Here is a 221,554-nt window from a genome sequence, read left to right as displayed (position 1 = left end):
TTCGCGCGCGCGGAAGCCGCCATGACGCCGCGCTTCGGCAGCTGGCCCGTGTTCCAGCACGTGCTGCCCTTCGACGTCTCGCGCGCCTACGACGAGCTGAGCGGCATCGAGCACCCGGTGGTCTGGACCGCGGAGCGCGACCGCGCGCTCTGGCAGACGCTGCGCGGCGCCTGAGCCGCATCGGAATTCAAGCATTCACTACAAGCCAAGCAACGGAGACGAGAGACATGATGAAAAGACGCCACCTTCCCCTGTTCGCCGCAGCGCTCGCGCTCGCCGGCGCCGCCCCTTTTGCCGGCGCGCAGCCGGCCGCCTACCCGAGCCAGCCGGTCAAATGGATCGTGCCCTACGTGGCGGGCGGCGGCACCGACAACCTCGCGCGCGCGCTGGCCGAGGCGATGCAGCCGTCGCTCGGGCAGCCGCTCATCATCGACAACCGGCCCGGCGCGTCGACCAACATCGGCGTGGCGGCGATGATGCAGGCCAAGCCCGACGGCTACACGATCATGCAGGCCGAGAACGCGGCGCTGCTGTTCAACGAGCACATGTTCGCCAAGCTGCCGTACAAGCCCGCGAGCGACTTCACCTACATCGGCACCATCGGCCGCTTCCCGGTCGCGCTGGTGGTGCATCCGGACTTTCCCGCCAAGAACGTGGCCGAGTTCGTGCGCTACGTGAAGGCCAACCCCGAGAAGGTCAACTACGCCTCGCCCGGCAACGGTTCGCCGCACCACATGGCGATGGAACTGTTCAAGCAGAAAGCCGGCATCAACGTCACGCACGTGCCGTACAAGGGCGCCGCGCCCGCAATGACCGACGTGATGGGCGGGCAGGTGCCGACGATGATGCTCGACCTGGCCTCGGGCCTGCCGATCATCAAGGCCGGCAAGGTGCGCGTGCTCGCGATCGCGCTGCCGCAGCGCGCGGGCGCCCTGCCCGACGTGCCCACCTTTGCCGAGGCCGGCTTCAGCGACGTCAACGCCTACGCCTTCCACGGCCTGATCGGCCCGGCCGGCATGCCGCCCGAGGCCGTGGCGCGGATCAACAGCGAGCTTCGCAAGGCGATGAAGGCGCCGAAGGTCGAGAAACTGTTCGCCGACTTCGGCTTCGAGCCGCTGCCGGGCTCGCCGCAGGATTTCTACAAGCTCTCGCGCGCCGAAAGCGAGCGCTGGGGCAAGATCATCCAGGCGGCCGGGGTCAAGCTCGACTGAGCGCCAACGGGCAACGCGCCTACCAGCCGAGGCCCAGGTGCAGCGGCAGGTACACCGCCATGCCCGCGAGCATCGTGCCGAGCACGCCGCGCCGCCAGTAGAAGTAGGCGGCGCCAACCACGGTGGCATACAGGCGCGCATCGTGCAGCGTGGCGATCAGCTGGCCGTTGCTCATCACGATCTCGGGCGCGATCACGCCCGCGAGCGCGGCGACCGGCGCATAGTGCAGCGCACGGTGCGCCCAGCCGGGCAGACCCCAGGGGCGGTCGAGAATGAAGAAGAAGCAGCGCGTGAGCACCGTCACGCCGGCCAGGCCGACGATCACGGCGAGGGTCCAAAGGTCGGTGGTGCCGCCTGCGCTCATTTGTCGTCCTCCGCCACCGGATCGAGCCCGACCCGTTTCTCGAGCCAGAAGCACAGCAGCACCGCCGCGCCGATGGCGGCCACGATGTTGAGCTTGAGCGGCAGCGCATAGGCGGCCACGGCCGTGGCGCTCGCGACCAGCGCCGCCAAAACGCGCAGCCGCGTGGTCGCCATCGAGCAGACGATCGCCACCAGGCTCAGTACGCCGGCGAAGCCCAGGCCCCAGTGCTGCGGAATGAAGTTGGCCAGCGCAATGCCGAGCAGGCTCATGCCCATCCAGGAACACCAGGTCACGAAGTAGTTGCCGGTGAGGTAGGCCTCCTGGGCTTTCTGCGCATCGGTGCCGACGGGCGGCACAGGGTATTGCCGCGTGAAGAGTGCATAGCTGAGGTCGGCCGTGAGATAGCCGTGCAGCATGCGGCGCCAGCGCGGCATGTGCATGAGGTAGGGCCGCAGGTGCAGACTGAACACCACGAAGCGCAGGTTGACGCAGAAGCCCGTGGCCAGGACGACCCAGGCCGGTGCGCCCGCCACGAGCAGCGGAATGGCCGCAAGCTGCGAGCTGCCGGCGTAGACCAGCAGCGTCATCGCCACCGCCTCCACCACGCTCATGTCCGACTTGACCATGGCCACGCCGGTCATGAGCCCCCACGCGCCGATGCCCAGCGCGGCCGACGACATGTGGCGGATGCCCGTGCGGAACTCGGGGCGCCGGCGAATGGCCGTGGACAGGAACATCAGCCGAAGCGCTGCCCTGGCTTCAGCTCGAAGCCGCGCATGAAGTCGGCCACGCCGAGGCGCTTGCCGCCCGCGCGCTGGAGTTCGGTGACCATTGCGACCGAGCCCTGCGCCGCCACCGCGACGCCCTCGCCGGTCACGGCCAGGATCGTGCCCGGCGGCGCCGGCGCCGTCTCGCCCGGCACCGCCTCGGCGGTCCAGAGCTTGAGGATCTCGCCGTCGAGCGGGCTGTTGGCGCCCGGGAACGGATCGAACGCGCGAATGCGTCGCACGATCGCCTCGGCGGGCTGGTTCCAGTCGATCTGCGCTTCGTGCTTCTCGACCTTGTGGGCGTAGGTCACGCCCTCGGCCGGCTGCGGCGTGCGCGCGAGATGGCCGAGGTTCGCAAGCGCCTGCACGATCAGGCGTCCGCCGAGCTCGGCCAGGCGGTCGTGCAGCCGGGCGGTGCTGTCGCTGCCGATGTCGACGGCCTCGCGCAGCAGCATGTCGCCGGTGTCGAGCCCGGCGTCCATCTGCATGATGGTGATGCCGGCCTGCGCATCGCCGGCCTCGATCGCGCGGTGGATCGGCGCCGCACCGCGCCAGCGCGGCAGCAGGCTCGCATGGATGTTGAGGCAGCCATGCCGCGGCAGGTCGAGCACCCACTGCGGCAGGATCAGCCCGTAGGCCGCGACGACCATCACGTCGGGCCGGGCGGCCAGAAGCGCTTCGCGTGCGGCTGTGGCCTCGTCCGGAAACTTGCCGTCGAGCCGCAGGCTGCGCGGCTGAACCACGGGCCAGCCGTGGGCGACGGCGCACTGCTTCACCGGCGAGGCCTGCAGCTTCATGCCGCGCCCCGCGGGACGGTCGGGCTGGCTCAGTACCAGGGGAATGTCATGGCCCGCCGCGGCGATCGCCTCGAGGGCGACGCGCGCGAACTCGGGCGTGCCCGCAAAGACGACCTTCAGCGGGGTCAATCCCGGATCCGATCGAACTCGAGGTCGTCGCCCGTGTGATAGCGGCGCACCACGCCGGTGGGATCGATGTAGATGTAGAGCATGCGCCGCTCGTTCACGGCCTTGTAGCGCCAGGTCCAGACAGCGCCGTCGAACGAACTCACGCGGGTGATCTGGAACGGCCTGCCGTAGAACGCGAGCACGTCGTTCTGGCGCCAGCGGTCGACCTGGATGTCCTGGCCGAAGCGGGCCTCGCTGAGCACCTGCGTCACCGACACAACCTTGCCCGAGGCGTCGAGGTCGATGTCGGTCACCTCGAAGCCCGCCGGCATGCGCGAATACTGCAGCCGCTCGCCACCACCCGCGAGCGGGTAGCGTCCGGTGGGCGGGCCGAGGCGCTGCAGGGTTTCGGCCGCGCTCGTGCCCGGTGCGATGCGGGTCGGCTCGCTCGCGCAGCCGGCCACGAGCAGCGCTGCGGCCAACACGCAGCCAAGCGTTACCAGGCGGCCCGCGCGCATCATGCCCGGCCCTCCCGCGCCTCTTCGCGCTGTTGCTTGAGCAGCTTGCTCTTGATCCGGTTGCGCTTGAGCGGCGACAGGTACTCGACGAACACCTTGCCGAGCAGGTGATCGAGCTCGTGCTGGATGCACACCGCGAGCAGGCCTTCGGCCTCGATGGTGCGCATTTCGCCGTCGGCGTCGAGCGCCTGCACCTTGACGGCGGTGGAGCGCTCCACGCCGTCGTAGATGCCGGGCACCGAGAGGCAGCCTTCCTCGTTCAGCACCTTTTCGTCGCTGGCCCATACGATCTCGGGATTGATGAGCACCAGCGGCTGGTCGCGGTCTTCGGAGACGTCGATCACGACAAGGCGCTCGTGCACGTCGACCTGGGTCGCGGCCAGGCCGATACCATTGGCGTCGTACATGGTTTCGAGCATGTCGGCCACGAGGGCCTTGATGCGTGCGTCGACGCCCTGGACGGGTTTCGCGACGGTGTGCAGCCGCTTGTCCGGGTAACTCAGAATGATTCGTTTGGCCATGGAAAACGGAAGAAGTTGTCGCTATTTTCGCCAATTCCACGACGGCCCGTGCCTGGATCGGCTGAAAACGTTGCCCTGCCAAGGGCTTCGGGCGCAGAATTCGTAGCAAATTGTGAGATTCGTATGCGCCCGGATACGTCGGGCGCTCACCCATCCAGACATGAACAACAAGTTCCGAATCCCTGCCCGCCAGCGCTCGCATGTTCTCGCCACGTTGGCTGCCCTTGCGGTGATCTGCGGCGGCGGCACGGCCTGGGCCCAGAACTACCCGATCACGGCGCAGCAGCGCGCCACGGCGCAGCAGATCGCCCAGACCGGCGTGCCGCTCTCCGAACTCTCGCCGAACGCGCCCGACGAGTACACGGTCAGGTCCGGCGACACGCTCTGGGCCATTTCGCGCCTGTACCTGCTGCGCCCCTGGCGCTGGCCCGAGCTCTGGGGCATGAACATCGACGAGATCGCGAATCCGCACCGCATCTATCCGGGGCAGGTGCTCTACCTCGACAAGAGCGGCGGCCGCGCGCGCCTGAGCATGCGCCGCGGCACGGGCGCGAGCGGCGACGGCGGCACGATCAAGCTCTCGCCGCGCACGCGCTTCGATTCGCTGGCCGGCATGGCGCTGCCCACGCTGAACCCCAGCGTGATCGAGCCCTTCCTCAGCGAACCGATCGTGGTGGATGCCGACACGCTGCAGAAGGCGCCGCGCATCGTCGCGGGCAACGACAACCGCGTGCTGCTGTCGCGCGGCGACCGCGCCTATGCGCGCGGCAATGCCGACACGCCGCTCGTCGAGAAGCCCGGACCGCTGCAGAGCTTTCGGGTGTTCCGCAATGCCACGCCGCTCAAGGACCCTGGCACGGGCGAGATCCTCGGCTACGAGGCACAGTACCTCGGCAAGGCTCAGCTCCAGCGCGGCGAATCGACCACGGTCGAGACCGACAAGGAAAAGGACGTCATCACCGTGGTGCCGGCCAGCATCGACATCATCGCGTCGCGCGAGGAAATCCGCGCCGGCGACCGGCTGCTGCCCGAACCGCCGCGCCAGCTGGTGAGCTATGCGCCACGCGCCCCTTCGACGCAGGTCGAGGGCCGCATCATCTCGGTCTACGGCAACGCGGTGCAGTTCGCGGCGCAGAACCAGGTGGTGGCAATCAACAAGGGCACGCGCGACGGCATCGACAGCGGCCATGTGCTGGCGATCCTGAAGAATGGTGAAACCATCGTCGACCGCACCGGCGAACGCAAGGAGACGCTCAAGCTCCCGAACGAGCGCATCGGGCTGCTGATGGTATTCCGCACGTTCGAAAAGGTCTCGTACGCGCTGGTGCTCGAGATATCCGACACCCCGAAGGCGGGCGACTTCCTCGTCAACCCCTGAAGCTTTCGGCGCTTCTTTTTTCCGCGTGGACCGCGCAGAACTCGCAGGCTGGCTCCGGCTGTCGCTGACGGCAGGCATCGGCGACGGTGCCGCGCGCCGGCTGCTGGCGGCTTTCGGCCTGCCCGAGAACGTGTTCGCGCAGCGGCACGATGCGCTGCGCGAAGTGGTGTCCGAGGCGCAGGCCGAAGCACTGCTGCAGCTGCCGCAAGGGCTGCAGGCCCACATCGACCAGGCCTGGCAATGGCTGCAATCGGCACCGGACGAGGACGTCACGCGCCGGGTGGTCACGCTCGGCGATGCGGGCTATCCCGCCGCACTGCTCGAAATGGCCGACCCGCCGCCGATGCTCTATGTGCTGGGCGCTGCGGCCTTCGACCTGAACCAGCTCGGCCAAAGCATTGCCGTGGTGGGCAGCCGCAATCCCACGCCGCAAGGGGCGGCCAATGCGCGCGCCTTTGCACGCGCACTCGGCGAGGCCGGTCTGCCGGTGGTGTCGGGCCTTGCGCTCGGTGTCGATGGGGCTGCGCACCTGGGCGCGCTCGATGCGGCGGGCGATGCGCCGCGGCTCGCCACGGTCGCGGTGGTCGGCACCGGCCTCGACCGCGTCTATCCCGCGCGCCATCGCGAGCTCGCGCAGCGCATCACGCGCCAGGGGCTGATCGTGAGCGAGCTCCCGCTCGGCACACCGCCGCTGACGCAGAATTTCCCGCGGCGCAACCGCCTCATCGCCGGACTGGCGCGCGGCACGCTGGTCGTCGAGGCCGCGCTGCAGTCGGGCTCGCTGATCACCGCGCGCCTCGCTTCCGAACAAGGCAAGGAGGTGTTCGCGATCCCGGGTTCGATCCACTCGCCGCAGTCGCGCGGCTGCCATGCCCTGATCCGCCAGGGCGCGAAGCTGGTCGAGTCGGTACACGACATCCTCGAGGAACTGCCCGCGCCGCGCATGGCGCAGGCGGGCTCCGGCTCGGCCGCGGAGGCTGCGGATGCCAATGGCGCCGACCCTGCGCATCCGCTGCTCGACGCGCTCGGCTTCGACCCGGTCCACCTCGACGTGCTGAGCGCGCGCACCGGCTGGAGCGCGGCCGAGCTCCAGGCCAGGATGCTCGAACTCGAACTCGACGGGCTGGTGGCGCGGTTGCCCGGCGGCCTGTTCCAGCGCACGGCATCGGCCTAGAGGCTGCCGGGCAAAAGCCCTTGAAGGCGCGCCACGCGCATCGGCTATATTGGCCTCATGTTCGAAGTGCTCGTGTTTGTCTACGAAAACTACTGGCGCGGCGATGCCTGCCCCGAACCCGAACAATTGGGGCGCAAGCTCAGCGCGCATGGCTTCGATCCCGAAGAGATCCACGATGCGCTGCAATGGCTCGACGGCCTGAGCCTGGCCACTCAGGGACTGCAGATCAAACGCCATGCGGGCGACAGCCACACCGCCACGGTCACGCTGAGCGGCCCCCCTGAAGCGGCGCTGCCGCAGTCGAGCGACGCAATGCGCGTCTATTCACAGGCCGAGCAGGAGCACCTCGGTGCCGAGTGCCTCGGCTTCATCCGCTTTCTCGAACTCTCGAAGCTGCTGCCCTGCGGCCTGCGCGAGATCGTGGTCGAGCGCGCGATGGCGGCGCCCGATGCGCCGGTCGCGCTCGACGACCTCAAGATCATCGTGCTGATGGTGCACTGGAGCACGGGCATCGAGCCCGACGCGCTGGTGCTCGACGAACTCTGCGAGAGCCGCGAAGGGCGCACGGCACACTGAGCGCCTAGTTCAGAAGTCGCTCCGGATTGGCGTCGAGCTTCGCGAGCGCCTCGCGCGTGGCGCGCGCGGTGAGCGTCTCGTCCTCGGCGGGCACCAGCAGCCCCGCCTGCAGGTAGCTGGCGAGACGGCCGGCCTGGATCAGGAAGCTGCGGCCGTCGGCCGAGGCGAACAGGTGCAGCTGCTTGCGCTCGCTGCGCCAGACGAACTGCACCTGGCTCACGCGGTCGTTGTGATCGAGCATGAACCAGTTGCCCACCTCGAGCGCATGGGCCCATGCCAGCATGTCTTCGGAAGCGGCGCCGCCCGGCGCATCGGCCACCACCTCGATCGAGGCCGCGTCCATGCCCAGCAGCAGCTCGATGCTGTTCGCGTCGAGCGGCAGGTTCGAGGCGCCGCCATGGTCCTTCACGAAATCCTCCAGATGCGCCAAGCGCGCGGCCATGGCCTCGATCTTGGCGGCGGGGATCACCTCGGTCTTCGACAGGAAGGCATCGGACAGCGTGGCGCCGATGGCCTTGATGTGGGTTTCCTGCGGCTCGTCGATGATGCCGAGCAGGGTCATGCCGAGCCGCAGGCGCTGCAGCAGTTGCGGCAGGTCCTGTATCACGCGAGCGCGGTCGGCGCGGTTGGGCTTGGCGCTCGCGGCCCACACCAGGTCGGAGGCCACGCGCTTGAGCATCACGGTCTGCTCGCCCTGGGCGCCGTAGCGCAGCGCGGCAATCGCAAGCACCTCGGCCCAGACCTTGAACAGGAACTCGCGGATTTCATCGCGCACCGGCATGTCGTTGAGCATCTTGCGCAGCTCGATGGTGTACTGGATCGCCATCGTCTCCTTCTGCTCGACCTGCTGCGCCACGCTCATGACGCGCTGCGTGGTGTCGCTCTGCGTGAGATAGCGGTTCAGGAAGGCCACGAACTCGTCGAACACCAGCTTGAAGACGCGCTGGCCGGTCTCGGGGTACTGCTCGATCACCTGCACCACGCGCTTGATCTCGCCTTCGAGCGCACTGCCCGAGATGGCGGCCGCGTCGAAGCCCATCACACAGGAACCCATGCGGTCGATCAGCATGCGCGCGGGATGCTGCAGGCTGCCGAAGAACTCGGGCTCGGCGATCGCCACGCGCAGCACCGGCATCTGCAGCCGCGCGAACCACACGCGCGCCGAGAACGGAATCCGCTCCTCGGACAGGATGGCCTGGAACATCAGCGCGACGATCTCCACCGTGGCCTTGTCGGCGGTGGTGGGCGCCTTCTTCTTGAGCTCGCTGCTGCGCCGCCGCAGGTCGACCGCGGTTTGCTGCAGCAGGGTGGCCTGGTGCTCTGCCGAGGCCGCCTGCATGTAGTGCGTGGCCGATGCGCGGTAGGCCGCTTCGGCCTCGGCGACCATGCCGGCGAAGGTCTGCGCGCCCGCGCCGCCATTCGGGCCCGCGCCGGCATCCATGCCGGTCGTCGGCTGCAGGGGACGCGGGGCGGACAGGTCGGTTCCGATGCGCGCGGCAACGAAGCGCTTGAGGCTCAGCAGTGCCGTCTGGGCACGCTGCCGGGCGACCAGCAGCGGCGAGCCGCCGGTGGTCAGCGCAGGCGTGGACGGCGAAAAGACCCGCTGCGGGGGCGGCGGGGAAGCAGAAGAACCATTGAACGCGCCGTTCGGAGAACCGGGACCCGGGCCGCGGCCGGTCTGCGCTGCGCCCGACACCGAGGCCGGTCCGGTGGCACTGACGCCGCCGCCGCCGCCACCGCCGGTGCGCCGGACAAAGCTCTTCAGGTCGATCTCCGGCATCACGCCCTGCGAGATCAGGAAGGCGTTGGCGTCCTCGTAGGCCTTGACGACCACGCCGACGAGCCGCTGCTGCACCGTGTCCTGCACGCGCGTCCAGAGCGCCCGGCTCAGCCCGGCCGCGAGCCACTGGTCCACCAGCAGCCTGGCCAGGGTCTCCGGCCGGAGCACATCGTTGGCGTTGAGCTCACCGGTGCCTTCGAGATGCTGGATGCGCAGCCGCAGGTCGCTGAGTTCGAAGCTGGCCTGCTCGTGGAGCATCTGCGCCAGGCGGGACGACAGGATGTTGCTTTCCATCGCATCGTCGCCCATGAGTTCGAGCCGCAGCTTCGGAGCCGATGGCACAGCAGCAGGAACCGCAGCGGCCGCCGCAGGCGCGCTCGCCGACCTGCGCCAGCCGGCCTGCGCGAGCGAGACCCATTGCGAGGCCTGCGCCTGGAACGCCAAGAAGTCGTCGCGGCGTTCCTGCATCAGCCGCGCGTTGCCGACCTCGGCGGCCTGCTGGGTCAGGCGGTCCCGGATCGCTTGCGCCAGCGGCGCCATGACGCCGCCGGTGGCGAGCACGAAACGCTCACGCGTCTCGCGTGCGAGCTGCAGGGAAGTGTCGGACCGCGCGATGCTCATTGGAGGGATCGGGAAGGCAGGAAGGCTCGGCGCTCAGGGCGTCACAAGCGAGAGCTTGCATCGGGAAAGGCGGCAGCACAAGGGTGCATCGCCTTCCCACGTCCTTGCCTTTGGGCCGGCCCGGTGCCTCAGACCACCGCACCGGCGTTCGGGTCGTCCTCCGAACCGCCGTCGCGCTTGGGCGGCGTGCCCTTGATGAGGTCCTCGCGCTTGACGCCGAGCCACATCGCGATCGCCGCCGCCACGAAGGCCGACGAATAGATGCCGAAGCAGATGCCGATCGTCAGCGCCAGCGAGAAATAGTGCAGCGTCGGGCCACCGAAGAAGAACATCGAGAGCACCACGAGCTGCGTCGAGCCGTGCGTGATGATGGTGCGGCTGATGGTCGAGGTGATCGCGTTGTCGATGATCTCGGTCGTGCCCATCTTGCGGTAGCGCCGGAAGTTCTCGCGCACCCGGTCGAAGATCACCACCGATTCGTTGACCGAATAGCCCAGCACCGCGAGCACCGCCGCGAGCACCGCGAGCGAGAACTCCCACTGGAAGAACGCGAAGAAGCCCAGGATGATGACCACGTCGTGCAGGTTGGCCAGCACGGTGGCCACGGCGAACTTCCATTCGAAGCGGATCGCCAGGTAAATCATGATGCCCACCACCACCATGCCCAGGGCTTTGAGTCCGTTGGTGGTGAGTTCCTCGCCCACCTGCGGACCGACTACCTCCATGCCACGCTGGGTGGCCGACGGATCGACCGACTTGAGCGCTTCCATGACCTGCGCGCTCTGCTGGTCGGAGTTCATGCCCTTTTGCGCAGGCAGGCGGATCTGCACGTCGCGCGAAGTGCCGTAACTCTGCACCTGGACTTCGGGATAGCCCAGCTTGCTGACGGCTTCGCGGATCTTGCCGATGTCGGCCGACTGCTGGTAGGCGACCTCCATCACGGTGCCGCCCGTGAACTCGACCGACAGGTGCAGGCCGCGGTGGAACAGGAAGAACACCGCGAGCGCGAAGGTCACGAAGGAGATGATGTTCAGCACCAGCGCGTGGCGCATGAACGGGATGGTCTTGTGGATGCGGAAGAATTCCATGGCGCTTGTCCTTGACCTTTACTTGCCTTCAGCCACGGCCGTGCCGTCGGTCTTGGGCCGCCACACGGTACCGATCGACACCGTCTTGAGCTTCTTCTTCTGGCCGTACCAGAAGTTCACGAGGCCGCGCGAGAAGAACACGGCCGAGAACATCGAGGTGACGATGCCGATGCAGTGCACCACCGCGAAGCCGCGCACCGGGCCCGAGCCGAAGGCCAGCAGCGCGATGCCAGCGATCAGCGTGGTCACGTTCGAGTCGAGGATGGTGCCCCAGGCGCGGTCGTAGCCGGCGTGGATGGCCGCCTGCGGCGACGCGCCGTTGCGCAGCTCTTCGCGGATGCGCTCGTTGATCAGCACGTTGGAGTCGATGGCCACGCCGATGGCCAGCGCCATGGCCGCGATGCCGGGCAGCGTGAGGGTGGCCTGCAGCATCGAGAGAATGGCCACGAGCAGCAGCAGGTTGACGGCCAGCGCGATCGACGAGAACAGGCCGAACAGTGCGTAGTACAGGCACATGAAGACCATGATCGCGAGGAAGCCGTACATCACGCTCTTGAAGCCCTTCTCGATGTTGTCGGCGCCGAGTGTCGGGCCAATGGTGCGCTCCTGGATGATCTCCATCGGCGCAGCCAGCGAGCCGGCGCGCAGCAGCAGCGCGAGGTCGTTGGCCTCGCTCACCGTCATCGAGCCCGAGATCTGGAAGCGGGTGCCGAGTTCGCCGTTGATCGAAGGGGCGGTGAGCACTTCGCCCTTGCCCTTCTCGAAGATCAGCATGGCCATGCGCTTCTTGTAGTTCTCGCGGCTCACGTCGCGCATGATCCGGCCGCCCTTGGCGTCCATCGTCAGGTCGACCTTGGGCTGCTGGCTCTGCGAGTCGAAGCCGGGCTGCGCGTCGGTGAGGTTCTCGCCGGTGACGAGCACCTGCTTCTTCACGATGACCGGGCGGCCGTCGCGCTCGAAGAACTTCTCGGAGCCGAAGGGCACCGGTCCGCCGCTGAGTTCGGCGGCGCGGCCTTCGGCGCTCTCGTCCACCAGGCGCATCTCGAGCGTGGCGGTGCGGCCCAGGATGTCCTTGGCCTTGGCCGTATCCTGAACGCCGGGCAGCTGCACGACGATGCGGTCGAGGCCCTGCTGCTGGATCACCGGCTCGGCCACGCCGAGTTCATTGATCCGGTTGTGCAGCGTGGTGATGTTCTGCTTGAGCGCCGCATCCTGCTGGCGGCGCGCCGCCTCGGGCTTGATGGTCGCCACCAGGCGAAGGTTGCTGCCTTCGCCGCTGTCGACCGCCTCGAGGTCCTGGAACTGGTCCTGGATCAGCCGCCGGGCCGCATCGCGCGCCGCGGCGTCGCGGAACGAGATCTCGATGGCCTGGCCGTTGCGGCTCACCGAGGTGCCGCGGATGCCCTTGTCGCGGAACACGGTGCGCAGGTCGCCCGCGAAAGATTCTGCCTTCTTGTCGATGGCGCCCTTCATGTCGACCTGCAGCAGGAAGTCGACGCCGCCGCGCAGGTCGAGACCCAGGTACATCGGGAACGCATGCAAGGCCGTGAGCCATGCCGGCGAGCGCGAGACCAGGTTCAGCGCCACGATGTAGGCCGGATCGGCCGGGTCGGGCACCAGGGCGCGCTGGAGCACGTCGCGCGCCTTGAGCTGTTCGTCGGGCGTCGCGAAGCGCGCGCGCAGCGAGCCGCCTTCGAGCGTGAGCAGGTCGGGCGCGAGCCCGGCCGTCTTCAGCGCCTCCTCGACCCGGCCCTGGGTGGCCGCGTCGACCTTGACGGTCGACTTGGCCGCGGACACCTGCACAGCAGGCGCCTCGCCGAAGAAATTGGGCAGGGAATAGATCAACCCAACCAGCAGCACGACCACGATGATCGCGTACTTCCAGACCGGATATCGGTTCATGAGAGAGCGCTTTTCAGAAACAGGACACGGCGTGACTTGAGGCCCCGCGCGACAAAGCGCAAGGCCCGGGCACCATCTTGTGGGCGATTACTGCTTGACCGCGCCCTTGGGCAGGACCTGCACCACGGCCGTGCGCTGGATCTTGATCTCGACGCCGTTCGCGATTTCGAGGCCCAGGTACTGGTCGCCGAGCGAGGTGATCTTGCCGAGCACGCCGCCGACCGTGGCCACTTCGTCGCCCTTGGCGAGCGCCTCGATCATGGCGCGGGCTTCCTTCTGGCGCTTCATCTGCGGGCGGATCATGACGAAGTACAGCACCACGAACATCAACACCAGCGGCAGCATGCTGCCCAGCGAAGACATCATGTCGCCGCCACCGGATGCAGCGGGCGCGGTTTGGGCAAAAGCAGAGGAAATGAACAAGGGAGTCTCCAGCAGAGAGATGGGTATGAGGAATGTCAGAAGCGCGGGTCGGGCCCGCGGTTCCGCGGCCCGGGAAAAAAGGCCGCGTTCAGAAGCCTGGAGCGGTGTTGCCGCGCTCAGCAGCGGGCATTGTATTCGTCGCAAAGGCCTGCGCCGCGCGCTTATCCGGCGCGCGGCGCAGGCCTTTGGTTCTAACGGCCGCTACCGATTCAATAGCAAAAGGGTGCCGGAAGACCTCCGGCACCCGCCGGACCGCGGCAATCAGGCAGCCGCGCGCTGCGCCGATGGCTGCTGCTGCTGCGGATCGCGCCAGCGGGCCATCAACTCGCTCCAGCGCACGCGCGCTGCCGCCAGGTTGCGTTCCTTCACGTGGCCGTAGCCGCGGATCTGCTCGGGCAGGCTGGCGATCTCGAGTGCCAGCGCATGGTTCTCGGGGCGCAGGCCGGCCAGCACTTCGTCGATGCTCGCGCGATATTCGCCGATCAGCGCGCGTTCGGTGCGGCGCTCCTCGGTGCGTCCGAAGATGTCGAGCGGCGTGCCGCGCAGGCCCTTCAGGCGCGCGAGCACCCGGAACGCCGGCAGCATCCACGGGCCGAACTTCTGCTTCTGGAGTTGGCCCTTGGCGTTCTTCTTCGCGATGATCGGCGGCGCGAGGTGATAGTTGAGCTTGAAATCCTTGCCCATCTCGCCTTCGAACATGCCTTCGACGCGGCCGAGGAAGCTGCGGTCGGTGTGCAGGCGCGCCACCTCGTACTCGTCCTTGTAGGCCATCAGCTTGAACAGCTGGCGCGCCACGGCCTCGGCCAGCGCGGTCTTTCCGAGCGCCGACTCGGCCTGCTGCACCTTGCCGACGAACTGCCGGTAGGTATCGGCATAGGCGGCATTCTGGTAGCCGGCGAGGAACTCGACCCGGCGCGCCACCAGGCTGTCGAGCGTTTCGCGCTTCTTGAACTCGATGATCTGGCCCGGGCGCACGCGTTTTTGCAGTTCGTCGGGGTTGGCCGCGGCCTGGCGGCCCCAGGCGAACGCGGCCTTGTTGTTCTCGACCGCCACGGCGTTGAGCTCGATCGCACGCATCAGCGATTCGTGCGCCAGCGGGATCCAGCCCTTCTGCCAGGCGTAGCCCAGCAGCATCGGGTTGGCATAGAGGCTGTCGCCCATCAGCGTGGTGGCTGCGGCATCGGCATCGAACGCGCCGACCGCGTCGGCACCCACGACCTTTGCGATGTCGCCCGCGCAGTCGTCCTGCGGATTGACCCAGTTGGCATTGCGCACGAAGGCCGCGGTCGGCGTGCCGTGCGCATTGAGCGCCACGTGCGTGCGGCCTTCGCGCATGCGCGCCAGGGTTTCGGGATTGACCGCCACCAGCGGATCGGCCGCGAGGATCAGGTCGGCCGCGGCGGTGCCGACGCGCGTGGTGCGGATCGCCTCCTGCGTGTCGCCGATCAGCGCGTGGCTCCAGGTGGCGCCGCCTTTCTGCGCGAGGCCGGCCGCATCCTGCGTGACGATGCCCTTGCCCTCGATGTGCGCCGCCATGCCGAGCAGCTGGCCGATGGTGATGACGCCCGTGCCGCCGACGCCGGCCACGACGATGCCCCAGACCTGTCCGGGCGCCAGCGCAGGCACGGCCGGCTCGGCCAGCGGGCCGAGTTCGAGCGGCGATGCCGCCTTGTCCTTGGCCTTCTTCTTGAGTTGGCTGCCTTCGACGGTCACGAAGCTCGGGCAGAAGCCCTTGAGGCAGCTCATGTCCTTGTTGCAGGTGCTCTGGTTGATCGCGCGCTTGCGACCGAACTCGGTCTCGAGCGGCTCGACCGACAGGCAGTTGCTCTGCACGCTGCAGTCGCCGCAGCCTTCGCAGACCAGCTCGTTGATGACGACACGCTTCGCCGGATCGACGGCCGTGCCGCGCTTGCGGCGGCGGCGCTTCTCGGTGGCGCAGGTCTGGTCGTAGATGATGGCCGTGGTGCCCGCCATCTCGCGGAACTCGCGCTGGATCTCGTCGAGGTCGTCGCGGTGGCGCACCTTCACGTCCTGGCCGGGGATGTTCACGCCCTCGTACTTCTCGGGCTCGTCGGTGACGACCACCACCTTCTTGGCGCCCTCGGCATGCAGGCTCTCGGCGATCTGCAGCACCGAGTGGCCCTCGGGCCGCTCGCCGACCTGCTGGCCGCCGGTCATGGCGACCGCGTCGTTGTAGAGGATCTTGTAGGTGATGTTCACGCCCGCAGCGATGCTCTGGCGGATCGCGAGCAGGCCGCTGTGGAAGTAGGTGCCGTCGCCCAGGTTGGCGAAGATGTGCTGGTCGGTCGTGAAGGGCTGCTGGCCGACCCACGGCACGCCCTCGCCGCCCATCTGCGTGAAGCCGATGGTGGAGCGGTCCATCCAGGTGGCCATGAAGTGGCAGCCGATGCCGGCCATGGCGCGCGAGCCTTCGGGCACCACGGTGCTGGTGTTGTGCGGGCAGCCCGAGCAGAACCACGGCTGGCGGTCGGCGCCCTGCACGCCGCCCACCTTGAGCACTTCCATCGAGCGCTCCTTGGCCTCGAGGATCGCCATCTGCGCGTCGATGCGCGCGCGCATGTCGGCGCCCGCATGGTCGAGGATGCCGAGCTTGCGCAGCCGCTGCGCGATGGCCTTGGCGATCAGCGCCGGGTTCAGGTCGGCATTGGCGCGCAGCAGCGTGTTGGCCGTCGGGTTGGGCATGGCCCACTCGCCGCCCGAGAAATCGCCGTCGAGCTCGTTGAACTTGCCGAGCACATTGGGGCGCACGTCGGCGCGCCAGTTGTAAAGCTCTTCCTTGAGCTGGTATTCGATGACCTGGCGCTTCTCCTCGACCACCAGGATCTCCTGCAGGCCGGTGGCGAACTCGCGCGTGAGCTGCGCCTCGAGCGGCCACACCACGCCCACCTTGTGCAGACGGATGCCGAGCTGGCGGCAGGTGGCGTCGTCCAGGCCCAGGTCGATCAGGGCCTGGCGGGTGTCGTTGTAGGCCTTGCCGCTGGCCATGATGCCGAAGCGGTCGTTCGGGCCTTCGATCACGTTGTGGTTCAGGCGGTTGGCGCGGATGTACGCGAGCGCGGCATACCACTTGTAGTGCATCAGCCGGGCTTCCTGCTCCAGCGCATGGTCGGGCCAGCGGATGTGCAGCCCGCCGGGCGGCATCTCGAAGTCGGTCGGCACCACGATCTCGACGCGGTCCGGGTCGATCATGGCGGTGGCGCTCGACTCGACGATCTCCTGGATCGTCTTCATGCCCGACCACACGCCCGAGAAGCGGCTCAGCGCGAAGGCGTGGATGCCCAGGTCGAGGATCTCCTGCACGTTGGCCGGAAAGAACACCGGCGTGCCGCAGGCCTTGAAGATGTGATCGCTCTGGTGCGCCGCCGTGCTGCTCTTGGAGATGTGGTCGTCGCCCGCCACCGCGATCACGCCGCCGAATTCGGTGGTGCCCGCCATGTTGGCGTGCTTGAAGACGTCGGAGCAGCGGTCCACGCCCGGGCCCTTGCCGTACCAGATGCCGAAGACGCCGTCGAACTTGTTGGTGCCCGCGGGCGAAAAGCCCAGTTGCTGGGTGCCCCAAAGCGCCGTGGCGGCGAGCTCTTCGTTCACGCCGGGCTGGAACACGATGTTCTGTTCCTTCAGGAACTTGCTGGCCTTCCAGAGCGCCTGGTCGTAGCCGCCGAGCGGCGAGCCGCGGTAGCCGCTGATGAAGCCGGCGGTGTTCTTGCCGACCTGCTTGTCGCGCAGGCGCTGCAGCATCGGCAGCTTGACCAGGGCCTGCACGCCGCTCATGAACGCGCGGCCGTAGTCCAGTGAGTACTTGTCGTCGAGCGTGACGGTTTCCAGCGCGCGGCGAATGTGTTCGGGCAGCGGGGCGTTCATGTGTCTGTCTCCGTATGGCAGGGCTTTGTGGGCCTGGCTTGGGGTGTGGGTCTGTGCCCGGGTCGGGCGCGAGCCCATGATCACGCAAAGTGTATGCCGGGGTTCGCGACAGGTGTTTGCGTTCTTGGCCCCGGAAATCCGGGTTCCAGAAAGAATCTTGCTTAAAATGCAGTCCAATGGAAAGAATTGATAAGTTCGACCTTGCAATCCTGCAAGAACTGCAGGCCGACGGCCGCCTCACCAACGCCGAGCTTGCGCAGCGCGTGGGCCTCTCGGCCGCACCGTGCTGGCGCCGCGTGCGCGCGCTGGAGGAGGCCGGCTTCATCAAGGGCTATCACGCCGAGATCGACCGCCACAAGATCGGGCTCGGCGTGCTCGCTTTCGTGCGCGTCGACACCGAGCGGGTCACGCTGGACGCCACCCGCAAGCTCGAGGAGGCGATCCGCCGCCTGCCCGAGGTGGTGGCCTGTCACTACATCAGCGGCACCGGCACCTTCGAACTGCAGGTGGTGGCGCAGGACCTCGACAGCTTCTCGGCCTTTGCGCGCCAGCACCTGATGAACCTGCCCAACGTGAAGGACCTGCACACCAGCTTCTCGCTCGGTGAGGTCAAGGCCAGCAGCGCCTGGCCGCTCGGGCATCTGGCGCGCTGACCGGGCGCGGGCGGGGCGCCCGGCACAATCGGGGCACATGCCACCCATTTCTCCCGAAGAAACGCCTGTCTCCGCCGTCCAGCCGCGCCCGCCCAAGATGACGGCGCTGGAGCCGCTCCGGCTGCCGGTGTTCCGCATGCTCTGGAGCACCTGGCTGATCGCCAACATCTGCATGTGGATGAACGACGTGGCGGCGGCGTGGCTCATGACCTCGCTGACCAGCTCGCCGATCTGGGTGGCGCTGGTCCAGTCGGCCTCCACGCTGCCGGTGTTCCTGCTGGGCCTGCCGAGCGGCGCGCTGGCCGACATCCTCGACCGGCGGCGCTGGCTGGTCGCCACCCAGTTCTGGCTGGCGGGCACCGCGATCGTGCTGTGCGTGGCCATTTCGCTCGACGTGATGACCGCGCCGCTGCTGCTGGCGCTGACCTTCGCCAACGGCATCGGCCTGGCGCTGCGCTGGCCCGTGTTCTCGGCCATCGTGCCCGAGCTGGTGCCGCGGCCGCAGTTGCCGGCCGCGCTCGGGCTGAACGGCATCGCGATGAACGCCTCGCGCATCATCGGCCCGCTCACGGCCGGCATGCTGATCGCGAGCGCGGGCAGCGTCTGGGTGTTCGCGCTCAATGCGGTGCTGTCGGTGGCCTCGGGCTTCGTGGTGCTGCGCTGGCGGCGCGAGCACACGCCCAACCCGCTGGGCCGCGAGCGGCTCATCAGCGCCATGCGCGTGGGCGTGCAGTTCGTCTGGCAGTCGCAGCGCATGCGCGCGGTGCTCACGCGCATCACCATCTTCTTCTTCCACTCGACCGCGCTGCTCGCGCTGCTGCCGCTGCTGGCGCGCAACCTCAAGGGCGGCGGTGCCGGCACCTTCACCCTGCTGCTGGCCGCGATGGGCGCGGGCGCGATCATCGCCGTGCTGTTCCTGCCGCGGCTGCGCCAGGCGCTGGGCCGCGACCAGCTCGTGCTGCGCGGCACGCTGCTGCAGTCGGCCGCCACCGCGGTGATGGCCTTCGCGCCCAATGCGTGGGTCGCCGTGCCGGCCATGTTCTTCGGCGGCATGGCCTGGATCACGGTGGCGAACTCACTCTCGGTGTCGGCGCAGCTGGCGCTGCCCGACTGGGTGCGCGCGCGCGGCATGTCGACCTACCAGATGGCGATCATGGGCGCGAGCGCGATCGGCGCGGCGCTCTGGGGCCAGGTGGCCACGGTCAGCGACCTGCGCACCAGCCTGGAGATCGCCGCGGTGAGCGGCACGCTGGTGATGCTGGCCGCGCTGCGCTGGGTGACCGATGTCTCGGGCGAAGAGGCGGACATGAGCCCGGCGCGCGCCGGCTGGGCGGCGGGCCCGCCGGCCGAAAGGCCCGAGGAAAGCGGGCGCGTGATCATCACCATCGAATACATCATCGACCCGGCACGCGCGGCCGCCTTCCACCTCGTGATGCAGCAGACCCGGCGCGCCCGGCTCGGCCAGGGCGCGATCGGCTGGGAGCTGCTGCACGACATCGCCGAGCCGGGGCGCTATCTCGAGCAGATCGTGGACGAAAGCTGGACCGACCACCTGCGCCGCTTCACGCGGGCCACGGCGGCCGACATGGCGCTGCGCGAACGGCGGCTGGCGTTCCACATCGGCGAATCGCCGCCCGCCGTGACCCGGTACGTGGTGCGGCGCTGAAATTTGACCGGTCGGTCTGCTTTGGCTGCCCGCCGCGCGCGCCCGTCGGGTAAATACCGATCTACGTTTTTTTGACCGATCGGACAATTTAGCCCATCATCACGCTCGTTCGACTACGAGGACCGCCACGATGAAATCCGCCCCCCTGCGCAGCCGCTTCTGGTCGGACCTGACCAGCGAAGAATTCTCCCGCCTCGACCGCGAGCGGCTCATCGCCGTGCTGCCGGTCGGCGCCACCGAGCAGCACGGTCCGCACCTGCCGATGTCGACCGACACCGCCACCATCGACGGCATGGTCCACGCCACGCTGCCGCACCTGCCCGACGACCTGCCCGTGCTCTTTTTGCCGACCGTGGCCTACGGCAAGAGCAACGAGCATTCGCGCTATCCGGGCACGCTGACGGTGTCGGCCACGACGCTGATCTCGCTGTGGACCGACATCGGCGCCTGCGTGGCCCGTGCCGGCGTGCGAAAGCTGGTGCTCTACAACAGCCACGGTGGCCAGATGAGCGTGATGGACATCGTGGCGCGCGACCTGCGCGAGGCGCACGGCATGATGGTCGTGGCCGCCAACTGGTACACGCTGGGCCTGCCCGAAGGCCTGTTCACCGCGCACGAGGGGCGCCACGGCATCCATGCCGGCGACCTCGAGAGCTCGGTCATGCTGCACCTCACGCCCGACCATGTGCAGAAGGACCGATTCCAGAACTTCCATTCGATGACCGAAGACCTCGCGGCCGAGAACAAGTACCTGTCGATCACGCCCAGCGGCAAGCTCGGCTGGCAGATGCACGACATCAACCCCGCGGGCGCCGCCGGCGACGCCACCCGCGCCACCGCCGAGAAGGGCGCCGCGGTGCTCGACCACGTCGGCCGACGCTTCGTCGACCTGCTGCACGAGGTCGACCGCTTCCCGCTCTCGCGCCTCGACAACCAGCCCGCATGGCAATGACCCCCAGCACCCCGCCCGACGACACCACGACCACCGCCACGCCGCTGGTGCGCCTGCGCCAGGTCGGCAAGCGCTTTGCCAACGGCACGCTCGCGCTCGAGGGCATGACGCTCGACATCGGCGAGCACGACTTCGTCAGCTTCCTCGGCCCCTCGGGCTGCGGCAAGAGCACCGCGCTGCGGCTGATCGCCGGCCTCACCCGGCTCAGCGCGGGCGAGATCCAGTGGTCGGGCGCCAACAGCGGCGTGGCCAAGCACAGCCGCAGCGACCGCGACCTCGGCTTCGTGTTCCAGGAACCCACGCTCATGCCCTGGGCCAAGGTGTTCGACAACGTGTGGCTGCCGCTCAAGCTCGCGGGCACCTCGCGCGATGCGGCGGCGCCCGTGGTCGAGCAGGCGCTCGAGATGGTCGGGCTCTCGCGCTTTGCGGGCGTCTACCCGCGCGAGCTGTCGGGCGGCATGAAGATGCGCGTGTCGATCGCGCGTGCGCTGGTCACCCATCCGCGCCTGCTGCTCATGGACGAGCCCTTTGCCGCGCTCGACGAGATGACGCGCATCAAGCTCAACAACGACCTGCTCGCGATCTGGCGCGAGCACCGCTTCTCGGTGGTGTTCGTCACGCACAGCGTCTACGAGTCGGTGTACCTGTCGAACCGCATCGTGGTGATGGCCGCGCGACCGGGCCGCGTGATCGACGAGATCCGCATCGACGAGCCCTATCCGCGCGGCGAAGACTTCCGCACCTCGAGCCGCTACAACGCGCACTGCACCGCCGTGTCGCAGTCGCTGCATGGAGCCCTGCATGACGTCGATCACTGAACGCCCCGCCGCCGGTGCTGCCGCCGTCGCCGAGGCCGCCGCGCCCTCCGCCGAACTGCTGCGCGCCCACGAAGACCGTGCCCGGCGGCGCGAGTCGATGCTGCGCATCGCCGTGCCCGCGGCGGTGGTCGCCGTGCTGTTGCTGCTGTGGGAATGGATGGTGCGCGCCAACGGCATTCCGCACTACATCCTCCCTTCGCCCTCGCTGATCCTCACCACGCTGTTCGACAACTGGGGGTCGCTGTCGAGTGCGCTGTGGTTCACCGTGCGGCTGACGCTCTTGGCGCTCGCGGCGGCCATCGTCGGCGGCGTGGCGCTGGCGATCGCGTTCGCGCTCTTCAAGTGGGTCGAGGTGGGCCTGTTCCCGATCGCAGTGATCCTGCAGGTGACGCCGATCATCGCCATCGCGCCGCTGATCCTGATCTATGTCTCGAACACCACCGCGGCGCTGCTGCTGTGCGCCTGGATCGTGGCCTTCTTCCCGATCCTGTCGAACACCGTGGTCGGCCTGAAGAGCGCCGACAGCAACCTGCGCGACCTGTTCCAGCTCTACAAGGCGTCGCCGTGGCAGACCTTCCGCTACCTGCTCGCGCCGAGCGCGCTGCCGTACTTCATGGCGGGCTTGAAGATCGCGGGCGGGCTGGCCCTGATCGGCGCGGTGGTGGCCGAGTTCACGGCCGGCACGGCCGGCAAGGAGACCGGCCTGGCATCGCGCATCCTCGAGTCGAGCTTTCGCACCGAGATCCCGATGATGTTCGCGGCGCTGCTGCTGGTGTCGCTGCTGGGCATCGTCATCTTCATCGTGTTCGCGGCCCTCAGTCGCCTGGTGCTCGGCCACTGGCATGAAAGCGAGATGCGCCGTGAGCGCTAGGCCCGCGATGCCCGCCATCGATTGGGACGCCGTGCAGCAGGACCTGCGCGGCCTCAACCTCGTCACCGCACCCGCACAGCGCAAGCAGCTGTCGAAGGACTTCTACTGGTACAGCCCGATCCTCACGGCCCAGCTCGCCGGCTGCGTGGCCGACCTCGTGGTCAAGGTCGGCACCGAGGACGACGTGCGGCAGGCCGCGGCGGTGGCCGCGAAGTGGCAGCTGCCGCTCACCGTGCGCGCGGGTGGCACCGGCAACTACGGCCAGTGCGTGCCGCTCGAAGGCGGCATCGTGCTCGACGTGACCGGCATGTGCCGCGTGCTCGACATCCAGCCGGGCCGCATGCGCGTGGAGGCCGGCGCCCGCATGCACGACATCGATCTCGCGGCGCGCGAAACCGGCCAGGCGCTGCGCATGTGGCCCTCGACGTGGCACGTGGCCTCGATCGGCGGCTTCATCGCGGGTGGCTTCGGCGGCATCGGCTCGTTCCGCCACGGCATCCTGCGCGACCCCGGCAACATGCTGCACGCGCGCGTGATGACGGTGGAGCGCCAGCCGCGCGTCATCGAACTGCATGGCGACGAGATCCAGCAGGTGCAGCATGCCTTCGGCACCAACGGCGTGATCCTCGACGTGGAAGTGGCCCTGAGCCCGGCCGTCGACTGGGTGCACTGCACGGCGCTGTTCGACACCTACCGCGGCGCGCTCGACTTCGGCATCGCCGCGCAGGCGCCCACGCTTGACATCTTTTTGCTCTCGACCGTGGAGGCGCGCTTCTCGCCCTACTACACCGCCATGCGCGACCGCTTTCCGGCCGATCGGCATGCGGTGTTCACGATGGTGTCGCCCGCATCGATGGCCGAATTCCGCGCGCTCGCCGCAGCGCACGGCGGCACGATCTCCGTCGCGGGCACCGAGGCCGAGCTGCTCGCCGACGGCCTGCCGCCGGCCTACGAGTGCGCGTTCAACCACACGACGCTGCAGGCGCTCAAGGCCGACCGCGGCTGGACCTACCTGCAGGTGGCCTATGCCCAGCCCTTCGATCCGGCCGTGGTCGAGCGCCACCTCGCGATCTTCGGCGACGACGTGCTGCAGCACCAGGATTTCGCGCGCGCCGGCGGCGAATGCGGCACCTTCGGCATCCTGCTGGTGCGCTGGAAGGGCGAAGCCCACCAGTACGAGGTGATCCGCGAGATCGAATCGCAGGGCGGCTGCAAGATCTTCAATCCGCACGTGGTCACCATCGAGGACGGCGGCATGAAGGCCATCGACACGCAGCAGATCGAGTTCAAGAAGCGCAGCGATCCCATGGGGCTGATGAACCCCGGCAAGACCCGCGGCTGGACGCCCGACATGGCCGTTGCGCGCTGAAAGATCCCTCTCGTTTTTCCACCCCCTCACAGGAGTCCATCCCATGCGCATCCCCGCTCTCGATCTTCGCCCGCTGGCCTTCGGCCTGGCGCTCGCAGGCGCCGCCTTCGCCGCGCAGGCGCAGGAAAAGGTGGTGTTCGCCACCAACTGGAAGGCGCAGGCCGGCCACGGCGGCTTCTACCAGGCGCTGGTGGACGGCACCTACAAGAAGTACGGCCTCGACGTCGAGATCCAGCAGGGCGGCCCGATGGTCAACAACCGGCCGATGCTGCCGGCCGGCAAGGTCGACTTCCTCATGACGGGCAACCTGCTGCAGTCCTTCGACAACGTGAAGAACGGCGTGCCCACGGTGGTGGTGGCGGCCTTCTTCCAGAAAGACCCGCAGGCCATGTTCGCGCACCCGGGCCAGGGCTTCGACACCTTCAAGGACATGGCCAAGGCGCCCGTGGCCTTCATCGGCAAGGACGGCCAGTTCAGCTTCTGGCAATGGATGAAGTCGGAGCACGGCTTCAAGGATGCGCAGCTCAAGCCCTACACCTTCAACGTCGGCCCGTTCCTGGCCGACAAGAAGTCGATCCAGCAGGGCTATGCGATCTCCGAGCCGCTGTCGATCAAGGCGCAGGCCGGCTTCGACCCGGTGGTGCAGCTCTTGGCCGACAACGGCTTCTCGACCTATGCGACCACGATCGAAACGCGTGCCGACCTCATCAAGAACAAGCCCGAGACCGTGCGCAAGTTCATCGAGGCTTCGATCATCGGCTGGAACAACTACCTCTACGGCGACAACAAAGCCGCCAACGCGCTGATCGCCAAGACCAACCCCGATTCGCCGGTGCCCGCGCTCGAAGGCTCGATCGCGCTGATCAAGAAGATGGGCATCGTCGACAGCGGCGAGTCGCTCACCAAGGGCATCGGCGCCATGGACGAGGCCCGCGTGAAGGACTTCTACGACAAGATGGTCAAGGCCGGCCTCTACAAGCCCGGTGAAGTCGATCTCTCGAAGGTCGTGACGACGCAGTTCGTCAACAAGAGCGTGGGCGTGGACCTGCGCAAGCAGCTCACGGGCAAGTAAGCAACGCCGTCATTTTCCGCGGGCCGCGCGGTGCTTGCGCCGGGGTCAGATGCCGGCGCCTGGGTTGCCATAAGGCACCGCGCGTCCCTTGTTTCCTGGGCTCTGACCCCGTATCGCCAGCAAACGCTGTGCGAACCGGCCCTTCTCATGAAAACGCTCGTCGTTCATTGCCATCCGAATCCTGACAGCTTCAACCACGCGCTCTACCGCACCGCCCTCGCGGCGCTCGAACCCCGGCACCCGGTGCGCGCGATCGACCTCTATGCCGAAGGCTTCGAGCCGACGCTCACGCGCGAAGAGCGCATCGCCTACCTCGACAACCCCGACCTGATCCGTGAACGCGTGAAGCCCCACGTCGAAGCCCTGCTGTGGGCCGAGCACCTGGTGTTCGTCTATCCCACCTGGTTTCATGGACCGCCTTCGATGCTCAAGGGCTGGCTCGAGCGGGTGTGGCTGCCCGGCGTGGCCTTCCTTCCGGCCGAGCGCAAGGGCCAGGTCGTGTCGTCGGGCCTGCGGCACATCCGACGGCTCACGGTGGTGACGACGGGCGGCTCGCCGCGCTGGTTCGTGATGCTGATCGGCGATCCGGGCCGGCGGCTGTTCACGCGGGCGCTGCGGGCGCTGTTCGCATGGCGCTGCAAGGTCACATGGCTGCAGCTGCACGACATGAACGCCGTCACCGAACACGACCGCACGCACTTCATCGAACGCGTTGCGCGCAAGCTGCAACGCATCTGACACCCACACCATCATGAGCCTCGAACGCACCCTCACCGTCCGCGTCGAACGCATCACGCGACAGACGCCCGAGATCCTCGCCTTCGCGCTGGCGCATCCCTGGGGCCGGCCGCTGCCGGACTACGAGGCCGGCGCGCACATCGACGTGCACATGCCCGGCGGCTTCTCGCGCCAGTACTCGCTCGCGCGTGCGCCATCGGGCACCGCCGCGCCGTACCTGATCGGCGTGAAGCGCGAGGCCCAGAGCCGCGGCGGCTCGGCCTCGATGCACGAGCGGGTGCGCGAGGGCGACCTGCTCGCGATCAGTGCGCCGCGCAACACCTTTCCGCTGCGCGAAGCGGCCTTGCACCACCTGCTGCTCGCGGGCGGCATCGGCCTGACCCCGCTGCTCGCGATGGCAGAGGCGCTCGCGGCGCGCGGCGCGCCGTTCACGCTCTGCGTGTTCGCGCGCAGCGAGGAACACCTGGCCTTTGCCGAAGCGCTGCGCGCGCCCGCGCTCGCGCCGCACCTGCGGTTGCACCTCGACCAGGGCGACGCAGCGCAGCGCATCGACCTGCGCGCGCTGCTCGCCGAGCGGGCGCCGGGTGCGCAGCTCTACGTCTGCGGCCCCGGCGGTTTCATGCAGGCGGTGCGCGAGGCGGCCGCGCACTGGCCCGAGGACGCGCTGCATGCCGAGTACTTCGCCGCGCCGGCCGACACCGGCGCCGCCCCGGGCCTGCCGTTCACGCTGAAGCTCGCGCGGCGCGGCATCACCGTGCCGGTGGCGGCCGACCAGACCGCCGTCGATGCGCTGCACGACGTGGGCATCGACATTCCGGTCTCGTGCCAGCAGGGCCTGTGCGGCACCTGCGTGGTGGAAGGCGACGGCACGGCGGCCGAACACCGCGACTTCTGCCTCACGGCCAGCGAGCGCCGCCACAAGGTGGCGCTGTGCTGCTCGCGCGCGAGCGGCACCGAACTGGAATTGCAGCTGTGAGCGAAAGCGGCGACGCGGAAGTCCCCGCCACGCGCGGCCGCTCGCGCAAGTACACGCAGGTGCTCGGCCTCATCAACCAGGCCGCGATCGAGGTCTTCGCGAGCGAAGGGCTCGCGGGCGCCTCGACACAGGCCATTGCCGACAAGGCCGGCCTCTCGAAGGCGCAGCTGCACTACTACATCGAGAGCAAGGAAGCGCTCTACCGGCAGATCCTGCAGGACATCCTCAACGACTGGATCGTGGTGTTCGGCTTTGCCGACGAGGCCTTCGGCCCACGCAAGGTGCTCGGCGACCTGATCCAGCGCAAGATGGTGTTCTCGTTCGAGCATCCGCTGCGCTCGCGCATCTTCACGGCCGAGATGATGCGCGGCGCGCCGGTGTTGGGCGACATGATGGACACGAGCAAGCAGCGCACCGACCAGGCCGCCGCCGTGATTCGCAACTGGATGAACCAGGGGCTGATGGACGAGGCCGACCCGATGTTGGTGCTGTTCCACATCTGGGCCGTGACCCAGTTCTACGCCGACCACGCCACGCAGGCTGCGTACTTCCGCGACACGGCGCAGCAGGGCGATGACAAGGATCGGCGCTACCTGATCGAGCAGGTGACCGACTTCCTGCTGAAGGGCGCCGGCGTCAGGTGATGCGCTGCTGCGACTGGGGCAAATACATGGTGGCTTCCACCTCGACCAGCACCTCGTCGCCCGGCAGGAAGCGCGACACCTCGACCACCGTGCTGACCGGCGGATCGCCCGGATAGAACAGCCCGCGCACGCGGTTGTAGAACGCGTAGTGCGGCAGGTGGCGGAAGTACTGCACCAGCTTGACCACATCTTCCATCGTGCCGCCATGCTCGGCCGCGATCTCGCGGATGCGTTCGAGCACGAACCAGCTCTGCGCCACGATCGGCGCCTCGAAGATGTCGACCGACATCTGGCCCGTGGCATAGCCCAGGCCCTGCAGCGCGGTGCGGCCCTCGTCGGGCAGCGCGTCGTAGCCGGCCACCGCGCGGCGCGTGGCCGGGTCGACCGCCACCACGCCGCTCAGGAACACGAAATCGCCGACGCGCTTGGCGGCGGCATAGTTGGCCATCGGTTTGCCCATGCTCATGGTGTCGTCTCCAGAATGCGACCGGCGCGAATCACGGTGCGCTCGCGCCCACGCGGTCCGATGAGTTCATGCTCGCCCACGGCCGCGAGCAGCACGAGGTCGGCCGGGCAACCCGGCGCGATGCGCCCGTCCCAGGCCAGCCCGAGGGCCCTGGCCGGCGCGACGGTGATCGCGTCGAGCCAGTCTTCGGCAGGCGCGAGGTGCGCCATCTGCACGCCGAGGCCGAAGGTTTCGAGAAGGTCGTAGCTGCCATAGGGATAGAACGCGTCCTGCACGTTGTCGGTGGCCAGGCTCGCACGCAAGCCCCGTGCCGCCGCTTCGCGCAGGCGCGTGATGCCGCGTGGCACCGGCGTGCGGTCCCAGGCGCCCTGCAGGTAGAGGTTGGTGGTCGGCAGCGCGACGATGTGGAGCCCGGCGCCGGCGCACAGTGCGAGCGTCTCCTGCGCCACGGCATCGTCCTGCACCGACAGCGAACAGCAGTGGCCACAGACCACGCCGCCGCCGAAGCCGCGCGCACGCACCAGTTGCGCGATGCTGCGCAGCCCACTCGCATCGGCGTCGAGCCCTTCGTCGACATGGAAGTCGAGCCCCAGCCCGTGCTCCTGCGCCAGATCGAACACGCGGCCCAGCTTGTGCACCAGCCCGTCGTTGCGGTAGACGAAGGCGCCGAGCGTGCCGCCCGCGCGCTTCACCTGCCGGGCGATGCGCTCGCCCGCCTCGGGGTCGGCAAACACGTCGAGCGGCGTGAGCGAGACGAACTGCAGCTCGACCCGGCCGTGCCATTCGGCGCGCAGCGCCTCGAACACCGCGAGCGCGGCCGGCGCCTGGGCCTCGACCCAGTCGATGTGCGTGCGCAGCGCCCGCACGCCCGAACGCCAGGCCTCGTGCAGCGCACGTTCCATGCGCGGGCGCAGCGTCTCGCCGGTCCAGCCCGCGCGGTGGCGGTCCATGCGCGCGATGGCCGCGAACAGGTCGCCCTCGGCCGCGCCGACTTCCTGCACGGTGTAGTTCTTGTCGATGTGCGCATGCGCCTCGACCAACGCGCTCAGCAGCGTGCCGCGCGCGCCGGCCGGGGCCTGCGAAGCGCTCGCGTCGATGGCCTGCACGCGGTCGCCCGCGAGCGTCACATCGAAGAGCTGCACATCCTGATGCGCGTCGAAGCCGCGCAGCCGCGGCGGGATGCGCAACGATTCGAGCTTCATGCGCGCTGTTGCCAGGCGCGCAGCCAGCCGAGCCCGGCCGAGGTGCCGCCGGGTTCGGCGCCGCGCTTCGGACGGTACTCGCAGCCGACCCAGCCCTGCCAGCCGCATTCCGCCGCGACGGTGTCGATCAGCTCGAACAGATAGGGGTAGTTCTGCTCGCCGATGTCGGGCTCGTGGCGCTCGGGCACGCCGGCGATCTGGATGTGGCCCACGCGGCCCGTGGGCAGGTACTTGCGGATCTTCATCGCCACGTCGCCCTCGACGATCTGGCAGTGGTACAGGTCCATCTGCACCTGGAGGTTGGGCGCGCCCACCATGTCGACGATCTCGTGCGCATGGTCCTGGCGGTTCAGGAAGAAGCGCGGGATGTCGCGCGTGTTGATCGGCTCGATCAGCACGTCGCGCCCGGCCTTGGCGGCCTCGGCCGCGGCCCAGCGCAGGTTGTCCACGTACACCGGCTGCACGGCCTCGCGCTCGAGGTCTTCGGGCACGAGGCCCGCCATCACGTGGATGCGCGGGCAGTCGAGCGCCACCGCGTAGTCGATGGCCCGGGCGATGCCCTCGCGGAATTCGGCGTCGCGGCCCGGCAGGCAGGCAAGGCCGCGCTCGCCGTGGTCCCAGTCGCCGGGCGGGCCGTTGAAGAGCACCTGCGCCAGGCCGTTGTGCCGCAGGCGCGCCACGATGTCTTCCTTGGCGAAGGCGTAGGGGAACAGGTATTCGACGGCCTTGAAGCCGTCCTTCGCGGCGGCTTCGAAGCGGTCGAGGAAAGCGAGCTCCGGATAGAGCATCGAGAGGTTGGCGGCGAATTGAGGCATGGCGTGTTTTTACTACGGCCGGCTACCAGCGCGCACCGAAGCTGCGGCGCAGTTCGTCGATCTGTTCGGTACCGAGCGGCGCGGGCCGCGCGGCGCCGGCGAGCAGCTGGAGCCGCGCGGTCTCCTCGAGCTCCTCGAGCACGGCCATGGCGGCGGCCGGCGTGTCGTGCCACACGTTGGGGCCGAGCCGCTCGAGCATCACCGCGCGGATCGGCGTGCCCGCGGCGCCGAAGCGCGCGATGGCCTCGGCCACGCGCTCGGCGGCCTCGGGCGCACCGGGGCGGTGGTAAGGAACGACCGGCACATGGCCGACCTTCATGACGAAATACGGCGTCAGCGCGGGCAGCAGCTCGGCGCCTTCTTCGCCTTGAGACTTGCCGAGTGTGAGCGCCACGCAATGCGTGCTGTGCGTGTGGATCACGCAGGCGGTGCCGGCATCGAAGCGGCGCGCGGCCGCGTAGATGCGCATGTGCAGCGCGATCGTCTTGCTGGCGCGGTCGCCGCCGGTCTGCCGGCCTTCGGCATCGAGCCGGGCCAGCCGGGCCGGATCGAGGAAGCCGAGGCAGGCATCGGTCGGCGTGATCAGAAAGCCATTGTCGTCGGCCAGCCGCACGCTGATGTTGCCGGCCGTGGCATGCACGTAGCCGCGCTCGAACAGACTGCGGCCGACGCGGCAGATTTCCTCGCGGGCGTCGGATTCCGTCATGCCAGCACCGTGAACGCGCGTGTGAAGAAATCGTCCCCGCCGAAGTTGCCCGACTTGAGCGCGATGTGCACCGACGCCCCGTCCGCCACGCCGGTGCGCGCATGGCACCAGGGCACGCCGGGGTCGATCTGCGGGCCGATCTGCATCTGCGCGATGCCGAGCGCCTGCACGCAGGCGCCCGAGGTTTCGCCGCCAGCCACCACGAGCTGGCGCACGTCTTGTTCGACCAGCCCGCGCGCGATCGCCGCGATCGTGCGTTCGACCATCGCACCGGCCTCCTCGACGCCGAGCCGGCCCTGCACCGACTTCACGGCGCCGGCCTCGGCGGTGGAGTAGACGAGCACCGGGCCCTGGCCGACCAACGGTGCGGCCCAGGCCAGCACCTCGGCCGCCACGTCCACGCCCGCGGCGATGCGCAACGGATCGACGGCCATCGCCGCACCGCCGCGCTGGATGAAATCGAGCACCTGCCGATTGGTCGCGAGTGAGCAGCTGCCCGAGACCACGGCGCGCCGCCCGCCCGCAGCCGGCAATGCGCTGGCCTGCGAGGATGGCGCGAGGCCGAAGTTGGCCGGCAGCCCGATCGCCACGCCCGAACCGGCAGTGACCAGCGGCATCTTCGCGAGCGCGGGGCCGAGCCGCAGCAGGTCGTCGTTCGAGACCGCATCGACGATGGCGATCGAGACGCTCTCGGCCTTCAGCGACGCGATGCGTTCCGTGACGGCGTCCGCACCGCGGGCTACCACCGCATGGTCGATGAGCCCCACCTTGCGCGTGCACTGCGCCTGCAGCACGCGCACGAGGTTGGCGTCGGTCATCGGCGTGAGCGGATGGTTCTGCATGCCGCTCTCGCTGAGCAGCACGTCGCCCGCGAACAGGTAGCCCTTGAACACCGTGCGCTTGTTGTCGGGAAAGGCCGGCGTGGCGATGGTGAAGTCGCTGTTCAGCGCGTCCATCAGCGCCTCGGTCACCGGGCCGATGTTGCCTTTGGGCGTGCTGTCGAAGGTGGAGCAGTACTTGAAGTAGATCTGCCGCGCACCCTGCGCCTGCAGCCAGCGCAGCGCCTCGAGCGACTGCACCACGGCCTCGGCCGGCGCGATGGTGCGCGACTTGAGCGCGACCACCACCGCATCGACCTCGGCGTCCAATGGACCGGACGGCACGCCGATGGCCTGCACCACGCGCATGCCCGCGCGCACGAGGTTGTTGGCCAGGTCGGTGGCGCCGGTGAAGTCGTCGGCGATGCAGCCGAGCAGCAGCTTGGCGGCCATCGCTCAGCCCTTCACCGCGAGCTTGACCGCCTGCGCGTTCTCGCGCACGTAGTCGCGCAGGATGGCGTCGAAGCTCGCGTCGGCTGTCAGGCCCAGTGCCTCGGCGCGCGCCGCATGCACGCGGCTCGGCCAGCTGGTGACGATCTTCGCGATGGCCGCGTCGGGTTCCCAGTCGATCAGCGCGGTCGCTTCCTTGCCCGCGATGCGTTCGAGCGCCGCGGCCATTTCGCGCACCGTGGTCGTCAGCGCCGGCAGGTTGACCGCCGTGCGCGCACCCCATTCGGCGGCGCTGGCCGTGGCGGCGCGCACGAGGCCCGCGACCGTGTTGCCGGGCGATGCGAGCGCCACCGCGGTCTCGGGCGGCACCGGGCAGCGCGCGCGCTCGCCCGCGAGCGGCTCGCGCAGCATGCCGCTCAGGAAGCTCGAGGCTGCGCCGTTGGGCCGGCCCGGCCGCACCGACACCGTCATGAGCCGCACATTGCGGCCCTGCACGAAGCCCTTGCGCGCGAAGTCGGCCAGCAACTGCTCGCCGATGAACTTCTGGATGCCGTAGCTGTTCTGCGGCGTGGGCAGCGTCGTGTCCTCGATCACCGCGGGCAGCCGCTGCTCGGGCGAATCGCCGAACACCGCGACCGAGCTGGAGAAGACGAACACCGGCGCGTGGCCCGCGCGGCGGCAGGCGTCGAGCAGCACGCGCGTGGTGTCGAGGTTGCTGCGCATGCCGAGGTCGAAGTCGGCCTCGCATTCGCCGCTCACCGCGGCGGCCAGGTGGAACACGAGCTGCGTGTCGGCGATCGGCAGCGCGCCGCTTTCGGCCTGCTCGAGCAGATCGCCCTGCAGGAACTGCACGCGTGCGTCGGCCGCCAGGTCGACCGGCGGCGGCACGCGGTCGGCCAGGGTGATGCGGGCGATCGGCTGCGCCGCGCCGCCGGCCAGCGCGAGCGGGCCGCCGGCGAGCAGCGTGCGGGCGAGGCGGGCGCCGACAAAGCCGCAGCCGCCGGTGATGAGGATGTTCATGTCGTCGATGTCCTGCAGGTTCGTTGTGTGTGTGTTGGGTGGTTCAGTCGCCGGGCTTTGTCGTGCCCGGCAGCTGGATGCCCGGAAAGATCTTGATGACCGCGCTGTCGTCCTCGCGTGCAAAGCCCGCGGTCGACGCCTGCATGAACATCTGGTGCGCGGTGGACGACAACGGCAGCGGAAACTTGCTTGCGCGGGCCACGTCGAGCACCAGGCCCAGGTCCTTCACGAAGATGTCGACGGCCGACAGCGGCGTGTAGTCGCCCGCGAGCACGTGCGCCATGCGATTCTCGAACATCCAGCTGTTGCCGGCGCTGTGCGTGATGACCTCGTAGAGCGCGGCAGGGTCCACGCCTTCGCGCAGTCCGAGCGCCATGGCCTCGGCCGCCGCGGCGATGTGCACGCCCGCCAGCAGCTGGTTGATGACCTTGACCTTGCTGCCCGCGCCCGCGCGGTCGCCCAGGCGGTAGACCTTGGCGGCCATCGCGTCGAGCAGCGCGCCGGCCTTGGCATAAGCCTCGGGCGTGGCGGCGGTCATCATCGTCATCTCGCCGCTCGCGGCCTTGGCCGCCCCGCCCGAGATGGGCGCGTCGATGTAGAGGATGCCGAGCGCGGCCAGCCGGGCCTCGAGTGCGATCGACCAGCTGGGGTCGACCGTGGAGCACATGACGAACACGCTGCCGGGCTTCATGGCCGCCGCCGCGCCGCCCTTGCCGTCCTCGCCGAAAAGGACCTGTTCGGTCTGCGCCGCGTTGACCACGACGCTGACGATCTGCTCGCAGCATGCCGCCAGCGCGGCCGGTGTGGCATGGGCGGTGCCGCCGTCGGCGGCGAAGGCTTCGGCCACGCCGGGCCTCGCATCGCACACATGGACGTGGTAGCCGGTGCGCCGCAGCGAGGCGGCCATTCCGGCGCCCATGGCGCCGAGGCCTATGACGCCGGCTTGCGGTGAATTCATTGAATGCTCTTTCCTGATGCTCTGTAAATGTTGTTGTTCTCCCTGACATTGCGACCGGGCGGGGCTTACCCGCGGATCAACTGCACCTCTTCGCCGGGCACCGGCGTGTAGCTGCCGCCGCCGCGCTTTTCGATGGCCTCGTAGCCGCCGTGCTTCTCGATGAGCTCGGCCTGCGCGGCCTTGGCTCGGCGATCGGTGGCCTCGGGGTCGAGGCGCCGATGGAGCTCTTGCGACAACGCCGCCAGAACGCCGGCGCAGGCCGGGTCGGCGGCCCGGTCCACGAGCTCTTCGGGGTCCTCGCGCAGGTTGAAAAGCTCGGGGCGAAAGCCGGTGTAGTGAATGTACTTCCAGTCGCCCTTGCGGATCATGTAGCAGGCGCTGATCGAGCCGGCCGCATGGTATTCGCTCAGCACCACCTGCTCGCGCGCCTCGGCCTCGGACTCGCGCATGGCCGCGAACAGCGAACGGCCCGGATGGTCCGCTGGCGCGTGGCTTTCGGGCGGCACGCCGGCGGCTTCCAGGATCGTGGGCCAGAAGTCGACGTGCGAGACCGGCGCGTCGCACTGCTTTCCCGCCCCGATGCCCGGCCCCGCCGCGATCATCGGAATGCCTGCCGATTCCTCGTACATGTTCGACTTGCCCCAGAGCCCGCGCGCGCCCATGTTGTCGCCGTGGTCCGACAGGAAGATCACGCGTGTGTTGTGCTCGAGGCCGGCCGCCGCGAGGGTGTCGAGCACCCGGCCGATCTGGGCGTCGATGTAGCTGCACAGCGCGTAGTACGAGGCAATGGCGATGCGGCGCTGGTGGTCGTCGCGGAAGCTGGCGTCGAAGATGTAGCACCGGTTGAGCGCATCCCACCATGGATGCTCGAAGCCCTCGGGCCGCTTCTTGGGCAGCACGATCGATTCCGGCGGGTACACGTCGTAGTACGCCTGCGGCGCGACCAGCGGCGAGTGCGGCGAGATGAACGAAGTGAAGAGCGTCCAGGGCTTGTCGCGCGGCCGGCAGCCTTCGGTCTGCAGCCATTGGCAGGCCTCGTCGGCGATCTGGCGGTCGTAGCCGGTGTATGTGGTGTCGCCCGGACCGATGCGCACGGCCATGTCCTTCGACTGGTGGCGCACCGGCAACGGCTCGCGCAGCAGGCCGTGCAGGTCGCCCACGCCACCTTCGATGTGCATGGGAATGATCTGCCGGTCGAAGCCGGTGTCGGCTTCTTCGTTCGCATAGTGCAGCTTGCCGATCGACACCACCGGATGGCCGTGCGCCTGCAGCACATGGCCCCAGGCGGGGAACCTGCCCTCGTAGGCGATCGCGTTGTCCCAGTAGCCCGTCTCGTGGACATGCCGGCCTGTCGCGAACACCGCGCGCGCGGGCGTGCAGATGGGCGAGTTGGTGTAGGCGTTGGTGAAGCGCGTGCCGCGCGCGGCCAGACGGTCCAGGTGCGGCGTCTTCACCACCGGATGCCCGTAGCAGCCGAGCATCTTCTTGTTGTGCTCGTCGTCCATGAGGATGAGCAGGTTCATCGGTTCCATCGGTGCGTCCTCGTCAGTTGACGGCAATGCCGGTGCGTTTCGCGACGCCCGCCCATTTGCTGCTGTCGACGGCCACCAGACGTGTCAGGTCTTCCGGGCTGCCGCCCTTGGCGACCGCGCCGATCTTCAGCAGCTGCGCAACCACCTGGGGGTCTTGCAGCACGGTGCCGAGTTCCTTGTTCAGGCGGGCGACCACCGCGTCGGGCGTGCCGGCCGGCGCAAAGAGCGCGAGCCAGTTGTCGGCCTCGAAGCCTGGCAGCCCGGCCTCCATCGCGGTCGGCACGTCGGGCGCCGCCGGAAAGCGCACGGCGGTGGTGACCGCCAGCGCGCGCAGCTTTCCGCCGTTGATCTGCGCCAGCGCGGGCGGCATGCCGGCAAAGAACATGTCGACGTGGCCCGCGAGCACCGCGGTAACGCCGGCCGAGCCGCTCTTGTAGGGAATGTGCGTGATCCGGCTGTCGGTGGCGGCGGTGAACAGCTCCGACGCCAGGTGCTGCGGCCCGCCCTGTCCCGCCGAGGCGTAGTTGAGCTTGCCGGGTTGCGCCCGCGCGAGTGCACCGAGCTCTTGAAGCGTGCGCGCCTTCGAGTCGATTTTCACAACGAGGATGAGCGGCACCGAGGCGACCTGCCCCACGGGCACGAAGCTGGTCACCGGGTCGTAGCTCAGGCCGGCATAGACGCTCTTGGCAATGGCATGCGGCGAGACCGTGCCCAGCGACAGGGTGTAGCCGTCGGGCTGCGCGCGGGCGACGTAGCCTGCGGCCACGGTGCCGGTGGCGCCCGCGCGGTTCTCGACGATCACCGTCTGCCCCAGTTGCTCGCCCAGGCGCGTGCCGATGATGCGGGCGATCAGGTCGGGCGCGCCGCCGGGCTCGCTGCCCACCACGAGCGTGACCGTGCGGGTGGGATAGCCGTCGGCGTGCGCCCCAGGCACAACGCCCGCGAGCAACGCCAGCGAGGCCACGATGCCGATGCAATGCATGGCGAGTTTTCTCTGTGTGTTCATTGAGGGTCTCCCGTTGTCGTTGTGCATGTGCGCGTCAGTCGAGCCGGATGCCGGCGAAATCGGCCACCTTCTTCCAGCGCGCGGTGTCCGCGGCCATGAAAGCGGCGGCCGCCCGCGCATCCAGATGGGTGGGCACCACGCCCTGGCGCAGCATCGCGGCCTGGACCTCGGGGTCCTTGGCGAGGCGTTCGAGCTGCTGCGAGAGCACCGCAAGCACCGGTGCCGGAACGCCCGCCGGCGCGGCCACGCCGAACCAGGAGCCCACGTCGAAGTCGGCCAGGCCGGCCTCCACCATCGTCGGCACCTCGGGCAGCGCCGGGCTGCGCTGGGCGGTAGTCACGGCCAGGGCCTTCACGCGGCCGGCCTGGATCTGGCCGATGGCCGACGGCAGGTTGTCGAACATCATGTCGACCTCGCCCGCAATCAGCCCGGTGATCGCTGCCGCCGCGCCGCGGTACGGAATGTGCGCAACGAAGGTGCCGGTGCTGTTCTTGTAGAGCTCCGCGCTCAGGTGCAGCGAGGTGCCGTTGCCGTTCGAGGCGTAGTTGAGCTTGCCGGGCTGCGCCTTGGCGCGCGCGGTGAGCTCGGCCACCGAGCCGATGCCCGAGGCCGGATTGACCATCAGCACGTTCGGCACCCGGCCGAGCACCGCGATCGGAACGATCTGCGAAGGCTTGTACGGCAGCGAGCGGTAGAGCGCGGGGCTGATGGTCAGCGGCGGCGAAGCCATGAGCAGCGTGTAGCCGTCGGGCGTGGCGCGCGCGCCCTCGGTCGCGCCGATGTTGCCGCCCGCACCGGGCTTGTTGTCGATCACCACGGGCTGGCCCAGCGCCTGGGCAAGGCGCGGCGACAGCAGCCGGGCCATGTTGTCGATCAGTCCGCCAGGCGGGAAAGGCACCACGAGCCGGATGGGCCGGGCCGGCCAGGCCGGCTGCGCGTGCAGCGGCCATGCGGCATGGGCGAGGACGACACCGGCGGCGCCGGCGATGAAGGTTCTGCGGGTCATGAATGCCTTTCTTCGATGGAGGGCGCCTGCGCGGCGCGCAGCAGGAAACCGGTGACGGCCTCGGGCTGGGTCAGCATGAGCAAATGCCCGCCCGGGATGCGCTCGACGGGCCAGCCCGCGGCCTCGGCCCGCGCCACGTGCTGCGCGTAGGGCTGGCCCGCGCGATCGCTGGCAAGCAGGTAGCTGCAGGGAACGCGCATCGCGTCGGGCTGCGCCGCACGCACGGGCTCGGCAAAGGTGCGCAGCGGCTGGTCGCTGAGCCGGCGCGCGACCTCGTCTCGCATCCCGGCATCCTGCAGGCCGAATTGCGCCGGGTCCGGCGGCGGTATGCGCCACCCGTCGCCGCGTTCCGCGGCCAGCCGGCGGTAGCGTTCCGCCGCTTCGGGCAGCACCATGTCGAGCATGGCGCGCCCGGGCTGCGGAACGACGGCCTCGATCCATGCGATGTGCGCCAACCGGGGGCGCAGCCGCTCGTGCAGCGCAGGACCGAGCAGCCCGGCATAGGAATGCAGCGCGAGCACCACATTGCGCAGGTCGAGCGCCTCGACGAGATCGGCGATGTCGTCCACATGGTCGTCGGCGCTGAGGACCGGGCTCAACTCCCCCGACCGGTGCGCCAGTCCGCGCAGCGTCGGCGCGTGGCATGCATGGCCCCGGGCCTGCAGGCGCTCGCTCACGGCGGCCCAGCACCAGCCGCCATGCCAGGCACCGTGGACCAGGACGAAGGTCGCCTGCGTCATCGTTCGCTCACTCGGCGCGATGGGCCATGCCGTCGGGGCCGAAGCCGGCGCCCAGCGCCTTGGCTCTTTCGGCCACCGAGGCGTCCCACATCACGCGCCCCGGCGTCTTGCCGCCGAGCACCGACACCAGCAGCCCGCCGCTGACGGGATCGTCGCCGTCGAGGCTGCGGAATGCGCGGTGCACGAACGGCGGCACGCTAATGGTGTCGCGCGGCCCGAGCGTGGTGGTGTGCACCTCGCCGGTGGCGCCGTCGATCCAGTCGACCTCCCAGCGGCCGGCCTGGACCACGAAGACCTCTTCGGAGTCGTGCCAGTGCATGGCGGCACCCTTGCCCTTGCCGGCAACGATGAAGTCGACGTGGAAGTTCTCGGCGGCCGCGATGCGCGGCCTGAAGTTGGGGTCGTCGGTGACGCCCGAGCCGATCACGCTGTAGAGCGTGCGCTCGTGGCCCGGCACCCAGGTGTCGACGAACGCGCGCGGGCTCGCCGGAATCTCGCCCCAGCGGGCGATGCGCGCCTGCATCTGCGCGGGCGAGCAGGGCTGCGACGGCGCAACGTTGTCGGCCCAGGAATCGATGAGGGTTTGTCGGTCCATGAAATGCTTTCCTTTGGGGACGAAAAGGCGGTCAGCCCTTGACGGCGCCTGCCGTGAGGCCGGTGATGATCTGCTTGGCCGCCATGAAGGTGAAGATCAGCGGCGGCAGTGCGATGAGCACGCCGGCGGCCATGATCTTTCCCCACTCCACGCCGGTGTCGGTGATGTAGTTGGAGATCGACGCGGGCAGCGTGCGGGTGACGCGATTGGTCAGGATGAAGCTCAGGATGAACTCGTTCCATGCCAGGCGGAAGGTGAAGATCGAGGCGGCCGCCAGGCCCGGCTTGAGCAGCGGCAGCACGATCTTCCAGAACACCTTGAACGGCCCGCAGCCGTCGATGGCGGCGGCCTCCTCGAGCTCGATCGGCAACTGGTCGATGAAGCCGTACAGGAGCCAGATGGTGAAGGGTAGGTTCAGCGCCACGTACACCAGCACCACGCCGGACAGCGTGTCGCCAATGCCCCAGGCCGACCAGATCACGAACACCGGCACGGCCAGCACCGCCGGCGGCAGCGTGCGCAGGATCAGCGTGGCGTGGCCGAGCGGATCGCGACCGAGAAAGCGGAAGCGCGCCATCGCATAGGCGCACATCGTGCCGAGCATCAGCGTGATGAGCGTCGAGGCGACCGAGATCTTCAGGCTGTTGAGCAGGTAGCGGTCGATGTGCCCGTCCTCGACCACCGAGCGGTAGTTGTCCATGGTGGGCATGAAGAGCCACGACCACTGGCTGTCGAAGATCTGCGCTTCGGTCTTGAGCGACGCGAGGACCATCATCACCATCGGCATCAGGCACACGAGCGCCAAGACGCCAAGCACGGTGTAGTGCAGCGGCGAGCCGCGCGGCGGGGCGAGTTCTGTGGTGGTGCTCATCGACGGGCCGTGCTCTTCAAGGGATTGGAGATAAGGAGAATCGCCAACGACAGCGCCCCCACAATGACCAGCAGCAGGATCGACAGCGCCGCCGAGTAGCCGAGCTTCTGGCTGATGAACGCCGCCTTGTAGATGTGCAGCGAGAAAAGCTCTGTGCTCAGCCCCGGGCCGCCGAAGGTCATCACGTAGACCACCTCCAGCCCGCGGAAGCCGTCGATCATGCGCATCAGCAGCGTGACGATCAGGATCGGCTTGATGATCGGCAGCTTCACCCGCACGATCTGCTGCCAGGCCGTGGCGCCGTCGATGCGTGCCGCCTCGATGACGCTCGAATCGAGCCCCTGCAGCCCGGCCAGCACCATGATGAGCACGAACGGCGTCCACTGCCAGATGTCGGTCAGCACCATCGCGCCGAAGGCGGTGGCCGGCTCCGCGAGCCAGGCGCGCGGCTCGATGCCGATGGCGTCGAGCCATAGATTAAAGGGCCCGAAGTTGGCATCGAACAGGTAGCGCCAGATCAGGCCGACGCAGATCGGCGCGATCATCATCGGCAGCACGAAGATGGTCCGGAAGAAGCGCATGCCGCGCACCGGCTTCTCCAGGAAGAGCGCCAGCGCCACGCCCAGCACCATTTCGCAGGCGACGGCGATGACCACGAAGGCCAGCGTGATGCCCATCGACGTCCACACCTGCGACGAGCCCAGCATGTCGGTGAAGGCCCTCAGCCCGACCCAGCGGGCCGTCTCCCAGTCGGTGCCCAGCGGCCAGTCGTAGAAGCTCAGCCGCACCGCATCGATGATCGGATAGGCCAGGCCGACCACCATGACCAGCACCGCCGGCAGGATGTAGGCGTAGGGGACGAAGCGGGCGAGGCGCGCGGAATTCATCTCACGCCTTCAGCCAGCCGCCTCTGCGCAACACGCTCTCGGCGTCCTTGACCACCGCATCCAGGGCCTGCTTGGCGGGCTTGCTTCCGGTGATCACGTCGGGCAGCGCCTGGCCGAGGATCTGCTGGCTGATATGGTCCCATTCGGGGATCAGCGGGCGCCAGTCGGGGTTGCAGATCTTCAACGACTCGCGCAGCGCGGGCAGCTCGAGCGGGTACTTGCGCGCGACGTCTGCGTTCTCGGTCGTGCTCACGCGGTTGATGTTTCCGCCGGCCAGCGCGAGCTTCACGTCGGCCTGCTTGCTGGTCATCCATTGCATGAACAGGAACGCGGCTTCCTTGTTGCGCGCGTTCTTGGGAATCGCCATGGCGAAGCCGCCGCTTTGCGCCGAGTGCTGCACGGCCTTGGGGTGCAGCGCGTAGCCGATCTTGCCGGCCACCTTGCTTTTGGCCGGATCCTGCGCCGGACCGAAGACCGACACCGAATCCAGGTAGAAGGCCGCCTGCCCCTGCAGAAACGCGTTCTGCATCTCGCCGAAACCATAGCTCGGGATGCCTGACGGCCCGGTTTCGACGATCTCCCTGAGCACCTCGGCCGCACGCACGCCCGCCGGGTTGTTGAAGGCGGCGCGCCAGTCCTTGTCGAACACCTCGCCGCCATGGGGCGTGAGGTGCATCAGCCAGGCCGCCGTGACCTGATGGCCGGTCTGGCCGCGCGAGGTCAGGCCGCCGATGCCTTCCTTGTCCTTGATGACGTGGCAGGCCTTGAGCAGCTCTTCATAGGTCTTGGGCACCGCGAGCTTGTGCTTCTCGAGGATGTCGGCGCGGTAGCCGAGCACGCCGGTCTCGGCACCGAACGGAATGCCGTAGGGGCGGGCGCCGGGGCCCGGCAGGTACATCTTCGGGCCGCCGACGAGGGCGTTGGTGTCCCAGTATTTCGGGATGATGTCCTTCTGGTCCCAGGCCGGATCGGCCAGCGCGGCGTTGTTGAAGTAGGGGTCGAGCGGCTCGAGCAGGTCCTTCTTGACGTACTCGGTCTTCCACATCACGACGTAGACGATCACGTCGTAGTCGCCGTTGCCGCGCTTGCCCATCTCGAGCACCTGCTTGTCCTTCATGCGCAGGTACTGCATCTTGTCGCGCTCGACCTTGATGCCGGTCTCCTTCGTGAACTCGGCGAACAGCTTTTCGGCCTGGTCGTAGTGCGGATGGGCCGGGTAGTTGACGACGATCGTCTGGCCCTTGTACTTGGCGTAGCGGTTCTGTGCGAGGGCATGGACCCAGGGTCCGAGCGCGGCGCCGGCGGCGGCGCCCTGGATCAGTTGACGGCGTTTCATGGTGTTGTCTCCCCGTGGTGATGATGGTGGTGGAACTACGCGAGGCGCAGCGAGCGTCCGTGGCCGCCGGCTTCGAAGGCGAAAAGGTCGTCCAGGTGCGCATGCGCGACGACTGCGGTGCCCGTTGCTGCACCGTGGTTGCCCGCGGCGACCAGCACGACCTGCGTCTTCGCGTCGCCGCGCACGGTGCAGTTCAGGACGCTCTCGGTGCCGAGGTATTCGCACACGCCCACGTCCAGCGGCAGCACCAGCGCATCGCGCTCCGGCTCGCCGAAACGCAGCGACTGTGGCCGGACGCCGACCACGACGGGCTGGCCGGTCAGGCGGCCGGCGGCCGCGTGCATCGATGCGGGCACCGGGCAGCGAAACGTCTCGCCGATGAACTGCAGGCCGGCATCGCCGCCGACCACCCGCGCATCCAGGAAGTTCATCGACGGACTGCCGATGAAGCCGGCGACGAACTGGTTCAGCGGCTGGTTGAACACCTCGTCGGGCGAACCCATCTGCTGGATTCGGCCCTGGTCCATCACGACGATGCGGTCGGCGAGCGTCATGGCCTCAACCTGGTCGTGCGTCACGTAGACCGTGGTCTTGCCCAGGCGCCGGTGCAGCATCGCGATCTCGATGCGCATCTGGCCGCGCAGCTTGGCGTCGAGGTTGGACAGCGGCTCGTCGAACAGGAACACCTTGGGTTCGCGCACGATCGCCCGGCCCATCGCCACGCGCTGGCGCTGTCCGCCCGACAGCTCCTTGGGCTTGCGCTGCAGCAGGTGCGTGATGCTCAGCACGTTGGCCGCGGCCTGCACCCGCTCTTCGATCTCCGCGCGCGGCACGCGGGCCAGATCGAGCGCGAAGCTCATGTTCTGCGCCACGTTCATGTGCGGGTACAGCGCGTAGTTCTGGAACACCATCGCGATGTCCCGGTCGGCCGGCGTGGCGCGCGTGACGTCGCGGCCCTCGATCACGATGCTGCCCGCCGAAGGCGCTTCGAGGCCCGCGATCATGCGCAGCGTGGTCGACTTGCCGCAGCCCGACGCGCCGACCAGCACGATGAACTCGCCGGCTTCGGCCGAGAGATCGATCTCGGCCACGACCGGCACGTCGCCGAAGCGCTTGGCAATGCCGCGAAGCTCCAGGTAGCCCATGGTTAGCGCCCCCCCATGGTGGCCGCAGCGGATGCCTGCGAGGGCTCGGGGCTGTCGAAGGTCAACTCGATCAGCAAGCCGACCGGATCGGTCAGGAAGATCTGGTGCAGCGGCGCGCCCGGCACCGGCGCCTCAGACCAGTCGACCCCCTGCGCACGGAGGTGAGCCCGTGCGGATTCGAGGCCGCGGGTGCGCAAGGACACATGGTTGAACTTGCCGGTCGGCAAGGCCGGCAGGACCGCCGGCTCGCCCGCGGGCTCGTTGCCGGCCAGGTGGATGACCGGGTTTTCGCCCGCGTACATCCAGGCGCCCGGAAACGGAAAGTCGGGCCTTGGCCCCTCGCGCAAACCGACCACGCGACCATAGAAGTCTTTCAGCGCAGGCATGCGTTCGGGGCTCACGCGCAGCGTGAAATGGTCGAGATGAAGAACTTCCAAACCGCCTCCTGACGTTCAAGTAGTCAGGTCATCATACAAATCAGCCCCTGGTACGGAATCCGTACTAACCCGGCGAGCCTTTGCGGGCCGCTCAGCGCGGCGTGATGGAATCCACGTCGCGCACGAGATCGCGCGCGAGCGCGGCGCCCTCCTGCTGCCAGAAGGCGGGTGCGGCCTGCTCGATGCGGCGGATGGCGTTGTCCATGTGCTCGCGCGCCGCCAGCCGCGCCGCGGGGCCGTCGCCGGCCTCGATCGCCAGGACGATCTGCCGGTGCTCCTCGCGCACCTCGCGTGCAAAGTCGGCGCGGCGCGCTTCGTTGGCGCGGGTCACGCGCGTGGCGCCCTGCAGGAAGCGCCCAAGGTACTGCAGAGTGTCGAGCAGGAAGGGGTTGCGTGCCGCTTCGGCCACGCAGCGATGAAAGGCCACGTCCTCGCGCACGCCGTCGCCGCCGGCGGCGACGGCCTTCTCGATCGCGGCCACGGCCTGGCGGATGCGGCGCACGTCGTCGCGGGTGCGCCGCAGCGCCGCGAGCTCGGCCACCTCGGCTTCCATCGCGCGGCGCGCCTCGGCGATCTGGATCACGGCTTCCTTCGAGCCCGCATCGCGGCCTTCGAAGTTCAACGGCGGAATGCCTGCTTCGCGCACATAGACGCCGCTGCCCTGGCGCGAATCGACCATGCCGAGCGACTTGAGGCGCGACACGGCTTCGCGCACGACGGTGCGGCTGACGGAAAACTGCTCGGCCAGCGCGACTTCCGTCGGCAGCTTGTCGCCCGCGACCAGTCGGCCCGATCCGATCTCGGAGGCCAGCGCATCGGCGACCTGGTCCGACAGGCGCGCGCCGGGCGTCAGCGACTGGAATCGGCTTGCCATACAGTGGGGTGAAAATTCATCGTACAACTTTAGCCTATGTCTTTACATTTGCCACCCGATCTGACTGCGCTGCTGCGCGCGTGGGGCCCGCGCTGGCACCATGACATCGCGGCCGGCCGTGACGCCATGCTCGCGGCCTGGACCCCGCTGCTGGAGGCCGCGCCGCCCGCGCCGGGGCGCGTCGCGCGCGACGTGCCCTACGGCGACGACCCGCGGCAAGTGCTGGACGTGCATGCGCCGGAGCGCGCGCGCGATGCGCCGGTGCTGGTGTTCGTGCATGGCGGCGCCTTCGTGCGCGGCGACAAGCACATGACCCCGCAGGTCTATGCCAACGTGCCGACCGAATTTACGCGCTACGGCTTCGTTGCGGTCAACGTCGAGTACCGCCTCGCTCCGCAGGCCGCCTGGCCCGCTGGCGCGGAAGACGTGCGCGACGCGCTCGCGTGGGTTCAGCAGAACATCGGCCAATGGGGCGGCGACGCACGGCGCATCTTCCTGATGGGCCACTCGGCCGCCTGCGCGCACTGCGCTACGGCGGCCTGGGACGATGCGGTGCGGCCCGACGGCGGGCTACCGCTGGCCGGGCTGGTCCTGGTGAGCCCGCGCGTGACGGCCGACGTGCGGCCCGAGAACCCGAATGCGCACGGCGTGCGCGCGTATTACGGCGACGATGCATCGCGCTACGAAGAACGCTCACCCATGGGCCGCGTCCGGCGCGATGCGCCGCCCACCTTCGTCGCGGTCGCGCAGTACGAAAACCCGCTGCTGGACTTCCAGGCCTTCGAACTCGCCCACCGGCTTGCGCAGGCAACCGATGCGCTGGGTGCGCCGATGCCGCGCTTCGTGCAGGTCGCCGACCACAACCACATGAGCATCGTCACGCAGTTCGACACGCCGTACAACCAGCTCGGCGAGGACATTCGCGACTGGTGCGCGCGCGTCGAGCGCGGCGAGTTCAGCGCCCGGTAGGAGGCACCTTCAACCGAGCGCGTGCCGCGCCGCCTTGGCGATGTTCGCGGCATCCACCCCGAAGAAGCCGCGCAGCGCCGCGCGCGTGTCGCTGCGCCCGAACCCGTCGGTGCCGAGCGTGAGGTAGCGGCGCCCCTCGGGCAGGAAGGCGCGCACGCTCTCGGGCACGGCGCGCACGTAGTCGGTGGCGGCGATGATCGGGCCCTTGCCGGCGCCGAGCTGCTGCGCCACGAAGGGCGTGCCGGCCTCCTTTTCGCCCGCCATTGCGCGCTGCTCGCAGGCAAGCCCGTCGCGTGCCAGCTCGCTCCAGCTCGTGACGCTGAACACCTCAGCCTCGATGCCTTCTGCCGCCAGGAGCTCCGCGGCCTTGATCACCTCGGTGAGGATGGCGCCCGAGCCCATCAGCGTGACCTTGCCGCTGCTCTTCTTCGCCTTGCCCTTCGCGGGCGCATACGCAGCGAAGCGGTAGCACCCGCGCAGGATGTCGCCTTCCGCGCCCGCGGGCACGTCGGGCTGCGCGTAGTTCTCGTTCATGAGCGTGACGTAATAGAACACGTCCTGCTGCTCGACCATCATCTCGCGGATGCCGGCATCGACGATCACGGCCATCTCGCCGGCGAAGGCCGGGTCGTAGGCCTTGCAGTTGGGAATGGTCGCGGCCACGAGGTGGCTGCTGCCGTCCTGGTGCTGCAGGCCCTCGCCGCCGAGCGTGGTGCGGCCCGAGGTGGCGCCCAGCAGGAAGCCGCGCGCGCGCTGGTCGGCCGCGGCCCAGATGGCGTCGCCCACGCGCTGGAAGCCGAACATCGAGTAGTAGATGTAGAACGGCAGCATCGCGAGGCCGTGCACGCTGTAGCTCGTGGCCGCCGCGGTCCAGCTCGCGATGGCGCCGGCCTCGCTGATGCCTTCCTCGAGGATCTGGCCATCGGTGGCTTCGCGGTAGCTCAGCACCGAGCCGATGTCCTCGGGCGCATAGCGCTGGCCCACGCTCGAATAGATGCCGACCTGCTTGAACAGGTTGGCCATGCCGAAAGTGCGCGCCTCGTCGGCCACGATGGGCACGATGCGCGGGCCGAGCGCCTTGTCCTTCAGCAGGTTGCCAAGCAGCCGCACGAAGGCCATGGTGGTGCTCATCTCCTTGCCGGCGGCCGCGGTGGCGAACTGCGCGTAGCCCGCGATGTCGGGCTTGGGCACCACGTCGCAGGCGGTCTCGCGCCGCGGCATGGCACCGCCGAGCGCGGCCCGGCGCTGGCGCAGGTACTGCATCTCGGCGCTGTCTTCGGGTGGGCGGTAGAAGTCCATCGCGGTGGCCTGCGCATCGCTCAGCGGCAGGCTGAAGCGGTCGCGGAACTCGATGAGGTCGACGTCGCCCATCTTCTTGTGCGAGTGCGTGGTCATCTTGCCCTGCGCGGCGCTGCCCATGCCGTAGCCCTTCTTGGTGTGGGCAAGGATCACGGTGGGCCGGCCCTTGTGCGCGGCGGCTGCGGTGTAGGCGGCGTGGATCTTCACGAGGTCGTGGCCGCCGCGCTTCAAGCGGTCGATCTGCGCGTCGGTCATGCCCTGGGCCAGGCGCGCGAGCTCGGGGTTCTGGCCGAAGAAGTTGTCGCGGTTGAAGCGGCCGTCCTTGGCCGCGAAGGTCTGCATCTGGCCGTCCACCGTGCCGGCAAACGCGCGCGCGAGTGCCCCGCTCGCATCCTGCGCGAAGAGCCCGTCCCAGTCGCTGCCCCAGATGAGCTTGATGACGTTCCAGCCGGCGCCGGCAAAGAGCTTCTCGAGCTCGTCGATGATGCGGCCGTTGCCGCGCACCGGGCCGTCGAGGCGCTGCAGGTTGCAGTTGACGACCCACACGAGGTTGTCGAGCTTCTCGCGCGCGGCCAGCGTGAGGGCGCTCATCGATTCGGGCTCGTCCATTTCGCCGTCGCCGAACACGCCCCACACCTTTCGGCCCTCGCAGCCGAGCAGGTTGCGGTGCGTGAGGTAGCGCATGAAGCGCGCGTGGTAGATCGAGCTGATCGGCCCGATGCCCATCGAGCCGGTCGGAAACTGCCAGAAGTCGGGCATCAGATAGGGATGCGGATAGCTGCACAGGCCGCGCGCGCCGCTGCCGTCGGTGAACGCGGGCGCGGTGAGTTCCTGGCGGTAGTGCGCGAGGTCTTCTTCGCCGAGGCGGCCTTCTAGAAAGGCGCGGGCGTAGACGCCGGGCGCACTGTGCGGCTGGAAGAACACGAGGTCGCCGAGATGTTGCCCACCACGCGCATGGAAGAAGTGGTTGAAGCCGGTCTCGAACAGGTCGGCCGCGCTCGCGTAGCTCGCGATGTGGCCGCCGAGTTCGCCATACGCCTGGTTGGCCTTGGCCACCATGGCAAGCGCGTTCCAGCGCATCAGCGAGGCGAGCTTCTCCTCGATCGCGAGGTCGCCGGGAAAGGGCGGCTGGTCTTCCACGGCGATGGTGTTGACGTACGGCGTGGCCAGTTCGGGCTGCCAGCCGATGCGCTGCTGGCGCGCGAGCCGCGCCAGTTCGTCGAGCATCTGCCGCGCGCGCTGCGGGCCGTGGACCTGCGCGAGCGCTAGGAAGGACTCGCGCCATTCGGCGGTCTCGGTGGGGTCGGGGTCGTGCGAGAGCGTTTCGTCGAGGAGCAGCGCGCGCATCTGGTCGGCGGAAATCGGGGCGTTCATGCGAGCACTTTAGGCTGCATCGCGGCAAATTTGCTACCGCCACACGCAAGTCCTTGCCAACGTAGCGGCATAAAATTCTCCAGATACCCATATTTGCAGAATTTCATGCAACTCGACACCATCGACCTGCGTATCCTCGACGAACTGCAGCGCGACGGCGCGCTGTCGAACGTCGAGCTCGCGCGCCGCGTGCACCTGTCGCCGTCGCCCTGCCTCGCGCGCGTGAAGGCGCTCGAGGCCGCGGGCGTGATCGACCGCTATGTCGCGCTGGCCAATGCCAAGGCGCTGGGCCTCGGGCTCAACGTGTTCATCTCGATCAGTCTCACGACGCAGAGCAAGCAGTCGCTGGCCGACTTCGAGCAGCGCATCGCCGAGCACGACGAGGTGATGGAGTGCTACCTGATGACCGGCGACAGCGACTACCTGATCCGCATCGCGGTGGCCGACATGGCGGCGCTCGAGAAGTTCATCCTCGAGCAGCTCACGCCGATCCCGGGGATCGAGAAGATCCGCTCGAGCTTTGCCTTGAAGCAGGTCAGATACAAAACGGCGCTGCCGTTGCCGGTAGCGCCGTTGAAATAGAAAGAAGCCAGCCAGCCAGCCCGCAGGCTGGTGGTGCTGCTTACAGGCCGATCAGGCCGCCATCGTCCTTGGTGATGACCACGGTGGCCGAGCGCGGACGGGCGCTGCCGCCGTCGGGCCAGTGGCTGATGAACGGCGCCGTGAGGGAGCCGGTGCCTTCGCCCGGGTGCTGGATGTTCACGAATAGCGCGCGGCCATCGCCCGATTCGGCGATACCGGTGATTTCACAGTCGGCTGGGCCGACCAGGAAGCGGCGCAGGCCTTCGGTGCCCGGCGCCTTGCCGACGAAAGTGTTCTGCGTGCGCGTGGTGGCACCGTCGACGTTGGTGATCGCCTTCGCACCGCCGTCGCCCACCTCGCCCGGCAGCGCGGCGAGCAACATGCAGTTCGTGACGTCGGTGTAGGCGCCATCGTCGGTTTCCAGCCACAGCAGGCCGGGTGCGGCTTCGCTGAACCACAGTCCGTCGGGGCTCGAGAAGTCGTTGTCGTCGGTGAGCTGCGACAGGTTGACGTCAGCCGGTGCCGTGGCGCGCGCGCCGAACAGGTAGACGTCCCACTTGAAGCTCAGCGCGGCCGGGTCGGCGTTGTCGTCGGCAAAGCGCACGATGTGGCCGTTGGGGTTGCCCTTCTGGTCGCTGGCGCCCTTCTTGTCGTTGTAGAAGCGCGGGTTGGCCGCATCGGTCTTGTCGATCGGCCGCGCGCTGGCATTGGTGTTGGTCAGCGTCAGGTAGACGTCGCCGGTTTTCGGATTGACCGAGGCCCACTCGGGGCGGTCCATCTTGGTGGCGCCAGCGATGTCCGCCGCCAGGCGGGCATTGATCACCACGTCGGCCGCGTCGGCGAACGGGTAGGGCGCGCTCGCGGCGTGGATGCCGTTCACGCCGATCGCGAGTTCGAGCCAGACACCGGTTCCGTCGGCATGAAAGCGCGCGGCGTAGAGCTTGCCGTCGTCCATGTACTTGTCGCCGGCCGCGATGCCGCCGCCGACGTCGGCCGCGTCCCAGGCCTTGGTGGAGACGAACTTGTACATGTACTCGTTGCGCGAGTCGTCGCCCATGTACCAGACCAGCGGCTTGCCGACCACGACCGGGCCGAGGCAGGCGCCTTCGTGGCCGAAGCGGCCGAGCGCGGTGCGCTTCTTGGGCGTGCTCGACGGGTTGATCGGATCGATCTCGACCACCCAGCCGTAGGTGTTGTGGCCGTTGCGGTAGTCGTCGGTCGCGGAGGCGCCCTTCACCTCGGTGTTCCAGCGGCCGTAGAGGTCGTCGGCCGTGTCGGGCGTGACGGTGGCCCAGAGCTCGCGGCCGTTGCTCGCCACGCCGTAGCGGCTGAACGACGTGAGTTCCTTCGCCGTTCGCGCGGCATTGTCGTTTGCGGCGATGCGGCGGAAATAGCCGGCCCAGTTCTCTTCGCAGGTCAGGTACGTGCCCCACGGCGTGGTGCCGTTCGCACAGTTGTTGAGCGTGCCGCGCGTCTTGCTGCCGTCGCTCGAGTACTTGGTCTTCAGGTAGTCGGTCTTGGCGGCCGGGCCCGAGAAGTGCATCTCGGTGAGTGTGTGGATGCGGCGATTCAAGCGCGAATCCTGCTTGTAGTTCCAGCTGCTGCCGTTCTTGTTGACTTCGACCACGCTGACGCCATGCACGTAGAACTCGCGCAACACTTCGTCGGCGCTGGTGCGCACGGCCGCAGAGCCCGAGCCCGAGATGGTCTGGCCGGTCGGGTGCAGGAACAGCGGCGTGATCGCTTCGTGGTTCATCACGAGCAGGCCGCGCGAGGCGTTCTTGGCGTCCCACTTGTCCGATGCATCGATGCCGAAGAACGTCATGCCGTCGTGGTGGTCGCCGGCGCGGCGGTCGAAGGTGGCCGGATCGTCAGTGCCGTCGTTCTTGTAGGCAGGCACGCCGGGAGCGATCGGGTCGCCCAGGCGGTACAGCACGCTGGCCGTGTAGCCGGCGGGCACGGACACCACGTCGGCCAGGCTCTTTGCCACGGGGTTGAAATTCAGCTTCATCGGCGCCGGCGCAGGGCCGGGCGCCGGTGCGGGGGCGGGCGCCGGAGCAGGCGGGATGATCGGGAAAGCCACGCCGCCACCGCCGCTGCCGCCGCCGCACGCCTGGAGCAGCGCGGTACCGGCTGTGCCGACACCCAGCCCGAACAGGTGGCGGCGGCTCAGGCGCGACGCGACCAGGTCGGTAAAGGATGGGTTCGAGGTGGGGTTGGTGCCGATGTCATCGAGGTCGATGCCGTTGGCGTCGGTGCGATTGTTTGCGGTCATGCGCAATGCTTTCGTGGGTTGAAAAGAAACAACCCACGACGGTAGGCACTTCGTATGACGGCCAGATGAAAGCCTAGCTCCGTACAGCCCAACCGGCCCAACCCAGTACACCCGTTGAACCGGCTTTGCCGGGCCACCGGGTGCGCCGCCCAGTGGGAGGAGGCGCCGCAGGCGCTTCGGGGGGGTGTAGCAGGCTGCTGAAGTACCAGGCACGCGGAAGGCGACGGACTTCTGCCAAGGCCCGCATGCGCACCAAGTTGTAGGCGGCGGAGCCGACCCCTCCCTGGGCGTGGCGAGCCGCAAAGCAAGCAAGCGCAACAGCCGAGCAAGGCGACGCCGCTCGCTCAATCTGCTGCGACGCGCTTGTCCTCAGGAAATGGAACTGTCAGCGTTCAGGTCCGCGTGGCTCGGCCTGTTGCTCTTCCCTGATTTGATCGCTCGGCACATCGCCGCGTTCGACGCGCTCAGCCACTGTCTCACGCACGCGGGCCATGACGGCGGCCCGTTGCTTCTCGTTCAGTCCATCGGCCACGGCCCTCGCTTCGCAGGCTTGGACGTAGCCATAGGCCGGCGCAAGCTCTGGATGCTTCTGGGTGGCCTTCTCCGGGCTGTCCTGGCGGAAGGACTGCGCCCGGTCCAGGTTCAGCGGATCTTTCTCCGGATCTGCTCGCGATACGCTGGATCTGTGTCCATCCGCTTGGCGTGTTCGACCATCTTGCGGTGCAGTTCCCGCCTCCAAGCTGCGTGGCTCTCGTCCTGCTGCTTGGAGGTAGAAGCCGGCCGAGTAGCGGCCTGCTCGGTGGCCTGCGTCGAGTGCAGTGGAGAGTCTTGAATGAATGTCTTCACGAGTACCTTCCTTTTCCAGTTCACGAATGCTTTGCCATCCTTCATGTAGATTTCCGCATCCGGGGTTGTTGTCCAGCACCGATAAGTCAACTCGATCCCCAAACCGTTCTCTTATCTGACGCAACCCAGCGGGCAAGTTCCCCTGAATGTCGCCCATCACGCTGAGCGAAGCGCCCCGGCCGTTGTCCGGATCCAGATAGCGCATATTCGTGCGGTCCAAGGCCACCTCTGGCGCGACGTGGACCGCAACAATCTCAACCCAAAACCCGTTTCCTAGTGCCTGCTCGATCTTTTGCATGGTCGGCTCAGGCCGGCTCATCTGGCCTTCAAACACCACCGCTGCCGAGCCTTCTGCGACAGCACCCGCAACTGTCGATGACTTCCCAGCACCAGGAATGCCGGTGACAAACACCACAGAATCTCGGCCAGGCTCCGGCCCCTTGTCCACCATTCGGCGGAACTGCTCTGACGACAAAACGGCCGCCGCGTTGTGCACCGCCCCATTGAGAGCCGAGCGACTTTCGCGCGACTGCGCAAACCCCGGCATCTGCTCTTTGAAGCTGTCCGCGCAGACATAGCGGCCACCGTACGTATCTGGCCGCGCCGCATAGTCGGCCAGCACCGTCTCCGTGTGATTGGTGGCCAGGTCGATGGCTTTTGCCTCGGCCTCGACCTTGGCGGGATCAGTGAACCCCCTGAGCGCAATCTTTTCCATTCCCTATCGCTCAGAGTGCGGCAGGCCGCCATGGACTCTGCCCTGATCCCCGCTTGCAAGTGCCACTACAGATAGCTTTTTCTTTTTCAATTTCCACCCCTTGAACCATAGCGAATCAAGCATAGCGCCGAAGGCACCGATGTCGATGAGGTGCGGCGTACAAAGTTGCCTGTTCATGGTTCTGTCCTGACAGGCTGCTGAAGTACCAAGGCATGCGGACGGAGCCCAGCGCATTGAAGACGGCCTTCTTGTGATTTCAGGGTGCGCCCATCGTCCAGCACGGACAACTGGTCAACCTTCTTGATGCCGCGCACCATCACCTGCCGGACAGGCCGACGGACTTGGCCCAGCCCGCACCCGAATGCGGCACAGCGGATGGTCGGCGAGTGAGGTATTTCAGCTGCGTGCTAGGGAACCGGCGTCTGGCGCGGCCACAGCGCCCAGAGGCGCAGCGGCTGGTTCATGCTTGCGGCGAAGCGCCCGGCGTCGGGACCGGTGCCCGCGAAATAGTCGGCGCGCACCGCACCGACGATGGCGCTGCCGGTGTCCTGCGCCACCACCAGCTTCTGCAACTGGGCGGCCGGGCCGCTGGAGGCCAGCCAGACCGGCGTGCCGTAGGGAATGCTCTCGCGGTCGACCGCGATCGAACGCCCCGCGGTGAGCGGCACGCCCTGCGCGCCGCGCGGCCCGAAGGCGGCGTCGAGCTCGTTCAGCGCCTCTTCGCGGAAGAACACGTAGCGCGGATTGCTCCACAGCAGCTGCGTCAGGCGCTGCGGGTTCTGCGCCGCCCAGGCCTTGGTGTCGTCGGGCCAGCGGCCGACCTTCGTTACGCCTTGCGACATCAGCCATTGCTGCACGCTGCGATAGGGCTGTTCGTTGGTGGCCGCGTACGCCACGCGCACGGTGCGCTGCACGCCACCGGGCTCGGTGATGCGCAGCCGGCCGGAGCCCTGGATGTGCAGCATCAGCGCGTCGATCGGGTCGGCCATCCAGGCGATCTCGCGGCCGCGCAGCGCGACCTGGGCGTTGGGCAGGGTGTCGATCTCCTGCCGGGTGTACCAGGGACGGCGCGGCACCAGGCCCTCGGGCGCCCGATAGATCGGCACGTTGAAGGTGGCGGTCGGCACGCGCGAGGCCTCGTACACCGGCTCGTAGTAGCTCGTGAGCTTGCCTTCGCTCGCGCCGGCCAGCGACTCCACGCGGTAGGGCTGGAGCCGCTCAGTCATCCAGCGGCGCTGCTCCTCCGGCGTGGCAATGGCAAGCTCGCGCACTTCGCGGCACAGCGGCGCGAAGGCCGCATTGGGCCGCGCGCAGTTGGCGAGCAGCGCAATCCAGGCCTCGTGCAGCGGATCGTCGCTGAAGCCCGGCAGCTCCGACCAGCCGACCGGCACCCACCGGCTCTTGGGGTGCGCCATCGAGCCGGTGAGCGGGCCGAGGTCTCGCGGGGGCGTGACGACGACAGGTGGGGCCACCGGCGTATCGGGCGCGCGCGGGCTGACGGAACAGCCTGCGATCGTTGCTACGATTGCAAGTCCCGACAGCCACTGGAGTCTTTTTTTCATGGGTTTGATTTTGCTCGAAGCCCTTCTGGCCGGGCTCGTGCTCATCCTGATCGTCTGGTGGACCATGTTCTCGGGCCGGAAAAAGGGCGAACTGCACGACGAGGACGGCACCGCCGACGACAAGGCGCCCGACGAACGGAAGCCGCCGCATCAAATGTGAATTTCTTCTGTAGCCGCAGACCGCGGCGGAATGTCGGAGATTCGCTCTATCGCTATTACTTTAGTAGCAATCATCGCAGTATTCATGGGGTTCTTGCAATGGTTTTCTACTTTCAAGCAATTCTGGAAGGCCGTACCATCGCATGCTTGCCGAGGCTAAGCTGTGTCCCGCCTGATTCAACCTTGAAAGGGATCACCATGAAAAAGTTCGTACTCGCCACCTCCGCCGCCGCCCTCGTCCTCTCCGGATGTGCCGGCATGTCCGACACGCAGCGCAACACCGGCATCGGCGCCGGCATTGGTGCGCTCGGCGGCGCGGCCATCGGCTCCGCCACCGGCGGCAACCGCGGCGCGATCGGAACCGGTGCCGCAGTCGGAGCCGCCGCCGGCGCGCTCGGCGGCTACCTGTGGTCGCAGCGCATGGAAAACCAGAAGCGCCAGATGGAAGCCGCCACGCAGGGCACCGGCGTGGCCGTGACCCAGACGCCGAACAACGAGCTCAAGCTCGCCATCCCGAGCGACGTGTCCTTCGACGTGGGCCGCTCCAACATCAAGTCGAACTTCGCACCGGTGCTCGACCAGTTCGCGAGCGGCCTGCGCGGCAACCCGAACGCCGAGGTGCGCATCATCGGCCACACCGACAGCACCGGCTCCGACGCGATCAACAACCCGCTGTCGGTCGACCGTGCTGCAAGCACGCGCGATTACCTCGTGGCACGCGGCGTGAGTGCCGCCGCGTTCCGCATCGAGGGACGCGGCTCGCACGAACCGGTGGCCAGCAACAACACCGAAGCCGGCCGGGCGCAGAACCGCCGCGTCGAGATCTACGTGGGCGAGCGCGCGCCGCGGGGTTGATCGAACGGTAACCTGGCACAGTCAAAATAAAAAGCCGGCCGGGCGGAGCGGCCGGCGCTCCATTGCCATCGTTTCAATGCTCACAAAGAGGGAAAACTCATGAGGAAGTTTGTTGTTTCGGGTGCGGCTGCGGCCGCATTGTTCGTTGCGGGCTGTGCTTCGCAGCAGTCGACGGCACCAGGCCAGGCCGCCGCACCGGCGGACGGGCAGGCCACCACCGCCGCGCCAGCCAACAGCTGGACCGCGCGCCTGGAGGCGCTCAAGGCCGAGCTGGAGGCTTCGACCAAGGGCACCGGCATGGTGATCGAGCAGACCACGGACAACCAGCTCCACCTGGTGATTCCGAATGAAATGTCCTTCGACGTGGGCCGCGCCAACGTGAAGCGCAATCTTGCCCAGGTCCTCGACAAGGTGGCCGAAGGCCTGCGCAGCGCCGCCGCCGCGAGCGTGCGCGTGGTCGGCCACACCGACAACACGGGCAGCGAAGAAGGCAACGAGCGCCTCTCGGTGAGCCGCGCCGACAGCGTGCGCAACCACCTCGTCGCGCGCGGCGTCTCGACCACCGCAGTGACGACCGACGGCCGCGGATCGCGCGAGCCGCTCGCCGACAACGCCACGCCGGCCGGCCGCGCACAGAACCGCCGCGTCGAGATCTTCGTCGCCGAGAAGAGCTGAACCTCCTGGCAGCCTGCTAGAGGTCCCTGAGGCGGTTGGCCAGCTCGACCGCCGACTTCACTTCCATCTTGTCGAACACGCGCGCGCGGTGGACCTCCACCGTGCGCACGCTGATCGCGAGCTGATCGGCAATCAGCTTGTTCGGCAGCCCTTCGACCACGAGCCGCATCACGTCGCGCTCGCGCTCGGTCAGTTCGGCGATGCGCTCGACAAGCCCGCGCCGGGCCTGCTGCCGTTCGAGTGCGCGCAGCGACGCCCCGAGCGCCTGTTCGATGCGGTCGACCAGCGCGTTGTCCGAGAACGGCTTTTCGCAGAAATCGAAGGCGCCGCGCTTCACCGCGTCGACCGCGGTCGGCACGTCGGCATGGCCGGTGAGAAAGATCACCGGCATCGCCGCGAGCAGCCCGCGCTCGGCCAGCCGGTCGAACAGCACCAGCCCGCTGGTGCCGGGCATGCGCACGTCGAGCAGCAGGCACAGCGGCTGCGCGGGCAGCGGGCCCTCGGCCAGCCGCTGCTCGAAGGCTTCGGCGCTCGCGAAGTGCTCGCTTTCGAGACGGCGCGAGCGCAGCAGCCAGGCCAGGGCCTCGCGCACGCTGGCGTCGTCGTCCACGATAAAGATCAATCCATCGATCAGCGGTTGCATATCCATTCCATGAACGGCCGTGTGCCGTTCTTCTTCATGTGCTCGGCAGGGTAAACCGGAACACCGTGCCCCGGGGCTGATTGGGCTCGAACATCAGCACGCCGCCATGCTGCTCGACCACGGTGCGGCACAGGCTGAGGCCGAGCCCCATGCCGTCCGCGCGGGTGGTGAAGAACGGCGTGAAGAGCCGGCCCGCCACGTCGTCGCTGATGCCGCAGCCGAAATCGGTGACCGAGAATTCGAGCCAGCGCCGCACGTCCTCGGCGCCCGAGGGACCGCCCACGGCCACCGCGCGCGCCACGCGCAGCCGCAGCAGCCGGCGGCCGCTGTCGGGCGCGTCCATGGCCTGCATCGCGTTGCGCGCGAGGTTGAGCAGCACCTGCTCGACCAGCGTACGGTCGCACATGACCGCAGGGAGCCGGTCCTCGAACACCACCTCGATGCTCACGCCGAGCTTGCGCGCCTGCAGCCGCACCAGCGGCAGCACCGCGTCGATCAGCGCCTGCGGCGCCACGGCCTCGCGCGTGCGGTCGCGCCGCCGCACGAAGTCGTGCACGCTGCGGATCACCTGGCCGGCACGGTCGGCCTGCTCGGCGATGCGGCGCACGGCCATCGCCACTTCGGCCTGCGGACCGCTCGCCTGCGGCCCGAGCATGTTGAGCGAGCCGGTGGCATAGCTGGCGATGGCCGCCAGCGGCTGCGTGAGCTCGTGGCTCAGCAGGGAGGCCATCTCGCCCACCGTGGCGAGCCGCGCGCTGGCCTGCAGGCGCTCCTGGCTGGCGCGCGAGAGCTCTTCGATGCGGCGCTGCTCGCTGATGTCGATGAAGGCGCTCATCCAGCCTGTCTGCACGCGCTGCGCGTTGATCAGCGGCGCCTCGAAGATCAGCACCGGAAAGCGCGTGCCGTCCTTGCGCATGAAGACCGATTCGAAGCCCTCGCGCGGCGGCATGCCGCCCGCGAGGCGCCGCACCTGCCGCTGCTGGTATTCGTGCGCCAGCTCCGTGGGCCAGTACGGCGCCTCGATCGACGCGCCGCTGCCGGCCATGAGTTCCTCGGGCGCGAAGCCGACCATCTCGCAGAAGGCCGGGTTGACGTAGGTGATGCGCCCCTGCAGGTCGCGCGCGCGCAGGCCGGTGATGACCGAGTCTTCCATGGCCTTGCGGAATGCGAGCGCGTCGGCAAGGTCGCGTTCGGCGCGCAGGCGCCGCCGCGTGTCGCGCGCGAGCAGCACCAGCACCGACACCAGCGCGATCGAGATCGCGGTGACCAGCCCCGTGAGCACGTTCGGGAACAGGTCGGGCGCCGCGCGCCAGCCATCGACGCGCAGCATCAGCGCATTGCCGGGCAGGTCGATGAGTTGCTGCGAAGTGAAGACGCGCGTGCCGGTGCGGCGCGAGGTGCCGAGCGCCGCCAGGCGCGTGCCGTCGGTTTCGGTGAAAGCCACTTCCTGGCCGCGCGTGAGCGCGGGGCCGACCAGCTCGATGAGCGTGTCGCGCAGCGAGTAGCTGGCCACGAGGAAGCCGCCGGCGTCCATCGGCACGCAGAGCTCCATCACCTCGATGCCGGCGCCGGCGAGCACCGGCACGTAGTGGCTCGGCGAATAGGCGGGCGCGCCGAGCTTGCGCGCGGCCGCGCAGGCCAGCGCCACGTCCGGCTGGCCGGCGCCGCGGCTCGCGTCGTCGATCAGCCGCGTTCGGTAGGGCGTATTGGCCGCGGCAAGCGGGCGCAGCGCCGCATCGCGCCATTCGAGCCGCAGCCACTCGCGGTGCTCGCGCAACAGCGCGGCCGCGGCCTCGGTCCAGTGCGCGCGGTCGATGCCCAGGGCCTGGGTGGCGCGCAGGCTCTGGCCATTGCGCTGCAGCCCGGTGCGCAGGTCGGCCACCGCATCGCTGGTGTCGCGGTCGAGCGCCGCCTGCACCTGCTCCACCTCGTGCCGCCCCGCGAGCCAGACCACGGTGACCAGCAGCGCCGACACCAGCACTGCCAGAATCAGCCAGAGGAACCAGCGCTGCCACAGCGAGCGCAGCCGCACGAAGGCGGAGGTCGCCCAGCGCGGCGGCGCGACGCTCAGGGCCTGCATCAGAGCACGCAGTGCGACAGCGCGGGCAACTGCGCGCGCATGCGTCCGGCCTGGCCGGCGTCGATGTCGAACAGCACCACGCCTTCGCCCTCGGCCTGCTGGGCCACCACCGAGCCCCAGGGATCGACCACCATCGACTGGCCCCAGGTCTGGCGGCCGTTCTCGTGCGTGCCGCCCTGCGCGGGGGCCACCACCCAGGCCAGGTTCTCGATGGCGCGGGCGCGCAGCAGCACTTCCCAGTGCGCGGCGCCCGTCGTGCGCGTGAACGCGCTCGGCACCAGCAGCAGGTCCGCGCCCTGGCGAGCGAGCGCGCGGTAGAGCTCGGGAAAGCGCAGGTCGTAGCAGACGCTCATGCCCACGCGCCAGCGGTGGCCGTCGCGCGAAGGCAGGTCGAACACCACGGGTTCGCTGCCCGGCGCGATGACACGGCGCTCGTCGTAGCGCTCGGCCCCGTTGTCGAAGTAGAAAAGATGGATCTTGTCGTAGCGCGCCACGCAGCGGCCCTCGGGCGAGTAGGCGAGCGAGCTGTTGAACACGTGCTCGGCTTCGGGGCTCTCGATGGGCAAGGTGCCGCCGACGATCCAGAGCCCGAACGTGCGTGCGGCATCGGCGAGGAAGTCCTGCACCGGGCCCGATCCGGCGGTCTCGCGCAGGCCGAGCTTGTCGGTGTCGCGTGCGCCCATCGTGCAGAAATATTCGGGCAGCACCGCGAGTTCGGCGCCGGCGGCCGCCGCCGCCGCAAGCAGCTCGTGGGCGCGCCCAAGGTTGGCTTCGCGGGTGATGGCCGAGACCATCTGGAGGGCTGCGACTTTCATGGTGAGGTCTCCATTCACTTGCCGCCGAGGCCCGGCGCCGGCAGCAGGCTCTGCGGCTCGGGAAAAATCGAGCGCGGCACCTTGGCGATCTTCGGGTCGGCCCAGGTGCCTTCGATGTGGAACTCCTGCGTAGCCGCTGCAGCGAGCGGCTTGCTGAGCACCCACTGCGCGAGGAAGGTGCCCAGGCCGATGGCCGGATTGATCGCCGTGGCCACCAGGGCGGCCGTGCCGGCATTGATCTCGGGCACTACCACCACGCGAAGGTCTTGCGTCTCGCGCACGATGTCGGCCGAGCCGTCCATCAGAGCCGCCGCATTGACGCCCTTCATCTGCAGGTTGTTGGTGCTGGCGATGCCGCTGCGGATGCGGGCGTCGCCGCGGATGAAGTCGAAGGCGAAGCCCTGGCTGAACACGTCGCGGAAATCGAGCGTGAGCCGCCGCGGCAGGGCCTGCAGGCTCAGCACGCCGAGCAGCTTGGCCAAGCCCGGATCGGCCTTGAGGAACTGGCCCGCGCCGACGTTGACCTGCAGCTGTCCGCCGAGGCTCGGGTAGTCGAGGGAGAACGGCGAACCGCGCCACTCGACCTCGCCTTCGAGCCGGCCGCTGCCGCGCCGCAGCACGCCGGGCATGCCGAAGCGCGTGAGCAGGTCGCCGGCGTCGGCGATCTCGAGCTTGAAGCTCATCGACGTGCGGCGCTGCTGCTCGCCACGCCCGGGCGTGGCGGCCCAGGTGCCCTTGGCCGAGAAGCTGGCCTCGGGCACCGTGAAGCTCAGCTTGTTGAGCAGCCACTCGCGGCCTGCGCCGCCGCGGTTGACGGCGTCGATCTCGGCGCGGCCGAGGCGCTTGCCGAGCAGTTCGAAGTCGTCGATCACGATGTCGAGCGCCGGCAGCGTGCCCGGCTGTTCATCGAGCAGGGTTTCGACCTGCTTCGCCTCGGTGGGCGCTATCTTGAGCCGCGCGAGCCGCGCATAGAGGCGCCCGGCCTGCGTGTGGCGGTACTCGGCATAGCCGCTGAGTTCGGTGGCGTCGATGTTGGCGCGCCAGAGCGCCCCGTCGCGCGTGCCGCCGAGCACCACATCGTGCAGCGTGCGGCCCGCGATACCGAGCTCCTTCGCCCGCACGGCGATGCGCGTGGGCAGGTAGCCCATCGACGCCTCTTCAGCGCCCGCCGTTTCGCCCGTGCCGCCGTTGCTGCTGCCGCCCGCGGCGGCCTGGCCGACCAGCGCCTGCCAGGCAGGCATGTCGAGCTTGGTCACATTGACGTTGGCGAGCACGCCGTTGTCCGGCACGCTCGCGGTCTCGCCCTCCGCCAGGCCGACGCCGATGCTGCCCCGCAGCACCCGCGGCTCGGCGCCGGAGATGTCGCGCACGTATTGCGCTTCGCCGATGCGACCGAGCGCCATCGAGAGCTGGTCCTGCAGGGGCACGGCCACACCGTTGCGCGTCTCGCGCTGCAGCACCTTCTTCTCGATGCGCAGCGGCATCGCCTCGTCGGCCGTCTTGACGAGCGGCGCAGGCAGGTCGAGCGCCAGACCCTGCAGCGTGCTGGTGAGCGAGAACTCGGGCACGTCGTCGCGCATCGAGAAAGTGGCCGCATAGGGCGTGCTGCCGCTGGCCTTGGCGGCGATGCGCGTGAGCCACTCGGCCTCGCGCGCGCCGCGCAGGCCTTCGGCCGACGCGGTGCCCTGCGCCTTCAGCGCCACCTCGCGGTTCGGCCCGGCGAAGCGGCCCCGGCCCTCGATGCGGATGTCGCCGCCCAGCAGCCGACCCTGCACGCCCGCGAGCGAGAAGCCGGTTTCGGTGAACCCGACCGCGCCCTTCAAGTCCGTGAACGACGGCGCCTCCGGAACGAGCTGCAGTTCGTTGCTGCCCGACAGCGCGATGCTGGCCTGCACCTTGGCCGCATCGAGCGCGGCGAGCGGGAGTTCTAGGCGCAGCCGGTAGTCGGCAGGGCCGGCGGCGCGGACGCGCGCCAGTGCCTCGCCGGTGTCGCCCCCGACCAGCGGCGCGCCCACGCGCAGCAGCTCGCCGAGCGGGCCCCGGGCCTGGGCGTCGACGCGCAAAAGCGAGGCATCGTGCGACATGTCGGCGATCTGCGCCTCGGCCCGGGTGATCTCGATGCCCGCGGTGCCGGCCAGCTTGCCGCGCGCATTGCGCACCAGCATGCCCGCGCGTTCGAACACCAGTTCGCCCGACACGCCGGTGAGCGCGGGCCACACGGGTTCAGGCGCGGCCGGGGCCGCGGGCCTGGTCGCCTTCGAGGCCGTGGCGGCCGCGAGCGCCGAGGCCGGCGGCACATAGGCGTAGTCGACGCCGGCGACCTTGGCCGCAATGCGGAACTCGCCCTGTTTCGGGTCCATGAAAGGCATGTCGTGCAGGTCGCCGCGCACGCGGAAATCGACGCTGCTCGCCACGCCCTTGGTGACGGCGCTGCGCACGTAGTCGCGCGTGTGCTGGGGAATGTCGAGCGGCAGGTAGCGGTACACCCGCGTGCCGTCGGCGCGCACCAGCTTGCCCTGGAGATCGAGCACGCCCGGATAGCGCGAGCGGCCGGCCGACACGGCCGGGTCGCTGGTGCGCCAACTGGCTTCGGCCTCGCCTTCGGCATCGGCATTGGCGAAGCGCAGCTTCGACACCTGCAACTGCGCGGCGCCCTTGTCGAGCTTCCACTGGAGCTGGGCCGAGAGCCGGTCGACCGGAACGACCGGTTCCTCGAACACGCCAGGAAATTCCAGCGTGCCCTGCGCGATGGCGAGCGCTGCGTTGCCGCCCGCCTGGGTGGCGTCGAACTCGAGCGTGGCGCCGCTCAGGCCGGGCGCGCCGGCGTTGGCGTGCGGGGCCGGGGCGGCGGTGCCCGCGGCTGGCGGAGGGCCGGCCTCGGCAGGTTGCGCGGCAACCCGCAGGCCGCTGATCCGGCCCTTGGCCTGGTAGCGCTCGGGCGCACCGAGCGAGCCCTGCCAGTTCAGCTCGATGCGCTCGACCAGCCCGCGCGGCGCGTAGGCGTCGAGCAACCGGTGCGTGGCTTCGCCCAGCGGCAGGCGGTCGGCAATCAGCGCAAGCGCTGCCAGGTCGAGCCGGTCGGCGCGCAGCGCGCCGTGCTCGGGCGTGGGCCCGCGCGCGGGCGAATGCTGCAGCCACAGGTTGCCGCCGGGCCAGCGCATGCCGTCGGCGGTGTCGAACTGCAGGGCCGCGGTCGAGAACTCGAGATGGTCTTCGCTGAGCTGGCCGGCGAGTCGCCCCGTGACCGAGCGCAGCACCAGCGGCTGCAGGCCGCGGCCCAGCGAGGCATCGACGCGGTGCAGGCCAAGGTCGGCGGCGCCGCCGACGATCTGGCCGTCCTTCACGTCGGCCCACATGCGCAGCGCGCCGTTGGCTTCGCGGATGCGCGCATCGATCGACACGTAGCGGCCCAGGCGGGTCACGTCCATGTATGGCAAGTCGGCGTAGATCTGCCCGTCCCAGGTCTGCCAACGGCCGGAGCGCACCGACAGCAGCGGCTGGCGAAACTGGCCGCGCAGCGTGAAACGCTCGCCCCAGCCAGCGGGCGGCGTGGCGTCGAGCCGCAGCGCGTGGCGCCGGCCGCCGTTGCGCGCGACGAAGCGCACGTCGCTCAGGAGCAGCGGCTCGGCTTGGCGCTGCTCGTCGGTCCAGCGCACCGTGCCGCCTTCGATCACGAGTTCGCGCTGGGCGAAAAACCAGTCGGCCGCACGGGTCTCTCCGGTGGTGTCGTTGGCCATGTGGAGGCCCGCCACGTGCAGTTTGCCCATCGCGTCGCGCCGCACGTCGATCTGCGGGCCCTCGATGTAGAGCTGCTCGAAGTTCAGGCGCCAGAGCGAACGCGGCGAAACGCTCGCAACGATCCGCACGAGGCGCAGGGCTTCTCGCTGCTGGGCATCATGGAGCACCACGTCGCGCAGTTCGAAGGCCGGAAAGAGGCTGTCGGACCGCGCGGTGATCGACCCGATGCGAACCGGTACCCCGATGGCCCTGCTGGCCTGGGCCTCGAGTGCGCCACGGTAATCGCCGATTCGCGGCACAATCCACGCGTGTAGGACAACCACTGTCAGCGCCAGCAGAAGCCATGCAGCGATCAGCAAACCCAGCAGCCAGCGCGCGGTCGCAGCGGTGATCTTGAGCAGACGTGAAGGGGGAGACGCCGTGTCGTTCATTGAGGATCGCGCTGTGTCCGGAATTATGACCGCCAGCATCCAGACGGGTTCCTCGGGAGCCGATAACAGTGTGAACCAGTTGCCATCCACGCCATCCGCTGCGCCTGAGGCCGCGCCCCTTTCCTCCTACTCGCGTTTCGTGCAGCGCTTGCGGCGCCGCTATGCGGCCGAGCTGCGGCTGCTCGCGCCCGGCGCGCCGCGGCGCGAAGCGATGGCCGCGGCCTACGACGCGCTGCGCGCGCGCGGCGACGCGGTGGGCGATGCGCTGCGCACCGTGCGCCAGCTCGTCATGGAGCGGCTGGTCACGCTCGACTGCGACCACCAGGCGCCGTTGGCCGTGGTGACCACCGCGGTGACCGAACTCGCGGAGTTCGCGCTCGACGTCGCCTGCCGCGACGCCTGCCAGGAACTCGACGCGCTGCACGGCGCGCCGCTCGGGCCCGACGGGCAGCGCGCGCAGCTCTGGGTGGTGGGCATGGGCAAGCTCGGCGCGCGCGAGCTCAACGTTTCGAGCGACATCGACCTGATCTACCTCTACGACGCCGACGGCGAGACCGGGGGCGACGCCGACGGCCGCGGCCGACTGTCGAACCAGGAGTATTTCGGGCGCGCCGTGAAGCGCATCTACGCGCTGGTGGGCGACACCACCGAGCACGGCTTCGTGTTCCGCGTCGACCTGGCGCTCCGGCCGAACGGCAATTCCGGCCCGAGCGTGGTCTCGCTCGATGCGCTCGAAGAGTATTTTCAGGTGCAAGGCCGCGAATGGGAACGCTTTGCCTGGATGAAGAGCCGGGTCGTGGCGCCGCGCGCCATCGTGTCCGAGGGACTCGCGCAGGGCTTGCGCGCCACGGTGCTGCCGTTCGTGTTCCGCCGCTACCTCGACTACAGCGTGTTCGATTCGCTGCGCACGCTGCACCGGCAGATCCGCGAGCAGTCGGCGCGGCGCAGCGCCGGGCGGCCCGAGCGCGCGAACGACGTGAAGCTCTCGCGCGGCGGCATCCGCGAGATCGAATTCACCGTGCAGCTGCTGCAGGTAGTACGCGGCGGGCAGTTCCCCGAACTGCGCACCCGGCCCACGCTCGATGCGCTGCAACGGCTGGCGCGCGCAGGCCTCATGCCGCAGGAGACCGCCGACACGCTGGCCACGGCCTACGAGTTCCTGCGCCGCGTCGAGCACCGCATCCAGTACCTCGACGACCAACAGACGCACATGCTGCCGGTGGCCGACGACGATCTGCGCTGGGTCGCACAGACCATGGGCTACGCCAACTGCTGCCCGTTTCTCGAGCAGCTCGATGCGCACCGCGAGTTCGTCGCGCAGGAGTTCGACAAGCTCTTGGGCGGCGACAAACCCTGCAACGGCAAGTGCAGCGGCAAGAACGCCGCCGCACCGACCGATCTGGCCGACCTGCTCGATCGCCTGCCGCCCGCCTTTGCGGCGCGCATCCACGACTGGTGCGAACAGCCGCGCATGATGGCGCTGCGCGACGAGACGCGCGCGCGGCTGCGGCAGCTGGTGCAGCGCACCGGGCAATGGCTCGAGGAACCCGACGGCGACGGACCGGGGCAGACGCCGCGCCACGTCCAGGCTGCATTGCGCTGGGCCGACTGGATCGAACCGCTGCTGCGGCGCGAAAGCTACCTGGCGCTGCTGGTCGAGCGGCCCGCCGTACAGGAGCGCCTGCTGCGCCTACTAGGCGCCGCCAAGTGGCCCGCGCGCTACCTGATGCAGCACCCGGGCGTGATCGACGAACTTGCGAGCGACGAGATGCTCTCGGGCCGCTTCGTCGCGGCCGAATTCGAGAGCGAGCTCGAGGCACGGCATGCGTCGCTGACCCGCACCGGCGAGGCCGACGAAGAGCGGCTCTTGAACCTGCTGCGCCACGCCCACCATGCCGAGGTGTTCCGCACGCTCGCGCGCGACGTGGACGGCCGGCTCACGGTCGAGCAGGTGGCCGACGACCTGAGCGCGCTGGCCGACGCCACGCTGCGCGTGACGGCACGCTGGTGCTGGCCGCATGTGCGCAACCGGCACCGCGAGGTGCCGCAGTTCGCGATCATCGGCTACGGCAAGCTCGGCGGAAAGGAACTGGGCTACGGCAGCGACCTCGACATCGTGTTCGTCTACGACGACGACGACGAGCGCGCCGGAGAGGTCTACGCCGCCTACGTGCGCAAGCTGATCAACTGGCTCACCGTGAAGACGCGCGAAGGCGACCTGTTCGAGATCGACACGGCCCTGCGACCCAACGGCAACTCGGGCCTCCTGACGACCAGCTTCGAAGCCTACGAGCGCTACCAGCTTGGCCGCGGCAGCAACACCGCGTGGACCTGGGAACACCAGGCGATGACGCGCGCGCGCTACGTGCTCGGCAGCGCAGCGCTCGGCGAGCGTTTCGACCAGGTGCGCGAGGCCGTGATCGTGGCGCCGCGCGACCGCGAGGCGCTGAAGGCCGAGATCATCGCGATGCGCAACAAGGTGCGCAGCGCCCGGCCGGTCAAGGCCGACCGATTCGACGTCAAGCACAGCCCCGGCGGCATGGTCGACGCCGAGTTCGTGCTGCAGTTCCTCGTGCTGTCGTCGTCGGCGGAACACCCGGAGCTCATACCGAACCTCGGCAACATCGCACTGTTGCTGCGCGCCGAAGCGGCGGGGCTGCTGCCCGAAGGGGTCGGCCGCGCGGCCGCCACCGCTTACCGCGAGCTGCGGCGCGTGCAGCACCGCGCGCGCCTCAACGAGGAACCGACCCAGGTCGCGCCGACGGCGCTGGCGGCCCAACGCGACGCGATGCTCGCGCTCTGGAAAGCGGTGTTCGGCGGATGAGGGCCGCCGCCCGTCTTCATGCACCCTGGGCCGCATGCGCGCTGGCGCTCGCGGTGCTTCTCGCGGGCTGCGCCAGCGGTCCGCGCGGCGGCCGCGACGGACCGGCGGCGAGCATTCCCGCCGGCCTCGACCGCGTGCCCGACGCCGAGCCCCGCATCGAGCCCATCCGCGCGAGCGGCGGCACGAGCAAGCCCTACACGGTGCTGGGCCGCGCCTACCAGCCGATCACCGACGACCGGCCTTTCCGCGAATCGGGCATCGCCTCGTGGTACGGGCGCAAGTTCCACAGCGCATCGACCGCGAGCGGCGAGCCCTACGACATGTACGCCATGACGGCCGCGCACAAGACGCTGCCGCTGCCGAGCTACGTGCGCGTGCGCAACCCGGCCAACGGCCGCGAGGTGATCGTGCGCGTGAACGACCGGGGGCCTTTCGTCGACGGCCGCATCATCGACCTGAGCTACACCGCGGCGCTCAAGCTCGACCTTTTGCGCGGCGTGGCGCCGGTCGAGATCGAGCGCATCACGAACGAAGACATCCGCACCGGCGCCTGGCGGCGCGACGCGGGCAGCACCTATGCCGCGGCCGGCCGTGCTGCCCCGGCGCCCCGCGCCACAGGCGCGTCGGTGGCGGTGCCCGCGGCCTGGGCCGCGCCGGTGGCGGCGAATGCGCCCGAAGCGGTGACCATGCCCGTGACGCCGCCGACGCCGGTCGCGCCCGCTGCCCAGTCAGTGCCGCCCGTGGCCGACCCCGGGCGCGACACGCCGCCGCCGCGGGCGCCGATCGTGGTGACCGACCTCGCGCCGCTCGAACCGCTTGCCGCACCTGCAGCGCCCAGCCCGGCATCCGCCGCAACGCCCTCGCCCGCTGCGTCCGCCGGCTTCTGGGTGCAGCTCGGCGCGTTCCGCGAGCACGACGGTGCACGGCGCCTGCTGGGCGAGGCGGCGCGTGGCCTGCCTGCGCTGGCGCCGCAACTGCGGGTGTTCAGCGAGGCCGGCACGCACCGGCTGCAGGCCGGGCCTTTTGTGTCGCGCGAAGCGGCCGGCGAGGTCGTTTCGCAGCTGCGAGAGACCCTGCGCATCACGCCTGTGGTGGTCGAGCGCCGCTGAGCCGGGCAGCCTGCCTATTTCGACGCATAGCGGCTTGCAATGCGCGCCAGTTTGTCCGGATTGCGCTGCACGCGGATGCGCGCGATGCGCTCGCCGTCGATCTCGAAGGTCTGTACCGATTCGAGCTGCCCGTCGATGAAGCGCAGCAGGCCCGGCTCGCCATTGATGTCGACGAATTCCATACGGACCGCCGCGCCCATACGGCGCCAGAGCGCGAAGTAGAGCAGCGCCACGCGCCGGCTGCCGCGCAGCGCCTTGCTGAAGGTCTGCACCTTGCCGCCACCGTCGCCGATCAGCTCGGCGTCTTCGGCCATCAGCGCCTTGAGATCGTGCAGGCTGCCGCGCGCCGCGGCATCGGCAAAGGCGCGCAGCAGGCGCTCGTGGGTCTCGCGCGGCACCTTGAAGCGCGGGCGCGCCTCCTGCAGCTGGGCCTTCGCGCGGTGCACCAGTTGCCGACAGGCGGCCTCGCTCTTGCCGAGCGTGCTGGCGATCTCGTCGTAGTCGGCGTCGAACACTTCGCGCAGCAGGAACGCAGCACGCGCCTCGGGTGCAAGGCGTTCGAGCACGGCAAGGAAGGCGATCGAGACGTTGTCCGCGCGCTCGAGCAGCGCTTCAGGCGAGGTCGGCCCCTCAGTGAGCGTGGGCTCTGGCATCCAGGCGCCGATGTAATGCTCGCGCTGAACCTTGGCGGCGCGCAGACGATCGATCGAGAGGCGGGTGACGACGGTGACCAACCAGGCTTCGGCACTCTCGAGGCGGGCCTTGTCGGCTTCATGCCAGCGCAGCCAGGCGTCCTGCACAACCTCTTCGGCCTCGGCAACGGAGCCGAGCATGCGGTAGGCGATGCCTTGAAGGCGGCGGCGGTGGCTGTCGAAAGCGAGAGTCGGGTCGTCCATGCTCGCTAGACGGACGGACGACCGGATTTGTGACAGGCAAGCCGCCCCGTCGGGCCGATCGGGCTCAGGCGCCCTGGTACTCGGACTTGGGCGCGACGGTCGCGGCCAGTTCCTTGCGGTAGCGGTTGAGTTCCTGCACGGTCTTGAAGCTGCGGTCCATCAGCAGGCTCAGGTTGTGCAGGATGCGCTCGCCGACCTTGCTCTCCCAGACCGCATCGAACTTGATCTGCTTGTCGAGCCAGTGCTCGAGCCAGTCCGGGTCGGGCATGCGGCTCTGGATCGTGTCGTTCGGGAACAGCGCCTTGTTGACGTGCAGGTTGGTCGGATGCAGCGCCTGCGCGGTGCGGCGTGCACTGGCCATCAGCACGCCGACCTTGGTGAAGGCGGCACGTGCCTCGTCGCCGAATTTTTCCATCGCGCGCTTCATGTAGCGCAGGTAGGCGCCGCCATGGCGGGCCTCGTCCTGGCTCAGCGTGGTGTAGATGTGCTTGATGACCGGCTCGGTATGCCACTGCGCGGCGCGGCGGTACCAGTGGTTGAGGCGAATCTCGCCGCAGAAGTGCAGCATCAGCGTCTCGAGCGGCGGCGCCGGGTCGAAATCGAAGCGGACCTCGTGCAGCTCCTGCTCGGTCGGCGCATGCTGGGGGCTGAAGCGCTTGAGGTACTCCATGAGCACCAGCGAATGCTTCTGCTCCTCGAAGAACCAGATCGACATGAAGGCCGAGAAATCACTATCGTGGCGGTTGTCGCGCAGGAACATCTCGGTGGCCGGCAGCGCCGCCCACTCGGTGATGGCGTTCATTTTGATGGTTTGCGCCTGCTCATCAGACAGCAGTGACGCATCGAACGACTGCCAGGGAATGTCCTTGTCCATGTCCCAGCGGACGGATTCGAGTTGTCTGAAGAGTTCTGGATAAAGCATCAAAATCTTTCTAAGGCCGTCGATTTTAGTCGGCTGAGCTTGGCCTGCCTGTGACAGACGGGCGATGATGCGTTTGTACGCAGTGTCCGATACGCCGGATTCGTGCACTTATTGACACCAGGAGTTCCCATGCGAATCCCCTTTCGTTGGCCGCTTGCCGCCATCGCTGCAGGCCTGCTGGCCCCCGGCACCGCGCTCGCGCAGGCCTCCGCCGGTGCAGCGAACCCGCCAGCCGCGGCGGCGGCCGCAGGCGCCGCGTGCCCGGCAGTGCTTCAGCACTCGTTCCCGCGCCTGCAGGACGAGAAACCCCAGTCGTTGTGCCAGTATTCGGGCAAGGTGGTGCTGGTGGTGAACACCGCGAGCTTCTGCGGGTTCACCCCGCAATACAAGGGGCTGGAGGCACTCGACAGCAAATATCGGGCGCGCGGCCTCGTGGTGCTCGGTTTTCCGTCCAACGACTTCTCGCAGGAATCGGGCTCCAACAAGGAAATCGCCGATTTCTGCGAAAGCACCTTCGGCGTGAAGTTTCCGATGTTCGCCAAGACCTCGGTGCGCGGCGCGGAGGCCAACCCGCTGTTCAAGCAGCTCGCGCTCGCTTCGGGCACGACACCGAAATGGAATTTCTACAAATACCTGATCGGGCGCGACGGCAAAGTGGTGCAGGCCTGGTCGAGCATGACGGCGCCGGATGAGGCCGCCTTCGTGAAGGCCATCGAAGGCCAGCTCGCAGCGAACTGAAACCTGATGACGTGCCGCAACCGATGGTCACAAACGTTTACCACTGGGGCGGGAACCGGGCTGGCACACTGTGCTCATAACGAGCGTGGGCAGCCAAATGCTCTCCGGTTTTTCATGTTGCGAGGTCTTCCAGGCGTCCAGTCTGGTTGAAATCCCGAGGTGATTCTTCTCCTCCTCCCTCCCTCCCTCCTTCGCGTCGGGGCGCCTCGCAGCATTTTTGTATTGTTTGATGGGAACAGGCGCAGCTGAAAAGGCTTCCCGCCATTGAAAAAGGCGCCAGAGGCGCCTTTTTTCACGGTTGCGTATCGATGAAGCTGGGCCGCAGCATCAGCTTGTCGTACAGCTTGGCCAGATTGCCGTGCGCGCCGCGCCAGTCGATCTCGGGAAAGCGGAGCCCGACCCAGCCGAGCGCACAACCCACCGCGATGTCCGAAAGGCTCAGGTGGATGCCGCTGCAGAAGGGCTTGTCGGCGAGCCCCTTGGCCATGGCCCCAATGCCGCCCTCGACCTTGGCGCGCTGGCGCGCGATCCAGGCCGTGCTGCGCTCGGCGTCGCCGCGGCCGCTCCAGGTCGCCTCGAGGCGCCACAGCACGCCCGCATCCATCACGCCATCGGCCAGCGCCTCCCAGGTCTTGACCTCGGCGCGCTCACGGCCCTGCTGGGGAATGAGCTTGCCCACGGGAGACAGGGTGTCGAGGTATTCGACAATCACGCGGGAATCGAACATCGCGTCGCCGCCTTCCATGACGAGGCAAGGCACCTTCCCGAGCGGGTTGGACTGCGCGATGGTGGTGTCAGCGGACCAGACGTCTTCAAGCACGAACTGGTAGTCGAGCCGCTTCTCGGCCAACACCACGCGCACCTTGCGCACATAGGGGCTGGCGGCCGATCCGATCAGTTTCATGAAGACTCTCTCCCTCTGGATTGGTAACGTTTGTTCGATGCCATTTTAGGGGAAGGCCGAAAAGTGCAGCCTGCGAACTGTCGCGGATGCGGGACGGCGGCCCGCCTAAAATTCGGGCATGAGCTTCTCCACCGTCTCCGCCCTCTCCCCACTGGACGGCCGCTATGCGGCCAAACTCGCGGCATTGCGCCCGCTGATGAGCGAACAGGGCTACATGCACCGGCGCGTGCAGGTCGAGGTGGCATGGTTCATCGCGCTGTCGGACTGCGGCTTCGCCGAATTCAAGCCGCTCACGGGCGGCGCCCGCAAGTACCTGCTGGGCCTGGTGTCGCACTTCTCCGAAGCCGATGCGCTCGCGATCAAGGAGATCGAAAAGACCACCAACCACGACGTGAAGGCGGTCGAATACTGGATCAAGTCCAAGTTCGAGGCGCGGCCAGAACTGCTGGCTGCCGCCGAGTTCGTCCACTTCGCCTGCACCAGCGAGGACATCAACAACACCAGCCACGCGCTGCAGATCCAGGCCGCCCGCGAGAAGGTGCTGCTGCCCGCCATCGACGGGCTGATCGCCAAGCTGCGCGAGATGGCGCACCAGTTCGCAGGCGTGTCGATGCTGTCGCGCACTCACGGCCAGACCGCGAGCCCGACCACGGTCGGCAAGGAAATCGCCAACGTGGCGGTGCGGCTGTCGAAGGCCCGCGCCCAGATCGCGGCCGTGCAGTTGCTCGGCAAGATGAACGGGGCGGTGGGCAACTACAACGCGCATCTCGCCGCCTGGCCCGACTTCGACTGGGAGGCGTTCAGCCGCAAGGTGGTCGAAACGCCCGCGCCGCTCGGCCTGGGCCTGAGCTTCCAGCCCTACAGCATCCAGATCGAGCCGCACGACTACATGGCCGAGCTGTTCGACGCGGTGGCGCGCACCAACACCATCCTGGTGGATTTCTCGCGCGACATCTGGGGCTACGTGAGCCTGGGCTACTTCAAGCAGCGGCTCAAGAAGGGCGAGATCGGCTCCTCGACCATGCCGCACAAGGTCAATCCGATCGATTTCGAGAACGCCGAAGGCAACCTGGGGCTGGCCAACGCGGTGCTGCGCCACCTCAGCGAGAAGCTGCCGGTCAGCCGCTGGCAGCGCGACCTGACCGACAGCACCGTGCTGCGCAACATCGGCGTGGCCTTCGGTTACGCGACGCTGGCCTATGCCAGCCTGGCCACGGGCCTCGGCAAGCTCGAGATCAACGAGGAAGCGCTCGCGGAGGATCTCGATGCCTCGTGGGAAGTGCTGGCCGAGCCGATCCAGACGGTGATGCGCCGCTACGGCGTGCAGGGCGCCTACGAGCAGCTCAAGGAAGTGACGCGCGGCAAGACGGTGACGGCCGAGGCGCTGCACGGGCTGATCCGCTCGCTCGACATTCCCGAGACCGAGAAGACGCGGCTGCTGGCCATGACGCCCGCGAGCTACGTGGGCAAGGCGGCGGAGCTCGCCAATCGAATCTGAGGGGGCGCCTACACTCGCGCACCCATGGCCCTCAAATCCACCATCTTCAAGGCCACCGTCGCGGTGGCCGATATCGACCACGGCTACTACGCCGACCACGCGCTGACGCTGGCGCGCCATCCCAGCGAGACCGACGAGCGCATGATGATCCGGCTCGTCGCGCTGGCGCTCAACGCGCACAAGCTGCAGGACGTGTGCCACGGAGACGGCACGCTGGCCTTTGGCGCGGGACTGTCGAACGTCGAGGAGCCCGACGTCTGGCTGCGCGACTTCACGGGCGAGACCAAGCTCTGGATCGAGGTCGGCCAGCCCGAGGACAAACCCGTCATCAAGGCGTGCGGCAAGGCGGACGAGGTGATCGTCTACTGCTTCAACCACGCGGCCGAGATCTGGTGGCGCGGCATCGAAGGCAAGCTCGCGCGGCCGCAGAACCTGCAGGTGTACCGCGTACCCACCGAAGCCTCGCAGGCGCTGGCCCTGCTCGCGCAGCGCAGCATGCAGCTGCAGGCGACGATCCAGGAAAACACGTTGACGCTGGGCGACGGCAGCCGCAGCATCGACGTCGAGCTGAAGCGCTGGAAGTAGGCAGCGCGCCTCTCTCGGTTGCTCGTCAGGCAGCCGGCATCATGCGGCCGCACTGCCAGCACTGCTCGAAGCCCCCCTCGACGCGCTCGCCGCAGCTGCAGCGCCAATCGCGCTGCGGCCGGTGCTGCGCCGCATGCAGCACCTGCTGCGCCAGCTCGAACCGGCTGTCGTCGTCGATCCAGATCTCGGGCAGGCACTGATCGGGCGGCAGGTGGCCCATCGCGGCGCCGAGGAATTCGCGCTGCACGGTGGCCTCGATGCCCTCCTCGCGCAAGGCATGCACCCACAGGGTGGCGATCGCGAGGTTGGGGGCTTGGGCGAGGCGGCGCATGCGCTGGCCTTTCAGGGGGTGTCGTCCGGGCCGAGCGGCTCGGCCGGGTCGTCGGGCCACTGCGGCGGCTCGGCCTCGCGCGCACGTTCCGCATAGCGGTTGAAGCGCCATGCCGAATCTTCCATGGTGATACGGCGCCAGGTGACGCGCTTTTCGGCCGGCGTCATCGCGGGCCAGTGCTGCACCTCGTCGAAGCTGCGGCCGCAGCCCTTGCATTCGTCGTCGCCCTGGCTGGTGGAGCAGATCGCGATGCAGGGCGTGTCGGGGGTGCTGTGGTACCAGTCGAGCCAGGCGGCCCAGGCCTCGGCGGGGAAACCGGCTTCGGCGACCTCGTCCTCGTGGTGGAACACCATGAGGGCGTAGACCTCGGCGAGTGCGCGCAATTCCGGCGCCAGGGTGATGCCGTCAGGCGAGGGACTTTTGGCGCGCCAATGGTTGATGGCGGCCTCGATGTCGGTGATGTGAATGGCGGCCATGGGAGAGAAGAAACAGCGAGCGGCGATCATAGTCCCGCAATTCCCGAGGGCCGCCGGAGGTTAATCAGTGCTATGAATTCGATAGCTCACAAGGCAGATTTAACAAGGCTTTCCAGCCAGCCGTGCAAAACTGCCGAAAACTTTCGGTTGCCAGATCGGGGGCCGCGATGATCTAATTCGCGCACGAAGGGGAGTAGCTCCCGACTGCCATTCACGATGGCGGGAATCGACAGGTCGTCAATACGAAGCACAACACTTCCGGCCTGTCGGGCGACGCGTGCCTTGCTTTGGGGTGCGTGCCGTCGAGCAAGACCTTCGATTTGAACCTGCGCAGGTTTGGTCGAAGCGTTCCTGACTCCCGGTCGTCACCCCGGTCTTCGTCACGCTTCGAACTTCCTGCACGGGATGAATCGAAACGCAACGCATGCGCCGGACCGCCGCTTCCACCCGGAATCGGCGGCCACGCACGAAGACAAGAGGAATCTATGGAACAGTTCATGACCCCGGAATTCTGGGTCGCGGTCGGTCAGATCATCATGATCGACATCCTGCTCGGCGGCGACAACGCCGTCGTCATCGCCCTGGCATGCCGCAAGCTGCCACCCGCCCAGCGCACGAAGGGCATCCTGTGGGGCACGGCAGGCGCCATCGTGCTGCGGGTCATCCTGATCTTCTTTGCGCTCACGCTGCTGGCCATTCCGTTCCTGAAGCTGGCCGGTGCCGTGCTGCTGCTGTGGATCGGCGTGAAGCTGCTTGCGCCCGACCATGACGATGCGCACGGCAACATCGCCGCCAGCGACAAGCTCTGGGGTGCGGTCAAGACCGTGATCATTGCCGACCTCGTGATGAGCGTGGACAACGTGATCGCCATTGCGGGTGCCGCACAGGGCGCCGGCGAAGCACATCAGATGCCGCTCGTGATCTTCGGCCTGCTCGTGAGCATCCCGATCATCGTCTGGGGCAGCCAGCTGGTCATCAAGCTGATGGACCGCTTCCCGATGATCATCACGCTCGGCGGCATGCTGCTGGGCTGGATTGCCGGCACGATGGCCGTGTCCGACCCCGCCCTGGCGAACACCGCTGCCTGGACCTGGGTGCCGAAGGTGCCGCAGACCGACCTGATCCGCTACGGCGCGGGCATCTTCGGTGCGCTGCTGGTGCTGGTCATCGGCAAGTGGGTGGCCATGCGCCAGGCGCGCCGGCATCCTCCTGCCGAAACCGCCACCAGCACCGGCAGCTGATCGCCGCAGAGGCCGCACTCGCCCAGCGGGCAGCCTCTGCCACCCTCACCATCCCACCGAGGAGCGGACCGTGGAAAAGATCATTCTCTATGTCGACGACGCCGGCTACGCCGCAGAGCAGTTCGCCGAACTCGCTCCGGACGCGGACAGCGTGGTGGCCCGGCATTGGGTGCTCGTTGCCTGCGCACCCCGCATGACACACCGCATCAGCAAATGGGTGAGCCATAGCGCGCGTGAGAACTGGCGCGCCAAGTGGTTCAGCAAGGTGCAGGCTCAGTTGCTACCGCTGCTCGAGCGCAATGGCGGGCAGGTCACGCCGGTGCTCGCCAAGGGGCCGCTCACCGAGCTCACGCAGCAGCTGAAGCGCGAGCATGCCGCCACGCACGTCGTCGACGCCCGGCGTCCCAAGATCGGCGTCGACCTCGAGCCGATCACGCCCGACCAGGCGCCGCGGCGCCAGTCGGGCTGGACCTTCCCGGGTGCCGTGATGGGCATGGGCACGCTGCTGGTGCTGGCCAACGAACTGGCCGAATAGGCGCGCGGCGCTTCCCCGACGAGCCCCGGTGCGGCAACGCCCCGGGGCTCGTTGTTTTTCAGGGTGCCTGGGTTATCCTGCGGCCATGCGCATCATCATCAAATGGCTGCTCAGTGCCGTGGCGCTGCTCGCGGTGGCCTACATCTATCCCGGCGTCCAGATCAACAACTTCGGGGTGGCACTGATCGCGGCCGCCATCGTCGGCTTGCTCAACATGGTCGTCAGGCCCGTGCTGGTGGTGCTGACGCTGCCGGTCACGATCGTCACGCTCGGGCTGTTCCTGTTCGTGATCAATGCGCTGCTGTTCTGGGCCGCCTCGGGGCTGCTCGGCGGCTTCCAGGTCAATGGCTTCCTGGCGGCACTGATCGGCTCGCTGATCTATTCGCTGCTGGGCCTCCTCATCGAGGCCGCGCTCGGCGGCCTGCTCTCGAAACGCTGAGCCACCGCGCTACCTGAGCGGCGGCTCTTCCGCCTGCCGCTTCACCAGCACGTCGACCGCCCGCGCGCGGCTGTCGATGATCGAGGCCTCGTAGTGATCGACGGGCGTGCCCGGCCGGCGCATGAGTTCCTGCGCCGCCTTGAGGCGGTCGCGCGCCGCCGGATAGTCGAGGATCGCCACGTTGGCCTCGGCCTCAGCACGCACGGCGCGCACCGTGTCGTTCTGCGCGCCGTACAGGCTGGCCAGCGCGCGCCACGCCGTCGCGTCGCGCGGGTTCGCGGCCACCCAGTCGCGCAGCACCGGCACCAGCGGCGCGGGCTGGCGCGTTGCCACGGCGGCATCGGCCGCGAGCAGCATCTCGGGCCGCTCTTTCGACTTGACATCGAGCAGGCCAGCGGCGCGCGGCGCATCGCCGGACGCCAATGCGATCTCGGCTTGCAGCCAGCGGGCCAGCTTGGCGGCGGAAGCGTCGTCGGCCGTGCGCACCGCGAGCCGCTCGGCCAACGCACCGGCGGCCTTGTGGTCGCGCAGTTCCTTGGCCGCGAAGGCCGCGGCGTACAGCGTGCCCGCCTGCTGGGCCGGGCTGCTGCGCGCGAACTCGCCGCTGCCGGCCGCATCGATCCAGAGCCGCAGCACATCGACGCCCGGCCGCGTGAGCGCGCGGGCGCGCGCGGCCACCATCGCGTGGTCCATGGCGAGCGGCAAGGGCTCGACTGCATCCATGCGGAACTGGAAGCGCCCCTGCATGTCGGAAATGCGCTCGGAATTGAGCGGATGGCTGCGCAGGTACGGGTACGAGCCGTTGTCGTTGAGCCGCGAGGCGTACTGCAGCTTCTCGAACATGGTGGCCGCCCCCTGCGGCGCGAAGCCGGCCTGCGTCATCACGCCGAAGCCCACGCGGTCGGCCTCGCGCTCCATGTCGCGCGAGAAGCTCAGCTGGTTCTGCATGAAGAGCGCCTGGCTGCCCATGATGACGGCCTGCCCCGCATCGGCATTGCGGCTCTTGCTGGCCGCGATCATGCCGAGGATCAGGCCCGCGATCATCAGCGGCATCTGCTTGCCCTGCTGATTCATCATGCGCGAGATGTGGCGTTGCGTGACGTGCGACAGCTCGTGGCCGAGCACCGTCGCCAGTTCGTCGCGGCTGCCCACCGCGGCGATCAGGCCCATGTTCAGGCCGAGGTAGCCGCCCGGCAGCGCAAAGGCATTGATGTTGCGGTCGCGCCCGAGCAGCACCACCCAGGCAAAGCGCTCGTCGAGCTCGGGCGTGAGCTCGCCGCGCTGGCGCGCTGCCGCTAGCAGGCGCTGCCAGATCTCTCGCACGTAGGCGCCGACCACCGGATCGTCGACGTAGTCGGTGTCGCGATAGAGCTCGCGCGCAATCTGGTCGCCAAGCTGGCGTTCGGCACTGGCGGTCATCTCGCCGCCATCGCCCAGGCCCGGCAGCACCTGCAGCTGCGCCCGGGCCGGCACCGGCAGCAGCACCTGCGACGCGATCAGCACGGCCGCACAGAGCGACCGCAGCACAGGCACGGCAGAAGAGGGTCTCGTAGTCTTGGCAGAAGTGGTCGTCAAGCGCGGCATTCCTCGTCGATGGCTCGGGCTCGTATGATGCATCTCCCCACGGAATGTTCACCCCATGAGTAGTTCCCTCACCCATTTTGACGCGCAGGGCCAGGCCCACATGGTTGACATTGCGGCCAAGCCCGCCACGCACCGCGTGGCCGTGGCGACCGGCCGCATCGAGATGCAGCCCGCCACGCTGGCCCTGATCCAGACGGGCACCGCGAAGAAGGGCGACGTGCTCGGCATCGCGCGCATCGCCGGCATCCAGGCGGCCAAGAAGACCAGCGACCTGATCCCGCTGTGCCACCCGTTGGCGCTCACGCGCGTCGCGCTCGCGTTCACGCTGGCCGAGACGGGCCAGGCACCGCAAGTGACCTGCACCGCCACGGTGGAGACCGTGGGCCCGACCGGTGTCGAGATGGAAGCCCTGACCGCCGTGCAGGTGGCGCTGCTCACCATCTACGACATGTGCAAGGCCGTGGACCGGGGGATGCGGATCACCGACGTGCATGTGCGCGAGAAGCACGGCGGCAAGTCGGGGAGCTACGTGGCCGGCTGACAGCTTTGGGCGCTACGGCGCGCCGCGGCGGTCAGTGGCTTCGCCCCGTAGCCAGCGCTCGTATTCGCCCGGAAAGGCGATGCGGAAGCGTTCGGCCTGGGCGCGCGCCTCGGCGTGCCGGCCGAGCAGTTCGGCGCTCTCGATCAGCTTGACGATCACGCGTGGCTCGGGCGAAAAGTGCATCGTCCGCTCGGCCAGCGCGTGCACGGCGGCGGCGTTGGCCGGCGTCACGGCCGTGAGTGTCAGCCCGGCGAAGCCCGCTTGCCGCGCGAACAGCCAGGATCGCCGCGCCTTGGCGAGCGTGTCGTCTTCGTAAGCCGGCAGGCGCTCGTCGCGCGGCAGGTAGATCTGGCTGATGCGGATGTAGTCCCAGCCGGCGTAGCCGACCACCGCCAGCAGCACGGCCGCGGCGGTCGAAGCCGGCACCGGCGGCGCAAGCCACCGCGGCTTGGCGCGCGGCTTTCCGGCGGGCGACGCTGGCCACAGCAGGCCGAGGCAGAGCCCGAAAACCAGCTGGAACGGCCCATACCAGAGCGGATATTCGAGCAGGCTGTGCAGCGTGACAGCGCCCAGCATGCCCCACGCCATGAGCCGAGCGGGATCATGCTCGCGCCAGGGCCGTGCCGCCCACACCATCCACGCGAAACTACCGCAGACCAGCACCGACACCGGCACGCCCAGCTCGACCGCCAGGTGCAGCGGCAGGTTGTGCGCGTTGTCGAGGATCTCGGGGAATCGCGACCCCTCGTACAAGGTGCTGAAGTGCGCGAACGAAAGCTCGCCCCAGCCCCAACCCACCCAGGGGCGCTCGGCGATCAGCGAAAGCACGTTGCGCCAGAGCACCAGCCGCGTGTGGTCGCCAGGCGCGCCCTCCTGCAGTCGGCGCATCATGCCTTCGACCTCGCCAGCAGCGAGCTGCGGCAGCAGCCAGGCCAAGGCGAAGTAGATCGGAATCATCGCGAGCAAGGCCCAGGAAGGCGGCAACACGAAGCGGGCACTTCCTTCTGGTTTTGTTTTCGCCCTGCGCCGCTCCTGCCAAGCAATCCAGGAGACCACGCCGGTGATCGACAGCAGCTGGAGCAAGCCGGTGCGCGATGTCGACGCAGCCGCGGCCACGAGCAGCAGCAGGATGGCCGCCGCCGACCAGCGGCCGCCCCGCGCCGATGGCTGCTGCCGTGTCGCATGAATCCAGAGTGCCGCCACCAGCGCCATGCTGATCAGCGTGGCGAACTGGTTGCGCTGGCGCAGGTTGCCGTAAGCCTGCCCCAGCGCGGGCGTGGTGGTCCAGGGCACCAGCGGCTCGGCCAGGCCGTAGTACTGCAGCAGGCCGAGCACCGCGCTGACCAGGCCCGCGACCAGCACGCCCCAGGCCAGCACGGCCGCCATCAACGGGCCGCCGCGCGCCATGCCGGCACCTACGCAGGCCGCGGCCACCACGCCGCCGAGCGCCACCACGGGCGGAAGCCACAGCGCCGCCGTGCCGGGTGAGGCCACGAACAAGGAAGACAGCACGACGGCGGCCGCGCAAGCGGCCAACCAAGCCCGGACACGGCGCGCCGGCAGGCCGGCCGGCATCGCGAACAGCATCGCCGCGACGCAGAGCCAGGTGGCGAGGAGTTGCCAGGCCTGGACCGAAGGGCCCGCGACCAGCGGGCAGAGGAAGGGAAACGCCACCAGCCCGGCACGGAGGCCGAGGACAACGTTCGGAGAAAGAGCGACGGCCTCGACGGACGTGGCTGCGCGGGAAGTCATTCGGCCGATTGTGCCGACGAGCGGCCGACGAATGGCTGTGAGCGGGAGACGAGCGGTTTTGCAAAAAGAAACATTTGGAGACATTCTTGGACGAACGTCACCCAACTGTGTCTTGGGCGCTTCGGCGCATGCCCGAGCGCGAAAGATCTGCCATGAACCACCCTATTTCGCACCCGCGCATGAAGCATCTACAAGGTTTCACCTTGATCGAAGTGATGATCACGGTCGCGATCATCGGGATCCTTGCCGCCATCGCGATCCCCAGCTACCAGGACTATGTGCGACGCGGCCATCTGGTCGACGGCACCAACGCACTGGCCGCCATGCGCGCCGACATGGAACGCTACTACCAGGACAACCGGACCTACGCGAAGGTTTCCGCAACCATCCTGCCGCCTTGCAATGCCGGCGTCGATGTCAAGAAGCGCACCTTCGGCAAATTCGAGGTCTCTTGCGCAGACGCCGACGCGCCCACCGCCACGACCTTCAGGCTCAGGGCGACCGGGTCGGGACCCGCCGAGGATGTGATCTACACGATCGACCACCAGAACGTCCGCGCCACGGCCAAGATGCCCTCGGGATGGTCGGGCTGGACCAGCACTTGCGACACCTCCTGGATCGTGAAGAAAGGGCAGGCGTGCTGAACCAGCGGGCCCTCCCGCGCGCGCGGGGCTTCACCCTGGTCGAGATGATCGTCACCGTGGCGATCCTGGCCTTGCTGGGTGCGCTGGCCATGCCGTCGATGATCGGCTGGGTGCGCAACAACAAGGTCCGCACGGTGGCCGATTCGCTCCAGAACGGCCTGCGGAATGCCCAGGCCGAGGCCACGCGCCGAAGCCGCCAGGTGGTCTTTTCGCTGACGGAAGACAAGCCCAAGGCGAACGGCTACACGGCCAAGGCGAACGGAAGCAATTGGGCCATCAGCACGGTGGCACTGGCGGCTGGGGGGGGCAGCGCTTTCATCGAAGCCGGCATCCTGCGTGATGTCGGCTCGGGTGTGGTGATCGACGGGCCCATGGCGCTCTGCTTCAGTTCGATCGGCCGCCTGGCTGAGAACGCCAGCCCCGGTGTGACCGATGCGGAGTGCGAGCTCCCGTCCGGAACGCCTCCGGTGCATGCCTTCACCGTTCGCATGAGCGACGAGGTCGAAGGCGATCGCCAGTTGAAGGTCACGGTGGCATTGGGCGGCCAGGTGCGCCTCTGCGATCCCGCCAAGACTCTTTCGGACAGCCATCCGGACGGTTGCCAGTCATGAACAAGAGAAAGCCGCGCCCTCTTCCCCGCCGTGCGCAAGCCGGCGTGGCGCTGCTCGAAATACTTGTTTCGGTGCTGTTGTTTTCGCTCGGCTTGCTGGGCCTCATCGGCCTGCAGGCGCGCGCCATTGGCTTTTCGAACGATGCCGAAGACCGCAACCGCGCGGCGTTGCTTGCCAACGAGGTGGCCGCCCAGATGGTGCTCCATGGATCGGCGACCCTTCCGGCCGAAAAGCTCGACCAATGGAAAGAGCGCGTGGCCGAGCCGACGACCGGCGGCCTGCCCGCCGGCGTCGGCGAGGTGGAGGTCGACGGCATTGCGGCCAACGTGACCATCAAATGGCGCGCGCCCTCGCACGACACCGACAGCCAACTCACGACGCGCATCGTCGTCCTGCCGCCATGAGCTACAAGCTGCACACTTTGGGGGCCCGGCACGCGCGCGGCCTGACGCTGGTCGAACTGCTGGTCGCCATGGCCATCGGGCTCGTGGTGACACTGGCCGTCACCAGCGCCGTCATCTTCGGCGAATCGACCAAGCGCACCACCACCGCGGTCAACGACATGGGGCAGACGGGCGCCTATGCGGCCCACGTGCTCGATCGCGCCCTGCGAAGCGCCGGCTCCGGCCTGACCCAGTCGTGGAACCTGGGCGTGTTCGGGTGCAAGGTACAGGCCAAGCGCAAGAACGCCGCAATCCTGCCGCGCACCACGGCGTTTCCGGCGCCGTTCGAGAAGTTCCTCGGCGGTGCGGCCGGCGCCGCCAACCTTCGCGTGTTGCCGGTGGTGATCGGCAAGGGCCAGTCGCCCGACGGCGTCTCGGACGTGCTGATGGTGATGGGCAGCGACGCGGCGGCGGGCGACGTGCCGCGTCAGATCATTTCTCTCGGTGCGAGCGCGGACATCCTGCGCCTCGACAACACGGTGCGCATCAAGGCACGAGACGTGGCGCTGGTCAGCAATCCCGACGTCGCCGACTGCCTGGTCGAGCAGGTCGACCCCGCCTTCGCCGATGCCGCGGCCAACGAACTGCTGACGCTGAAGGGCGACTACTACACAGCGGGCGCAGGAACCACCCTGTCCGACCTGGTGATCGGCGGCTCGGCGAATCTCACCATGCTGGGCAACATCGCGGACGCCGGCGGCAACATCCAGTTCACGCTGTTCGGGGTGAACAGCGACCGCACGCTGATGAGCCACGACCTGCTGCGGATCAACGGCAATGACGAGTCGCAGGCTCTCGCCGATGGCGTCATGGAGATGCACGCGATCTACGGCATCGACACGGACGAGAACGGAACGTTGGACGGCTGGGCCGCCCCCGATGCGACGGACTACGACCTGGCCGGCTTGATGGCCAATACGGGGAAGACGCCCGAAGACCTTGCCAAGGCGGCAAAGAAGATCGCGGCCGTGCGTGTTGCGGTGATCCTGCGCAGCAGCATTGCCGAGAAGGACGACGTCAGCTTCGGCATTCCCGAGATCTTTGCCGACACGGACGTGGCCCGCGACGCGGTCGCGTTTCCGGCCGGAGACGGCCGGCGCAAGTACCGGTACCGCGTCGTCGAATTCACCGTCCCGCTGCGCAACATGCTGCTGCTGTCCAGATCATGATCCTTCGTCCTTCCCGGCATCCCCACCGCGCAGAGCAACGCGGCGTCGTGCTCCTGTTGTGCCTGATCGTGCTGGTGGTGCTTCTCGCCGGCGGCGTGGCCGTGGTGCGATCGATGAACACCTCGCTGTCGAGCGCCGGCAACCTGGCGTTCAAGCGCGACCTGGTCAACCAGGGCGAACAGGCCGCGGCCAAGGTGCTGGCGCTGTTCGACAAAGACACCGGCGGTGCGCTCTCTGCCGACACGGCCAACCATGCCAGTGCGAAGGCGTTCAACTACAGCGCGAAGGAACTGCCGTCGAACGGGCGCGGCATCCCGACCGTGCTGCTCGGCAGCGACGATGCATTCAACGTGGTGGCGAGCACGGCGAACGACATCCAGGATGCCGCGCGCAAGGATCAGGTCCGCGTGCGCTACGTCATCGACCGCCTCTGCAACGACGTCGGCGTGCCGGGCAAGGCCAACTGCGTGTATGCGCCCGCGAGCAACGATGTGCGCGGCGGCAGCGTGCAGGAGTCCGGGCGCCCGGCGCCACCCAAGGCCGTCGTCTACCGGCTGAGCATCCGGGTGGATGGCCCACGCGACACGCAGGTGTTCCTGCAGACCTCTTTCCGAAATCCCGAATGACGCATCGCGCACTTGCCATGAACTCATCGTCCGCTCCTGTGCCTTGCCTGACCCGGGCCTTCGCCGCCGCTGCATGCCTGCTGGGCCTGGGCGGCGCCGTCCATGCAGCCAGCCTGGCGAACCAGCCGGTGTTCTCGACCTCGAACGTGCCCGGCAATTTGGCGCTGGCACTGTCGGTGGAATGGCCGACCGCCTCGCGCACCGCGCACACGGCAAACTATTCCAGCGCCAGCACCTTCCTGGGCTATTTCGATCCCAACAAGTGCTACAGCTACGTCACCGACGCCACGCGCAACGAAACCAACACCGGCGACAAGAGCTACTTCAACCCGACGGGCGTCGCCACGGGGCGCAAGTGCAATGCGGTCACCGGCACCTGGAGCGGCAATTTCCTGAACTGGGCCGCGACCGCGACCATCGATCCGTTCCGATGGGCGATGACCGGCGGCCGACGCGTGGTGGACACGCCCAGCGAGACCATCCTCGAAAAAGGCTACCACTCGGGTCAGGGCCTCTTTCCCGACCGCACCTTGCCTGTGGCCGAGATCGCCGGCGCAACCCCCTTCATTTCCGCGACCAGCCTTTCCGTCGCAGTCAATGGCCTTGCCTATGCGATGCGCGTCACAACCACTGGCGGGGCGCTGAAGGGCGAGTACTACAAGAACGCCAACAAGGGCTTCTCCGGCAAGCCGACAGCAACTGTGGCTGCGGACACCGCCGACCACACGTGGGGCACGAAAGAGCCTGTATCCGACGTGGGCGCGAACAACTTCACGGCACGGTACACGGGCGCCTTCACCGCGCCGGTCGCCGGCACCTACACGTTCCGCGTCCGAGCGGACGATGGCGTGCGCCTGTGGATCTCGGACGTTCTCAAGATCGACAAGTGGATCGACCAGGGTGCGACCAGCTACGACACGACGGTGACCCTGACCGCGGGGCAGAGCTTCGACGTCAAGATCGAGTACTACGAGAACAGTGGCGATGCAACGCTGCAGTTCTGGTGGAAGAAGCCAGGCGACGATGCCTTCAGCATCTTCACCAGCAATGTCAGCGCGGCGGGTTCCAAGGATTACACGATGCGCAACCGGGTGTGCGTGCCGACCGCTCCGGGTGGCGTGGAAAGCAATTGCAAGCAGTACGCATCCGGCTGGAAGCCCGAGGGCCTGATCCAGCAGTACGCGCGAAGGATGCGCTTCAGCGCCTTCGGCTACCTCAACGAAACCGGCAATGGGCGCGATGGCGCCGTGTTGCGGGCGCGTCAGAAATTCGTCGGTCCGACGAAGCCGGAGCCTGGGGTTCCGGACGTCACCAACCTGCTGAGGGAGTGGGACGAGAACGGGGTCTTCGTCCCCAACCCTGATTCCGAGGACGCCTCCGACACCAACGCCAACGGTGTGACGATCAGCGACAGCGGCGTGATCAACTACTTGAACAAGTTCGGCCAGCTGGTGCCGGGCAACTACAAGTCGAACGACCCGGTCAGCGAGCTTTATTACGCCGCGCTGCGCTACTACCGGAACCTGGGCAACGTGCCGGAGTGGAGCAACCTCAACACCACGGACAAAGCCACCACCGCCACGCGCCTCGACGGTTTTCCGGTCATCAAGAACTGGGACGATCCCATCCAGTATTCGTGCCAACGGAATTTCGTGCTGGGCATCGGTGACATCTACACCCACGGCGACAAGAACGTGCCGGGCAACACGAACAAAACCGACGAGCCTGATCTTCCGGCCAAGGTCAGGGACGACGCTTCCGTAAATGCGGTCACGGCGACGAACAAGGTAGGCCAATTGCAGGGCATGGGCGACAACCTCGGCACGCGAACGAACATCTCGAACAATTGCTGCAGCAACAATTCGGCGCGCATGGCCGGGCTCGCCTATGACGCCAACGCCAAGGACATCCGTCCTGACGTGGCCAATGAGCCCAACACGATCGGCAAGCAGACGGTCCAGACCTACTGGGTCGACGTGCTCGAGCAGGCATTCCAGGCGAACAACCAGTTCTATCTGGCCGCCAAGTTCGGCGGTCTCAAGATCCCCTCCGACCTGAAGGATTTCGATCCCTACACCTTCACGGGCCCCATCCCGCAGGCCTGGTGGGCGACCAGCACCGACATGCTCACCGACACGCGCGGCTCGGGCACGACCCAGCCACGGCCGGACAACTACTTCACGGCCGGGCGGCCCGACGCCATGGTGGACGGCCTGACCCGCGCCTTCGCCAGCATTGCCAACGCCATCAAGTCCTTCACCACCTCGTTCTCGCTGTCGGGCGCGCAGATCTCGTCGTCGGGTGCCGCGTCCTATGCGGCCCAATACGACTCCAACGGATGGACCGGCGTCGTGAGCGGCAGCCTGCTCACCTTTCCGAACGACGTTCCAACCACCACCGAGCGCTGGAACACCGCCAAGACGCTCGAGGATCAACTGACCGGCACCGGCTGGGACACCGCGCGCCAGGTGGTGACCTGGAACGGCACGGCCGGCGTGCCGTTCCGCGCCGGCAACGTCACATCGGCACAGCTGTCCGCGCTCGACACGCCCTGGGCCGCGGGGAACGACAGCACGGACTTCCTCAACTACCTGCGCGGAGACCGCAGCAAGGAACGAACCGCGACCGACGACACCAAGCCCTACCGCCGTCGCACGCTGCTGCTCGGCGACGTCGTGAACGCCAAGGTCACGCCCGTGGGCCCGCCCGCGGCCCCGCTCTCGAATACCGTGAATCCGGGATACGCCGCGTTCAAGAAAACCTACGTCAGCCGGCCGACCATGGTCTACGTGGGCGCAAATGACGGCATGCTGCACGCCTTCAACGGTGCCCTTGAAGGCACGAACGCCGGCAAGGAACAGTTCGCCTACGTGCCCAGCGTCCTGTTCTCGGGCCCGAGCAATCCGGCCACGCCGACCGTCGACGGGCTGCGCCAACTCGGCAATCCCGACTACGAGCACCGCTACTACGTCGACGCGACGCCCAGGGCCTTCGACATCGACTTCAACAGCGCGGGTGGCACCTTCACGACCACGGCGAGCGGCAGCGGTGCCGACTGGCGCACCCTGCTGATCGGCGGACTTGGCAAGGGCGGCAAGGGCTTCTACGCCATCGACATCACCGACCCCGCCAACATGCTGACCGAGGACACCGTCAAGACCAAGGTGCTCTGGGAGTTCACCACGGCCACGGCAGGCGTCGGCAACACGCTGGGCTTCAGCTTCGGTACGCCGATCGTTCTGAAGACGAAGAAATACGGCTGGGTGGTGGTGCTCACCTCAGGCTACAACAACGGCGACGGCTTCGGCTACGTCTACTTCGTGAACCCGAGGACCGGTGCCTTGCTCGAGAAAGTGCAAACCGGCAATGCGTCGGACGGTCTCGCACAGGCGACCGCCTACATCACCGACTTCACCGACGGCACCGCCGATGCCATCTATGCCGGCGACCTGAACGGGCAACTCTGGCGGTTCGACGTGACAGCCGCCAAAGGCAGCTCGGGCTACTACCCCGCGCCCCTGAAGCTCGCGACGCTGACCGACGCGAACACCAACGGCAATCCGCAGCCCATCACGACCCAGCCCTTGGTCGAGATCGATCCGAAGACCAAGAAGCGCTACGTCCTGCTCGGAACCGGCCAACTGCTCGATACCGTGGACATCAGCTCGACGGCCATGCAGAGCTTCTATGCGATCGTCGATGGCAATGCGGCGAGCTTCGCGACGGGTGGCACCTACCCCATCACGCGCAGCATGTTGACCGAGATCACCAAAGCCAACTTAGAAAAGACAACACCCGTCACCTTCGGCGACACGCGCGGCTGGTTCCACGATCTCGGCAAAGACACGACCATCGCCTGGCGCATGGTGCTGAACCCGACTTCGTTCAACGGTGTGGTGCTGTTTTCGAGCCTGCTCACGACGGGCAATGCATGCAGCCCATCGGGTCAAAGCCGGATCTACGCAGTGAACTTCGGCTCGGGAATCACGGCGCTGGTGAACGGAGCGGCGTATTACAGCCATGGTTCGGCCATCATCGACCTTCAGATCTACAACCAAAACGGAAAAACTCGCGGCATGGGAGGCGACGTCAATGCCGAAAAACCTGACCCGAAGATCGATTTCGGCAAAGGGTCGTCGCTGCGCTTGTTGAATTGGCGGGAAGTGACGACTGTGGAGTAGGAGACCAAGGAACCCCTTCAGCGCTAATAAACGCGCTAGTTAATTAACCTTCTTCGCCCGGAGATGTGGACGGCGTAGGTGTGGGTGTAGGCGCCGTGGTTGTCTGGTTGGCGCAACCCGGGGGCGCGTACTTCGCGAGTGCAGTGGTTCTGCACGTCCAGCTGCCCTCCGCCGTGCGACTCCAGGTGATCGTGGCACCCTGCAGCGCCGCCGATGCCCCACCTGCAAACGTGCCTGAGATTGTCCCGGTGGTGACAAGTGCCGTGTCGTTTGTGGTTTCACCAGCTGCGAGCGGGGTGCCGGCGGTGGAAACCAAAGGCTGGGTCAGGCTCATGATGTCCGACATGGTGGCGCCAAGGTCGCACGCTCCTGCAGCGGTCCTTCCATTGTTCAAACAATCTTCAAATGCCGTCTTCAATGCACCTGTCTCGCTCATGGCGCGGGCAACCTGTGATTTCGCCACGTAGGTCTGGTATTGAGGAATTGCGATAGCCGCCAAAATCCCAATGATCGCCACCACGATCATCAATTCGATAAGGGTAAAACCCTTCTGCACATGACGTGCAATAGAAAGACGCTTCATTTATCACTCCCGATTGTTTTGCTAACCACCCCGGCACCGCGCCGAAGCTGCGATGCATTCCGCAGCATCTGTGCCACCCGCAATGCGGAGCGCTTTGCAAACAAACCAAGTGATAAATTTCCGATCCTTTACAAACAGCGACAACTTTGTTCGGCGTCAGCGACAAAGATGTCGCTCAAGCGGGCCTCGCCTCAAAGACTCAACACCCCACTCGCCTTCAACCACCGAATATCCCGCTGCCCCAGCCCTGCGAGCTGCCCGTTCAGCACCTGGATCTGGCTCATGATTTCTTCGGTCTCCGCCGGCTTGGTGTGGGTGATGTAGATCGGGTAGTGCTTGCCCGGCTCGATGTGGGCCAGTTCTTCGGCCAGTGCCAGGGGCGACAGGTGCAGGCTGCGCTCGGCGAGTGCCTTTTCACGGTTGCTGAAGGCGGTTTCGATCACGAGCACGGCCACGTCGAGTGCATTGATGCGGTCCCAGAACGGGGGGTTGCGTTCGGTGTCGCCTGAGAAGACCCAATAGGCGCCGCCACCGGCGTGGCAGACGGCGAAGCCGCAGGCCGGCACGGTGTGCACGGCCGGTAGGACCTCGACATGCTTGGCGATGGCGCTGCCGACCGTCAGGCTCTGCCCGACGGCGATCTCGTGAAAACTGACGAAGGGCGCAGTAGTGCTCGGGATTCGCTCGAAATCGGGCCAGATGACGTTGTTGAACACATGGGCGCGAAGCGCCGCGATGGTGGCCGGCAGCGCATGCACGCACAGCGGCCGGTTGCGGCGTCCGCCGACGGCATCGAGCAGCAACGGCAGCGCGGCGATATGGTCGAGGTGGCAGTGGGTGAGCACCACGTCGTCGATGCGCGCCATTTCGTCGAGCGTGAGGTCGCCAACGCCTGTGCCGGCATCGACGAGCAAGTCGGTGTCGACCAGGAACGAGGTGGTGCGACAGTCTTTGGCAATGGCACCAGAGCAACCCAGCACGCGAACCTGCATTGTGGAAGACCCCCTGCTTCAGTGCGTGGTCATTTGCTTTCGAACCGGGTTGCACCATCCCACTCAGGGTCCTGGGGCCGCAACGCCATCGAGGCTAAACGCTGGGCGTAGAGCTGGTAAAGGACTTTTTTCGCATCCTCGGCGAGCAAAGGGTCGAGCAGGTTTCGGCCGGTCGCCCAGTCCTGGCTGCGGTAGGCGGCGAGCACCCCGGCCCAGCGCTGCAGCGTCTCGGATTGCATGCGGTCACTGCTCGATTCCTGCCCGGGCTCCAGCGCCAATGGCGCGAACACCGACACCGGCTGCGCCCTGCCCCGGACGAGAACGCTGTCGAGTTCCTGCCAGACGAATCCGGGCGCCAGTTCACGCGTGGCACCGCTCGCGACGATCTCCACGCCGTAGTAAGCGCTCAGTCCTTCGAGGCGCGAAGCCAGGTTGACGGCGTCGCCCACCACGGTGTAGCTGCGGCGCGCCGCCGAACCCATGTCGCCCACGCTCATCACGCCGCTGTTGATGCCGATGCCCACGCTGATCTCGGGCCGCCCGTCGGCCAGATGGCTCCTGTTGAGTTCGCGCACGGCCTGCGCCATGTCGAGCGCGGCGCGCACGGCCAGGGTGGCATGGTCCGCCGTCTCGATGGGCGCGCCCCAGAACGCCATGACGCAGTCGCCCATGTATTTGTCGACGGTGCCGCGGTGAGTGCTGATGATGCTGGCAAGGCGGCTGAAATGCTTGTTGAGGAAGGCCTGCACATCGGCGGGCGGCATGTGCTCCGAGATGCGTGTGAATTCGCGCATGTCGCAGAACATCACGGTCATGTGCCGGCTCTGGGCGCGCATGCTGTAGCGCCCCGGCGCGACGACCATCTCGTCGACCAGCTGCGGCGGCACGTAGGTGCCGAACAGCCGGACCAGACCGCGCCGCGCGCGAGCCTCGACGAAATAGCCCCATCCCATGTTGAGGACGAAGGCCAGCGTCGCCATGACCAGCACTGAGGCCAGGGGCAGCACGAGGCCAAATCCGAGGTAGAGCCAGGTATTGGCCCCGACGAGAACAGCAATGGTGCCGATACCGAGCAGCACAGCCCGCGGCGCCTGAAGCAGCGTGAGGCCCAGCGCCAGGATGAGTCCCGCTGCGATGATGTTGAGCACCTCGTAGCCCGCGGCGTAGTCGGGCACGGTGAGCAGGCGGCGGTCGAGCATGGCCGAGACGAGGTTGGCATGCACCTCGACGCCGGGGAATGCCGAACTCACGGGCGTGGCCCGCAGGTCCTGCAGGCCCGGCGCCGTGGCCCCCACGAGCACGATGCGCCCCTGTAGCTCGCCGGGCGCGAGCCGCCCTTCGAGCACGGCGGCGGCCGGCACGTAGCGGAACGATCCGCCCTGCGCGCCGCCGGGGCCCTGGTAGGGAACCTGCATGCGGGCGGCCTGGTCGACGGGAATGCGCAGGCCGCCGACGATCAACGAATGGAGCCGGGGCTCGCCGGCCGCGTCCGCAAAGGCCGGCAGCACGGGCGGTGAGCCGTTGGCGAGCCGGTAGACCGAGAGTCCGAAGGACTCGTAGTAGCCCGGCTGCCCGTGCTCGCCCTGGTAACGGGCGATGAGCGGCACGGAACGAATGACGCCGTCACCGCCCGCGTGATGGAGCGTGTTGAGAAAACCCGAGGCCGGTGCGGCGGCTGCCAACACGGGCAGGCTCCCGCCAAAGCCGTTCCAGCCGGTGGCATAGCCGCTGCCGCTCGGGAACGCGCCGGCCTCGAGCAGCGGGGCCGCCGGCAAGGCCCCCTTCGCGGTCGGTGTTTCGGTGCGCGTGAAGTAGTAGCCGAGCGCCACGGGTTGGCCTTCGAGCGCCCTGGCGAAGACAAGGTCGTTGTCGAGCACGGGCGCGAGCCGCTCCACTTCGGCGCCGAGGGCTGGCACGTCCCGCAGCGGACCGCGGGCGATCTGGCGAAGCTGGTCCAGGCCAGAACTGCGGTCCGGCTCGATGAACATCACGTCGAATCCCACCACGGCTGCCTGCTGCCGCTGCATGAGTTCGGTGGTGAGCCGGGCGAGCGTGTCGCGCCCCCAGGGCCATTGGCCCTGCCGTGCAAGGCTGTCGTCGTCGACGTCCACGATCACGATACGCGGATCGAAGGTGCGCGGCATCGTGGCGCGCAGGCGGGTGTCGTAGATCAGACGGTCGAGGCGGTCGAGCGCGTTCAGGTGCCATGCGCCCATGGCATGGGTCAGTGCCACCAGCACGGGCAGCAGCGTGATGGCAATGCGCGGCCAGTGTCGCCCCAGCGCTTTCATCGCGTCAGACGCTCGCGAGGGCATGCGACAAGGAGAGGCCCGTCAGACCCGCACGAATTCCATGCGTGTCTCGCCGCTGAGCTCGAGCACGTCGCGCTCCTGCAGCGCCACGGCTTCGGAGCCAAGCGGCGCGCCGTTGAGCGTGACGGCGCCCATGACGCTGGCGGCCACATAGCCCTGCCGGCGGCGCGTGACCACCGCCACGGCCACGCCCGGCCGGCCGATGGTGGTGACCACCTTCTGCAGCGGGAGCTCCTGGCCCGGCTCGCTGCCCGAGAGCACGCGCAGCACTGGCGTGCCGAAACCGACCAAGGCACCGGCCTCCGTGGGCGCCGACGACAGCGAGATGGGTTCGGGGAAGCCGCTGCCGCCGGACGCTTCGAGCGCTGCCCCTGCGTCTGCCGCCGGGTTGTTGCGCGCGCGGAAATGGATCCGGCAGCCACCGATGTCGATGACGTCGTTCTCGCGGAGCACCTGCTTCTGGACCACGTGTCCGTTGATATAGGTGCCGTTGGTGCTGTTGAGGTCTTCAATTTCGACTTCGCCGCCGCGCGTCATGTGGAGCAGCGCATGCTCGCCGCTGACAGCGGGATTGTCGATCACGATGTCGTTGTAGGCGCGCCGTCCGAGCGTGGTCCGATCCTTGGCGAGCGCCAATTGCCCGACGACCTCACCTTCGATCGCAATGATCATTTTCGGCATGGCCGAGTCCCCGATTGCATGATTTCCTGTGTCGACCGCAGGCCGGGGCGACGCGCCGTCGCCAAGCCTGCAACTATGCGGCTTCCGGCGCGTCGTTTTCTGCGCGCGCCCTGGCCAGGACAACAGCGATGTTGTCGCGGCCGCCATTGTCGTTTGCAACTGCAATCAAAAGCGAGGCCTTCTGCTGCAGCCCGATGTCCTGGGTCAAAAGCGTGAAAAGCTGCGCATCCGGAATCATCTCGCTGAGCCCGTCGGAGCAAAGCAGGTAGAGATCGTCGGGCCGGGCCGTGTGCTCGTGGGTCTCGAGCACCACCTGCGGCTCGACGCCGACGGCGCGCGTCACCAAGTTTCGGTGCGGGGAAACCAGGGCTTCCTCGGCGGTGATCGCCCCGGCGTCGAGCTGCTGCTGCCGCAGCGAATGGTCGCGCGTGAGCTGCTCGAGCTTGTCGTTGCGCAGCCGGTAGCAGCGTGAATCGCCGATGTGGCCGACCAGCACGCGCTGCGGCCTGAACGCCGCCAGCACGAGTGTCGTGCCCATTCCCTGGAGATCGGCATTGCGCATGCCGGCGCCGAGGATCGCGGCATTCGCCTCGTCGGTGGCCGCCTGCAGCGCGCGGCGCACCACGCGCCCTGGCGCCTGCAACCCGCCCTGTGCGAACCAGCGCGCAAAGCTGGCCTGCACCAGGGACACCGCCATGGCGCTGGCGACCTCGCCGCCCTTGTAGCCACCCATGCCATCGGCCAGCACCGCCAGGCCAAGCGCCGGGTCGACCAGCAGGTCGTCCTCGTTGTGGGTGCGCGCGAGGCCGACATCGGTCAGCGCCGCAAACTCCCAGTGAAGCGGGGGTCGTACGGTAAAGAAGGACGCGCCGGCAGTCGCCATCTTGGTTCAGGCGCGCCGCAGCACGACGATGATCGAAAAGTGTTCCATGGGCCTGATCATGAGCGTACTGCCTTGCGCGATGGCCCCGCAGCGAAAAAAGCGCCCGCAGGTCATGCGGGCGCTTTTCTTTTGGCGTGGTTGCGCGAGGACGCGAAAGCTTAGATCTTCGCCTTGAGCAGCTTGGCCAGTTCCGAGAAGTTGCGGGTCACGGTGAAGCCACACTCTTCCATGATGGCCAGCTTGGCTTCGGCCGTGTCGGCGCCGCCCGAGATCAGCGCGCCGGCGTGGCCCATGCGCTTGCCCGGAGGCGCCGTGACGCCGGCGATGAAGCCGACGACGGGCTTCTTCATGTTGTCCTTGCACCAGCGGGCCGCGTCGGCTTCGTCGGGGCCGCCGATCTCGCCGATCATGATGACGGCGTCGGTATCGGGATCGTCGTTAAAGGCCTGCATCACGTCGATGTGCTTCAGGCCATTGATCGGGTCGCCGCCGATACCGACTGCCGAGGATTGGCCGAGGCCGATTTCGGTGAGCTGTGCCACGGCTTCGTACGTGAGCGTGCCCGAACGCGAGACCACGCCGATGCGTCCCTTGCGGTGGATGTGGCCGGGCATGATGCCGATCTTGATTTCGTCGGGCGTGATGAGGCCGGGGCAGTTCGGGCCGAGCAGCAGCGTCTTCTTGCCGCCGGCGGCTTCTTTGGCCTTCATCCTGTTGCGCACTTCGAGCATGTCGCGAACCGGAATGCCTTCGGTGATGCAGATCGCCATGTCGAGGTCGGCCTCGACGGCTTCCCAGATGGCGGCGGCTGCGCCTGCCGGCGGCACGTAGATCACCGACACGGTGGCGCCGGTCTGCTGGGCGGCTTCCTTCACCGAACCGAAGATCGGGATGTTGAAGATCGACTCGCCGGCCTTCTTGGGGTTGACACCGGCCACGAAGGCGTTCTTGCCGTTCGCGTATTCCTGGCACTTCTCGGTGTGGAACTGGCCGGTCTTGCCGGTGATGCCTTGCGTGATGACTTTGGTGTCTTTGTTGATGTAGATCGACATGACTTGTTCCTTAGGCCTTCTTGACCGCTGCGACAACCTTCTGGGCCGCGTCCGCCATGGTGTCGGCGCTGATGATCGGCAGGCCCGAATCGGCCAGCAGCTTCTTGCCTTCGGCTTCGTTCGTGCCCTTCATGCGCACGACCAGCGGCACTTGCAGGTTCACGGCCTTGCAGGCTGCGATCACGCCGGTCGCGATGGTGTCGCACTTCATGATGCCGCCGAAGATGTTGACGAGGATGGCCTCGACGTTCTTGTTCTTCAGCATGATCTTGAAGGCTTCGGTGACCTTCTCGGGGGTGGCGCCGCCGCCCACGTCCAGGAAGTTGGCCGGCTCGCCGCCGAACAGCTTGATGGTGTCCATGGTGGCCATGGCCAGGCCCGCGCCGTTCACCAGGCAGCCGATGTTGCCGTCGAGGCTGATGTAGGCCAGGTCGAACTTCGAGGCCTCGACTTCGGCCGGGTCTTCTTCGTCGAGGTCGCGCAGAGCGACGATCTCGGGGTGGCGGAACAGCGCGTTGCTGTCGAAGTTGAACTTGGCGTCCAGCGCCATGACCTTGCCCTTGCTGTCACGGTTGAGCGGGTTGATCTCGACCAGCGAGGCGTCCGTCTCCATGTAGCAGGCGTAGAGCTTCTTCAGGATGTCGACCGTCTGCGCGGTCGAATCGGCCGGCATGCCGATGCCGTCGGCGATTTCCTTGGCTTGCGCGTCGGTCAGGCCGTCCTTGGGATCGGCATACACCGTGATGATCTTCTCGGGGGTGGAATGGGCCACTTCCTCGATGTCCATGCCGCCTTCGCTCGAGGCGATGAACGCGACCTTCTGCGTCGCGCGGTCGGTCACGGCCGAGACGTAGTATTCCTTGTGGATGTCGGCGCCGTCTTCGATATAGAGGCGGCGCACCTTCTGGCCTTCGGGGCCGGTCTGGTGCGTCTTGAGCTGCATGCCGAGGATCTCACCGGCCAGCTTCTTGACGTCGTCGATCGACTTGGCCACCTTGACGCCGCCGCCCTTGCCGCGGCCGCCCGCGTGGATCTGGGCCTTGACGACCCACACCGGGCCCCCAAGCTTCTGGGCGGCCTCGACCGCCTCCTGAACCGTATAGGCCGGAATGCCGCGCGGCACCGGCACGCCGAACTTGGCAAGAATTTCCTTGCCTTGGTACTCGTGGATCTTCATGAGGGATGTCTCTCGGAAGGAGGGGGTTGAGAACGGGAGATCTGGCGTCTGAAGCTGTTTCTGCTCTGTTGCTCGCGGGCGACGGCAGCCTGGCGGCTGGGGGCGGCGAACAACCGCGGACTGTATCATGGTGCGCCGCACCAATACTCGACGCGCGGTTGCGGTCAATACGTACACATCGGGCACCCCATCATGGCCAAGGTTTTCATCGACGGCGAAGCCGGTACCACCGGCTTGCAAATTCGCGAGCGGCTCCAGACGATGCCGCAGATCGAACTCGTGAGCATTGCGTCCGAGCTGCGAAAAGACGTCAACGCCAAGCGCGAGCTCATGGCCGGTGTCGATCTCGTGGTGCTGTGTCTGCACGACGATGCGGCCCGCGAGTCGGTCGCGCTGATCGACCAGCTGCCCGGCAAGAAGCCCAAGATCATCGACGCCTCCACCGCGCACCGCGTGGCGCCCGGCTGGGTGTTCGGCTTCCCCGAACTCGTCGCCGGCCATTGGCAGGCGGTGGCCGCGGCCGACCGCGTCGGCAATCCTGGCTGCTACGCCACCGGTGGCATCGCGATCGTGCGTCCGCTGGTCGACGCGGGCCTGCTGCCAGCCGACTTCCCGATCTCGCTGCCCTCGGTCAGCGGCTATTCGGGCGGCGGCCGCACCATGATCGAGGCCTACGAAAAAGGCGAGGCGGCGCTGTTCGAAACCTACGCGCTCGGCCTCAAGCACAAGCACATCCCCGAGATCATGACGTACACCGGCCTCACCCGCCGCCCCGTCTTCATCCCCTCGGTCGGCAACTTCAAGCAGGGCATGCTCGTGCAGCTGCCGCTGCACCTCGACCTGCTGCCCGGCAAGCCCAAGGCCGGCGACCTGCACGAGGCCCTGGCCGCGCACTATGCGAAGAGCAACACGCCCGAGCAGTTCGTCAAGGTGCTGCCGCCCACCGAGGACGGCAAGCTCGACGCGCTGGCGCTCAACGACACCAATCAGCTCGAGCTGCGCGTGTTCCCGAACGAAGATCACCACCACGCCGTGGTGATCGCGCGGCTCGACAACCTCGGCAAGGGCGCGAGCGGCGCCGCGGTGCAGAACCTCAAGCTGATGCTGGCGCTCTGAGCGCCGCTCAGACGCCCAACAGCGAACCGCGCGTCAGGCCGCTTCGAGCAGTTGGCGCAGCGACTGCAGGTCGCGCGCGATCCAGTCGGCGTCGCGCTCGAACGCGGCATCGTCCATGTGCGGCTGCCGCAGCAACGTGAACTGCAGCTCGCACACGCCCGGCGCCACGCCGATCACGCGAAACGGCAGGTAGACCTCGGGCACGCCTTCGGGCGCCACCCAATGGTCGAGCACGCCGAAGTCGTTGGCGGGCGCAAAGCGCATGCGGACCTCGCCGCTTTCTGGCGTGCTCACCGTCCAGTGATCGCCCTGCGGCACCAGCGCGCTTTGGGCCAGGCCGCTGGCCCAGTCGGGCAGCCGCGCCGGATCGGCGGCGAGTGCATAGGCGCGGCGCCAGTCGCAGGTCACGCGCTGCGTGACGACGCGCGATGGCGCGCCGTGGGTTTCGTCATTCGTCGTCTGTGGGTTCATCGAAATCGCTCCTGAGGACCTTGGCCACCACCGCACCCGAGAAACCGCGCGCGAGCAGGAACCGCGTTTGCTTCGCCCGCTCCTTCGCATCGGCAGGCGGCGCATCGAAACGGCGGCGCCACAGCGCGGTGGCGCGTTCGACTTCGGTGTCCTGCAAGCTTGCCACCGCCTGGGCGATGGCTTCGGGCGCGATGCCCTTGGCTTGCAGCTCCTGCCGCACCTTCAATGCGCCCGAGCGCGCGGCACGCTGGTGCAGCACCGAAGCCACCACCCGCGGCTCGCTGATGAAGTCCTTGGCGGCGAGTTCATCGAGCGCGCGGGCCAGCGTGCCGGGCTCTTCCTCGTGCTTTGCCAGCTTGCGTTCGAGTTCCGCGCGCGAATGCTCGCGCTGGCTCAGGAGCCGCAGCGCCCGGCCTTTGAGGGAAGGAGCACCAAAAGCCATGCGTCTCTTTTCGCGTGCACGGCCTGTAACGGCCGTGCACCCTCGCCTTACTCGCCCTTGTCGGCCTTGGCCGCCTTCGCAGGCTTCTCGGCCTTTTCGGGCGGCAGCGCGTCGGCATCGGCCGCCAGCAGTGGAATGCCCAGCGACTCGCGCACCTTGTTCTCGATCTCGCGCGACAGCTCGGGGTTCTCGCGCAGGAACTCGCGCGCGTTGTCGCGGCCCTGGCCGATCTTCTCGCCGTTGTAGGCGTACCAGGCGCCCGACTTGTCGAGAATCTTGGCTGTGACGCCCATGTCGATGATCTCGCCCTCGCGGCTGATGCCCTCGCCGAACAGGATGTCGAACTCGGCCGTCTTGAAGGGCGGCGACACCTTGTTTTTCACCACCTTGACCTTGGTTTCGTTGCCGATGGCCTCGTCGCCCTTCTTGATGGTGCCGATGCGGCGGATGTCGAGGCGCACCGAGGCGTAGAACTTCAGCGCATTGCCGCCGGTGGTGGTTTCGGGCGAGCCGAACATCACGCCGATCTTCATGCGGATCTGGTTGATGAAGATGACCATGCAGTTGGTCTTCTTGATCGTGGCGGTGAGCTTGCGCAGCGCCTGGCTCATCAGACGGGCCTGCAGGCCGGGCAGGGAATCGCCCATTTCGCCTTCGATTTCGGCCTTGGGCGTGAGCGCGGCGACCGAGTCGATCACGATCAGGTCGACCGCGCCCGAACGCACCAGCGAATCGACGATCTCGAGCGCCTGCTCGCCGGTATCGGGCTGGCTGATCAGCAGGTCGGACAGGTTCACGCCGAGCTTCTGGGCGTATTGCACGTCGAGCGCGTGCTCGGCATCGACGAAGGCGCAGGTACCGGCCTGCTTCTGCATGGAGGCGATGACCTGCAGCGTGAGCGTGGTCTTGCCCGACGATTCCGGGCCGTAGATCTCGATCACGCGGCCGCGCGGCAGGCCGCCGACGCCCAGGGCGATGTCCAGGCCCAGCGAGCCGGTGGAGACCACCTGGATGTCTTCGAGCGCTTCGCCTTCGCCGAGCCGCATGATCGTGCCCTTGCCGAACTGCTTTTCGATCTGCGCCAGTGCGGCCTGCAGGGCCTTGGCCTTTTCACTGTTGGCGACCGAGATGCTTGCGCCCTTGACGACTGTGTCCATGTGGAAACTCCTGAAAAATCAATGACTTGTGTGCGACTGCCAGCGCTCTGCTTTTAATCACAGGCTGGATGCTTGAACAGTAGTGTAGGGCTTGGTGAATTCGAGTAAACCCATTTTTTGGTCAGTTTGCTTTACCATTTGCCCGTGGCCGACATTGCATTCCCCCCCGACCCCGACGCATGGCGACAGACCCATTTGGGTCGCCTGCTGGGCCACGCCATGCGGCGCTTCGACGCGCGCGTGCTCGAACTCATGGCGCACGACGTCGAGGTGCCGCTGGCGCTCTCGAACCTCGCGGCGCGCGCGCAGGTGAGTGCCGCACACATCCACATCACCCGGCACCTGGCGCGCGAGGGTTCACGCCTCACCGACCTGGCCGACCGCGCGGGCATGACCAAGCAGGCCATGGGCGCCCTGGTGGACCAGTGCGAGGCCTGGGGACTGGTCACGCGCGGGCCCGATCCGCTCGACGCGCGGGCGCGTCGCGTGCGCTTCACCGCCGACGGGCTGGCCTGGCTCGACGCCTTCCGCAGTGCCGTGACGCAGGCCGAACGCGAGTTCCGCGACAGCGTCGGCCATGACGTCGCCACCGTGGTAACCATCGGTCTCGAAGCCTACACAGCGGGCTAGACTCGGCCGGAGACATACAAATGTGAAGGGCGCCAGCGCGGCGCCCGAACCGGCCGGAGGTGGCGCATGCGGATTCTGATTGCGGAGGATGACCAGGTGCTGGCCGACGCCCTGCTGCGCAGCCTGCGCACCTCCGGCGCGGCGGTCGACCACGTGGCGAACGGCTCGCAGGCCGATACCGCGCTCATGACGCACAACGAGTTCGACCTGCTGATCCTCGACCTCGGCCTGCCGAGCCTGCACGGCATCGAGATCCTCAAGCGCCTGCGCGCACGCGGTTCGCAATTGCCGGTGCTGGTGCTCACCGCCGCCGACAGCGTGGAGGAACGCGTCAAGGGCCTGGACCATGGCGCCGACGACTACATGGCCAAGCCGTTCAGCCTGCAGGAGCTCGAGGCGCGCGTGCGGGCGCTCACGCGGCGCGGCATGGGCGCCACCAGCAACACCATTCGCCACGGCCCGCTGGTCTACGACCAGGCCGGCCGCGTCGCCACCATCGAAGGCAAGATGGTCGAACTCTCGGCGCGCGAACTCGGCCTGCTCGAGGTGCTGTTGCAGCGCGCCGGGCGCCTCGTCAGCAAGGACCAGTTGGTGGAGCGCCTCTGCGAATGGGGCGAGGAAGTGAGCCTCAACGCGATCGAGGTCTACATCCACCGGCTGCGCAAGAAGATCGAGAAGGGACCGGTGCGCATCGCGACGGTGCGCGGACTGGGCTACTGTCTGGAGAAGATCCAAGGTTGATGCCCTGGATCTTCTGCGGCCTCACCGCTGTTTGCGCAGGGCGGCCCAGAACATGCCCCCCTTCCGATTTCGAGCCAGGAACACGATGTTTCGATAGTAGCCGTTGATGTCATAGAAGCCAGCGGCAGAAAATGCAATAGCAGCCGGACCCTGATAGGCGGCGTCCGTTATCAGCAGGCATTTCTCGCTGTCGCTGTTGCTGGCATCCACCGCATTCATGGTAAAGCCATACATGTTCTTGGCCGTGCCGGGCTGCGCCTGCGTGATCGCGCCCGAGATACGGCAGACGCCAATCTGCTCGCCCGCTGTCTCTCCCGTGAAAGCGCCTTGCGCGCCGACATCGATAGAAATGCTGAGAGACTCGTTCTTGTCCAAACTGGACCAACGACCAAGGACACTTTCCTGCGAAACGGCCAATGCGTTGCTGACCTCGTATTCGAAGGGCCCGAATGGGCGAGAGGCGGAAGTCCCTCGAACATGGTTGCCCATCATGGATTTCTGCGGCTCGAATGTGCCGGAACCCGTTACCGACTCAGTCGGCAAAGAGTACGGCCAGTATTCAGTATCTGCATTGAAAGACCAGTTCAGGCGATCGACCGCGATCGACCCCCACAAGATTCCGCTCGGAAACTTCGTCGCGATGCTGCCGTCTGCACCCAGGAACACGATTTCGGTCGTCGAGTAGTAGAGGCCTTCGCTGCCATTGCCTGCAGCAGTCGAACCCGGTTGAGGTGCCGCCAACGAAGGCAGCGGCTCGCTGCCAGGAAACGGCTCCTGGTCTGGACGAGGTGCGGGAGCCGGTGCAGGCGCAGAAGCCACTGGAAACACCGGTAGTCCGCCGCCGCCACCGCTGCCTCCACCGCCGCAGCCGGTCAATGCGATGCCCAGCGCCAGGGTCATGGCCGCCCAAAGCGGTTTGGGGCACCCGCGCGGCAAATAATCTCTCATGGAAACCTCCTGAATATTGTTCGAATCGCAGAAACTGCCCGGCGAGACTACAACCGGGCGGCGCGCGGATTGCGCCAGGAACTCCCTCGCATTCGCACTACGTCACGCTTTCGATTCTTTTAGTTGCAGGGCTTCCGCTTGAAACTCTTCCAGCGCGCACAGCGCTCCCTCTTCGGCGAGATCCTCGACTGGATGCTCACGCCGTTGCTGCTGCTGGTGCCGGTGAGCATCGGCGTGACCTGGCTCGTGGCCCAGGGCATCGCGAACGCGCCGTTCGACCGGGCGCTCGAATACAACGTGCAGACGCTGGCGCGGCTCGTCACGGTGCAGCAGGGCCAGACGGCGTTCGTGCTGCCGCAGGCCGCGCGCGAGATCCTGCGCGCCGACGGTGCGGACCGCGTCTACTACCAGGTCCTCGACAACCGCGGCAAGCTGCTGAGCGGCGAAGCCGACGTGCCGCACCCCAGCTTCGACGAGCCGCCGGTTGTGGGCGTGGTGATGCTGAGCAATGGCGAGATGCGCGGCCGACAGGTTCGCGTGGCCTCGCTCTGGCTGGCCGGCAACGACGATGCGGCGCCTGCGCTGCTGCAGGTGGCCGAGACGCGCGAGAAGCAGTCGATCCTCGCGACCGAGATCATCAAGGGCGTGCTGCTGCCGCAGTTCGCGATCCTGCCGCTGGCGGTGCTGCTGATCTGGCTGGCACTGGTGCGCGGCATCAAGCCGCTGTCGGTGGTGGAGGCGCGCATCCGCGAGCGCCGCCCCGGCGACCTGAGCCCGCTCGACGAATCGTCGGTGCCGCTCGAGGTGGTGCCGCTGGTCTCCTCGGTGAACGAGCTGCTCGACAAGCTCAACGACTCGATCCACACGCAGAAGCGCTTCCTCGCCGACGCGGCGCACCAGCTCAAGACGCCGCTCGCGGGCCTGCGCATGCAGGCCGACCTGGCGCAGCGCGAAGGCGCCAACGCGGACGAGCTCAAGCAGTCGCTCAAGCAGATCGGCCGCGCGAGCGTGCGCGCCACCCACACGGTGAACCAGCTGCTCTCGCTCGCACGCGCCGAGAGCACCGGTGCGGGCACCGCGCGCCAGCCCTGCGATCTCGCACGGCTCATGATCGAGGTGGTGCGCGAGGCGGTGCCGCGCGCCATCGAGAAACGCGTCGACCTGGGCTACGACGGGGCTCAGCCAGGCGCGCCGGGTGTGGTGGTCGAAGGCAATCCGACGCTGCTGAAGGAACTGGCGCGCAACCTGCTCGACAACGCGATCAACTACACGCCCTCCACCGCCGAGCGCCCGGGCGTCATCACCGCGCGGGTGCTGGCCGATCCCTTCGGCCAGGTGGTGCTGCTGCAGGTGGAGGACAACGGGCCCGGCATCGCCGAGGCCGATCGCGAGCTCGTGTTCGAACCCTTCTACCGCGTGCTCGGCAACGAAGCCGACGGCTCGGGGCTGGGCCTGCCGATCGTGCGCGAGATCGCCAACCTGCACCATGCGCAGGTGAAGCTCGAGGATGCGCACCCCGAGCGGCAGCCGCCGGGCGCGCGCTTCACGGTGCGCTTCGAGGGCGAGGCAGCGGCGCCCTGACCGACCAGCAGCGCCGTCAGGGGGCGGCGCTGCCGCCGTCCTTGCGGATCTGGAGCCACTCGGGATGGACTTGGCGCGCAAGACGGTGCGGTTCGCGCTCGTCCAGGCTCGCGGGCGCCATGCCGAAGCCCGCGAGGTCGCCGCGCGACCAGAGCCAGTAGCCCACGTTGGCGAGCACCAGGACGACGAGGACGAGACGCAGCTTCATGGCGAACGCCCGTTAGTCAGAAGGCCATGCCGCGCGGTCGCACGCTGACCTCGTCGCTCGAGATCATCTGCAGCCCCTCGGCGGTGCGCACCTGCAGTTCGCCGCCCCAGGCCACGCCCTCGCACAGGCCGGCCGTGCCGTCGCTGAGCTGGACCTCGCGCCCGCGCAGCGCATCGCGTGCGGCAAAACGTTCGGCGAAGGGCGCGAAGCCGCGCGCTTCGAAGTCCTGCACGCTGCGCACCAGGGGCGCGGTCAGCTCGGCCAGCACCTCGGGCGCGCGGGCCTCGGGGCGCCACTGACGCAGCCACGCGGGCGGCGTGCGCATGCCGTCGCCATCGCGCGGGCCAATGTTGATGCCGATGCCGATCACGACGTAGCGCGGCGGTGCCGGCACGGCGGCCTGCACGCCTTGCGGCATGGCGGTTTCGATCAGAATGCCGACGAGCTTGCGGTCGTCGACCCACAGGTCGTTGGGCCACTTGAGCGCGACCTTCGCCTCACCCGAGGGATCGAGGCTCTCGGCCACGCTCACGCCGACGGCGAGCGACAGCCCCGACCAGTCGCGCGGTGCGAGCGGCAGGCCCAGCGAGAACATCAGCGACGAGGGGCCCGCGCTGTCGCCCTGCGGCTGCGCGCTGTGCCAGGGCCGCCCGAGGCGGCCGCGCCCCGCGGTCTGGTGCTCGGCCACCAGCAGCACGGGCGCGGTGCGGCCGGCGCGCGCGCGGCGCATCAGTTCGGCATTGGTCGAATCGATCTCGGCCGCGATCTCGACCGCAAAGCCCGGCAGCAGCGGCGCCACGGCGGCGGCGATGCGGTCCTCGAACCAGGCGGCCGTGGTGGTCATGCGCTCAGTCTTTCCTGGCCTTGCCGGACTTCTTTTTTTCCGCTTTCTTGTCCGCCTTCTTTTCGGCTTTTTCGTCGGCCTTTTTCTCGGCTTTCTTCTCGGCCTTCTTGGCTTTTTTCTTCTTCTTCTTCTTTTTCTTCTTTTCTTCGTCTTCGTCCTTCGGCGTCAGCAGCGTGCCGCGGCAATTCTCCGCACCGCACCAGCACGGAAATTCGGACAGCAGCTTCGGCGTATAGGGCTCGTCGATGATCAGGCCGTAATCGTAGTTGAGCTCTTCTCCTGCAGCGATGTTGCGCAGCGCCTTGATATAAACGCGCCCATCGACCTCGTCGGCCTCGCAGTTCGGATCGCACGAATGATTGATCCAGCGCGCGGCGTTGCCGTCGACGTTGCCGTCGATCACGCGGCCGTCGTCGATGTGGAAGTAGAAGGTGTGGTTCGGCTGAGCGGGGTCGTGCGGATGGCGGCGCAGCGCCTCTTTCCAGCTGATGACCTCGCCCTTGTATTCGATCAGCTTCTCGCCTTCCGCGATGTCCTGGACGGCGAAGACGCCGTTGCCATGGACGGTCGAGCGCCGCGTCTGGATGCGGCGGCCGCCGGAAAGTGTGGATTTGGAAGGCATCGCCGAAGTCTGTTAGGTTGAATATGCACACATGCGCGTGTGCGCGTGCGCACGCGGGAAGCCGCAGATTGTATGTGGCCCCCACGCTCCGCACTCCGTGTCGTCGCTGCCCCCCGAGAGGGCCGCAGGCCGCCTTGAGGCGGCTCGGCGGCGGCCTGGGAACTGTTTTTTAGGAAATGTTGATGAAGACGTTGGTAATCGCAGAAAAGCCGTCGGTGGCGCAGGACATCGTCCGTGCGCTGACGCCGGTCGCCGGCAAGTTCGAGAAACACGACGAGCATTTCGAGAGCGAAAGCTACGTCGTGACCAGCGCCGTCGGTCACCTGGTCGAAATCCAGGCGCCCGAGGAATTCGACGTGAAGCGCGGCAAGTGGAGCTTCGCGAACCTGCCGGTGATTCCGCCGCATTTCGACCTGAAGCCGGTCGACAAGACGAAGACGCGCCTGAACGCCGTGGTCAAGCAGGCCAAGCGCAAGGACGTGACGCAGCTCATCAATGCCTGCGACGCGGGCCGCGAGGGCGAGCTGATCTTCCGCTTGATCGAGCAGTACGCGGGCGGCAAGACCGGCCTCAACAAGCCCGTCAAGCGGCTGTGGCTGCAATCGATGACGCCGCAGGCCATCCGCGACGGCTTCGATGCGCTGCGCACCGAAAAGCAGATGCAGGGCCTGGCCGACGCCGCGCGATCGCGCTCCGAAGCCGACTGGCTCGTGGGCATCAACGGCACGCGCGCCATGACCGCGTTCAATTCGCGCGACGGCGGCTTCTTTCTGACTACCGTGGGCCGCGTGCAGACGCCCACGCTGTCGGTGGTGGTCGAGCGCGAGGAAAAGATCCGCAAGTTCGTGAGCCGCGACTATTGGGAAATCCACGGCGTGTTCCAGGCCGAGGCCGGCCAGTACCCCGGCAAGTGGTTCGACGCCAACTTCAAGAAGCCGCTGCCGGGCCCCGACGGCGCGGCCGACGCCGAGATCCGCGCCGACCGCGTGTGGAGCGAGCGCGAAGCGCGCGAGATCGCCGATGCGGCGCGCGGCAAGCCCGCCACCGTCACCGAGGAGAGCAAGCCCACCACGCAGGCCTCGCCGATGCTGTTCGACCTGACCTCGCTGCAGCGCGAGGCCAACGGCCGCTTCGGCTTCTCGGCCAAGACCACGCTGGCGCTGGCGCAGAGCCTGTACGAGCGCCACAAGGCGCTGACCTATCCGCGGACCGATTCGCGCGCGCTGCCCGAGGACTACCTGCCGGTCGTCAAGGACACGATGAAGATGCTCGCCACCAGCGGCATGAAGCACCTCGCGCCATTCGCGCAGCAGGCCGTCGACGGCAGCTACGTGAAGCCCAACAAGCGCATCTTCGACAACACCAAGGTGTCGGACCACTTCGCGATCATTCCGACGCTGCAGGCACCGAGCGGCCTGTCCGACGCCGAGCAGAAGCTGTACGACTTCGTGGTGCGCCGCTTCATGTCGGTGTTCTTCCCGAGCGCCGAATTCCAGGTGACCACCCGTATCAGCACGGTCGAAGCGGGCGGCAAGAAGTACCCGTTCCGTAGCGACGGCAAGGTGCTGGTCAAGCCGGGCTGGCTCGCGATCTGGGGCAAGGAAGCGGTCAACGACGACGACGAGAAGGACGGCAAGAACCTCGTCGTGGTGAAACCGGGCGAAACTGTGCAGACCGAGTCCGCCGACCTCAAGGCGCTCAAGACCCGGCCGCCGGCACGCTACTCGGAAGCCACGCTGCTGGGCGCGATGGAAGGCGCCGGCAAGACCATCGACGACGACGAATTGCGCGAGGCGATGCAGGAAAAAGGCCTGGGCACGCCAGCCACCCGCGCCGCCACCATCGAAGGCCTGATCGCCGAGAAATACATGCTGCGCGAGGGCCGCGAGCTGATCCCGACGGCCAAGGCCTTCCAGCTGATGACACTGCTGCGTGGCCTGGGCGTGGAAGAACTCTCCAAGGCCGAGCTCACGGGCGAGTGGGAATACAAGCTCGCGCAGATGGAGAAGGGCGCGCTCAGCCGCGAGGCCTTCATGCGCGAGATCGCCAAGATGACGGAGCACATCGTCAAGAAGGCGAAGGAATACGACCGCGACACCGTGCCGGGCGACTACGCCACGCTCGCCACGCCCTGCCCCAACTGCGGCGGCGTGGTCAAGGAGAACTACCGCCGCTACAGCTGCACCGGCAAGGCGGGCCAGGAGCCCTGCGGCTTCTCGTTCGGCAAGTCGCCGGCGGGGCGCACCTTCGAGGTGGCCGAAGCCGAGGCGCTGCTGCGCGACAAGCACATCGGCCCGCTCGAGGGCTTCCGCTCCAAGGCGGGCTGGCCGTTCACCTCCGAGATCGTCTTGAAGTACGACGAAGAAGCCAAGAACTGGAAGCTCGAGTTCGACTTCGGCGACGACAAGAACGGCGACACCGGCGAGATCGTCGACTTCAGCGAGCAGGACACGCTGGGCCCCTGCCCCATCTGCGGCGCACCGGTGTTCGAGCACGGCAGCAACTACGTCTGCGAGAAGTCGGTGCCCACCAACGCGCAGCCGACGCCGAGCTGCACCTTCAAGACCGGCAAGATCATCCTGCAACAGCCGGTGGAGCGCGCGCAGATGGAAAAGCTGCTCGCCACGGGCAAGACCGACCTGCTCGACAAGTTCGTGAGCATGCGCACGCGCCGCGCCTTCAAGGCCTTCCTGACCTGGAACGCCGAGGAAGGCAAGGTGACCTTCGAATTCGCACCGCGCGAAGGGGGCAGCAAATTCCCGCCGCGCAAGACCTTCGGCAAGGCTGCGCCCGCGGCCAAGAAGACCGCCGCGGCCAAGAAGACGGCGGCTGGCAAGACCCCGGCGGCAAAGAAGGCGCCGGCCGCAAAGAAGGCGGCTACGCCGCGCAAGCCCGGCGCGGGCCTGAAGCCCAGCGAATCGCTGGCCGCGGTGATCGGCGCCGAACCGGTGGCACGCACCGAGGTCATCAAGAAGCTCTGGGACTACATCAAGGCCAACGGCCTGCAGGATGCCACCAACAAGCGCGCGATCAACGCCGACGCCAAGCTCAAACCGGTGTTCGGCAAGGACCAGGTGACGATGTTCGAGCTCGCCGGCATCGTGGGCAAGCACCTGTCGGCGCCATGATGGCCATGCAGCGCAGACATTTCGCCCTCGCCCTTGCCGCGGCCTGCACGTTCGCCGCCGGTGCGGCCCAGGCCGCCGCCTGGCCCGACAAGCCCGTCAAGCTGGTGGTGCCCTTCCCGCCCGGGCAGGCCACCGACATCTTCGCGCGCGCGCTCGCCGAGCAGCTCGGCAAGCGGCTGGGCCAGCCGGTCATCGTCGACAACAAGGCCGGCGCGGGCAGCAACATCGGCACCGACTTCGTGGTGCGCTCGCCGGCCGACGGCTACACGCTGGTGGTGGCGGGCAGCGCCATGGCGGTCAATCAGACGCTCTACGTCAAGCCAGGCTTCGATCCGCGCAAGGACCTCGTGGGCATCTCGCTGATCGCCACGGTACCGCTGGTGTTCCAGGCCACGCCCGAGAGCGGCATCCGCAGCATGGCCGACCTCACCGCGCGCGCGAAGGCCGAGCCAGGCAAGCTCAGCTATGCGAGCGCGGGCATCGGCGGCACGCAGCATCTGTCGGGCGAGATGTTCAAGTCGGCGGCGCGCGTGTTCATGACCCACATCCCCTACCGCGGCAGCGGTCCGGCGCAGGCGGACTTCCTCGGCAACCAGGTGCCGCTGATGGTCGACTCGGTCACGGCGGCGCTGCCGCACATCAAGTCGGGCAAGGCGGTGGCGCTGGCGGTCACCTCGGCCAAGCGCTCGTCGCAGTTGCCCGACGTGCCCACGGTGCGCGAGAGCGGCGTGGCGGGCACGAAGGACTTCGAGGCCGTGGGCTGGCTCGGGCTGATGGCGCCGCGCGGCACGCCGGCCGAGATCACCGCGCGGCTGAACCAGGAAGTGACCGAGATCCTCAAGACCGAGCAGATGGCGCGCTTCATCCGCGATCGCGGTTCCGAGCCTGCACCGACCACGGGCGCCGAGTTCGACCGCTTCGTGGCGAGCGAGATCGGCCGCTGGGGCGCGGCGGTCAAGGCTTCGGGCGCCAAGCCCGAGTAGCCTGCTCAGCCGGCGGGTTCCGCCTGCCGGTCCACGTCCGCCAGCAGCCAGCGCCGGAAATGGTCGAGCGTGGCGAGCTGGCCGCGCCCTTCGGGGTAGCAGAACCAGTAGCCTTCGGCGCCGCGGTAGCCGCCTTCGGGCAGCGGCTCGTCGACCAGGCCGGCAGCGATGTCGTCCTGCACCAGGCAGCGCGGCACCAGTGCCACGCCCATGCCCACCATCACGGCACGGATCATGGTCTGGAACTGGTCGAACTGCGGGCCGGCCAGCGGATCGAGCCCGTGCACGCCGTGCGCCTCGCTCCATTGCAGCCACGACTGCGGCACCGTCACATGGCGCAGCAGCGTGCAGCGCGCCACGTCCTGCGGCGTGCGGATGCGCACTTCGGCCAGTTCCGCGCGCGGCGCAATCAGCGCCACATCCTGCCCCGCGAGGTAGTGCGAGCGGGCACCGGGCCAGTGGCCGTCGCCGAACAGGATCGCGCAGTCGAGTTCGGGCCGCTCGAAGTCGTAGCCATGCACGAAAGGCACGAAGTGCAGCGCGATCTGCGGATGGCGGCGCTGGAAGTCGGGCAGGCGCGGAATCAGCCATTTGGCGCCGAAGGTCGGCAGCGTCGAGAGATGCAGCGCCCCGCCACCGTCGCCGCTGGTGATGAGTTCGAGCGTGGCCGCCTCGAGCTGGGCGAGCACCGCGCGCACCGCCTTCTCGTAGCGCTCGCCCGCGGGGGTGAGCGCCAGCCGCTTGCGCGCGCGCTCGAACAGCGGCACGCCGATCCAGCGCTCGAGTTCCTGCACCTGCTTGCTGACGGCGCCCTGCGTGAGGTGCAGCGCCTCCGCCGCGCGTGACACGCTGCCGAAGCGCACCACCGTCGAGAAAGCGCGCAGCAGGTTCAGCGGTGGGTTCAGGCGGCGCAGCGACATGGTGGAAGGATGCCCATCAAAACATTCCAGATCAGAATATTAACTGGTCTATCCTTTGCTTGATGTGAAGGGCAACTTCTTGCCTTTTCACCCTCGCCTCATTGGAAGATTCCCCATGCAACGTCGTTATTTTCTCTCCGCACTGGCCGCTGCTTCGGTCGTTCCTGGAATGTCTTTGGCCCAAGGCCGGCCGATTCGGCTGATCGTGCCCTTCCCGCCCGGCGGCGCCACCGACATCACCGCGCGCGTGCTCTCCGAGCCGCTCGCCAAGATCCTGCAGCAGCCGGTGGTCATCGACAACCGCGCCGGCGCGGGCGGCTCCATCGGCATGGCCGAGGTGGCCCGCTCCGCACCCGATGGCCTCGCCTTCGGCGTGGCCACGCTGTCCACGCATGGCGTGAACCCGGCCGTCTACCAGAAGCTGCCCTATGACCCGGTCAAGGGCTTCGTGGCCGTGACCGAGCTGGTCAAGGCACCGGGCGTGGTCGTCATCAATCCGCAGGTGCTGCCGGTGAAGAGCTTCGCGGAACTCGTGGCGTACCTGAAGGCCAACCCCGGCAAGGTGTCGTACGCCTCGCCGGGCAACGGCACCATCGGCCACATGTGGGGCGAACTCTTCAAGAGCAGTACCGGAACCTCGATGGTGCACATCCCCTACCGCGGTGCAGGCCCGGCGATCAACGACGTGCTCGCGGGCCAGGTGCCGGTGTACTTCGACCAGGTCGCCTCCTCGCTGCCGCACGTGAAGGCGGACAAGCTGGTGGCGCTGGCCGTGTCGTGGAGCGGCCGGCTCGACGTGCTGCCCGAGGTGCCGACCTACCGCGAACTGGGTTACCCGGCCAACAACGACCCGTCGTGGTTCGGCCTGGTGGCGCCGGCCGGCACGCCGGCCGGCATCGCGCAGCGCATGCAGCAGGCGGTGGCCACGGCGCTGAAGGACGCCTCGGTGCGCGAACGCCTCGCGCTGCAGGGGCTCTATGCCTCGGGCACGACGCCGGGCGAGTTCGCGAAGCAGATTGACAGCGAAATCGAGAAGATGAAGAAGGTCGCGGCCTTTGCGCGCATCCGACTGGACTGACCGCCTATGCATCCTGTCCTGAAACTGATCCAGACCCGCGCCCAGGTGACAAGCATCGCCGGGCACACGCCGCTGGTGCTCGATTCGCCGCACAGCGGCACGATCTACCCTGACGATTTCCGGCCGGTGTGCGACCTCGCCACCTTGCGCCGCGCCGAGGACACCCACGTCGAGAAGCTCTACGCCTTCGCATCGGCCCTGGGCGTCGCGTGGATCGAGGCGCACTTTCCGCGCAGCTACCTCGACGCCAACCGCGACCTCACCGAGCTCGACACCTCGCTGCTCGACGGTGCGTGGGACGGGCCGCTGTCGGACGATCCGCGGGTGCTGTCGAAGGTGCGGCTCGGCAAGGGCCTGATCTGGAAGCTCACGGACGAGGGGCTGCCGATCTACGACCGCCTGCTCACGGTGGACGAGGTCCGCGCGCGCATCGACCACTGCTGGCGCCCCTACCATGCCGCCGTGGCCGAGGCGATCGAGGCGGCGCATGCGCGGCACGGCTACAGCATCCACATCAACTGCCATTCGATGCCGGCGGTCGCGGGCAGCCATGCGACCGATTTCCCAGGCCTCGTGCACGCCGATTTCGTGATCGGCGACCGCGATGGCAGCACCGCCGATCCGGCGCTGTCGCAGCGCATCTGCGAGCACCTGCGCGCGCGCGGCTACAGCGTGGACTACAACCATCCCTACAAGGGCGTCGAGCTGGTGCGCCGCAACGGCCGCCCAGCCGGACACCGGCACAGCATCCAGGTCGAGATCAACCGCAGGCTCTACATGGACGAAGCCACGCTGGCGCTCGAGGAGAGCGGCGCCGCGCGGCTCGAGGCCGACCTGCGTTCGATGGTCGAGATGCTGCTGGCCACCGACCCGCGCTGAGCGAAGAAGACAACCCTGCCGCCATCGGGTGTGTTGCGGCGCGGCCGGCGCCGCATCGGCCTATAGTGGGCTTCAGTCCCACCCATGCTTGGAGTTATCCGTGAAGCCATTCATTGCAGTTGTTCTTGCCGTACTGACCGCCGCGCTGGCGGCGGGCTGTGCGGGCACGGGGTCGGCCGGCGGCAGCGGCCCCGCGGCCTCGTCGGGCAGCGGCATCACGGTGTTCGGCACCATCGACGCCGGCGTCAGCGGAACGACGAGCCGCTCCGAGCGCCGATAACACCGGCGGCGTGGGCGCGGCCGGCCCTCAGCGCCGCAGCAGCGCCTGGCGCAGCACCCGCGCCGCACGGTCGCGGATCCGGCCGGGCCCGCTGTCGGGCTCGCTGCGTGGCGCCACCTTCGCGGTCGCGCAAGCCCAGAGGAAGTCGTGCAGGATCGGCGTGTCGTCGACCGTCTCGGTGCTGCCGTACTTGTGGAATTCGGGGTGCCATTGCGTGGCGGCAATGTAGCTGCGCCCCTTCTCGGGGCGGCGGCGGATCGCCTCGGGCACACGGTCGGGCAGGCTCCAGGCCTCGATCTCGAAGCCCGGCGCCAGGTCCTTCACGCCCTGGTGGTGGATGCTATTGACCCGCGCGGTGCGCACCTCGGGGTAGAGCTTCGACAGCCGCGTGCCCTCGACGATCTCGATGTCGTGGAAATTCTGGTCGTAGGTGACCGGGTCGCGGTGCCGCCGGGTCTCGGGATGCTGGTGCTGCGCCTCGATGTCCTGGTAGAGCGTGCCGCCGAAAGCCACGTTGATCAGTTGCAGCCCGCGGCAGACGCCGAAGATCGGCTTGCCGGCCTGCTCGAAGGCCTCCACCAGCGCGAGATCATAGAGGTCGCGGAGGCGGTCGCCGAGCCAGGCGTCCTTGAGCGGCGCCTCGCCGTAGCTGCCGGGCCAGACGTCGGCGCCACCATGCATCACCACGCCGTCGAGCCATTCGGCGTAGTGCGAGAGCTTGGTGTCGCCACGCGCGGTCTCGCCCGTGGGGCAGGGCACCATCACGACCATCGCGCCGGCCGACATGAGCCAGTGTGCGATGGACTGCTCGACATACTGCAACGTCTTGTTGGTGAACAGCGAACGCGCAGGGTCCGCGTGCGAAAAGCAGGCGGAGAGGCCGATCTTCAGCCGGGCGGAGACGGGTTGGGGCATCTCGGAACGTTCGGGGCGAGCTGTGCGAAAAGGAAAGTCCATTGTGTCGCTTGAGCTTCTCGCACCGGGTCGGACGAAACGCCAAGTATGCTTTCAACGCCGCCACGACACGGAAGGAAGACACGCCATGAAAACGATCAAGGGCCCGGCCATATTCCTGGCTCAGTTCGCCGGGGACCAGGCCCCGTTCAATTCGCTCGACGCCATCGCCGGCTGGGCCGCCGGCCTGGGCTACAAGGGCGTGCAGATCCCAAGCTGGGACGCACGCCTGTTCGACCTGCGCCGCGCCGCCGAGAGCAGGACCTACTGCGACGAGGTCAAGGGCATGCTCGCGGGCCACGGGATCGAGATCACCGAGCTGTCGACCCACCTGCAGGGCCAGCTGGTCGCGGTGCATCCCGCTTACGACGCGGGCTTCGACGGCTTCGCGGCACCCGAGGTGCGCGGCGATCCGGTGCGGCGCCAGCAATGGGCGGTCGAGCAGCTGCACCTCGCGGCCAAGGCGTCGGCCAACCTCGGGCTCAGCGCCCATGCGACCTTCTCGGGTGCGCTGGCCTGGCCGTACCTCTACTCGTGGCCGCCGCGCCCGCCGGGGCTGATCGAGGAGGCCTTCGACGAGCTGGCGCGCCGCTGGCGCCCGATCCTCGACGCCTTCGACGCGGCGGGCGTCGACGTGGCCTACGAGATCCATCCGGGCGAAGACCTGCACGACGGCGTGAGCTACGAAATGTTTCTCGAACGGGTGAACAACCACCCGCGCGCCTGCCTGCTGTACGACCCGAGCCATTTCATGCTGCAGCAGCTCGATTACCTCGCGTACATCGACCACTACCACGAGCGCATCAAGATCTTCCACGTGAAGGATGCCGAGTTCAACCCGACGGGCAAGCAGGGCGTGTACGGCGGCTTCCAGAGCTGGATCAACCGGGCCGGGCGCTTCCGCTCGCTGGGCGACGGGCAAGTCGACTTCCGGGCCATCTTCTCGAAGATGGCGCAGTACGACTTTCCGGGCTGGGCCGTGCTGGAGTGGGAGTGCTGCATCAAACACCCCGAAGACGGGGCGCGCGAGGGCGCGAAATTCATCGCCGACCACATCATCCGCGTGGCCGACCGGGCCTTCGACGATTTTGCCGCTGGCGGCGTGGACGTGGCGGCAAACCGGCGCGTTCTGGGCCTGGGATAGCGGCCGACGCGAGGCCTCGGCAAGGACTGACAAGCAACAGTCATGCCTTGCGGGCTATAATGTCGGGTTCGTTTCGATGACCACGGCGGAGTTATTCGTCAACCGCCAGCCTGTGCACTGACGATTCAGTAAATCAGTGAATCAGTGACAGGCCGGTTTCACAGTGTGTTGGAGCGCCAGACCGGGCGCCCATGTATGCCACCACTGTCTTCGTTCTTGTTGAAGCGAATGGCGCATTGCCCCGGCAGTGCGCAAAGACAAGCAGTCGTGCCACGGCGCGTTCGCGCTGCCGGGCTCCGGCTGAAACAAAGACGCCAGATTCCATCTCCAACACACACTTATCGGACGACTCAGAGGTAATCGCACAATGCCCAAGGAAGAACTCATCGAAATGAACGGCGCAGTGACCGAAGTCCTGCCCGACTCGCGCTACCGTGTCACGCTCGACAACGGCCACCAGCTGATCGCCTACAGCGGCGGCAAGATGCGCAAGCACCACATCCGCATCCTGGCGGGCGACAAGGTCTCGCTCGAACTCTCGCCCTACGACCTGACCAAGGGCCGCATCACCTTCCGTCACCTGGAGCGCCGCGGCCCCCCGCCGACCTCCGGCAACAACGGCCCTCGCCGCTGATCCGCGACGAGCCATTGGGCCTTGCGGCGCCCGGCCTCGGGCGCGCGGCAAGGCCTTTTGCTTTTTTGCGAACCTATTCGGCTGCCGCACGATGACCCCCCACGATTCCCCAGCCAGCGGCCCCCCGGCCGACAAGACCGGCTTCGCCATACTGCCGCTCTCGCCGCAGATGCTGGCCAACCTCACGCAGCTCGGCTATCTGCAGATGACGCCGATCCAGGCGGCCAGCCTGCCGCCGGCGCTGCTCGGCCAGGACCTGATCGCGCAGGCCAAGACCGGCAGCGGCAAGACCGCGGCCTTCGCGCTGGCGCTGCTCGCCAACCTCAACGCGCGCCGCTTCGCGGTGCAGGCGATGGTGCTGTGCCCGACGCGTGAGCTGGCCGACCAGGTCACGACCGAGATCCGCCGTCTTGCGCGCGCCGAAGAGAACATCAAGGTCGTCACGCTCTGCGGTGGCGTGGCGCTGCGCGGGCAGATCGCGAGCCTGGAACACGGCGCGCACATCGTCGTGGGCACGCCGGGCCGGATCATGGACCACCTCGAGCGCGGCAACCTCGACCTCGCCGGGCTCAACACCCTGGTGCTCGACGAAGCCGACCGCATGCTCGACATGGGCTTCTTCGAGGACATCGTCAAGGTCGCGCGCCAATGCCCGAAGGAGCGGCAGACGCTGCTGTTCTCGGCCACGTATCCTGAAGGCATCGCCAAGCTCGCGCAGCAGTTCATGAAGAGCCCGCAGCAGATCACGGTGCAGGCCCAGCATGAGGGCAGCAAGATCCGCCAGCGCTGGTACCAGGTGAAGGACAGCGAACGGCTGCATGCCGTCGGCCTGCTGCTCGATCATTTCCGCCCGGCCAGCACGCTGGCGTTCTGCAACACCAAGCAGCAGTGCCGCGACCTCGTGCAGGTGCTGCAGGCCCAAGGTTTCAGCGCGCTGGCGCTGTTCGGCGAACTCGAGCAGCGCGAGCGCGACCAGGTGCTGGTGCAGTTCGCCAACCGCAGCTGCTCGGTGCTGGTGGCCACCGACGTCGCCGCGCGCGGGCTCGACATCGCGCAGCTCGAGGCCGTGATCAACGTCGACGTGACGCCCGATGCCGAGATCCACATCCACCGCATCGGCCGCACCGGCCGCGTCGGCCAGCAGGGCGGCGCCGAAGGCCTCGCGCTGAACCTGGCGAGCATGAACGAGATGGGCAGCGTCGGCAAGATCGAGCAGCTGCAAGGCCGCGAATCCGAATGGCATCCGTTGGCCGAGCTCACGCCGGGCCAGGGCGCGCCGCTTTCGCCGCCGATGGCCACGCTGCAGATCGTCGGCGGCCGCAAGGAAAAGATCCGCGCCGGCGACGTGTTGGGCGCGCTCACCGGCGAATGCGGCTATGCGAAAGAGCAGATCGGCAAGATCAACGTCAACGAGTTCTCGACCTATGTGGCCGTGGCACGCGAGATCGCGGCCGAGGCGGCGCGCAAGCTCGCGGGCGGGCGCGTGAAAGGCAAGAGCGTGAAGGTGCGCCTGCTCGAACTCTAGAGAGAAACAAGCCCTGTCACAGCCGCTGCTTCGGCTTCTGGCAGGCAAAATCCCCACTGTGGCCTAATTGCGCCTCGAACATCCACTTTTTTATCCGAGCTTTTCCATGCCCAAGAAAATTCGCACCGAAGCCGACCGCATTGCCAGCCCGAAGCCGACGCCACTGGCCGGCTACGCCCTGCCCAGGACCGGTGGCGGCCAGAAGGTCAGCCTCGAACGCGGCACCGCCACGCGCAGCAAGAAGAACCCCGGCAAGCGCGCCAAGAAGGGCGGCTGACCCGCTTGCGCGGCCGGCTCGCAGCAACTGCAGCCGGCCACGAACGACGAACGCGCCCGCGGGCGCGTTTTGTCATTGCAAGCCACCGCAGCAGCCACTGCATTGCCAGGCCTTCGATGTCCGACGACAACCAGATCTTCATTCCGCCTTCGTTCTTCGCGGTCTACAGCGATGCACGGCAACGGCTGCTGGCGCCGATCGGCGTGGTGCGCGAGCGCTACGAAGTCTGCGAGGACCTCGCCAGCCACCTGGTAGCGCACGCGCAGATCCAGCACCACACCGAGGTGCCGGTCGAGAGCGAGATCCTGCGGCGCATCCATGCGGGGCTTTCGACGCCCGAGGCCGGCGTCTCGCCTGCCGAGGCCGAGTGGACCGTGCAGCGCCTGGCCGAGCTGCTCGGCTGGCCGGCACCCGCGCCGACCGCCGCGCCCGACAGCTGAGCAGGCCGGGCCAGCGCCCGGTCTTCGACATCTGGCTACAGTCGAGCCGATGACCCGCCGCACCACCGACGTCCTGCTCACCGCGACCGCACCCGCCATCTGGGGCAGCACCTATGTGGTGACCACCGAGATGCTGCCCGCGAACTATCCGCTCACGGTCGCGCTGCTGCGGGCGCTGCCGGCGGGGCTGCTGTTGCTTTTGATCGTGCGCCAGCTGCCCGAGCGCGCCTGGTGGGGCCGCATTGCGGTGCTGGGCGCGCTGAACTTCTCGATCCTCTGGGCGATGCTGTTCCTTGCCGCCTACCGCCTGCCGGGCGGCGTGGCGGCGACGATCACGTCGGTGCAGCCGCTGTTCGTGGTGTTCCTCGCGCGCTTCTTCCTCGGCGCGACCGTGCGCGCGCTGTCGGTGGCCGCAGCCGTGGTCGGCATCGGTGGCGTGGCATTGCTGGTGCTCACGCCGAATGCCCGGCTCGATGCGATCGGCATTGCCGCGGCCTTCGCTGCCGCGGTGTCGATGGCTTTCGGTACGGTGCTGAGCCGCCGCTGGCAGCCGCCGGTTTCGGCGCTGGCCTTCACGGCCTGGCAACTGACCGCGGGCGGCCTGCTGCTGCTGCCATTCGCGCTCTGGCTCGAGCCGCCGCTGCCCGTGCTCACGGCCACGAACTGGCTCGGCTTCGCCTGGCTCGGCCTGATCGGCGCCGCCGTGACCTACATCATCTGGTTCCGCGGCGTGGCCCGGCTCGAATCGGCGGCCGTCGCGCCGCTGACCTTCCTGAGCCCCGTGACGGCCGTGATCCTCGGCTGGGCGCTGCTCGGGCAGACCTTGTCGGTGCTGCAGGTCGTGGGCATTCTGGTGGTGATCGCGAGCATCTGGCTCAGCCAGCATGCCCAGCGCGGCGCACTGCCGGTGCTGGTGGCGCCCGCTGCGCGCTGAGCCGGGTCGTCAATCGACCTTCGCGCCCGAGGCCTTCACCACAGCGCCCATGGCGTCCCAGTCCGCGCGCAGCAGCTTCTGGAACGCTTCGGCCGTCTGCGTGCGCGGCTCCACACCCAGGCGCTTGAAGCGCTCCTGGATCGCGGGCTCGGCCAGCACCTTGTTGGCGGCCGCATTGAGACGCTCGACCTCGGCCTTGGGCGTGCCGGCTGGCGCGAGCAGGCCGATCCACGAATCGAAGGCGTAGCCGGGCAGGCCGCTCTCGGCCACGGTCGGCAGCTGCGGCAGGAAGGGGCTGCGCGCCTGGCCGGTCGAAGCAAGCAGCTTCATGCGCGGATCGGCCTGGAAGCCCATAACGCCGATGCTCGAGGAGATGACCGCCTGCACCCGGCCCGCGAGCACCTCGTTGACCGCTTCGCCGGTCGACTTGGTCGGGATGTGCGTCATCTGCAGACCCGCTTTCGCGAGGAACGAAGCCATCGCAAGGTGCGTGGCGCTGCCGTTGCCGGCCGAGGCGTAGTTGTACTTGCCGGGATTGGCCTTGACCTCCTTGATGAAGTCGGCCGTGTTCGACACGTTGAGCCCGCTCGTCACCGCCAGCACATAGCCCGCGTTGCCGATGTAGGCCACGCCGGCGAAGTCCTTCAGCGGGTCGTACGGCAGCTTGTTGTAGAGGAAGCCCGCGATGTGGTGGCTTGCGGCCGCGAGGACGAGCGTGTTGCCGTCCGGCGCTGCCTTGGCCACCACGGCCGCGCCCACGGTGCCGCCCGCACCCGCGCGGTTCTCGACCACGGCGCTGGCATTGAGCGCCGCGCCCAGTTCGCTGTTGAAGGCACGTGCCACCGTGTCCTGCACCGCGCCGGTGCCGAAAGGCACGACGATATGGATCACGCGCTGCTGCGCATGGGCGAGGCCGGGGCCGCCCACGGCCAGGGCGGCTGCCGCGGCAGCCACGAGAGAACGTCGGGTGAGGGAAGTCGTGGAGTTCATCGAGGGGCCGCTTTCATCATCAACAGGAAGGGAAGGGAAAACTTCTTCAGGTGCCCGACGGCAGCCAGCGCTGCACCAGCTTCACGAAGTAGCTGGCACCGATCGGAATGATCTCGTCGTTGAAATCGAACGAGGTGTTGTGGATGATGCAAGGCCCGGGCCCGTGGCCCTCGAGCCGGTGATCGCCGTCGCCGTTGCCCAGGAAGGCATAGCAGCCGGGCCGCGCCAGCAGCATGTGCGCGAAGTCCTCGGCGCCCATCACGGCGGGGAAGTCGTCGGTGACCATGTCGTCGCCCACCACCTCGCGCATCACGCCGGCCGCGAAACGCGCCTCGGCCGCATGGTTGACGACGGGCGGCGACGAGCGCTTGAAGAACACGTCGGCCGTGCAGCCGTGCGCCGCGGCCACGCCCGCGGCGACCTCGCGCAGGCGCGCCTCGATCCGGTCGATCGCCTCGACCGAGAAGGTGCGGATGGTGCCGCCGACGGAAGCCAGGTCGGGAATCACGTTCGGCGCATCGGAGCCCTGCAGCTGCGTGACCGCGAGCAGGGCACGTTCGGTGCTCGGAATGGTGCGCGCGACGATGGTCTGCAGCTGCTGCGCGAGCGTGACCACCGCCGCCACCGGATCGATGCCGGTGTGCGGCATCGACGCATGCGTGCCGCGGCCCTGCATCGTGACCTTGTAGGTGTTGCTCGATGCCATCAGCGCGCCCTCGTTGAGCGCGAAGCGGCCCACCTCGCCGACGGGAAAGTTGTGCAGCGCGAACACCGCGTCGCAGGGGAAGCGCTCGAACAGGCCCTCGTCGATCATCTTCTTCGCGCCCGCCTTGCCCATCTCCTCGGCCGGCTGGAAGATGAAATGCACCGTGCCGTCGAAATCATCCGGCCCCTGCTGCGACAGATGCCAGGCCGCGGCCAGCAGCATCGTCGTGTGGCCGTCGTGTCCGCAGGCGTGCATGCGCCCGGCGTGCGTGGACCGGTGGGCGAAGGCGTTGGCTTCCTCGAGCGGCAGCGCGTCCATGTCGGCGCGCAGTCCGATCGTGCGCGCGCTCGTGCCCTTGCGCAGCACGCCCACCAGCCCGGTGCCCGCGATGCCGCGGTGCACCTCGATGCCCCATTCGGCGAGCAGCCCGGCCACCTTTTCGGCGGTGCGGTGTTCCTCGAAGCCGAGTTCGGGATGGGCGTGGATGTCGCGCCGGATCTCGACGAAGCGGGAGGCGCTGGCAAGGAAGGCGTCGACGATGTTCATGGCGGGCAGGGCGGGCGGCGAAAGTGGTGCGGTGCGAGCGATTCTGGCGCAGCCGCCCGCCGGACGCACGCTGCACGACCTTCTCGTTTGCACTGAAAATGCACGCCATGAAAATCGCAAAAGACACCGTCGTCACGCTCAAGTACAAGGTGGCCGATGCCCAGGGCAAGCTCATCGAGGCGAACCCCGAGCCCATGGCCTACCTGCACGGCGGCTACGAGAACACGTTGCCCAAGATCGAGGAAGCCCTCGAAGGCAAGGAAAAGGGCTTCCAGGCCACGCTGAACCTCGCGCCCGAGGACGCGTTCGGCCAGCGCGAGGAATCGCTGGTGCGCACCATTCCCAAGACCGACTTTCCGCCCGGCGTGAAGGTGGGCGGCCAGCTGCAGGGCCGGCTCGACGACGGCCGCGAGCATGTGTTCACCGTGACGAAGATCAAAGGCCCCGTCGTGCTGCTCGACGGCAACCACCCCTGGGCCGGCAAGGCGCTGAAGTTCAGCCTGACCGTGACGGATGTGCGCGAGGCGCTGCCGGTGGAAATCGAGCACCGGCATGTGCATGGGGCACACGGGCACCACCACTGAGCCCGTCGCCGGCGGCTGCTAACTACCGCCGCTTCCAGAACCGGGGCGCATCCGCGATCCGGTCGAGCGCCTTCCGGCAGGCCTTGGCCCCCGCGGCGCGGCGGGCGCTGAACCAGCCGACCGCGAACCAGGCCCGCGGGTCGCGGTCGGCGGCCTCCCGGTAGAGCGCGAGCGCCACCGCTTCGTCGTTGTACGCCCCGAGTGCGTCCTGTGCGGGGCGCAGGCGCTCGAGGTAGCGCCCGGCCTTGCCCGCCTCGAACAGCGGCGCCACGAACTCGGCCAGGTAGCGCAGGCGCTTGAGCCGCTTGCGCACGCGGTGCTGCGCCTCGGTGGGCAGGGATTCGAAGCGCCGGCCGTCACGCACCGCCTGCCGGTGCAGGCGCCGCAGCCGCTGGCGCAAAAAACGCCGGGCATCGCCCGCGGACAGGCCGGCGTCGCCGGGCGCCGCCGCGGTGAAGCCGATCAGCGAAACCAGCACCGACTGGAAGGCCGGTGCGCGCACCACGTCGCCGGGCGAGTTCGATTCGTCGGCGCTGCCTTCGCCGCCCCCCAGAGCCGCAAGCGCCGGCGGTTGCGCTTCGGTCGGCAGATCGCGCCATTGCGCCTCGGCCAGCTGCGCCACCTGCTCGCGATCGCGCACGGTGCCGAGCGCACGGAAGGCGGCCACGAGCGGCGGTTCCCAGGCGGCGGCATCGAACCCTGCGCTATCCGCATCGAGTTCCGCCAGTTCACGCAATGCAGTGCGCAAGCGGCGGATGCCGATGCGCAGCTGATGCACCTGCTCCTCGTCGCTGCTGCCGGCCGCGATCTCGCTGGCATTCGGCAGGATCTGCGCCAGGCAGGACGCCACCACGGCCTGCTGGATCGCGCGACCGCCGATCCCCTTGGCGGCGTCGCTGGCGAAGCGCGGCGCCTCGGCCTTGACGGCCGGGACCCGCTCGAGCCCCGCCAGCAGGCGCGCGCCGCGTTCGGCCTTGGACACGGTGCCGAACCAAAGGCCATGCTGCTGCGACCACCGTTGTGCCAGCGCCACCAGGCCCTGCACGTCGCCGCGCTTGAGCTCGATCTCGAGTTCGCACACCGGCGATTCGCGCTGCATCGGCGTGCCGGCATGCGCCACGACCTTGCCCACGTCGAGCGCCATCTCCACCACCGCGGCCCCGGCGCCCGTCGTGCGCACGTCGCGGGTCAGCCGCACGATGTCAGTGGACTGGCGTTCCACCAGCGTGGCGCCGCGCTCGGCCAGCACCGCGGCGAGACGGTCGCCCACCGGCGTGCCCTGGTGGCGCTGCGGATCGATCGCAGGCGCCGCACGGCCCGCGCCGACGGTACCGAGGTCGACGTTGTGCTCCAGGCGGTGCAGGGCGTTGTCGCCCGTGGCCTTGGCGGTCTGGACCCAGCGCGGGCCTTCCTTGCGCAGGCGCAGCACGATGCCCGCGGCGGCCAGCCGCTGGTCTTCGGTGTCGAAGTAGCGCGCCTGCAGCCGTGTGCGAGCCACGGTGCCGCGCCGCAGGGCGGCCTCGACGGACTTCAGGCGGTCGGGGGGAATGCAGAACTTGAACTCGATTTCCATGCGGCCATGATGCCCTGCCGTGATCGAACCCGAAAATCGGCGCGCATGAAAATAGATGTGGACGCCGTACATTTTCTTTGTTATCGTTTGTGGACGGCGTACACAACACGCCGTCTCCTATCCGATCCACACCTCATCGATCCAAGGAACACTCCATGGCCACCAAGCAGATCTTCGTGAATCTTCCCGTCAAGGACCTCGACAAGTCCAAGGCCTTCTTCGGCGCGCTCGGCTACAGCTTCAACCCGAAGTTCACCGACGCGAACGCGGCCTGCATGGTCATCGAGGAGGGCAGCATCCACGCGATGCTGCTGGTCGAGGACTTCTTCAAGACCTTCACGGACAAGAGCCTCACCGACACCAGCAAGAGCACCGAGGTGCTGCTGTGCCTCTCGTGCGAGAGCCGCGCCGAGGTCGACGAGTTGGTGGCCAAGGCCGTGGCGGCGGGCGGCACGCTGCCGCGCCCGCCGCAGGACCTCGGGTTCATGTACGGGCACGGTTTCCAGGACATCGACGGCCACCTCTGGGAATTGGTGTACATGGACCCGAACGCCGAGATGCCACAGCAGGGCGCCTGAAGCGAAGCGCAGGAGTCCGAGCCATGCCCATCGTTCCATACGCGCTCCTCACCGTTGCGCGAAAGGGGTCTACCGCGCGCCGCGAGCGCCCCGACATGCAAGGAACCGGCGTGGCAGATTCGGCCATGCCCCACTTGCCAAGAAGGAACACCGGCATGACCGACGACAAAGACCACCGCAGCCCCATCGTGAAGATCCAGCCCTTGGGCTTTCCCTGGGCGACGATCGACCCCTTCCTGTTCTGCGTCTACCACGACGATGCCTATCCGAAGGGCAATGCGCAAATGGGCCCCGATGCGCCGCTGACCGGCCGCCAGATCGGCCAGGACTTCAGCCGCACCGACGGCTGGAGCATGTACCACGGCGAAACGGTGCCGGGCTTTCCGGCGCATCCGCACCGCGGCTTCGAGACGGTGACCATCGTCCGCAAGGGCTTGATCGACCATTCCGATTCGCTGGGCGCCACGGCGCGCTTCGGAGGCGGAGATGTCCAGTGGCTCACCGCAGGCAAGGGCATCGTGCATGCCGAGATGTTCCCCTTGCGTGACACGGGCGCGCCCAATCCGCTCGAGCTGTTCCAGATCTGGCTCAACCTGCCGGCACGTCACAAGATGGCCGAGCCGCACTTCACGATGTTCTGGTCCGACGCGATCCCGCGCCTCGTGTCCGACGACGTGAAGGGTGGTCGCACCGAGGTCGCGGTCATCGCGGGCCGGCTCGGCAGCACATCCAAGAGTCGCGACGCGGTCGAGGCGCTCGCGCCGCCGCCTGATTCATGGGCGGCACAGGCCGATGCCGATGTCGCGATCTGGACCGTGAAGATGACGCCCAGTGCGCGCTGGACGCTGCCGGCCGCCACGGGCGAAGGCACCCGGCGCATGCTGTACTTCTTCAAGGGTGCCGAGGCGCACATCGCGGGCGAGCGCGTGCAGGGCCCGGCGGCAGTCGAGCTGCGCGCCGACGTGGCCGTGGAACTGGCCGCCGGCGATCGGGCGGACAGCGAATTCCTCGTGCTGCAGGGCCGCCCGATTGCCGAGCCTGTGGTGCAGTACGGGCCCTTCGTGATGAACACGCAGGCCGAGATCAGCCAGACCATGGCCGACTACCGGCGCACGCAGTTCGGCGGCTGGCCCTGGCCCGACTCCGCGCCGGTGCACGGCCGGGATGCCGCGCGCTTTGCGCGGCACCCGGACGGACGCGAGGAAGCGCCGGGCGCGCAAGGGGACTAAGGTTCAGTCGCCGGGCGGCGTCAGAAGCTCTTCAGCATCTCGACGCCGAGTGCCGTCATGCTCGGCACGAACTCGGTCACGTCCATCCGCGCGACACCGCCCTGCACGAAGGGGTCGCGCGCGAGCACCGCTTCGAGCGCCTCGCGGTCGCCCGATCGCGCCAGGATCACGCCGCCCGTGCGCGGCACCTGCCGGCCCGAGGCCACGAACAGGCCGCTCGCATAGTGTTTCTTGAGCCACGTCATGTGCGGGTCCATCAAGGCATCGACTTCTTCGAGCGGGCGGGTGTAGGTGAGGCTGACGATGAACATGGGCAGGCCGGTGGGTGTGACAGCCCTCCATCCTATGGCCTCGACAAGGCGCGGTCCCGGCGAGTGTGTGTTGCAGTCGTAACGTTGTGGCAGACGTCATTTCGCTTTCGGCATCTGCACGGCGCGCCGCCGAAGGCCTGAAGCGATCCCGGTCGACGCTTTCTGCTACCGTCATTCGCGTCGCCGACAAGGCCCACCGGAGACCCACCCATGCCGCTTCGCCCGCCGCCGATCCTCGCGCCAAGCTTCATACCGCCGTACCTGCTCGACCGGCTTGCCGAGCGCGCCGGCCCCCATGCGAGCGCCCGGGCGGCGCAGACGCTGATGATCGACCGCGAGCACCGCGGGCTGCGCGAGGCGGTGGCTTCGCACACGCTGTCGTCGGGCCCGGCGCCGGGCTACGTGCGGCGCGATGCACCCGAGCGCGCGATCCACGATGTGGGGCACACCATGGACCTGCCGGGCCGGCTGGTGCGCGCCGAAGGACAACCCGCCACCGGCGACGTCGCGGCCGACGAGGCCTACGACCACCTCGGCGCCACCTACCGCCTGTACCGCGAGGTCTACGCGCGCGATTCCATCGACGGCGCCGGCCTGCCGCTCGTCGGCAGCGTCCATTACGGTGTCGACTACGACAACGCGTTCTGGAACGGGCGGCAGATGGTGTTCGGCGACGGCGACGGCGAGGTCATGAACCGCTTCACCATCGCGGTGGACATCATCGGCCACGAGCTCACGCACGGCGTCATCGACCACGAGTCGGCGTTGCGCTACGAGGGCCAGTCGGGCGCACTCAACGAATCGGTCTGCGACGTCTTCGGCGTGCTGGTCAAGCAGTACCTGCTGCAGCAGACCGCGCAGCAGGCCGACTGGCTCGTGGGCGCCGGGCTCTTTACCGACAAGGTGCAGGCCCGCGCGCTGCGTTCGATGGCCGAGCCGGGCACCGCCTACGACGACCCGGTGCTGGGCAAGGACCCACAGCCCGCCCACATGCGCGACTTCGTCGCCACGCGGCAGGACAATGGCGGCGTGCACATCAATTCCGGCATTCCGAACCGCGCCTTCCATCTTGCCGCCACGGCGCTGCAGGGCATGGCCTGGGAGAGCGCGGGCCGGGTCTGGTACGACACCGTGTGCGACCGGCGGCTGCGCCGCGATGCCGACTTTGCGGCCTTCGCCCAGCTGACGCTGGACAATGCCGCGACGCGCTTCGGCGCCGGCAGCGCGGCCCACCAGGCCGTGGGCGCCGCATGGAACACCGTGGGAGTCACCGCATCATGATTCAGCTTCCGCCCCTGGACCAGGCCACGATCGTGCGCCTCACGCGCGAGGGCGGCCTGGCCTATGTGCCGGGCCTTTCGCGCCCGCGCAGCTATCAGCTCGGCAACTGCAGCGAAGAACTGCGCCAGCAGATCGACGCGGCGTTGCAAAGCGCCGCACCGCACGCGGGTGCTGCCAGCGGTCCGGGCGCTGCGGGCGGCGACCAGCGCTTCTACCGCGTGGAAGTGCTGGTGCAAGGCAGCAGCAGCAGTGCCATGCACTCGAGTTCGGTCAGCTTCGAGGTGCCCGAGGCCGAGGCGCCAGAGGCACTGGTGCACCTGTGGAAGGATGCGGCGGACCGTTGACGCGCGGCCTGCGCGCGAAGCAGGGTCACGCACGGGACCGGCGCCGGGCCGGCCGATCTCTTAGATTCGGCGGTTCCAGACATTCACCATCTACGGAGCTTCCCTCATGATCCACGTCGTCGCCGTCATCACCGCCAAGCCCGGCCAGCGCGCGCAACTGCTCGAGGCCTTTGCCGCCAACCGCGCGGCGGTGCTGGCCGAGGCGGGCTGCATCGAATACGGCGCCACCATCGACGCGCAGGGCATCCCCGCCTCGAAGGCGAGCTTCGGACCCGACACCTTCGTCGTCATCGAAAAGTGGGAAACGCTGGCCCATCTGCAGGCGCATGGCGTGGCGCCCCACATGAAGGCGCACGGCGAGAAGACCAAGGAGCTGGTCGCGAGCAAGCTGATCCACGTGCTCGAGCCGGTCTGAAGCCGGCTTCGCAGGCGACGCAATGCCTGCTACCCTCGCGCCGGGAGCAGGCATCACGAAGAGGGAATCAGGACATGGCGATCTTCAGGACGCGCCGCTGGCTGCTGGCCGCGGCGCTGCTGGCATCGGGCTGCGCCCAACTTTCCGCGCCACCCTATGCGGCCGACTACGAAGCGCTCGACCGGCTCGAAGCCACGCGTCCGGGCGCGGTGGCCGTGGCAAGGGTACAGCCCACCGATCCGAACGCGAGCGTCAACAGCCTGGCGCTGCGGCGTGCAAGGCTTCTTTCGCCAAGCGGCAGCTTCGCGCGCTATCTCGAAGACGCGCTGGTCCGCGACCTGGGAGAGATCTCGGTCTACGACCCCAAGGCGCCGACGCGGATCGCGGCGCGCCTGCTGGTCAACGAACTCGACCTCGGCGTGATCAACGGCACCGGCCGCATGGACGTGGAGATCGTGGTCTCGCGCGCAGCGGCGCAGCGGCTGCGCAAGACCTACCGGGGCGAGATCGCCTTCGATTCGAGCTACGCCAACATCGTGGCGGTGCCTGCGGGGCAGGCGGCCTATCCAAGGCTCGTTCGGGCCCTGCTGCGCGAGGTGTATGCCGACCCGCAGTTCATCGCGGCCATCGCGCCCTGACACTGGAGCAAGCCGCACCATGCCATCATTCCTTCGGGCCACCGTCCGCCTTCTGCTGGCCGGCGCCATGGCCTCGCTGCTCGGGGCCTGTTCCCATCCGATCACCATGATCACCGAGACGGCGCCGCCGCGATCGGTGGCGCACCTCGTACCGAAGAAAGTCGCTTACGTCATGACCGACGCCCAGCGCGACCAGCAGGTGACCACCGCGGGCGGCAGCGGCGACCGGGTGAGCTATTACCCCTACCGCGACCTCGAGAAGTCGATCCGCGATGCGCTGCGCGCGGTCTACCGCGACGTGGTGGTGCTGCGCACCGCGGGCGATGCCAAGGCGAACGAGGCCGCCGGCATCTCGCTGGTATTCACGCCACAGATCAAGACCGACTCGAGTTCGTCGTCGTGGCTCACCTGGCCGCCAACGTCGTTCACCGCGGAAGTGAACTGCCTCGTGAGCGACGCGGGTGGCGCAGAGGTCGCGCGCGTGCGTGCGGTCGGCAACGGCACGGCAGAATTCGGCGAATTCAAGGGCGACTACGGACTCGCCGCGCGACGCGCCGCAACCCGACTCACGTCGCAACTGAGCAGCGAGATCCGCAGGAACGAGAAGCTGCGCTGAGTCGCTGCGTCATTCGCCATAAGAAAACGCGCCCTCGGACGCGTTTTTCATTGAAGCCGCGAAGCCTTACTTCGACACGACCTTCACCATCTCCAGGCACTTGTTCGAGTAGCCCCATTCGTTGTCATACCAACTCACGAGCTTCACGAAAGTGCTGTCGAGCGCGATGCCGGCTTCGGCATCGAAGATCGAGGTGCGCGGGTCGCCGCGGAAGTCGGTGGCCACCACCTTGTCCTCGGTGTAGCCCAGCACGCCCTTGAGCGCGCCTTCGCTCTGCGACTTCATCTCGGCGCAGATTTCCTTGTAGGTAGCTTCCTTCTCGAGCTCGACCGTCAGATCGACCACCGACACGTCGGAGGTCGGCACGCGGAAGCTCATGCCCGTGAGCTTCTTGTTGAGCTCGGGGATCACCACGCCCACGGCCTTGGCGGCGCCGGTGCTCGAGGGGATGATGTTCTCGAGAATGCCGCGGCCGCCGCGCCAGTCCTTGTTGCTCGGGCCGTCCACGGTCTTCTGCGTGGCGGTGGCGGCGTGCACGGTGGTCATCAGGCCGCGCTTGATGCCCCACTTGTCGTTCAGCACCTTGGCGAGCGGTGCCAGGCAGTTGGTGGTGCAGCTGGCGTTGCTGACGATCGCCTCGCCGGCGTACTTCTTGTCGTTCACGCCGTAGACGAACATCGGGGTGTCGTCCTTCGACGGGGCCGACATGATCACCTTCTTGGCGCCTGCGTCCAGGTGCTTCTGGCAGGTTTCCTTCGTGAGGAAGAGACCGGTCGACTCGAGCACGATGTCGGCGCCGACTTCGTTCCACTTCAGCTGCGCCGGATCGCGCTCCTGCGTGAGGCGGATCTTCTTGCCGTTGACGACGAGCGTGTTGCCTTCGACCGTGACTTCGCCCTTGAAGCGGCCGTGCACCGAGTCGTACTGGAGCATGTAGGCCAGGTATTCGGGCTCGAGCAGGTCGTTGATGGCGACGATCTCGATGTCGTTCTTGAAGTTCTGCACGGCCGCGCGCAGCACGTTGCGGCCGATGCGACCGAAGCCGTTGATACCGAGTTTGATTGCCATCTGATTTGCTCCTAAGGTTGAAAAACTAGTGTTCGGGCGAGAAGAGGGCCAAGCGCCGGATCAGTCGCGCAGCGCCGCTTCCACGGTGGCCGCGACGTTCTCCGCCGTGAAGCCGAAGTGCTTGAACAGCACGGGCGCCGGTGCCGACTCGCCGTAGCTGTCGATGCCGACGACGGCCGCGCAGCCGTACTTCCACCAACCGGCGGTGCAGCCCATCTCGACCGCGATGCGCGGCAGCTTCTTCGGCAGCACGCTCTTCTTGTAGGCCAGGTCCTGGCGGTCGAAGGTGGTGGTCGAGGGCATCGAGACCACGCGCACGGCGATCTTCTTCTCGGCAAGCAGCTTCTGCGCGGCCAGCGCGAGCTGCACTTCGGAACCGGTGGCGATGATGACCGCCGCAGTCTTCTTGCTCTTGAGGCCGACGGCCTCGGGCTCGGCGAGCACGTAGGCACCGCGGCTGATGTCGCCCAGGTCGCCCTTGGGTGCATAGGCGATGTTCTGGCGGCTCAGCAGCAGCGCCGTGGGGCGCGACTGGTTCTGCAGCGCCACGGCCCAGGCCACGGCCGTCTCGGCGGTGTCGCCCGGGCGCCAGACGTCCAGGTTCGGGATCAGCCGCAGCGATGCCGCATGCTCGATCGACTGGTGCGTCGGGCCGTCTTCGCCGAGGCCGATGGAATCGTGCGTGAAGACGTGGACCACGCGGCGCTTCATGAGCGCGGCCATGCGGATCGCGTTGCGGCTGTAGTCGCTGAACGTGAGGAAGGTGCCGCCATAGGGAATGAAGCCGCCGTGCAGCGCCACGCCGTTCATGATGGCGGCCATGCCGAACTCGCGCACGCCGTAGTTGATGTGGCGGCCGATCACGCCGTGCGGCGGCTCGGCCTTGTCGGCTGTGCTGTCGGGCTTGGGCTCGTCCTCGGCACCCTGGTTGGGCTGCTGCGCGGGCGCGCTCATGACCACGGCGCCGGTCTTGGCGTCGAAGCGCAGCGCGGCGGTGCTCTGGGTGTTGGTGAGGTTCGAGCCGGTGAGGTCGGCGCTGCCGCCGAGCATTTCGGGCAGCGCGGCGGTGAAGGCCTCGAGCGCGAGCTGGCTGGCCTTGCGGCTGGCCACGGTCTCGCCCTTGGTGTGGGCGGCGACCACGGTGTCGAACGCCACCTGATGAAAGTTCTTCGGCAGCTCGCCCTTCATGCGGCGGGTGAACTCGGCGGCCAGGCCGGGGTAGGCCTGGGCATAGGCGGCGAAGCGCTCGTTCCAGGCGGCTTCGGCCTTGGCGCCCTCGGCCTTGTGGTCCCATGCGGCGTACACCTCGGCCGGGATCTCGAAGGCCGGCGCGGTCCAGCCCAGCGATTCGCGCGTGAGCTTGATCTCGTCGGCGCCGAGCGCCTCGCCGTGCGCCTTGGCGGTACCGGCGCGGTTCGGGCTGCCCTTGCCGATGGTGGTCTTGCAGATGATCAGCGTCGGGCGGCTGTCTTCCTTCTTGGCCTTGGCGACGGCCTTCGACACTGCGGCGACGTCGTTGCCGTCGACCGGGCCGATCACATTCCAGCCGTAGGCCTTGAAGCGCTCTTCGGTGTTGTCGATGAACCAGGGCTTGACCTGTCCGTCGATGCTGATGCCGTTGTCGTCGTACAGCGCAATCAGCTTGTTCAGGTGCCAGGCGCCGGCGAGCGCGCAGGCTTCGTGGCTGATGCCTTCCATCATGCAGCCGTCGCCCAGGAAGGCGTAGGTATGGTGGTCGACGACCGCGTGGTCCTTGCGGTTGAACTCGGCCGCGAGCAGCTTCTCGGCCAGCGCGAAGCCCACGGCATTGGTGATGCCCTGGCCCAGCGGGCCGGTGGTGGTCTCGACGCCGGGGGTCACGTCGACCTCGGGGTGGCCCGCGGTCTTGCTGTGCAGCTGGCGGAAGTTCCTGATCTCGTCGATCGGCAGGTCGTAGCCCGACAGGTGCAGCACCGCGTAGAGCAGCATCGAGGCGTGGCCGTTCGAGAGCACGAAGCGGTCGCGGTCGAACCAGTGCGGGTTCGCGGGGTTGTAGCGCAGGTGCTCGCCCCAGAGTGCGACGGCCATCTCGGCCATGCCCATCGGTGCGCCCGGATGGCCGGAGTTTGCTTGTTGGACGGCATCCATGGCCAGCGCGCGGATCGCGTTGGCCATCAGGGCTTGGTTTGCCATGGGCGTTGGACTTTCGGGTGTGTGGATTGGGGAGAACCCGCGATTTTACCGGGCCTGCCCGGACCGCCTCCGGCAGCGGTCGAACACCCGACCAGGCACCGGGGACCCTGCGGACGCGGTTTACGTGCCGGCGCGGGTGGCGCGGACTGCTAGAGTTGCCCCCATGCACGGGCTGCACCTCACCGCCGACCTCCACGACTGCCAATGCGCGATGCAGTGGCTGACCGACAAGGAGGCGCTCGGCGCCGTCTGCGTCAAGGCCGTCGAGGCCGCCGGGCTGCAGCCGGTCGGGCAGCTGGTGCACGGCTTCCCGCCCACGCCGCAGGGGCCGGGCGGCGTCACCGCCACGGTGCTGCTGGCCGAATCGCACCTGTGCCTGCACACCTGGCCCGAGCTGCGCGGCGCCACGCTCGACGTGTACGTGTGCAACTTCGGTGCCGACCATTCCGCCAAGGCGCAGGCGCTGATGGACTGCCTGGTGGCACTGTTCCAGCCTGCGCGCAGCGAACGCAATGCACTACAGCGCGGACGGGTCGGGCCGTGAGCGCCAAGGCGATGATCCTCGCGGCGGGCCGCGGCGAACGGATGCGCCCGCTCACCGACGCGTGCCCCAAGCCGCTGCTCGAAGTGCAGGGCAAGCCGCTGATGCAGTGGCCCATGGAGGCGCTGGCAGCCGGTGGCTTCACCGATCTGGTGGTCAACGCGGCCTGGCTCGGCGAGCAGATCGTGCGCCGCTTCGGACCGCGGCCCGTGCTCGAAGGGCATGGCGCGCTGTCGATCGCCTACTCCGACGAGGGCCGCGACTTCGGCGGTGCGCTCGAGACCGCCGGCGGCATCGTGCGCGCGCTGCCGCTGCTCGGCGACATCTTCTGGGTCGCGGCGGGCGACGTGTTCGCGCCCGGCTTCGTGTTCGAGCAGGCGGTGGTCGACCGCTTCGCGGCCAGTGGCAAGCTCGCCCACCTGTGGCTGGTGCCGAACCCGCCGCACAACCCGCGCGGGGATTTCGGGCTTTCGGCCGACGGGCTCGCGCTGAACCAGGCGAGCGAAAAAAAATACACCTTCTCGACCATCGGCCTCTACCGCCGCGCGCTGTTCGCGCCGCCCTATTGCGACATTCCGCCGGGCAACCCCCAAGGCGCCAAAGCCCCGCTGGCGCCGATCCTGCGCGCCGCGATGGACAATGAATGCGTGAGCGCCGAACTCCACACCGGCCCCTGGACCGACGTGGGCACGCCGGAGCGGCTTCTTCAACTGAACACGCCAACATGACCCCAGCAGAACGCCAGATCTACGCCGAGCGCCGCGCGCGCCTCGCCTCGCAGCTCGGCAAGGACGGCATTGCCATCGTGCCGACCGCGCCCGAGCGCCAGCGCAACCGCGACAGCGACTTCCTGTTCCGTCACGACAGCTACTTCTACTACCTGACCGGCTTCACCGAGCCGAACGCCTGGCTGGTGCTGGCTGGCGACGGCCGCGCGACGCTGTTCTGCGCGCCCAAAGACCTGGAGCGCGAAATCTGGGACGGCTACCGCCTCGGCCCCGAGGCCGCGCCCGAAGCGCTCGGCGTGGACGCGGCCCTCTCGGTCGGCGAGCTCGACGCCCGGCTGCCGAAGCTGCTCGAGAACCGCGACGTCGTCTGGTACCCGTTCGCCACCCACCAGGGCCTGGAAACCCGCATCGACGGCTGGCTGCAGTCGGTGCGCGCGCGCGTGCGCTTCGGCGCGCTGTGCCCCGACGCGCAGCGCGACCTCTGCAGCCCGCTCGACGAGATGCGGCTCGTGAAGGACGCGCACGAGCAGGACATCATGCGCCGCGCCGCAGACATCAGCGCCCACGCGCACGTGCGCGCGATGCAGCTGTCGGCGCGCATGCTGCGCGAGGGCAAGGACGTGCGCGAATACCACCTCGACGCCGAGCTGCTGCACGCATTTCGGCTTGGCGGTTCGCAGTACCCGGCCTATGGCTCGATCGTGGCCGCGGGCGCCAATGCCTGCGTGCTGCACTACCGCGCCGACGCCGCACCGGTGCGCGCCGGCGAGCTGGTGCTGATCGACGCGGGCTGCGAACTCGACGGCTATGCGAGCGACATCACGCGCACCTTCCCGGCCGATGGCAGGTTCAGCGGGCCGCAGCGCGCTCTCTACGACCTGGTGCTCGCGAGCCAGGACGCCTCGGTAGCGGCCACCAAGGCCGGCAACCGTTTCAACGATCCGCACGATGCGGCCGTGCGCGTGCTCTCGCAAGGCATGCTCGACCTCAGGCTGCTCGATGCCAACAAAGTCGGCAGCGTCGACGACGTGATCGACAAGCGCGCGTACTTCCAGTTCTACATGCACCGCACCGGCCACTGGCTCGGCATGGACGTGCACGACTGCGGCAGCTATGTCGAGCCGACGCAGGTCGGCGAGGTGAGCGAGCGCAAGGACCCGCTGTCGAACGAAGTCATCAAGAACCGCCCGAGCCGCATCCTGCGCCCAGGCATGGTGCTGACGCTCGAACCCGGCATCTATGTGCGCCCGGGCGAGGGCGTGCCCGAGCAGTTCCACCACATCGGCATCCGCATCGAGGACGACGCGATCGTCACCGACACCGCCTGCGAGCTCATCACGCGCGGGGTGCCGGTGAAGGCCGACGAGATCGAGGCGCTGATGCGCGGCTGAGGGCGCGTGCCGCTGCTACTTGGCCTGCAGCAGCGCCCCCGCCTCGAGCAGCACCAGCTCGTTGTCGTCGGCCTTGTTCGGCTCGCGGCTGCTCGAGAACGGCAAGTTGTTGTCGTTGCCGACCACGATGTGCGTCGCATCGACCACGTCGACGTTCTCGATGGTGAAGAACGGGAACTTGAGCACGCCGTCGTTGAGCGGCTTGCGCGCGCGCTTGGCGGGGTCGGCAATGTTCAGCAGGTCGATGTAGCCGATCTTGCGCACCGCGGCGCCCACGTTTGCGTCGCCCATCTCGATCTTGTAGACGCGCTTGAACTTCGCGAGGTCGTGGAAGCAGTCGCTGCGCTTCTGGCCTTCGGGGCAGGCCTTGTCGGCCGTACCTTCGCCGTTGTCGCGCTCGATGACCAGGCCGGTGGTGCCATCGATCATGTTGAAGTCGCCGATGGCGTGGCCGTTCGCCTCGAGCACGTAGTGCCAGTGGCGCCCGGTCCATTTCTCGCTCGCCACGTCGAACTCCAACACGCGCAGCGCCTCCTTGCCGTCGACGCGCTCGTAGTCCTTGGCTTCGGCGTTCCACACCGGCCCTTCGAGCAGCGCATAGAGCTTGGTACCGTCCTTCGACGCGGCCATGCCCTCGAAGCCCTTCGAGCGCCTGACCTGAAAATCGACCGCGCCGCCCGGCGCGCCGGGCGTGGTGACGGCCGGATGGTCGGGCGAGCGCACGGCCTTGCCGCCGACCTGGGTGTCGAACACCGCGAGCACCTTGCCCTTCAGGTCGGCCTTGATCAGGAACGGGCCGAACTCGTCGCCGATCCACAGCGCGCCGCCCGCGAACTGGAAGCTCTCGGGGTCGAAGTCCGAGCCCGTGAGGTAGCGCTGCTTCGTGCCTTCATGGACGATGCGGAACGGCACCTTCTTGTCGGGATCGTGCAGGAAGACCGTGTCGAGGCGATCGAACCTGCCGCTCGCGAAATCCACCTTGTAGCGGTTCAGGTAGAGCATGAAGTCGGGCGAATTGGCCTTGGCGCCGGCCCCGTTGTCGGTGAGCACCCAGAACGAGCCATCGTCCATCTTCTTGATGCCCGAGTGACCCTGCAGCGGCTGGCCCTGGAACGGCAGCGACACGCCCGTGCCGCGGCCGCCCGACAGGCCCTCGACCGTGCCCGACGCTTCCACGCGCTTGCCCGAGGTGAACTTGCCGCTCAGCCGCAAGTCGGCCGGCGCGTCCTTGGGCACGGCGACGAAGCTCTGTGCGGGCAGCACGGCGTGGCCGGCGAGCGTGGCGGGAAACGCGGTCTGGGCCTGCGCGGCGGCGGCACCGGCCAGGGCGCCGGCAGCGGCGGCGAAGGAAAGAACGGAAAGGCGCATCTTCATGGATCGAAAGGTCTCGCTCGAAACGCGAGACGATGCCGCCGCGCCGTGACGGCGCAGTGACACGGGCCGGCAGCGTCATGCCACCACCGCCCCCGCCAGGTGCCCGCGCGTGAACGCTTCTTCGAAGATCGAATAGCCCGACCAGTCCGCGTGCGCGAATGAGAGGCGGCCCGTGGTGATGTGGCCGCGGTGCGCGGCATCGCCGTCGGCCGCGCCGAGCCGCTCGAGCAGGCCCGGTACCGGCACGGCCATGGCATGGCCGTAGCGCACGATCTCCATGCGCGTGGCGAGCGCGGCCAGGTCGGGATGCGGCACCGACAACTCCGCGAGCAGCTCGTCGCGCCAACCGGTCCACGGCCGTTCGAGCAGCAGGCGCCGGCCATCCGCGCCCTCGTCGTGGCGGCTCGGGCCGAGCGGCCGGTACCAGCTCAGCACCGTGCCGCGCGGCGTCGGGTCGAGCGACTGGTGGCGCGCATCGACGTAACCGAGGCCGCGCGTGCCATAGACGACGTTGTCCCAGCTCGGCGGTGCACCGGGGCGGTCGGCGAGCGGCGCGCGCAGGTGCACGTTGGCCACGAGCCAGGGCGCATGGCCGATGTGGGCCGCGGCGTCGGCGAGCACGCGCGGCGCGTTCTCGACCACGCGCGCGGCGATGAACACCGGCAGTGCAACGATGCAGCGCTCGGCCTGCCAGCGCACCAGCGACTGCGATGCGGCGTCCCACGCATCGACCTCGACGCCGCCGCGCAGCTGCGCGATGCGCGCGACCACCTGGCCGGTGCGCAGCCGCTCGCCGAGCGGCGCGGCGAGCCGTTGGGTGAGCCAGCCGTTGCCTTCGGGCCAGGTGAGGATGCCTTCGCGCTCCGACGCATCCGCATCGCTCTCGCCGGGCGCATGGAAGCCGTGCCGGCTCGCGAAGTAGTGAATGCCGGCCCATGCCGACATATGCTCGATGCCGGCGCCGTAGTCGTCGCGGCAGCAGTAGTCGAGGTACCAGCGCAAGTGCGCATCGCCGAAGCGTTCGCCATCGAGCCAGCGCGAGAAGGGCAGGGCGTCGAGTGCAAGCAGCGCGGGCGTGAGTGCAGCGCGCAGCGTGGGAATGGCGAAGCGCGCGGTGCGCTGCAGTTCGCCGATACGGCGGGCGAAGCGGCGGTACTGCGCATGCGTGTCCGCGCCGACGCCCTGCACGGGCAGCAGGCCCTCCTGCCATTCGCCCTGGAAGAACAGACGCTCCTGCGGACTGTGGCAGAGGCTGCGCTCATCGTAGACCCAGCGGCCCGCCTCGCGCCGGCGCAGGCCGAGCTCCTCGAGCAGGTCCTGCACCTCGTGCGCATCGTCGCCGGGCACCGGCAGGTAGTGCGCGCCGAGCGGACAGGGCACGCCACCGAGCATGCCGCCGCGCGCGTTGCCGCCCGCTGCGTCCTCGAGTTCGAGCAGGGCGAAATCCTCGATGCCCGCAAGGCGCAACGCGCGCGCCGCCGCGAGGCCCGCCACGCCGCCGCCGGCGATCACCACGCGCACCTTGCGCGTGGCCGCGACCGGCCGGCCGTTCAGCGCGCCGTCGCGCAGTGCATGGCCGCGCGCCACATCGCTGCCCGCGAACCCGCCCTCGATGGTCGAAGGCGCCGGTTCGCAGCCGGCCAGCGCCAAGGCACCGGCCGCGCCCGCCGCCACGCCGAGGAATTCGCGTCGCTGCATGCCAGGGCCTCTGTTCACTCGTGCCCCATCACCTTGCCCCACTCGCGCTCGTAGGTGGTGACCAGGACCTGGTTGGACAGCCGGTTCACCTCGGCCGGCACGCGCGCCATGTCGACCGGGAAGTCGAACATCAGGGGCAGCGTGGCGGGCGAGAGAAAGCGCAGGCCCAAAGGCAGTGCGTCGGGCAGCCGGTAAGGACGGCGGCTCGCGATGATGAAGCCCCATTCGCCGAAGCTCGGCACATGCGCGTGGTATGGGGCGGCGCGCAGGCCGACCGATTCGATGGTGGTCGCCACGGTCCAGTAGCTCTTGCGCGCCACCAGCGGCGACGTGGTCTGCACCACCGCGTAGCCGCTCGCCGCGAGCCGCCGGTCGAGCAGCGCGTAGAAGCTGCCGGTGTAGAGCTTGCCGATCGCGAAGTTGGTGGGGTCGGGAAAGTCGACCACGATCACGTCGTAGGTGTCGTCCGCCGCGCCTTGCTGCTGCAGCCACTGGAATGCATCGGTGTTGACGACCTTCACCTTCGGCGACGACAGCGCATGGCCGTTGAGCGCGGCCAGCGTCTCGTGCCCGGTGAAGAGCTTCGTCATGTTCGGGTCGAGCTCGACCAGCGTGACCGATTCGACCGACGGGTACCTGAGCACCTCGCGCACCGCCATGCCGTCGCCGCCGCCGAGCACCGCGACCTTCTTCGGCGCACCGTGGGCGGCCATCGCTGGGTGCACCAGCGCCTCGTGGTAGCGGTACTCGTCGCGCTCCGCGAACTGCAGGTTGCCGTTGAGGAACAGGCGGTGGCCGAGCGGCCCGCCCGTGACCACGATGCGCTGGTAGGGCGAACTGGCGCTGAAGACGATCGGCTCCTGGTAGAACCGGTCTTCGGCCAGCGTGGTGATGTGGTCGGCGCCTGCAAAGCCCGCCACCAGCGCGGCCAGCGAGAGCAGGCACGCGACGAAGTGCGCGCCGACCCGCCGCATCTCGTGGCGAAACAGCCAGAGCGCCCACAGGGCGACCGCCGCATTCAAAATGCCGAACAGCAGCCCGGTGCGGATCATGCCGAGCTGCGGCACGAGCACGAGCGGAAAGGCCACCGACACGGCGAGCGCGCCGAGGTAGTCGAAGGTCAGCACCTGCGACACGAGGTTCTTGAGCACCACGTTGCGCTTGAGGATGCGCATCACGAGCGGGATCTCGAGCCCGACCAGCGTGCCAACCACCATCACGAGCCCGTACAGCAGCAGCCGGAAGGCGCCGGGCACGTAGGCGTTGGCCAGGAACAGCACGGCGGGCAGCGCGCCGCCGATCAGCGCCACCAGCAGCTCGATGCGCAGGAAGTGCGCCGGCAGCTGGCGTTCAAAGTAGCGCGACAGCCACGAGCCCACACCCATCGCGAACAGGTAGGTGCCGATGATGGTGCTGAACTGCAGCACCGAGTCGCCGAGCAGGTACGAGCTCAGCGCGGCCGCGGTGAGCTCGTAGACGAGGCCGCAGGCGGCCACGACGAAGACGCTGGCGAGCAGCGCGATCTCGACCGGCTGCGGGCCCTTCGGGCCGGACTGCGCGACCGTCAATGGATGGCGGCCGCCACGATGATGCTGATGCCCAGGCTCATCGCCGCCACCACCAGCCCGAGCGCGACGTTCTGCTTCTCGACGATCTCGTTCCAGAGGTCGTAGGGCGTGAGCTTGTCGATGATGAGAAAGCACAGCCAGAAGATCAGCACGCCGATCAGCGCATAGACGAGCGATCCGAGGACCACGCCCGGTTTCAGCCATTCAAATCCCATGGGGACCTCCAGTCGTAGTTGGTGTGGGGTTGTTGCTCATTTGTGGCCGCCGCCGCTCGAGTAGCCGCCGTAAGAGCCGCCCGATCCGCGGTAGCCGCCGGTCGACGAGCCGCTGCTGCGGCCGCTGCAGGTGCTCAGCACGATCAGCACGATGAAGAGCACGACGATGATCAGGATGATGGTGCCGCAGCCCATGCCCGACGCAGCGCTGACCGGCAGCGCGTCGCTGCGCGTGAACATGTCCTTCTTGTCGTCGAGCTTGAAGGCGGCCGAGACCGCGCCGCTGTCGAGCCTGTTGCCCGACGACCATGTGAGTTCGTTGGCCGAGCGCTCCATCGAGAGCAGCGAGCGGCCGTCGGCGAAGTCGCGGTTGAACGTCTTCTGCCCGCGCTCGACCTGCCAATAGAACTCGCCCGCCACGTAGGTGGTCTCGGCGTTGTAGGCGTACTGCTGCGGGTAGCGCTTGCCGAGGTAGGTGGCGCTGCTGCCGTTCTCGGCCATCCGCGGCGCGCCGGTGGTCGGCTTGACCATGCTCCAGCCGTCCTCGGCGTCGACCAGGAAGCTGAAGCCGCGCTTCTGGTTGTAGAGCAGGTATTCGTTCCAGCCGAAGTGCTCGTCGTCGCCGGGCTCCACGCCCATGCGATGCTGAAAACCCACCACCTGCCATTGCACGCCCTGCAGCTGGCCAATGCTGCCGAGCGGAATCAGCGGACGGACCGGCTCGTCCTGCGCCGCATGCCGCAGTTCGCCGCCAATGCCGTGCGTGAGGTCGACGATGCTGTTGCACGAGCGGCAGGTGATGCTCTTGCTGTCAGCCAGGTTGACGGTGATCGGCGCCCCGCAGTTGGGGCAGTTGAACGCGCGGCCCTTCTCGTCCTTGGCGGATTCGTCGCGCAGGCCCGTGAGCTGCAGGTCTTCGAGCTGCACCGAACGCCCGAGATGGGCCGTGGGCGGATGCGTGCCGTAGTCGATGCCGAGCACCAGCCCGTTCTCGCTGCGCAGCTCGACCATCGGGAACGCGCGACCGAGTTCGGGCAAGTGCGACAGTTCGCCCTGGGCCGACAGCAGCGCGACCTGCTCGTTCGACGACACGGTGAAGCTCTGGCCATTGAAGGCGCTGGTCGCGCCCACGCGCAGGTCGACGGGGGGCGGCGCGGTGCGCTGCAAGTCGTAGGGCAGCGAGAAGACGTAGGCACCGTTGTCTTCGCTGAGGATGCCGCTGCGGCCGTCCTCGAGCGCCGCGATCCATTCGGTCCAGCGTGCGCCGGCATGGCCGTACTGCAGCCGCCCGACAAGGGTGAACGGCTGATCGTTGATGCGTCCGGCGGCCAACAGCTGCAGCGGGCTGAAGTCGTCGAACAGCTCCGCCATCTTGCCGATGCGCGCGAGCGTCTCGCCCTGGCGCACGACGGTGCTCTGGCAATACGGGCACACCGCATGCGTCGATTGCGCAGACCGGAACTCGACCGGCGCGCCGCAGCCGGGGCAGGGCGCACGGTAGGCGCGCTGGGCGCCTGGTTGCTCAGCCATTGCCGGCGTTTAAACGAGCTTTTTCAGCAGTTCGGCCTTCTTGGCGTCGAACTCTTCCTGCGTCAGGATGCCCTTGGTCTTGAGCTCGCCGAGCTTCTCGAGCGTGGTCATGACGTCGTTCGGGCTCACCACCGCCACGGCCGGCTGCTGCTGCGTGGCGGCCGCCTGCGCCGCCGCGTTCGGGCTCAGGCCCTGCGCGAGGTTCTGCGCCAGCACCTGGCCGAGCGCCACGCCGGCACCGAGCCCCATGGCGTCGCCCGCGATGCCGCCGCCGCCGTTGCCCGAACCCTCGGCGAACTTCGGGATGGCCTGCGCCGTCTGGTACTGCATGAACTTGCCCATGTCGTTGCCGACCATGCCCATGCCGATCTTCTGGTCGAGCACCTTCTGCAGCTCTTCGGGCAGCGAGACGTTCTGCACCGTGATGTTCTCGAGCTTGATGCCGATCTTCTCGAACTCGGGCACGAGCTGCGCGGCGAGCGCCTGCGCAAACTGGATCTGGTTGGCCGCCAGGTCGAGAAAGGGAACGCCGCTCGCGGCAATGGCATTGCTGATGTTCTGCAGCACCAGCCCGCGCAATTGGCCGTCCAGGTCCGAGACGCTGTAGATCTCGCGCGTGCCGGAGATCTCGGTGTGGAAACGCTTGGCATCGCCGATGCGGAAGCTGTAGTTGCCGAAGGCGCGCAGGCGCACGGCGCCGAAGTCTTTGTCGCGGATCGTGATCGGCTGGGGCGTGCCCCATTTCTGGTCGACCTGCTGGCGCGTGCTGAAGAAGTAGACGTCGCTCTTGAACGGGGACTCGAACAGCTTGTCCCAGTTCTTCAGGTACGTGAGCACCGGCAGGGTCTGTGTCGTGAGCTTGTACATGCCGGGGCCGAACACGTCGGCCACCTGGCCTTCGTTGACGAACACCGCGACCTGCGACTCGCGCACGGTGAGCGAGGCGCCATGCTGAATTTCCATCTCCGCCATCGGGAAGCGCCAGGAGAGCGTGCCGTCGCCCGACTCGGTCCACTGGATGATGTCGATGAACTGCTTCTTGATGAAATCCATCAGGGCCATGGTCGCTCCTCGTGTGTTTTTCCCCAGACCGCGCATATTGCCACAGGGTGTTAACAGAATGGCGTCACCCGCGGCCTCGCGGCCTGCCGCCACAGGCCCAGGTCTACAATCGGCGCCCCCAGAAGAAGCGCTGCTAGGAGCAACGGCCCATGTCCGATTCGACCCCCTCGACCCCCACGCCCGAAGACAAGCGCGCGCAGTTGCGGCGCGCTGCCCTCGAGTACCACGAGTTTCCGGTGCCGGGCAAGATTGCCATCGCCGCCACCAAGCAGATGGTCAACCAGCGCGACCTGTCGCTGGCCTATTCGCCCGGCGTGGCCGCACCCTGCGAGGAGATCGTCAAGGACCCGGCCAATGCCTTCAAGTACACGGCGCGGGGCAACCTGGTGGCGGTGATCACCAATGGCACCGCGGTGCTCGGCCTCGGCGACATCGGCCCGCTGGCCTCCAAGCCGGTGATGGAAGGCAAGGGCGTGCTGTTCAAGAAGTTCGCCGGCGTGGACGTGTTCGACATCGAGATCGACGAGAAGGACCCGGTGAAGCTCGTCGAGGTCATCGCGGCACTGGAGCCGACCTTCGGCGCCATCAACCTCGAGGACATCAAGGCACCCGACTGCTTCTACATCGAGCGCGAGCTGCGCAAGCGCATGAAGATCCCGGTGTTCCACGACGACCAGCACGGCACCGCGATCACGGTGGCCGCGGCCATGCTCAACGGCCTCAAGGTCGCGGGCAAGGACATCAGCGACGTCAAGCTCGTGACCTCGGGCGCAGGCGCCGCGGCGCTGGCCTGCCTGAACCTGCTGCTCAAGGTGGGCTTGAAGCGCGAGAACATCTTCGTGACCGACCTGGCCGGCGTGGTCTACGAAGGCCGCACCGAGCTCATGGACGACGACAAGCGCGTGTACATGCAGAAGACTTCGGCGCGCACGCTGGCCGAGGTGATCGAGGGCGCCGACGTGTTCCTGGGCCTGTCGGCCGGCGGCGTGCTCAAGTCCGCAATGGTGGCGCGCATGGCGCCGCGTCCGGTGATCTTCGCGCTCGCCAACCCGAACCCGGAGATCTCGCCCGAAGAGGCCCATGCTGTGCGTCCCGACGTGATCATGGCTACCGGCCGCACCGACTACCCGAATCAGGTCAACAACGTCCTGTGCTTCCCGTACATCTTCCGCGGCGCGCTCGACTCGGGCGCGACCACGATCACCGACGAGATGGAGATCGCTGCGGTGCATGCGATCGCCGAACTTGCCCAGGCCGAGCAGAGCGAGCGCGTGGCGGCCGCCTACGTCGGCGAAAAGCTGACCTTCGGCCCCGAGTACCTGATCCCGAAGCCCTTCGATCCGCGCCTGATGATGAAGATCGCGCCAGCGGTGGCCAAGGCCGCCGAGGAGAGCGGCGTGGCCTCGCGTCCGATCAAGGACATGGACGCGTACCGCGACCGGCTGCAGAGCTTCGTCTATGCCTCGGGCACCACGATGAAGCCGATCTTCGACGCCGCCAAGCGCGCGGCCAAGAAGCGCGTCGCCTACTGTGAGGGCGAGGAAGAGCGCGTGCTGCGCGCCGCGCAGATCGTGGTCGACGAAGGCATTGCGCGGCCCACGCTGATCGGCCGCCCGGCCATCATCGCGCAGCGCATCGAGAAGTTCGGCCTGCGCCTGAAGGAAGAGCTCGACTACGACATCGTCAACGTCGAGCAGGACCACCGCTACCGCGACTTCTGGCAGACCTACCACCGCATGACCGAGCGCAAGGGCCAGACGGTGCAGACCGCCAAGATCGAGATGCGCCGCCGCCTCACGCTGATCGGCGCGATGCTGCTGCACAAGGACGAGGTCGACGGCATGATCTGCGGCACCTGGGGCACCACGCTGATCCACCTGCACTACATCGACCAGGTGATCGGCAAGCGCCCCGGCGGCTGCGCCAGCACGCCCCAGGACGTGCCGGTCTACGCCTGCATGAACGGCCTGCTGCTGCCCGACCGCCAGGTGTTCCTGGTCGACACCCACGTCAACTACGACCCCTCGCCCGAGGAACTGGCCGAGATCACCACGATGGCGGCCGAGGAGATGATGCGTTTCGGCCTCAAGCCCAAGGCGGCGCTGCTGTCGCATTCGAACTTCGGCACCAGCAACGAGCCCAGCGCGGTGAAGATGCGCCGCACGCTCGACCTGCTGCGCGTGCAGGCGCCCTGGCTCGAGGTGGACGGCGAGATGCACGGCGACGTGGCGCTCGACAGCAAGCAGCGCGCGGTCGTCATGCCGCACAGCGCGCTCGCGGGCGATGCCAACCTGCTGGTTTTCCCGAACATCGACGCAGCCAATATTTCTTACAACCTGCTCAAGACAGCGGCCGGCGGCAACATCGCGATCGGGCCGGTGCTGCTCGGCGCGGCCAAACCTGTGCACATTCTCACGGCCAGCGCGACTGTTCGGCGCATCGTGAACATGACGGCCTTGACAGTGGCCGACGCCAACGCGGAACGATAGGCGAATGGAGGGAAGTGGCCGCCCACTTGAGGCGCCACGCACCATCCCTTTGCACTGCTCAAACTTTGAGCAGTCGCTTGCTATTTTCGCCAGCGTGGTGCACACTCGCGGGCTTGAATTTGCGGGTTAACCCCAAGGTTGACCGCGGTTCGGAATCCCCGCTCTTTTCTTGTGGTGCCCCATGGCGGCTTACGCCTCGATCACGTCCTCAGTCACTAAGTTTGCGCTCACCGGCTTGATGCTGGCGGCGTTGGCGACGGGGGCGGGGGCCCGCGAATGGTTCAGCACCGGAAAGTCTGCCCAGGAAACCATCGCCTTGTCCGAATTGCCGGCACAGGGCCGGCGAACCTATGAGGCCATTCTGAACGGCGGCCCCTTCCGATACGACAAGGACGGCACGGTATTCGGCAACCGCGAGCGACTCTTGCCGCCGGCGCGGCGCGGTCATTACCGCGAGTACACGGTGGCAACGCCGGGCTCGCGCGACCGCGGTGCGCGGCGCATCGTCTGCGGCGGCGCGCAGAAAACAGCCCCCGAGGCCTGCTGGTACACGGCGGACCACTATGCGAGTTTCAGGCGAATCGCGCCATGAGCGATGACAAAGACATGAGCGGCGCCCCGAGGCGCTGCGAAGAAATGATGATGACTATGGAAAAAACAGCGGAGATGACTCAACCCCTTCGTTCCGTGAGACCGAACATCGTGCAGTCGATTCGCGCCTTCCGCGTGAACGAACTGCAGGACGCCGCCAATGCGGCGGGCCAGCATTTCCTGTATGCGAACCTGGGCAATGCCCAGACCAAGCAGGACGTGCTGGACCTGATCGCCCAGCAATTCACCTTTCCGGCGCACTTCGGCAAGAACTTCGACGCGCTGTACGACTGCATGACCGATCCGTTGCATAAATCGGGCCCGCAGCCCGGTTTCGTGATCGTGCTCGAGCAGATCCCGGCCAACGCCAAGTTCGACAAGGAAGCGCGCGAGCAACTGCTCGACATCTTCCGGGATGCCGCCGACTACTGGGGAGACCGGAAAGTCCCATTCCGGTGCTTCTATTCTTTTCTGTAGCCCGTTCTGCATCCACCAGCCAAGCAGAACGGGCGAACGAGGCTCAGCCGAACAACGGCGCAGCACTCGATGGCATCGACATCAACAACGGCAACACCGCGAATGCGGCCGCTGCAGAACCCGAAGGCGAAAAAATGCCGACCGACAAACTGGTCGACGTCTCGCCGCTGGCGTTGCGCATGAGCAGCCCCTTCAACGCGGGCTACTGGCTCGCAGCGGCTTGACCACCCCCGAAGCGGCTCACTTCGTGTAGCCGCCTCCCCCTCGAGGGGGCAAACACCTGCGGCCTGGCGAAGCCAGTTCCGCGGTGTTTCCCGAACGAAAGCCCGCCTCTCCGGCGGGCTTTTCCTATTGGGGTGGGGGGACAGCTTGGGCGAGGGCGACGTATTCGGGCACCGGGACTTCCTCGGCGCGGCGCTGGAGGTCGAACTCGCCGTTGAAGCCGTGCTGCTCGAGCCACTTGCCGAGCGTGTGGCGCATGATCTTGCGGCGCTGGCTGAACGCCACCTGGACGATCTCGCCGAGGCGGGCGGCGTCGACGGCCGGCGGCTGCGCGAGCGGCACCATGCGCACCACGGCGCTGTCGACACGGGGCGGCGGATCGAAGCTCTCGGGCGGCACGAACAGCACGTTCGCCATGTCGTAGCGCCATTGCAGCATCACGCTCAGGCGGCTGTAGTCGGCCGTGGCGGGCCTGGCCACCATGCGATCGATCACTTCCTTCTGCAGCATGAAGTGCTGGTCGGCCACGAGGTGGGCGACGCCCAGCAGGTGGAACAGGATCGGCGTCGAGATGTTGTAGGGCAGGTTGCCCACCACGCGCAGCGGCGTGGCGAACCGGCCCGCCACCTCGACGAAGTCGACCTTGAGGACGTCCGACTCGATGACGTCGAGCTGCGGATGCTCGCGCAGGCGCTTCGCGAGGTCGCGGTCGAGCTCGATGACCGTGAGGCGGCCGAGCCGCTCGACCAGCGGCTGCGTGAGCGCCGCGAGCCCCGGGCCGATCTCGACCATGGCATCGCCGGGCTGCGGCACGATCTCGCCGACGATCGCATCGATGATCCCGCCGTCGGACAGGAAGTGCTGACCGAACCGCTTGCGGGCGACGTGACGTGCCATCAGGACTGCGGCGGTTCGCGGTACTCGACGTAGGCGCGCGCGCGCACTTCCTGCATCCAGGTGTTAGAAGCTTCCTCCACGCGCTGCTCGCGCAGCACGGCGCGGGCGGCCTCGCGCTGCTCTTCCTGGGTGAGCTTGGCTTCGCGCCGGCCGACCACCTGGATCAGGTGCACGCCGAAGCGCGACACCACGGGGTCGCTGATCTGGCCGGGCGCGAGTCGGTCCATGGCTTCCTCAAACTCGGGCACGAACTGCCCGGGCCGCGACCAGCCGAGATCGCCGCCCTCCTTGGCGCTTGCATCCTGCGAGTTGTCGCGCGCGAGGCCGGCGAAATCCGCCGTGCCGGCCTGCAGCCGGCGCTTGAACTCGGCCAGCTGCGCCACGGCCTGGGCGGTGGTGCGCTTGGGGTCGTTCAGCAGCAGGATGTGACGCACCTGCGTCTGCGTGACGGTGGCATCGGCCGCGCCGATCTGCGCCTTGGCGAGCACCTTGAGCACATGGAAGCCCGCGCCCGAACGGATGGGCCCGGCGATGCCGTTGACCTGCGTCGACTGGACGGCTTCAACGAACAGCGGCGGATAGCGGTCGGCGGTGCGCATGCCGATGGCGCCGCCATTGGCACGGTCGGGCGAGTCGGAGTTCTCCTGCACCAGCTTGGCGAAGTCCTCGCCCGAACGGGCGCGCTGCGCGAGGCCCTGCGCCTTCTGCTGCAGCGTGGCCAGCTGGGCTTCGGTGGCGTTCTCGGGCACGGCGACGAGCAGGTGGGCGAGGTTGATGTTCTGCAGCGACGCGTCCTTGTTGGGCGCGTTGCGCTGGTCGCGCAGGTACTCGTCGGCTTCGGCGTCGCTGACCTTGACCTTCGACTCGACCTCGCGGTCGCGCAGCCGCGTGAGCAGCAGCTGGTCGCGCAGGTCTTCGCGGAACTGGCGCGGCGAGAGGCCTTCGGCCATCACACGGCGGCGCAACTCCTCGACGCTGAGCTGGTTCTGCCGCGCCACGGTCTGCTCGGCCTGGTCGATGGCGACGTCGTCCACCTTGATGCCGCTTTCTTTCGCCAGCTGGAGCTGCGCGCGCTCGGAGATCAGGCGCTCGAGCACGAGGCGCGTGAGCTCGGCGCGGGGCACTCGCTCGGCCTCGGGGTTTTCGCGGACCAAGCGCGTCACGCGCGACTGCACGTCGGTGTTGGTGATCGGCTCCGAGTTGACCAGTGCGACGATGTATTCGGCCGCGCGCTGCACCGGTGGCGCACTCGACGGCGCGGTGCGCGGCGCCGGCGGCGCGAGGCGAGGGCCTGCGCGCATGATGTCCGTGATGCCGCTGCCGCCGCCGGGACGCAGCCCCTGCTGCGCGCCCGCGCTTGCGGCCATTGCCAGCAGGCAGCCCAGGGTCAGGATGGAACGTGTGTGTTTCATGGCGTTGCTCAATCTCGTCTCAGTCGTAATTGGTGAAGCGGCTCGGCCCTTCGGTCGGCTGGCGCAGGGGTTGGTAGCGCTGGATGTTCGTCCGCAAGGCCTGCATGGGGCTCGACCCGATGCTCGAGAAGCCGACGAATTCGAGCTGGAACATGATGCGGGTGTTGGCCGTCACCTGGCCGGTGGTGATGCGCTGCAGCACCACGCGGCCGATCCAGCAGCAGCCGTCGTACTCGAGGCCGAGCACGCCGTCGGTGAGTTTCCTGTCCTGCAGGCTGTAGTTGAGCCGACCCACCGCGTACCAGCGGCCTCCGCCCTGGCCCTTGCCGGGGCCGAGGTCCTTGCCCTTGTCGCCCCACAGGTCGTTGATCGGCCATTGCCAGCCGACGTCGATCGACTTGTTGCCGTCGGTGGAGAGCGGGATGCTCGTGGTGCTCGACGTGTTCGGCGCCTGGTAGCGGAACGCGGCGCTGAGGTTGCGGTACGGCCCGGGGTTGTAGCGCGCGCTGATGGCCGCGCGCTCGGAGCGCTGCGTGTCGGGGTTGTACTGCACGACCGTGTCCAGGCTCCACTTGGGCGTCCAGTTGATCTGTGCGCCGACGAGCAGGTCGCTCGCACGGTCGGTCACCGGTGCGCCGCCCGGCAGGATGACGCGCTGGTCGCTGAAGCGCAGCCGCTGCGCCACGCCGAAACGCGCGGCCTCGACGCCGGTGTCGGGGTCGATCAGGCGCGAGGTCACCCCGAGCGTGAGCGTGTTGGTGTCGGAGATGCGGTCGTTGCCCGAGAACGCGTTCTCGGTGTAGATGGTCGCGAAGCTGAAGTCGTTCTCTGCCGAATCGTAGTTCGGCAGCATGTTCTGGTTGCGGAACGGCGTGTAGACGTAGTACGCGCGCGGCTCCAGCGTCTGGCGGAAGGCACGCCCGAAGTAGCTCGCGTCACGCTCGAAGATCAGCCCGCTATCGAGGCTGAAGGTCGGCACCGTGCGGTTGCTCGAGGTCGGAAAGAAATACAGCGCGTTCGGGTTGTACGGGACGCCGTTGACGTACTGGATCCCGTTGAGCGTGAGCCGAGGCACGTCGGCCTGCGGCCGGTAGTAGTTGTACGAGGCCGTGTTCAGCTGCAGCTTCGGAATGACGAAGGAACTCGGCGTGATGAACGGCCGGCTGATCGTGGCCACCGCGAGCGCCCGGTCGCCGTCGGGCTGCGACTGCTGGACCACGTCGAAGCCCGGCTGGCCAGCCAGGATGCTGTTGACGCGAAAGCGCGTGTAGTCGAGGTTCAGCGCAACGTCGAAACCGTGCCAGTCGTACTTGTTGTAGTTGGCCGTGATCTGCGGCATCCGGTCGTACGACGGCACGATCGGCGCCAGGCTGTACTGCAGCGTCTGGTAGCGCAGCGCCCGGATGCCGCCGTTCCAGTCGCCCTTGCTCCAGTTGAGCGAGGCTTCGTTGGGCAGCTGGCGCTGCGCCAGCGTCGGCGTGCGCGTGAAGTCGCGCCAGTAATCGTCGTCGCTGACACGGTTGATGTTGATGTTGGCCGACAGCGAATCGAGCCCCAGCGCCCGGGCATCGAAATCCTGGTGGTGGTTGGCCCAGATGCCCCAGCGCTTGGTGCCGGGCCTGCGGCCGAACGACAGGTCCGACGCCGAGATCTCGCCGTTGGCGAGCTGCTGCTGCTGCAGCGCACTCGCCTCGTTGTAGCGCTGGCCCACCAGGCGGTCGCTGCCCATCAGGTCGAGGCGGATGCTGCCGCTGTAATCCTTCTCGAGGTAGCGGAACTCGGAACCCAGGTTGAGGCCGCGCTTGCTCATGAGCGTGGGCGTGAACGTGGCGTCGCGGTTCGGCGCGATGTTCCAGTAGTACGGCTGCGAGATTTCGATGCCGTTGGTGTTGTCGATCCCGATCGTGGGCGGCAGCAGGCCGCTCTTGCGCTCGTTGGACAGCGGAAAGCTCACGCTCGGCAGCGGCGGCGTGCTGATGCCCATGAAGCTCAGCCGCGCGTCGGTCGCGACGCCGACGTTCTCCTCGGTGTCGGTGGTCAGCGTGGCCGCGCTCAATAGCCAGGCCGGCATCCAGCCGGGAAAGTCCTCGCGGCGGCAGGTGGTGTAGGTGGCGGTGCGGGCCACCGAGACGTTGCTGTCGACGAAGTCGATGCGCTGCGCGTCGCCGTGGCCGCCGGTCGCGAGGAAGCTGTAGCGCACGTTGTTGAAGAAGCCCTCGAAGGTCTCGAGCTTGAGCTCGAGCTCGGGGCCCTCGTACACGTTGCCGGCCTGGTTGACGCGCACGTTGCCGCGCGCCTTGGCGCGGTCGTCGGGCTGGTAGTACTCGAGCCGGTCGGCCGAGATGGCGAGATCGCCGCGCCGCAGCGTGGCGTTGCCTTCGACGACGGTTTCGAGGTCCTGGCGGCCCGAGAGGCGGTCGCCGGTGATCAGGCTCGGCAGCTGGCTGCGCACGGCCTCGGGCAAGGTCTCGGTGAGCTGCGGCGTGCGCTTGAGCGTGAGCGGGCCGTCGAGGCCGCCGGCCGGCTGCGCCCAGGCGCCGTGCGCATGAAGCAGCGCCAGCGACAGCAGCGCCAACGGCAGGGGCGGACCGGAGCGCCTGAAGACTGCACGCTGGCGCATCAGGCCTCCCGCCGCGTCGTTCCGCAGGCAGCCCGCACGCTGGCAGGGCGGCGCTGCGAATGCACAAGGTGCCAAACGGGGAAGCTTTGGATCGTAGGCATCGGTCAGAACGAAGGATCGTCGGGAGGACGGCGCGGCAGGCCGGCCGGTTTGCGGGAGCCGGCGGCAACCCGTTCGACTTGCAAGGGCCGCCGGAGTTGCCGCGCCAGGCGGATTTGTAGAATCGATTATCCATGACAGCACCTTCGCTCCCGGCCGCCGAGCCCGCCGCCCCCGCCATTCCCGTGACCTGGGCCGATCCCGGACGCGCCGCGGCCTTCGACGCATGGCTGGCGGGCATCGCCGGCGCGCACGGCCTGCTGCCCGGCAGCGTGCGCCTCGCCTCGGCCGATGCGAGCTTCCGCCGCTATTTCCGCGTCGATGCCAGCGGCGCCGCGGGCACGCGCATCGTCATGGACGCTCCGCCCGACAAGGAGAACAGCGAGCCCTTCGTGCAGGTCGCGCGCCTGATGGCCGAGGCCGGCGTGAAGGCGCCGCAGGTGCTCGAATGGGACCGGGCCAACGGCTTCCTGCTGCTCGACGACCTCGGCCGCCAGACCATGCTCGACGTGATCGACCCGGCCCGCCCCGAGGCGAGCCGCCCGCTCTATGGCCAGGCCATCGACGCGCTGATCCGCTGGCAGCTGGCCTCCAGGCCCGGCGTGCTGCCCCTCTATGACCGGGCGCTGCTCGAGCGCGAGCTGGCGCTGTTCCCCGAGTGGTACATCGGGCGGCATCGCGGCATCGCCGTCGAGGGCAAGCTCAAGGAACGGCTGGAGCGCAGCTTTGCGCTGATCGTCGAAAGCAATCTGGCGTCGCCAAGCGTGTTCGTGCACCGCGATTTCATGCCGCGCAACCTGATGCTCGGCGACAGTGCCGAACTCGGCGTGCTCGACTTCCAGGACGCGGTCTACGGCCCGATCAGCTACGACATCGCGAGCCTGCTGCGCGATGCCTTCCTGAGCTGGGACGAGGAATTCGTGCTCGACGTCACCGTGCGCTACTGGGAGGCCGCGCGCAAGGCCGGGCTGCCGGTCGACGCGGACTTCGGCGCCTTCTACCGCGCGGTCGAGTGGATGGGGCTGCAGCGCCACCTCAAGGTGGCTGGCATCTTCGCGCGCCTCACGCTGCGCGACGGCAAGCCGCGCTACCTGGCCGACACGCCGCGCTTCATCGGCTACATCCGCTCCACCGCCAGCCGCTACATGGAGCTCACGCCACTGCTGCGCGTGATCGACGAGATCGAAGGCAGCTCGCCGCTGGTCGGCTTTGCCTACGGCCGGGTCTAGAACGGATGCCCCGTTTCCACTGCGCCGTCCCCCTGACCGCCGGCGCCACGCTCGCGCTGCCGCCGGGCGCGGCGCGCCATGTGCAGGTGCTGCGGCTGCAGCCGGGCGACGCGATCACGCTGTTCGACGGCGCGGGCGGCGAATACCAGGCGACGGTCGAGCGCATGGGACGCAGCGAGGTCTCGGTCGTGGTCGGCGGCCACACCCCGATCGAACGCGAAGCCCCGCGCCCGGTGCACCTGGCGGTCGGCATGCCGGCCAACGAACGCATGGACTGGCTGGTCGAGAAGGCCACCGAGCTCGGCGTGGCGAGCATCCAGCCGCTGGCGACGGCCCACGGTGTGCTGCGCCTTTCGGGCGAGCGCGCCGAGAAGAAGCGGGCACATTGGGAAGCCATCGCGATCGCGGCCTGCGAGCAGTGCGGGCGCAACCGCGTGCCGCTGATTCATCCGGTGCGGGCCTTCTCGAAGGTCACCGACTGGGCCGCGGCCGGCGCGGACGACGCCGCGCTGCGCCTGGTGCTGAGCCTTGCCGACGGCACGCGGCGCCTCGGCGAGGCCGCCGCATCCTCGCCGGCCGACCGCGCGGTGCGGGTCCTGAGCGGCCCCGAAGGCGGCTTGAGCAGCACCGAGGAACAGGAGGCGCTGGCCTGCGGCTTCACGCCGGTCACGCTCGGCGCGCGCGTCCTGCGCGCGGAAACCGCGGCGCTCGCCGCGCTGGTCTCGCTCGCCGGGCCGTAGCGCCACCGCGGGCCGCCTTGCTTCTTCACCGATATTCACCACGACACGACAAGGACCATCACGCCATGCTTCGCTCGCCACGCACCCTTCGCCGCCTTGCTCCGCTCGCCCCGCTGGTCCTCGCGATGTTCTGCGCGGTGCAGGGCGCGCAGGCCCAGAACAATGCCGTGGCGCCCACGCCGGCCCAGGTGTCGCCCGAGGTGGAGAAGGCCTTCAGCCAGCTGATGGCGGCGCCCACGGTGCAGAAGCTGCTCGAGGCGGTCAAGGCCGACCACGAGCGCTCGGTCGACGACCTGAAGATGCTGACCGAGATCGAAGCGCCGCCGTTCAAGGAGCAGAAGCGTGCCGAGGCCTTTCTCGCGCGCATGAAGGCGCTCGGCCTCGCCGATGCGCGCATCGACGCCGAAGGCAACGTGGTGGGCTTGCGCAAGGGAACGGGTAATGGCCCGAAGCTGCTGGTGTCGGCCCACCTCGACACCGTGTTTCCGGCCGGCACCGACGTGAAGGTGAAGGAGCGCGACGGCAAGCTCCACGCGCCCGGCATCGCGGACGACACGCGCGGCCTCGCGGTGCTGCTGTCGTGGCTCAAGGTGCTCAACGAGCAGAAGGTCCAGACCGTGGGCGACCTGCTGTTCGTCGGCAACGTCGGCGAGGAAGAGCTCGGCAACCTGCGCGGCATGAAGGCGATCTTCCGCGACCACCTGGACATCGACGGCATGGTCGGGCTCGAGCCCTCGCCCGACGGCAACGTGCTGATCCTCGGCACCGCGAGCCACCGCTACGAAGTCACGTTCAAGGGGCCGGGCGGGCACAGCTTCGCGGCCTTCGGCCAGGTGCCGAGCGCGATCCACGGCATGGGCCGCGCGATCGCCAAGATCGCCGAGGTGCGCACGCCGAGCTTCCCGAAGACCACCTTCACCGTCGGCACGGTGGGCGGCGGCACTTCGGTCAACACCATCGCGCCCGACGCGCGCATGGCGATCGACATCCGCTCGGACGACATGGCCTCGCTGCTGGAGACCGAGAAGAAGATCCTCGCCGCCATCGACGAAGCCGTGGCCGAGGAGAACAAGCGGTGGAGCGTCGGTACGCTGAGCGCCAGCAACAAGCTGATCGGCGACCGGCCCGGCGGGCGCACGCCGGCCGACTCGGTGATCGTCGAGGCGGCCACGCGCTCGAACAGCGCCTTCGGCCACAAGACGCTGCTGCGCGGCGGCAGCACCGACGCCAACGTGCCGATGTCGTACGGCATCCCGGCCATCATCATCGGCGGCGGCGGCAAGGCCGCGGGCTTCCACGCGCTGAGCGAATCGATCGACGTGACAGATGCATGGAAGGGCGCGCAAAATTCGCTCGTGACGGTGCTCGGCCTGGTCGGCGTCCAGAACGTGAGCCCTGCGCTGCTGCCCAAGCGGCCGGCGCGCACCAAGTAAGCTCCGTCAGGTCCTCTCACTCTCTTAAGGAATGGCCATGGGAATGCTCGATTCGGTACTCGGTCAAGTGCTCGGCGGCGCCGCCTCTCAGCAGCAGCCGTCGTCGCCAGGCGCAGGCATGGGAGAACTCGGCGGGCTCGCGGGCGTGCTCGGCAGCCTGCTTTCCAACAGCGGCGGCCAGGGCGGGCTCGGCGGGCTGGTCTCGAAGTTCGAGCAGGCCGGCATGGGCGATGTGGTCGGCTCGTGGATCGGCAAGGGAGAGAACCAGCCGGTCTCCGGCGGCCAGCTGCAGGATGCGCTCGGCAGCGACACCATCGCCAACATCGCGGCCAAGCTCGGCATCAATGCGCAATCGCTGCTGCCGATGCTGGCGACCATGCTGCCGGTGCTCATCGATCAGCTCACGCCCAACGGCAAGCTGCCGGAGCAAGGCGTGGACAACCCGAACGACCTGCTCGGAACGCTCGGCGGCCTGCTGCAGAACAGGCAGGGGTGAGCCCCGCCTTGCACGCCGTGGATCCCGCGCCCTCCGGGGCGCTTTTTCTTGCCGTACCGCCATGAACCGCAATCTCTGGCTGCTTGCCATCTGCCAGGGCCTGTTCCTGACCAACAACGTCACCTTCATCGCGATCAATGGCCTGGTCGGCCTGAGCATCGCGCCGGTGGGCTGGATGGCGACGCTGCCGGTGATGGGCTACGTGGTGGGCGGCGCGCTCGCCACCGGCGTGGTGGCGCGCACCCAGCGGCGCTTCGGCCGCCGCGGGTCGTTCCAGATCGGCCTCGCGGTGGCGTTCGGCTCGGCGCTGCTGTGCGCCTTTGCGGCGGTCACCCACAACTTCTGGCTGCTGTGCTTCGCCACGGTGGTGGCCGGCTACTACAGCGCCAATGCGAGCCTCTACCGCTTCGCGGCGGCCGAGCTCGCGGGCCCTGAATGGCGCGAGAAAGCGGTCTCGCTGGTGATGGCGGGCGGCTTGATCGGCGCGGTGCTCGGTCCCAACCTGGCCACCGCCACGCGCGAGGCGTTGACGGTGCCGTTCGCGGGCGCTTACGTGGCGCTTGCTGCGGTGGCGCTGCTGTCGATGCTGTTCATGCGCTTCATCGAGTTTCCGCCGGCACCGCCGCGCCGCGAGGGCGCGCGCGGGAGCGGGCGGCCGCTGGCCGAGATCATGCGGCAGCCGGTGTTCATCGTCGCGGCGGCGGGGGGCGCGCTCGGCTACGGCGTGATGAACCTGCTGATGGCCGCGACCCCGATCGCGATGCAGGTCTGCAGCCTGCCGTTTTCGGACGCGGCGCTGGTGCTCGAGTGGCACGTGATCGGCATGTTCGCGCCCGGTTTCTTCACCGGCCACCTGATCCGCCGCTTTGGCGCGCTGTCCATCATGGGCGTGGGATTGGCGCTCAACCTGGCCTGCATCGCCGTCGCACTCTCGGGCGTGGACCTGCATCACTTCCTGGTGGCGCTGTTCCTGCTGGGCGTGGGCTGGAACTTCCTTTTCACCGGCAGCACGACGCTCTCGCTCACGGCCTACACCGCCGAAGAGCGCGACCGGGCGCAGGGTGCGCTCAACTTCTGCATCTTCGGCACGCTCGCCGTGACCTCGTTCGCCTCGGGCGTGCTGGTGACCACGCAGGGCTGGCAGCTGCTGAACTACGGTTCGCTGGTGCCGGTCGCGATCACGGGCGCTGCGCTGCTGTGGCTCGCGCAGCGCAACCGGCGCGCTGCGGCAGAAGCGGCCGCCGCGAAGGCCTGACCGACCCTACGCGGCGGCGGCGGCGCGGTGGGCCGCCGGCAGCGCCGCGATCACCTCCGCCACGGCGGCGGTGAGCTTCTTGGCATAGGGCACATGCAGGAACTCGTTCGGGCCATGCGCATTGCTCTTGGGCCCGAGCACGCCGCAGACCATCATCTGGGCGGTCGGGAAACCGGCGCTCAGCATGTTCATCAGCGGGATCGTGCCGCCCTGCCCGATGTAGCCGCAGGACGCACCGAAATGCGCGTTCGAGGCCTTGTTGAGCGCGTCCTCGAACCATGGCGTGATCGTGGGCGCGTTCCAGCCGGTGGCGCCGCCGCCGCTTTCGAAGGTGACGCGGGCCTGGTAGGGCGCGTTGTCCTCGAGCAAGGTCTTGAGCTCCTGCACCGCCTGGGCCGCATCGACGAGCGGCGGCAGGCGCAGCGACAGCTTGAAGGCGGTGTAGGGACGCAGCACGTTGCCCGCATCCTTCAGTGCCGGAAAACCTTCGGCGCCGGTCACCGACAGCGTGGGCTTCCAGGTGCGGTTGAGCAGCGCCTCTACCGGGTCGGTGGTGGTCGGCAGCGCGAACATGGTCGAGCCGCCGCAGTCGTAGTGCGCCCACGGAAATCGCTTGTAGAGCTCTTCGCCGAGGATCGCGGCCGTGGCCCTGGCCTGGTCGAGGCGGTCCGGCGGCACTTCGCAGTGGAAGCTCGCGGGCAGCAGGCGGCCGGTCTTGCTGTCCTCGAGCCGGTCGAGCACCTGCCGCATGATGCGAAAGCTCGAGGGCACCAGGCCCGAGGCGTCGCCCGAATGGATGCCTTCGGTCAGCACCTCGACCTTGAGCGTGCCGCTGGCCATGCCGCGCAGCGAGGTCGTGAGCCACAGCTGGTCGTAGTTGCCGGCGCCCGAATCGAGGCAGATCACGAGCTCGACCTCGCCGAGCCGCGCACGCAGCGCGTCGACGTAGGGCAGCAGGTCGTACGAGCCGCTTTCCTCGCAGGTCTCGATCAGGCCCACGATGCGCGGATGCGCTGCGCCCTGGTTCTTGAGCGCCTTCAGCGCCGCGATGCTCGCGTAGACCGCATAGCCGTCGTCGGCGCCGCCGCGGCCGTAGAGCAGGCCGTTCTCGTACTTGGGCGTCCAGGGGCCGAGGTCGTTGCGCCAGCCGGTGAACTCGGGCTGCTTGTCGAGATGGCCGTACATCAGCACCGTCCCGGTCATGTCGGTGCCGGTGGCCGGCACTTCGAAGAACAAGACCGGCGTGCGGCCCTCGAGCCGCACGATCTCGAGCTTCAGGCCTTCGACCTTCTGCGCCTCGACCCAGGCCGCCGCATTGCGCAGCACGGTCTCGAGGTGCCCGTTGGCCGACCAATCCTTGTCGAAGCCCGGCGACTTGGCTGGAATGGCGATGTAGTCGGTGAGCTGCCGGAGGATGTCGCCATCCCATTGGGTGGTGACGTCGGACAGAGCGCGCTGGGCGTCGAGCGTGCCGGCGGGCATTTCGCGGTGCAGGGGGGCGTTCATCGGGGTTCTCCGCAGGAAGGCAAAAGCGCATTTTGCGCCTCGCGCCAACCCCGCGTAGAGTGCGGCGTTCCCAACCCGGAGCGCAACGTGACCAAGGCAACATCGACGCGGACGACGGACATCAGAGTGGGCATCGGCGGCTGGACCTACGAGCCCTGGCGCGACAACTTCTATCCCAAGGGACTCGCCCATGCCAAGGAGCTCGGCTATGCGAGCCGCAAGGTGAGCGCCATCGAGGTCAACGGCACCTACTACAGCACCTTCAAGCCCGAGACCTTCCGCAAATGGCATGGCGAGGCGCCCGACGATTTCGTGTTCTCGATGAAGGCGTCGCGTTTCACGACCAACCGCAAGGTGCTCGCCACCGCGGGCGAGTCGATCGCGCGTTTCATCGACAGCGGCGTGGGCGAACTCGGCGACAAGCTCGGCCCGATCGTGTGGCAGTTCATGCCGACGAAGCAGTTCGATGCCGAAGACTTCGAGGCCTTCCTTGCGCTGCTGCCGAAGAAGGAGGGCAGCCGCACGCTGCGCCACGTGATGGACGTGCGCCACGAGAGCTTCATCACGCAGGCCTACAAGGCGCTCGCGAAGAAATACAAGGTGTCGACGGTGTTCACCGACGCGGACAAGTTCCCCTCGTTCGAGGAACCCGAAGGCGACGTCGCCTATGCGCGGCTCATGATGGCCGATGCGAGCCAGAAGACCGGCTATGCGCCAAAGGCGCTCGACGCCTGGGCCGAGCGCGCGCAGGCATGGACCGCGTCGCCGAAGAAGCGCGAGGTGTTCGTCTATTTCATCAATGGCGCCAAGGAAAAGGCACCAGCCGCGGCCGGTGCCCTGCTCGAGCGCCTCGGATGGACCCCGCCCGCCGCGTAGCAGGCGCGGCGCGCCCTTAGGCTTGCGAAGCCTTGGCGCCGAAGCTGATCTCGCCGGAAATCTGGCCGCCTTCCTCGATCACGATCTTGCCGTAGCGGACCTTGCCGGTAACCTTGCCGGTCGCGTGGATCACGAGCTTCTCGCGCACCGTGAGGTTGCCGTCGAAGATGCCGCGGATCTCGGCGATGTCGATCTCGGCCGAGCCCTTGAACTCGCCCTGTTCGGCGATCTGCATCAGGCGCGAATCCATCGTGGCTTCGACCAGACCCTCAACGACGAGCGTGTCGCAATCGGTGATCTCAACGCCCTTGAGCTTGATGTTCGGGCCGACGGTGAGCTTGCTGCCGCCTTCCTTGGCAGCGGGTGCCGCCGCGGTGGCGCCGAGGCCGCCCTGCTGGCCGGCGAGCGACGACGGATTGACGGGCGAACCCGACAGATTGGTGCCCGAGCCCACCAGCGGCGCGGGACGGGAGGTCAACGAATCGGTGTCACGATCACGCTTGCCGAAAAAGGGGGACTGTGTAGCCAATGGGGAGCTCCTCAACAAAGGGTCTATCGTAAGAACGCCATTGGCGCGCACGACACTTAATTGCGCAATAAACGTAACTGAATAAATCGCGGCTGCGTGCACATTGCCACAATCGCAGTCATTCGCGACCCTCGCCAGCTCCATCCAGATGACCCGACCGAATTCCGCTCCCGCTGCCCGGACCTTCGCCGTCTCGTCGACCACCGACGCGCGCTTCGACAAGCCGGCGAGCGGCTGGCGGCGCGACATGTTCACCGTGATCTTCGAGGCCGACACGCGAGCGGGGCTCGCGTTCGACCTGGCACTGATCGCGGTGATCGTGGCCAGCGTGTTGGTGGTGATCCTCGACAGCGTGCAGTCGATTCGCGAGCAGTGGCGCCCGCTGTTCAGCGCGCTCGAATGGACGTTCACCGCGTTGTTCACGCTCGAGTACATCGCGCGCCTCGCCTGCGTGAACAGGCCGCTGCGCTACGCGTTGAGCTTCTACGGCGTGATCGACCTGCTGGCGCTGCTGCCGACTTACCTGGTGGCCTTCGCACCCGAGCTCGCCTACCTCATCGACGTGCGCGTGCTGCGGCTCTTGCGCGTGTTCCGGATCTTCAAGCTCTCGCGCTACTCGGTGGAATACCGCGCGCTGGTGTCTGCCGTGGCGGCGAGCCGGCGCAAGATCACGGTGTTCGTGGGCTTCGTGATGCTGGTGGTGCTGGTGATGGGCACGCTGATGTATGTCGTCGAAGGGCCGGTCCACGGCTTCACGAGCATTCCGGTGGCGATCTACTGGGCCATCTCGACCATGGCCACGGTCGGCTTCGGCGACCTGGTGCCGAAGACCGACCTCGGCCGCGCGATCGCGTCGGTCATGATGCTGCTCGGCTGGGGTGTGCTGGCGGTACCGACGGGCATCGTCACGGCCGAGATGGCGCGCCGCGGACCCGGCGACGACGACGACGTGCCGCTCGCAGGCCGCGGCATCCTCGCGATGACGCCACCGCCCACGCCGCCCGCACCGCCGCCGCGCCGGCTCACACCGGCTGCCAGGCGACGCGCCCTTGCGCAGCATCGCCGAGGCGTGCGATGAAGGCCTCGGCATCCGACTCCGGCAGCCTGAAGTCGAAGCGCACCACATCCCCGTGCGCGATGCCGTCGAGCACCGCCCCCGCTGCGGCGAGTTCGCGCCGAACCAGGCCTTCGAGCGCATAGGGCACGGCGCATTGCAGGCAGCGCTGGCGCACCAACGGCACGAGCGGAGCGCCGAGCAGCGCCTGCGCCACGGCGTCGGTATAGGCCCGCACCAGGCCGCCGGCGCCGAGCTTCACGCCGCCGAAGTAGCGCACCACCGTTGCGAGTGCGCCTTCGATCTGCTGGTGGCGCAGCACCTCGAGCATCGGCCTGCCCGCCGTGCCGCCCGGTTCCCCGTCGTCGTTCGCAGCCGACTGGCCGCCCGCCATCAAGGCCCAGCACACATGCGCGGCCGCAGGGTGCTCGGTGCGCAGCGCGGCCACGATGGCCTGCGCGGCCGCGCGGTCGGGCACGGACTGCACGCAGCCGATGAAGCGGCTCTTGCGGATGACCAGTTCGCTGTGGACCGGTTGCGCCAGCGTGAAGCTCACGTTTCGCCGAGCGCGTTCAACCGCCCCGCTCGAACTTGAACACGGCCGTGCCCGCGCGGGCATTGGGCAGCCAGCGCACCGAGCGGCCGTCCTGCAGGCCGAAAGCGTCGAGCACGCGAAGCTGGTTCTTCTGCGCAAGCACTTCGAAGTCCTTGAAGGTGCCAACGCGGATGTTGGGCGTGTCGTACCACTGGTAGGGCAGGCGCCGGGTGACCGGCATGCGCCCGCGCGCGATGCTGATCCGGTTCGGCCAGTGCGCGAAATTCGGAAAGGCCACGATGCCGATGCGGCCGACGCGCGCGGTCTCGCGCAGCATCACTTCGGCATTGCGCAGGTGCTGCAGCGTGTCGATCTGCAGCACCACGTCGAACGAAGCGTCGTCGAACATCGCGAGGCCCTCGTCGAGGTTCAACTGGATCACGTCGACGCCGCGCCGGATGCACTTCAGCACGTTGCCGTCGGCGATCTCGACGCCGTAGCCGCTGCAGCCGCGCTCGCGCTGCAGCAGGTCGAGCAGGGCGCCGTCGCCGCAGCCGAGGTCGAGCACGCGCGCGCCCTCGGGCACGAGCGCCGCGATGACGCGCTGGGTTTCGATGTCGCTCACTGCACCACCTCCGTGCTCGCTTCGGCCTCGATCTCGTGCGCCACGCGCTCGAAATAGGAGCGCACCACGCCCATGTAGCGCACGTCGTCGAGCAGGAACGCATCGTGCCCATGCGGTGCGTCGATCTCGGCGTAGCTCACGTTGCGGCGATTGTCGAGCAGCGCCTTCACGAGCTCGCGGCTGCGCGCCGGCGAAAAACGCCAGTCGGTCTTGAAGCTCACGAGCAGGAACTTGGCCGTGGCGCGCGCCAGCGCTTCGCTGAGGTCGCCGCCATGCGCGCGCGCGGGGTCGAAGTAGTCGAGCGCGCGCGTGATCAGCAGGTAGGTGTTGGCATCGAAGTACTCGCTGAACTTGTCGCCCTGGTAGCGCAGGTAGCTCTCGATCTGGAACTCGACCTCCTGCGTCGAATAGCGGTAGTCGAGCCCCTCGGCCTCGCCCTCGACGGCGCTGCGCAGGATGCGGCCGAACTTCGCGTTCATGACGTCGTCGCTGAGGTAGGTGATGTGGCCGATCATGCGGGCGATGCGCAGGCCGCGCTTGGGCACCACGCCGTGTTGGTAGAAATGCCCGCCGTGGAAATCAGGGTCGGTGACGATGGCGCGGCGCGCCACTTCGTTGAAGGCGATGTTCTCGGCCGTGAGGTTGGGCGCGCTGGCCACCACCACCGCATGGCGCACGCGCTCGGGGTACTGCAGCGTCCACGAGAGCGCCTGCATTCCGCCGAGGCTGCCGCCCATGACGGCCGCGAGCGTGCGGATGCCGAGCGCATCGAGCATCACGGCCTGGGCGTCGACCCAGTCCTCGACCGTGACGACGGGAAAGTCGGCGCCGTACACGCGCCCGGTGGCCGGATTGACGTGCATCGGCCCGGTCGATCCGAAGCAGGAGCCGAGGTTGTTCACACCAATCACGAAGAAGCGGTCGGTGTCGACCGGCTTGCCCGGCCCGACCATGTTGTCCCACCAGCCCTCGGAGCGGTCCTGGCCTGCATAGGTGCCGGCCACGTGGTGCGAGGCATTGAGCGCATGGCACACCAGCACCGCGTTGCTTCGCTCGGCATTCAGCGTGCCGTAGGTTTCGTAGGCCAGCGTGTAGTCCGCGAGCGAGGCACCGCTGCGCAGGGCCAGCGGGCCCGCGAACTGCATCGACTGCGCGGAGACAACCAAAGGAGTTGACGACATGAATGAAAAAACCCGGCCTCGCCAAAAACGAGCCGGGTTGTTCGCCAACTGACTGTCTTTAGCTGAATTTATAAAGCGCCCGCAAGCTGAAGCAAATCGGCGCAAGACAAAGTATAGCCGCGCAACGGTGCGCGGCGCCGCTCGTTCAGGGCCAGCCGGCGATCATGGCGATGCCGAGCACGAGGAAAATTGCCGCGGAGATGCCGTGCACGAGTTTGATCGGCACCCGGCGCACGATCCGCTCGCCGAGCCACACCACGGGCGCGTTGGCCAGCATCATGCCGAGCGTGGTGCCCACGACCACCCAGAGGTACGCCTCGGTGAAACGGGCGGCCAGCATCACCGTTGCGATCTGCGTCTTGTCGCCCATCTCGGCGAGGAAGAAGGCGACCAGCGTGGTACCGAAAACGCCGTAGTGGGAGGTAGCGGGTGCGTCGTCGTCGTCGAGCTTGTCGGGAATGAGCATCCATGCCGCCATCGCGACGAACGACCCGCCGAGGATCCAGCGCAGCATCTCGGGGCCGACCCAGCGCGTGATGTAGTTGCCGACGGCACCGGCCAGCGCATGGTTGACGACCGTGGCGACAAGGATGCCGAGCACGATCGGCCAGGGCTTTCTGAAACGCGCCGCGAGCAGAAGGGCCAGCAACTGGGTCTTGTCGCCCATTTCGGCGAGCGCGACCACGCCGGTTGCAACGAGAAAAGCTTCCATGAGAAAAAGGGTTCCTTGGGCCGAAGGACGCAATTGACCGTGCAACACCTTCGGCCAAATTCCCGAAGTTGCACGGTCAAAGGTCTCGCCAGGTGTGTTCACTGCACGCGCCATGTCCCGTGTGGGCAGGACAAGTCTGTTGACGCGGGCCCTTCTCGCAAATGGAAGGCGGCTACTCCCCAATGACGCGGCAGATTCTACCTGCTGCGGCCGGTCGCCCTCCCTCAGCCGAAAGCGTGCGCTAACTTTTTCTAAATTTTGAAGGCACTACAGGCGGCAGCAAATTCCTGCTTGCATTTCACATATTTCACCCATAATGCACGAGCCTCCCTCTTCAATTTGCGAGGAGGCAGTTCGGTGATCGGTCAGTTTCGCGCGACTCGACAGCTCTCGTTTGAGTCATGCTTTCGGGACTCCGTCGCTTTTCCTGCCATGTGTTTATAGGAGTCCCTGGATGGGCAACAAACTGTATGTCGGCAACCTGCCTTACTCGGTGCGCGACGGTGATCTCGAACAGGCTTTCGGACAATTCGGCTCGGTGGCCAGCGCCAAGGTCATGATGGAGCGCGACACGGGCCGCTCCAAGGGCTTCGGCTTCGTCGAAATGGGCAGCGACGCGGAAGCGCAGGCAGCCATCAATGGCATGAACGGCCAGCCGCTCGGTGGCCGCAGCATCGTTGTCAATGAAGCGCGCCCGATGGAAGCGCGTCCCCCGCGCAGCGGCGGTTACGGTGGCGGCGGTGGTGGTTACGGCGGCGGCGGCGGCGGTGGTGGTTACGGCGGCGGCGGCGGCGGTGGTGGCTATGGCGGCGGCGGCGGTGGCAACGGTGGTGGTGGCGGCTACGGCGGCGGCGGTGGTGGCGGCGGCCGCTCCGGTGGTGGCGGGGGCTACGGCGGCGGTGGCCGCAGTGGCGGCGGCGGTGGTGGTGGCGACGGCGGTTTCCGCAGCCCCTACGGTGCCGGCCCTCGCGGCGGCGGCCGCTCGGGCGGTGGTGGCGGCTATGGCGGTGGCGGCAACGGCGGCTACTGAGTCCTGCACGCACACGGACACGCAAAGAAAAGGCTCCTTCGGGAGTCTTTTTCGTTGTCCGGCGACAGGGCGTTCAGCGCTCGCCGCTGCGCTTCTTGCGGCCGCGCCCTTGCACCGCGCGGTCGAACAGCGCGTTCGGCACCATGCGCATGAGCTTGGCGACGACGCCCATCTGCCAGGGGATCACGCGGTAACTGCTGCCGGCCTCGATGGTGCGCAGCGCCTGCGCCGCAAAGTCCTCGGGCTGCATGAGGAAGGGCATGCCATAGCGGTTGCCGCGCGTCAGCGGCGTGTCGATATAACCCGGGCAGATCGTCACGACCCTGACGCCGCTCTTGTGCAATTCGCCGCGCAGGCTTTCGCAGTACGCGACCACGCCGGCCTTGCTGGCGCAATAGGCGCCGTGGCCCGGCAGACCTCGGATGGCCGCCACGCTCGCGATGCCGACGAGCCGCCCGCTGCCGCGCTGGCGCATGGCGGCGGCGAACGGATGGAAGGTGGCCATCAGGCCGACGTTGTTGGTGGCGAAAGTGCGCGCCATCACCTCGATGTCGTCGCGCTCGGCGGTGTCGACGCCCACGCTGATGCCGGCATTGGCGATCACCACGTCGGGCAGGCCTTGCTCGGCGATGCAGGCCTCGCCCGCGGCAACGATGCTGTCGGTCTGCGCCACGTCGGCGCCGTAAATGTGCCAGCGCGACGCATCGAGCTGGCGCGTGGCGGCCCAGGCCTCGATCTCGGCTGTACGCCGGGCCACCAGGGCCAACCGGTAGCCCGCGTCGTAGAAGCAGGCGGCCAGGGCCTGGCCGATGCCGCTCGAAGCGCCGGTGATGAAGACAAGCGGTGGTGCGGCGGTGCCCATGGTTGCCTTCTTCGGTGCCCGGCCTCGTTCAGCGCGCCTTGCCGGCGGCCGCCGAGGGCACGAGGACGCCGCGCACGCGGCCGGTCAGGTTGGCGACCCCGCTGAGGTTGTCGTAATTGAGGTTGTCGGCGGTGAACTGGTCGGTACCGCGGATCAGCGTGACGGGCTTGTTCGAGGTGACCCGTTCGGTGTCGAGGTACACATGCAGGAACTCGCCACGGAACTCGAGCCGCGGCGTGGTCTTGCCGTTGGGCTGCAGGGCCGGGTCGCGGATGACGATGGCATTGCCGAACAACTGGATCTCGCTGGCGTCGGAGTTCGACAGCCCGCGGTTCGCGGTGGCGCGCGTGGTGAAGCCCTGCGGCGACACCGAGCGCATGCGCAGCTCGTCGACCTCGATGGTGTCGGTGTCGGGGTAGTGCCGGCCTTCCTTGCCGTGGAGTTCGCTGCGCAGGTCGCCGTTGGGCAGGTAGTTCTTGATCACGAAGCCGCGCATGAAGTAATCGGGCTCGTGCGTGGGCGCGACCTTCACGGTGGGCTCGAGCAGCTTGGGCGCGTTGCGCACCAGCCAGTAGGTGCCGAGCGCGACCGCCGCGGTCAGGATGATCGGCAGGTAGATGGTGGCGCGATCGAGCCCGTCGCGCAGCAGGTTCCAGCCACGCTTCATGGCGCCGGACCCCGCGCGGCGTCGAGCAGGCGCCGGTACTGGCCGCAGGCGGTCAGCAGCAGATCGCAGAATTCGCGCGCCGCGCCCTCGCCGCCGCGGGCGCGGGTGACGTAGTTCGCGGTGGCGCGGACCTCGGCGTGCGCGTTGGCCGGAGCCGCCGCGAAGCCGACACGCGCGAGCACTGGCAGGTCGGGCCAGTCGTCGCCGATGGCTGCGGCCTGCGCCCAGCTGAAGCCCAGTTGCGCGAGCATGGCCTCGGCCGCCGGCAGCTTGTCTTCGGTGCCGTAGCGCACGTGCTCGATGCCGAGCGCCTCGAGCCGCACGCGCAGCGGCTTGGAGTCGCGCCCGGTGATGACTGCAGGCGTGATGCCGGCCAGGCGCAGCAGCTTGAGGCCGTAGCCGTCGAGGATGCTGAAGCGCTTGAGGGTTTCGCCATGCTCGGTGAAATAGACGCCGCCGTCGGTCAGCACCCCGTCGATGTCGAAGAACGCGATGCGCACGTCCTGCGCGGCGAGCAAGGCCTCGGCCTGGAAGTCGATCGGCATCAGATGACCTTCGCGCGCATCAGGTCGTTGATGCTGAGCGCGCCGATCAGGAGCCCCGCCGGGTCGACGATGAGCACGCTGGTGATGCGGTGCTCTTCCATCAGTTCGGCGGCTTCGGCCGCCAGGGCATCGGCACGCAGCGTGCGCGGGCCGGGGTGCATCACGTCGGCCGCGGTGAGGCCGCGCAGGTCGCCGCCGGTTTCGACCTGGCGGCGCAGGTCGCCGTCGGTGAAGATGCCGATGGCACGGCCCTCCGCATCGACCACCGCCGTCGCGCCCAGTCCCTTGGCGCTCATCTCGCGCATCAGGTCGCTGAGGGTGGCCGTGGGCGGCACGCGCGGCACATCGTCGCCCGAGCGCATGACATCGCTCACGTGGGTGAGCAGCTTGCGGCCGAGCGCGCCGCCCGGATGCGAGCGCGCGAAGTCCTCGGAGCCGAAACCGCGCGCGTCGAGCAGGGCCACGGCCAGCGCATCGCCCATGGCCATCTGGGCCGTGGTGCTTGCCGTCGGCGCCAGGTTGAGCGGACAGGCTTCCTTCGCCACGCCCGCGTCGATCGCGATGTCGGCATGGCGCGCAAGGGTGGATTCGAGGCGGCCGGTGATGGCGATCAGCGGCACGCCCTGGCGCTTGACCACCGGCAGGATCACGGTGAGTTCGTCGACCTCGCCGCTGTTGGAAATGGCCAGCACCAAGTCGACCGGCTTGATCATGCCGAGATCGCCGTGGCTGGCCTCGGCTGGATGCACGAACATCGCCGGTGTGCCGGTGGAGGCGAGCGTGGCGGCGATCTTGCGCCCGACATGGCCGCTCTTGCCCATGCCCATGACGACCACGCGCCCGCGCACCTCGAGGATCTTCTGCACCGCCTCGACGAAGCTCGGGCCCACGCGCGACTTGAGGCCGCTCACGGCCTCGGATTCGATGTCGAAGGTGGCGCGCGCCCGCGCGAGCACGGCATCGGCGTTGACCGCGGGGGGCAGGGGAGCGGAACTCATCGCCGGATTTTACGGGGCGGCGCAGGGCACGGACATTGCTGTAGTCCCTTCGACTAGCATCCAGCCATGTCTTCGTTCGACCTCACGCTGTTGTACCTGCTCGCCGCAGTGATCGGCGTGGTGGCGTGCCGCTCGCTCAAGCTGCCGCCGATGCTCGGCTATCTGTCGGCCGGCGTGCTGATCGGGCCGCATGCGTTCGCATTGGCACAGAACTCCGAGGGCATCCGCCATCTCGGCGAGTTCGGCGTGGTGTTCCTGATGTTCGTGATCGGGCTGGAGTTCAGCCTGCCCAAGCTGCGCGCGATGCGAAAGCATGTGTTCGGGCTGGGCCTGCTGCAGGTGCTGCTGACGATGGCGCTCGCCACGGCCGGGGCGCTGCTGATCGCCTCCTGGCTCCCGGCGGCCTGGCAGCTCGGCTGGCAGACCGCGCTGGCGCTGTCGGGCGCGCTGACCATGAGCAGCACGGCGATCGTGGTCAAGCTGATGGCCGAGCGGCTCGAGCTCGAAAGCGAGCACGGGCGGCGCGTCATGGGCGTGCTGCTGTTCCAGGATTTGGCGGTGGTGCCGTTGCTGGTGATGATTCCGGCGCTGGGGGCGCCGCCCGAGACGCTGGCCACGGCCCTCGGCTACGCGCTGGTCAAGGCGGTGCTGCTGATCGGCGTGCTGCTCTATGGCGGGCCGCGCGTCATGCGCTGGTGGCTCACGCTGGTGGCGCGCCGGCGCAGCGAAGAGCTCTTCATCCTGAACGTGCTGCTGATGACGCTCGGGCTTGCATGGCTGACCGAACTGGCGGGCTTGAGCCTGGCGCTCGGCGCCTTCATCGCGGGCATGCTGGTGTCGGAGACCGAATACAAGCACCAGGTCGAGACCGACATCCGCCCGTTCCACGACGTGCTGCTGGGGCTTTTCTTCATCACGGTGGGCATGTCGCTCGACTGGCACATCGTGGTCGAGCGCTGGGCCCTGGTGGCGGTGCTGCTGGTGCTGCCGCTGGCATTCAAGCTGGCGCTCGTGACGCTGCTGGCACGGGTGCTCGGGGCAACGGCCGGGGTGTCGCTGCGCACCGGCCTCTACCTCGCGCAGGCGGGCGAATTCGGCTTCGTGCTGCTGACGCTGGCCCAGGACCGCGCGCTGCTGCCCGAATGGCTTGCGCATCCGGTGCTGGCCTCGATGGTGCTCTCGATGCTCGCGACGCCGTTCATCGTGATGTACACCAACGCCATCGTGCGCAAGCTGGTGGCGAGCGACTGGCTGCAGCAGTCGCTGCAGATGACCACGATCGCGCGCAAGACCATCAACACCGCGCAGCACGTGATCATCTGCGGCTACGGGCGCTGCGGCCAGAACCTCGCGCGCATCCTCGAGCGTGAGGGCATTCCCTACATGGCCCTCGATCTCGACCCCGACCGCGTGCGCCAGGCCGCCGCCGCGGGCGACTCCGTGGTGTTCGGCGATGCCGCGCGGCTGCAGGCGCTGATGGCCGCGGGCCTGGCGCGCGCGAGCGCCGTGGTGGTGACCTACCTCGACGTGCCAGGCGCAATGAAGGTGCTGGCCAACACGCGCGCCCATGCGCCGCAGGTGCCGGTGATCGTGCGCACGCAGGACGATCTCGATCTCGAGAAACTGCGCGCCGCCGGCGCGACCGAGGTGGTGCCCGAAGCCATCGAGGGTTCGCTGATGCTCGCGAGCCACGCGCTCGCGCTGGTCGGCGTGCCGATGCGGCGCGTGATCCGCGTGGTGCAGGACCTGCGCGATGCGCGCTACAACCTGCTGCGCGGCTACTTCCACGGTGCCGACGACGACAACGCCGACGAGATCGACCACGAGCGGCTCAACACCTTCACGCTCAACCCCGGCGCACGCGCGGTCGGCCAGTCGCTCGCGCGCCTGGCGCTCGACACGCTCGGCGTGCGCGTCGCGACCCTGCGGCGCCAGGGCCACGCCCAGGCGGTGAACGGCGACACGGTGCTGGTGGACGGCGACACCCTGGTGCTCTCGGGCAAGCCCGCCGCGCTCGCGGTGGCAATCGAGCGACTGCAGAAGGGCTGAGCCGCTTGCGCCGAAAACCTTGGTGGGACGACCCGCTCAGGTCACCGCGACGCGCTTGGACCGGTGCGCCATGCGCTTGGCGATCACCGCACCGAGCCCCATCGCGATCTCGAGCGCCAGGTTCGGCTGGCGGTTCGACATCTCGGCGAAGCGGATCGCCGTGAGGCGCCAGACGCGCCCCGCACCGGTGACCACCACGTTGGCCGGATGGGGCTCGCGCGAGAAGAACGAGCCCTCGCCGACGACCGCGCCTGACATGAGAACGGCGAGCTTCATCTGCTCCTTGCTGCTCACGCGGTGCACGCTGATCGCGCCGCTCTCGACGAAGTACACCGAGCGGTCGTGCGTGCCCTGTTCGATCAGGATGTCGCCGACCGCGGTGTCGATCGGCTGCAGGTAGCCTGCGAGCGTTTCCCACTGCTGCACGTTGAGCGTGAGCGCAAAGGCGTCGCTGCTGTTGTTGTCCGCAATGGCGCGGCTCAGGTTCTGGATGGACATGTGTTCCTCAACCCCCGGATCTTTGCGCCGGAGTATCGGCGAAGGACGCGGGTTTCGATCACATGTCGTGAGGTTTTCGCGACCCGGATCGCTATTTGCCGATGCAGAAGCGCGAAAAGATGACGCCCAGCAGATCGTCCGCGCCGAATTCGCCGGTGATCTCGTTGAGCGCGTTCTGCGCCAGGCGCAGCTCCTCGGCGAGCAGGTCGAGCGACTGGGCCCGCGCCGCCAGGTGGTCGGCAGCCAGTGCGAGATGGCCCTCGACCCGGACCAGAGCCTGCACATGGCGTGCGCGCGCGAGGTAGGTGCCTTCGGGCACCGCCTGCCAGCCGGCCAGCGCCAGCAGCTGCTCGCGCAGCGCCTCGATGCCGAGGCCGGTCTTGGCCGACAGCGCGAGGCCTTCCGGCGGGGCCGCTGCGGACGACGCGGCGTCCTGCTTGTTCCAGACGTGCAGCACCGGCACGCTGGCGGGCAGCTTCTGCTGCAGCAGGCGAAGGATGTCGGCGTCGGCGGCAGCGTGCGCCGGCTGGTCCGCGCGCGTCAGGTCGTGCAGGAAGAGCACCGCATCGGCGCTCTCGATCTGGCCCCAGGCACGCGCCACGCCGATCTGCTCGACCTCGTCGCTGCTCTCGCGCAGGCCCGCGGTGTCGGCCACATGCAGCGGCACGCCGTGGATCTGGATGGTCTGCGACACCACGTCGCGCGTGGTGCCGGCGACCGCGCTCACGATCGCGAGTTCGGCGCCCGCCAGCGCGTTGAGCAGCGAGCTCTTGCCCGCATTGGGTTGGCCGGCGATCACCACCTTGATGCCCTCGCGCAGCAGCGCGCCCTGGCGCGCACGCTGCTGCACCGCCGCCAGTTGCGCCTGCAGCGCGGCAAGCTGGCCGGCGGCATCGGCCTTCTGGAGAAAGTCGATCTCTTCCTCGGGAAAGTCGAGCGTGGCCTCGACCAGCATGCGCAGGTGGATCAGCGCATCGCGCAGCACATGGATCTCACGCGAGAAGGCGCCCGACAGCGAGCGCCCGGCGCTGCGCGCGGCCGCCTCGGTGCTGGCGTCGATCAGGTCGGCAATGGCCTCGGCCTGCGCGAGATCGATCTTGCCGTTGAGAAAGGCGCGCTGGCTGAACTCGCCAGGCTCGGCCACGCGCAGCCCGGGCAGGCGGGGGCGGCCAGTGACCGGATCGGGTTCGGCCGCGGCCTCGAGGCAGCGCGCCAGCAGCAGCTGCAGCACCACCGCGCCGCCGTGCGCCTGGAGCTCGAGCACGTCCTCGCCGGTGAAGGAGGCCGGCGACGGGAAGTGGATGGCCAGCCCATGGTCGATCGGCGCCCCCTCGGCATCGCGGAACGGCAGGTAGGTCGCCTCGCGCGGCTTGAGCGGGCGGCCGCAGATCGCATCGACCAGCGGCGCCAGCCGTACACCCGACACGCGCACGATGCCCACCGCCCCGCGCCCCGGGGCGGTGGCGATGGCGGCGATGGGATCGGTGGTGCGGGCGAGCATGGGTGGATTCTTTCAGCAAAAAAGGGCCGCTTGCGCGGCCCTTCGGGGATGGCTGGGGCGCTGTGCGGCTACTTGCCGAGCACGCCCAGGCGCTTGTTGATGAACCACTGCTGCGCGATCGACAGCACGTTGTTCGTGATCCAGTACAGCACCAAGCCGGCCGGGAAGAAGATGAACATCACGCTGAACGCGAGCGGCATGATCCACATCAGCTTGGCCTGCATCGGATCGGGCGGCGTCGGGTTGAGCCAGGTCTGGAACAGCGAAGTGAGCGTCATCACGATCGGCAGGATGTACCAGGGGTCGGGCGCCGACAGGTCGGTGATCCAGCCGATCCAGGGCGCATGGCGCATCTCGACCGACGAGAGCAGCACCCAGTAGAGCGCGATGAACACCGGGATCTGGATCAGGATCGGGAAGCAGCCACCCATCGGGTTGACCTTCTCGGTCTTGTAGATCCGCATCATTTCCTGCTGCATCTCCTGCGGCTTGTCCTTGAGCCGCTCGCGCATTTCCATGATCTTCGGGTTAACGGCCTTCATCTTGGCCATGCTCGCGTAGGCCTTGGCATTGAGCCAGTAGAAGGCCGCCTTCAGCAGCACCACCAGCGCCACGATCGCCCAGCCCCAGTTGCCCAGGATGCCGTGCAGCTGGTACAGCAGCCAGTACAGCGGCTTGGAGATGATCGCGAAGATGCCGTAGTCCTTGACGAGGTCGAGGCCCGGCGCGATCGCCTCGAGCTTCTGCTCTTCCTCGGGGCCGGCGAACAGCGCCGTGTTGACGACCTGGGTCTGGCCCGGGTCGATCTTCGGCAGCGTGGCCACCATCGCGACGGTGTAGAGGTTGTTGCCCAGGTCCTTGACGCGGAATTCGCGCCGCAGCTGTTCGCTGGCTGGGTCGCCCTTGAGCAGCCAGGCCGAGACGAAGTAGTGCTGGACCATTGCGATCCATCCGTCGTTCGCGGCAGGCGGCGGCTCGACCTTGTTCTTCGTGATGTCCGCGAAGTCGAGCTTATGGAACTTCTTCTCTTCGGTGTAGGCTGCCGGACCGGTGAAAGTGTTGGTGCCGAACATCGTGCTCGAGGCCACGGTGCCGTGGCGCAGCAGCTGCAGGTAGAGCTGCGCGTCGCGCGGCTGGTCGCTCACGTTGACGACCTCATGGCGCACGCGGATCGCGTAGTCGCCGCGCCGAAAAACATAGGTCTTGACGTACTTGAGGCCGCCGGCGGGCTCGCTTTCGAAGCTCACCTCGAGCGTGTCCTGACCAGGCGCCATCTCGCGCGGGCCGGCCTTCGACGTCATCGGCGTCAGGTGGTTCGGGAAGCGCTCGCTCCCGGCCTGGTTCAAAAGGCCGGTCTGGGCCACGTAGCGCGTGGCCGGCGAGCTGCTGTCGAACAGCACGACGTGCTTGCTGCTGCCTTCCGTTTCCTCGTACTGCAGCAGCTCGAGGTGGTTGACCGTAGCGCCCTCGCTGTCGATCACCGCCTTGAACAGGTCGGTCGTCACGCTGACCTGCTCGCGCGGCGCCGCCGGCGCGGTCTGCGTGGGCACGGCACCGGCGCCCCCGGGGGCGGCGGCAGCTGGCACGCTGCTGCCGGCGCCGGGTGCGGCGTCGGCAGGGGTGTTGGCGGCCACGGCGGCCGGCTTGGTCGAAGGCAGGAAGGTCGGCTTGTTGCCGTTGAAGACCTGCCACTGGTCCCACAGCAGCACCAGCGAGAAACCAAAGATCACCCACAGGATCGTGCGGCGTATATCGTTCATGACGAAGACTTCTTGTCGGAGGAGAGAAGAGACGAAAACAGCGAGCCTGACCGCTCAGTGCGACGCTGTGATTTCGGTGGAACCGGATCGTGCCCGCCCTGGCACCAGGGCTGGCAACGCGCAATGCGGTACAGGGTCAGGTAGCTGCCTTTCCAGGCACCGTGGACCTCGAGCGCCTCGATCGAATAGACCGAGCAGGTCGGCGCGAAGCGGCACGACTGGCCGAGCCAGGGGCTCAGCAGCAGGCGGTAGCCCTTCACGAGCGCGATCAGCAGGCGCTTCATCATCGCGATGGCGCCGGAGCGGGGCGTGCGGCGCGCGCCAGCAACTGCTGCAGCTCGGCACGCACGGCGGCCTTGAGCCGGTCCGAGGTGGCGCTCACGAATTCCTTGCGATCGAAGGCTGCGCGCAGGCGCACCACATGGGCGGCATGCGGCAGGCCGCCGCCGTGCGTGGCGCTCACGGCATAGATCTGCCGCTTGATCGCGTTGCGCGTGACCGCGCGACGCGCCCAGCGCTTGGGCACCATGGCCCCGAGCCAGACATCGTCGGACGCAAACAAGGGCTGCGCGCTCGACGTGGTGTCGAGCGCGCAGCGATGTAATGCGAAATGCGCGGTGCGCGCCACGGTTGCACCTGCGAGGACGGCCTGGAACTGCGCGCGGGTCTTGAGCCGCTGCATGGAAGCCGGGCCGGACGCGCCGGGAACGCTGGCTGCGGGAGCTGGCGCGGGCGGTTCGGCTGCTGGCAACGGCAGGGGATCGGCTGTCGTCAGACGGCCAGGCGCTTGCGGCCCTTGGCGCGGCGTGCGTTGATGACGGCACGGCCGCCGCGGGTCTTCATGCGGACCAGGAAGCCGTGGGTACGGGCGCGGCGGACTTTGGAAGCTTGGTAAGTGCGTTTCATGATGAGATTTCCTGCTGGTGCCCCCGAGATCCGCAGTATCCCCGCCGGGCCTGGAAGGCCGCAGCAGTCATGCGGGCGCTGGGAGCGTTATTCGACTCTTGTATCGAACCGGGTTCGAAGGCTCCCCGAAGAACGCAACAAGGTTTTCAGGGAAACCCGAAATTATCGCAAACATTCGGCGCGCCGCCAAACTTCCAGCAGGATTGCGGGCCTTTATGTGCCCTTCCAGGGGTGTGGATAAGGTTTTGACAAGTTAGAATGCAGGCCGCTTGCAGCAGAGAATATCCACAATACATATACCAAAAAATGGACGAGGGACGCACTACTTTTACAAGCACCCATGTCGACTGACGGCATCGGTGAAAGCCTCTGGCAGGCCTGTGTCGACCAGCTCGCCCAAGAGCTGTCCGAGCAGCAATTCAACACCTGGATCAAGCCCCTGACGGCGCAGGTCGCGGACGATCTCTCGCGCATGACGGTGTTTGTGGCAAACCGCTTCAAGCTCGACTGGATCCGGGCCCAGTACGCCGGCAAGATCGCCGCCATGGCCGAGAAGATGTACGGCCAGCCTGTCACGGTAGAGTTAGCGCTTGCTCCGCGCGAGGCGCCCGTGCGTTCTGTACCGGTCGCGGTGCTGGCCGAAACCGATGTGCCCCGCGACGTCGCCGGCCCCGGCGAGGAGCCGGCCGCTGCCGGCTTCAAGAACCGCCTCAACTCGGGCCTGACCTTCGACACGCTGGTCGAGGGCACAGCCAACCGCATGGCGCGCGCCGCGGCCATGCACGTGGCCGGCATGCCGGGTCACCTGTACAACCCACTGTTCATCTATGGCGGCGTGGGGCTGGGCAAGACCCACCTGATGCATGCGGTGGGCAACCGGCTGCTGGCCGACCGGCCCGATTCCAAAGTTCTCTACATCCACGCCGAACAGTTCGTCTCGGATGTGGTCAAGGCCTACCAGCGCAAGACCTTCGACGAGTTCAAGGAACGCTACCACTCGCTCGACCTGCTGCTGATCGACGACGTGCAGTTCTTCGCCAACAAGGACCGCACGCAGGAAGAATTCTTCAACGCGTTCGAGGCGCTGCTGGCCAAGAAGTCGCACATCGTGATGACCAGCGACACCTATCCGAAGGGCCTGGCCGACATCCACGAGCGGCTGGTCTCGCGTTTCGATTCGGGCCTGACCGTGGCCATCGAGCCGCCCGAACTCGAGATGCGCGTCGCGATCCTGATCAACAAGGCGCGCGCCGAATCGGCCGAGATGCCCGAGGAAGTGGCCTTCTTCGTCGCCAAGAACGTGCGCTCGAACGTGCGCGAGCTCGAAGGCGCACTGCGCAAGATCCTTGCGTACTCCCGCTTCAACCAGAAGGAGATCTCGATCGCCCTGGCGCGCGAGGCGCTGCGCGACTTGCTGTCCATCCAGAACCGGCAGATCTCGGTCGAAAACATCCAGAAGACGGTGGCCGACTACTACAAGATCAAGGTCGCCGACATGTACAGCAAGAAGCGCCCGGCCAGCATCGCGCGGCCGCGGCAGATCGCGATGTACCTGGCCAAGGAGCTCACCCAGAAAAGCCTGCCGGAAATCGGCGAGCTGTTCGGCGGGCGCGACCACACGACGGTGCTGCACGCGGTGCGCAAGATCTCGGGCGAGCGCCAGCAGCTCACCGAGCTCAACCAGCAGCTCCACGTGCTCGAGCAGACGCTCAAGGGCTGACACGCGAATGTCATCGGAATGGCCGAAACGGCGCCTCGCGACAGCGGAGAATGGCACCTTCAGCGGATTCGAAGAGATAAAAGAGAAGAGGAAGAAGACATGATCGTTTTGAAGGCAACCCAGGACAAGGTCCTTGCCGCGCTGCAGTCGGTGGCGGGCATCGTGGAGCGGCGCCACACGCTGCCGATCCTCGCCAACGTGCTGATCCGCAAGACCGGCGGCCAGATCCAGCTGACCACCAGCGACCTCGAGATCCAGATCCGCACCACGGCCGAACTCGGCGGCGACGAAGGCAACTTCACCACCACCATCGGCGCGCGCAAGCTGATCGACATCCTGCGCACCATGCCGGCCGACCAGACCGTGAGCCTCGAGTCGAGCGCGAGCAAGCTGGTGCTCAAGGGCGGCAAGAGCCGCTTCACGCTGCAGTCGTTGCCGGCCGAGGACTTTCCGCTGGTGCAGGAAGCCGCCAACTTCGGTCCCGTCTTCAGCGTGCCCCAGAAGACGCTCAAGGACCTGCTCTCGCAAGTGTCGTTCGCAATGGCGGTGCACGACATCCGCTACTACCTCAACGGCATCCTGTTCGTCGCCGAAGGCAAGCAGCTGAGCCTGGTGGCCACCGACGGCCACCGGCTGGCGTTCTCGTCGGCCACGCTCGATGTCGAAGTGCCCCGCCAGGAGGTGATTCTGCCGCGCAAGACCGTGCTCGAGATGCAGCGCCTGCTGTCCGACGCCGAAGGCGCCATCGAGATGCAGTTCGCGAACAACCAGGCCAAGTTCAGCTTCGGCGGCATGGAGTTCGTCACCAAGCTGGTCGAAGGCAAGTTCCCCGACTACAACCGCGTGATCCCGAAGAACCACAAGAACAGCGTCACGCTGGGCCGCGCGCCGCTGCTCGCGAGCCTGCAGCGCACCGCGATCCTGACGAGCGAGAAGTTCAAGGGCGTGCGCCTCAACATCGAGCCGGGCACGCTGCGCATCGCGTCGAACAACGCCGAGCAGGAAGAGGCGCAGGACGAGCTCGACATCGACTACGGCGGCGACAGCATCGAGATCGGCTTCAACGTGACCTACCTGATCGACGCGCTCACCAACATGGGCCAGGACATGGTCAAGCTGGACCTCGCCGACTCGAACAGCTCGGCGCTCCTGACCATCCCCGAGAACGCATCCTTCAAGTACGTCGTGATGCCGATGCGGATCTAGACGAAAAGAAAACACAGCGCCTTGCGCAGACAGCCCGCGGCCCTCCGCGGGTTTGCGCTTTCAAGAGGCAGGAAAAACAGGCTCCCCGAGCCCGAAACATCCCGTGAATGCCGTGAGCGACAGAGGAATATCCGAATGAGTGCAGAAGACAACAAGCCCGAAGTACCCCACACCGAACCGGTCTACACGCCCGAAATCGAGGGTGCGGTGCCGATCGAGATCACGCCCGCCGACAACAGCTACGGCGAAGGCTCGATCACGATCCTCGAGGGGCTGGAGGCCGTGCGCAAGCGCCCCGGCATGTACATCGGCGACACCTCCGACGGCACGGGCCTGCACCACCTGGTGTTCGAAGTGGTCGACAACTCGATCGACGAGGCGCTCGCGGGGCACTGCGACGACATCGTCGTGACCATCCACTCCGACAACTCGATCTCCGTCACCGACAACGGCCGCGGCATTCCCACCGGCGTGAAGATGGACGACAAGCACGAGCCCAAGCGCTCGGCGGCCGAGATCGCGCTGACCGAACTGCACGCGGGCGGCAAGTTCAACCAGAACAGCTACAAGGTCTCGGGCGGCCTGCACGGCGTGGGCGTGAGCTGCGTGAACGCGCTGAGCGTGATGCTGCGCCTGGTGGTGCGGCGCGAAGGCAAGATCCACGAGCTCGAGTTCAGCCGCGGGTTCGTGCAGAACCGGCTGCTCGAGACGGTGAGCGGCGTCGAGGTCTCGCCCATGAAGGTCATCGGCGAAACCGACAAGCGCGGCACCGAGGTGCATTTCCTGCCCGACGCCCAGATCTTCAAGGAGAACGCCGACTTCCACTACGAGATCCTCTCGAAGCGGCTGCGCGAGCTGAGCTTCCTGAACAACGGCGTGCGCATCCGCCTGAAGGACGAGCGCAGCGGCAAGGAAGACGATTTCTCTGGCGCCGGCGGCGTCAAGGGCTTCGTCGACTTCATCAACAAGGGCAAGACCGTCCTGCACCCGAACGTCTTCTACGCCATGGGCGAGAAGCCGGCCGACACCTACGGCGGCATCCCGGGCACGCACATCGGCGTCGAAGTCGCCATGCAGTGGAACAGCGGCTACAACGAGCAGGTGCTGTGCTTCACCAACAACATTCCGCAGCGCGACGGCGGCACCCACCTCACCGGGCTGCGCGCGGCGATGACGCGCGTCATCAACAAGTACATCGAAGAAAACGAATTCGCCAAGAAAGCGAAGGTCGAGGTCACCGGCGACGACATGCGCGAGGGCCTGTGCTGCGTGCTGAGCGTGAAGGTGCCCGAGCCCAAGTTCTCGAGCCAGACCAAGGACAAGCTGGTGTCGAGCGAAGTGCGCGCGCCGGTCGAGGACATCGTCGGGCGCCTGCTCACCGACTACCTGCAGGAGCGCCCGAGCGACGCCAAGACCATCTGCGGCAAGATCATCGAAGCGGCCCGTGCCCGCGAAGCCGCGCGCAAGGCCCGCGAAATGACACGCCGCAAGGGCGTGCTCGACGGCATGGGCCTGCCGGGCAAGCTGGCCGACTGCCAGGAGAAGGACCCGGCGCTGTGCGAGGTCTACCTGGTGGAGGGCGACTCCGCCGGCGGCTCCGCCAAGCAGGGCCGTGACCGGAAGTTCCAGGCCATCCTGCCGCTGCGCGGCAAGATCCTGAACGTCGAGAAGGCGCGCTACGAGAAGCTGCTCACCAGCAACGAAATCCTCACCATGATCACCGCTCTGGGCACCGGCATCGGCCGCGCGGGCGGCAGCAGTGCAGGCGGCGGGGCCGACGACTTCAACGTCGCCAAGCTGCGCTACCACCGCATCATCATCATGACCGACGCCGACGTCGACGGCGCCCACATCCGCACGCTGCTGCTCACGTTTTTCTACCGGCAGATGCCCGAGCTGGTCGAGCGCGGCCACATCTACATCGCGCAGCCGCCGCTCTACAAGGTGAAGGTCGGCAAGGAAGAGCAATACCTGAAGGACGGCCCCGCGCTCGACGCCTTCCTGCTCAAGGTCGCGCTCAAGGATGCCAGCGTCGAAACGGGCGGGCCCAATTCGACCACGCTCTCCGGCGACACCCTGGCCGAGCTGGCGCGCAAGCACCAGCTGGCCGAGGCCGTGATCGCGCGGCTGCGCAACTTCATGGATGCCGAAGCGCTGCGCGCCATTGCCGACGGCGTGGCGCTCGACCTCGACACCACCGCTGCGGCCGAGGCGTCGGCCGTCGCGCTGCAGGCCAAGCTGCGCGAACTCAACACCACCGGCGTGCCGGCCGAGGTGAGCAGCGAGTTCGACACCCGCACCGACAAGCCGCTGCTGCGCATCAGCCGCCGCCACCACGGCAACATCAAGAGCAGCGTGCTCACGCAGGACTTCGTGCACGGTGCCGACTACGCCGCGCTCGCCGAGGCCGCCAACACCTTCCGCAACCTGCTGAGCCCCGAGGGTGCCATCGTGCGCCGCGGCGAGGGCGAGCGTGCCAAAGAAGAGAAGGTGGCCGATTTCCGCGTGGCGATGAAATGGCTGATCGGCCAGGCCGAGCACGCCACCGCGCGCCAGCGCTACAAGGGCCTGGGCGAGATGAACCCCGAGCAGCTGTGGGAAACCACCATGGACCCGACCGTGCGGCGCCTGCTGCGCGTGCAGATCGACGACGCGATCGAAGCCGACCGCGTGTTCACCATGCTGATGGGCGACGAGGTCGAGCCGCGGCGCGAGTTCATCGAGCAGAACGCGCTGCGGGCGGCGAATATCGACGTGTGAGTGGTCAGGTCGGCGCACCGCGCGCCGACACCCCTCAGCGCATGCGCATCGCCCCGCGCACACCCATCCCGCCCTGCAGCAGCCGCGCCACGCGTGCCAGCCCGCCGGTGCCGCTCGCCGCACGGCCGACCAGCGCGCCGCCGGCGGCACCGGCCAGCAAGCGTTTCGGCAGCGAACGGCTGCGGCCCACGGTCATCAGCAGCAACAGGCCCGCGCCGAGCGCGGCGAGGTGCTCGCCGGGGAGGCCGGGACGCTGCGCATCCTTCGCCTTGATGGCGTCGATCTTCGATCCGATGTTCATTGGAAGCTCCTTTTTCGTGTCTGGACTTCCTCTTATCGCCCGCCACGCCGGTGCACCGGTGTAGGCGCGGGTCACCTGAAGCGCCCCGAAATGGGCCGACGCGTGCGTCTCAGGGTTTTCACATAGACGGCTGTCAAAAAAGGTTCTAACGCCCGTCACACGGGCGTCACCAGCTATTAAAACAATAGCTCTCAATCGGTCGGCGAGGGTCGTTCCTCGTAAACGCTATGTCTAGCCCGACTCTTGCTAAGCAAAATCCTCGACGGATTCACGTCACCCTTGATCGAGGACATCGAAGCAATGAACCTTATGCGTCTCCGGCGGCCTGCGGCTGCCTTGGTTATGGGCGGCACAGCAGCAGCATTCTTCCTGGGCGCGATGGCGTCGTCGGCCCACGCGTTCTCGAACCCGCCTATCCGGATGGCGCAGGGCGGCGTCGAATACATGTGCGGCGGCACGAGCAAGGCCGAGGCCGCGTTCATGCAGATGGTGGCGCCACGCTGGGCGGCCACCCTCGAGTTCGGCATCAACCAGAGCAGCCAGAAAGGCCAGTTCCCGGCACGCGCGAAGGTCGAAGTGCGCGAAAAATACTCCGGGCGCGCAGTGATGCAGGCGCAGTCGCAGGGACCCTACATGCTCGCGCGGCTCAATCCCGGTGCCTATGACGTGAACGTCACACTCGGGGGCCTGACGCTGACGCAGACCCTGACCGTGATCGCAGGCGTGCCGGCCCGCGCGGTCTTCCTGTGGCCGTCGAACTTCGACATGGCCTCGGTGCTGCCGCCGGAGCCCCAAAACCAGGCACTCGCGCAGACCACGGCCGCCGCGCGGTAGGCGCTTCCTGCATTCGCGGCACCACGCCCCCGTCTAAGATATCGGGCACCGGGGGGCGTCAGTGCCCGCTATCCGGGCGCCCAGCGCTATAGAAAAAATAGCTGCAGGCGCGCCCGCAGGCGCCTTGAATCCACGGCATGCGACTTGCAGATACCGCATCCCGGGCAGTGCCCCGTCTTCATTGCCCCGATGCCGATACCTCCCTTGAGCGTCCTGACCGCGCTCCTGCATGTCTACATGGCGCTGCGCCTGCTGCCGGCGCTGGCCATGCTCACGCCCGCCTGGCCCTTGGCACTGGCGGCGCTAGCCGTTTCGGCGCTGACCATCCCGTTGCCTTTCGTTTCGCGGCGCGCCGAGCGCAGCGCGAGCGTCGGCCAGGCGCTTCGTTGGACCGGGCTCATCAGCATGGGCTGGTTCTCGTCGACCTTCGTGCTGACGCTGCTACGCGATGTGCTGCTGCTGCTCGCCTGGGTCGCAAGCGCGCTCGGCGGACTCGCGCTGCCCTGGCACGCGGTGCTGCCGTGGAGCGCGCTGGCGGTGCTGGCGCTCGGCACGCTGGCGTCGGCGATCGGCTTTCTCAATGCCCGCCGCACCGCGAAGGTGAAGCAGGTCGAGGTGCCGATCCGCGGGCTGCCGGCCGCGCTCGAAGGCTTCACGATTGCGCAGATCAGCGACATCCACGTGGGCCCGACGATCCGCAACGGCTACATCCAGCGCATCGTCGATGCGGTGAACCGGCTCGGCGCCGATGCGGTGGCGATCACCGGCGACCTGGTGGACGGCAGCGTGGCCGAACTGCGCGAGCACATCGCGCCGCTCGCGGGGCTGCGGGCCAGGCACGGTACCTTCGTGGTCACGGGCAACCACGAGTACTACGCCGGCGCGCACGCGTGGATCGACGAGCTGCGGCGGCTCGGGCTGAAGGTGCTGCTCAATGAACACGTGGTGCTGCAGACGCGCAACGTGCGCGGCGCACAGACCGACGAAGAACTGTTCGAGAGCCAGCTGGTGCTCGCAGGCGTGACCGACTTCACCGCCGGGCACTTCGATGCGGCGCATGCCAGCGACCCGCACCTTGCGCTCTTCGACGCGCCGCCGCTGGTGCACACGCGCGTGCTGCTCGCGCACCAGCCGCGCAGCGCGCCATCGGCAGCGACGGCCGGCTTCCAGCTGCAGCTCTCGGGCCACACGCACGGCGGCCAGTTCTTTCCATGGAATCTGTTCGTTCCGATGCAGCAGCCCTTCACCGCGGGGCTGCACCGGCTGCACGACATGTGGATCTACGTGAGCCGCGGCACAGGCTACTGGGGGCCGCCGAAGCGCTTCGGAGCGCCGTCCGAGATCACGCTGGTCACGTTGGTGCCGTCACGCGACTGACGGCCGCGCTTGCGCCAGTGCCGGGCGCGCAGCTCGGTGGCGAAGTATGCGACAGTGGCCACGGCCAGCGGCAGCAGGTAGTAGAGCCCGCGATAGACCAGCAGCACGCCGAGCAGCCGGCTCTCGGGCACCTCGCTCGACAGCAGCGCGAGAAACACGGCCTCGAGAACGCCCAGCCCCGCAGGCACGTGCGTGACCACGCCCGCCACTGCCGCCACTAGCAGCACCGCGAGCACCGCGTGGTAGGCCACTTGGCCCTGCAGCAGGACCCAGATCACGCTGGCGATCAGCGACCAATTGAGTGACGACAGCGCAAGCTGCAGCAGCGCCATGCGGAAGGTCGGCACCTTGAACGAATGGCGCCGCAGCCGGAGTTCATGGCCGCTCGCGACGGCGCAAAGCAGCAGGTACGCGGCCGCCACCACCAGCAGCACCGCGCCGAGCACGCGCAGGCCCATGTTGTCGATGCGCCATTCGGGCGGCAGCACCAGCGGCCAGAAGCAGAAGGCGGCACCCGCGACCACAAGGTAGCCGAACCAGTTGGTCAGCATGCTGAAGCCGAGCACGCGCGTGATGATGCCGTTCGACAGCCCGAGCCGCGAGTAAAGCCGGTAGCGGAAGGCCACGCCGCCCACGAGCGATCCGAGATTGAGGTTGAACGCGTAGCTGATGAAGGTCACGCCCATCACCGTCCCGGTGCCGAGCGGGTGGCGCGTGAGATGCCGGCCCAGCAGGTCGTACGTGCTGTAGACCGCGAAGCTGCTCGCCGCGAGCCCTCCGGCCAGCAGCAGCGCCGTCGCGGGCAGCGCGCGCATGGCATCGAACACTTCCTGCCAGTCGATGGAGCGCGCCTGGCTCACGAGCAGCCAGGCGATCAGCCCGAAGAAGGCCCAAACCCCGATGCGACGCAGCCACGGCCACCAAGCGCGCTGCGCGCCGACCCGGTCGCGACCTAGAGCGTGCCCGCCGGGGGCGGGGGTCACGCCGCCTCCGTCGTCTGCTTGGCGCCGGCCTCGCCGGCCTCGGCACGCTGCGCCTCGCGCTTCTCGGCCAAGTCGGTGGCCTCCGCCAGCGTGAGCCGCGGCACCTGCCGCGGCAGCCAGCCGAGCCACGACGGATACCAGCGCAGGAAGTGGAAGATGAAGAAGCTGCGCACCAGCCGCCAGCCGCTCCATACGTCCTCGAGGTCGGCTTCGCCGATGCGCTTGCAGCTCTCGCGCATGAGCCGGTCCATGCGCTCCCAGAGCAGCTGGTTGAAGGCCTTGTCGCGCACGATCACGTTCGCCTCGAGATTGAGCGAAAGGCTCAACGGATCGAGGTTGCTCGACCCCACGGTGGCCCAACGGTCGTCCATCAGCGCGACCTTCGCATGCAGCGGCCGGTCGCAGTACTCGTGGATCTGCACGCCCGCATGCAGCAGGTGGTGGTAGAGCATGCTCGCGGCGGTCTTGACGATCGGCATGTCGGGCTCGCCCTGCAGGATGAGCCGCACGTCCACGCCGCGCCGCGCCGCGCGCCGCAGTTCCTTGATGACCCGGTAGCCTGGAAAGAAATACGCATTGGCGATCACGATGCGCTGGCGCGCCGCGCGGATCGCGGCCAGGTACTGCCGCTCGATGTCGTTGGTGTGGCGGCGGTTGTCGCGCGTGACGAACATGGCCTCGACCTCGCCGACCGGCTTTTGGGCAACCGGCGGCGCCTGCTGGAGGCGCCGGCGGAACCACCGCGGCCCCTTGTCGCCGAGCGCGATCGCGCGCAGCACGAAATGGTGGATCTGCGCGACGATCGGCCCGCCGAGTTCCACCGCGTAGTCCTGCTTGGCCTTGGGGCCGAAGTCGAGCAGATGGTCGGCCGAATAGTTGATGCCGCCGACGAAGGCGGTCTCGCCGTCGATCACCACGATCTTGCGGTGCATGCGGCGGAACACATTGAGCCGTTGCCCCATGACGCGGTGGCCCGGATCGAACATCCGCACCTTGACGCCGACCGAGCTCAATTCCTCGATGAACTCGCGCGAGAGGTCGGGCGAGCCGAAACCGTCGACCATCAGGTCGACCTTGACGCCGCGCTGCGCCGCCGTGCGCATGGCCGCATGCAGCGCGAGTCCGACCTTGTCCTCGAACAGGATGAAGGTCTCGACGATGACCTCGCGCTTCGCCTGTCGGATGGCCTCGAACACGCGCGGATAGAACTCCTCGCCGTTCTCGAGCAGCGCGATGCGGTTGCCGCCGATCCAGCGCGCTCTATCGCTCATGGCAAGTCACTCGGCGGGTCATAGGTCGATCGTCGCCACGAGCGGGGCATGGTCCGACAGGTGCGACCAGGGTTTGCGCGGCAGCACCACGGGGGCATGCACGCCGGCGTTGCGCACGTAGATGCGGTCGAGCGGCAGCAGCGGAAAGCGCGACGGAAAGGTCTTCGCCGCCGCGCCGTTCGCCGCCACGAACACCTCGCGCAGCGACGCACCCGCTTCGAGTACCCGGTGCGCGCGGCCGCGCCAGTCGTTGAAGTCGCCCGCCACGATCAGCGGCGCATCGGCCGGCACCTCGTCGCGCACGATGTGGCAGAGCAGTTCGAGCTGCTGCTGCCGGTGCGACTCGGCGAGACCGAGGTGCGCGCAAATCGCGTGCACGTCGACGGTGCGCCCTGGCAGGCGCAGCACGCAGTGCAGCAGGCCGCGCTTCTCGGGCCCCGCCACGGAGACGTCGTGGTTGCGGTAGTGCACGATCGGGAATTTCGAGAGCACCGCATTGCCGTGGTGCCCGCGCGGGTACACCGCATTGCGTCCGTAGGCGAACTGCGGCCACATCGTGTCGGCAAGAAACTCGTAGTGGGGCGCTTCGGGCCAGTTGCTCACCTTGCGCGAGTGGCGCGAATGCGTGCCGAGCACTTCCTGGAGGAACACCACGTCGGCACCCACGGTGCGTACCGCATCGCGCAACTCAGGCAGGATGAACTTGCGGTTCAGCGCGGTGAACCCCTTGTGGGTGTTCACCGTCATGACCTTGAGCGTGGTCGGCGCCGCGGTGGCGAGGGGAATGGGTGCGGATGACATCGGTCCTACGGTTGTACGTGGCCGCACAGCGCCTGACTGTAGGAACGCGCCACCTTCTTCACGGCCGGTCTGCTGCCTTTCGCGCCGCCACGGCCCGCTCCTACATCGCGGGCTGCCGCGCCCCGACACAGCGCCTGCGAAGAGCCTCCTACGGTGAATTCAGGGTCGTACAAAAGGCCCGCTTATCGCCAACCTTTCATCTCCAAGGAACACACCATGAACGAACGAATCCTCCGAGCGACGGCACTGGCCGGCCTGATGGCCGTGGCCGGTGGCGCGATGGCGCAGACGACGTCGATTCCCGCCCATCCGGACCCGGCGCTCGGCGGCCAGGCCAGCACGCAGACGCCCGCCGGCGTGGCCAATCCACCGCAGCGCCCCGACGGCAGCATGCCCGCGTCGCGCGAAGCGGTGAAGGCCGAAGCCCGTGCGCACAACCGCAACAACTTCAACAATTCGGTGCCGAAGGGCGAAGCCACCACCGTGGTGAACGGCCGGCCGAATGCGATGCCTCAACCCAGCGGCGACGTGTCGCGTGCACAGGCGAGCATGACGGGGCGTCACAGCAAACCCCAGTTCGGCCAGACCGGCGAGCGCCCGGACGTGCCGACGAATCCGACGGACAGGACCGGCACGCCCAAATAAGCGGGGGCATCGCCGACGGCAGAAAAAAAGCCCGCGGCACACGAAGTGCCGCGGGCTTTTCTCGTTGGCGCGGTCAGCTCTTGGCGGGCGCCGCGGCGTGGCCATGGTGACCGCGATGGCCCTTGTGCGCATGCATGCGGACCGTCTCGGCGTCGAAGGTCTTCTGCTGGTCGGGCGTCAGCGCGGCATAGAACGACTTGATAGCTTCGGCGCGCTTCGCGAACCTGGCGCTGCGCTCGGCATGGCGCGCCTGCATGCGCTCCAGCCGCTCGGGCGTGGTGAGCTTCGCGAGTTCGGCGCGGTCCATGCGTTGCGGGCGGGCGCCGGCCGGCGGCTGCGTCGCCGACGTGAAGCTGGCCCACGCGCTTTCCTGGGCGCCGCTGAGCTTGAGCTTCTCCTTCAGCGCCGCGAGATGCTGCGCGCGACGGGCCTGCATGCGTTCGATGCGCTCGGCGCGGTTCATGCGCTTGTGTTGTGCCTTGGGGGCACCGCCGTCGGCCTGGGCCGTGGCGGCGGGCGGGCTCGACACGGTGGCGGGTGCCGCCGGGTTCTGCGCAAAGGCGCCCGAAGAGGCGAAGGCGGCCGAACCGAGCAGGCTGGCCCAGACGATGCGTTGGCGAAGAGAGATCATGAGAGTGCTTCCTTTCGAAGAAGTCTGCCGCCACAGGGCAGCAGATGGAAGCTAGTGTGGAAGCGCTCTGTATCGCCCGCGTGAGCCGACCGTGAGCCTGCGTAAAGAAGCATGAACGTCCGTGGCACGGCCCGGTGCGGCGCCGCTCACTTGGGCCGCGGTGACTTGAGTCCCCTGTCGGGCGGCTGCAGCTTGCCCGAGCGAAGCTCCCCGACCGCAAGCGCCACGGCGCGGGCCACGTTGCGCACCTCTTCCTGCACATCGGCGTCGGCATCTAGGGCATCGTGGCTGGTGGCATAGGGCGCGTAGTAGCCGATGTAGCGGTCGAGCCGGGCGAGCGCGCCGGCATCGACGAGGCCCATCCAGTCGAGCCAGTCCGACAGGTTGCGGCGCACGCTCTCGATGCCGGCGACGTCGCCGTGCACCACCAGGCCGTAGACGCGTCCGCTCAGGTGCTTGGGATAGCCCCAGCCTTCGAGTTCGAGCGCCTTGGCCTCCTCGGGTTTTTTGCCGTGGGTGCTCGTGGGATCGGGATTGCCGCCGTCGGCGCAGACCAGCCGGTCGGTCATGAGCTTGAGCGGGCTGGCCGACTGGTACCAGTGCGTGGGCGTGAACAGGATCACGCCATGAGCAGCCACCCAGCGCTCGTAGATCTCGTTCATCCAGTCGCCGGTCTGGCGCATCGAATGGTTCGGATAGCAGCTGCAGGGCCAATGGCACAGCGGCATCGCCGTCGAGACGCAGCCCTTGCACGGATGGATATGGCGCCCGAACTCGGAGGTAAGGAGGCTCAGGTCGAGCACGTCGGCCTCGATGCCGCAGCCTTCGAGCACTTCGCGCGCCAGCTGCACGAGACGCCAGGTCTTGGAGATCTCGCCGGGGCAGGTGCCGTCGTTGCGCGGCGAACCGTTCACCAGCAGCACGCGCGAGCGCGTCTGCGGCTGGCCCCAGGCCGCCTGTGCGGCATCGATGCGCGCCTTGGCCTCGAGCCAGTCGACCGAGAGCTCGTAGTCTGGGTCCGCGTAGCCGGGGCCGGCCTTGCGCGTGACGGGAGCCTTGCGCCCCTCGTCGTAGGCCTGCCAGGCGATGTGCTCGATGCGCTGCAGCGCGTCGCCCTCGGCCTGGAACGCCGGGTCCTGGAACGGCTGCATGAAGCGCGCGTGGAACTGTTCGCGCTGCAGTTTGGCGGGAGCCTGGCCCTTGCGGACATCGGGGCTCCCGCGCGACGGGGTCTTGCTGGAGGGCATGGCGCCGAATCTAGGCGCCAAATGGCCGCTGTCACGCCGCTGGGCTGCCAATCCTGGGTAGGCCGGCGACTACAGCGTCAGAACCTGCCGTGTTGGAAATCTTCCACGGCCTGCTTCACCTGCTCGGGCGTGTTCATCACGAACGGTCCGTACTGCGCGATCGGTTCGCCGAGCGGCTTTCCCGCTATCAGCAGCGCGCGCGCCGGGCTGTGGTTGGTGCTGCCCGTGCGCAGCACCACGCCGTCGCTGCCGGGGTCGTTGGCGAGAATCGCCATGCGCCGCGTGGGCACCTCGCTGCCCGCGATCCAGAGCGATTCGCGGTAGACATACACCAGCGCATTGCGGTCGTCGGGCAGCGGCTGCGCGAACTCTGCGCCCGGCGGCAGCGTGATGTCGAGGTAGAGCGGCTCCGTGTGCTCGCGCCGCACGGCGCCCTCGATGCCGTGGCTCTCGCCCGCGATCACGCGCACGCACACCCCGTCGGTGGTGGTGTATTCGGGGATCTCCTCGCTCTGGATGTCGCGATACCAAGGCTCGCGCATCTTGTCCTTGGCCGGCAGGTTGAGCCAGAGCTGGAAGCCTTCCATGAGCCCTTCCTGCTGCTCGGGCAGTTCGCTGTGGACCAGGCCGCGTCCCGCGGTCATCCACTGCACGCCGCCGTTCTGCAGCAGACCCTCGTGGCCGGCGCTGTAGCGGTGCCGCATGCGGCCCGCGATCATGTAGGTGACGGTTTCGAAGCCGCGGTGCGGGTGACTCGGAAAACCGCCGATGTAGTCGCCCGGGTTGTCGCTGCCGAAGGCGTCGAGCATCAGGTACGGATCGAGCCGCTGCTGCATCGGCTGCTGCAGCACGCGCGTGAGCTTGACGCCATCGCCATCGCTGGCGGACACACCGGCCACGATGTGGTCGATGCCGCGCGGCGTGGCCACGGGCTCTGTCGGGTGATGGGGGTGGTTGGCGCTCGTCATGCCGCATCGTGGCACCAATGCCCCGACCGCGTCACGCGTGGGGATGTCGCGGCCACTGCCGCCGCTGCCAATAGCGGTACTGCCAGAGCGTCGAGAACCCGGCACGCCGATAGAGCGCATGGGCCGCTGGGTTCTGCGCATCGACCTGCAGGAACACGCGCTCGTGGCCACGCGCGAGCGCCGCCTGCGCGAGCCCCGCGAGCACGCGCCCGGCCAGGCCGCGACCGCGCTGCGAAGGCTCGGTTCGCATGCCGTGCACGCTGGCCCAGCCATGGCCGAATGCCATCGCACCGGCCGCGACGGTGCGGCCGCCTTCGCGCACGCTGGCGTAGAGCGAGCCGCTCGCACGCGCGAGCGCCCGCACGCGATGGGCACCGTCCACCGGATCGAAGCCTTCGCCAAGGAACAGCGCCGCCCAGGCCGCGTCGGGCGTCGCGTCGACGTCGGCCAGCCGCGCGTCCGCCGCGGCGACTTCGCGCATGCGCCTGGCCATACCGATCTGCACGCAGGTCGGCGAATCGCCTACGTAGTGGCGGCGCTCGAGTTCGGCGCGCAAGTTGTCGAAGCAGGCAGCGTCCGCGAGCCGCAGCACGGGCACATGCTGGCGCCGGTTGTAGCGCTCCTCGATGCGATCGAGCAGGGGCGCAAGGGCGGCCTCATGGTGAAGCGGCACAGCCGACTTGGCACGCTTGACGCTGCCTTCGTCGAAGGCCAGCAGCCAGCCATCGAGCTCCTCGACGGCCTGGGGCGACACGGCGGCCACCGTGGCGCGCTCGATGGCCTCGACGTCGTCGTTGTTCATGGCGTGGCCTCAGGCGCCGCGAACTTCGCGCTCGCCACCCTCTTGAGCAGGGCCTCGCGCTGGTTGCGGCTGATGCCGCGCACGCCCTCCGCGACCCATTTGACGCGCTCGGGATCGATCTGCCCGTCGCGCCGCCATTGCTCGAGCACGGCCTGCGGCTTGTGCAGCATGGCCGCGAGCCACACCGCCTGCGCGGGATCGAGCTGGCGCGCCGGGCGCTTGAAATACCGCCGCGAGGCCGCCTCGGCGCCGCACAGGTTGCCGCCCCAGGGCGCGTTGTCGAGGTACAGCTGGAGGATGCGCGCCTTGCCCAGCGTTTGCTCCATCTCGACCGCATAGAGCAGCTCGCGCAGTTTGCGCTCGGCAGTGCGCTCGCCGCCGGTCACCAGCATCTTGGCGAGCTGCTGTGTGAGGGTGCTGCCGCCGCGCGGACGCTGCCCTTCCTTCTGGTTGTCGTGGACCGAGGCGACGATCTCGGTCAGGTCGTAACCCGGATGGGTGAAGAAGCGCTGGTCCTCGGCCGCGATGACGGCGCGCGCGAGCCAGCTGTCCTTGGTCAGCCTGGACGGCGGGCCGCAGCTGGTGCGCGCGTCCAGCATGGCCTCGGTGCCCAGCCCGTCGACGCTGAACTGGCTCACGGTCGGCTGGACGGTGAAGCTCGCCTCGGGCAGCATCAGCTGGCCGCGCACCGCCAGCGTGCCGCCGATGCGCGCGCGCTGCAGCTCGGCGAGGTCGGGCGCCAGTACCGCGTACCAGCGCGCGATCGGCGCGGCCTGGATGTCGGCGCCGAACCGCAGGTTCTTGAGCGCCAGCCGGCCGTCCCAGCTACCGCGCAGCGTGGCGTCCGTGCCCGCGGCGGCGCCGCGCGGCAGGGCTTCGATCGTGCCCGCCAGCGTGTTCCCGTCACGGCGCACCGTGGCGACCAGCGATTCGACCTGGATCGGCTGCGCGCCGAGCGCCGGAACCTGCGCGCGGCAAGGGGCGCAGCGCAGTTCGAGCGCGCCCGCGGCGCCCTTCCAGGCCAGGTCGATGCGGCCGAAGCGGGTGTCGAGCGAGCGCCCGTCGAGCCGCGGCGCGAGCCAGGGGGAGGTGGCCAGGCGCACCGCCGTGGGCACGCCGACATCGAAGCGCAGCGGGCCGAGCTCGAGCGTTTCCTGCCACTCGCCCGCCGCGGGCGCCAGCGCGAACCGGACGATCAGGAAGATCGCCACCAGAGCCGTCAACACCAGGGCCAGCAGCCCGTAAATCAGAGAACGCAGGGTCTTGTTCACACAACTCTCACAGGGGTCTCGCTACCGTCACCGCTTGCCATGGACCGGCCGACCGTCCGCTGGCCGCCGCCCAGTACCAGGCTGAAGTGTCCGTGAAAGCCGTGCCTTCGGCATCGACTATGCGCTCGCAGACGCGGATCTTTTGTGTGCCGTGCCGTTGCGCAACAAAACAGCGCCACAAACGCGCCTCGGCATCGCGCTCGAGGCGCGCCTGTTCGATGCGGTAGCCCAGCGCGCGGTAGCAGTCGGCCGCGGGATGGAGCATGCGCGTGGGCGTGTTCACCGCGCGCATGACGATCACCTGCCGGCCGTCAGTCATGCGGCCGATCGCGCCCGGAAAGCGCTCGGCGAAGCGCTGCTCGACCTCGCCGAGCGCCATCGGCCTGAGCGGTGCGCCGTCCCACTCGCGCGGCCATTCGACCGGTGCCGCGGCCGCCACCGGCTGCGAAGGCGCGCGCAGCGCGTCAGCCGTCGACCAGGCGAGGCAGGCCAGCATCGCGGCTGCGAAGACGGCCTTGTGGCCGATGCGGTTGACGAAGCGGTTCGCGAACAGCGCCTCAAAGAACCGTGTCGACATGGCGTCCTCCCTGCGTGGTGATCAGCCCCGGAATCGAGGCTTCGGCAGCGCCGGCCGCAGAGCGTTCGAGCGCCATCAGGCGCACGATGCTCGCACACACCGCGGCCAGCACGGCCAGCCCGAGCGCCTCGTGGGCCCAGGGCGCGAGCGGCTGCTGGGCGCCCTCGAACGCGACCAGCACGCTGTTGCGCGCGATGTTGCCGGCCAGCACCAGCAGGCCGACCGCCGGCAGCCGGCGCAGGAAGGCGCGGTCGCTACGGCGTGCCCACAGCGCGACGGCGCAGGCGGTGAAATAGCCGAGCCACACCATCTGCACGCCCGAGCAGGGCGCATCGACGATCACCAGCCGACCGTCGACCAACAGGCTGCTGCCTTCGCGCGCCACCTCGAAGCCCGGCGCCAAGAGCCAGCGGCTCGCCTCGGCGGTGACCACGCGCAGCGGATAGCCCGCGTAGAACTGCAGCGAGGACAAGAGCGGCAGCGCCAGCACCGCCAGCCCGGCGACAGGCAGCGCGGCCACGCGCCGCGGCAGGAACGCCAGCAGCCCGCAGGCCAACGCGAGCACCGCCACCAGACCCGCCGCGAGCGGCGGCAGCGCGGGCAGCGCGCCCAGGCCGGTGTGCAACAGCGTCGCAAGCACGGTTCCCGCGCCCGCGAGTGCGAGCCATCCCAGTCGCGGTGCCGCACGCAGTTCGCGCCGGCATTGCCAGGCCAGCGCGGCCAGTGCGGCCAGCGACAGCAGGCCGAGTGGATCGTCGGAGCCGTCGCGCATGCGCCGGACCATCCAGGCCCAGGTGGGCGTGAGCGCGGCGAACTGCAGCGCGAGCCAGCCCACGGCCGGCACGCGGTCGATGTGGATGCCCCAGTCCACGAGGCGGGGATGGCGTTGGGCGAGTACAGCAAGTGTCATTTCGACTCTTCTCTCTTTCCGCGTTCAGTGGGTGAAGCGACGCGGGTCGCTGCGGCGGGCCCGGCGGCGCAGCATGGCGAGCATCGACAGCACGAGCGCGACCGCGCCCAGCGTCTCGGGCTCGGGCGTGCTCGGCACCTCGGCGCCGAGTGCGAGCTCGCTCACGCCTTGCGGCAGCGGCAACGGCTGCTTCACCTCGACGCCGTTCTGCGGCGCAAGGTTCCGCACCACCTTGTCGACGGCAATGAAGCTCGTGTACTGCGTGAGCAGGCTGTACCGGAGGCCGAGATCGGTGATGCGTTGCTTGAAGGCGCTGCCGCCCTCGAGCGCTTCCTGGTCGCTCAGGCTCTGGATGCGGTGGCGCGCCCACAGCGTGCGCAGGGCCGCGCTGTCCTGCCGCATGTCCGGATCGATGGCGAGTTCACTGCGGTAGGGGCCGTCGGCGCCCTGGCCCTCGACGATGACGCGGCCGCGCGGTTCGCCGCGCCATTTGCCGAACACGATCACCGGGCGCTCGCCGAGCACATCGGGCAGCGCCTGCGGTTCGACGTCGTACACGTCGAGCCCGCCGAAGCTGAGCTTCACGTTGGTGAGCACCGGCGACTCGACCATGCGCTTGAAGCGTGCGGCCTGCTCGGGCGCCTGCACCGGGTCGGTGAGGATGAAGGGCTCGCCCATGCCGGCGCGCGCGATGCCTTCCATGAGGCTGCGGTTCACCGACGAGCCGATGCCGAACGCGAAGACATTGGCCTTAGAGAGATTCCTGCGCACGAGTTCGAAGGCCTCGCGCTCCACCGTGACGTAGCCGTCGGTCACGAGCACCACGGTGCGCGACACGTTCTCTTCCTTGGGCTCGGCGTAGACACGCTTCAGCGCGGGAATCAGTTCGGTGCTGCCGCTGCCGCGGTAGTTCTGGATGGTTTCGAGCGCCTGCGCGATGTTGGCGCGCGTGGCCGGCACCGACTGGGGCGCGAGCATCTTGTTGCTGCCCGAGAACAGCAGCACGTTGAAGGTGTCGCTCGGCCGCAGGCCGCCGATCAGCCGTTCGAGCACCGTCTTGGCGGTGTCGAGCGGAAAGCCGTGCATCGACCCCGAGATGTCGACCACGAAGATGTAGTCGCGCGGCGAGATCGCGCTCGCGGCCACCGCCTTCGGCGGCTCGATCATCGCAAGGAAGAAGTTCTCGCTGCCGTCGTCCGTGCCCTGTCCCTTGTAGAGCATCAGGCCCGACTCGATCCTGTCGCCGGCGAGGCGGTAGTCGAGCACGAAGTCGCGGTTGTCCGCAGGGCGGCCGTCGGCCGCGAGCACAACGTCGGCGTGCCGGTCCGCATCGCTCTTCGTCACCGCGATGGCGTGGGTCGGCGAACGCACTTCCTTCAGGCCCATTGGCGTCTCGATGCTGGCCTTGAGGCTGAAGCGGGTGGCGGGCGCCACGCCTGCGCGCAACGTGGGCTGCGCAGCCCAGCCGGCCTGCGCGTTCTCCGACTGCGGACTGTTGTAGCGCGGGCCCACGACCGTGGGGAAAACGAACGCATAGTTGCCCGACTGCGGTACCAGCAATTCGGTGTAGCGCAGTTCCACCTTCACGTCGTCGCCCGGCAGGATGTTGGCGACGTTCATCTGGAACACGTTGGGCAGGCGCTGCTCGAGCAGCGCGGCGGTCTTGCCCTCCTTCTTTGCGCTGTCGTATTCGATCTGCGCCTGCTGCTTCTCGCGGATCTGCGCGGTGATCAGCCGGTCGGCCAGGCGCACGTTGAGGCCGCTGACCGCGGCCTTGCTCGATCCCGGAAAGACGTACTTCGCCTCGATCGCGCGCTGGCCTTCGTTGCGGTAGGTCTGGGTCACCGTGACATCGGCGATGACGCCCGAGATCTTCACCGCCACCTCGGTCGCCTTGAGCGGCAGGCGGTCGACCGCGGGATCGTCGCTTTTCACGAAGAAATACGCGCTCTCGGTCTTCGAGCGCGGCCCGGGTGCTTCCTGCGCATGCACCGGATGCAGGGTCAGCGCGACGAAGCCGGCGGTCGCCAGGCTGAGGGTCGCGAGCCAGAGCCAGCGGCCGGGTCGGGGGGTGGTTTGGGCGTCCATGGCGAGGGTGTCGGTGTCCGTGCGAACTTGCACAGCCGCCACTGTCGGCGTCGCCCGAGAAGGCAATGGGAAGGCTTCTTGAAGTCCGGAATGCGCGATGCAGCCTTGTGTGAAGTCCATGTGAAGTCCACCTGCGGCTTCGCTTCACACCGCCTTCGGATGGCACCGCGAGCATCGCGGCTCCATTGACCAAGAGGAGAAGTTCCATGTCCCAATTGCTGAAGAGCCTGCAGGGCTCGATGCTCGTGAAGGTGGCGGGGTTGCTGTTGCTCACGCTGCTGCTGTGCATCCCGCTGGCGCGGATCGATTCGCTCAACCGCGAGCGCGGCCAAAGCCAGCGCGAGGCGGCCAACGAGCTTGCCGCCACCTATGCGGGCCCGCAGACCGTCGTCGGCCCGCTGCTGCTGGTGCCGTACGTCGAGCGCTGGCTGGAGCCGCTGCGCGATGCGAAGGGCACGGTGATCGGCCAGGAAGCGCGCAGCAAGGAGAGGGCGCACGTGGTGTTTCCCGACAAGCTGCACATCGAAGGATCGATGGCGCCGCAGGAACGCTACCGCGGCATCTTCAAGATTCCTTTCTATACGCTCGACGCCACGTTGACGGGCGCCTTCACGGTTTTCGATCCGGCCTCCGTGGCGCACAGCGAGACCGCATCGAAGATCGAATTCAAGACACCGGTCGTCGTCTTCGCCGCCAGCGACCTGCGCGGCCTCGACGGCTCGCCGATGATCGCGATGACCGGCGAAGCACTGCGCTTTCGGCAGCGCGTGCCTGGCATCGCGGGCGATGCCGCACTGGCCCGCGGCATCCATGCACCGCTGTCCGGCGCGGCGCTCGCCGCCTGGGAAGCCAAAGCGCCGATGCCCTTCGAGATGAAGCTTGGCCTGGTGGGCCAGGACACGCTCGCGTTGGTGCCGATCGCCGACGAGACCACCGCGCACCTGCGCTCGCCCTGGGCGCATCCGAGCTTCGGCGGCCGGTTCCTGGCCACCGAGCGGCAAGTGACGCCGCAAGGCTTCGATGCGCGCTGGCGTGTATCGTCGCTCGTGACTTCGGCGCGCGAAGAGGTGCGCGCGGCACTCGGCGCCGGCAGCTGGAAGCAGGCGCTGTCGATCCAGAGCTTCGACGTTTCGCTCGCGCAGCCGGTCAACGTGTATTCGATGAGCACGCGCGCCGGCAAGTACGGTGCGCTCTTCATCGGACTGGTGATCATGGCGGCCTTCATGTTCGAACTGTTCCGCCGCCAGCGCATGCATCCGGTGCAGTACGGGCTGGTTGGCCTGTCGATCGCGCTGTTCTTCCTGCTGCTGCTGGCGTTGTCGGAGAAGTTCGCGTTCTGGATGGCCTATGCCGGCGCGGCCGGCGCGAGCGTGCTGCTGCTTGCTGTCTATTTCAGCGCCGTGCTGCAAAGCTGGCAGCGCGGCGTGGGTTTCGGGGCCTATGTCGCGGTACTCTATGGCGCGCTCTACGGGCTGCTGGCGTCGGAAAGCAATGCGCTGCTGCTCGGCGCCCTGCTGACATTCGGCATGCTCGCCATCCTGATGCTCGCCACACGCAAGGTCGACTGGTACGCACTGTCGGCCGGGAACCACCGTGCACCGGCGCCAGTCTCACCAGAGGCGGCGCCTTCGGTGTAACCAATGCAACTGACTGTTTTTTCTCACTTCTGATTTCCCCATGGACGATTCCTCTTCTTCCACCGCCGACGCGGCCCGCTCGCAGCGGCTGCGGCGCATCGCGCGGTGGAGCGCCATCACGGCCGGCGGTGCAGCAATGGTGCTGCTCGTGGCCGCCGTCGTGACCGTTGCGGTCATCTACCCGCGGCTGCCCGACATTTCCGAACTCGCCGACTACCGGCCCAAGCTGCCGCTGCGCGTGTACACCGCCGAAGGCACGCTGATCGGCGAATTCGGCGAAGAGCGCCGCACGCTCACGCCGTTCGCAAGCATTCCCAAGGTCATGAAGGACGCCGTGCTCGCCGTGGAGGACGCGCGCTTCTACGAGCATGGCGGCGTCGACTACATCGGCTTCATGCGCGCCGCGGTCGCGAGCCTCAAGGGCGGACGCCAGCAGGGCGCCTCGACCATCACGATGCAGGTGGCGCGCAACGTCTACCTGAGTTCGGAACGCACGCTGACGCGCAAAACCTACGAAATCCTGCTTGCACTGCGGCTCGAACAGCAACTCACCAAGGACCAGATCCTCGAGATCTACCTGAACCAGATCTACCTCGGCAATCGGGCCTATGGCTTCGCGGCCGCCGCCGAGGCCTATTTCGGCAAGCCGCTGCAGAACGTCACCACCGCCGAGGCGGCGATGCTCGCTGGCCTGCCGAAGGCACCGGGCGCCAACAACCCGGTGGTCAATCCGCGCCGCGCGCGTGCGCGCCAGCTCTACGTGATCGACCGCATGCAGGAGACCGGCTTCATCACCGCCGAGCAGGCGGCCGCTGCCAAGAGCGAAGAGCTGCAACTGCGCGACGCGGCCGACCCGAACCGGCTGCATGCCGAACACGTGGCCGAGACGGTGCGCCAGACGATGTACGCGCAGTACGGCGACAGCATCTATACCAGTGGCATGAAGGTCTACACCTCGCTCGTGGCGGCCGACCAGGCTGCGGCCTACAAGGCGCTGCGCAAGGGCATCATGGACTACGAGCGGCGCCAGCCCTACCGCGGCCCCGAACGCTTCGTCGACCTGCCCGACGATCCGCAGCAGCTTGACGAAGCCGTCGACGACGCGCTGGCCGAGCACCCCGACAACGGCGACGTGATGGCTGCCGTGGTGCTGAAGGCCGGCAGCAGGGAGATCGAGGCGGTGCGCGCCAACGGCGAGGCGGTGCAGATCACCGGCGAAGGATTGCGGCCCGCGCAGTCGGGGCTCGCGGCCAAGGCGCCGCCGCACATCAAGATCCGCCGCGGCGCGGTGATCCGCGTCGCGAAGACGCCGAAGAACACCTGGGAAATCACCCAGCTGCCCGAAGTGGAAGGCGCCTTCATCTCGATGGATCCGCGCACCGGCGCGATCAAGTCGCTGGTCGGTGGCTTCGACTTCGGCAAGAACAAGTTCAACCACGTCACGCAGGCCTGGCGCCAGCCGGGATCGAGCTTCAAGCCCTTCATCTATTCGGCCGCGCTCGAGAAGGGTTTCACGCCCGCCACCATCGTGAACGACGCGCCGCTGTACTTCGAGGCCGGTCCCAACGGCCAGCAGGCTTGGGAGCCGAAGAACTACGATGGCGGTTTCGAAGGCCCGATGCCGCTGCGCACCGCGCTCATGAAGTCGAAGAACCTCGTCACCGTCCGCATCCTGCAGTCGATCGGCGCACCTTACGCGCAGGAATGGATCACGCGCTTCGGCTTCGACCGCGACAAGCACCCCGCCTACCTGCCGATGGCGCTCGGCGCCGGCTCGGTCACGCCGATGCAGATGGCCACGGCCTACTCGGTGTTCGCCAATGGCGGCTACAAGGTCAACCCGTACCTCGTGACGCGCATCACCGACCTGCGCGACAAGGTGCTGGTCGAGACCGAACCGCCCGTGCTCGACGAAAGCCGCCGCGCAATCCCCGAGCGCAACGCCTTCATCATGGATTCGCTGCTGCAGAGCGTGGTGCGCGGCGGCACCGCGGCACGCGCGCACCAGGCTCTCAAGCGCGACGACCTGTTCGGCAAGACCGGCACGACCAACGATTCGTTCGACACCTGGTTCGCGGGCTTCCAGCCGACCAACGTGGGCATCGCCTGGATCGGCTACGACACGCCGCGCCAACTCGGCGTGCGCGGCGAGACCGGCGGCAGCCTGAGCCTGCCGATCTGGATCGGCTACATGCAGTCGGCGCTCAAGGGCGTGCCCGTGAGCCGCATTCCCGAACCCGCAGGCGTGGCCAACATCGACGGCGAATGGTATTTCGACGAGTTCACGCCGGGTCACAACATCGCGAGCCTGGGCATCGAACCCGTCGAGGCGCCCATGCCGCCGCAAGAGCTCATGCCGCTCGGTCCGCCGCCACCACCGGAGGAGCGCAACCGCATCCTCGAGTTCTTCCGGTAACAGGCAGGGGAGGGTGGCGGGAGAAAGCACGTTGCCGGGTCTCTACACTTGGCGCCGTCCGCTTCTCCCGCTGCTGCCTCTTTTTTCTCCTTCTGCCTGCATCCATGGAAATACTCATCCTGGTGGCATTGATCGCTATCGGCGGCCACTTGCTCAAGTCCCGTGAACAGCGCCAGCGCATCGTGCTGCTCGCCAGCCATCTCGGCAATTTCCAGATCGAGCGACTCATGGAAACGCTCACCGACGGCTACCTGCGCTGCCTCGGCGAAGACGATCCCGCGCGGCGCGAGCAGATCTGGCGCATGCTCGACGCGACCGAGCAGAAGCTCTCGGGCGAATTCGACCGCTTCGCCGCTGCCTTCGCGCGGGTCGAGCCGGCCGATGCACGCGTGAGCAAGCTGCCGCTCGCCATTCCGTTCGCCCACACGCTGTTCCCGGCCGCGACCTTCGACATGCGCGAAGCACTCGTCATCCACGCCCGCGGCATCGCCGAGACGATGCGCAACGAGGCGGGCCGCACGCCCAAGGCCAAGGCCTTCACCATGTCGGCCGAACTGTTCCTGATGCAACACACCTGCCACTGGTTCTGCAAGTCGAAGGCGGTGGCCTCGGCGCGCATGCTGGCGCGGCACAAGACCTCTTACGAACAATTGCTCGGTGCCGTGAGCCCCTCAACGCGGGCGGCCTACGGTGCACTGACCGGCCAGTAAGAAAAGCTCGCCTCAGTGCGCTGACATGAGCGGCAGCGTGAGCGTAGCCACCGCGCCGCCGCGCGCGGCATTGCCGAGCTCGATGCGACCACGGTGCAGCGCGGCGATCTCCTTCACGAAGGCCAGCCCGAGGCCGGTGCTCTTTTTGCGGCTGTGCGGCCGCGCGAGCGAATAGAACTTCTGGAAGACCTTCTCTTTCGCGTAGTCGGGAATGCCCGGCCCGCGGTCGCGCACGGTCACGCGCGCGAGTTTCGAGGTGGTCTCGAGCGTGAGCAGCACCTCGCTGTCGGTGGGCGAAAAGTCGATCGCGTTGTCCAGCAGGTTGCTGATCGCGCGGCGCAGCAGGAACGGATCGCCTTCGGCGGTGGCCTCGGCGCGGATGTCGACGCGCACGCGAATGTTGCGCCTGGCCGCCGCAGGCTGGGCGCTGCTGGCGATGTCATCGATCAGCAAGGCCAGCGCCACCGGCTCGGTACGGTCGAGCCCGCGCCGCGCTTCGAGCGCGGTGAGTTCCATCATGCGGTCGACGATCTCCTGGATGCGCTGCGTCTCGCGCGCGATGTTCCGCAGGAACCGCTCGCGCTCCGCGTGCGGCATCGAAGGCTCCTGCAGCAGCTCGGCCGCGCCGCGGATCGCCGACAGCGGGCTCTTCACTTCGTGCGTGAAGTTCTGCACATAGTCCGCCACGTAGTTGCGGCCCGTCAGGGTGTCGCGCATCTCGCTGAAGCCGGTGCGCACCGCATCCACCGCGCGGCGCGCCATGCGCCCGATGCTCAGACTGCGCTGCGCGCGCACCCAGGCCCAATAGTCGGAGATCAGCCCGAAAGGCCGCACCAGCCAGACCGAGACGATCACCGCCAGCACCAGCAGCGCCAGGCCCGAACCCACGCCGACCCACAGCGTGCGGGCGCGTGCGTCGTCGACGAACTGGCCGAAGCTCTGCACCGGCTTGCCGACGCTGACCATGCCGACGATCTCGTTGTTCCAGCGGATCGGCGCGCCCACGTACATCACCGAGGTGCGCGGATCGGCCTCGACGTCGCGCGTCGTGCGCGCGCCGTAGATGCCGCCGAGCGTGCGCCGCACGTCGCTCCAGTTGGAATAGTCCTCGCCCAGGTGTCGGCCGAGCGAATCGAACATCACGCGCCCGCTGCGGTCGGTGACGTAGACACGCAGCTCGACGCGGTTCTTGTGCAGGTTGTAGATCTGCGCCGAGAACTCGCGCGCATAGACGCTGCGAAACAGCGGCTCGAGGCGCGCGGTGTTGATGGCGCCGGCGATCACGTCTTGCTCGACCAGGCTCGCGAGCAGCTGTGAGATCTCGACCAGCGATTCCTCGGCCGATTCGCGGTAGCGCGGATCGATGTCGGCGACCACGCGGTACAGCAGGAACGCGATGCCCGCCGTGTAGATCAGCAAGATCCCGATGAAGATCCGCGTTCGACGAGACATCAGGCTCTCCCCCAGTCTTCGCGCACTGCGTGTCGCTTCGCCCACCCCCTCACCGGGGGCAACACCAGCGGCCCGGCAAAGCCGGTTCCGCGGTGTTCCGCGAAAAAACATGCCGAAGCCGATGTCATACGGCTGATGGGAGTTCCTCGTTCAGCGCATAACCGGTGCCGCGCAGCGTGCGGATCGGCTCCACCTCGGGCGCGATCGCCTTGAGCTTGGCGCGCAGCGTCTTCACGTGCGCATCGACGGTGCGGTCGAAGCTCTCGCTCGCATCGTCCCAGACCAGCTGCAGCAGTTCGTCGCGCGTGAAGACCCGGCCCGGACGCTGCACGAGCAAGCGCAGCAGACCGTATTCGTAGCGCGAGAGTTCGAGCAGGCGCCCGTAATAGCGTATCTGCATGCGTTCGATGTCGAGCAAGAACGGCATTGCAGGGGTCTGCGAAGGCGTTGAAGGCGCCGCGGGCGCGTTTTGATGGGGGAGCCCGCCGGCCGGTGCTGCTACCCCTCCAGCGCTCGTTCTTGCGCTGCGCCGAAGAATGGTGCGCACCCGGGCCACCAGTTCGCGCGGCGAGAAGGGCTTGGCAATGTAGTCGTCGGCGCCGAGTTCGAGCCCCACCACGCGGTCGATCTCGTCGCTTCTCGCGGTCAGGAACAGCATAGGCACTTCGGCACCGCCCTGCGACTGGTTCAGCGCACGCAGCCGCTTGAAGAGTTCGAAACCGTTGAGATCGGGCAGGCCGACGTCGAGGATCGCGAGCGCTGGCGGCTCTTTGGCGAACTGCGCGATGGTCTCTTCAGCCGTAGCGCAGCACACGGGCGTGAAGCCGTCGCTCTGGAGCACGTACTGCAGCGTGTCGGCAATGCCCGATTCGTCCTCGGCGATCAGGATCCGCGGTTTGAAACTCATCCCCGGATGTTAGCGAGGCAACGCAGCGCGGGAGCGGCCGCGTTGTGCGCGTGGCGCCGCGAACACGGCGGGGCCCTTCGCGGCTTTTTTCTTGCGCGAGGCGCTGGCGCTGTATCTCTTTCTTAATTCTCTTATTCAAATTAGTAGTAGTAGGTAAGGGAGGCCCCCTCCTGTGGACAGGCCTCTTTTCCCGTTGTGTGACAGGCACTTGTCACACCTGCGTCACTGTGCGCAGCTGCGCTTCCGTGGTGTCGCGCCAAAAGGAACAACATTGCGGCGCGGCCCGCCCCTGTGGATAACCACCTGTTTGTGCCGAAAATCTCCCCAGGGTTGTCCTTTGACAGCGTGGCGCAAATCTGCCAAAGACAACTTTGGTGCAAAGAAACCGGTTGCTGTTTAATTGAGCAGACTGTTGATTCGCCTTAAAAATCAAACACTTACCTTCGTCTTACAAAGTAGTGCGTTGTTTATCCACAGAGTTGCCCAAGCTTTGTGGGGAGAACCGGCGGTGGAACCTTAGGGGACTTTGCCGAACGAACCTTGTCCTTCAATCTGCGGAAATACCGAACGTGACCACCTCCGAAACCAGGGCCATCGTGACCCTCAGCCTGCTGGCCGCTTTCGTCGACGGCGAGAAACACGAGCGCGAACGCGCCGAGATCAAGCGCATCGCCGAAGGCCTGTCGCAGGCCGACGGCGTGAACCTGCCGACGCTCTACCAGGACGTGCTGATGAAGCGCGTGTCGCTGGCCGGGGCGGCCGGCGATCTCCAGAGCAGCGAGTCGAAGCAGCTGGCCTACGAGATGGCCGTCTGCGTGTGCGACGCGGACGGCACGCAGTCGGAGGCGGAGCGCATGTTCCTCGCCGACCTGCGCACCTCGCTCGGGCTCGATGCCTCTGCCGTCCAGTTCTCGAGGCAGGCCGAAGAGATCGCGGCCGTGCCGGTAGCCACCGGCGCCGCGGCGGCCGCAACCAGCACGGTGGATGGCGCCGAACTCGACAAATCCATCCTCAATGCAGCCATCCTCAACGGCGCACTCGAACTGCTGCCCGAGACGCTGTCGACCATGGCGATCATTCCGCTGCAGATGAAGCTGGTCTACCGCATCGGCAAGGCACACGGCTATGACCTCGATAGCGGCCACATCAAGGATTTCATCGCGACGGTGGGCGTGGGCCTGACCTCGCAGTACCTCGAACAGGCCGGGCGCAAGCTGCTCGGCGGCCTGCTCGGCAAGATGGGCGGTGGACTGCTGCGTGGCATCGGCAACCAGGCCGTGAGTTCGGGGATGAGCTTCGCGTCCACCTATGCGCTGGGCCATGTGGCCAAGCGCTATTACGCGGGCGGCCGCACGCTGTCGACGCAGATGCTCAAGGACACGTTTGCGGGCGTGGTGCAGGAAGGCAAGAGCCTGCAGACCCAGTACCTGCCCGCGATCCAGGAAAAGGCGCGCACCCTCGACACCGCGAAGGTGATGGCGCTGGTCAGGGGGGCCTGAACGTCACTACACCGCTCACTGGTGCACCCTTGGCGCTGCGCGCCTTCCCGCCAGGCGGGAGCGAGCTTGCTTGGGGCGGCCCGGCGCTGCGCTCCTCAGTGTGCGAGGTCGTCGAGGATCGGGCACTCGGGCCGCGCATCGCCGTGGCAGCAGTGCACCAGATGGGCGAGCGTGTTGCGCATCGCCTGCATGTCGGCAATGCGCTGCTCGAGTTCGCCGAGGTGCTTCTGCGCGATGCGCTTGACGCTCGCGCTGGCGCGGCGCCGGTTGTGCCACAGCCCCACCAGTTCCGCGATTTCCTCCATCGAGAAACCGAGGTCGCGCGAACGCTTGATGAAGCGCAGCGTGTGGATGTCGGTGTCGCCGTACTGGCGGTAGCCGCTTTCGGTGCGCGCCACGGCGGGCAGGAGGCCGAGGCCTTCGTAGTGCCGCACCATGCGCGCAGAAACGCCCGAGCGCTGTGCGGCTTCGCCAATGGAGACGCTCGCCCCCATGTTCATTTCACCGCGTAGCCGGCGTTTTCGATGGCCGCCACGAGGTCCGCGCGCGGTTGTTGGCTGAGCACGTCGACATGGCCGGTTTCGAGATCGACCGTGACCTGTGCCTCGGGGTCGACCGTCTGCACCGCGTTCTGCACCGCGCTCACGCAATGACCGCAGCTCATGCCCGAGACCTGGAATTTCTGACTCATCGTTTTGGCTCCTGTGAATGATTGAAGATGGACCGAATCGAAGAAGCCTCAGTTTGAACCCTCTCACGATGTCAATGTCCAGCGAAGGGGCACTGCACGCCGACTGCTTGACCTTGCCATGATGTGAGGCTTTAGCCTTGGCGCATGGAAACTCTGCAAAACGATCCCCGCTTGGCCATGCGCACCAGCCAGCTTTCCGTCGGCGGCATGACCTGCGCCTCCTGCGTCATGCGCGTCGAGCGCGCGCTCAAGAGCGTGCCGGGCGTGCAGGAAGTCAGCGTGAACCTCGCGACCGAATCGGCCCGCATCGTGGCGGCGGGCACCGAAGACCTCGAGGCACGCCTGCGCCGCGCGATCCGCACTGCCGGCTACGAGCCGCGCAGCGCCGACGAGGTCGATGCCGCGGCGGCCGAGCCGTCGCGCTGGCAGGGCTTCGGGCCGGTCGCGATCGGCCTGCTGCTCTCGATCCCGCTGATGGCACCGATGCTCGGCCAGCCCTGGGGCCACGACTGGATGCTGCCGCCGTGGCTGCAATTGCTGCTGGCCGCGCCGGTGCAGTTCTGGCTCGGTGCGCGCTTCTACCGCGCGGGCTGGCATGCCGCGCGCGCAGGCACCGGCAACATGGATCTGCTGGTGGCGCTCGGCACCAGCGCGGCCTTCGGCTTGTCGCTCTGGCTCTGGTGGCGCGCCGCCACGGGGGCGCACGCAGGGCACGGCGCGATGCCGCACCTGTATTTCGAGGCTTCGGCCATGGTGATCACGCTGGTCCTGCTCGGCAAATGGCTCGAGGCGCGCGCCAAGCGCCAGGCGACCTCGGCGATCCGTGCCTTACAGCAATTGCGCCCGGAGGTGGCGCATCTCGTCGGCCCGCGCGGCGAGAGCGACGTGCCCGTGGCCGAACTCATGGCGGGCGACCGGCTCGCCGTGCGGCCCGGCGAGCGTGTGCCGGCGGATGCGTGCGTGGTCGAAGGCCATTCCGAGGTCGACGAGTCGATGCTCACCGGCGAGCCGCTGCCGGTGCCGAAGGGGCCGGGCCAGGCGCTCACGGGCGGTTCGGTCAACGGCGATGGGCGCCTGGTGGTGGAGGTCAGCGCGGTGGGCGCCGAAAGCGTGCTCGCGCGCATCATCCGGCTGGTCGAGGATGCGCAGGCCGCGAAGGCGCCGATCCAGCGCCTGGTGGACAAGGTCGCGGCCGTGTTCGTGCCGGTGGTGCTCGTGATTGCGCTCGCCACCCTGGGGAGCTGGCTGTGGATGGGCGCTGGCATCGAGGCGGCGCTGGTCCATGCGGTGGCAGTGCTGGTAATCGCCTGCCCGTGTGCCCTCGGCCTTGCCACGCCGGTGGCGGTGATGGCCGGCACCGGCGTGGCGGCGCGGCGCGGCATCCTCGTGAAGGATGCGCGCGCGCTCGAAGTCGCCCACCGTGTCGACACCATCGCCTTCGACAAGACCGGCACGCTGACCATTGGGCGGCCTGTGCTCACGGCGCTGCTGCCGGCGGGAGCGGGCAGCCAGCGCACCGAGGCCGCATTGCTGGCCACGGCCGCCAGTCTGCAGGGCGGCAGCGAGCATCCACTGGCGCGTGCGGTGCTCGCTGCCGCGGCCGAGCGCGGTGTGCAGGCGCCGCCGCTCGGCGCGATGCAGGCGATGCCGGGACGCGGCGTGCGCGGTGAGGTCGGTGGCGCGGGCAGCGATGAGCAATGGGCCATCGCGAGCCTGCGCTGGTGCGCGGAACTCGGGGCGAAGCCCGATGCCGCGCAGATCGAAGGCCTGCATGCGCAAGGTGCGACCGTGTCGGCATTGCTGCGCTTCGACGCGGCCGGCGCGGCCCAGGTCGAGGCGCTGCTCGCCTTTGCCGACGAGCCCAAGCCGGAGGCCGCCGAAGCCGTTCGCACGCTGCGCGCGCGCGGCCTGCGCGTGGTGATGATCTCGGGCGACAACCGGCGCGCGGCCGAAGCCATGGCCGCGCGGCTCGGCATCGAGGCGGCCGATGTGCGTGCCGAAGTGCTGCCCGGCGACAAGGCCGCGCAGGTCGCTGCGCTGAAGCGCGACGGCCATGTGGTCGCGATGGTCGGCGACGGCGCCAACGATGCCCCCGCACTGGCTGCGGCCGACGTGGGCATGGCGATGGCACCCTCGGGCGGCGGCACCGACGTGGCGATGGAAGCCGCGGGCATCACGCTGATGCGCGGCGACCTGGCGCTCGTGGGCGAAGCGCTCGAACTCTCGGCGCGCACCGTCGCGAAGATCCGGCAGAACCTGTTCTGGGCCTTTGCCTACAACGTGGCCGGCATTCCGTTGGCCGCAATCGGCTGGCTCAGCCCGGTGGTGGCCGGCGCTGCGATGGCGCTCTCGAGCGTGAGCGTGATGGCCAACGCGCTGCTGCTGCGGCGCTGGAAGCCGCGTCAATCGATCAGCAGTGCGAGCAGGTAATCGTCGATGTAGTCGGCTTCGCCCGCGCGCTTGTAGAACTTGCGCAGCACGCCTTCGCACTCGAACCCGAGCTTCTCGTAGAAACGCAAGGCCCCCGTGTTGTCGGCCTCGGCATAGAGCTCGATGCGCTTCACTCCCTCTGCCTCGAGTTGCTTGATCGCATCGCGCACCATGGCCTGTGCAATGCCTCGGCCGTGTAGCGCCGGGTCGACCGCGAGCGTGCCGAAGCAGGCCACGTGGCTGGCGCGTCCCGGGTAGCGCGTGGCGCGGTAGAAGCCCGCGATGCGACCGTCCGCTTCGTACACGTAGAAGCAGCCGCAGCCGACCAGCTCGTCGAAGATCGGGCGGAACGGGTCGAGCGGCATCGGGTCGTAGCCCAGGAAGGGCACGACGCGCTCGTGCATGTAGATGTCGAAGACCGCTTCGAGGTCCTGGGGTACGGCAAGCCTGCGCATGGGGTGTGCGTGCGGAGCCGCCGCGTCAGTCGAGCGTCGGATAGTCGATGTAGCCCTTGGCGCCGCCACCGTACATCGTGGCCTTGTCGACGGCATTGAGCGCTGCGTTCTCGCGCAGGCGGCGCACGAGGTCGGGGTTGGCGATGAAGGGCTTGCCGAAGGCCACGAGGTCGTCGCCTTCCTTCACGGCCTGTTCCGCGAGCGGCTTGTCGTAGCCGTTGTTGACCATCCAGGCGGCCTTGCCGCCGGCCGCGCGGTAGGCGGCCTTGAGCGCCTCGTAGTCGAACGGGCGGTCCTCGATCTCGCGCGGGCCGCCGGTGGCACCTTCGATGACGTGGATGTAGGCCAGGCCGAGTGGCGCGAGCTGCTGCACCACGTAGGTGAAGAGCGGCTGCGGATCGGCATCGTGCGCGTCGTTGGCCGGCGTCACGGGCGACAGCCGGATGCCGGTGCGGCCGCCACCGACCGCGTCGACCACCGCGCGCGTGGCTTCGAGCAGCAGGCGGGCACGGTTCTCGATGCTGCCGCCGTAGTCGTCGGTGCGCTTGTTGCTGCCGTCCTTCAGGAACTGGTCGAGCAGGTAGCCGTTGGCGCCGTGCAGTTCCACGCCGTCGAAGCCAGCGGTTTCGACAGCGTTGCGCGCGGCCGCGGCATAGGCGTGAACGATGCCGGGGATTTCTTCGGCATCGAGCGCACGCGGCTCGGAGGTTTCGACGAATGTCGGCACGCCGTCCTTGATCAGCACCGTCTTCGTCTTGGCGGTGATGGCCGACGGCGCGACCGGCTTGCCGCCATCGGGCTGCAGTTCCGTGTGCGAGACGCGGCCAACATGCCAGAGCTGCACCACGATCTTGCCGCCCTTGGCGTGCACGGCCTCGGTCACGCGCTTCCATCCGTCGAGCTGCTCGGTGCCGTAGAGACCGGGCACGTCCGCGTAGCCCTGGCCCTGGTGGCTGATCGCCGTGGCCTCGGTGATGAGCAGGCCGGCCGAGGCGCGCTGCGCGTAGTAGGTCGCGGCCATCTCTGTCGGGATCGCATTGGGCGACCGGTTGCGCGTGAGCGGCGCCATCACGATGCGGTTGGCGAGCTGCAGGTCGCCGGCTTGCACGAGGTCGAAGAGGGTGGGCATGGGATATCAACCGGAAGAGTGGGAACAGGCGCGAGGCTAAACCTGCAACCCGAATCCGTGCTTTCGCACGGTTGTCCGAATGCTGCTAGGTGGGGCGGTGCGTGCCGGTGCCGCCTGGCGCCCCTGACCCGGGATCGAGAGCGCGCGCATGCTTCCGGGCGCTTCGGCTTACTTCAGCAGGCCTTCTGCCTTCATCGCTTCCTGCACCGCCGGGCGCGCACCGACGCGTGCGTGCCAGGCCTGGAGGTTCGCGAAGTCCGAGATGTCGACGCTGGTCGGTTTGGTCCAGTTGGTGACGGTGAACAGGTAGGCATCGGCCACGCTGAAGTGCTCGCCCATGAGGTATTGGCGGTCTGCGAGCTGTCCGTCGAGCCATTGGTAGCGCGACTTGAGCTTGTCCTTGAAGATCGTCTTGGCTTCCTCGGGCATCGCGGCGTTGAACAGCGGGCTGAAGCCCTTGTGCATCTCGGTGCCGATGAAGGTCAGCCATTCCTGCAGTCGGTAGCGCTGCAGGGTGCCGGCGGCCGGCGCGAGGTTCTTGGTTGGCGCGAGGTCGGCGATGTACTGGACGATCGCCGGACCTTCGCGCAGGCGCGTGCCGTCGTCGAGTTCGAGCATCGGCACATAGCCCAGCGGATTGATCCCGTAGTAGTCGGTGCCATCCTGCAGCTTGTGGCTCTTGGTGCTCGCGAGCACCGGTTCGAAGGCAATGCCCGCCTCCTTCAGCGCGATGTGGGGTGAGAGCGAACAGGCGCCGGGCGAGTAGTACAGCTTCATGCGAGGAATCTCCAGCTTGGAATGATGAATGTGAAAGAACCGATGACCGCGCGATGCTAGCGGGTTTGCGTCATGCGCGTCCCGGGCGCGCCTGTGGCGCGTTTTTGTCCTACGGGCTCACGCGCAGGCCGACTATCGGTCGTGCGCACATGCGTTCTTTAAGCTTCGCCGCATGGCGGGCACAGCGCCTGCCCAAGGAGAAACAGATGTTGAAGTACGCCATCATTTTTGCCGTCATCTCGCTCGTCGCGGCCCTGTTGGGCTTCGGTGGCATCGCGGCGGGTGCGGCCGGTATCGCGAAGCTGCTGTTTGGCCTGTTCCTCGCACTGGCCCTGCTGTTCGTGGTGCTCGCGGTGCTGGGGGTCGGTGCGGTCAAGAAGGCCATCGATTGACGCACCGGCTGGTACCGCGTTGGCCACGCATGCTGTCGCTCGGCCAGTTATTGCAGAGCCCCGCCCACCGTGTGGTGCGGGTTCTGCTCGTGACCCAGGCGGATTGGGAATTGCCACTGCACCGTCGCGCCGCCTGACCAGGCCAATGCTATAAATTTGATAGCATCACCGCATTGACAGCAAAGGCGTCGGCGCCTTTTCGGTCCAAGCACTTCGGCCGCCCCCCAATTGCCCGTACACCTCGCGCAGACCGGCACCCCCGATTAAAATCGATGCCCCCTTTGCGCAGCGCACGCGTCAGTGGTGCGCCCCCCTTTCATGCTGTACCCCGAAGAATTCGATGTGATCGTCGTTGGCGGTGGCCACGCCGGCACCGAGGCCGCGCTTGCGTCCGCCCGCATGGGCGCCAAGACCCTGCTGCTTTCCCACAACATAGAGACCTTGGGGCAGATGAGCTGCAACCCCTCGATCGGCGGAATCGGCAAGGGCCATCTGGTCAAGGAGGTCGACGCACTCGGCGGGGCCATGGCCATCGCCACCGACGAGGCCGGCATCCAGTTCCGGATCCTCAATTCGAGCAAAGGTCCCGCCGTACGCGCCACGCGGGCGCAGGCTGACCGCGTTCTCTACAAGGCGGCGATCCGCCACCGGCTCGAGAACCAGCCCAACCTGAGCCTGTTCCAGCAGGCCGTCGACGACCTCATGGTCGAGGGCGATCGCGTTGTCGGTGCCGTCACCCAGGTTGGCATCGCCTTTCGCGCACGCGCGGTGGTGCTGACCGCGGGCACCTTTCTCGATGGCCGCATCCATGTGGGGCTCGACAACTACCAGGCCGGGCGCGCAGGCGATCCGCCGGCGGTCAGTCTGTCGGCGCGGCTCAAGGAACTCAAGCTGCCGCAGGGCCGGCTCAAGACCGGCACGCCACCGCGCCTCGACGGCCGGACCATCGATTTCTCGAAGTGCACCGAACAACCCGGCGACGGCATGCCGGGCGGGGCAGGGCCGATGCCCGTGTTCAGCTTCATGGGCCGAACCGACATGCATCCGCAGCAGATGGCGTGCTGGATCACCCACACCAACGCGCGCACGCACGAGATCATTCGCTCGGGGTTCGACCGCAGCCCGATGTTCACCGGCAAGATCGACGGTGTCGGCCCGCGCTACTGCCCGAGCGTGGAAGACAAGATCAACCGATTTGCGGACAAGGAAAGCCACCAGATCTTTCTCGAGCCCGAAGGGCTGACCACGAACGAGTACTACCCCAACGGCATCTCGACGAGCCTGCCGTTCGACATCCAATACCAGCTCGTGCGTTCGATGCCCGGGCTGGAGAACGCCCACATCCTGCGTCCCGGCTATGCCATCGAATACGACTACTTCGATCCGCGTGAACTCAAGAGCAGCTTTGAGACGCGGTCGATCCAGGGCCTGTTCTTTGCGGGCCAGATCAACGGCACTACCGGTTACGAGGAAGCCGCTGCACAGGGCCTGTTCGCCGGCGTCAATGCCGCATTGCAGTGCCGAGGCGAAGCGCCCTGGCTGCCGCGCCGCGACGAGGCCTACCTCGGCGTGCTGGTTGACGACCTGATCACCAAGGGTGTGACCGAGCCGTACCGCATGTTCACGAGCCGCGCCGAGTTCCGACTGCAGCTGCGCGAGGACAACGCCGACATGCGGCTCACTGAGACCGGCCGCAAGCTGGGCCTTGTCGATGACGCGCGGTGGGACGCTTTCAGCCGCAAGCGGGATGCTGTTTCACGTGAAACACAGCGGCTCAAGTCGATTTGGGTGAATCCGCGCAACCTGCCCGCGGCCGAGTCGGAGCGTGTGCTCGGCAAGGCGATTGAGCGCGAATACAACCTGGCCGACCTGCTGCGCCGGCCCGATGTGAGCTACGAGACCTTGATGTCGCTCGACGGCGGCAAGTACGGCGCGGAAATGGCGCTAGGCGACAGCGAAATCGAGCAGATCGAGATCTCGGCCAAGTATTCAGGCTACATCGAGCGGCAGCACGACGAGGTCGAACGTGCGGCGCACTTCGAGAACCTGCGCCTGCCGGCCGACTTCGATTACGGTCAGGTCCAGGCATTGAGTTTTGAAGTGCGCGACAAGCTCGCCAAGCACCGGCCCGAGACCCTGGGCCAGGCGTCCCGCATCTCGGGCGTGACGCCCGCGGCAATTTCCCTGCTGATGATTCATCTGCGAAAAGGAGGGCACAAGGCGTTCAGCCGCGATGCCGCCGCCGATGCTGCAGTGGAAACACCCGCCGGATGAGCGCGCCGATCGACACGCTGCGTGATGGCGCAGCCGCCCTGGGCACGAGCCTGTCGCAAGCCCAGGCCGAGCAACTGCTGGCATACGGCAGCCTCATGCTCAAGTGGAACAAGGTCTACAACCTGACGGCGCTGCGCGACCCGTCAAGCGTGCTGACCCATCATCTGCTCGACAGCATCGCGGCGGTGGCGCCGCTGCAACGCGAGTGGGCAGGGCAGGGCAGGCTACTCGACGTGGGTTCGGGCGGTGGGCTCCCGGGCGTGGTGATCGCAATCCTGCGGCCCGACCTCGAAGTCACCTGCCTCGATGCGGTGGCCAAGAAGGCGGCCTTCGTACAACAGGTTGCGGCCGAGCTCGAGATCCGGAATCTGCGCGGGCTGCATGCGCGCGTCGAATCGTTGTCGGGCAGTTATGAACTCATCAGCAGCCGCGCGTTTGCCTCGCTGCCGGATTTCTTCAGTGGCTCGATGCACCTGCTCACACCGGAAGGCCTCTGGCTCGCGATGAAGGGCAAGGTGCCGGCCGAAGAGCTGGCCACCTTGCCGCCGAAGGTCGCTGTGTTTCACGTGGAACAACTGACGGTGCCGGGTCTCGAGGGCGAGCGCTGCATCGTCTGGGCGCGCAAGCAGGCGGATTGAACTGCGAAAAGGCGGACCGGCTGTCGCAAAAGCCGGGCACAGACGGGCTTCGCCGCGGCGCACTGCCTTAGACTCGACGCCTCCCCTGGTTCTCTTTCTTCGAGGCAATTCCCATGTTCGGCATCGCTGACTACGGCGCATTCGTCGCCGCCATCGTCCTCTTTCTGTTGATTCCCGGCCCGGGCAACCTCGCGCTGATCACCTCGACCAGCAAGGGCGGAATCAAGGGCGGGCTGGCCGCCACCATGGGCGTGATCCTCGGCGACCAGTGCCTGATGTGGGCTGCGGTGGCTGGCGTGTCGGCCGTACTGGCCACCTACCCGGCGGCGTTCACAGCGGTGCAATGGCTTGGCGCGGCCTACCTTGCATGGCTGGGTGCCCGGATGCTGTTGGCCAAGCCCGGCTCCGCGCCGATCCTCCACATCCGCCCGAGCCATTTCCTGCGCCAGGCGTTCGCGATCACGCTGCTGAATCCCAAGGCCATCGTGTTCTACATGGCCTTCTTCCCGCTGTTCGTGGACCCTGCGCGCCACCAGGGCGTGGTCACTTTCGGCGCCATGGCGCTCACGATCGCCGTGCTGACCTTCCTGTACGGCCTGACCTCGACGCTGCTCACCCACTTCCTGGCCGAGCGCATCCGTGCCAATCCGCGCATCTCCGGCGCGCTCGAGAAGCTCGCGGGGATCTTCCTGATCGCCTTCGGCATCAAGCTCGCCATTTCCCGCTGATCCGATGGCCAAGATTTTTTGCATTGCCAACCAGAAGGGCGGCGTCGGCAAGACCACCACCACGGTCAACCTCGCGGCCGGGCTCGCCAAGGTAGGGCAACGGGTGCTGATGATCGACCTCGATCCCCAGGGCAACGCCACCATGGGCTCGGGCATCGACAAGCGCCAGCTCGAGCTCACGGTGTACGACGTGCTGCTCGAGTCGGCGTCGGTCGCCGAGGCGCGCGTCAAGGCCGACAAGCTGGTGGAAGGCGGCTGCGGCTACGACGTGCTGGGCGCCAACCGCGAACTGGCCGGTGCCGAGGTCGAGATGGTGGCGCTCGACCGGCGTGAGAAGCGGCTGCGCACGGCGCTGGCAGCCGTGGGCGCTGAATACGACTTCGTGCTGATCGACTGTCCGCCTAGCCTCAGCCTGCTCACGCTCAACGGCCTGTGCGCGGCGCACGGCGTGATCGTGCCGATGCAGTGCGAGTACTTCGCGCTCGAAGGGCTGACCGATCTCGTCAACACCATCAAGCAGGTGCACGCCAACCTCAACAAGAACCTGCAGATCATCGGGCTCCTGCGCGTGATGTTCGATCCGCGCATCACGCTGCAGCAGCAGGTGAGCGAGCAGCTCAAGGCGCATTTCGGCGACAAGGTGTTCGACACCGTAATCCCGCGCAACGTGCGCCTGGCCGAGGCGCCGAGCTACGGCCTGCCGGGCGTGGTGTTCGACCCCGCGGCGCGCGGGAGCCAGGCTTTTGTCGCCTTCGCCAGCGAGCTGGTGCAGAAGATGCCGCCCGCGAGCGCCTTTGCCTCGATCGCTCCCGCACCGCCGGCTGCCGCCACATCCCCGGCATCGGCGCCGCTCTCCTTGCCCGAGGATGTGCTCGCACCCGCGGCTGCGTCCGATGCCGCCAGCGAGAAGAGCGCGTGAGCTCCGGCATGGACTTGAACGACGAAGCTGCCGCGGGGCCCCGCGTCCTGCTGCTGCCCGGCTGGCAGAACAGCGGGCCGGGCCATTGGCAGACACGCTGGGAATCGCTTCATGGCGACCGCCGCGTCGAGCAGCACGAGTGGATGCGGCCGCTGCGCGGCGACTGGTCGGCGCGGCTCGAGGAAGAAGTGCTGGCCGCCCCTGGCGCGGTGGTCTTTGCCGCGCACAGCCTGGGCTGCATCCTCGTGGCCGCCTGGGCCGCTCATTCGCGCAACACGCACAAGGTGCGCGGTGCGCTGCTGGTGGCACCGGGCGACGTCGAGCGCGACGACCTGCGCCAGCTGATTCCGGGCTGGGCGCCGATCATGCGCCAGCCGCTGCCGTTCAAGGCCGTGCTGATCGCAGCCGATGACGATCCGTATAGCGATGTCTCGCGCTCGCGCCAGATGGCGGCCGACTGGGGCGCACGCTTCGTCGATGCCGGCCACGGCGGTCACCTGAATGCTGAATCCGGCCTGGGCGACTGGCCCGAGGGCCGGCAACTCCTGAACGACCTCTCGAAAGACACGCACTGATGGCGACCAAGAAACCCAAGGGACTCGGACGCGGCCTCGAAGCACTGCTCGGCCCGACGGCTGCGCCTTCGTCCGCCGACACCAACGGCGCGGGCGAGGGCGGCGCCGCACAGGCCCCGCACACGCTGATGCTCGACCAGATGGTCGCCGGCGTCTACCAGCCGCGCACCCGCATGGACGAAGGCGCGCTCTACGAACTGGCGGAAAGCATCAAGGCCCAGGGCATCATGCAGCCCATCCTGGTGCGCCGCCTCGATGCGGATTCGGCCGCGGCCAAGAACGCCGAATACGAGATCATCGCGGGCGAGCGCCGCTTCCGCGCGGCCAAGCTCGCGGGCCTCGACCGCGTGCCGGTGCTGGTGCGCGACGTGCCCAACGAGGCCGCGGCGGCCATGTCGCTGATCGAGAACATCCAGCGCGAAGACCTCAACCCGCTGGAGGAAGCGCAAGGCCTGCAACGCTTAGTTGCAGAGTTTGGACTCACTCACGAGCAGGCGGCGCAAGCCGTGGGGCGCTCGCGCAGCGCGGCCAGCAACCTGCTGCGTCTGCTGAACCTCGCCGAGCCCGCACAGCAGATGCTCATGGCCGGCGACATCGACATGGGGCATGCGCGCGCGCTGCTCTCGCTCGACCGCGGCACGCAGATCACCGCCGCCAACCAGATTGCGGCCAAGAAGATGTCGGTCCGCGAGGCCGAGGCACTGGTGAAGAAGCTGGCCGCCGAATTCACGCTCACGCCATCGCGCCGCAGCAACGACGCCGAGAAGTCGCGCGACCTGCAGCGGGTCGAAGAAGAACTGGCCGACCTGCTGACCGCCGAGGTCGAAGTGCGCATCAAGAAGCGCAGCAAGCGCGGCGGCAAGATCGAGGAGAGCGGCGAGCTGGCGATCCATTTCGGCTCCCTCGACGCGCTGAACGGACTCATCGAGCGCATCCGCCGAACGACATAGGCGTTTGGCGCCAGGCCGCCGGCCTTTCGCCGGATTGCCCGGGGACCTTTCTCGCCCGTATTCTTGACCGCTTACAGCTGTATCCGGCTCACGGAGAGAGAGGAATCCATCATGAAGTTCACCAGGTTCACCGGCATGGCCGTGGCCGCGCTGGTTCTGAGCGGTTGCGTGACCACCGACATGCAGATGGGCAGCCAGTCGGCCAAGACCATGGCCACCGGCAGCGCGGCGGGCACGGCCACTTCGGGCGAGAGCGGACAGCTCGAGCGCTGCGAATCGCCGCTCGGCACCGTCTCGCTGATCGAGAACGTCAATGCGGGCTGGTACACGGTGGTGACGGGGCAGTACAAGCTGCCGCCCACGGCCAACCTGCTGCGCCTGCTGGTGCAGCAGTCGAACTGCTTCGTGGTGGTGGAGCGCGGCGCCGCGGGCATGGGCGCCATGACGCGTGAGCGCGCGCTCATGCAGTCGGGCGAGATGCGCGGCGGCAGCAACTTCGGCCGCGGGCAGATGGTCGCTTCCGATTACGGGCTCTCGCCTGAAATCGTGTTCAACAACAGCGATGCCGGCGGCATTGGCGGAGCGCTCGGAGGCTTGGTCGGCGGTGGCCGCGGCCGCGCGCTGGCCGCCGTCGGCGGCAGCCTGCAGACCAAGGAAGCCTCGGCGCTCTTGACGCTGATCGACAACCGCTCGGGCGTGCAGGTGGCCGCCTCGGAAGGCAGCGCGTCCAAGACCGACTTCGGCGGCTTCGGTGGCCTTGCGGGCTACCGCGGCGCGGGCGGCCTCGGCGGCTACACCAACACCGCGCAGGGCAAGGTGATCGCGGCGGCCTTCATGGACGCCTTCAACCAGATGGTCCGGTCGCTGCGCAACTACAAGGCGCAAACCGTGCGCGGCCAGGGACTTGGTGGCGGTGGCCGGCTCGGCGTGGACGGTGGCGCTGCGCCGTCGCAGACCTATGTGCCGGCCGAGCAGCCGGCGCCGGCGCGACGCCGCAGGTAAGCGCGCAGGCCCCGGGGATCAGAGGCTGAAGATCTTCCCGGGGTTCATGATGTTCTTCGGATCGAGGGCACGCTTGATCGTGCGCATCATGTCGATCGCGCCCACGCCGGCTTCGGTCACGAGGAAGTCCATCTTGTGCAGCCCCACGCCGTGCTCGCCGGTGCAGGTGCCTTCGAGCGCGAGCGCGCGGCTGACCAGCGAATGGTTCAGCGCCTCGGCCTTCACGCGTTCCTCGGGAATGTTCGGGTCGAGCAGGTAGCCGAAGTGGAAGTTGCCGTCGCCCACATGGCCGACGAGGAAGTAGGGGATGCCGCTCGCATCGGCTTCGGCCACCGAGTCGAGCAGGCAGTCGGCCAGGCGCGAGATCGGCACGCAGGTGTCGGTGGAGATCACGCGGCAGCCGGGGCGCGACTGCACGGCCGCGAAATAGCTGTTGTGCCGCGCTGTCCAGAGGCGGGTGCGCTCCTCGGGGGTGCTGGCCCATTCGAAGGCATTGCCGCCGTGGCCGCTCGCGAGCTCCTGCACCGTCTCGGCCTGTTCCTTCACGCCCGCGGGCGAGCCGTGGAACTCCATCAGCAGCATCGGTTCCTCGCGCAGGCCCAGCTTGGCGTAGGCATTGACCATGCGCACCGTGTTCACGTCGATCAGCTCCACGCGCGCGATCGGCACGCCGAGCTGGATGGTCTCGATGGTGGTGCGCACCGCGGCCTCGATGCTCGGGAACGAGCAGATCGCGGCCGACACCGCCTCGGGCAGCGGATAGATGCGCAGCGTGACCTCGGTCACCACGCCCAACGTGCCTTCGCTGCCCACCATCAGGCGCGTCAGGTCGTAGCCGGCCGACGATTTCTTGGCGCGCGTGCCGGTGCGGATCACCTCGCCGCTGGCCGTGACCACTTCGAGCGCGAGCACGTTCTCGCGCATGGTGCCGTAGCGCACCGCGTTCGTGCCGCTCGCGCGCGTGGCCGTCATGCCGCCGATCGAGGCGTCGGCGCCCGGGTCGATGGGAAAGAACAGGCCCGTGCTCTTGATCTCTTCGTTGAGCTGCTTGCGCGTGACGCCTGGCTGCACGGTCACCGTGAGGTCGTCGGCATTGATCGACAGCACGCGGTTCATGCGCGAGACGTCGATGCTGATGCCGCCCTGGACAGCGAGCAGGTGCCCTTCGAGCGAAGAGCCCACGCCGAACGGAATGACCGGCACGCTGTGCTCTCCCGCGAGCTTGACCGCGTCGGCCACGTCCCGCGTGCTCTCCGCGAACACCACGGCCGAAGGTGGCGGTGCATCGAACGAGGACTCGTCGCGCCCGTGCTGCGTGCGCACCGCCATGGCGGTGGAGCAGTTGGCGCCGAAGCGCGTCTTCAGCGCCTCGATCATGCGCTCGGGCACGTCGCGCAGATGAAGCGCCGGCAGCAGGTGCGAGGGGGTCGTCGGGGCGTTCATCGCGGTCTCCTGGATCTGGAAAGGGGCCTGGGGGCAGGACCGGCCATTTTACGGAGCACGCACCATAATGCGCTTCGGAACGCGCCATGAACCCCACGACACTCGCAGCGCTCGCTGCTTTCCCTTCGCAGCTCGAAGCCCACTTTGCGGTCATCCCGGAGGGCTTCCGGCACTGGGCGCCGGCGTCGTGGGACGGCGTTCCGAGCGAAGCCTTCACGGCGATCGAGCAGCTCGGCCACGTGCGCGACATCGAGCTCGAGGGCTACCACGTGCGCTTTCGCCGCACGCTCGACGAAGCACATCCGCTGCTGGCATCGATCGACAGCGAGCCGCTCGCGATCGCGCGCGCCTACGCAAGCGCCGATGCGCAGGCCGTGCTGGCCGAGTTCCGCGTTGCCCGAGCGCGCACGATGGCGATCGTCTCGGGCCTGAGCGACGCACAGCTCGCGCGCACCGCGGTGTTCGAAGGCTACGGGCCGCTCACGCTGCGCAGCCTCGTGCACTACCTGTGCAGCCACGACCAGCAGCATCTCGCGGGACTGCAGTGGCTGGCCGGCAAGATCGATGCCGCGACCCTCGCGTAGACCCCACATCCATCCAACGAACGACAGGAATACCCATGGGCAATCGACTCTCGCAGATCGTCACCCGAACCGGTGACGACGGCACCACCGGCCTCGGCGACAACACGCGCGTGCCCAAGGGCCATCTGCGCGTGCATGCGATGGGCGACGTGGACGAGCTCAACTCGCAGATCGGCGTGCTGCTCTGCGAGCCCATGCCAGAGCCTGTGCGCGAGCTGCTCGTCGACGTGCAGCACCAGCTCTTCAATCTCGGCGGCGAGCTCTCGATGCCGGGCTTCACGCTGCTCAAGCCCGATGCATTGCTGCAGCTCGACAACGCGCTCGCCGAGCACAACGCCGTGCTGCCGCGGCTGGCCGAATTCATCTTGCCCGCGGGCACGCGTGCGGCGTCGCTCGCGCATGTGTGCCGCACGGTGGCGCGCAGGGCGGAGCGCGCCGTGGTGGCGCTCGGCGCCGTGGAACAGCTCAACGACGCGCCGCGCCAGTACCTCAACCGGCTCAGCGACCTGCTCTTCGTGCTGGCGCGCGTGCTCAACCGCATGAACGGCGGCGACGACGTGTACTGGAAGAGCGTACGCATGGCGCGCGCCGGCGCCGTCGAGCCGGCCGACGAACAAGGAGGTTCCTCATGACGACGACCAAGACCCCATCGAAGATCCGCAGCCAGGCCTGCGCGCTGGCCACCGCGGGCGTCGCGTTGTTGCTTCTGCTGCCCGCAATGGTTGCGCAGGCACAGAGCGCCGACAACCCGCCCCGCGCGCAGCGCGCACAGACGCTCAAGCCGCCGCCGCAGGGCAGCAAGGTGGTCAAAGGCGTGCAGCGCGGCACCAACGCCGCCGGCCGCGGCATCGACCGCGCCGAGAACGCCACGCGGCGCGGCGTCAACAACGTCTCGGAAAAAGCCAGCCGGCCGGTGCGCCGCGTGGGCGAGGCCTTCGGCCGCAAGCTCGCGCCGGGTTCGAGCGGCCATGCCGCACCGCCGCCGGTCGGCCCGCAGGGCACGGCCCCTTGATGGCGAGGAACATCGAGGTCAAGGCACGCATCGACAGCATCGAGCGCGTGACGCTGCTGGCCGCGCGGCTGGCCAACGAGGGCCCGGTCGAGATCGCGCAGGACGACACCTTCTTCTTTTGCCACGACAGCGGGGACCGGCTCAAGCTGCGCACCTTCGCGTCCGATCGCGCGGAGCTGATCTTCTACCGCCGCGCGAACGGCAGCGGCCCGAAGGCGTCGTTCTACCTGATCTCGCCCACCAGCACGCCCGATGCGCTGCGCGAATCGCTCACGCTCGCTTGGGGCCAAGCCGGCCGCGTACGCAAGCAGCGCCGGCTGTTCATCGTGGGTCGCACGCGCGTGCACCTCGACCGTGTCGAAGGCCTCGGCGAGTTCCTCGAACTGGAAGTGGTGCTCGAGGACGGCGAGCCCGACGAAGCCGGCATCACGGAGGCGCACGTGCTCATGGCGCAGCTGGGCATCGATGCCGGCCAGCTCGTCGAGGGGGCCTACGTCGACCTGCTGCAGGCGGGCTGAAGCCGCGGCGGCTCAGCGCCAGCCCGCCGCCGCGAGCCGCTCTGCGAGCTGCTGCGCAATGCGCGCATAGCCTTCGGCGTTGGCATGGATGCGGTCGGAGCGCAGCGACGGATCGGACAGCACCTCCGAATACACGTCGGCAATGAGCAGCGCCTGCTGCGCCTGCGCGACCTCCGCGTAGAACGGCGCGTCGCTCAGCGAGCCGATCGCCGCGCGCATCGCGTCGGGCGCGGGCGTGGCGAGCAGCGCCACATGGGGCGTGTGTGCGCGCGCCTGCTCGACGAGCGCCGCGAGGTTGTCGCGCGTCGCCGCGGGCGGCACGCCGCGCAGCATGTCGTTGCCACCGATGCCGATGAGGATCGCGTCGTAGGCCTCGCCGGCCAGCAGCGCCGGCAGGCGCTCGAGCGCACCGGCGGAGGTGTCGCCGTTGACCCCCGCGTTCTCGACCTGCCAGCCCGTGAGCTCGGCCAGTTTGGCGGGCCAGCCGGCTTGCGGCGGAGCGCCGTGGCCGAAGGTCAGACTGTCGCCGATCGCCAGCACCCGCGCATCGGACTTGAGCGCGGCAGAGGAAACCTTGCGCTTGCCGCAGGCGGAGAGCAGGGCGGCGGCGGGCACGCCGGCCATCAAGTGGAGAAGGTGTCGTCGCTGCATGTGTGTGAGATGGGTGCGCGCGCGAGCTTAAACGGCTTCGGTGAAGGACAACACGCCGCCCGGATACCTGCGCTTACCGTATTTCACCTCGCCGCGACCGGATGCGCTCCGGCCAGACACAAGCGCCGCCGAGAATGGACTCGTCAGTCAACAACGCATGAAGGAGTTCCAGATGATCATCAATTCAAAGCGCATGGCCACCGTTGCAGCGGCGGCACTCGCGATGTGCATGGCAGCGGGAAGTGCCTTCGCGCAGGACCGTGGGCATGACCGCGATCGCCGCGACGGCCACAACCGCTATGAGCAGCGCGACCGCGGCCATGGCAATGACCGGCACGACAACCGTCGCGGTAGCCGTGGCTGGGACCGCGACGACAACCGGCCGGGCCGTCACTTCGACCGCCCCGGCCATCCGCATCCGCACGCCGAGTGGCGCCGCGGCGGGCGCGTGCCGTCCCAGTACCGCGGCCGCAACTACGTGGTGGACGACTGGCGCGCCTACCGCCTGCAGCAGCCGCCGCGCGGCTACCAGTGGGTGGGGGTGGGCGGCGACTACGTGCTCGCGGCCATCGCGACCGGCTTGATCGCCCAGATCATCGTGGGCAACCGATAACGAAAAGACAGGTCCCGCGGCGCCGCCCTTCGCGCACCCCACGCACCCAAACCGCCGCAGGCATCCTGCGGCGGTTTTTTATTGGGAGTAGTGCCCGCGGTGGGCGCTCAGGCCGCCACGACGGGCAGCGACTGGGCGCAGACGTTGCGCCCCGTGATCGTGAGCCGCAGTCCGCCGCCATGCCATTCGAGCCAGTTCAGGTTCACGTAGGCGTCGATGTCGCTGTCGTCGATGCGGTCGGCCTGGCGGCTCTGCAGCAGTTCCACCGTGGCGGGCAGCGCCCGCCGGAGTCGTTCGCGCTGTTCGGCGGCATTGGCGGCCCTCTTGGCCCTTGCCTGCTGTATCTGCTGCTGCTGCTGGATAGATGCCATTGCTGATCCGTTCCGGAAAGCCAAAGGAATTAGTCCGAATGTACGCTCACTGTGTGAAGCTGCATGCTTCTTTTCCCGAGTAATGCCAGCGTACCCCCGAATTCGTCCTTGAAGGCCTTCTGGAGCGGTTTCGACGCAGATATTGAAGTTTCGCACGACTGTGCTAAAGTGCGGCCATGGACGCAAAAACCCAGAAGGCCGAACTGACCCGCACCGCCATTGTCGGCGCAGCGATGGACCTCGCGCTGGCCGAGGGACTCGAGGCGATCACGCTGCAGGCGGTTGCGAACCGGCTGGCCCTGTCCAAGAGCGGCGTGTTCTCGCGCGTGGGATCGCGCGAGGCGCTGCAGAAGGCCGTGATCGAGGAATACGGCCGCCGCTTCCTGGCCGACGTGTTCGTGCCGGCCATGCAGAAGCGCAAGGGCCTCGCGCGGCTCGAGGACATCGTCGAGCGCTGGATCGCGCGCACCCGCGACATCGAGGCCGAGACCGGGTGCATCTACACCGCCGGTGCGTTCGAGTTCGACGACCGCGAAGGCGAACTACGCGACCTGCTGTTCGACGAGATCACGCGCTGGCGCGCAGCGCTGCGGCGCACGGTGCTGCAGGCCGTGGACACCGGCGAGCTGCGCGCCGACACCGATGCCGCGCAGGTGGTCAGCGAACTCAACGCCATCGTCATCGGCCTGCTGCACGATGCGCGCTTCCTGCGCGATGCACAGGCCGCAGACCGCGCCAGGCGAACCTGGCAGCGGCTTCTTTCCAGCTACCGCGCCTGAGCCGCAGGGCAGGGTGCTTTCGTTCCGTCTTTGTCTGATCAAATTTCGCACGATTGTGCGATAAAAAGGAGAAGCACCATGCTGATCATTGCCCTTTGCCTGGCCGTCTATGCCGGCGCCATCGGCACCGAAGCCGTCCGCGATGCGCTGCGGAGCCTGCCGCGCAGCAACGACGACTGGGTCTGGTACTGAAGCGGAGCCCCTTGCATGACGAGCACCAGCACCCCTTCGGCGGCCGCGCATGCCGCGCAGTCGAACTACTACCGACCGAGCCGCACCATGCGCGCTTTGCGCTTCGGCCTGACCGCGTCGCAGCGGCTCTGGCCTGCGCTCGGCGTGCGCGCCGCCTACCGCCTCTTCGGCACGCCGCTGCCACCCAAGTGGCTCTACCGCGGCCAGGCGCCCGGTGCCGGCTGGCGGCGCGAGGCCTGGCGCTTCGAAAACGCCAGCCTTGGTATCTATCATCTGGCCGCACAGGATTCGGCGGCCGAATCGGCACCGTTGGTGCTGCTGGTGCATGGCTGGGGCGGCCATGCGGGGCAACTGCTGGCACTCGCCGATGCGGTGGCCGCTGCGGGCCTGCGCCCCGTGCTGGTCGAGTTGCCCGCGCACGGCAGGAGCGCGGGCACGATGAGCAACTCGCCGCAGTTCGCGCGCGCCATCGCCTATGCGGTGGCCCGACTTGCGGCCGATGGCCATGCGCTGCGCGCCGCGGTGGCGCATTCGCTGGGTGCCAATGCGCTCGGCCTCGCGGCGGCACAAGGCGTGGCCGTCGAGCGATTGGTGCTGCTGGCGCCGCCCGCGTCACCGCGTGCGTACACGCGCTACTTCGCGCACACCTTCGGCCTCAGCGAGGCCACGCGATCGGCCATGCAGCGGCTGTTCGAAGCACGCGAAGGCGTGTTGATGCAGCAGCTCGAGCCCGCAGCGGTCGGCCCGCGCATCGCGCAGCCGACGCTGATCGTGCATGACCGCGACGACCGCGTGAACCGCTTCGCCGACGCCGAGGCCTACCGCGATGCGATCGCGGGGGCGCAACTCGTCGCGACGGAGGGGCTGGGGCACCGCCGCATCCTCAAGGACGAGGCGGTGGTGCACCAGGTGGCGCGTTTCGTGTCGCGCGCCTGACCGATCTCAGCGCGCCGTGGTGGGCGAGGGATCGGGCAGTTCGATCTTGATGTCGAGCACTTCGAGGTCGTCCTGCTTCTCCAGGTGGACCTTGATGTCTTCGGCATTGATCGAGACGTACTTCGAGATCACCGCCATCAGCTCGCGCTGGAGGTCGGGCAGGTAGTCGGGGCGCCGCTTGCCGCTGAGGCTGGACCGCTCGTGCGCGAGGATGATTTGCAGCCGCTCCTTGGCGACGCTGGCCGTCTTCTTCTTTTCGCCGAGCAGGAACGAGAAAAAGGACATGGCCTACTTGCCTCCGAAAATTCGCTTGAAGAAGCCCGGCTTTTCCGCATCGATGAAGCGCATCGGGCGGTCCTCGCCGAGGAAGCGCGCCACCACGTCGCTGTAGGCCTGGGCCACGTCGGTGTCCTTGTCGTGGATCGCGGGCACGCCCTGATTCGAGGCCTGCAGCACGCTTTCCGACTCGGGAATGACGCCGATCAGCTTGATGCGCAGGATGTCCTGGATGTCCTCGAGCGAGAGCATCTGGCCGCCGGCCACGCGGTTGGGGTTGTAGCGGGTGATCAGCAGGTGCTCCTTGATGGGATCGCCGCCGTCCTTCGCGCGCTTGGTCTTGCTGCTGAGCATGCCCAGAATGCGGTCGGAGTCGCGCACCGAGGAAACCTCGGGGTTGGTCACCACGAGCGCCTCGTCGGCGAAGTGCATGGCCATCATGGCGCCGGTCTCGATGCCCGCGGGTGAATCGCAGACGATGTAGTCGAAGTCCATCGCGGCCAGATCGGTCAGCACCTTCTCGACGCCTTCCTGCGTGAGCGCTTCCTTGTCGCGCGTCTGCGAGGCCGCGAGCACGAACAGGTTGTCGCACTGCTTGTCCTTGATCAGCGCCTGGCTCAGGTTGGCCTCGCCCTGGATCACGTTGATGAGGTCGTACACCACGCGCCGCTCGCAGCCCATGATCAGGTCGAGGTTGCGCAGGCCCACGTCGAAGTCGATCACGGCCGTCTTCTTGCCTGCGAGCGCCAAGCCCGACGCGAAGCTGGCGCTCGTCGTGGTCTTGCCGACGCCGCCCTTGCCCGAGGTCACCACCACAATTTTGGCCATTCCCATTCCT

The 221,554-nt window shown here is 67.9% G+C and carries 215 protein-coding genes and 1 riboswitch (1 of these 216 cut by a window edge); of the genes, 100 read left to right on the top strand and 115 right to left on the bottom strand.

The window, feature by feature from the left end:
* Positions 1-174 carry the 3' end of an MBL fold metallo-hydrolase gene (locus AC3A6J_RS15825; protein ID WP_487860917.1) on the top strand. It extends 789 nt beyond the left edge of the window, so the window shows 174 of its 963 coding nt (coding positions 790-963); its start codon lies off the left edge, out of view; the stop codon is at positions 172-174.
* Positions 175-230: 56 nt separating this feature from the next.
* The gene (locus AC3A6J_RS15820; protein WP_487860916.1) at positions 231-1,211 is read left to right on the top strand and encodes a Bug family tripartite tricarboxylate transporter substrate binding protein; all 981 of its coding nucleotides are present in this window, start codon (positions 231-233) and stop codon (positions 1,209-1,211) included.
* 19 nt (positions 1,212-1,230) lie between these two features.
* On the opposite strand, the gene AC3A6J_RS15815 is transcribed toward AC3A6J_RS15820, so the two are convergent.
* From AC3A6J_RS15815 to def, 5 genes are read right to left on the bottom strand one after another with little or no spacing between them, the layout of a single operon-like run.
* Positions 1,231-1,575: an AzlD domain-containing protein gene (locus AC3A6J_RS15815; protein ID WP_487860915.1), complete on the bottom strand. Its 345-nt coding sequence runs from the start codon at positions 1,573-1,575 to the stop codon at positions 1,231-1,233.
* Complete coding sequence (locus AC3A6J_RS15810; RefSeq protein WP_487860914.1) at positions 1,572-2,312, bottom strand: AzlC family ABC transporter permease; 741 nt, start codon at positions 2,310-2,312, stop codon at positions 1,572-1,574. The genes AC3A6J_RS15815 and AC3A6J_RS15810 overlap by 4 nt, the downstream gene beginning before the upstream one ends.
* The gene (gene fmt / locus AC3A6J_RS15805) at positions 2,312-3,268 is read right to left on the bottom strand and encodes a methionyl-tRNA formyltransferase (RefSeq protein WP_487860913.1); all 957 of its coding nucleotides are present in this window, start codon (positions 3,266-3,268) and stop codon (positions 2,312-2,314) included. The genes AC3A6J_RS15810 and fmt overlap by 1 nt, the downstream gene beginning before the upstream one ends.
* Positions 3,265-3,768 carry a hypothetical protein gene (locus tag AC3A6J_RS15800; RefSeq protein ID WP_487860912.1) on the bottom strand — a complete coding sequence of 168 codons (504 nt, stop codon included), beginning with the start codon at positions 3,766-3,768 and terminating at the stop codon, positions 3,265-3,267. The genes fmt and AC3A6J_RS15800 overlap by 4 nt, the downstream gene beginning before the upstream one ends.
* A complete protein-coding gene (def, locus tag AC3A6J_RS15795) occupies positions 3,765-4,286 on the bottom strand; it encodes a peptide deformylase (protein ID WP_487860911.1) in 522 nt (173 codons plus the stop codon). Before def ends, AC3A6J_RS15800 begins: the two co-directional genes overlap by 4 nt.
* A 160-nt stretch (positions 4,287-4,446) precedes the next feature.
* Here def and AC3A6J_RS15790 point away from each other — a divergent pair, with 160 nt between their 5' ends.
* The 3 genes from AC3A6J_RS15790 to AC3A6J_RS15780 are packed head-to-tail and all read left to right on the top strand — an operon-like array spanning position 4,447 to position 7,414.
* Positions 4,447-5,664, top strand: a complete 1,218-nt coding sequence (locus AC3A6J_RS15790) for a LysM peptidoglycan-binding domain-containing protein (RefSeq protein ID WP_487860910.1) — start codon at positions 4,447-4,449, stop codon at positions 5,662-5,664.
* Positions 5,665-5,689: 25 nt separating this feature from the next.
* Positions 5,690-6,838 carry a DNA-processing protein DprA gene (gene dprA / locus AC3A6J_RS15785; RefSeq protein WP_487860909.1) on the top strand — a complete coding sequence of 383 codons (1,149 nt, stop codon included), beginning with the start codon at positions 5,690-5,692 and terminating at the stop codon, positions 6,836-6,838.
* Between the two features lie 57 nt (positions 6,839-6,895).
* Positions 6,896-7,414 carry a Smg family protein gene (locus AC3A6J_RS15780; RefSeq protein WP_487860908.1) on the top strand — a complete coding sequence of 173 codons (519 nt, stop codon included), beginning with the start codon at positions 6,896-6,898 and terminating at the stop codon, positions 7,412-7,414.
* A gap of 4 nt (positions 7,415-7,418) precedes the next feature.
* Here AC3A6J_RS15780 and AC3A6J_RS15775 read toward each other — a convergent pair whose 3' ends face one another.
* The 5 genes from AC3A6J_RS15775 to AC3A6J_RS15755 form a co-directional block, all read right to left on the bottom strand.
* Positions 7,419-9,815 carry a DUF1631 family protein gene (locus AC3A6J_RS15775; RefSeq protein ID WP_487860907.1) on the bottom strand — a complete coding sequence of 799 codons (2,397 nt, stop codon included), beginning with the start codon at positions 9,813-9,815 and terminating at the stop codon, positions 7,419-7,421.
* Between the two features lie 128 nt (positions 9,816-9,943).
* Positions 9,944-10,903 carry a protein translocase subunit SecF gene (gene secF, locus AC3A6J_RS15770; RefSeq protein WP_487860906.1) on the bottom strand — a complete coding sequence of 320 codons (960 nt, stop codon included), beginning with the start codon at positions 10,901-10,903 and terminating at the stop codon, positions 9,944-9,946.
* An 18-nt stretch (positions 10,904-10,921) separates the two neighbouring features.
* The gene (gene secD / locus AC3A6J_RS15765; protein ID WP_487860905.1) at positions 10,922-12,805 is read right to left on the bottom strand and encodes a protein translocase subunit SecD; all 1,884 of its coding nucleotides are present in this window, start codon (positions 12,803-12,805) and stop codon (positions 10,922-10,924) included.
* An 87-nt stretch (positions 12,806-12,892) separates the two neighbouring features.
* Positions 12,893-13,228 (bottom strand): preprotein translocase subunit YajC, encoded by a 336-nt coding sequence (yajC, locus tag AC3A6J_RS15760; protein ID WP_487860904.1) that lies wholly within the window; start codon positions 13,226-13,228, stop codon positions 12,893-12,895.
* Between the two features lie 261 nt (positions 13,229-13,489).
* Positions 13,490-17,110, bottom strand: coding sequence for an indolepyruvate ferredoxin oxidoreductase family protein (locus AC3A6J_RS15755; RefSeq protein WP_487860903.1), 3,621 nt, complete (start codon positions 17,108-17,110; stop codon positions 13,490-13,492).
* Between the two features lie 176 nt (positions 17,111-17,286).
* Between AC3A6J_RS15755 and AC3A6J_RS15750 the strand changes: the two genes are divergently transcribed.
* From AC3A6J_RS15750 to AC3A6J_RS15705, 10 genes are all read left to right on the top strand, one after another.
* On the top strand, positions 17,287-17,763 hold the full coding sequence (locus AC3A6J_RS15750) for an Lrp/AsnC family transcriptional regulator (RefSeq protein WP_487860902.1): 477 nt from the start codon (positions 17,287-17,289) through the stop codon (positions 17,761-17,763).
* A 37-nt stretch (positions 17,764-17,800) separates the two neighbouring features.
* Complete coding sequence (locus tag AC3A6J_RS15745) at positions 17,801-19,429, top strand: MFS transporter (protein ID WP_487860901.1); 1,629 nt, start codon at positions 17,801-17,803, stop codon at positions 19,427-19,429.
* Positions 19,430-19,559: 130 nt separating this feature from the next.
* Positions 19,560-20,381 carry a creatininase family protein gene (locus tag AC3A6J_RS15740; RefSeq protein WP_487860900.1) on the top strand — a complete coding sequence of 274 codons (822 nt, stop codon included), beginning with the start codon at positions 19,560-19,562 and terminating at the stop codon, positions 20,379-20,381.
* Positions 20,372-21,199, top strand: a complete 828-nt coding sequence (locus tag AC3A6J_RS15735; RefSeq protein WP_487860899.1) for an ABC transporter ATP-binding protein — start codon at positions 20,372-20,374, stop codon at positions 21,197-21,199. Before AC3A6J_RS15740 ends, AC3A6J_RS15735 begins: the two co-directional genes overlap by 10 nt.
* Positions 21,183-22,070, top strand: a complete 888-nt coding sequence (locus tag AC3A6J_RS15730) for an ABC transporter permease (protein ID WP_487860898.1) — start codon at positions 21,183-21,185, stop codon at positions 22,068-22,070. Before AC3A6J_RS15735 ends, AC3A6J_RS15730 begins: the two co-directional genes overlap by 17 nt.
* Positions 22,042-23,439, top strand: a complete 1,398-nt coding sequence (locus tag AC3A6J_RS15725) for an FAD-binding oxidoreductase (protein WP_487860897.1) — start codon at positions 22,042-22,044, stop codon at positions 23,437-23,439. The genes AC3A6J_RS15730 and AC3A6J_RS15725 overlap by 29 nt, the downstream gene beginning before the upstream one ends.
* A 43-nt stretch (positions 23,440-23,482) precedes the next feature.
* Positions 23,483-24,511, top strand: coding sequence for an ABC transporter substrate-binding protein (locus tag AC3A6J_RS15720; protein ID WP_487860896.1), 1,029 nt, complete (start codon positions 23,483-23,485; stop codon positions 24,509-24,511).
* A gap of 147 nt (positions 24,512-24,658) precedes the next feature.
* Positions 24,659-25,249 carry an NAD(P)H-dependent oxidoreductase gene (locus AC3A6J_RS15715; RefSeq protein WP_487860895.1) on the top strand — a complete coding sequence of 197 codons (591 nt, stop codon included), beginning with the start codon at positions 24,659-24,661 and terminating at the stop codon, positions 25,247-25,249.
* 13 nt (positions 25,250-25,262) lie between these two features.
* Positions 25,263-26,225: a PDR/VanB family oxidoreductase gene (locus tag AC3A6J_RS15710; protein WP_487860894.1), complete on the top strand. Its 963-nt coding sequence runs from the start codon at positions 25,263-25,265 to the stop codon at positions 26,223-26,225.
* Positions 26,222-26,869 (top strand): TetR family transcriptional regulator C-terminal domain-containing protein, encoded by a 648-nt coding sequence (locus tag AC3A6J_RS15705; RefSeq protein ID WP_487860893.1) that lies wholly within the window; start codon positions 26,222-26,224, stop codon positions 26,867-26,869. The genes AC3A6J_RS15710 and AC3A6J_RS15705 overlap by 4 nt, the downstream gene beginning before the upstream one ends.
* Here the strand turns inward: AC3A6J_RS15705 and AC3A6J_RS15700 are convergent.
* The 18 genes from AC3A6J_RS15700 to AC3A6J_RS15615 form a co-directional block, all read right to left on the bottom strand.
* On the bottom strand, positions 26,862-27,335 hold the full coding sequence (locus AC3A6J_RS15700; protein ID WP_487860892.1) for a RidA family protein: 474 nt from the start codon (positions 27,333-27,335) through the stop codon (positions 26,862-26,864). The genes AC3A6J_RS15705 and AC3A6J_RS15700 overlap by 8 nt on opposite strands.
* Complete coding sequence (locus AC3A6J_RS15695; protein WP_487860891.1) at positions 27,332-28,537, bottom strand: amidohydrolase family protein; 1,206 nt, start codon at positions 28,535-28,537, stop codon at positions 27,332-27,334. The genes AC3A6J_RS15700 and AC3A6J_RS15695 overlap by 4 nt, the downstream gene beginning before the upstream one ends.
* Positions 28,534-29,352, bottom strand: coding sequence for a 2-oxo-tetronate isomerase (otnI, locus tag AC3A6J_RS15690; protein ID WP_487860890.1), 819 nt, complete (start codon positions 29,350-29,352; stop codon positions 28,534-28,536). The genes AC3A6J_RS15695 and otnI overlap by 4 nt, the downstream gene beginning before the upstream one ends.
* 22 nt (positions 29,353-29,374) lie before the next feature.
* A complete protein-coding gene (locus AC3A6J_RS15685) occupies positions 29,375-30,058 on the bottom strand; it encodes a class II aldolase/adducin family protein (RefSeq protein ID WP_487860889.1) in 684 nt (227 codons plus the stop codon).
* Positions 30,055-31,329 (bottom strand): 3-oxo-tetronate kinase, encoded by a 1,275-nt coding sequence (gene otnK, locus AC3A6J_RS15680; protein WP_487860888.1) that lies wholly within the window; start codon positions 31,327-31,329, stop codon positions 30,055-30,057. Before otnK ends, AC3A6J_RS15685 begins: the two co-directional genes overlap by 4 nt.
* Positions 31,330-31,332: 3 nt before the next feature.
* Positions 31,333-32,346 (bottom strand): D-erythronate dehydrogenase, encoded by a 1,014-nt coding sequence (gene denD / locus AC3A6J_RS15675; RefSeq protein WP_487860887.1) that lies wholly within the window; start codon positions 32,344-32,346, stop codon positions 31,333-31,335.
* A gap of 43 nt (positions 32,347-32,389) precedes the next feature.
* Positions 32,390-33,304 carry an L-threonate dehydrogenase gene (gene ltnD, locus AC3A6J_RS15670; protein ID WP_487860886.1) on the bottom strand — a complete coding sequence of 305 codons (915 nt, stop codon included), beginning with the start codon at positions 33,302-33,304 and terminating at the stop codon, positions 32,390-32,392.
* A gap of 65 nt (positions 33,305-33,369) precedes the next feature.
* Positions 33,370-34,836, bottom strand: a complete 1,467-nt coding sequence (locus AC3A6J_RS15665; protein WP_487860885.1) for a sulfatase family protein — start codon at positions 34,834-34,836, stop codon at positions 33,370-33,372.
* 13 nt (positions 34,837-34,849) lie between these two features.
* Positions 34,850-35,842, bottom strand: coding sequence for a Bug family tripartite tricarboxylate transporter substrate binding protein (locus tag AC3A6J_RS15660; RefSeq protein WP_487860884.1), 993 nt, complete (start codon positions 35,840-35,842; stop codon positions 34,850-34,852).
* Positions 35,843-35,876: 34 nt separating this feature from the next.
* On the bottom strand, positions 35,877-36,848 hold the full coding sequence (locus AC3A6J_RS15655) for a Bug family tripartite tricarboxylate transporter substrate binding protein (RefSeq protein WP_487860883.1): 972 nt from the start codon (positions 36,846-36,848) through the stop codon (positions 35,877-35,879).
* Positions 36,845-37,588 (bottom strand): alpha/beta fold hydrolase, encoded by a 744-nt coding sequence (locus AC3A6J_RS15650; protein WP_487860882.1) that lies wholly within the window; start codon positions 37,586-37,588, stop codon positions 36,845-36,847. Before AC3A6J_RS15650 ends, AC3A6J_RS15655 begins: the two co-directional genes overlap by 4 nt.
* A gap of 7 nt (positions 37,589-37,595) precedes the next feature.
* The gene (locus AC3A6J_RS15645; protein ID WP_487860881.1) at positions 37,596-38,183 is read right to left on the bottom strand and encodes a cupin domain-containing protein; all 588 of its coding nucleotides are present in this window, start codon (positions 38,181-38,183) and stop codon (positions 37,596-37,598) included.
* A 31-nt stretch (positions 38,184-38,214) separates the two neighbouring features.
* Positions 38,215-39,054, bottom strand: a complete 840-nt coding sequence (locus AC3A6J_RS15640) for a carbohydrate ABC transporter permease (protein WP_487860880.1) — start codon at positions 39,052-39,054, stop codon at positions 38,215-38,217.
* Positions 39,051-39,941, bottom strand: coding sequence for a carbohydrate ABC transporter permease (locus AC3A6J_RS15635; RefSeq protein ID WP_487860879.1), 891 nt, complete (start codon positions 39,939-39,941; stop codon positions 39,051-39,053). Before AC3A6J_RS15635 ends, AC3A6J_RS15640 begins: the two co-directional genes overlap by 4 nt.
* 1 nt (position 39,942) lies before the next feature.
* Positions 39,943-41,277 carry an ABC transporter substrate-binding protein gene (locus tag AC3A6J_RS15630; RefSeq protein WP_487860878.1) on the bottom strand — a complete coding sequence of 445 codons (1,335 nt, stop codon included), beginning with the start codon at positions 41,275-41,277 and terminating at the stop codon, positions 39,943-39,945.
* Positions 41,278-41,312: 35 nt separating this feature from the next.
* Positions 41,313-42,422: an ABC transporter ATP-binding protein gene (locus AC3A6J_RS15625; protein WP_487860877.1), complete on the bottom strand. Its 1,110-nt coding sequence runs from the start codon at positions 42,420-42,422 to the stop codon at positions 41,313-41,315.
* 2 nt (positions 42,423-42,424) lie between these two features.
* On the bottom strand, positions 42,425-42,859 hold the full coding sequence (locus AC3A6J_RS15620; protein WP_487860876.1) for a VOC family protein: 435 nt from the start codon (positions 42,857-42,859) through the stop codon (positions 42,425-42,427).
* Positions 42,860-42,950: 91 nt separating this feature from the next.
* Positions 42,951-43,733, bottom strand: a complete 783-nt coding sequence (locus AC3A6J_RS15615) for a FadR/GntR family transcriptional regulator (protein WP_487860875.1) — start codon at positions 43,731-43,733, stop codon at positions 42,951-42,953.
* Positions 43,734-43,769: 36 nt separating this feature from the next.
* On the opposite strand from AC3A6J_RS15615, the gene AC3A6J_RS15610 reads away from it, so the two are divergent.
* Positions 43,770-44,702, top strand: a complete 933-nt coding sequence (locus tag AC3A6J_RS15610; protein ID WP_487860874.1) for an alpha/beta hydrolase — start codon at positions 43,770-43,772, stop codon at positions 44,700-44,702.
* Positions 44,703-44,711: 9 nt separating this feature from the next.
* Here AC3A6J_RS15610 and mdeB read toward each other — a convergent pair whose 3' ends face one another.
* A complete protein-coding gene (gene mdeB, locus AC3A6J_RS15605) occupies positions 44,712-47,375 on the bottom strand; it encodes an alpha-ketoglutarate dehydrogenase (RefSeq protein WP_487860873.1) in 2,664 nt (887 codons plus the stop codon).
* Between the two features lie 105 nt (positions 47,376-47,480).
* Between mdeB and AC3A6J_RS15600 the strand changes: the two genes are divergently transcribed.
* Positions 47,481-47,957 (top strand): Lrp/AsnC family transcriptional regulator, encoded by a 477-nt coding sequence (locus AC3A6J_RS15600; protein ID WP_487860872.1) that lies wholly within the window; start codon positions 47,481-47,483, stop codon positions 47,955-47,957.
* Between the two features lie 40 nt (positions 47,958-47,997).
* Here AC3A6J_RS15600 and AC3A6J_RS15595 read toward each other — a convergent pair whose 3' ends face one another.
* The 4 genes from AC3A6J_RS15595 to mltA all read right to left on the bottom strand — a co-directional run bounded on the left by AC3A6J_RS15595 (position 47,998) and on the right by mltA (position 53,355).
* Positions 47,998-50,232, bottom strand: coding sequence for a PhoX family protein (locus tag AC3A6J_RS15595; protein WP_487860871.1), 2,235 nt, complete (start codon positions 50,230-50,232; stop codon positions 47,998-48,000).
* Between the two features lie 385 nt (positions 50,233-50,617).
* Positions 50,618-51,793: a zeta toxin family protein gene (locus tag AC3A6J_RS15590; protein WP_487860870.1), complete on the bottom strand. Its 1,176-nt coding sequence runs from the start codon at positions 51,791-51,793 to the stop codon at positions 50,618-50,620.
* Between the two features lie 3 nt (positions 51,794-51,796).
* Positions 51,797-51,970, bottom strand: coding sequence for a hypothetical protein (locus AC3A6J_RS15585; protein ID WP_487860869.1), 174 nt, complete (start codon positions 51,968-51,970; stop codon positions 51,797-51,799).
* 230 nt (positions 51,971-52,200) lie between these two features.
* A complete protein-coding gene (gene mltA / locus AC3A6J_RS15580; protein WP_487860868.1) occupies positions 52,201-53,355 on the bottom strand; it encodes a murein transglycosylase A in 1,155 nt (384 codons plus the stop codon).
* Here mltA and AC3A6J_RS15575 point away from each other — a divergent pair.
* The 3 genes from AC3A6J_RS15575 to AC3A6J_RS15565 all read left to right on the top strand — a co-directional run bounded on the left by AC3A6J_RS15575 (position 53,354) and on the right by AC3A6J_RS15565 (position 55,044).
* A complete protein-coding gene (locus tag AC3A6J_RS15575; protein WP_487860867.1) occupies positions 53,354-53,515 on the top strand; it encodes a hypothetical protein in 162 nt (53 codons plus the stop codon). The genes mltA and AC3A6J_RS15575 overlap by 2 nt on opposite strands.
* 197 nt (positions 53,516-53,712) lie before the next feature.
* Complete coding sequence (locus AC3A6J_RS15570; protein WP_487860866.1) at positions 53,713-54,369, top strand: YiaD family glycine zipper/OmpA-like lipoprotein; 657 nt, start codon at positions 53,713-53,715, stop codon at positions 54,367-54,369.
* Between the two features lie 99 nt (positions 54,370-54,468).
* Positions 54,469-55,044, top strand: a complete 576-nt coding sequence (locus tag AC3A6J_RS15565; RefSeq protein ID WP_487860865.1) for an OmpA family protein — start codon at positions 54,469-54,471, stop codon at positions 55,042-55,044.
* Positions 55,045-55,060: 16 nt separating this feature from the next.
* Here AC3A6J_RS15565 and AC3A6J_RS15560 read toward each other — a convergent pair whose 3' ends face one another.
* From AC3A6J_RS15560 to AC3A6J_RS15545, 4 genes are read right to left on the bottom strand one after another with little or no spacing between them, the layout of a single operon-like run.
* A complete protein-coding gene (locus tag AC3A6J_RS15560; RefSeq protein ID WP_487860864.1) occupies positions 55,061-55,687 on the bottom strand; it encodes a response regulator transcription factor in 627 nt (208 codons plus the stop codon).
* Positions 55,688-55,721: 34 nt separating this feature from the next.
* Positions 55,722-57,767, bottom strand: coding sequence for a two-component system sensor histidine kinase NtrB (locus AC3A6J_RS15555; RefSeq protein ID WP_487860863.1), 2,046 nt, complete (start codon positions 57,765-57,767; stop codon positions 55,722-55,724).
* Positions 57,767-58,582 carry a carbon-nitrogen hydrolase family protein gene (locus AC3A6J_RS15550; RefSeq protein ID WP_487860862.1) on the bottom strand — a complete coding sequence of 272 codons (816 nt, stop codon included), beginning with the start codon at positions 58,580-58,582 and terminating at the stop codon, positions 57,767-57,769. Before AC3A6J_RS15550 ends, AC3A6J_RS15555 begins: the two co-directional genes overlap by 1 nt.
* Positions 58,583-58,596: 14 nt before the next feature.
* Positions 58,597-62,751, bottom strand: coding sequence for a YhdP family protein (locus AC3A6J_RS15545; protein WP_487860861.1), 4,155 nt, complete (start codon positions 62,749-62,751; stop codon positions 58,597-58,599).
* Between the two features lie 25 nt (positions 62,752-62,776).
* Here AC3A6J_RS15545 and glnE point away from each other — a divergent pair, with 25 nt between their 5' ends.
* Together glnE and AC3A6J_RS15535 are read left to right on the top strand one after the other, a co-directional pair.
* Positions 62,777-65,575, top strand: coding sequence for a bifunctional [glutamate--ammonia ligase]-adenylyl-L-tyrosine phosphorylase/[glutamate--ammonia-ligase] adenylyltransferase (gene glnE / locus AC3A6J_RS15540; protein ID WP_487860860.1), 2,799 nt, complete (start codon positions 62,777-62,779; stop codon positions 65,573-65,575).
* Positions 65,572-66,684, top strand: coding sequence for a septal ring lytic transglycosylase RlpA family protein (locus tag AC3A6J_RS15535; RefSeq protein WP_487860859.1), 1,113 nt, complete (start codon positions 65,572-65,574; stop codon positions 66,682-66,684). Before glnE ends, AC3A6J_RS15535 begins: the two co-directional genes overlap by 4 nt.
* Positions 66,685-66,698: 14 nt before the next feature.
* Here the strand turns inward: AC3A6J_RS15535 and AC3A6J_RS15530 are convergent, their stop codons facing one another.
* Positions 66,699-67,580: an RNA polymerase sigma-70 factor gene (locus AC3A6J_RS15530; RefSeq protein ID WP_487860858.1), complete on the bottom strand. Its 882-nt coding sequence runs from the start codon at positions 67,578-67,580 to the stop codon at positions 66,699-66,701.
* A 64-nt stretch (positions 67,581-67,644) separates the two neighbouring features.
* Positions 67,645-68,502, bottom strand: a complete 858-nt coding sequence (locus AC3A6J_RS15525) for a ferritin family protein (RefSeq protein ID WP_487860857.1) — start codon at positions 68,500-68,502, stop codon at positions 67,645-67,647.
* A 129-nt stretch (positions 68,503-68,631) separates the two neighbouring features.
* On the opposite strand from AC3A6J_RS15525, the gene AC3A6J_RS15520 reads away from it, so the two are divergent.
* Complete coding sequence (locus AC3A6J_RS15520; protein WP_487860856.1) at positions 68,632-69,240, top strand: glutathione peroxidase; 609 nt, start codon at positions 68,632-68,634, stop codon at positions 69,238-69,240.
* A 292-nt stretch (positions 69,241-69,532) separates the two neighbouring features.
* Here the strand turns inward: AC3A6J_RS15520 and AC3A6J_RS15515 are convergent, their stop codons facing one another.
* Complete coding sequence (locus tag AC3A6J_RS15515) at positions 69,533-70,144, bottom strand: glutathione S-transferase N-terminal domain-containing protein (RefSeq protein ID WP_487860855.1); 612 nt, start codon at positions 70,142-70,144, stop codon at positions 69,533-69,535.
* Positions 70,145-70,262: 118 nt separating this feature from the next.
* On the opposite strand from AC3A6J_RS15515, the gene purB reads away from it, so the two are divergent.
* Entirely contained in the window at positions 70,263-71,642 is a 1,380-nt protein-coding gene (purB, locus tag AC3A6J_RS15510) for an adenylosuccinate lyase (protein WP_487860854.1), read from the top strand.
* A 24-nt stretch (positions 71,643-71,666) separates the two neighbouring features.
* The gene (locus tag AC3A6J_RS15505) at positions 71,667-72,227 is read left to right on the top strand and encodes a YaeQ family protein (protein ID WP_487860853.1); all 561 of its coding nucleotides are present in this window, start codon (positions 71,667-71,669) and stop codon (positions 72,225-72,227) included.
* A gap of 25 nt (positions 72,228-72,252) precedes the next feature.
* Here AC3A6J_RS15505 and AC3A6J_RS15500 read toward each other — a convergent pair whose 3' ends face one another.
* Together AC3A6J_RS15500 and AC3A6J_RS15495 are read right to left on the bottom strand one after the other, a co-directional pair.
* Entirely contained in the window at positions 72,253-72,558 is a 306-nt protein-coding gene (locus AC3A6J_RS15500; RefSeq protein ID WP_487860852.1) for a putative signal transducing protein, read from the bottom strand.
* An 11-nt stretch (positions 72,559-72,569) separates the two neighbouring features.
* Positions 72,570-73,034, bottom strand: a complete 465-nt coding sequence (locus AC3A6J_RS15495; RefSeq protein ID WP_487860851.1) for a DUF3717 domain-containing protein — start codon at positions 73,032-73,034, stop codon at positions 72,570-72,572.
* 485 nt (positions 73,035-73,519) lie between these two features.
* On the opposite strand from AC3A6J_RS15495, the gene AC3A6J_RS15490 reads away from it, so the two are divergent.
* From AC3A6J_RS15490 to AC3A6J_RS15480, 3 genes are all read left to right on the top strand, one after another.
* Entirely contained in the window at positions 73,520-74,275 is a 756-nt protein-coding gene (locus AC3A6J_RS15490; protein ID WP_487860850.1) for a TerC family protein, read from the top strand.
* 70 nt (positions 74,276-74,345) lie between these two features.
* Positions 74,346-74,810: a hypothetical protein gene (locus tag AC3A6J_RS15485; protein WP_487860849.1), complete on the top strand. Its 465-nt coding sequence runs from the start codon at positions 74,346-74,348 to the stop codon at positions 74,808-74,810.
* Between the two features lie 85 nt (positions 74,811-74,895).
* Positions 74,896-75,249 carry a phage holin family protein gene (locus tag AC3A6J_RS15480; RefSeq protein ID WP_487860848.1) on the top strand — a complete coding sequence of 118 codons (354 nt, stop codon included), beginning with the start codon at positions 74,896-74,898 and terminating at the stop codon, positions 75,247-75,249.
* Between the two features lie 9 nt (positions 75,250-75,258).
* Here the strand turns inward: AC3A6J_RS15480 and AC3A6J_RS15475 are convergent, their stop codons facing one another.
* Complete coding sequence (locus AC3A6J_RS15475) at positions 75,259-76,833, bottom strand: M48 family metalloprotease (RefSeq protein WP_487860847.1); 1,575 nt, start codon at positions 76,831-76,833, stop codon at positions 75,259-75,261.
* Positions 76,834-76,888: 55 nt separating this feature from the next.
* Here AC3A6J_RS15475 and moaC point away from each other — a divergent pair, with 55 nt between their 5' ends.
* Positions 76,889-77,374, top strand: coding sequence for a cyclic pyranopterin monophosphate synthase MoaC (moaC, locus tag AC3A6J_RS15470; protein ID WP_487860846.1), 486 nt, complete (start codon positions 76,889-76,891; stop codon positions 77,372-77,374).
* Positions 77,375-77,386: 12 nt separating this feature from the next.
* Here the strand turns inward: moaC and AC3A6J_RS15465 are convergent, their stop codons facing one another.
* Positions 77,387-79,126 carry a PglL family O-oligosaccharyltransferase gene (locus AC3A6J_RS15465; protein ID WP_487860845.1) on the bottom strand — a complete coding sequence of 580 codons (1,740 nt, stop codon included), beginning with the start codon at positions 79,124-79,126 and terminating at the stop codon, positions 77,387-77,389.
* A gap of 86 nt (positions 79,127-79,212) precedes the next feature.
* Between AC3A6J_RS15465 and AC3A6J_RS15460 the strand changes: the two genes are divergently transcribed.
* From AC3A6J_RS15460 to AC3A6J_RS15435, 6 genes are read left to right on the top strand one after another with little or no spacing between them, the layout of a single operon-like run.
* Positions 79,213-79,770, top strand: a complete 558-nt coding sequence (locus AC3A6J_RS15460) for a type IV pilin protein (RefSeq protein WP_487860844.1) — start codon at positions 79,213-79,215, stop codon at positions 79,768-79,770.
* Positions 79,764-80,381, top strand: coding sequence for a pilus assembly FimT family protein (locus AC3A6J_RS15455; RefSeq protein ID WP_487860843.1), 618 nt, complete (start codon positions 79,764-79,766; stop codon positions 80,379-80,381). Before AC3A6J_RS15460 ends, AC3A6J_RS15455 begins: the two co-directional genes overlap by 7 nt.
* Complete coding sequence (locus AC3A6J_RS15450) at positions 80,378-80,785, top strand: type IV pilus modification PilV family protein (RefSeq protein ID WP_487860842.1); 408 nt, start codon at positions 80,378-80,380, stop codon at positions 80,783-80,785. Before AC3A6J_RS15455 ends, AC3A6J_RS15450 begins: the two co-directional genes overlap by 4 nt.
* The gene (locus AC3A6J_RS15445) at positions 80,782-81,993 is read left to right on the top strand and encodes a PilW family protein (RefSeq protein ID WP_487860841.1); all 1,212 of its coding nucleotides are present in this window, start codon (positions 80,782-80,784) and stop codon (positions 81,991-81,993) included. The genes AC3A6J_RS15450 and AC3A6J_RS15445 overlap by 4 nt, the downstream gene beginning before the upstream one ends.
* Positions 81,990-82,619: a pilus assembly PilX family protein gene (locus AC3A6J_RS15440; protein ID WP_487860840.1), complete on the top strand. Its 630-nt coding sequence runs from the start codon at positions 81,990-81,992 to the stop codon at positions 82,617-82,619. The genes AC3A6J_RS15445 and AC3A6J_RS15440 overlap by 4 nt, the downstream gene beginning before the upstream one ends.
* A 17-nt stretch (positions 82,620-82,636) precedes the next feature.
* On the top strand, positions 82,637-86,800 hold the full coding sequence (locus tag AC3A6J_RS15435; RefSeq protein ID WP_487860839.1) for a PilC/PilY family type IV pilus protein: 4,164 nt from the start codon (positions 82,637-82,639) through the stop codon (positions 86,798-86,800).
* 43 nt (positions 86,801-86,843) lie between these two features.
* Here the strand turns inward: AC3A6J_RS15435 and AC3A6J_RS15430 are convergent, their stop codons facing one another.
* The 7 genes from AC3A6J_RS15430 to sucC all read right to left on the bottom strand — a co-directional run bounded on the left by AC3A6J_RS15430 (position 86,844) and on the right by sucC (position 94,480).
* Positions 86,844-87,383 carry a pilin gene (locus AC3A6J_RS15430; protein ID WP_487860838.1) on the bottom strand — a complete coding sequence of 180 codons (540 nt, stop codon included), beginning with the start codon at positions 87,381-87,383 and terminating at the stop codon, positions 86,844-86,846.
* Positions 87,384-87,574: 191 nt separating this feature from the next.
* The gene (locus AC3A6J_RS15425) at positions 87,575-88,375 is read right to left on the bottom strand and encodes a 3',5'-cyclic-nucleotide phosphodiesterase (RefSeq protein ID WP_487860837.1); all 801 of its coding nucleotides are present in this window, start codon (positions 88,373-88,375) and stop codon (positions 87,575-87,577) included.
* Between the two features lie 29 nt (positions 88,376-88,404).
* Positions 88,405-90,666: a CHASE2 domain-containing protein gene (locus AC3A6J_RS15420; RefSeq protein WP_487860836.1), complete on the bottom strand. Its 2,262-nt coding sequence runs from the start codon at positions 90,664-90,666 to the stop codon at positions 88,405-88,407.
* 42 nt (positions 90,667-90,708) lie between these two features.
* A complete protein-coding gene (locus AC3A6J_RS15415; protein ID WP_487860835.1) occupies positions 90,709-91,368 on the bottom strand; it encodes an FHA domain-containing protein in 660 nt (219 codons plus the stop codon).
* 73 nt (positions 91,369-91,441) lie between these two features.
* Positions 91,442-92,251, bottom strand: a complete 810-nt coding sequence (locus AC3A6J_RS15410) for a Stp1/IreP family PP2C-type Ser/Thr phosphatase (RefSeq protein WP_487860834.1) — start codon at positions 92,249-92,251, stop codon at positions 91,442-91,444.
* Positions 92,252-92,409: 158 nt separating this feature from the next.
* Entirely contained in the window at positions 92,410-93,303 is an 894-nt protein-coding gene (gene sucD, locus AC3A6J_RS15405; protein ID WP_487860833.1) for a succinate--CoA ligase subunit alpha, read from the bottom strand.
* 10 nt (positions 93,304-93,313) lie between these two features.
* Positions 93,314-94,480 carry an ADP-forming succinate--CoA ligase subunit beta gene (gene sucC / locus AC3A6J_RS15400; protein WP_487860832.1) on the bottom strand — a complete coding sequence of 389 codons (1,167 nt, stop codon included), beginning with the start codon at positions 94,478-94,480 and terminating at the stop codon, positions 93,314-93,316.
* 192 nt (positions 94,481-94,672) lie between these two features.
* Between sucC and argC the strand changes: the two genes are divergently transcribed.
* Positions 94,673-95,596 carry an N-acetyl-gamma-glutamyl-phosphate reductase gene (gene argC / locus AC3A6J_RS15395; protein ID WP_487860831.1) on the top strand — a complete coding sequence of 308 codons (924 nt, stop codon included), beginning with the start codon at positions 94,673-94,675 and terminating at the stop codon, positions 95,594-95,596.
* 33 nt (positions 95,597-95,629) lie between these two features.
* Here the strand turns inward: argC and AC3A6J_RS15390 are convergent, their stop codons facing one another.
* Genes AC3A6J_RS15390 through recA form a run of 3 tightly spaced genes read right to left on the bottom strand, consistent with a single transcriptional unit; the run spans position 95,630 to position 97,666 of the window.
* The gene (locus tag AC3A6J_RS15390; protein ID WP_487860830.1) at positions 95,630-96,067 is read right to left on the bottom strand and encodes an SRPBCC family protein; all 438 of its coding nucleotides are present in this window, start codon (positions 96,065-96,067) and stop codon (positions 95,630-95,632) included.
* Entirely contained in the window at positions 96,045-96,509 is a 465-nt protein-coding gene (recX, locus tag AC3A6J_RS15385; protein ID WP_487860829.1) for a recombination regulator RecX, read from the bottom strand. The genes AC3A6J_RS15390 and recX overlap by 23 nt, the downstream gene beginning before the upstream one ends.
* Before the next feature lie 47 nt (positions 96,510-96,556).
* Positions 96,557-97,666: a recombinase RecA gene (gene recA, locus AC3A6J_RS15380; RefSeq protein WP_487860828.1), complete on the bottom strand. Its 1,110-nt coding sequence runs from the start codon at positions 97,664-97,666 to the stop codon at positions 96,557-96,559.
* A 144-nt stretch (positions 97,667-97,810) separates the two neighbouring features.
* Between recA and AC3A6J_RS15375 the strand changes: the two genes are divergently transcribed.
* Together AC3A6J_RS15375 and AC3A6J_RS15370 are read left to right on the top strand one after the other, a co-directional pair.
* Positions 97,811-98,296, top strand: coding sequence for a MarR family winged helix-turn-helix transcriptional regulator (locus AC3A6J_RS15375; protein ID WP_487860827.1), 486 nt, complete (start codon positions 97,811-97,813; stop codon positions 98,294-98,296).
* A 66-nt stretch (positions 98,297-98,362) separates the two neighbouring features.
* Complete coding sequence (locus tag AC3A6J_RS15370; RefSeq protein WP_487860826.1) at positions 98,363-99,037, top strand: response regulator; 675 nt, start codon at positions 98,363-98,365, stop codon at positions 99,035-99,037.
* Between the two features lie 21 nt (positions 99,038-99,058).
* On the opposite strand, the gene AC3A6J_RS15365 is transcribed toward AC3A6J_RS15370, so the two are convergent.
* A complete protein-coding gene (locus AC3A6J_RS15365) occupies positions 99,059-99,985 on the bottom strand; it encodes a hypothetical protein (protein WP_487860825.1) in 927 nt (308 codons plus the stop codon).
* A 138-nt stretch (positions 99,986-100,123) separates the two neighbouring features.
* Between AC3A6J_RS15365 and AC3A6J_RS15360 the strand changes: the two genes are divergently transcribed.
* Positions 100,124-101,566, top strand: a complete 1,443-nt coding sequence (locus AC3A6J_RS15360) for a sensor histidine kinase N-terminal domain-containing protein (RefSeq protein WP_487860824.1) — start codon at positions 100,124-100,126, stop codon at positions 101,564-101,566.
* A gap of 16 nt (positions 101,567-101,582) precedes the next feature.
* Here the strand turns inward: AC3A6J_RS15360 and AC3A6J_RS15355 are convergent, their stop codons facing one another.
* From AC3A6J_RS15355 to AC3A6J_RS15345, 3 genes are read right to left on the bottom strand one after another with little or no spacing between them, the layout of a single operon-like run.
* Complete coding sequence (locus AC3A6J_RS15355) at positions 101,583-101,774, bottom strand: sporulation protein (RefSeq protein WP_487860823.1); 192 nt, start codon at positions 101,772-101,774, stop codon at positions 101,583-101,585.
* 16 nt (positions 101,775-101,790) lie between these two features.
* Entirely contained in the window at positions 101,791-102,618 is an 828-nt protein-coding gene (locus AC3A6J_RS15350) for a biotin--[acetyl-CoA-carboxylase] ligase (RefSeq protein WP_487860822.1), read from the bottom strand.
* A 4-nt stretch (positions 102,619-102,622) separates the two neighbouring features.
* On the bottom strand, positions 102,623-103,240 hold the full coding sequence (locus AC3A6J_RS15345) for an SET domain-containing protein (RefSeq protein ID WP_487860821.1): 618 nt from the start codon (positions 103,238-103,240) through the stop codon (positions 102,623-102,625).
* A 179-nt stretch (positions 103,241-103,419) separates the two neighbouring features.
* Here AC3A6J_RS15345 and AC3A6J_RS15340 point away from each other — a divergent pair, with 179 nt between their 5' ends.
* Positions 103,420-106,368 carry a DNA topoisomerase III gene (locus AC3A6J_RS15340; RefSeq protein WP_487860820.1) on the top strand — a complete coding sequence of 983 codons (2,949 nt, stop codon included), beginning with the start codon at positions 103,420-103,422 and terminating at the stop codon, positions 106,366-106,368.
* Between the two features lie 5 nt (positions 106,369-106,373).
* Positions 106,374-107,351: a tripartite tricarboxylate transporter substrate binding protein gene (locus tag AC3A6J_RS15335; protein WP_487860819.1), complete on the top strand. Its 978-nt coding sequence runs from the start codon at positions 106,374-106,376 to the stop codon at positions 107,349-107,351.
* 5 nt (positions 107,352-107,356) lie between these two features.
* Here the strand turns inward: AC3A6J_RS15335 and AC3A6J_RS15330 are convergent, their stop codons facing one another.
* Complete coding sequence (locus AC3A6J_RS15330) at positions 107,357-108,271, bottom strand: LysR substrate-binding domain-containing protein (protein ID WP_487860818.1); 915 nt, start codon at positions 108,269-108,271, stop codon at positions 107,357-107,359.
* 115 nt (positions 108,272-108,386) lie between these two features.
* Here AC3A6J_RS15330 and AC3A6J_RS15325 point away from each other — a divergent pair, with 115 nt between their 5' ends.
* The 3 genes from AC3A6J_RS15325 (at position 108,387) to AC3A6J_RS15315 (ending at position 110,508) form a co-directional block, all read left to right on the top strand.
* Positions 108,387-109,349, top strand: a complete 963-nt coding sequence (locus AC3A6J_RS15325; protein ID WP_487860817.1) for a tripartite tricarboxylate transporter substrate binding protein BugE — start codon at positions 108,387-108,389, stop codon at positions 109,347-109,349.
* A 6-nt stretch (positions 109,350-109,355) separates the two neighbouring features.
* The gene (locus tag AC3A6J_RS15320; protein WP_487860816.1) at positions 109,356-110,228 is read left to right on the top strand and encodes an N-formylglutamate amidohydrolase; all 873 of its coding nucleotides are present in this window, start codon (positions 109,356-109,358) and stop codon (positions 110,226-110,228) included.
* Positions 110,229-110,328: 100 nt separating this feature from the next.
* Entirely contained in the window at positions 110,329-110,508 is a 180-nt protein-coding gene (locus AC3A6J_RS15315; RefSeq protein ID WP_487860815.1) for a hypothetical protein, read from the top strand.
* 27 nt (positions 110,509-110,535) lie between these two features.
* On the opposite strand, the gene AC3A6J_RS15310 is transcribed toward AC3A6J_RS15315, so the two are convergent.
* Positions 110,536-111,423 carry a gamma-glutamyl-gamma-aminobutyrate hydrolase family protein gene (locus AC3A6J_RS15310; RefSeq protein WP_487860814.1) on the bottom strand — a complete coding sequence of 296 codons (888 nt, stop codon included), beginning with the start codon at positions 111,421-111,423 and terminating at the stop codon, positions 110,536-110,538.
* 127 nt (positions 111,424-111,550) lie between these two features.
* On the opposite strand from AC3A6J_RS15310, the gene AC3A6J_RS15305 reads away from it, so the two are divergent.
* The 6 genes from AC3A6J_RS15305 to AC3A6J_RS15280 all read left to right on the top strand — a co-directional run bounded on the left by AC3A6J_RS15305 (position 111,551) and on the right by AC3A6J_RS15280 (position 116,416).
* On the top strand, positions 111,551-112,606 hold the full coding sequence (locus AC3A6J_RS15305; protein WP_487860813.1) for a sugar phosphate isomerase/epimerase family protein: 1,056 nt from the start codon (positions 111,551-111,553) through the stop codon (positions 112,604-112,606).
* Positions 112,607-112,973: 367 nt separating this feature from the next.
* Complete coding sequence (infA, locus tag AC3A6J_RS15300) at positions 112,974-113,240, top strand: translation initiation factor IF-1 (RefSeq protein ID WP_487860812.1); 267 nt, start codon at positions 112,974-112,976, stop codon at positions 113,238-113,240.
* 91 nt (positions 113,241-113,331) lie between these two features.
* Positions 113,332-114,765 carry an ATP-dependent RNA helicase DbpA gene (gene dbpA, locus AC3A6J_RS15295; RefSeq protein ID WP_487860811.1) on the top strand — a complete coding sequence of 478 codons (1,434 nt, stop codon included), beginning with the start codon at positions 113,332-113,334 and terminating at the stop codon, positions 114,763-114,765.
* A gap of 106 nt (positions 114,766-114,871) precedes the next feature.
* Positions 114,872-115,042: a hypothetical protein gene (locus AC3A6J_RS15290; protein ID WP_487860810.1), complete on the top strand. Its 171-nt coding sequence runs from the start codon at positions 114,872-114,874 to the stop codon at positions 115,040-115,042.
* Positions 115,043-115,158: 116 nt separating this feature from the next.
* Positions 115,159-115,482 carry a hypothetical protein gene (locus AC3A6J_RS15285; RefSeq protein WP_487860809.1) on the top strand — a complete coding sequence of 108 codons (324 nt, stop codon included), beginning with the start codon at positions 115,159-115,161 and terminating at the stop codon, positions 115,480-115,482.
* A 49-nt stretch (positions 115,483-115,531) separates the two neighbouring features.
* The gene (locus tag AC3A6J_RS15280) at positions 115,532-116,416 is read left to right on the top strand and encodes an EamA family transporter (RefSeq protein WP_487860808.1); all 885 of its coding nucleotides are present in this window, start codon (positions 115,532-115,534) and stop codon (positions 116,414-116,416) included.
* A 9-nt stretch (positions 116,417-116,425) separates the two neighbouring features.
* Here AC3A6J_RS15280 and AC3A6J_RS15275 read toward each other — a convergent pair whose 3' ends face one another.
* Positions 116,426-117,406 (bottom strand): tripartite tricarboxylate transporter substrate-binding protein, encoded by a 981-nt coding sequence (locus AC3A6J_RS15275; RefSeq protein WP_487860807.1) that lies wholly within the window; start codon positions 117,404-117,406, stop codon positions 116,426-116,428.
* A gap of 46 nt (positions 117,407-117,452) precedes the next feature.
* Positions 117,453-118,658 (bottom strand): M20 aminoacylase family protein, encoded by a 1,206-nt coding sequence (locus AC3A6J_RS15270; protein WP_487860806.1) that lies wholly within the window; start codon positions 118,656-118,658, stop codon positions 117,453-117,455.
* A gap of 107 nt (positions 118,659-118,765) precedes the next feature.
* On the opposite strand from AC3A6J_RS15270, the gene AC3A6J_RS15265 reads away from it, so the two are divergent.
* A complete protein-coding gene (locus AC3A6J_RS15265) occupies positions 118,766-119,242 on the top strand; it encodes an FKBP-type peptidyl-prolyl cis-trans isomerase (RefSeq protein ID WP_487860805.1) in 477 nt (158 codons plus the stop codon).
* 22 nt (positions 119,243-119,264) lie between these two features.
* Here AC3A6J_RS15265 and AC3A6J_RS15260 read toward each other — a convergent pair whose 3' ends face one another.
* Positions 119,265-120,815 carry a CYTH and CHAD domain-containing protein gene (locus tag AC3A6J_RS15260; protein WP_487860804.1) on the bottom strand — a complete coding sequence of 517 codons (1,551 nt, stop codon included), beginning with the start codon at positions 120,813-120,815 and terminating at the stop codon, positions 119,265-119,267.
* A gap of 155 nt (positions 120,816-120,970) precedes the next feature.
* On the opposite strand from AC3A6J_RS15260, the gene AC3A6J_RS15255 reads away from it, so the two are divergent.
* Positions 120,971-121,393, top strand: coding sequence for a VOC family protein (locus AC3A6J_RS15255; RefSeq protein ID WP_487860803.1), 423 nt, complete (start codon positions 120,971-120,973; stop codon positions 121,391-121,393).
* A gap of 155 nt (positions 121,394-121,548) precedes the next feature.
* Positions 121,549-122,622 carry a pirin family protein gene (locus AC3A6J_RS15250; RefSeq protein ID WP_487860802.1) on the top strand — a complete coding sequence of 358 codons (1,074 nt, stop codon included), beginning with the start codon at positions 121,549-121,551 and terminating at the stop codon, positions 122,620-122,622.
* Between the two features lie 20 nt (positions 122,623-122,642).
* Here AC3A6J_RS15250 and AC3A6J_RS15245 read toward each other — a convergent pair whose 3' ends face one another.
* Positions 122,643-122,933: a YciI family protein gene (locus AC3A6J_RS15245; RefSeq protein ID WP_487860801.1), complete on the bottom strand. Its 291-nt coding sequence runs from the start codon at positions 122,931-122,933 to the stop codon at positions 122,643-122,645.
* Positions 122,934-123,143: 210 nt separating this feature from the next.
* Between AC3A6J_RS15245 and AC3A6J_RS15240 the strand changes: the two genes are divergently transcribed.
* The 5 genes from AC3A6J_RS15240 to AC3A6J_RS15220 all read left to right on the top strand — a co-directional run bounded on the left by AC3A6J_RS15240 (position 123,144) and on the right by AC3A6J_RS15220 (position 126,227).
* On the top strand, positions 123,144-124,214 hold the full coding sequence (locus AC3A6J_RS15240; protein WP_487860800.1) for a M4 family metallopeptidase: 1,071 nt from the start codon (positions 123,144-123,146) through the stop codon (positions 124,212-124,214).
* Positions 124,211-124,558 carry a protealysin inhibitor emfourin gene (locus AC3A6J_RS15235; protein ID WP_487860799.1) on the top strand — a complete coding sequence of 116 codons (348 nt, stop codon included), beginning with the start codon at positions 124,211-124,213 and terminating at the stop codon, positions 124,556-124,558. The genes AC3A6J_RS15240 and AC3A6J_RS15235 overlap by 4 nt, the downstream gene beginning before the upstream one ends.
* A 106-nt stretch (positions 124,559-124,664) precedes the next feature.
* Entirely contained in the window at positions 124,665-124,973 is a 309-nt protein-coding gene (locus AC3A6J_RS15230; RefSeq protein WP_487860798.1) for a putative quinol monooxygenase, read from the top strand.
* 74 nt (positions 124,974-125,047) lie between these two features.
* Positions 125,048-125,611, top strand: a complete 564-nt coding sequence (locus tag AC3A6J_RS15225) for a hypothetical protein (protein WP_487860797.1) — start codon at positions 125,048-125,050, stop codon at positions 125,609-125,611.
* Positions 125,612-125,630: 19 nt separating this feature from the next.
* Complete coding sequence (locus tag AC3A6J_RS15220; protein ID WP_487860796.1) at positions 125,631-126,227, top strand: hypothetical protein; 597 nt, start codon at positions 125,631-125,633, stop codon at positions 126,225-126,227.
* A gap of 66 nt (positions 126,228-126,293) precedes the next feature.
* On the opposite strand, the gene gap is transcribed toward AC3A6J_RS15220, so the two are convergent.
* Positions 126,294-127,295, bottom strand: a complete 1,002-nt coding sequence (gene gap / locus AC3A6J_RS15215; RefSeq protein WP_487860795.1) for a type I glyceraldehyde-3-phosphate dehydrogenase — start codon at positions 127,293-127,295, stop codon at positions 126,294-126,296.
* 60 nt (positions 127,296-127,355) lie between these two features.
* Entirely contained in the window at positions 127,356-129,467 is a 2,112-nt protein-coding gene (locus AC3A6J_RS15210; RefSeq protein WP_487860794.1) for a transketolase family protein, read from the bottom strand.
* Positions 129,468-129,630: 163 nt separating this feature from the next.
* Here AC3A6J_RS15210 and speD point away from each other — a divergent pair, with 163 nt between their 5' ends.
* From speD to AC3A6J_RS15195, 3 genes are read left to right on the top strand one after another with little or no spacing between them, the layout of a single operon-like run.
* Positions 129,631-130,011: an adenosylmethionine decarboxylase gene (gene speD / locus AC3A6J_RS15205; RefSeq protein WP_487860793.1), complete on the top strand. Its 381-nt coding sequence runs from the start codon at positions 129,631-129,633 to the stop codon at positions 130,009-130,011.
* A gap of 11 nt (positions 130,012-130,022) precedes the next feature.
* Positions 130,023-130,736: a nucleotidyltransferase family protein gene (locus AC3A6J_RS15200; RefSeq protein WP_487861092.1), complete on the top strand. Its 714-nt coding sequence runs from the start codon at positions 130,023-130,025 to the stop codon at positions 130,734-130,736.
* Positions 130,733-132,127 (top strand): aminopeptidase P N-terminal domain-containing protein, encoded by a 1,395-nt coding sequence (locus tag AC3A6J_RS15195; RefSeq protein ID WP_487860792.1) that lies wholly within the window; start codon positions 130,733-130,735, stop codon positions 132,125-132,127. The genes AC3A6J_RS15200 and AC3A6J_RS15195 overlap by 4 nt, the downstream gene beginning before the upstream one ends.
* A gap of 15 nt (positions 132,128-132,142) precedes the next feature.
* Here AC3A6J_RS15195 and AC3A6J_RS15190 read toward each other — a convergent pair whose 3' ends face one another.
* The 6 genes from AC3A6J_RS15190 to AC3A6J_RS15165 all read right to left on the bottom strand — a co-directional run bounded on the left by AC3A6J_RS15190 (position 132,143) and on the right by AC3A6J_RS15165 (position 139,574).
* Entirely contained in the window at positions 132,143-133,495 is a 1,353-nt protein-coding gene (locus AC3A6J_RS15190; RefSeq protein WP_487861091.1) for an esterase-like activity of phytase family protein, read from the bottom strand.
* 81 nt (positions 133,496-133,576) lie between these two features.
* Positions 133,577-135,199 (bottom strand): FAD-dependent oxidoreductase, encoded by a 1,623-nt coding sequence (locus AC3A6J_RS15185; RefSeq protein WP_487860791.1) that lies wholly within the window; start codon positions 135,197-135,199, stop codon positions 133,577-133,579.
* A gap of 14 nt (positions 135,200-135,213) precedes the next feature.
* Positions 135,214-136,767 carry a polyamine aminopropyltransferase gene (locus AC3A6J_RS15180; protein ID WP_487860790.1) on the bottom strand — a complete coding sequence of 518 codons (1,554 nt, stop codon included), beginning with the start codon at positions 136,765-136,767 and terminating at the stop codon, positions 135,214-135,216.
* Positions 136,764-136,982: a DUF350 domain-containing protein gene (locus tag AC3A6J_RS15175; protein ID WP_487860789.1), complete on the bottom strand. Its 219-nt coding sequence runs from the start codon at positions 136,980-136,982 to the stop codon at positions 136,764-136,766. The genes AC3A6J_RS15180 and AC3A6J_RS15175 overlap by 4 nt, the downstream gene beginning before the upstream one ends.
* A 36-nt stretch (positions 136,983-137,018) precedes the next feature.
* Positions 137,019-138,512, bottom strand: a complete 1,494-nt coding sequence (locus AC3A6J_RS15170; RefSeq protein ID WP_487860788.1) for a DUF4178 domain-containing protein — start codon at positions 138,510-138,512, stop codon at positions 137,019-137,021.
* 9 nt (positions 138,513-138,521) lie between these two features.
* The gene (locus AC3A6J_RS15165) at positions 138,522-139,574 is read right to left on the bottom strand and encodes an SPFH domain-containing protein (RefSeq protein WP_487860787.1); all 1,053 of its coding nucleotides are present in this window, start codon (positions 139,572-139,574) and stop codon (positions 138,522-138,524) included.
* A gap of 149 nt (positions 139,575-139,723) precedes the next feature.
* On the opposite strand from AC3A6J_RS15165, the gene AC3A6J_RS15160 reads away from it, so the two are divergent.
* The 4 genes from AC3A6J_RS15160 to AC3A6J_RS15145 all read left to right on the top strand — a co-directional run bounded on the left by AC3A6J_RS15160 (position 139,724) and on the right by AC3A6J_RS15145 (position 143,355).
* Positions 139,724-142,063: an NADP-dependent malic enzyme gene (locus AC3A6J_RS15160; protein ID WP_487860786.1), complete on the top strand. Its 2,340-nt coding sequence runs from the start codon at positions 139,724-139,726 to the stop codon at positions 142,061-142,063.
* A 181-nt stretch (positions 142,064-142,244) separates the two neighbouring features.
* Positions 142,245-142,655, top strand: coding sequence for a guanyl-specific ribonuclease (locus AC3A6J_RS15155; RefSeq protein ID WP_487860785.1), 411 nt, complete (start codon positions 142,245-142,247; stop codon positions 142,653-142,655).
* A gap of 50 nt (positions 142,656-142,705) precedes the next feature.
* A complete protein-coding gene (locus tag AC3A6J_RS15150) occupies positions 142,706-143,131 on the top strand; it encodes a barstar family protein (protein WP_487861090.1) in 426 nt (141 codons plus the stop codon).
* Positions 143,110-143,355 carry a hypothetical protein gene (locus tag AC3A6J_RS15145; RefSeq protein WP_487860784.1) on the top strand — a complete coding sequence of 82 codons (246 nt, stop codon included), beginning with the start codon at positions 143,110-143,112 and terminating at the stop codon, positions 143,353-143,355. Before AC3A6J_RS15150 ends, AC3A6J_RS15145 begins: the two co-directional genes overlap by 22 nt.
* Before the next feature lie 124 nt (positions 143,356-143,479).
* On the opposite strand, the gene rsmA is transcribed toward AC3A6J_RS15145, so the two are convergent.
* From rsmA to AC3A6J_RS15130, 3 genes are read right to left on the bottom strand one after another with little or no spacing between them, the layout of a single operon-like run.
* Positions 143,480-144,250 (bottom strand): 16S rRNA (adenine(1518)-N(6)/adenine(1519)-N(6))-dimethyltransferase RsmA, encoded by a 771-nt coding sequence (gene rsmA, locus AC3A6J_RS15140; protein ID WP_487860783.1) that lies wholly within the window; start codon positions 144,248-144,250, stop codon positions 143,480-143,482.
* A complete protein-coding gene (locus AC3A6J_RS15135; RefSeq protein ID WP_487860782.1) occupies positions 144,250-145,662 on the bottom strand; it encodes a peptidylprolyl isomerase in 1,413 nt (470 codons plus the stop codon). Before AC3A6J_RS15135 ends, rsmA begins: the two co-directional genes overlap by 1 nt.
* Positions 145,663-145,681: 19 nt before the next feature.
* Complete coding sequence (locus AC3A6J_RS15130) at positions 145,682-148,282, bottom strand: LPS-assembly protein LptD (RefSeq protein ID WP_487860781.1); 2,601 nt, start codon at positions 148,280-148,282, stop codon at positions 145,682-145,684.
* Between the two features lie 233 nt (positions 148,283-148,515).
* Between AC3A6J_RS15130 and AC3A6J_RS15125 the strand changes: the two genes are divergently transcribed.
* The 5 genes from AC3A6J_RS15125 (at position 148,516) to AC3A6J_RS15105 (ending at position 153,534) form a co-directional block, all read left to right on the top strand.
* Positions 148,516-149,610 (top strand): aminoglycoside phosphotransferase family protein, encoded by a 1,095-nt coding sequence (locus tag AC3A6J_RS15125; protein WP_487860780.1) that lies wholly within the window; start codon positions 148,516-148,518, stop codon positions 149,608-149,610.
* A 5-nt stretch (positions 149,611-149,615) separates the two neighbouring features.
* Entirely contained in the window at positions 149,616-150,350 is a 735-nt protein-coding gene (locus AC3A6J_RS15120; protein WP_487860779.1) for a 16S rRNA (uracil(1498)-N(3))-methyltransferase, read from the top strand.
* A gap of 65 nt (positions 150,351-150,415) precedes the next feature.
* Positions 150,416-151,783, top strand: a complete 1,368-nt coding sequence (locus AC3A6J_RS15115) for a M20/M25/M40 family metallo-hydrolase (RefSeq protein ID WP_487860778.1) — start codon at positions 150,416-150,418, stop codon at positions 151,781-151,783.
* 37 nt (positions 151,784-151,820) lie between these two features.
* Positions 151,821-152,279 carry a YidB family protein gene (locus AC3A6J_RS15110; protein ID WP_487860777.1) on the top strand — a complete coding sequence of 153 codons (459 nt, stop codon included), beginning with the start codon at positions 151,821-151,823 and terminating at the stop codon, positions 152,277-152,279.
* A 61-nt stretch (positions 152,280-152,340) separates the two neighbouring features.
* On the top strand, positions 152,341-153,534 hold the full coding sequence (locus AC3A6J_RS15105; protein WP_487860776.1) for an MFS transporter: 1,194 nt from the start codon (positions 152,341-152,343) through the stop codon (positions 153,532-153,534).
* 6 nt (positions 153,535-153,540) lie between these two features.
* Here the strand turns inward: AC3A6J_RS15105 and AC3A6J_RS15100 are convergent, their stop codons facing one another.
* Positions 153,541-155,040 (bottom strand): M20 family metallopeptidase, encoded by a 1,500-nt coding sequence (locus tag AC3A6J_RS15100; protein WP_487860775.1) that lies wholly within the window; start codon positions 155,038-155,040, stop codon positions 153,541-153,543.
* An 87-nt stretch (positions 155,041-155,127) separates the two neighbouring features.
* Between AC3A6J_RS15100 and AC3A6J_RS15095 the strand changes: the two genes are divergently transcribed.
* Positions 155,128-155,916 carry a DUF72 domain-containing protein gene (locus tag AC3A6J_RS15095; protein ID WP_487860774.1) on the top strand — a complete coding sequence of 263 codons (789 nt, stop codon included), beginning with the start codon at positions 155,128-155,130 and terminating at the stop codon, positions 155,914-155,916.
* 16 nt (positions 155,917-155,932) lie between these two features.
* Here AC3A6J_RS15095 and AC3A6J_RS15090 read toward each other — a convergent pair whose 3' ends face one another.
* Entirely contained in the window at positions 155,933-156,445 is a 513-nt protein-coding gene (locus tag AC3A6J_RS15090; RefSeq protein WP_487860773.1) for a bactofilin family protein, read from the bottom strand.
* Positions 156,446-156,593: 148 nt separating this feature from the next.
* On the opposite strand from AC3A6J_RS15090, the gene AC3A6J_RS15085 reads away from it, so the two are divergent.
* Positions 156,594-157,523, top strand: coding sequence for an ion transporter (locus AC3A6J_RS15085; RefSeq protein WP_487860772.1), 930 nt, complete (start codon positions 156,594-156,596; stop codon positions 157,521-157,523).
* Here the strand turns inward: AC3A6J_RS15085 and AC3A6J_RS15080 are convergent.
* The 4 genes from AC3A6J_RS15080 to AC3A6J_RS15065 form a co-directional block, all read right to left on the bottom strand.
* Positions 157,468-158,055 (bottom strand): IMPACT family protein, encoded by a 588-nt coding sequence (locus AC3A6J_RS15080; RefSeq protein ID WP_487860771.1) that lies wholly within the window; start codon positions 158,053-158,055, stop codon positions 157,468-157,470. The genes AC3A6J_RS15085 and AC3A6J_RS15080 overlap by 56 nt on opposite strands.
* A gap of 16 nt (positions 158,056-158,071) precedes the next feature.
* The gene (gene metW / locus AC3A6J_RS15075) at positions 158,072-158,659 is read right to left on the bottom strand and encodes a methionine biosynthesis protein MetW (protein ID WP_487860770.1); all 588 of its coding nucleotides are present in this window, start codon (positions 158,657-158,659) and stop codon (positions 158,072-158,074) included.
* Positions 158,656-159,840, bottom strand: coding sequence for a homoserine O-succinyltransferase MetX (gene metX, locus AC3A6J_RS15070; protein WP_487860769.1), 1,185 nt, complete (start codon positions 159,838-159,840; stop codon positions 158,656-158,658). Before metX ends, metW begins: the two co-directional genes overlap by 4 nt.
* 145 nt (positions 159,841-159,985) lie before the next feature.
* Positions 159,986-160,552, bottom strand: a complete 567-nt coding sequence (locus AC3A6J_RS15065) for a TMEM165/GDT1 family protein (protein WP_487860768.1) — start codon at positions 160,550-160,552, stop codon at positions 159,986-159,988.
* Positions 160,553-160,558: 6 nt separating this feature from the next.
* Positions 160,559-160,747, bottom strand: a riboswitch (yybP-ykoY riboswitch).
* Positions 160,748-161,006: 259 nt separating this feature from the next.
* Between AC3A6J_RS15065 and rbp the strand changes: the two genes are divergently transcribed.
* Positions 161,007-161,582: an RNA-binding regulator gene (gene rbp, locus AC3A6J_RS15060; protein ID WP_487860767.1), complete on the top strand. Its 576-nt coding sequence runs from the start codon at positions 161,007-161,009 to the stop codon at positions 161,580-161,582.
* Between the two features lie 73 nt (positions 161,583-161,655).
* On the opposite strand, the gene AC3A6J_RS15055 is transcribed toward rbp, so the two are convergent.
* The 4 genes from AC3A6J_RS15055 to AC3A6J_RS15040 are packed head-to-tail and all read right to left on the bottom strand — an operon-like array spanning position 161,656 to position 164,654.
* Positions 161,656-162,444: an SDR family oxidoreductase gene (locus tag AC3A6J_RS15055; protein ID WP_487860766.1), complete on the bottom strand. Its 789-nt coding sequence runs from the start codon at positions 162,442-162,444 to the stop codon at positions 161,656-161,658.
* Positions 162,445-162,472: 28 nt separating this feature from the next.
* Positions 162,473-163,111, bottom strand: a complete 639-nt coding sequence (gene lptC / locus AC3A6J_RS15050) for an LPS export ABC transporter periplasmic protein LptC (RefSeq protein ID WP_487860765.1) — start codon at positions 163,109-163,111, stop codon at positions 162,473-162,475.
* On the bottom strand, positions 163,108-163,656 hold the full coding sequence (locus tag AC3A6J_RS15045; RefSeq protein ID WP_487860764.1) for a KdsC family phosphatase: 549 nt from the start codon (positions 163,654-163,656) through the stop codon (positions 163,108-163,110). The genes lptC and AC3A6J_RS15045 overlap by 4 nt, the downstream gene beginning before the upstream one ends.
* Entirely contained in the window at positions 163,656-164,654 is a 999-nt protein-coding gene (locus AC3A6J_RS15040) for a KpsF/GutQ family sugar-phosphate isomerase (RefSeq protein WP_487860763.1), read from the bottom strand. Before AC3A6J_RS15040 ends, AC3A6J_RS15045 begins: the two co-directional genes overlap by 1 nt.
* Before the next feature lie 66 nt (positions 164,655-164,720).
* Between AC3A6J_RS15040 and AC3A6J_RS15035 the strand changes: the two genes are divergently transcribed.
* Complete coding sequence (locus tag AC3A6J_RS15035) at positions 164,721-166,703, top strand: monovalent cation:proton antiporter-2 (CPA2) family protein (protein ID WP_487860762.1); 1,983 nt, start codon at positions 164,721-164,723, stop codon at positions 166,701-166,703.
* Between the two features lie 36 nt (positions 166,704-166,739).
* Here the strand turns inward: AC3A6J_RS15035 and AC3A6J_RS15030 are convergent, their stop codons facing one another.
* From AC3A6J_RS15030 to rpmH, 6 genes are all read right to left on the bottom strand, one after another.
* Complete coding sequence (locus tag AC3A6J_RS15030) at positions 166,740-167,201, bottom strand: Crp/Fnr family transcriptional regulator (protein ID WP_487860761.1); 462 nt, start codon at positions 167,199-167,201, stop codon at positions 166,740-166,742.
* A gap of 91 nt (positions 167,202-167,292) precedes the next feature.
* Positions 167,293-168,702 (bottom strand): tRNA uridine-5-carboxymethylaminomethyl(34) synthesis GTPase MnmE, encoded by a 1,410-nt coding sequence (mnmE, locus tag AC3A6J_RS15025; RefSeq protein ID WP_487860760.1) that lies wholly within the window; start codon positions 168,700-168,702, stop codon positions 167,293-167,295.
* A 68-nt stretch (positions 168,703-168,770) separates the two neighbouring features.
* Positions 168,771-170,462, bottom strand: coding sequence for a membrane protein insertase YidC (gene yidC, locus AC3A6J_RS15020; RefSeq protein WP_487860759.1), 1,692 nt, complete (start codon positions 170,460-170,462; stop codon positions 168,771-168,773).
* The gene (gene yidD, locus AC3A6J_RS15015; RefSeq protein ID WP_487860758.1) at positions 170,459-170,746 is read right to left on the bottom strand and encodes a membrane protein insertion efficiency factor YidD; all 288 of its coding nucleotides are present in this window, start codon (positions 170,744-170,746) and stop codon (positions 170,459-170,461) included. Before yidD ends, yidC begins: the two co-directional genes overlap by 4 nt.
* A complete protein-coding gene (locus tag AC3A6J_RS15010; protein ID WP_487860757.1) occupies positions 170,746-171,144 on the bottom strand; it encodes a ribonuclease P protein component in 399 nt (132 codons plus the stop codon). The genes yidD and AC3A6J_RS15010 overlap by 1 nt, the downstream gene beginning before the upstream one ends.
* Positions 171,145-171,233: 89 nt before the next feature.
* Positions 171,234-171,368, bottom strand: a complete 135-nt coding sequence (gene rpmH, locus AC3A6J_RS15005) for a 50S ribosomal protein L34 (RefSeq protein ID WP_007834827.1) — start codon at positions 171,366-171,368, stop codon at positions 171,234-171,236.
* 340 nt (positions 171,369-171,708) lie between these two features.
* On the opposite strand from rpmH, the gene dnaA reads away from it, so the two are divergent.
* The 3 genes from dnaA (at position 171,709) to gyrB (ending at position 177,054) form a co-directional block, all read left to right on the top strand.
* Positions 171,709-173,088, top strand: a complete 1,380-nt coding sequence (gene dnaA / locus AC3A6J_RS15000) for a chromosomal replication initiator protein DnaA (protein ID WP_487860756.1) — start codon at positions 171,709-171,711, stop codon at positions 173,086-173,088.
* A 99-nt stretch (positions 173,089-173,187) separates the two neighbouring features.
* Positions 173,188-174,294: a DNA polymerase III subunit beta gene (gene dnaN, locus AC3A6J_RS14995; RefSeq protein ID WP_487860755.1), complete on the top strand. Its 1,107-nt coding sequence runs from the start codon at positions 173,188-173,190 to the stop codon at positions 174,292-174,294.
* 135 nt (positions 174,295-174,429) lie between these two features.
* Positions 174,430-177,054: a DNA topoisomerase (ATP-hydrolyzing) subunit B gene (gene gyrB, locus AC3A6J_RS14990; protein ID WP_487860754.1), complete on the top strand. Its 2,625-nt coding sequence runs from the start codon at positions 174,430-174,432 to the stop codon at positions 177,052-177,054.
* A gap of 34 nt (positions 177,055-177,088) precedes the next feature.
* Here the strand turns inward: gyrB and AC3A6J_RS14985 are convergent, their stop codons facing one another.
* A complete protein-coding gene (locus tag AC3A6J_RS14985) occupies positions 177,089-177,355 on the bottom strand; it encodes a hypothetical protein (protein ID WP_487860753.1) in 267 nt (88 codons plus the stop codon).
* A 279-nt stretch (positions 177,356-177,634) separates the two neighbouring features.
* Between AC3A6J_RS14985 and AC3A6J_RS14980 the strand changes: the two genes are divergently transcribed.
* Together AC3A6J_RS14980 and AC3A6J_RS14975 are read left to right on the top strand one after the other, a co-directional pair.
* Positions 177,635-178,189 (top strand): hypothetical protein, encoded by a 555-nt coding sequence (locus AC3A6J_RS14980; protein ID WP_487860752.1) that lies wholly within the window; start codon positions 177,635-177,637, stop codon positions 178,187-178,189.
* A 189-nt stretch (positions 178,190-178,378) separates the two neighbouring features.
* A complete protein-coding gene (locus AC3A6J_RS14975) occupies positions 178,379-179,566 on the top strand; it encodes a metallophosphoesterase (protein WP_487860751.1) in 1,188 nt (395 codons plus the stop codon).
* Here AC3A6J_RS14975 and AC3A6J_RS14970 read toward each other — a convergent pair.
* Genes AC3A6J_RS14970 through AC3A6J_RS14960 form a run of 3 tightly spaced genes read right to left on the bottom strand, consistent with a single transcriptional unit; the run spans position 179,491 to position 182,621 of the window.
* A complete protein-coding gene (locus AC3A6J_RS14970; RefSeq protein WP_487860750.1) occupies positions 179,491-180,549 on the bottom strand; it encodes a lysylphosphatidylglycerol synthase domain-containing protein in 1,059 nt (352 codons plus the stop codon). The two genes, AC3A6J_RS14975 and AC3A6J_RS14970, sit on opposite strands and share 76 nt — an antisense overlap.
* Positions 180,546-181,820 (bottom strand): cardiolipin synthase ClsB, encoded by a 1,275-nt coding sequence (gene clsB / locus AC3A6J_RS14965; RefSeq protein ID WP_487860749.1) that lies wholly within the window; start codon positions 181,818-181,820, stop codon positions 180,546-180,548. The genes AC3A6J_RS14970 and clsB overlap by 4 nt, the downstream gene beginning before the upstream one ends.
* A gap of 18 nt (positions 181,821-181,838) precedes the next feature.
* Entirely contained in the window at positions 181,839-182,621 is a 783-nt protein-coding gene (locus tag AC3A6J_RS14960) for an endonuclease/exonuclease/phosphatase family protein (RefSeq protein ID WP_487860748.1), read from the bottom strand.
* 216 nt (positions 182,622-182,837) lie between these two features.
* Here AC3A6J_RS14960 and AC3A6J_RS14955 point away from each other — a divergent pair, with 216 nt between their 5' ends.
* Positions 182,838-183,266: a serine/threonine protein kinase gene (locus AC3A6J_RS14955; RefSeq protein WP_487860747.1), complete on the top strand. Its 429-nt coding sequence runs from the start codon at positions 182,838-182,840 to the stop codon at positions 183,264-183,266.
* A 73-nt stretch (positions 183,267-183,339) separates the two neighbouring features.
* Here AC3A6J_RS14955 and AC3A6J_RS14950 read toward each other — a convergent pair whose 3' ends face one another.
* The 8 genes from AC3A6J_RS14950 to AC3A6J_RS14915 all read right to left on the bottom strand — a co-directional run bounded on the left by AC3A6J_RS14950 (position 183,340) and on the right by AC3A6J_RS14915 (position 191,760).
* Positions 183,340-183,897 (bottom strand): Spy/CpxP family protein refolding chaperone, encoded by a 558-nt coding sequence (locus AC3A6J_RS14950; protein ID WP_487860746.1) that lies wholly within the window; start codon positions 183,895-183,897, stop codon positions 183,340-183,342.
* Positions 183,898-184,043: 146 nt separating this feature from the next.
* On the bottom strand, positions 184,044-185,144 hold the full coding sequence (locus tag AC3A6J_RS14945) for a flavodoxin family protein (RefSeq protein ID WP_487860745.1): 1,101 nt from the start codon (positions 185,142-185,144) through the stop codon (positions 184,044-184,046).
* Positions 185,145-185,221: 77 nt separating this feature from the next.
* Positions 185,222-186,112, bottom strand: coding sequence for a pirin family protein (locus AC3A6J_RS14940; protein ID WP_487860744.1), 891 nt, complete (start codon positions 186,110-186,112; stop codon positions 185,222-185,224).
* Positions 186,113-186,143: 31 nt separating this feature from the next.
* Positions 186,144-186,914 carry a GNAT family N-acetyltransferase gene (locus tag AC3A6J_RS14935; protein WP_487860743.1) on the bottom strand — a complete coding sequence of 257 codons (771 nt, stop codon included), beginning with the start codon at positions 186,912-186,914 and terminating at the stop codon, positions 186,144-186,146.
* Entirely contained in the window at positions 186,911-188,185 is a 1,275-nt protein-coding gene (locus AC3A6J_RS14930; RefSeq protein WP_487860742.1) for a biosynthetic peptidoglycan transglycosylase, read from the bottom strand. Before AC3A6J_RS14930 ends, AC3A6J_RS14935 begins: the two co-directional genes overlap by 4 nt.
* Positions 188,186-188,192: 7 nt before the next feature.
* The gene (locus AC3A6J_RS14925; RefSeq protein WP_487860741.1) at positions 188,193-188,762 is read right to left on the bottom strand and encodes a hypothetical protein; all 570 of its coding nucleotides are present in this window, start codon (positions 188,760-188,762) and stop codon (positions 188,193-188,195) included.
* The gene (xrtQ, locus tag AC3A6J_RS14920; RefSeq protein ID WP_487860740.1) at positions 188,743-189,672 is read right to left on the bottom strand and encodes an exosortase Q; all 930 of its coding nucleotides are present in this window, start codon (positions 189,670-189,672) and stop codon (positions 188,743-188,745) included. The genes AC3A6J_RS14925 and xrtQ overlap by 20 nt, the downstream gene beginning before the upstream one ends.
* A 24-nt stretch (positions 189,673-189,696) precedes the next feature.
* A complete protein-coding gene (locus AC3A6J_RS14915; RefSeq protein WP_487860739.1) occupies positions 189,697-191,760 on the bottom strand; it encodes a VIT and vWA domain-containing protein in 2,064 nt (687 codons plus the stop codon).
* A gap of 206 nt (positions 191,761-191,966) precedes the next feature.
* On the opposite strand from AC3A6J_RS14915, the gene creD reads away from it, so the two are divergent.
* The 3 genes from creD (at position 191,967) to AC3A6J_RS14900 (ending at position 196,523) form a co-directional block, all read left to right on the top strand.
* Entirely contained in the window at positions 191,967-193,397 is a 1,431-nt protein-coding gene (gene creD / locus AC3A6J_RS14910; protein WP_487860738.1) for a cell envelope integrity protein CreD, read from the top strand.
* A gap of 40 nt (positions 193,398-193,437) precedes the next feature.
* Complete coding sequence (locus AC3A6J_RS14905; RefSeq protein ID WP_487860737.1) at positions 193,438-195,813, top strand: penicillin-binding protein 1A; 2,376 nt, start codon at positions 193,438-193,440, stop codon at positions 195,811-195,813.
* 104 nt (positions 195,814-195,917) lie between these two features.
* Positions 195,918-196,523, top strand: coding sequence for a hypothetical protein (locus AC3A6J_RS14900; protein ID WP_487860736.1), 606 nt, complete (start codon positions 195,918-195,920; stop codon positions 196,521-196,523).
* A 12-nt stretch (positions 196,524-196,535) separates the two neighbouring features.
* On the opposite strand, the gene creC is transcribed toward AC3A6J_RS14900, so the two are convergent.
* Positions 196,536-197,975, bottom strand: a complete 1,440-nt coding sequence (creC, locus tag AC3A6J_RS14895) for a two-component system sensor histidine kinase CreC (RefSeq protein WP_487860735.1) — start codon at positions 197,973-197,975, stop codon at positions 196,536-196,538.
* A 124-nt stretch (positions 197,976-198,099) separates the two neighbouring features.
* Positions 198,100-198,882 (bottom strand): two-component system response regulator CreB, encoded by a 783-nt coding sequence (creB, locus tag AC3A6J_RS14890; protein WP_487860734.1) that lies wholly within the window; start codon positions 198,880-198,882, stop codon positions 198,100-198,102.
* Between the two features lie 569 nt (positions 198,883-199,451).
* On the opposite strand from creB, the gene AC3A6J_RS14885 reads away from it, so the two are divergent.
* A complete protein-coding gene (locus AC3A6J_RS14885; protein WP_487860733.1) occupies positions 199,452-200,381 on the top strand; it encodes a YcjF family protein in 930 nt (309 codons plus the stop codon).
* Positions 200,382-200,476: 95 nt separating this feature from the next.
* On the opposite strand, the gene cueR is transcribed toward AC3A6J_RS14885, so the two are convergent.
* Complete coding sequence (cueR, locus tag AC3A6J_RS14880; RefSeq protein WP_487860732.1) at positions 200,477-200,875, bottom strand: Cu(I)-responsive transcriptional regulator; 399 nt, start codon at positions 200,873-200,875, stop codon at positions 200,477-200,479.
* Positions 200,876-200,877: 2 nt separating this feature from the next.
* The gene (locus AC3A6J_RS14875) at positions 200,878-201,072 is read right to left on the bottom strand and encodes a heavy-metal-associated domain-containing protein (RefSeq protein ID WP_487860731.1); all 195 of its coding nucleotides are present in this window, start codon (positions 201,070-201,072) and stop codon (positions 200,878-200,880) included.
* A 177-nt stretch (positions 201,073-201,249) separates the two neighbouring features.
* Here AC3A6J_RS14875 and AC3A6J_RS14870 point away from each other — a divergent pair, with 177 nt between their 5' ends.
* Positions 201,250-203,502 (top strand): heavy metal translocating P-type ATPase, encoded by a 2,253-nt coding sequence (locus AC3A6J_RS14870; RefSeq protein WP_487860730.1) that lies wholly within the window; start codon positions 201,250-201,252, stop codon positions 203,500-203,502.
* On the opposite strand, the gene AC3A6J_RS14865 is transcribed toward AC3A6J_RS14870, so the two are convergent.
* The 3 genes from AC3A6J_RS14865 to gstA all read right to left on the bottom strand — a co-directional run bounded on the left by AC3A6J_RS14865 (position 203,475) and on the right by gstA (position 205,863).
* Positions 203,475-203,957: an N-acetyltransferase family protein gene (locus AC3A6J_RS14865; RefSeq protein WP_487860729.1), complete on the bottom strand. Its 483-nt coding sequence runs from the start codon at positions 203,955-203,957 to the stop codon at positions 203,475-203,477. The genes AC3A6J_RS14870 and AC3A6J_RS14865 overlap by 28 nt on opposite strands.
* A 25-nt stretch (positions 203,958-203,982) precedes the next feature.
* Positions 203,983-205,086 (bottom strand): alkene reductase, encoded by a 1,104-nt coding sequence (locus AC3A6J_RS14860; RefSeq protein WP_487860728.1) that lies wholly within the window; start codon positions 205,084-205,086, stop codon positions 203,983-203,985.
* 168 nt (positions 205,087-205,254) lie between these two features.
* Complete coding sequence (gene gstA / locus AC3A6J_RS14855) at positions 205,255-205,863, bottom strand: glutathione transferase GstA (protein ID WP_487860727.1); 609 nt, start codon at positions 205,861-205,863, stop codon at positions 205,255-205,257.
* A gap of 206 nt (positions 205,864-206,069) precedes the next feature.
* Between gstA and AC3A6J_RS14850 the strand changes: the two genes are divergently transcribed.
* The 8 genes from AC3A6J_RS14850 (at position 206,070) to AC3A6J_RS14815 (ending at position 213,341) form a co-directional block, all read left to right on the top strand.
* On the top strand, positions 206,070-206,255 hold the full coding sequence (locus AC3A6J_RS14850; RefSeq protein ID WP_280814496.1) for a DUF1328 family protein: 186 nt from the start codon (positions 206,070-206,072) through the stop codon (positions 206,253-206,255).
* 318 nt (positions 206,256-206,573) lie between these two features.
* A complete protein-coding gene (gene mnmG, locus AC3A6J_RS14845) occupies positions 206,574-208,529 on the top strand; it encodes a tRNA uridine-5-carboxymethylaminomethyl(34) synthesis enzyme MnmG (RefSeq protein ID WP_487861089.1) in 1,956 nt (651 codons plus the stop codon).
* Positions 208,526-209,167 carry a 16S rRNA (guanine(527)-N(7))-methyltransferase RsmG gene (rsmG, locus tag AC3A6J_RS14840; protein ID WP_487860726.1) on the top strand — a complete coding sequence of 214 codons (642 nt, stop codon included), beginning with the start codon at positions 208,526-208,528 and terminating at the stop codon, positions 209,165-209,167. Before mnmG ends, rsmG begins: the two co-directional genes overlap by 4 nt.
* Positions 209,168-209,280: 113 nt before the next feature.
* Positions 209,281-209,895, top strand: coding sequence for a LysE family transporter (locus tag AC3A6J_RS14835; RefSeq protein WP_487860725.1), 615 nt, complete (start codon positions 209,281-209,283; stop codon positions 209,893-209,895).
* A gap of 4 nt (positions 209,896-209,899) precedes the next feature.
* Positions 209,900-210,814: a ParA family protein gene (locus tag AC3A6J_RS14830; RefSeq protein ID WP_487860724.1), complete on the top strand. Its 915-nt coding sequence runs from the start codon at positions 209,900-209,902 to the stop codon at positions 210,812-210,814.
* A gap of 8 nt (positions 210,815-210,822) precedes the next feature.
* Positions 210,823-211,389, top strand: a complete 567-nt coding sequence (locus tag AC3A6J_RS14825; RefSeq protein WP_487860723.1) for an RBBP9/YdeN family alpha/beta hydrolase — start codon at positions 210,823-210,825, stop codon at positions 211,387-211,389.
* Positions 211,389-212,339: a ParB/RepB/Spo0J family partition protein gene (locus AC3A6J_RS14820; protein WP_487860722.1), complete on the top strand. Its 951-nt coding sequence runs from the start codon at positions 211,389-211,391 to the stop codon at positions 212,337-212,339. Before AC3A6J_RS14825 ends, AC3A6J_RS14820 begins: the two co-directional genes overlap by 1 nt.
* A gap of 111 nt (positions 212,340-212,450) precedes the next feature.
* Positions 212,451-213,341 (top strand): CsgG/HfaB family protein, encoded by an 891-nt coding sequence (locus tag AC3A6J_RS14815; protein WP_487860721.1) that lies wholly within the window; start codon positions 212,451-212,453, stop codon positions 213,339-213,341.
* Between the two features lie 18 nt (positions 213,342-213,359).
* Here the strand turns inward: AC3A6J_RS14815 and AC3A6J_RS14810 are convergent, their stop codons facing one another.
* Complete coding sequence (locus AC3A6J_RS14810; protein WP_487860720.1) at positions 213,360-214,784, bottom strand: FAD-binding oxidoreductase; 1,425 nt, start codon at positions 214,782-214,784, stop codon at positions 213,360-213,362.
* An 86-nt stretch (positions 214,785-214,870) separates the two neighbouring features.
* On the opposite strand from AC3A6J_RS14810, the gene AC3A6J_RS14805 reads away from it, so the two are divergent.
* From AC3A6J_RS14805 to AC3A6J_RS14790, 4 genes are read left to right on the top strand one after another with little or no spacing between them, the layout of a single operon-like run.
* Positions 214,871-215,368: a DinB family protein gene (locus AC3A6J_RS14805; protein ID WP_487860719.1), complete on the top strand. Its 498-nt coding sequence runs from the start codon at positions 214,871-214,873 to the stop codon at positions 215,366-215,368.
* A 35-nt stretch (positions 215,369-215,403) separates the two neighbouring features.
* Positions 215,404-216,000 (top strand): cob(I)yrinic acid a,c-diamide adenosyltransferase, encoded by a 597-nt coding sequence (locus AC3A6J_RS14800; RefSeq protein WP_487860718.1) that lies wholly within the window; start codon positions 215,404-215,406, stop codon positions 215,998-216,000.
* On the top strand, positions 215,997-216,380 hold the full coding sequence (locus AC3A6J_RS14795; RefSeq protein WP_487860717.1) for a hypothetical protein: 384 nt from the start codon (positions 215,997-215,999) through the stop codon (positions 216,378-216,380). Before AC3A6J_RS14800 ends, AC3A6J_RS14795 begins: the two co-directional genes overlap by 4 nt.
* Positions 216,380-216,898 (top strand): class IV adenylate cyclase, encoded by a 519-nt coding sequence (locus tag AC3A6J_RS14790; protein ID WP_487860716.1) that lies wholly within the window; start codon positions 216,380-216,382, stop codon positions 216,896-216,898. Before AC3A6J_RS14795 ends, AC3A6J_RS14790 begins: the two co-directional genes overlap by 1 nt.
* Positions 216,899-216,910: 12 nt before the next feature.
* On the opposite strand, the gene AC3A6J_RS14785 is transcribed toward AC3A6J_RS14790, so the two are convergent.
* On the bottom strand, positions 216,911-217,549 hold the full coding sequence (locus AC3A6J_RS14785; RefSeq protein ID WP_487860715.1) for a GDSL-type esterase/lipase family protein: 639 nt from the start codon (positions 217,547-217,549) through the stop codon (positions 216,911-216,913).
* A gap of 172 nt (positions 217,550-217,721) precedes the next feature.
* Between AC3A6J_RS14785 and AC3A6J_RS14780 the strand changes: the two genes are divergently transcribed.
* Positions 217,722-218,162, top strand: coding sequence for an RcnB family protein (locus AC3A6J_RS14780; protein ID WP_487860714.1), 441 nt, complete (start codon positions 217,722-217,724; stop codon positions 218,160-218,162).
* A gap of 107 nt (positions 218,163-218,269) precedes the next feature.
* On the opposite strand, the gene AC3A6J_RS14775 is transcribed toward AC3A6J_RS14780, so the two are convergent.
* Positions 218,270-218,533: a hypothetical protein gene (locus tag AC3A6J_RS14775; RefSeq protein WP_487860713.1), complete on the bottom strand. Its 264-nt coding sequence runs from the start codon at positions 218,531-218,533 to the stop codon at positions 218,270-218,272.
* Between the two features lie 176 nt (positions 218,534-218,709).
* On the opposite strand from AC3A6J_RS14775, the gene AC3A6J_RS14770 reads away from it, so the two are divergent.
* Positions 218,710-219,312 (top strand): TetR/AcrR family transcriptional regulator, encoded by a 603-nt coding sequence (locus AC3A6J_RS14770; protein WP_487860712.1) that lies wholly within the window; start codon positions 218,710-218,712, stop codon positions 219,310-219,312.
* A gap of 207 nt (positions 219,313-219,519) precedes the next feature.
* Entirely contained in the window at positions 219,520-220,440 is a 921-nt protein-coding gene (locus AC3A6J_RS14765; RefSeq protein ID WP_487860711.1) for an alpha/beta fold hydrolase, read from the top strand.
* Positions 220,441-220,446: 6 nt separating this feature from the next.
* Here AC3A6J_RS14765 and minE read toward each other — a convergent pair whose 3' ends face one another.
* The gene (gene minE / locus AC3A6J_RS14760) at positions 220,447-220,725 is read right to left on the bottom strand and encodes a cell division topological specificity factor MinE (protein ID WP_487860710.1); all 279 of its coding nucleotides are present in this window, start codon (positions 220,723-220,725) and stop codon (positions 220,447-220,449) included.
* 3 nt (positions 220,726-220,728) lie between these two features.
* Entirely contained in the window at positions 220,729-221,544 is an 816-nt protein-coding gene (minD, locus tag AC3A6J_RS14755; protein ID WP_487860709.1) for a septum site-determining protein MinD, read from the bottom strand.
* Positions 221,545-221,554 lie beyond the last annotated feature (10 nt).

The sequence above is a fragment of the Variovorax sp. Soil_C_39 genome (assembly GCF_057656815.1).
The sequence above is the reverse complement of the archived record's forward strand: the minus strand, read 5'-3'. Positions and strand labels throughout refer to the sequence as shown.

Excerpts from the sequence above, each read along its gene's own strand:
- AC3A6J_RS15820 (WP_487860916.1), top strand. The coding sequence starts at position 231 with ATGAAAAGACGCCACCTTCCCCTGTTCGCCGCAGCGCTCGCGCTCGCC.
- AC3A6J_RS15815 (WP_487860915.1), bottom strand. The coding sequence starts at position 1,575 with ATGAGCGCAGGCGGCACCACCGACCTTTGGACCCTCGCCGTGATCGTC.
- AC3A6J_RS15810 (WP_487860914.1), bottom strand. The coding sequence starts at position 2,312 with ATGTTCCTGTCCACGGCCATTCGCCGGCGCCCCGAGTTCCGCACGGGC.
- AC3A6J_RS15800 (WP_487860912.1), bottom strand. The coding sequence starts at position 3,768 with ATGATGCGCGCGGGCCGCCTGGTAACGCTTGGCTGCGTGTTGGCCGCA.
- def (WP_487860911.1), bottom strand. The coding sequence starts at position 4,286 with ATGGCCAAACGAATCATTCTGAGTTACCCGGACAAGCGGCTGCACACC.
- AC3A6J_RS15790 (WP_487860910.1), top strand. The coding sequence starts at position 4,447 with ATGAACAACAAGTTCCGAATCCCTGCCCGCCAGCGCTCGCATGTTCTC.
- AC3A6J_RS15780 (WP_487860908.1), top strand. The coding sequence starts at position 6,896 with ATGTTCGAAGTGCTCGTGTTTGTCTACGAAAACTACTGGCGCGGCGAT.
- AC3A6J_RS15775 (WP_487860907.1), bottom strand. The coding sequence starts at position 9,815 with ATGAGCATCGCGCGGTCCGACACTTCCCTGCAGCTCGCACGCGAGACG.
- secF (WP_487860906.1), bottom strand. The coding sequence starts at position 10,903 with ATGGAATTCTTCCGCATCCACAAGACCATCCCGTTCATGCGCCACGCG.
- secD (WP_487860905.1), bottom strand. The coding sequence starts at position 12,805 with ATGAACCGATATCCGGTCTGGAAGTACGCGATCATCGTGGTCGTGCTG.
- AC3A6J_RS15755 (WP_487860903.1), bottom strand. The coding sequence starts at position 17,110 with ATGAACGCCCCGCTGCCCGAACACATTCGCCGCGCGCTGGAAACCGTC.
- AC3A6J_RS15750 (WP_487860902.1), top strand. The coding sequence starts at position 17,287 with ATGGAAAGAATTGATAAGTTCGACCTTGCAATCCTGCAAGAACTGCAG.
- AC3A6J_RS15745 (WP_487860901.1), top strand. The coding sequence starts at position 17,801 with ATGCCACCCATTTCTCCCGAAGAAACGCCTGTCTCCGCCGTCCAGCCG.
- AC3A6J_RS15740 (WP_487860900.1), top strand. The coding sequence starts at position 19,560 with ATGAAATCCGCCCCCCTGCGCAGCCGCTTCTGGTCGGACCTGACCAGC.
- AC3A6J_RS15735 (WP_487860899.1), top strand. The coding sequence starts at position 20,372 with ATGGCAATGACCCCCAGCACCCCGCCCGACGACACCACGACCACCGCC.
- AC3A6J_RS15730 (WP_487860898.1), top strand. The coding sequence starts at position 21,183 with ATGACGTCGATCACTGAACGCCCCGCCGCCGGTGCTGCCGCCGTCGCC.
- AC3A6J_RS15725 (WP_487860897.1), top strand. The coding sequence starts at position 22,042 with ATGAAAGCGAGATGCGCCGTGAGCGCTAGGCCCGCGATGCCCGCCATC.
- AC3A6J_RS15720 (WP_487860896.1), top strand. The coding sequence starts at position 23,483 with ATGCGCATCCCCGCTCTCGATCTTCGCCCGCTGGCCTTCGGCCTGGCG.
- AC3A6J_RS15715 (WP_487860895.1), top strand. The coding sequence starts at position 24,659 with ATGAAAACGCTCGTCGTTCATTGCCATCCGAATCCTGACAGCTTCAAC.
- AC3A6J_RS15710 (WP_487860894.1), top strand. The coding sequence starts at position 25,263 with ATGAGCCTCGAACGCACCCTCACCGTCCGCGTCGAACGCATCACGCGA.
- AC3A6J_RS15700 (WP_487860892.1), bottom strand. The coding sequence starts at position 27,335 with ATGAGCATGGGCAAACCGATGGCCAACTATGCCGCCGCCAAGCGCGTC.
- AC3A6J_RS15695 (WP_487860891.1), bottom strand. The coding sequence starts at position 28,537 with ATGAAGCTCGAATCGTTGCGCATCCCGCCGCGGCTGCGCGGCTTCGAC.
- otnI (WP_487860890.1), bottom strand. The coding sequence starts at position 29,352 with ATGCCTCAATTCGCCGCCAACCTCTCGATGCTCTATCCGGAGCTCGCT.
- AC3A6J_RS15685 (WP_487860889.1), bottom strand. The coding sequence starts at position 30,058 with ATGACGGAATCCGACGCCCGCGAGGAAATCTGCCGCGTCGGCCGCAGT.
- otnK (WP_487860888.1), bottom strand. The coding sequence starts at position 31,329 with ATGGCCGCCAAGCTGCTGCTCGGCTGCATCGCCGACGACTTCACCGGC.
- denD (WP_487860887.1), bottom strand. The coding sequence starts at position 32,346 with ATGAACATCCTCATCACCGGCGGCTGCGGCTTTGTCGGCGCCCGCCTC.
- ltnD (WP_487860886.1), bottom strand. The coding sequence starts at position 33,304 with ATGAATTCACCGCAAGCCGGCGTCATAGGCCTCGGCGCCATGGGCGCC.
- AC3A6J_RS15665 (WP_487860885.1), bottom strand. The coding sequence starts at position 34,836 with ATGGAACCGATGAACCTGCTCATCCTCATGGACGACGAGCACAACAAG.
- AC3A6J_RS15660 (WP_487860884.1), bottom strand. The coding sequence starts at position 35,842 with ATGAACACACAGAGAAAACTCGCCATGCATTGCATCGGCATCGTGGCC.
- AC3A6J_RS15655 (WP_487860883.1), bottom strand. The coding sequence starts at position 36,848 with ATGACCCGCAGAACCTTCATCGCCGGCGCCGCCGGTGTCGTCCTCGCC.
- AC3A6J_RS15650 (WP_487860882.1), bottom strand. The coding sequence starts at position 37,588 with ATGACGCAGGCGACCTTCGTCCTGGTCCACGGTGCCTGGCATGGCGGC.
- AC3A6J_RS15645 (WP_487860881.1), bottom strand. The coding sequence starts at position 38,183 with ATGGACCGACAAACCCTCATCGATTCCTGGGCCGACAACGTTGCGCCG.
- AC3A6J_RS15640 (WP_487860880.1), bottom strand. The coding sequence starts at position 39,054 with ATGAGCACCACCACAGAACTCGCCCCGCCGCGCGGCTCGCCGCTGCAC.
- AC3A6J_RS15635 (WP_487860879.1), bottom strand. The coding sequence starts at position 39,941 with ATGAATTCCGCGCGCCTCGCCCGCTTCGTCCCCTACGCCTACATCCTG.
- AC3A6J_RS15630 (WP_487860878.1), bottom strand. The coding sequence starts at position 41,277 with ATGAAACGCCGTCAACTGATCCAGGGCGCCGCCGCCGGCGCCGCGCTC.
- AC3A6J_RS15625 (WP_487860877.1), bottom strand. The coding sequence starts at position 42,422 with ATGGGCTACCTGGAGCTTCGCGGCATTGCCAAGCGCTTCGGCGACGTG.
- AC3A6J_RS15615 (WP_487860875.1), bottom strand. The coding sequence starts at position 43,733 with ATGGCAAGCCGATTCCAGTCGCTGACGCCCGGCGCGCGCCTGTCGGAC.
- AC3A6J_RS15610 (WP_487860874.1), top strand. The coding sequence starts at position 43,770 with ATGTCTTTACATTTGCCACCCGATCTGACTGCGCTGCTGCGCGCGTGG.
- mdeB (WP_487860873.1), bottom strand. The coding sequence starts at position 47,375 with ATGAACGCCCCGATTTCCGCCGACCAGATGCGCGCGCTGCTCCTCGAC.
- AC3A6J_RS15600 (WP_487860872.1), top strand. The coding sequence starts at position 47,481 with ATGCAACTCGACACCATCGACCTGCGTATCCTCGACGAACTGCAGCGC.
- AC3A6J_RS15595 (WP_487860871.1), bottom strand. The coding sequence starts at position 50,232 with ATGACCGCAAACAATCGCACCGACGCCAACGGCATCGACCTCGATGAC.
- AC3A6J_RS15590 (WP_487860870.1), bottom strand. The coding sequence starts at position 51,793 with ATGGAAAAGATTGCGCTCAGGGGGTTCACTGATCCCGCCAAGGTCGAG.
- AC3A6J_RS15585 (WP_487860869.1), bottom strand. The coding sequence starts at position 51,970 with ATGAACAGGCAACTTTGTACGCCGCACCTCATCGACATCGGTGCCTTC.
- AC3A6J_RS15575 (WP_487860867.1), top strand. The coding sequence starts at position 53,354 with ATGGGTTTGATTTTGCTCGAAGCCCTTCTGGCCGGGCTCGTGCTCATC.
- mltA (WP_487860868.1), bottom strand. The coding sequence starts at position 53,355 with ATGAAAAAAAGACTCCAGTGGCTGTCGGGACTTGCAATCGTAGCAACG.
- AC3A6J_RS15570 (WP_487860866.1), top strand. The coding sequence starts at position 53,713 with ATGAAAAAGTTCGTACTCGCCACCTCCGCCGCCGCCCTCGTCCTCTCC.
- AC3A6J_RS15565 (WP_487860865.1), top strand. The coding sequence starts at position 54,469 with ATGAGGAAGTTTGTTGTTTCGGGTGCGGCTGCGGCCGCATTGTTCGTT.
- AC3A6J_RS15560 (WP_487860864.1), bottom strand. The coding sequence starts at position 55,687 with ATGCAACCGCTGATCGATGGATTGATCTTTATCGTGGACGACGACGCC.
- AC3A6J_RS15555 (WP_487860863.1), bottom strand. The coding sequence starts at position 57,767 with ATGCAGGCCCTGAGCGTCGCGCCGCCGCGCTGGGCGACCTCCGCCTTC.
- AC3A6J_RS15550 (WP_487860862.1), bottom strand. The coding sequence starts at position 58,582 with ATGAAAGTCGCAGCCCTCCAGATGGTCTCGGCCATCACCCGCGAAGCC.
- AC3A6J_RS15545 (WP_487860861.1), bottom strand. The coding sequence starts at position 62,751 with ATGAACGACACGGCGTCTCCCCCTTCACGTCTGCTCAAGATCACCGCT.
- glnE (WP_487860860.1), top strand. The coding sequence starts at position 62,777 with ATGACCGCCAGCATCCAGACGGGTTCCTCGGGAGCCGATAACAGTGTG.
- AC3A6J_RS15535 (WP_487860859.1), top strand. The coding sequence starts at position 65,572 with ATGAGGGCCGCCGCCCGTCTTCATGCACCCTGGGCCGCATGCGCGCTG.
- AC3A6J_RS15530 (WP_487860858.1), bottom strand. The coding sequence starts at position 67,580 with ATGGACGACCCGACTCTCGCTTTCGACAGCCACCGCCGCCGCCTTCAA.
- AC3A6J_RS15525 (WP_487860857.1), bottom strand. The coding sequence starts at position 68,502 with ATGCTTTATCCAGAACTCTTCAGACAACTCGAATCCGTCCGCTGGGAC.
- AC3A6J_RS15520 (WP_487860856.1), top strand. The coding sequence starts at position 68,632 with ATGCGAATCCCCTTTCGTTGGCCGCTTGCCGCCATCGCTGCAGGCCTG.
- AC3A6J_RS15515 (WP_487860855.1), bottom strand. The coding sequence starts at position 70,144 with ATGAAACTGATCGGATCGGCCGCCAGCCCCTATGTGCGCAAGGTGCGC.
- purB (WP_487860854.1), top strand. The coding sequence starts at position 70,263 with ATGAGCTTCTCCACCGTCTCCGCCCTCTCCCCACTGGACGGCCGCTAT.
- AC3A6J_RS15505 (WP_487860853.1), top strand. The coding sequence starts at position 71,667 with ATGGCCCTCAAATCCACCATCTTCAAGGCCACCGTCGCGGTGGCCGAT.
- AC3A6J_RS15500 (WP_487860852.1), bottom strand. The coding sequence starts at position 72,558 with ATGCGCCGCCTCGCCCAAGCCCCCAACCTCGCGATCGCCACCCTGTGG.
- AC3A6J_RS15495 (WP_487860851.1), bottom strand. The coding sequence starts at position 73,034 with ATGGCCGCCATTCACATCACCGACATCGAGGCCGCCATCAACCATTGG.
- AC3A6J_RS15490 (WP_487860850.1), top strand. The coding sequence starts at position 73,520 with ATGGAACAGTTCATGACCCCGGAATTCTGGGTCGCGGTCGGTCAGATC.
- AC3A6J_RS15480 (WP_487860848.1), top strand. The coding sequence starts at position 74,896 with ATGCGCATCATCATCAAATGGCTGCTCAGTGCCGTGGCGCTGCTCGCG.
- AC3A6J_RS15475 (WP_487860847.1), bottom strand. The coding sequence starts at position 76,833 with ATGCCGCGCTTGACGACCACTTCTGCCAAGACTACGAGACCCTCTTCT.
- moaC (WP_487860846.1), top strand. The coding sequence starts at position 76,889 with ATGAGTAGTTCCCTCACCCATTTTGACGCGCAGGGCCAGGCCCACATG.
- AC3A6J_RS15465 (WP_487860845.1), bottom strand. The coding sequence starts at position 79,126 with ATGACTTCCCGCGCAGCCACGTCCGTCGAGGCCGTCGCTCTTTCTCCG.
- AC3A6J_RS15450 (WP_487860842.1), top strand. The coding sequence starts at position 80,378 with ATGAACAAGAGAAAGCCGCGCCCTCTTCCCCGCCGTGCGCAAGCCGGC.
- AC3A6J_RS15445 (WP_487860841.1), top strand. The coding sequence starts at position 80,782 with ATGAGCTACAAGCTGCACACTTTGGGGGCCCGGCACGCGCGCGGCCTG.
- AC3A6J_RS15440 (WP_487860840.1), top strand. The coding sequence starts at position 81,990 with ATGATCCTTCGTCCTTCCCGGCATCCCCACCGCGCAGAGCAACGCGGC.
- AC3A6J_RS15435 (WP_487860839.1), top strand. The coding sequence starts at position 82,637 with ATGAACTCATCGTCCGCTCCTGTGCCTTGCCTGACCCGGGCCTTCGCC.
- AC3A6J_RS15430 (WP_487860838.1), bottom strand. The coding sequence starts at position 87,383 with ATGAAGCGTCTTTCTATTGCACGTCATGTGCAGAAGGGTTTTACCCTT.
- AC3A6J_RS15425 (WP_487860837.1), bottom strand. The coding sequence starts at position 88,375 with ATGCAGGTTCGCGTGCTGGGTTGCTCTGGTGCCATTGCCAAAGACTGT.
- AC3A6J_RS15420 (WP_487860836.1), bottom strand. The coding sequence starts at position 90,666 with ATGAAAGCGCTGGGGCGACACTGGCCGCGCATTGCCATCACGCTGCTG.
- AC3A6J_RS15415 (WP_487860835.1), bottom strand. The coding sequence starts at position 91,368 with ATGCCGAAAATGATCATTGCGATCGAAGGTGAGGTCGTCGGGCAATTG.
- AC3A6J_RS15410 (WP_487860834.1), bottom strand. The coding sequence starts at position 92,251 with ATGGCGACTGCCGGCGCGTCCTTCTTTACCGTACGACCCCCGCTTCAC.
- sucD (WP_487860833.1), bottom strand. The coding sequence starts at position 93,303 with ATGTCGATCTACATCAACAAAGACACCAAAGTCATCACGCAAGGCATC.
- sucC (WP_487860832.1), bottom strand. The coding sequence starts at position 94,480 with ATGAAGATCCACGAGTACCAAGGCAAGGAAATTCTTGCCAAGTTCGGC.
- argC (WP_487860831.1), top strand. The coding sequence starts at position 94,673 with ATGGCCAAGGTTTTCATCGACGGCGAAGCCGGTACCACCGGCTTGCAA.
- AC3A6J_RS15390 (WP_487860830.1), bottom strand. The coding sequence starts at position 96,067 with ATGAACCCACAGACGACGAATGACGAAACCCACGGCGCGCCATCGCGC.
- recX (WP_487860829.1), bottom strand. The coding sequence starts at position 96,509 with ATGGCTTTTGGTGCTCCTTCCCTCAAAGGCCGGGCGCTGCGGCTCCTG.
- recA (WP_487860828.1), bottom strand. The coding sequence starts at position 97,666 with ATGGACACAGTCGTCAAGGGCGCAAGCATCTCGGTCGCCAACAGTGAA.
- AC3A6J_RS15370 (WP_487860826.1), top strand. The coding sequence starts at position 98,363 with ATGCGGATTCTGATTGCGGAGGATGACCAGGTGCTGGCCGACGCCCTG.
- AC3A6J_RS15365 (WP_487860825.1), bottom strand. The coding sequence starts at position 99,985 with ATGAGAGATTATTTGCCGCGCGGGTGCCCCAAACCGCTTTGGGCGGCC.
- AC3A6J_RS15355 (WP_487860823.1), bottom strand. The coding sequence starts at position 101,774 with ATGAAGCTGCGTCTCGTCCTCGTCGTCCTGGTGCTCGCCAACGTGGGC.
- AC3A6J_RS15350 (WP_487860822.1), bottom strand. The coding sequence starts at position 102,618 with ATGACCACCACGGCCGCCTGGTTCGAGGACCGCATCGCCGCCGCCGTG.
- AC3A6J_RS15345 (WP_487860821.1), bottom strand. The coding sequence starts at position 103,240 with ATGCCTTCCAAATCCACACTTTCCGGCGGCCGCCGCATCCAGACGCGG.
- AC3A6J_RS15335 (WP_487860819.1), top strand. The coding sequence starts at position 106,374 with ATGCAGCGCAGACATTTCGCCCTCGCCCTTGCCGCGGCCTGCACGTTC.
- AC3A6J_RS15330 (WP_487860818.1), bottom strand. The coding sequence starts at position 108,271 with ATGTCGCTGCGCCGCCTGAACCCACCGCTGAACCTGCTGCGCGCTTTC.
- AC3A6J_RS15325 (WP_487860817.1), top strand. The coding sequence starts at position 108,387 with ATGCAACGTCGTTATTTTCTCTCCGCACTGGCCGCTGCTTCGGTCGTT.
- AC3A6J_RS15320 (WP_487860816.1), top strand. The coding sequence starts at position 109,356 with ATGCATCCTGTCCTGAAACTGATCCAGACCCGCGCCCAGGTGACAAGC.
- AC3A6J_RS15310 (WP_487860814.1), bottom strand. The coding sequence starts at position 111,423 with ATGCCCCAACCCGTCTCCGCCCGGCTGAAGATCGGCCTCTCCGCCTGC.
- AC3A6J_RS15305 (WP_487860813.1), top strand. The coding sequence starts at position 111,551 with ATGAAAACGATCAAGGGCCCGGCCATATTCCTGGCTCAGTTCGCCGGG.
- infA (WP_487860812.1), top strand. The coding sequence starts at position 112,974 with ATGCCCAAGGAAGAACTCATCGAAATGAACGGCGCAGTGACCGAAGTC.
- dbpA (WP_487860811.1), top strand. The coding sequence starts at position 113,332 with ATGACCCCCCACGATTCCCCAGCCAGCGGCCCCCCGGCCGACAAGACC.
- AC3A6J_RS15290 (WP_487860810.1), top strand. The coding sequence starts at position 114,872 with ATGCCCAAGAAAATTCGCACCGAAGCCGACCGCATTGCCAGCCCGAAG.
- AC3A6J_RS15285 (WP_487860809.1), top strand. The coding sequence starts at position 115,159 with ATGTCCGACGACAACCAGATCTTCATTCCGCCTTCGTTCTTCGCGGTC.
- AC3A6J_RS15280 (WP_487860808.1), top strand. The coding sequence starts at position 115,532 with ATGACCCGCCGCACCACCGACGTCCTGCTCACCGCGACCGCACCCGCC.
- AC3A6J_RS15275 (WP_487860807.1), bottom strand. The coding sequence starts at position 117,406 with ATGAACTCCACGACTTCCCTCACCCGACGTTCTCTCGTGGCTGCCGCG.
- AC3A6J_RS15270 (WP_487860806.1), bottom strand. The coding sequence starts at position 118,658 with ATGAACATCGTCGACGCCTTCCTTGCCAGCGCCTCCCGCTTCGTCGAG.
- AC3A6J_RS15265 (WP_487860805.1), top strand. The coding sequence starts at position 118,766 with ATGAAAATCGCAAAAGACACCGTCGTCACGCTCAAGTACAAGGTGGCC.
- AC3A6J_RS15260 (WP_487860804.1), bottom strand. The coding sequence starts at position 120,815 with ATGGAAATCGAGTTCAAGTTCTGCATTCCCCCCGACCGCCTGAAGTCC.
- AC3A6J_RS15255 (WP_487860803.1), top strand. The coding sequence starts at position 120,971 with ATGGCCACCAAGCAGATCTTCGTGAATCTTCCCGTCAAGGACCTCGAC.
- AC3A6J_RS15250 (WP_487860802.1), top strand. The coding sequence starts at position 121,549 with ATGACCGACGACAAAGACCACCGCAGCCCCATCGTGAAGATCCAGCCC.
- AC3A6J_RS15245 (WP_487860801.1), bottom strand. The coding sequence starts at position 122,933 with ATGTTCATCGTCAGCCTCACCTACACCCGCCCGCTCGAAGAAGTCGAT.
- AC3A6J_RS15240 (WP_487860800.1), top strand. The coding sequence starts at position 123,144 with ATGCCGCTTCGCCCGCCGCCGATCCTCGCGCCAAGCTTCATACCGCCG.
- AC3A6J_RS15235 (WP_487860799.1), top strand. The coding sequence starts at position 124,211 with ATGATTCAGCTTCCGCCCCTGGACCAGGCCACGATCGTGCGCCTCACG.
- AC3A6J_RS15230 (WP_487860798.1), top strand. The coding sequence starts at position 124,665 with ATGATCCACGTCGTCGCCGTCATCACCGCCAAGCCCGGCCAGCGCGCG.
- AC3A6J_RS15225 (WP_487860797.1), top strand. The coding sequence starts at position 125,048 with ATGGCGATCTTCAGGACGCGCCGCTGGCTGCTGGCCGCGGCGCTGCTG.
- AC3A6J_RS15220 (WP_487860796.1), top strand. The coding sequence starts at position 125,631 with ATGCCATCATTCCTTCGGGCCACCGTCCGCCTTCTGCTGGCCGGCGCC.
- gap (WP_487860795.1), bottom strand. The coding sequence starts at position 127,295 with ATGGCAATCAAACTCGGTATCAACGGCTTCGGTCGCATCGGCCGCAAC.
- AC3A6J_RS15210 (WP_487860794.1), bottom strand. The coding sequence starts at position 129,467 with ATGGCAAACCAAGCCCTGATGGCCAACGCGATCCGCGCGCTGGCCATG.
- speD (WP_487860793.1), top strand. The coding sequence starts at position 129,631 with ATGCACGGGCTGCACCTCACCGCCGACCTCCACGACTGCCAATGCGCG.
- AC3A6J_RS15200 (WP_487861092.1), top strand. The coding sequence starts at position 130,023 with ATGATCCTCGCGGCGGGCCGCGGCGAACGGATGCGCCCGCTCACCGAC.
- AC3A6J_RS15195 (WP_487860792.1), top strand. The coding sequence starts at position 130,733 with ATGACCCCAGCAGAACGCCAGATCTACGCCGAGCGCCGCGCGCGCCTC.
- AC3A6J_RS15190 (WP_487861091.1), bottom strand. The coding sequence starts at position 133,495 with ATGCGCCTTTCCGTTCTTTCCTTCGCCGCCGCTGCCGGCGCCCTGGCC.
- AC3A6J_RS15185 (WP_487860791.1), bottom strand. The coding sequence starts at position 135,199 with ATGCAGCGACGCGAATTCCTCGGCGTGGCGGCGGGCGCGGCCGGTGCC.
- AC3A6J_RS15175 (WP_487860789.1), bottom strand. The coding sequence starts at position 136,982 with ATGGGATTTGAATGGCTGAAACCGGGCGTGGTCCTCGGATCGCTCGTC.
- AC3A6J_RS15170 (WP_487860788.1), bottom strand. The coding sequence starts at position 138,512 with ATGGCTGAGCAACCAGGCGCCCAGCGCGCCTACCGTGCGCCCTGCCCC.
- AC3A6J_RS15165 (WP_487860787.1), bottom strand. The coding sequence starts at position 139,574 with ATGGCCCTGATGGATTTCATCAAGAAGCAGTTCATCGACATCATCCAG.
- AC3A6J_RS15160 (WP_487860786.1), top strand. The coding sequence starts at position 139,724 with ATGTCCGATTCGACCCCCTCGACCCCCACGCCCGAAGACAAGCGCGCG.
- AC3A6J_RS15155 (WP_487860785.1), top strand. The coding sequence starts at position 142,245 with ATGGCGGCTTACGCCTCGATCACGTCCTCAGTCACTAAGTTTGCGCTC.
- AC3A6J_RS15150 (WP_487861090.1), top strand. The coding sequence starts at position 142,706 with ATGACTATGGAAAAAACAGCGGAGATGACTCAACCCCTTCGTTCCGTG.
- rsmA (WP_487860783.1), bottom strand. The coding sequence starts at position 144,250 with ATGGCACGTCACGTCGCCCGCAAGCGGTTCGGTCAGCACTTCCTGTCC.
- AC3A6J_RS15135 (WP_487860782.1), bottom strand. The coding sequence starts at position 145,662 with ATGAAACACACACGTTCCATCCTGACCCTGGGCTGCCTGCTGGCAATG.
- AC3A6J_RS15130 (WP_487860781.1), bottom strand. The coding sequence starts at position 148,282 with ATGCGCCAGCGTGCAGTCTTCAGGCGCTCCGGTCCGCCCCTGCCGTTG.
- AC3A6J_RS15125 (WP_487860780.1), top strand. The coding sequence starts at position 148,516 with ATGACAGCACCTTCGCTCCCGGCCGCCGAGCCCGCCGCCCCCGCCATT.
- AC3A6J_RS15120 (WP_487860779.1), top strand. The coding sequence starts at position 149,616 with ATGCCCCGTTTCCACTGCGCCGTCCCCCTGACCGCCGGCGCCACGCTC.
- AC3A6J_RS15115 (WP_487860778.1), top strand. The coding sequence starts at position 150,416 with ATGCTTCGCTCGCCACGCACCCTTCGCCGCCTTGCTCCGCTCGCCCCG.
- AC3A6J_RS15110 (WP_487860777.1), top strand. The coding sequence starts at position 151,821 with ATGGGAATGCTCGATTCGGTACTCGGTCAAGTGCTCGGCGGCGCCGCC.
- AC3A6J_RS15105 (WP_487860776.1), top strand. The coding sequence starts at position 152,341 with ATGAACCGCAATCTCTGGCTGCTTGCCATCTGCCAGGGCCTGTTCCTG.
- AC3A6J_RS15100 (WP_487860775.1), bottom strand. The coding sequence starts at position 155,040 with ATGAACGCCCCCCTGCACCGCGAAATGCCCGCCGGCACGCTCGACGCC.
- AC3A6J_RS15085 (WP_487860772.1), top strand. The coding sequence starts at position 156,594 with ATGACCCGACCGAATTCCGCTCCCGCTGCCCGGACCTTCGCCGTCTCG.
- metX (WP_487860769.1), bottom strand. The coding sequence starts at position 159,840 with ATGTCGTCAACTCCTTTGGTTGTCTCCGCGCAGTCGATGCAGTTCGCG.
- AC3A6J_RS15065 (WP_487860768.1), bottom strand. The coding sequence starts at position 160,552 with ATGGAAGCTTTTCTCGTTGCAACCGGCGTGGTCGCGCTCGCCGAAATG.
- rbp (WP_487860767.1), top strand. The coding sequence starts at position 161,007 with ATGGGCAACAAACTGTATGTCGGCAACCTGCCTTACTCGGTGCGCGAC.
- AC3A6J_RS15055 (WP_487860766.1), bottom strand. The coding sequence starts at position 162,444 with ATGGGCACCGCCGCACCACCGCTTGTCTTCATCACCGGCGCTTCGAGC.
- lptC (WP_487860765.1), bottom strand. The coding sequence starts at position 163,111 with ATGAAGCGTGGCTGGAACCTGCTGCGCGACGGGCTCGATCGCGCCACC.
- AC3A6J_RS15045 (WP_487860764.1), bottom strand. The coding sequence starts at position 163,656 with ATGCCGATCGACTTCCAGGCCGAGGCCTTGCTCGCCGCGCAGGACGTG.
- AC3A6J_RS15040 (WP_487860763.1), bottom strand. The coding sequence starts at position 164,654 with ATGAGTTCCGCTCCCCTGCCCCCCGCGGTCAACGCCGATGCCGTGCTC.
- AC3A6J_RS15035 (WP_487860762.1), top strand. The coding sequence starts at position 164,721 with ATGTCTTCGTTCGACCTCACGCTGTTGTACCTGCTCGCCGCAGTGATC.
- AC3A6J_RS15030 (WP_487860761.1), bottom strand. The coding sequence starts at position 167,201 with ATGTCCATCCAGAACCTGAGCCGCGCCATTGCGGACAACAACAGCAGC.
- mnmE (WP_487860760.1), bottom strand. The coding sequence starts at position 168,702 with ATGCTCGCCCGCACCACCGATCCCATCGCCGCCATCGCCACCGCCCCG.
- yidC (WP_487860759.1), bottom strand. The coding sequence starts at position 170,462 with ATGAACGATATACGCCGCACGATCCTGTGGGTGATCTTTGGTTTCTCG.
- yidD (WP_487860758.1), bottom strand. The coding sequence starts at position 170,746 with ATGAAGCGCCTGCTGATCGCGCTCGTGAAGGGCTACCGCCTGCTGCTG.
- AC3A6J_RS15010 (WP_487860757.1), bottom strand. The coding sequence starts at position 171,144 with ATGCAGCGGCTCAAGACCCGCGCGCAGTTCCAGGCCGTCCTCGCAGGT.
- rpmH (WP_007834827.1), bottom strand. The coding sequence starts at position 171,368 with ATGAAACGCACTTACCAAGCTTCCAAAGTCCGCCGCGCCCGTACCCAC.
- dnaA (WP_487860756.1), top strand. The coding sequence starts at position 171,709 with ATGTCGACTGACGGCATCGGTGAAAGCCTCTGGCAGGCCTGTGTCGAC.
- dnaN (WP_487860755.1), top strand. The coding sequence starts at position 173,188 with ATGATCGTTTTGAAGGCAACCCAGGACAAGGTCCTTGCCGCGCTGCAG.
- gyrB (WP_487860754.1), top strand. The coding sequence starts at position 174,430 with ATGAGTGCAGAAGACAACAAGCCCGAAGTACCCCACACCGAACCGGTC.
- AC3A6J_RS14985 (WP_487860753.1), bottom strand. The coding sequence starts at position 177,355 with ATGAACATCGGATCGAAGATCGACGCCATCAAGGCGAAGGATGCGCAG.
- AC3A6J_RS14975 (WP_487860751.1), top strand. The coding sequence starts at position 178,379 with ATGCCGATACCTCCCTTGAGCGTCCTGACCGCGCTCCTGCATGTCTAC.
- clsB (WP_487860749.1), bottom strand. The coding sequence starts at position 181,820 with ATGAGCGATAGAGCGCGCTGGATCGGCGGCAACCGCATCGCGCTGCTC.
- AC3A6J_RS14960 (WP_487860748.1), bottom strand. The coding sequence starts at position 182,621 with ATGTCATCCGCACCCATTCCCCTCGCCACCGCGGCGCCGACCACGCTC.
- AC3A6J_RS14955 (WP_487860747.1), top strand. The coding sequence starts at position 182,838 with ATGAACGAACGAATCCTCCGAGCGACGGCACTGGCCGGCCTGATGGCC.
- AC3A6J_RS14950 (WP_487860746.1), bottom strand. The coding sequence starts at position 183,897 with ATGATCTCTCTTCGCCAACGCATCGTCTGGGCCAGCCTGCTCGGTTCG.
- AC3A6J_RS14945 (WP_487860745.1), bottom strand. The coding sequence starts at position 185,144 with ATGCCCTCCAGCAAGACCCCGTCGCGCGGGAGCCCCGATGTCCGCAAG.
- AC3A6J_RS14940 (WP_487860744.1), bottom strand. The coding sequence starts at position 186,112 with ATGACGAGCGCCAACCACCCCCATCACCCGACAGAGCCCGTGGCCACG.
- AC3A6J_RS14935 (WP_487860743.1), bottom strand. The coding sequence starts at position 186,914 with ATGAACAACGACGACGTCGAGGCCATCGAGCGCGCCACGGTGGCCGCC.
- AC3A6J_RS14925 (WP_487860741.1), bottom strand. The coding sequence starts at position 188,762 with ATGTCGACACGGTTCTTTGAGGCGCTGTTCGCGAACCGCTTCGTCAAC.
- xrtQ (WP_487860740.1), bottom strand. The coding sequence starts at position 189,672 with ATGACACTTGCTGTACTCGCCCAACGCCATCCCCGCCTCGTGGACTGG.
- AC3A6J_RS14915 (WP_487860739.1), bottom strand. The coding sequence starts at position 191,760 with ATGGACGCCCAAACCACCCCCCGACCCGGCCGCTGGCTCTGGCTCGCG.
- creD (WP_487860738.1), top strand. The coding sequence starts at position 191,967 with ATGTCCCAATTGCTGAAGAGCCTGCAGGGCTCGATGCTCGTGAAGGTG.
- AC3A6J_RS14905 (WP_487860737.1), top strand. The coding sequence starts at position 193,438 with ATGGACGATTCCTCTTCTTCCACCGCCGACGCGGCCCGCTCGCAGCGG.
- AC3A6J_RS14900 (WP_487860736.1), top strand. The coding sequence starts at position 195,918 with ATGGAAATACTCATCCTGGTGGCATTGATCGCTATCGGCGGCCACTTG.
- creC (WP_487860735.1), bottom strand. The coding sequence starts at position 197,975 with ATGTCTCGTCGAACGCGGATCTTCATCGGGATCTTGCTGATCTACACG.
- creB (WP_487860734.1), bottom strand. The coding sequence starts at position 198,882 with ATGAGTTTCAAACCGCGGATCCTGATCGCCGAGGACGAATCGGGCATT.
- cueR (WP_487860732.1), bottom strand. The coding sequence starts at position 200,875 with ATGGGGGCGAGCGTCTCCATTGGCGAAGCCGCACAGCGCTCGGGCGTT.
- AC3A6J_RS14875 (WP_487860731.1), bottom strand. The coding sequence starts at position 201,072 with ATGAGTCAGAAATTCCAGGTCTCGGGCATGAGCTGCGGTCATTGCGTG.
- AC3A6J_RS14870 (WP_487860730.1), top strand. The coding sequence starts at position 201,250 with ATGCGCACCAGCCAGCTTTCCGTCGGCGGCATGACCTGCGCCTCCTGC.
- AC3A6J_RS14865 (WP_487860729.1), bottom strand. The coding sequence starts at position 203,957 with ATGCGCAGGCTTGCCGTACCCCAGGACCTCGAAGCGGTCTTCGACATC.
- AC3A6J_RS14860 (WP_487860728.1), bottom strand. The coding sequence starts at position 205,086 with ATGCCCACCCTCTTCGACCTCGTGCAAGCCGGCGACCTGCAGCTCGCC.
- gstA (WP_487860727.1), bottom strand. The coding sequence starts at position 205,863 with ATGAAGCTGTACTACTCGCCCGGCGCCTGTTCGCTCTCACCCCACATC.
- AC3A6J_RS14850 (WP_280814496.1), top strand. The coding sequence starts at position 206,070 with ATGTTGAAGTACGCCATCATTTTTGCCGTCATCTCGCTCGTCGCGGCC.
- mnmG (WP_487861089.1), top strand. The coding sequence starts at position 206,574 with ATGCTGTACCCCGAAGAATTCGATGTGATCGTCGTTGGCGGTGGCCAC.
- rsmG (WP_487860726.1), top strand. The coding sequence starts at position 208,526 with ATGAGCGCGCCGATCGACACGCTGCGTGATGGCGCAGCCGCCCTGGGC.
- AC3A6J_RS14835 (WP_487860725.1), top strand. The coding sequence starts at position 209,281 with ATGTTCGGCATCGCTGACTACGGCGCATTCGTCGCCGCCATCGTCCTC.
- AC3A6J_RS14830 (WP_487860724.1), top strand. The coding sequence starts at position 209,900 with ATGGCCAAGATTTTTTGCATTGCCAACCAGAAGGGCGGCGTCGGCAAG.
- AC3A6J_RS14825 (WP_487860723.1), top strand. The coding sequence starts at position 210,823 with ATGGACTTGAACGACGAAGCTGCCGCGGGGCCCCGCGTCCTGCTGCTG.
- AC3A6J_RS14820 (WP_487860722.1), top strand. The coding sequence starts at position 211,389 with ATGGCGACCAAGAAACCCAAGGGACTCGGACGCGGCCTCGAAGCACTG.
- AC3A6J_RS14815 (WP_487860721.1), top strand. The coding sequence starts at position 212,451 with ATGAAGTTCACCAGGTTCACCGGCATGGCCGTGGCCGCGCTGGTTCTG.
- AC3A6J_RS14810 (WP_487860720.1), bottom strand. The coding sequence starts at position 214,784 with ATGAACGCCCCGACGACCCCCTCGCACCTGCTGCCGGCGCTTCATCTG.
- AC3A6J_RS14805 (WP_487860719.1), top strand. The coding sequence starts at position 214,871 with ATGAACCCCACGACACTCGCAGCGCTCGCTGCTTTCCCTTCGCAGCTC.
- AC3A6J_RS14800 (WP_487860718.1), top strand. The coding sequence starts at position 215,404 with ATGGGCAATCGACTCTCGCAGATCGTCACCCGAACCGGTGACGACGGC.
- AC3A6J_RS14795 (WP_487860717.1), top strand. The coding sequence starts at position 215,997 with ATGACGACGACCAAGACCCCATCGAAGATCCGCAGCCAGGCCTGCGCG.
- AC3A6J_RS14790 (WP_487860716.1), top strand. The coding sequence starts at position 216,380 with ATGGCGAGGAACATCGAGGTCAAGGCACGCATCGACAGCATCGAGCGC.
- AC3A6J_RS14785 (WP_487860715.1), bottom strand. The coding sequence starts at position 217,549 with ATGCAGCGACGACACCTTCTCCACTTGATGGCCGGCGTGCCCGCCGCC.
- AC3A6J_RS14780 (WP_487860714.1), top strand. The coding sequence starts at position 217,722 with ATGATCATCAATTCAAAGCGCATGGCCACCGTTGCAGCGGCGGCACTC.
- AC3A6J_RS14775 (WP_487860713.1), bottom strand. The coding sequence starts at position 218,533 with ATGGCATCTATCCAGCAGCAGCAGCAGATACAGCAGGCAAGGGCCAAG.
- AC3A6J_RS14770 (WP_487860712.1), top strand. The coding sequence starts at position 218,710 with ATGGACGCAAAAACCCAGAAGGCCGAACTGACCCGCACCGCCATTGTC.
- AC3A6J_RS14765 (WP_487860711.1), top strand. The coding sequence starts at position 219,520 with ATGACGAGCACCAGCACCCCTTCGGCGGCCGCGCATGCCGCGCAGTCG.
- minE (WP_487860710.1), bottom strand. The coding sequence starts at position 220,725 with ATGTCCTTTTTCTCGTTCCTGCTCGGCGAAAAGAAGAAGACGGCCAGC.
- minD (WP_487860709.1), bottom strand. The coding sequence starts at position 221,544 with ATGGCCAAAATTGTGGTGGTGACCTCGGGCAAGGGCGGCGTCGGCAAG.